Source organism: Gilliamella sp. B2785, from assembly GCF_026537005.1.
GTDB lineage: Bacteria > Pseudomonadota > Gammaproteobacteria > Enterobacterales > Orbaceae > Gilliamella > Gilliamella apicola_E.
Genome location: NZ_JAFNNC010000002.1, coordinates 57,672 through 288,357 on the forward strand (window position 1 = coordinate 57,672; position 230,686 = coordinate 288,357).

General features: G+C 35.2%; 190 protein-coding genes, 10 tRNA genes, 1 other RNA gene, 1 CRISPR repeat array and 1 riboswitch (2 of these 203 only partly in view). Of the genes, 77 read left to right on the forward strand and 124 right to left on the reverse strand.

Going from position 1 to position 230,686, the window contains the following annotated elements; all coding sequences use genetic code 11:
• The 3 genes from araA to J3U24_RS02560 form a co-directional block, all read left to right on the forward strand.
• Positions 1–869 carry the 3' portion of an L-arabinose isomerase gene (araA, locus tag J3U24_RS02550; RefSeq protein WP_267330127.1) on the forward strand. 640 nt of this gene lie to the left of the window's left edge, so only the last 869 of its 1,509 coding nucleotides appear in the window; the start codon falls outside the window, past its left edge; its stop codon occupies positions 867–869.
• 83 nt (positions 870–952) lie between these two features.
• Entirely contained in the window at positions 953–2,368 is a 1,416-nt protein-coding gene (locus J3U24_RS02555) for a sugar porter family MFS transporter (RefSeq protein ID WP_267336783.1), read from the forward strand.
• Positions 2,369–2,443: 75 nt separating this feature from the next.
• Positions 2,444–3,136, forward strand: coding sequence for an L-ribulose-5-phosphate 4-epimerase (locus tag J3U24_RS02560; RefSeq protein WP_065562459.1), 693 nt, complete (start codon positions 2,444–2,446; stop codon positions 3,134–3,136).
• Between the two features lie 81 nt (positions 3,137–3,217).
• Here the strand turns inward: J3U24_RS02560 and era are convergent, their stop codons facing one another.
• The 8 genes from era to J3U24_RS02600 all read right to left on the reverse strand — a co-directional run bounded on the left by era (position 3,218) and on the right by J3U24_RS02600 (position 12,601).
• Positions 3,218–4,123 (reverse strand): GTPase Era, encoded by a 906-nt coding sequence (gene era, locus J3U24_RS02565; RefSeq protein WP_065562179.1) that lies wholly within the window; start codon positions 4,121–4,123, stop codon positions 3,218–3,220.
• Positions 4,120–4,797, reverse strand: coding sequence for a ribonuclease III (gene rnc / locus J3U24_RS02570; RefSeq protein ID WP_370632544.1), 678 nt, complete (start codon positions 4,795–4,797; stop codon positions 4,120–4,122). Before rnc ends, era begins: the two co-directional genes overlap by 4 nt.
• 2 nt (positions 4,798–4,799) lie before the next feature.
• Positions 4,800–5,798 carry a signal peptidase I gene (gene lepB / locus J3U24_RS02575; protein WP_267336782.1) on the reverse strand — a complete coding sequence of 333 codons (999 nt, stop codon included), beginning with the start codon at positions 5,796–5,798 and terminating at the stop codon, positions 4,800–4,802.
• Between the two features lie 20 nt (positions 5,799–5,818).
• Positions 5,819–7,615, reverse strand: coding sequence for a translation elongation factor 4 (lepA, locus tag J3U24_RS02580; RefSeq protein WP_065562181.1), 1,797 nt, complete (start codon positions 7,613–7,615; stop codon positions 5,819–5,821).
• A 139-nt stretch (positions 7,616–7,754) separates the two neighbouring features.
• Entirely contained in the window at positions 7,755–8,651 is an 897-nt protein-coding gene (locus J3U24_RS02585) for a MucB/RseB C-terminal domain-containing protein (protein WP_065734314.1), read from the reverse strand.
• A 99-nt stretch (positions 8,652–8,750) separates the two neighbouring features.
• Complete coding sequence (locus tag J3U24_RS02590) at positions 8,751–9,308, reverse strand: RseA family anti-sigma factor (RefSeq protein WP_065562183.1); 558 nt, start codon at positions 9,306–9,308, stop codon at positions 8,751–8,753.
• A gap of 47 nt (positions 9,309–9,355) precedes the next feature.
• A complete protein-coding gene (gene rpoE, locus J3U24_RS02595) occupies positions 9,356–9,928 on the reverse strand; it encodes an RNA polymerase sigma factor RpoE (protein WP_065562184.1) in 573 nt (190 codons plus the stop codon).
• A gap of 201 nt (positions 9,929–10,129) precedes the next feature.
• Positions 10,130–12,601 carry a class I adenylate cyclase gene (locus tag J3U24_RS02600; protein ID WP_267336781.1) on the reverse strand — a complete coding sequence of 824 codons (2,472 nt, stop codon included), beginning with the start codon at positions 12,599–12,601 and terminating at the stop codon, positions 10,130–10,132.
• Positions 12,602–12,708: 107 nt separating this feature from the next.
• Between J3U24_RS02600 and J3U24_RS02605 the strand changes: the two genes are divergently transcribed.
• From J3U24_RS02605 to J3U24_RS02615, 3 genes are all read left to right on the forward strand, one after another.
• On the forward strand, positions 12,709–13,335 hold the full coding sequence (locus tag J3U24_RS02605; RefSeq protein ID WP_065562186.1) for an NUDIX hydrolase: 627 nt from the start codon (positions 12,709–12,711) through the stop codon (positions 13,333–13,335).
• Between the two features lie 317 nt (positions 13,336–13,652).
• A complete protein-coding gene (locus J3U24_RS02610) occupies positions 13,653–14,453 on the forward strand; it encodes a YdgH/BhsA/McbA-like domain containing protein (RefSeq protein WP_065734310.1) in 801 nt (266 codons plus the stop codon).
• Positions 14,454–14,744: 291 nt separating this feature from the next.
• A complete protein-coding gene (locus J3U24_RS02615; protein ID WP_141677476.1) occupies positions 14,745–16,154 on the forward strand; it encodes a hypothetical protein in 1,410 nt (469 codons plus the stop codon).
• A 115-nt stretch (positions 16,155–16,269) separates the two neighbouring features.
• Here J3U24_RS02615 and J3U24_RS02620 read toward each other — a convergent pair.
• The 7 genes from J3U24_RS02620 to J3U24_RS02650 all read right to left on the reverse strand — a co-directional run bounded on the left by J3U24_RS02620 (position 16,270) and on the right by J3U24_RS02650 (position 18,638).
• Positions 16,270–16,344: transfer RNA gene (locus J3U24_RS02620), tRNA-Gln, on the reverse strand.
• Between the two features lie 22 nt (positions 16,345–16,366).
• Positions 16,367–16,451, reverse strand: a tRNA-Leu gene (locus tag J3U24_RS02625).
• A gap of 70 nt (positions 16,452–16,521) precedes the next feature.
• Positions 16,522–16,596 (reverse strand) — tRNA-Gln (locus J3U24_RS02630).
• A gap of 25 nt (positions 16,597–16,621) precedes the next feature.
• A tRNA-Leu gene (locus J3U24_RS02635) sits at positions 16,622–16,706 on the reverse strand.
• A 37-nt stretch (positions 16,707–16,743) separates the two neighbouring features.
• A tRNA-Met gene (locus J3U24_RS02640) sits at positions 16,744–16,820 on the reverse strand.
• Positions 16,821–16,937: 117 nt separating this feature from the next.
• Positions 16,938–18,029: a multifunctional CCA tRNA nucleotidyl transferase/2'3'-cyclic phosphodiesterase/2'nucleotidase/phosphatase gene (locus J3U24_RS02645; RefSeq protein ID WP_324123766.1), complete on the reverse strand. Its 1,092-nt coding sequence runs from the start codon at positions 18,027–18,029 to the stop codon at positions 16,938–16,940.
• Positions 18,030–18,638, reverse strand: a complete 609-nt coding sequence (locus tag J3U24_RS02650; protein WP_267336779.1) for a TIGR04211 family SH3 domain-containing protein — start codon at positions 18,636–18,638, stop codon at positions 18,030–18,032. It abuts the gene before it with no gap.
• Positions 18,639–18,864: 226 nt separating this feature from the next.
• On the opposite strand from J3U24_RS02650, the gene J3U24_RS02655 reads away from it, so the two are divergent.
• The 3 genes from J3U24_RS02655 (at position 18,865) to J3U24_RS02665 (ending at position 25,617) form a co-directional block, all read left to right on the forward strand.
• Entirely contained in the window at positions 18,865–20,982 is a 2,118-nt protein-coding gene (locus tag J3U24_RS02655; protein ID WP_267330125.1) for an alpha-galactosidase, read from the forward strand.
• A 329-nt stretch (positions 20,983–21,311) separates the two neighbouring features.
• Positions 21,312–22,316, forward strand: a complete 1,005-nt coding sequence (locus tag J3U24_RS02660) for a substrate-binding domain-containing protein (protein ID WP_065734305.1) — start codon at positions 21,312–21,314, stop codon at positions 22,314–22,316.
• A gap of 202 nt (positions 22,317–22,518) precedes the next feature.
• A complete protein-coding gene (locus J3U24_RS02665; RefSeq protein ID WP_416380468.1) occupies positions 22,519–25,617 on the forward strand; it encodes a beta-galactosidase in 3,099 nt (1,032 codons plus the stop codon).
• A gap of 52 nt (positions 25,618–25,669) precedes the next feature.
• On the opposite strand, the gene recB is transcribed toward J3U24_RS02665, so the two are convergent.
• From recB to J3U24_RS02680, 3 genes are read right to left on the reverse strand one after another with little or no spacing between them, the layout of a single operon-like run.
• The gene (gene recB, locus J3U24_RS02670; RefSeq protein ID WP_267336777.1) at positions 25,670–29,125 is read right to left on the reverse strand and encodes an exodeoxyribonuclease V subunit beta; all 3,456 of its coding nucleotides are present in this window, start codon (positions 29,123–29,125) and stop codon (positions 25,670–25,672) included.
• The gene (gene sixA / locus J3U24_RS02675; protein WP_267346970.1) at positions 29,104–29,547 is read right to left on the reverse strand and encodes a phosphohistidine phosphatase SixA; all 444 of its coding nucleotides are present in this window, start codon (positions 29,545–29,547) and stop codon (positions 29,104–29,106) included. The genes recB and sixA overlap by 22 nt, the downstream gene beginning before the upstream one ends.
• 25 nt (positions 29,548–29,572) lie before the next feature.
• Complete coding sequence (locus tag J3U24_RS02680) at positions 29,573–29,869, reverse strand: YfcZ/YiiS family protein (protein ID WP_065562196.1); 297 nt, start codon at positions 29,867–29,869, stop codon at positions 29,573–29,575.
• 146 nt (positions 29,870–30,015) lie between these two features.
• Between J3U24_RS02680 and J3U24_RS02685 the strand changes: the two genes are divergently transcribed.
• The gene (locus J3U24_RS02685; RefSeq protein WP_267336775.1) at positions 30,016–31,413 is read left to right on the forward strand and encodes an MFS transporter; all 1,398 of its coding nucleotides are present in this window, start codon (positions 30,016–30,018) and stop codon (positions 31,411–31,413) included.
• A 29-nt stretch (positions 31,414–31,442) separates the two neighbouring features.
• Here the strand turns inward: J3U24_RS02685 and J3U24_RS02690 are convergent, their stop codons facing one another.
• The 20 genes from J3U24_RS02690 to J3U24_RS02785 form a co-directional block, all read right to left on the reverse strand.
• Positions 31,443–33,203, reverse strand: coding sequence for a DEAD/DEAH family ATP-dependent RNA helicase (locus J3U24_RS02690; RefSeq protein ID WP_267336774.1), 1,761 nt, complete (start codon positions 33,201–33,203; stop codon positions 31,443–31,445).
• A gap of 352 nt (positions 33,204–33,555) precedes the next feature.
• Positions 33,556–34,407 carry a lipoprotein NlpI gene (gene nlpI / locus J3U24_RS02695; RefSeq protein ID WP_267336773.1) on the reverse strand — a complete coding sequence of 284 codons (852 nt, stop codon included), beginning with the start codon at positions 34,405–34,407 and terminating at the stop codon, positions 33,556–33,558.
• 25 nt (positions 34,408–34,432) lie between these two features.
• On the reverse strand, positions 34,433–36,547 hold the full coding sequence (gene pnp / locus J3U24_RS02700) for a polyribonucleotide nucleotidyltransferase (RefSeq protein WP_255561341.1): 2,115 nt from the start codon (positions 36,545–36,547) through the stop codon (positions 34,433–34,435).
• Positions 36,548–36,864: 317 nt separating this feature from the next.
• The gene (gene rpsO / locus J3U24_RS02705; RefSeq protein ID WP_065562200.1) at positions 36,865–37,134 is read right to left on the reverse strand and encodes a 30S ribosomal protein S15; all 270 of its coding nucleotides are present in this window, start codon (positions 37,132–37,134) and stop codon (positions 36,865–36,867) included.
• 146 nt (positions 37,135–37,280) lie between these two features.
• Positions 37,281–38,204 (reverse strand): LysR family transcriptional regulator, encoded by a 924-nt coding sequence (locus J3U24_RS02710; RefSeq protein WP_065562201.1) that lies wholly within the window; start codon positions 38,202–38,204, stop codon positions 37,281–37,283.
• A gap of 201 nt (positions 38,205–38,405) precedes the next feature.
• Positions 38,406–38,673: direct repeats of the CRISPR family, unit length 28 nt; unit sequence TTTCTAAACAACTTATGCAGCTGTAAAG.
• Between the two features lie 347 nt (positions 38,674–39,020).
• A complete protein-coding gene (cas6f, locus tag J3U24_RS02715; RefSeq protein WP_267336772.1) occupies positions 39,021–39,584 on the reverse strand; it encodes a type I-F CRISPR-associated endoribonuclease Cas6/Csy4 in 564 nt (187 codons plus the stop codon).
• Between the two features lie 5 nt (positions 39,585–39,589).
• Positions 39,590–40,594: a type I-F CRISPR-associated protein Csy3 gene (gene csy3, locus J3U24_RS02720; protein WP_267329551.1), complete on the reverse strand. Its 1,005-nt coding sequence runs from the start codon at positions 40,592–40,594 to the stop codon at positions 39,590–39,592.
• Between the two features lie 30 nt (positions 40,595–40,624).
• Positions 40,625–41,548 carry a type I-F CRISPR-associated protein Csy2 gene (gene csy2 / locus J3U24_RS02725; protein WP_267336771.1) on the reverse strand — a complete coding sequence of 308 codons (924 nt, stop codon included), beginning with the start codon at positions 41,546–41,548 and terminating at the stop codon, positions 40,625–40,627.
• Complete coding sequence (gene csy1 / locus J3U24_RS02730; protein ID WP_267336770.1) at positions 41,548–42,921, reverse strand: type I-F CRISPR-associated protein Csy1; 1,374 nt, start codon at positions 42,919–42,921, stop codon at positions 41,548–41,550. The genes csy2 and csy1 overlap by 1 nt, the downstream gene beginning before the upstream one ends.
• 70 nt (positions 42,922–42,991) lie before the next feature.
• Entirely contained in the window at positions 42,992–43,315 is a 324-nt protein-coding gene (locus J3U24_RS02735) for a hypothetical protein (protein WP_267336769.1), read from the reverse strand.
• 414 nt (positions 43,316–43,729) lie between these two features.
• Positions 43,730–47,092, reverse strand: a complete 3,363-nt coding sequence (gene cas3f, locus J3U24_RS02740) for a type I-F CRISPR-associated helicase Cas3f (RefSeq protein ID WP_267336768.1) — start codon at positions 47,090–47,092, stop codon at positions 43,730–43,732.
• Positions 47,089–48,042: a type I-F CRISPR-associated endonuclease Cas1f gene (gene cas1f / locus J3U24_RS02745; RefSeq protein WP_267336767.1), complete on the reverse strand. Its 954-nt coding sequence runs from the start codon at positions 48,040–48,042 to the stop codon at positions 47,089–47,091. The genes cas3f and cas1f overlap by 4 nt, the downstream gene beginning before the upstream one ends.
• A 288-nt stretch (positions 48,043–48,330) precedes the next feature.
• Complete coding sequence (locus J3U24_RS02750; protein ID WP_220217878.1) at positions 48,331–49,086, reverse strand: TSUP family transporter; 756 nt, start codon at positions 49,084–49,086, stop codon at positions 48,331–48,333.
• Between the two features lie 2 nt (positions 49,087–49,088).
• Complete coding sequence (gene aroC, locus J3U24_RS02755; protein ID WP_267336766.1) at positions 49,089–50,156, reverse strand: chorismate synthase; 1,068 nt, start codon at positions 50,154–50,156, stop codon at positions 49,089–49,091.
• A 35-nt stretch (positions 50,157–50,191) separates the two neighbouring features.
• Positions 50,192–51,085 (reverse strand): 50S ribosomal protein L3 N(5)-glutamine methyltransferase, encoded by an 894-nt coding sequence (gene prmB / locus J3U24_RS02760; protein ID WP_267336765.1) that lies wholly within the window; start codon positions 51,083–51,085, stop codon positions 50,192–50,194.
• Between the two features lie 125 nt (positions 51,086–51,210).
• Positions 51,211–51,298, reverse strand: a tRNA-Ser gene (locus tag J3U24_RS02765).
• A 68-nt stretch (positions 51,299–51,366) separates the two neighbouring features.
• Entirely contained in the window at positions 51,367–51,456 is a 90-nt protein-coding gene (locus J3U24_RS02770) for a YnhF family membrane protein (protein ID WP_141673908.1), read from the reverse strand.
• Between the two features lie 29 nt (positions 51,457–51,485).
• Positions 51,486–53,558, reverse strand: a complete 2,073-nt coding sequence (gene prc, locus J3U24_RS02775; protein ID WP_065734289.1) for a carboxy terminal-processing peptidase — start codon at positions 53,556–53,558, stop codon at positions 51,486–51,488.
• Positions 53,559–53,567: 9 nt separating this feature from the next.
• Positions 53,568–54,104: an RNA chaperone ProQ gene (gene proQ / locus J3U24_RS02780; RefSeq protein WP_065562206.1), complete on the reverse strand. Its 537-nt coding sequence runs from the start codon at positions 54,102–54,104 to the stop codon at positions 53,568–53,570.
• 64 nt (positions 54,105–54,168) lie between these two features.
• A complete protein-coding gene (locus J3U24_RS02785; RefSeq protein WP_065734288.1) occupies positions 54,169–54,525 on the reverse strand; it encodes a DNA-binding protein in 357 nt (118 codons plus the stop codon).
• A gap of 177 nt (positions 54,526–54,702) precedes the next feature.
• Between J3U24_RS02785 and J3U24_RS02790 the strand changes: the two genes are divergently transcribed.
• The 3 genes from J3U24_RS02790 (at position 54,703) to rnpB (ending at position 56,123) form a co-directional block, all read left to right on the forward strand.
• Positions 54,703–54,984, forward strand: a complete 282-nt coding sequence (locus J3U24_RS02790) for a helix-turn-helix domain-containing protein (protein ID WP_065562208.1) — start codon at positions 54,703–54,705, stop codon at positions 54,982–54,984.
• Positions 54,985–55,193: 209 nt separating this feature from the next.
• Positions 55,194–55,556 carry an outer membrane protein assembly factor BamE domain-containing protein gene (gene bamE / locus J3U24_RS02795; protein WP_065562209.1) on the forward strand — a complete coding sequence of 121 codons (363 nt, stop codon included), beginning with the start codon at positions 55,194–55,196 and terminating at the stop codon, positions 55,554–55,556.
• Positions 55,557–55,734: 178 nt separating this feature from the next.
• Positions 55,735–56,123, forward strand: an RNA gene (gene rnpB / locus J3U24_RS02800) — RNase P RNA component class A.
• Positions 56,124–56,125: 2 nt separating this feature from the next.
• Here rnpB and J3U24_RS02805 read toward each other — a convergent pair.
• The 6 genes from J3U24_RS02805 to J3U24_RS02830 form a co-directional block, all read right to left on the reverse strand.
• Positions 56,126–56,812, reverse strand: a complete 687-nt coding sequence (locus tag J3U24_RS02805) for a DedA family protein (protein ID WP_065562210.1) — start codon at positions 56,810–56,812, stop codon at positions 56,126–56,128.
• 30 nt (positions 56,813–56,842) lie between these two features.
• The gene (tldD, locus tag J3U24_RS02810; protein ID WP_267336764.1) at positions 56,843–58,300 is read right to left on the reverse strand and encodes a metalloprotease TldD; all 1,458 of its coding nucleotides are present in this window, start codon (positions 58,298–58,300) and stop codon (positions 56,843–56,845) included.
• Positions 58,301–58,349: 49 nt separating this feature from the next.
• Entirely contained in the window at positions 58,350–59,825 is a 1,476-nt protein-coding gene (rng, locus tag J3U24_RS02815; protein WP_065562212.1) for a ribonuclease G, read from the reverse strand.
• A gap of 12 nt (positions 59,826–59,837) precedes the next feature.
• Positions 59,838–60,329 carry a rod shape-determining protein MreD gene (mreD, locus tag J3U24_RS02820; protein WP_065734286.1) on the reverse strand — a complete coding sequence of 164 codons (492 nt, stop codon included), beginning with the start codon at positions 60,327–60,329 and terminating at the stop codon, positions 59,838–59,840.
• Positions 60,319–61,158, reverse strand: a complete 840-nt coding sequence (gene mreC / locus J3U24_RS02825; protein ID WP_065562214.1) for a rod shape-determining protein MreC — start codon at positions 61,156–61,158, stop codon at positions 60,319–60,321. The genes mreD and mreC overlap by 11 nt, the downstream gene beginning before the upstream one ends.
• A gap of 109 nt (positions 61,159–61,267) precedes the next feature.
• On the reverse strand, positions 61,268–62,311 hold the full coding sequence (locus tag J3U24_RS02830) for a rod shape-determining protein (RefSeq protein ID WP_065562215.1): 1,044 nt from the start codon (positions 62,309–62,311) through the stop codon (positions 61,268–61,270).
• A gap of 368 nt (positions 62,312–62,679) precedes the next feature.
• On the opposite strand from J3U24_RS02830, the gene accB reads away from it, so the two are divergent.
• The 3 genes from accB (at position 62,680) to J3U24_RS02845 (ending at position 65,226) form a co-directional block, all read left to right on the forward strand.
• Positions 62,680–63,135, forward strand: a complete 456-nt coding sequence (gene accB / locus J3U24_RS02835) for an acetyl-CoA carboxylase biotin carboxyl carrier protein (RefSeq protein WP_065562216.1) — start codon at positions 62,680–62,682, stop codon at positions 63,133–63,135.
• Between the two features lie 40 nt (positions 63,136–63,175).
• Entirely contained in the window at positions 63,176–64,522 is a 1,347-nt protein-coding gene (gene accC / locus J3U24_RS02840) for an acetyl-CoA carboxylase biotin carboxylase subunit (RefSeq protein ID WP_065562217.1), read from the forward strand.
• 65 nt (positions 64,523–64,587) lie between these two features.
• Entirely contained in the window at positions 64,588–65,226 is a 639-nt protein-coding gene (locus J3U24_RS02845) for a bifunctional 4-hydroxy-2-oxoglutarate aldolase/2-dehydro-3-deoxy-phosphogluconate aldolase (RefSeq protein ID WP_065562218.1), read from the forward strand.
• A 46-nt stretch (positions 65,227–65,272) separates the two neighbouring features.
• On the opposite strand, the gene J3U24_RS02850 is transcribed toward J3U24_RS02845, so the two are convergent.
• Together J3U24_RS02850 and J3U24_RS02855 are read right to left on the reverse strand one after the other, a co-directional pair.
• The gene (locus tag J3U24_RS02850; RefSeq protein WP_065562219.1) at positions 65,273–66,043 is read right to left on the reverse strand and encodes an ABC transporter permease; all 771 of its coding nucleotides are present in this window, start codon (positions 66,041–66,043) and stop codon (positions 65,273–65,275) included.
• On the reverse strand, positions 66,036–66,974 hold the full coding sequence (locus J3U24_RS02855) for an ABC transporter ATP-binding protein (protein ID WP_065734285.1): 939 nt from the start codon (positions 66,972–66,974) through the stop codon (positions 66,036–66,038). Before J3U24_RS02855 ends, J3U24_RS02850 begins: the two co-directional genes overlap by 8 nt.
• A 111-nt stretch (positions 66,975–67,085) precedes the next feature.
• On the opposite strand from J3U24_RS02855, the gene mog reads away from it, so the two are divergent.
• From mog to cysS, 5 genes are all read left to right on the forward strand, one after another.
• Positions 67,086–67,664 (forward strand): molybdopterin adenylyltransferase, encoded by a 579-nt coding sequence (mog, locus tag J3U24_RS02860; protein ID WP_267336762.1) that lies wholly within the window; start codon positions 67,086–67,088, stop codon positions 67,662–67,664.
• Between the two features lie 184 nt (positions 67,665–67,848).
• Positions 67,849–68,307 carry a transcriptional regulator ArgR gene (gene argR, locus J3U24_RS02865; protein ID WP_065734283.1) on the forward strand — a complete coding sequence of 153 codons (459 nt, stop codon included), beginning with the start codon at positions 67,849–67,851 and terminating at the stop codon, positions 68,305–68,307.
• 97 nt (positions 68,308–68,404) lie between these two features.
• Positions 68,405–68,579, forward strand: a riboswitch (Lysine riboswitch).
• Positions 68,580–68,652: 73 nt separating this feature from the next.
• Positions 68,653–70,014 (forward strand): lysine-sensitive aspartokinase 3, encoded by a 1,362-nt coding sequence (gene lysC / locus J3U24_RS02870; RefSeq protein ID WP_267336761.1) that lies wholly within the window; start codon positions 68,653–68,655, stop codon positions 70,012–70,014.
• A gap of 302 nt (positions 70,015–70,316) precedes the next feature.
• Complete coding sequence (locus J3U24_RS02875; protein WP_065562224.1) at positions 70,317–70,559, forward strand: GlsB/YeaQ/YmgE family stress response membrane protein; 243 nt, start codon at positions 70,317–70,319, stop codon at positions 70,557–70,559.
• 529 nt (positions 70,560–71,088) lie between these two features.
• Complete coding sequence (cysS, locus tag J3U24_RS02880) at positions 71,089–72,480, forward strand: cysteine--tRNA ligase (protein ID WP_065734280.1); 1,392 nt, start codon at positions 71,089–71,091, stop codon at positions 72,478–72,480.
• 47 nt (positions 72,481–72,527) lie between these two features.
• Here the strand turns inward: cysS and trmJ are convergent, their stop codons facing one another.
• Positions 72,528–73,265 carry a tRNA (cytosine(32)/uridine(32)-2'-O)-methyltransferase TrmJ gene (trmJ, locus tag J3U24_RS02885; protein WP_081303351.1) on the reverse strand — a complete coding sequence of 246 codons (738 nt, stop codon included), beginning with the start codon at positions 73,263–73,265 and terminating at the stop codon, positions 72,528–72,530.
• A gap of 246 nt (positions 73,266–73,511) precedes the next feature.
• Here trmJ and raiA point away from each other — a divergent pair, with 246 nt between their 5' ends.
• The 5 genes from raiA to J3U24_RS02910 all read left to right on the forward strand — a co-directional run bounded on the left by raiA (position 73,512) and on the right by J3U24_RS02910 (position 78,557).
• Entirely contained in the window at positions 73,512–73,841 is a 330-nt protein-coding gene (gene raiA / locus J3U24_RS02890) for a ribosome-associated translation inhibitor RaiA (RefSeq protein ID WP_065562226.1), read from the forward strand.
• Between the two features lie 94 nt (positions 73,842–73,935).
• Positions 73,936–75,087 carry a bifunctional chorismate mutase/prephenate dehydratase gene (gene pheA, locus J3U24_RS02895; RefSeq protein ID WP_065562227.1) on the forward strand — a complete coding sequence of 384 codons (1,152 nt, stop codon included), beginning with the start codon at positions 73,936–73,938 and terminating at the stop codon, positions 75,085–75,087.
• Positions 75,087–76,121 (forward strand): A/G-specific adenine glycosylase, encoded by a 1,035-nt coding sequence (gene mutY / locus J3U24_RS02900; protein WP_065562228.1) that lies wholly within the window; start codon positions 75,087–75,089, stop codon positions 76,119–76,121. Before pheA ends, mutY begins: the two co-directional genes overlap by 1 nt.
• A gap of 74 nt (positions 76,122–76,195) precedes the next feature.
• Complete coding sequence (locus J3U24_RS02905) at positions 76,196–77,380, forward strand: MFS transporter (protein ID WP_267336759.1); 1,185 nt, start codon at positions 76,196–76,198, stop codon at positions 77,378–77,380.
• Positions 77,381–77,516: 136 nt separating this feature from the next.
• The gene (locus J3U24_RS02910) at positions 77,517–78,557 is read left to right on the forward strand and encodes an NADH:flavin oxidoreductase/NADH oxidase (RefSeq protein ID WP_267336758.1); all 1,041 of its coding nucleotides are present in this window, start codon (positions 77,517–77,519) and stop codon (positions 78,555–78,557) included.
• A 45-nt stretch (positions 78,558–78,602) separates the two neighbouring features.
• Here the strand turns inward: J3U24_RS02910 and J3U24_RS02915 are convergent, their stop codons facing one another.
• Positions 78,603–79,787, reverse strand: coding sequence for an FAD-dependent monooxygenase (locus tag J3U24_RS02915; RefSeq protein ID WP_267336757.1), 1,185 nt, complete (start codon positions 79,785–79,787; stop codon positions 78,603–78,605).
• Positions 79,788–79,801: 14 nt separating this feature from the next.
• A complete protein-coding gene (gene tatA, locus J3U24_RS02920; protein ID WP_141673909.1) occupies positions 79,802–79,972 on the reverse strand; it encodes a Sec-independent protein translocase subunit TatA in 171 nt (56 codons plus the stop codon).
• A 646-nt stretch (positions 79,973–80,618) separates the two neighbouring features.
• Here tatA and J3U24_RS02925 point away from each other — a divergent pair.
• A complete protein-coding gene (locus J3U24_RS02925) occupies positions 80,619–81,308 on the forward strand; it encodes a LexA family transcriptional regulator (protein ID WP_065562232.1) in 690 nt (229 codons plus the stop codon).
• 245 nt (positions 81,309–81,553) lie between these two features.
• Positions 81,554–83,389 (forward strand): ABC transporter ATP-binding protein, encoded by a 1,836-nt coding sequence (locus J3U24_RS02930; protein WP_065734275.1) that lies wholly within the window; start codon positions 81,554–81,556, stop codon positions 83,387–83,389.
• A 65-nt stretch (positions 83,390–83,454) separates the two neighbouring features.
• On the opposite strand, the gene dacB is transcribed toward J3U24_RS02930, so the two are convergent.
• Positions 83,455–84,888, reverse strand: coding sequence for a serine-type D-Ala-D-Ala carboxypeptidase (gene dacB, locus J3U24_RS02935; protein WP_065734274.1), 1,434 nt, complete (start codon positions 84,886–84,888; stop codon positions 83,455–83,457).
• Between the two features lie 172 nt (positions 84,889–85,060).
• Here dacB and J3U24_RS02940 point away from each other — a divergent pair, with 172 nt between their 5' ends.
• Positions 85,061–86,077 (forward strand): TerC/Alx family metal homeostasis membrane protein, encoded by a 1,017-nt coding sequence (locus J3U24_RS02940; RefSeq protein WP_267336756.1) that lies wholly within the window; start codon positions 85,061–85,063, stop codon positions 86,075–86,077.
• A gap of 54 nt (positions 86,078–86,131) precedes the next feature.
• Here J3U24_RS02940 and cycA read toward each other — a convergent pair whose 3' ends face one another.
• Entirely contained in the window at positions 86,132–87,505 is a 1,374-nt protein-coding gene (gene cycA / locus J3U24_RS02945; RefSeq protein WP_267331218.1) for a D-serine/D-alanine/glycine transporter, read from the reverse strand.
• Positions 87,506–87,703: 198 nt separating this feature from the next.
• Between cycA and mltA the strand changes: the two genes are divergently transcribed.
• The 3 genes from mltA to asmA all read left to right on the forward strand — a co-directional run bounded on the left by mltA (position 87,704) and on the right by asmA (position 91,329).
• The gene (gene mltA / locus J3U24_RS02950; RefSeq protein WP_065734271.1) at positions 87,704–88,777 is read left to right on the forward strand and encodes a murein transglycosylase A; all 1,074 of its coding nucleotides are present in this window, start codon (positions 87,704–87,706) and stop codon (positions 88,775–88,777) included.
• A 69-nt stretch (positions 88,778–88,846) separates the two neighbouring features.
• Positions 88,847–89,428: a dCTP deaminase gene (gene dcd / locus J3U24_RS02955; protein WP_065562238.1), complete on the forward strand. Its 582-nt coding sequence runs from the start codon at positions 88,847–88,849 to the stop codon at positions 89,426–89,428.
• 32 nt (positions 89,429–89,460) lie between these two features.
• Complete coding sequence (asmA, locus tag J3U24_RS02960) at positions 89,461–91,329, forward strand: outer membrane assembly protein AsmA (protein ID WP_267336755.1); 1,869 nt, start codon at positions 89,461–89,463, stop codon at positions 91,327–91,329.
• Between the two features lie 80 nt (positions 91,330–91,409).
• Here asmA and hslU read toward each other — a convergent pair whose 3' ends face one another.
• The 11 genes from hslU to sucC all read right to left on the reverse strand — a co-directional run bounded on the left by hslU (position 91,410) and on the right by sucC (position 101,123).
• Positions 91,410–92,738 carry an HslU--HslV peptidase ATPase subunit gene (gene hslU / locus J3U24_RS02965; RefSeq protein ID WP_065734269.1) on the reverse strand — a complete coding sequence of 443 codons (1,329 nt, stop codon included), beginning with the start codon at positions 92,736–92,738 and terminating at the stop codon, positions 91,410–91,412.
• A gap of 28 nt (positions 92,739–92,766) precedes the next feature.
• Entirely contained in the window at positions 92,767–93,294 is a 528-nt protein-coding gene (gene hslV, locus J3U24_RS02970; RefSeq protein ID WP_065562241.1) for an ATP-dependent protease subunit HslV, read from the reverse strand.
• Positions 93,295–93,459: 165 nt separating this feature from the next.
• Complete coding sequence (gene tolA / locus J3U24_RS02975) at positions 93,460–94,431, reverse strand: cell envelope integrity protein TolA (protein ID WP_267336754.1); 972 nt, start codon at positions 94,429–94,431, stop codon at positions 93,460–93,462.
• 26 nt (positions 94,432–94,457) lie between these two features.
• A complete protein-coding gene (gene tolR, locus J3U24_RS02980) occupies positions 94,458–94,877 on the reverse strand; it encodes a colicin uptake protein TolR (RefSeq protein WP_086364301.1) in 420 nt (139 codons plus the stop codon).
• 2 nt (positions 94,878–94,879) lie between these two features.
• A complete protein-coding gene (gene tolQ / locus J3U24_RS02985) occupies positions 94,880–95,560 on the reverse strand; it encodes a protein TolQ (protein WP_065734266.1) in 681 nt (226 codons plus the stop codon).
• Entirely contained in the window at positions 95,561–95,956 is a 396-nt protein-coding gene (ybgC, locus tag J3U24_RS02990; protein WP_065734265.1) for a tol-pal system-associated acyl-CoA thioesterase, read from the reverse strand.
• Between the two features lie 166 nt (positions 95,957–96,122).
• Entirely contained in the window at positions 96,123–96,227 is a 105-nt protein-coding gene (gene cydX / locus J3U24_RS02995) for a cytochrome bd-I oxidase subunit CydX (protein WP_065562246.1), read from the reverse strand.
• 9 nt (positions 96,228–96,236) lie between these two features.
• Complete coding sequence (gene cydB / locus J3U24_RS03000) at positions 96,237–97,373, reverse strand: cytochrome d ubiquinol oxidase subunit II (RefSeq protein ID WP_065562247.1); 1,137 nt, start codon at positions 97,371–97,373, stop codon at positions 96,237–96,239.
• Positions 97,374–97,392: 19 nt separating this feature from the next.
• Positions 97,393–98,964, reverse strand: a complete 1,572-nt coding sequence (locus J3U24_RS03005; RefSeq protein ID WP_065734264.1) for a cytochrome ubiquinol oxidase subunit I — start codon at positions 98,962–98,964, stop codon at positions 97,393–97,395.
• Between the two features lie 101 nt (positions 98,965–99,065).
• Positions 99,066–99,932: a succinate--CoA ligase subunit alpha gene (gene sucD, locus J3U24_RS03010; RefSeq protein WP_267336753.1), complete on the reverse strand. Its 867-nt coding sequence runs from the start codon at positions 99,930–99,932 to the stop codon at positions 99,066–99,068.
• Between the two features lie 24 nt (positions 99,933–99,956).
• Complete coding sequence (gene sucC / locus J3U24_RS03015; RefSeq protein WP_065562250.1) at positions 99,957–101,123, reverse strand: ADP-forming succinate--CoA ligase subunit beta; 1,167 nt, start codon at positions 101,121–101,123, stop codon at positions 99,957–99,959.
• A 173-nt stretch (positions 101,124–101,296) separates the two neighbouring features.
• Here sucC and fldA point away from each other — a divergent pair, with 173 nt between their 5' ends.
• From fldA to cls, 5 genes are all read left to right on the forward strand, one after another.
• Positions 101,297–101,809, forward strand: a complete 513-nt coding sequence (fldA, locus tag J3U24_RS03020; RefSeq protein ID WP_065562251.1) for a flavodoxin FldA — start codon at positions 101,297–101,299, stop codon at positions 101,807–101,809.
• Positions 101,810–101,886: 77 nt separating this feature from the next.
• Complete coding sequence (gene fur, locus J3U24_RS03025; protein ID WP_065562252.1) at positions 101,887–102,345, forward strand: ferric iron uptake transcriptional regulator; 459 nt, start codon at positions 101,887–101,889, stop codon at positions 102,343–102,345.
• A 64-nt stretch (positions 102,346–102,409) separates the two neighbouring features.
• On the forward strand, positions 102,410–102,952 hold the full coding sequence (locus tag J3U24_RS03030; protein WP_220225071.1) for an inner membrane-spanning protein YciB: 543 nt from the start codon (positions 102,410–102,412) through the stop codon (positions 102,950–102,952).
• A gap of 27 nt (positions 102,953–102,979) precedes the next feature.
• On the forward strand, positions 102,980–103,432 hold the full coding sequence (yciA, locus tag J3U24_RS03035) for an acyl-CoA thioester hydrolase YciA (RefSeq protein WP_065562254.1): 453 nt from the start codon (positions 102,980–102,982) through the stop codon (positions 103,430–103,432).
• 5 nt (positions 103,433–103,437) lie between these two features.
• A complete protein-coding gene (cls, locus tag J3U24_RS03040) occupies positions 103,438–104,901 on the forward strand; it encodes a cardiolipin synthase (protein ID WP_267336752.1) in 1,464 nt (487 codons plus the stop codon).
• A 49-nt stretch (positions 104,902–104,950) separates the two neighbouring features.
• Here the strand turns inward: cls and cpdA are convergent, their stop codons facing one another.
• Together cpdA and nudF are read right to left on the reverse strand one after the other, a co-directional pair.
• Positions 104,951–105,781, reverse strand: coding sequence for a 3',5'-cyclic-AMP phosphodiesterase (gene cpdA, locus J3U24_RS03045; protein ID WP_267330097.1), 831 nt, complete (start codon positions 105,779–105,781; stop codon positions 104,951–104,953).
• A gap of 162 nt (positions 105,782–105,943) precedes the next feature.
• The gene (nudF, locus tag J3U24_RS03050) at positions 105,944–106,567 is read right to left on the reverse strand and encodes an ADP-ribose diphosphatase (protein WP_220225073.1); all 624 of its coding nucleotides are present in this window, start codon (positions 106,565–106,567) and stop codon (positions 105,944–105,946) included.
• Between the two features lie 138 nt (positions 106,568–106,705).
• Here nudF and tolC point away from each other — a divergent pair, with 138 nt between their 5' ends.
• Positions 106,706–108,052 carry an outer membrane channel protein TolC gene (gene tolC, locus J3U24_RS03055; protein WP_267330096.1) on the forward strand — a complete coding sequence of 449 codons (1,347 nt, stop codon included), beginning with the start codon at positions 106,706–106,708 and terminating at the stop codon, positions 108,050–108,052.
• Positions 108,053–108,108: 56 nt separating this feature from the next.
• On the opposite strand, the gene J3U24_RS03060 is transcribed toward tolC, so the two are convergent.
• Positions 108,109–108,999, reverse strand: a complete 891-nt coding sequence (locus J3U24_RS03060) for a LysR family transcriptional regulator (protein ID WP_065734255.1) — start codon at positions 108,997–108,999, stop codon at positions 108,109–108,111.
• Between the two features lie 215 nt (positions 109,000–109,214).
• Here J3U24_RS03060 and J3U24_RS03065 point away from each other — a divergent pair, with 215 nt between their 5' ends.
• A complete protein-coding gene (locus J3U24_RS03065) occupies positions 109,215–110,042 on the forward strand; it encodes an SDR family NAD(P)-dependent oxidoreductase (protein WP_267330095.1) in 828 nt (275 codons plus the stop codon).
• Between the two features lie 194 nt (positions 110,043–110,236).
• On the opposite strand, the gene J3U24_RS03070 is transcribed toward J3U24_RS03065, so the two are convergent.
• The 4 genes from J3U24_RS03070 to metG all read right to left on the reverse strand — a co-directional run bounded on the left by J3U24_RS03070 (position 110,237) and on the right by metG (position 118,679).
• Positions 110,237–111,634, reverse strand: coding sequence for a hypothetical protein (locus tag J3U24_RS03070; RefSeq protein WP_267330094.1), 1,398 nt, complete (start codon positions 111,632–111,634; stop codon positions 110,237–110,239).
• 677 nt (positions 111,635–112,311) lie between these two features.
• A complete protein-coding gene (locus tag J3U24_RS03075; RefSeq protein WP_267336751.1) occupies positions 112,312–113,670 on the reverse strand; it encodes a hypothetical protein in 1,359 nt (452 codons plus the stop codon).
• An 807-nt stretch (positions 113,671–114,477) separates the two neighbouring features.
• Complete coding sequence (locus tag J3U24_RS03080) at positions 114,478–115,845, reverse strand: hypothetical protein (RefSeq protein ID WP_267336750.1); 1,368 nt, start codon at positions 115,843–115,845, stop codon at positions 114,478–114,480.
• Between the two features lie 812 nt (positions 115,846–116,657).
• Complete coding sequence (metG, locus tag J3U24_RS03085; protein WP_267336749.1) at positions 116,658–118,679, reverse strand: methionine--tRNA ligase; 2,022 nt, start codon at positions 118,677–118,679, stop codon at positions 116,658–116,660.
• A 244-nt stretch (positions 118,680–118,923) separates the two neighbouring features.
• Between metG and apbC the strand changes: the two genes are divergently transcribed.
• Positions 118,924–119,991, forward strand: a complete 1,068-nt coding sequence (apbC, locus tag J3U24_RS03090) for an iron-sulfur cluster carrier protein ApbC (protein WP_220225078.1) — start codon at positions 118,924–118,926, stop codon at positions 119,989–119,991.
• 63 nt (positions 119,992–120,054) lie between these two features.
• On the opposite strand, the gene J3U24_RS03095 is transcribed toward apbC, so the two are convergent.
• A complete protein-coding gene (locus J3U24_RS03095) occupies positions 120,055–120,408 on the reverse strand; it encodes a DMT family protein (RefSeq protein ID WP_065734248.1) in 354 nt (117 codons plus the stop codon).
• A 170-nt stretch (positions 120,409–120,578) separates the two neighbouring features.
• Between J3U24_RS03095 and J3U24_RS03100 the strand changes: the two genes are divergently transcribed.
• Positions 120,579–121,742, forward strand: coding sequence for a sugar transporter (locus J3U24_RS03100; RefSeq protein WP_267336748.1), 1,164 nt, complete (start codon positions 120,579–120,581; stop codon positions 121,740–121,742).
• Between the two features lie 21 nt (positions 121,743–121,763).
• Here the strand turns inward: J3U24_RS03100 and J3U24_RS03105 are convergent, their stop codons facing one another.
• Complete coding sequence (locus J3U24_RS03105; RefSeq protein ID WP_267336747.1) at positions 121,764–123,662, reverse strand: ABC transporter ATP-binding protein; 1,899 nt, start codon at positions 123,660–123,662, stop codon at positions 121,764–121,766.
• A gap of 183 nt (positions 123,663–123,845) precedes the next feature.
• On the opposite strand from J3U24_RS03105, the gene J3U24_RS03110 reads away from it, so the two are divergent.
• Positions 123,846–126,002, forward strand: coding sequence for a hypothetical protein (locus tag J3U24_RS03110; protein ID WP_267336746.1), 2,157 nt, complete (start codon positions 123,846–123,848; stop codon positions 126,000–126,002).
• A gap of 41 nt (positions 126,003–126,043) precedes the next feature.
• Here the strand turns inward: J3U24_RS03110 and glyA are convergent, their stop codons facing one another.
• Positions 126,044–127,300, reverse strand: coding sequence for a serine hydroxymethyltransferase (glyA, locus tag J3U24_RS03115; protein ID WP_065562266.1), 1,257 nt, complete (start codon positions 127,298–127,300; stop codon positions 126,044–126,046).
• Between the two features lie 291 nt (positions 127,301–127,591).
• On the opposite strand from glyA, the gene J3U24_RS03120 reads away from it, so the two are divergent.
• Together J3U24_RS03120 and J3U24_RS03125 are read left to right on the forward strand one after the other, a co-directional pair.
• Complete coding sequence (locus tag J3U24_RS03120) at positions 127,592–127,999, forward strand: DUF1218 domain-containing protein (protein WP_065734244.1); 408 nt, start codon at positions 127,592–127,594, stop codon at positions 127,997–127,999.
• Positions 128,000–128,232: 233 nt separating this feature from the next.
• Positions 128,233–129,159, forward strand: a complete 927-nt coding sequence (locus J3U24_RS03125; protein ID WP_267336745.1) for a TIGR01212 family radical SAM protein — start codon at positions 128,233–128,235, stop codon at positions 129,157–129,159.
• A 191-nt stretch (positions 129,160–129,350) separates the two neighbouring features.
• On the opposite strand, the gene J3U24_RS03130 is transcribed toward J3U24_RS03125, so the two are convergent.
• Entirely contained in the window at positions 129,351–130,289 is a 939-nt protein-coding gene (locus tag J3U24_RS03130) for a DMT family transporter (protein ID WP_267330084.1), read from the reverse strand.
• Positions 130,290–130,677: 388 nt separating this feature from the next.
• Between J3U24_RS03130 and J3U24_RS03135 the strand changes: the two genes are divergently transcribed.
• From J3U24_RS03135 to J3U24_RS03145, 3 genes are read left to right on the forward strand one after another with little or no spacing between them, the layout of a single operon-like run.
• On the forward strand, positions 130,678–131,799 hold the full coding sequence (locus J3U24_RS03135; RefSeq protein WP_267336744.1) for a glycosyltransferase family 4 protein: 1,122 nt from the start codon (positions 130,678–130,680) through the stop codon (positions 131,797–131,799).
• Entirely contained in the window at positions 131,792–132,595 is an 804-nt protein-coding gene (gene rfaP, locus J3U24_RS03140) for a lipopolysaccharide core heptose(I) kinase RfaP (RefSeq protein WP_065734242.1), read from the forward strand. The genes J3U24_RS03135 and rfaP overlap by 8 nt, the downstream gene beginning before the upstream one ends.
• A gap of 15 nt (positions 132,596–132,610) precedes the next feature.
• A complete protein-coding gene (locus J3U24_RS03145; protein WP_267336743.1) occupies positions 132,611–134,236 on the forward strand; it encodes a DUF2813 domain-containing protein in 1,626 nt (541 codons plus the stop codon).
• A gap of 61 nt (positions 134,237–134,297) precedes the next feature.
• Here J3U24_RS03145 and ettA read toward each other — a convergent pair whose 3' ends face one another.
• Positions 134,298–135,965, reverse strand: coding sequence for an energy-dependent translational throttle protein EttA (gene ettA / locus J3U24_RS03150; protein WP_065562273.1), 1,668 nt, complete (start codon positions 135,963–135,965; stop codon positions 134,298–134,300).
• Positions 135,966–136,190: 225 nt separating this feature from the next.
• Between ettA and J3U24_RS03155 the strand changes: the two genes are divergently transcribed.
• The gene (locus J3U24_RS03155) at positions 136,191–137,042 is read left to right on the forward strand and encodes a YcxB family protein (RefSeq protein WP_065734239.1); all 852 of its coding nucleotides are present in this window, start codon (positions 136,191–136,193) and stop codon (positions 137,040–137,042) included.
• Between the two features lie 53 nt (positions 137,043–137,095).
• Here the strand turns inward: J3U24_RS03155 and nfsB are convergent, their stop codons facing one another.
• Positions 137,096–137,740, reverse strand: coding sequence for an oxygen-insensitive NAD(P)H nitroreductase (gene nfsB / locus J3U24_RS03160; RefSeq protein WP_267336742.1), 645 nt, complete (start codon positions 137,738–137,740; stop codon positions 137,096–137,098).
• 456 nt (positions 137,741–138,196) lie between these two features.
• On the opposite strand from nfsB, the gene J3U24_RS03165 reads away from it, so the two are divergent.
• The 7 genes from J3U24_RS03165 (at position 138,197) to leuD (ending at position 146,612) form a co-directional block, all read left to right on the forward strand.
• The gene (locus J3U24_RS03165) at positions 138,197–139,279 is read left to right on the forward strand and encodes a Gfo/Idh/MocA family protein (protein WP_065734238.1); all 1,083 of its coding nucleotides are present in this window, start codon (positions 138,197–138,199) and stop codon (positions 139,277–139,279) included.
• Positions 139,280–139,289: 10 nt separating this feature from the next.
• A complete protein-coding gene (locus J3U24_RS03170) occupies positions 139,290–140,177 on the forward strand; it encodes a sugar phosphate isomerase/epimerase family protein (protein WP_267336740.1) in 888 nt (295 codons plus the stop codon).
• A 16-nt stretch (positions 140,178–140,193) separates the two neighbouring features.
• Positions 140,194–141,501 (forward strand): MFS transporter, encoded by a 1,308-nt coding sequence (locus J3U24_RS03175; protein ID WP_267336739.1) that lies wholly within the window; start codon positions 140,194–140,196, stop codon positions 141,499–141,501.
• Positions 141,502–141,835: 334 nt separating this feature from the next.
• Positions 141,836–143,383 carry a 2-isopropylmalate synthase gene (gene leuA, locus J3U24_RS03180; protein ID WP_065734235.1) on the forward strand — a complete coding sequence of 516 codons (1,548 nt, stop codon included), beginning with the start codon at positions 141,836–141,838 and terminating at the stop codon, positions 143,381–143,383.
• 61 nt (positions 143,384–143,444) lie between these two features.
• Positions 143,445–144,524 (forward strand): 3-isopropylmalate dehydrogenase, encoded by a 1,080-nt coding sequence (leuB, locus tag J3U24_RS03185; protein ID WP_065734234.1) that lies wholly within the window; start codon positions 143,445–143,447, stop codon positions 144,522–144,524.
• Positions 144,525–144,588: 64 nt separating this feature from the next.
• Positions 144,589–145,998, forward strand: coding sequence for a 3-isopropylmalate dehydratase large subunit (gene leuC, locus J3U24_RS03190; RefSeq protein WP_267336738.1), 1,410 nt, complete (start codon positions 144,589–144,591; stop codon positions 145,996–145,998).
• Between the two features lie 11 nt (positions 145,999–146,009).
• Positions 146,010–146,612: a 3-isopropylmalate dehydratase small subunit gene (gene leuD / locus J3U24_RS03195; RefSeq protein WP_267336737.1), complete on the forward strand. Its 603-nt coding sequence runs from the start codon at positions 146,010–146,012 to the stop codon at positions 146,610–146,612.
• A 215-nt stretch (positions 146,613–146,827) separates the two neighbouring features.
• On the opposite strand, the gene J3U24_RS03200 is transcribed toward leuD, so the two are convergent.
• The 10 genes from J3U24_RS03200 to manD form a co-directional block, all read right to left on the reverse strand.
• The gene (locus J3U24_RS03200; protein ID WP_416379925.1) at positions 146,828–148,243 is read right to left on the reverse strand and encodes an RNA polymerase factor sigma-54; all 1,416 of its coding nucleotides are present in this window, start codon (positions 148,241–148,243) and stop codon (positions 146,828–146,830) included.
• 6 nt (positions 148,244–148,249) lie between these two features.
• Positions 148,250–148,975 carry an LPS export ABC transporter ATP-binding protein gene (gene lptB, locus J3U24_RS03205; RefSeq protein WP_065562280.1) on the reverse strand — a complete coding sequence of 242 codons (726 nt, stop codon included), beginning with the start codon at positions 148,973–148,975 and terminating at the stop codon, positions 148,250–148,252.
• A gap of 1 nt (position 148,976) precedes the next feature.
• A complete protein-coding gene (gene lptA / locus J3U24_RS03210) occupies positions 148,977–149,531 on the reverse strand; it encodes a lipopolysaccharide transport periplasmic protein LptA (RefSeq protein WP_267330076.1) in 555 nt (184 codons plus the stop codon).
• Positions 149,532–149,534: 3 nt separating this feature from the next.
• Complete coding sequence (gene lptC, locus J3U24_RS03215; protein WP_065562282.1) at positions 149,535–150,101, reverse strand: LPS export ABC transporter periplasmic protein LptC; 567 nt, start codon at positions 150,099–150,101, stop codon at positions 149,535–149,537.
• Positions 150,102–150,202: 101 nt separating this feature from the next.
• Positions 150,203–150,481: an acylphosphatase gene (gene yccX / locus J3U24_RS03220; RefSeq protein ID WP_267336736.1), complete on the reverse strand. Its 279-nt coding sequence runs from the start codon at positions 150,479–150,481 to the stop codon at positions 150,203–150,205.
• A gap of 79 nt (positions 150,482–150,560) precedes the next feature.
• Positions 150,561–151,244, reverse strand: coding sequence for a GntR family transcriptional regulator (locus J3U24_RS03225; RefSeq protein WP_267336735.1), 684 nt, complete (start codon positions 151,242–151,244; stop codon positions 150,561–150,563).
• 138 nt (positions 151,245–151,382) lie between these two features.
• A complete protein-coding gene (locus J3U24_RS03230; RefSeq protein ID WP_267336734.1) occupies positions 151,383–152,864 on the reverse strand; it encodes a mannitol dehydrogenase family protein in 1,482 nt (493 codons plus the stop codon).
• 19 nt (positions 152,865–152,883) lie between these two features.
• Positions 152,884–154,392: an MFS transporter gene (locus J3U24_RS03235; RefSeq protein ID WP_267331192.1), complete on the reverse strand. Its 1,509-nt coding sequence runs from the start codon at positions 154,390–154,392 to the stop codon at positions 152,884–152,886.
• A 75-nt stretch (positions 154,393–154,467) separates the two neighbouring features.
• The gene (gene uxaC / locus J3U24_RS03240) at positions 154,468–155,871 is read right to left on the reverse strand and encodes a glucuronate isomerase (RefSeq protein ID WP_267336733.1); all 1,404 of its coding nucleotides are present in this window, start codon (positions 155,869–155,871) and stop codon (positions 154,468–154,470) included.
• Positions 155,872–156,184: 313 nt separating this feature from the next.
• A complete protein-coding gene (gene manD / locus J3U24_RS03245; protein WP_065734225.1) occupies positions 156,185–157,399 on the reverse strand; it encodes a D-mannonate dehydratase ManD in 1,215 nt (404 codons plus the stop codon).
• Positions 157,400–157,832: 433 nt separating this feature from the next.
• Between manD and J3U24_RS03250 the strand changes: the two genes are divergently transcribed.
• Positions 157,833–158,399, forward strand: a complete 567-nt coding sequence (locus J3U24_RS03250; protein WP_065734224.1) for an anthranilate synthase component II — start codon at positions 157,833–157,835, stop codon at positions 158,397–158,399.
• 2 nt (positions 158,400–158,401) lie between these two features.
• A complete protein-coding gene (pabB, locus tag J3U24_RS03255; RefSeq protein ID WP_267336732.1) occupies positions 158,402–160,138 on the forward strand; it encodes an aminodeoxychorismate synthase component I in 1,737 nt (578 codons plus the stop codon).
• A gap of 58 nt (positions 160,139–160,196) precedes the next feature.
• Here pabB and J3U24_RS03260 read toward each other — a convergent pair whose 3' ends face one another.
• Genes J3U24_RS03260 through J3U24_RS03270 form a run of 3 tightly spaced genes read right to left on the reverse strand, consistent with a single transcriptional unit; the run spans position 160,197 to position 163,669 of the window.
• Positions 160,197–160,778: a PqiC family protein gene (locus J3U24_RS03260; protein WP_267336731.1), complete on the reverse strand. Its 582-nt coding sequence runs from the start codon at positions 160,776–160,778 to the stop codon at positions 160,197–160,199.
• The gene (gene pqiB / locus J3U24_RS03265) at positions 160,778–162,415 is read right to left on the reverse strand and encodes an intermembrane transport protein PqiB (RefSeq protein ID WP_267336730.1); all 1,638 of its coding nucleotides are present in this window, start codon (positions 162,413–162,415) and stop codon (positions 160,778–160,780) included. Before pqiB ends, J3U24_RS03260 begins: the two co-directional genes overlap by 1 nt.
• A 15-nt stretch (positions 162,416–162,430) precedes the next feature.
• A complete protein-coding gene (locus J3U24_RS03270; protein ID WP_267336728.1) occupies positions 162,431–163,669 on the reverse strand; it encodes a PqiA/YebS family transporter subunit in 1,239 nt (412 codons plus the stop codon).
• 419 nt (positions 163,670–164,088) lie between these two features.
• Between J3U24_RS03270 and recA the strand changes: the two genes are divergently transcribed.
• From recA to J3U24_RS03310, 8 genes are all read left to right on the forward strand, one after another.
• Positions 164,089–165,135 (forward strand): recombinase RecA, encoded by a 1,047-nt coding sequence (recA, locus tag J3U24_RS03275; protein WP_065562294.1) that lies wholly within the window; start codon positions 164,089–164,091, stop codon positions 165,133–165,135.
• A complete protein-coding gene (locus J3U24_RS03280; protein ID WP_267330067.1) occupies positions 165,135–165,635 on the forward strand; it encodes a regulatory protein RecX in 501 nt (166 codons plus the stop codon). Before recA ends, J3U24_RS03280 begins: the two co-directional genes overlap by 1 nt.
• Positions 165,636–165,831: 196 nt before the next feature.
• A complete protein-coding gene (alaS, locus tag J3U24_RS03285; RefSeq protein WP_267336727.1) occupies positions 165,832–168,465 on the forward strand; it encodes an alanine--tRNA ligase in 2,634 nt (877 codons plus the stop codon).
• A 139-nt stretch (positions 168,466–168,604) separates the two neighbouring features.
• On the forward strand, positions 168,605–168,805 hold the full coding sequence (gene csrA, locus J3U24_RS03290) for a carbon storage regulator CsrA (RefSeq protein ID WP_065562297.1): 201 nt from the start codon (positions 168,605–168,607) through the stop codon (positions 168,803–168,805).
• Positions 168,806–168,928: 123 nt separating this feature from the next.
• Positions 168,929–169,021 (forward strand) — tRNA-Ser (locus J3U24_RS03295).
• An 18-nt stretch (positions 169,022–169,039) separates the two neighbouring features.
• Positions 169,040–169,116: transfer RNA gene (locus J3U24_RS03300), tRNA-Arg, on the forward strand.
• 16 nt (positions 169,117–169,132) lie between these two features.
• Positions 169,133–169,209, forward strand: a tRNA-Arg gene (locus J3U24_RS03305).
• Between the two features lie 18 nt (positions 169,210–169,227).
• A tRNA-Arg gene (locus tag J3U24_RS03310) sits at positions 169,228–169,304 on the forward strand.
• 504 nt (positions 169,305–169,808) lie between these two features.
• Here J3U24_RS03310 and J3U24_RS03315 read toward each other — a convergent pair.
• Positions 169,809–170,081, reverse strand: coding sequence for a DUF4190 domain-containing protein (locus J3U24_RS03315; protein WP_065734217.1), 273 nt, complete (start codon positions 170,079–170,081; stop codon positions 169,809–169,811).
• Between the two features lie 598 nt (positions 170,082–170,679).
• Between J3U24_RS03315 and serS the strand changes: the two genes are divergently transcribed.
• Together serS and rarD are read left to right on the forward strand one after the other, a co-directional pair.
• Complete coding sequence (gene serS / locus J3U24_RS03320; protein ID WP_065734216.1) at positions 170,680–171,972, forward strand: serine--tRNA ligase; 1,293 nt, start codon at positions 170,680–170,682, stop codon at positions 171,970–171,972.
• Positions 171,973–172,046: 74 nt separating this feature from the next.
• Positions 172,047–172,943, forward strand: coding sequence for an EamA family transporter RarD (gene rarD / locus J3U24_RS03325; RefSeq protein ID WP_065734215.1), 897 nt, complete (start codon positions 172,047–172,049; stop codon positions 172,941–172,943).
• A gap of 53 nt (positions 172,944–172,996) precedes the next feature.
• Here the strand turns inward: rarD and pflA are convergent, their stop codons facing one another.
• The 7 genes from pflA to J3U24_RS03360 form a co-directional block, all read right to left on the reverse strand.
• The gene (pflA, locus tag J3U24_RS03330) at positions 172,997–173,755 is read right to left on the reverse strand and encodes a pyruvate formate lyase 1-activating protein (RefSeq protein WP_267330064.1); all 759 of its coding nucleotides are present in this window, start codon (positions 173,753–173,755) and stop codon (positions 172,997–172,999) included.
• A gap of 261 nt (positions 173,756–174,016) precedes the next feature.
• Positions 174,017–176,299, reverse strand: a complete 2,283-nt coding sequence (gene pflB / locus J3U24_RS03335; RefSeq protein WP_267336726.1) for a formate C-acetyltransferase — start codon at positions 176,297–176,299, stop codon at positions 174,017–174,019.
• A gap of 64 nt (positions 176,300–176,363) precedes the next feature.
• The gene (focA, locus tag J3U24_RS03340; RefSeq protein ID WP_218058385.1) at positions 176,364–177,212 is read right to left on the reverse strand and encodes a formate transporter FocA; all 849 of its coding nucleotides are present in this window, start codon (positions 177,210–177,212) and stop codon (positions 176,364–176,366) included.
• A 293-nt stretch (positions 177,213–177,505) separates the two neighbouring features.
• A complete protein-coding gene (locus J3U24_RS03345) occupies positions 177,506–187,327 on the reverse strand; it encodes an SdrD B-like domain-containing protein (RefSeq protein ID WP_267336725.1) in 9,822 nt (3,273 codons plus the stop codon).
• The gene (locus J3U24_RS03350) at positions 187,327–190,869 is read right to left on the reverse strand and encodes a hypothetical protein (RefSeq protein ID WP_267336724.1); all 3,543 of its coding nucleotides are present in this window, start codon (positions 190,867–190,869) and stop codon (positions 187,327–187,329) included. The genes J3U24_RS03345 and J3U24_RS03350 overlap by 1 nt, the downstream gene beginning before the upstream one ends.
• A 387-nt stretch (positions 190,870–191,256) precedes the next feature.
• The gene (gene mltC / locus J3U24_RS03355; RefSeq protein WP_065562304.1) at positions 191,257–192,327 is read right to left on the reverse strand and encodes a membrane-bound lytic murein transglycosylase MltC; all 1,071 of its coding nucleotides are present in this window, start codon (positions 192,325–192,327) and stop codon (positions 191,257–191,259) included.
• Positions 192,328–192,336: 9 nt separating this feature from the next.
• Positions 192,337–192,606, reverse strand: coding sequence for an oxidative damage protection protein (locus J3U24_RS03360; protein ID WP_065562305.1), 270 nt, complete (start codon positions 192,604–192,606; stop codon positions 192,337–192,339).
• Between the two features lie 200 nt (positions 192,607–192,806).
• Between J3U24_RS03360 and J3U24_RS03365 the strand changes: the two genes are divergently transcribed.
• From J3U24_RS03365 to J3U24_RS03375, 3 genes are all read left to right on the forward strand, one after another.
• Positions 192,807–194,018, forward strand: coding sequence for an aspartate aminotransferase family protein (locus J3U24_RS03365; RefSeq protein WP_267330059.1), 1,212 nt, complete (start codon positions 192,807–192,809; stop codon positions 194,016–194,018).
• A gap of 67 nt (positions 194,019–194,085) precedes the next feature.
• Positions 194,086–194,697, forward strand: coding sequence for a ribosome biogenesis GTP-binding protein YihA/YsxC (yihA, locus tag J3U24_RS03370; RefSeq protein WP_065562307.1), 612 nt, complete (start codon positions 194,086–194,088; stop codon positions 194,695–194,697).
• Positions 194,698–194,709: 12 nt separating this feature from the next.
• A complete protein-coding gene (locus J3U24_RS03375; protein WP_267336723.1) occupies positions 194,710–195,696 on the forward strand; it encodes a serine/threonine protein kinase in 987 nt (328 codons plus the stop codon).
• Between the two features lie 89 nt (positions 195,697–195,785).
• Here the strand turns inward: J3U24_RS03375 and J3U24_RS03380 are convergent, their stop codons facing one another.
• From J3U24_RS03380 to J3U24_RS03425, 10 genes are all read right to left on the reverse strand, one after another.
• The gene (locus J3U24_RS03380) at positions 195,786–196,082 is read right to left on the reverse strand and encodes a GIY-YIG nuclease family protein (RefSeq protein WP_267329947.1); all 297 of its coding nucleotides are present in this window, start codon (positions 196,080–196,082) and stop codon (positions 195,786–195,788) included.
• An 83-nt stretch (positions 196,083–196,165) separates the two neighbouring features.
• On the reverse strand, positions 196,166–196,801 hold the full coding sequence (locus J3U24_RS03385; RefSeq protein WP_267336721.1) for a histidine phosphatase family protein: 636 nt from the start codon (positions 196,799–196,801) through the stop codon (positions 196,166–196,168).
• Positions 196,802–196,815: 14 nt separating this feature from the next.
• Positions 196,816–197,187, reverse strand: a complete 372-nt coding sequence (locus J3U24_RS03390; RefSeq protein ID WP_267336720.1) for a hypothetical protein — start codon at positions 197,185–197,187, stop codon at positions 196,816–196,818.
• 82 nt (positions 197,188–197,269) lie between these two features.
• Positions 197,270–198,304: a zinc-dependent dehydrogenase gene (locus J3U24_RS03395; protein WP_267336719.1), complete on the reverse strand. Its 1,035-nt coding sequence runs from the start codon at positions 198,302–198,304 to the stop codon at positions 197,270–197,272.
• Entirely contained in the window at positions 198,282–199,814 is a 1,533-nt protein-coding gene (locus J3U24_RS03400) for an FGGY-family carbohydrate kinase (RefSeq protein WP_267336718.1), read from the reverse strand. Before J3U24_RS03400 ends, J3U24_RS03395 begins: the two co-directional genes overlap by 23 nt.
• A gap of 200 nt (positions 199,815–200,014) precedes the next feature.
• Positions 200,015–201,361 (reverse strand): PTS galactitol transporter subunit IIC, encoded by a 1,347-nt coding sequence (locus tag J3U24_RS03405; protein ID WP_267330052.1) that lies wholly within the window; start codon positions 201,359–201,361, stop codon positions 200,015–200,017.
• Between the two features lie 2 nt (positions 201,362–201,363).
• The gene (locus tag J3U24_RS03410; RefSeq protein ID WP_220217996.1) at positions 201,364–201,651 is read right to left on the reverse strand and encodes a PTS sugar transporter subunit IIB; all 288 of its coding nucleotides are present in this window, start codon (positions 201,649–201,651) and stop codon (positions 201,364–201,366) included.
• 11 nt (positions 201,652–201,662) lie between these two features.
• Positions 201,663–202,121 carry a PTS sugar transporter subunit IIA gene (locus tag J3U24_RS03415; protein WP_267336717.1) on the reverse strand — a complete coding sequence of 153 codons (459 nt, stop codon included), beginning with the start codon at positions 202,119–202,121 and terminating at the stop codon, positions 201,663–201,665.
• 22 nt (positions 202,122–202,143) lie between these two features.
• Positions 202,144–202,992, reverse strand: a complete 849-nt coding sequence (locus J3U24_RS03420; protein ID WP_267336716.1) for a class II aldolase — start codon at positions 202,990–202,992, stop codon at positions 202,144–202,146.
• A gap of 9 nt (positions 202,993–203,001) precedes the next feature.
• The gene (locus J3U24_RS03425) at positions 203,002–203,736 is read right to left on the reverse strand and encodes a GntR family transcriptional regulator (protein ID WP_220217999.1); all 735 of its coding nucleotides are present in this window, start codon (positions 203,734–203,736) and stop codon (positions 203,002–203,004) included.
• A 526-nt stretch (positions 203,737–204,262) separates the two neighbouring features.
• Here J3U24_RS03425 and J3U24_RS03430 point away from each other — a divergent pair.
• The 7 genes from J3U24_RS03430 (at position 204,263) to J3U24_RS03460 (ending at position 211,687) form a co-directional block, all read left to right on the forward strand.
• The gene (locus J3U24_RS03430) at positions 204,263–204,967 is read left to right on the forward strand and encodes a lipopolysaccharide core heptose(II) kinase RfaY (RefSeq protein ID WP_065734822.1); all 705 of its coding nucleotides are present in this window, start codon (positions 204,263–204,265) and stop codon (positions 204,965–204,967) included.
• Positions 204,968–205,156: 189 nt separating this feature from the next.
• Complete coding sequence (locus J3U24_RS03435) at positions 205,157–205,741, forward strand: hypothetical protein (RefSeq protein WP_065734821.1); 585 nt, start codon at positions 205,157–205,159, stop codon at positions 205,739–205,741.
• 99 nt (positions 205,742–205,840) lie between these two features.
• Complete coding sequence (locus J3U24_RS03440) at positions 205,841–206,284, forward strand: hypothetical protein (RefSeq protein WP_267336715.1); 444 nt, start codon at positions 205,841–205,843, stop codon at positions 206,282–206,284.
• A gap of 433 nt (positions 206,285–206,717) precedes the next feature.
• On the forward strand, positions 206,718–208,013 hold the full coding sequence (locus tag J3U24_RS03445; RefSeq protein ID WP_065562313.1) for a 2-hydroxycarboxylate transporter family protein: 1,296 nt from the start codon (positions 206,718–206,720) through the stop codon (positions 208,011–208,013).
• Positions 208,014–208,126: 113 nt separating this feature from the next.
• Positions 208,127–209,287, forward strand: coding sequence for an NAD(P)-dependent malic enzyme (locus J3U24_RS03450; protein ID WP_065562314.1), 1,161 nt, complete (start codon positions 208,127–208,129; stop codon positions 209,285–209,287).
• A gap of 107 nt (positions 209,288–209,394) precedes the next feature.
• Positions 209,395–211,011, forward strand: a complete 1,617-nt coding sequence (gene dcuS / locus J3U24_RS03455; RefSeq protein WP_267336714.1) for a DcuS/MalK family sensor histidine kinase — start codon at positions 209,395–209,397, stop codon at positions 211,009–211,011.
• A gap of 4 nt (positions 211,012–211,015) precedes the next feature.
• A complete protein-coding gene (locus J3U24_RS03460) occupies positions 211,016–211,687 on the forward strand; it encodes a response regulator (protein ID WP_065562316.1) in 672 nt (223 codons plus the stop codon).
• Between the two features lie 53 nt (positions 211,688–211,740).
• Here J3U24_RS03460 and yfbR read toward each other — a convergent pair whose 3' ends face one another.
• The 18 genes from yfbR to pgl form a co-directional block, all read right to left on the reverse strand.
• Positions 211,741–212,334 (reverse strand): 5'-deoxynucleotidase, encoded by a 594-nt coding sequence (gene yfbR / locus J3U24_RS03465; protein WP_065562317.1) that lies wholly within the window; start codon positions 212,332–212,334, stop codon positions 211,741–211,743.
• Positions 212,335–212,415: 81 nt separating this feature from the next.
• Complete coding sequence (lpxC, locus tag J3U24_RS03470) at positions 212,416–213,360, reverse strand: UDP-3-O-acyl-N-acetylglucosamine deacetylase (protein WP_065734818.1); 945 nt, start codon at positions 213,358–213,360, stop codon at positions 212,416–212,418.
• Positions 213,361–213,397: 37 nt separating this feature from the next.
• On the reverse strand, positions 213,398–214,531 hold the full coding sequence (gene ftsZ / locus J3U24_RS03475) for a cell division protein FtsZ (protein WP_370632624.1): 1,134 nt from the start codon (positions 214,529–214,531) through the stop codon (positions 213,398–213,400).
• Between the two features lie 92 nt (positions 214,532–214,623).
• Entirely contained in the window at positions 214,624–215,877 is a 1,254-nt protein-coding gene (gene ftsA, locus J3U24_RS03480) for a cell division protein FtsA (RefSeq protein WP_065562320.1), read from the reverse strand.
• 21 nt (positions 215,878–215,898) lie between these two features.
• Positions 215,899–216,732: an FtsQ-type POTRA domain-containing protein gene (locus tag J3U24_RS03485; RefSeq protein WP_081299464.1), complete on the reverse strand. Its 834-nt coding sequence runs from the start codon at positions 216,730–216,732 to the stop codon at positions 215,899–215,901.
• Positions 216,733–216,746: 14 nt separating this feature from the next.
• Positions 216,747–217,655: a D-alanine--D-alanine ligase gene (locus J3U24_RS03490; RefSeq protein WP_267336713.1), complete on the reverse strand. Its 909-nt coding sequence runs from the start codon at positions 217,653–217,655 to the stop codon at positions 216,747–216,749.
• Between the two features lie 2 nt (positions 217,656–217,657).
• Positions 217,658–219,106, reverse strand: coding sequence for a UDP-N-acetylmuramate--L-alanine ligase (gene murC / locus J3U24_RS03495; protein ID WP_065562322.1), 1,449 nt, complete (start codon positions 219,104–219,106; stop codon positions 217,658–217,660).
• A 97-nt stretch (positions 219,107–219,203) separates the two neighbouring features.
• Entirely contained in the window at positions 219,204–220,250 is a 1,047-nt protein-coding gene (gene murG, locus J3U24_RS03500) for an undecaprenyldiphospho-muramoylpentapeptide beta-N-acetylglucosaminyltransferase (protein ID WP_267336712.1), read from the reverse strand.
• Positions 220,250–221,401, reverse strand: coding sequence for a cell division protein FtsW (gene ftsW / locus J3U24_RS03505; protein WP_065562324.1), 1,152 nt, complete (start codon positions 221,399–221,401; stop codon positions 220,250–220,252). The genes murG and ftsW overlap by 1 nt, the downstream gene beginning before the upstream one ends.
• Positions 221,398–222,732: a UDP-N-acetylmuramoyl-L-alanine--D-glutamate ligase gene (murD, locus tag J3U24_RS03510; protein ID WP_267336711.1), complete on the reverse strand. Its 1,335-nt coding sequence runs from the start codon at positions 222,730–222,732 to the stop codon at positions 221,398–221,400. Before murD ends, ftsW begins: the two co-directional genes overlap by 4 nt.
• A gap of 23 nt (positions 222,733–222,755) precedes the next feature.
• Positions 222,756–223,838, reverse strand: a complete 1,083-nt coding sequence (gene mraY / locus J3U24_RS03515) for a phospho-N-acetylmuramoyl-pentapeptide-transferase (RefSeq protein WP_065734813.1) — start codon at positions 223,836–223,838, stop codon at positions 222,756–222,758.
• 5 nt (positions 223,839–223,843) lie between these two features.
• Positions 223,844–225,208 (reverse strand): UDP-N-acetylmuramoyl-tripeptide--D-alanyl-D-alanine ligase, encoded by a 1,365-nt coding sequence (gene murF, locus J3U24_RS03520; protein ID WP_267336710.1) that lies wholly within the window; start codon positions 225,206–225,208, stop codon positions 223,844–223,846.
• The gene (gene murE, locus J3U24_RS03525; protein ID WP_220225122.1) at positions 225,205–226,752 is read right to left on the reverse strand and encodes a UDP-N-acetylmuramoyl-L-alanyl-D-glutamate--2,6-diaminopimelate ligase; all 1,548 of its coding nucleotides are present in this window, start codon (positions 226,750–226,752) and stop codon (positions 225,205–225,207) included. The genes murF and murE overlap by 4 nt, the downstream gene beginning before the upstream one ends.
• A 13-nt stretch (positions 226,753–226,765) precedes the next feature.
• Positions 226,766–228,538: a peptidoglycan glycosyltransferase FtsI gene (gene ftsI / locus J3U24_RS03530; protein ID WP_081299465.1), complete on the reverse strand. Its 1,773-nt coding sequence runs from the start codon at positions 228,536–228,538 to the stop codon at positions 226,766–226,768.
• Entirely contained in the window at positions 228,538–228,912 is a 375-nt protein-coding gene (gene ftsL / locus J3U24_RS03535) for a cell division protein FtsL (protein ID WP_065562329.1), read from the reverse strand. The genes ftsI and ftsL overlap by 1 nt, the downstream gene beginning before the upstream one ends.
• Positions 228,905–229,846, reverse strand: a complete 942-nt coding sequence (rsmH, locus tag J3U24_RS03540) for a 16S rRNA (cytosine(1402)-N(4))-methyltransferase RsmH (protein WP_141673911.1) — start codon at positions 229,844–229,846, stop codon at positions 228,905–228,907. The genes ftsL and rsmH overlap by 8 nt, the downstream gene beginning before the upstream one ends.
• Before the next feature lie 9 nt (positions 229,847–229,855).
• Entirely contained in the window at positions 229,856–230,302 is a 447-nt protein-coding gene (mraZ, locus tag J3U24_RS03545; protein WP_065562331.1) for a division/cell wall cluster transcriptional repressor MraZ, read from the reverse strand.
• A 376-nt stretch (positions 230,303–230,678) separates the two neighbouring features.
• Positions 230,679–230,686 carry the 3' end of a 6-phosphogluconolactonase gene (gene pgl, locus J3U24_RS03550; RefSeq protein WP_065734809.1) on the reverse strand. The gene runs 691 nt beyond the window's last position, so 8 of the gene's 699 nt are visible here — the last part of the coding sequence; the start codon falls outside the window, past its right edge; it ends in the stop codon at positions 230,679–230,681.

Consider the following 230,686-nt stretch of genomic DNA (forward strand, 5'->3'; position numbering starts at 1 on the left):
TGGTTTCGGTCATTAACTCAATTGCTGATGGTGATGTCAACCAGCTAATTGATGAATATGAAACACTTTATAAACTTGCTCCCGTCGCCCAAATTGGTGGAGAGAAAAGACAAAACTTAATTGACGCAGCGAGAATCGAATTAGGTATTGAGCAATTCCTTAAACAAGGTAATTATGGCGGATTTACCACAACGTTTGAAGATCTATACGGTATGGCACAATTACCAGGACTTGCTGTCCAACGATTAATGGCTAAAGGTTATGGCTTTGCAGGTGAAGGTGATTGGAAAACCGCAGCATTACTAAGCACAATGAAATTAATGGCCAAAGGACTTTCTGGCGGCACCGCATTCATGGAAGATTATACCTATGATTTTACTGAAGGTAATGAGTTAGTTGTCGGCTCACATATGTTAGAAGTTTGCCCATCTATCATAGATGATGATGTCAAACCTTTACTTGATATTCAACATTTGGGCATTGGTGGTAAAGCCGATCCTGCTCGACTTATTTTCCCTGCAAAACCTGGTTTAGCAATCAATGCCAGTTTAATTGATATTGGTAACCGCTTTAGATTAGTCGCTAATGAACTTGAGACAATCAAGCAACCTTATGCACTACCAAAATTACCTGTAGCATGTGCTGTTTGGAAACCAAAACCATCGTTAAAAGTATCAGCTGAAGCCTGGATTCTTGCTGGAGCAGCACATCATTCTGTTTATACCCAAGCACTTTCTATGGATTATTTTAAACTTTATGCGCAACTGCATAAAATTGAACTGTTGGTTATTGACGAAAGTACTCGAATCGATGATTTCAGGAATGAGTTACGTTGGAATGAGATTGCGTATTGTAATCCTTATGCTTGATAAATTTATTTTAGTTCAATGATTGGAAATATTTTTTCCAATTATTATCAAAATTACAGAATAAAGGGAATAAAGAGGTGGATATGAATACGTCTTTAACAACGAATAAAATGGAAATAAATTCTGCAAAAAAAATGACCTTTCTAATCGGCTTTTCAGCTGCAATGGCCGGTCTACTATTCGGTCTAGACATAGGTGTAATTGCGGGAGCTTTACCATTTATTACTATTCAGTTTGAACTAACGACTCAGCTACAAGAGTGGGTAGTGAGTTCAATGATGTTAGGAGCTGCTTTGGGGGCTCTATCCAATGGTTGGTTATCTTTTTATTTAGGTAGAAAATATAGCTTATTAGCGGGCGCCTTATTTTTTATTATAAGTTGCTTTGGATCAGCTTTAGCACCTAATGTAGAAGTTCTTTTAGTCTGGCGAGTTATTTTGGGGTTTGCTGTTGGTATTGCATCCTATACGGCGCCACTTTATCTTTCTGAAATGGCGCCAGAAAACATTCGCGGTAAGATGATTGCTGCTTACCAACTTTTAGTCACAATTGGTATTTTAGTTGCATTTTTATCAGATACCTATTTTAGCTACACAGGTGATTGGCGAATGATGCTTGGTATCATTTCTATACCTGCAATTATATTGTTTATAGTAGTGATTTTCCTGCCTAATAGTCCTAGGTGGTTGGCATCAAAAGGACGATTAAATGAAACTGAGAAAGTTTTAAAATCAATTCGTAGCGATCCTGTAAAAATTCAACAAGAATTTAATGATATCAAGGATAGTTTACAAGAAAAACAGGAAGGCTGGACACTGTTTAAAGCAAACAAAAATGTACGCAGAACAGTTTATCTTGGTATGGCATTACAAGCGATGCAACAATTTACTGGTATGAATATTATTATGTACTATGCACCAAAAATCTTTAGCCTTGCAGGATTTGAAAGTACCCAGCAACAAATGATTGCTACAATTATTGTTGGTCTTACTTTTGTGTTAGCTACATTTATTGCAATTTTTACTGTTGATAAGTTAGGACGAAAACCAATTCTAAAAGTTGGTTTTGGTATTATGGCTTTAGGTACATTAGTACTAGGTATTTGTTTGCAACTTATCGAAAATGGTAATCCATCATCATTTACATCCTATGCAGCAGTTGGAATGGCAATTATGTGTATTGGTGGTTATGCAATGAGTGCAGCACCAGTGGTGTGGATTTTATGTTCTGAAATTCAACCTTTAAAAAGCCGTGATTTTGGTGTGACTTGTTCAACTGCGACCAATTGGATTTCAAATATGATAATTGGTGCAACATTCCTTACATTATTAAATCATATAGGTGTTGCTCAAACATTTTGGTTATATACCGGCATGAATGTTTTATTTATCTTCATTGTAATTTTCTTTGTACCTGAAACCAAAAATATTTCATTGGAACGTATCGAAAAAAATCTGATGTTAGGTAAAAAACTTCGTCATATTGGAGATGATTATTGAGGTTTATATTAGAACAATTGATATTGTTTTATGTTTATTCCTGATGTTTTATTTATTATCAAACAGGATGTTAATATGTTTACTGAATTAAAAGAACATGTTTTAGCAGCAAATTTATTATTACCTTATTATCAGCTTGTGACATTTACTTGGGGGAATGTATCTGCAATTGACAGAAGTAACGGTGTTATTGCTATCAAACCGTCAGGAGTCGCTTATGATAAGTTGCAAGTGAATGATATTGTTATTGTCGATCTTGATGGTAAAAAAGTCGAAGGTAAACTTAATCCTTCAAGCGACACACAAACGCATATTGAGCTTTATAAGGCTTTTGAACAAATTGGTGGAGTTATTCATACTCATTCAAGAAACGCAACAATTTGGTCTCAAGCAGGGTTAGATATTCCAGCTTTAGGTACAACTCATGCAGATTATTTTTATGGAGATATTCCTTGCACTCGCCAGTTAACACCAACTGAAATAATTAACAATTATGAACTCAATACAGGTAAAGTGATTATTGAAGAGTTTACTAAACGATCCATTGATGTATTGGCAATACCTAGTGTATTGGTATCCGGACATGGTCCTTTTAGTTGGGGAAAAAATGCAGATGATGCTGTTCATAATGCTGTTGTCTTGGAAGAAGTCGCTGCTATGGCATTAGCTACACGCAATCTAAATGTCGGCATAAAAATCCAACAAGAATTATTGGATAAACACTATTTCCGTAAGCATGGACAAAATGCTTATTATGGGCAGGGTTAGATATTTTTGGATAATATCAATCTACTGCAAGTAGATAAAAAAAATCAGGCAAACTTTTGCCTGATTTTTTAGAGAGTTAGATTAATCGTCACTATAACCTAAACTACGTAATGCTCGCTCATCATCAGCCCAACCAGCTTTGACTTTAACCCATAATTCTAAATGCACCTTATTATCAAAGAAAAGTTGCATATCTTTACGGGCTTCAATACCGATTTTTTTGATTTTTTCACCTTTGTTGCCAATGACCATTTTCTTTTGTCCATCGCGTTCAACTAGGATTAAGCCATTAATGCGGTACATGCCAGTACGTTCATCAACTTTAAATTGTTCAATTTCAACCGTAACCGAGTAAGGTAATTCATCACCTAAAAAACGCATTAGTTTTTCTCGGATGATTTCTGAAGCCATAAATCGTTGTGATCGGTCAGTGATATAATCTTCAGGAAAGTGGTGTTCACCAACGGGTAAATGTTTTTTGACAATATCTTTGATGATGTCAATCCCTTCACCTTTTTCTGCACTAATTGGCACAACATCTAAAAAGTTAATTTTTTGACTAATTTCTTGGATATGTGGTAACAGTTGGGTTTTATCTGTTACATTATCAATTTTGTTAATAACTAACAGTATAGGTGCCTTGCAATCTTTGAGTTTGCCTGCAACCATTTCGTCATCTTCAGTCCAGTGGGTTCCTTCCACGACAAAAATAACTAATTCAACATCACCAATTGAACTGCTAGCGGCACGATTCATTAAGCGATTAATCGCTCTTTTTTCTTCAATATGTAAACCGGGTGTATCAATATAGATAATTTGATCATCGCCTTGGGTATCAATTCCGACAATACGGTGACGCGTTGTTTGCGCTTTACGTGAGGTGATTGATACTTTTTGACCAAGTAGTTGGTTTAATAGTGTTGATTTGCCGACATTTGGTCTTCCAACTATGGCAACAAATCCACAATGTTGTTTTGATTCTGTCATTTTATTCCTAATTGGTTTAATGCTTCTTGAGCTGCGGCTTGTTCAGCCTTGCGACGGCTTAAACCTCGCCCTAAGTATTGGTGATCATCGTTTTCAATTTTACATTGAATTAAGAACTCTTGCTCATGATTGTCGCCAGTAACTTCAAGAATTAAATAACATGGTCTTTCATGTCGTATACCTTGCAAATATTCTTGTAAACGTGTCTTAGCATCTTTTTGCTTAATACCAGGTTGAATTTCATCTAAGCGTTTTTGATACCAAGATAAAATTATGCGGCGAATGTTTTCAATTTCACTATCTAGATAAATAGCGCCAATGATAGCTTCTACTGCATCAGAGATAATGGATTCACGGCGAAAACCACCACTTTTTAATTCACCTTGACCTAAAATTAGGTAATCACCTAATTTGAATTCTTTTCCCATTTCAGCAAGTGTCTGTCCACATACTAAACTTGCTCGCATTTGACTAAGATCACCCTCATCTTGCTTGAGAAATCGATGATAAAGTTCATCAGCAATGACAAAACTTAATATCGAATCACCTAAAAATTCAAGGCGTTCATTATGCATTTTATTAGCACTACGATGAGTTAGTGCTAACTGAAGTAAAGATGTGTTTTTAAACTGATATCCAATAGCTTGTTGTAGTTGATTCAAATTTTTCATCACAGTTAGTGGATTCCACCTATACGGCTAAAACGAATTCCTGTTGGCCATTGATCAGGTTGTTTTTCAAAACTGATCCAAATAGTTGTAGCTCGACCAACAAAGTTTTTTTCAGGAACAAAGCCAAAATATCGACTGTCACCGCTGTTATCACGGTTATCACCCATCATAAAATAGTTATCTTGTGGAACAACCCATGTTCCGATCGGTTGACCATTTTGATGATAAAAATAACTTGTATCTTCCATTTTTCCAGGCGTTGTTAGAACATCGTGAGTAATTTCACCTAAGGTTTCTTGTTGAATTTTCATATCTAATGTAATTCTAGAGTTAGAATCAACAATACCCTTGTCTTTATATTGTTCTATTGTATAGAAGTCCGGGTTTTTCCCCATTTCGTTCACTTCTTTCCAATCACTTGCTTGGGGTTGAGTATAATGTAAATCTAATGGTTCAGAACGCTGACCAACACAATTATTATCGGTTGATTGACAAGCTGGATAAATGAGAATTTTCTTTTCATTAGACAAATAGACAATTTTATCGCCAGGTAAACCTACAACGCGTTTAATAATATCTCTATTTGATCCATCGGGGTGTTTGAAAACCGCAATTTCACCGCGTTTTGGGTAGCCAGTTGAAATTAAGACAGTATTGGTGATCGGATCGCGTAATCCATATGAAAACTTTTGAACAGCAATAAAATCACCAACTAATAGTGTTTGCATCATTGACCCTGAAGGAATTTGAAATGGTTCATATATAAATGATCGAATAACAAAAACCACAAAAAGAACAGGGAAAAACGATGCTAAATTTTCAATCCAGCCTTTAGGTTTTCCAACTTCTGCCAAAATTTTACCATCAATTTCACCATTAGCTTGCTTACGAATCTCTTCAACTTTACGTTGTCTAGCTGGTTTCCATCGGTACTTCTCTAAAAACCAAAAGATCGCAGTAATGAATGTTGCTATTGTTAATATGATGGCGAATAAGTTAGCCATTTTTTATCCTCTTTAACTGATTAATCTTTACCAACATGTAGAATAGCTAAAAACGCTTCTTGCGGTAATTCTACATTACCTACTTGTTTCATGCGCTTTTTACCTTCTTTTTGTTTTTGTAAAAGTTTTTTCTTACGACTTACATCACCACCATAGCATTTAGCTAAAACATTTTTACGAAGTTGTTTAACTGTTGAACGAGCTATGACGTGGTTGCCAATTGCAGCTTGAATCGCGATATCAAATTGCTGACGCGGAATAAGATCTTTCATCTTTTCGACTAGTTCACGCCCACGATATGGTGCATTGTCTTTATGGGTAATGAGTGCTAATGCATCAACACGTTCACCATTAATTAATACATCAAGCCTAACCATGTCAGCGACTTGGAAACGTTTGAAGCTGTAATCTAAAGAGGCATAACCACGTGAAGTTGATTTCAGTTTGTCGAAGAAATCTAAAACAACTTCAGTCATTGGAATTTCGTAAGTTAATGCAACTTGATTACCATGATAAACCATATTGGTTTGTACACCGCGCTTTTCAACACATAGAGTAATTACATTACCTAAATACGTTTGTGGAACTAATATGTTACATTCAGCTATAGGTTCACGAAGTTCTTGAATGTTATTCACTGCAGGTAATTTTGCAGGGCTATCAACATAGATAATTTCATTTTGAGTAGTCAAAACCTCATAAACTACTGTTGGTGCAGTAGTAATTAAATCAAGATTATACTCTCTTTCTAATCGTTCTTGAATGATTTCCATATGCAATAAGCCAAGGAAACCACAACGGAAACCAAATCCTAACGCACCAGAATTTTCAGGTTCATAAAAAAGCGAGGCATCGTTAAGACTTAGTTTTCCTAATGCATCACGAAATGCTTCGTAATCATCAGAACTGGTTGGAAATAATCCTGCATATACTTGAGGTTTAACTTTTTTAAATCCTGGTAGTGGCTTGTCTGCTGGAGATTTTGCTAAAGTTAACGTGTCCCCTACAGGTGCTCCTAATATATCTTTGATTGCACAAACAACCCAACCTACTTCACCACAATGCAAGCAGTCTTTATCTATTTGTTTTGGAGTAAAGATCCCTAGGCGATCAACATTATAAGTCATTCCTGTACTCATAACTTTGATTTTATCACCTTTATTTAACTCACCATTCTTGATACGAATTAGTGATACAACACCTAAATAGTTATCAAACCATGAATCAATAATTAGTGCTTGTAGTGGTGCATTCGAATCACCTTCTGGCGCAGGGATATCATGAACGAGTTGTTCAAGCACATCAACCACACCTACTCCGGTTTTAGCCGAGCATCTTACTGCATTGCTAGCATCAATACCAACAATGTCTTCAATCTCTTCTGCCACTCTTTCTGGTTCGGCTGCCGGTAAGTCGATTTTATTAAGTACTGGTACAACCTCAAGGTCCATATCAAGTGCTGTATAACAGTTTGCAAGAGTTTGCGCTTCAACACCTTGCCCTGCATCAACAACAAGTAATGCACCTTCACATGCAGCAAGTGAACGAGAAACTTCATATGAAAAATCCACATGTCCTGGTGTATCGATGAAGTTTAGCTGATATGTTTGGCCATCTTTAGCATGATAATCTAAAGTAACACTTTGTGCTTTAATTGTAATACCACGTTCACGTTCCAGATCCATTGAGTCTAAAACTTGAGCTTCCATTTCACGATCAGAAAGTCCTCCACAGATTTGGATAATACGATCAGAAAGCGTTGATTTACCATGGTCAATATGAGCAATAATTGAAAAATTGCGGATATTTTTATTCATATCAATAAGTTATATTTTAGTTATGTACTGTTAATTATCGTTAGTGTTATTGGCTATAAATAACAAGTCAAATAATCACGAAAATAGAAGCAAACATTCTACACATTAATGGTCAGTAAGCATAGTGTTATCGAGAGGTTTACGGCGATTTCTCAACAATATTTTGGGCAATTCTTTCAATTGTCCCTTCAGGTAAATTACCAATAATAATAATATTTTTGTTACCCAGATTAGTTGAGAATATTGTTCTTCCGCCCTGCTGAATAAGTTGATTAGGTTGACTTGCTTGCTCTAAAGAGACATTTACTGTAAAAGAAAATACGCCATCAGAAAACAATTTAGTTGCAATATCAGAACTATAAAAATTGACATTATACGCCGCTATTTCTTTAAATCCTTTTGGCAACCATGCTAAGCGCCAAGCATCAAGTAAATTATTCTGTTTTTCAATTGATAATAAAATTGGGTAAGTTCGATTATCAATATAATTTTTGAATTTTTTAACATCGAAATCAACATCGATATCAACAACTTTTAATTGATTAACAATGTCATTATCATCATCAATTAAGTCTATTCGTAATGGTAAGAAAGTCTCATCATCGATCCATATAACATAGCTATAGCGATCTTTGTCTTTTGCAATTATTTTAACTAATTGAGCACCACGATTTGCCGTTCTAGTTTTACCTAATAAAATAAAATCATAAATATTCGCTAATGAATTAAAGTCATTATAAATTACATCAGGAAATGCCTCTGTTATGCGAGAACTAGCAATCGAAAATGAAGGGCTATCAGGTTGAAAATAACTGGTGGTGTTGTTATGCAAGATAATCTCTTTTGCTGGACCTTCAAGATAAAGCAATTGCGCATTAATATTTTCTTTTTTAGCTGCGCCTAAGTGATTATATTCAAAAGTTGAGCCAAATTGTTCTCTATCTTGTGATACAAAATGAATTTGATAATCATTGATTTGCACCGCTTTACTCATTTTATTTAATAAATTTAACGCTTCATTTGTTTCTGTTGCCATGGTTGAGGCAGAAAACAATATAAAAAACAGAGTAATAATAAAATTATTACTCTGTTTTAGCTTTATTTTTATTAAAGAAAATAGAAAATTCATTTTTATTTAACGGGCATTTAACCTTTTTTGTAATTCATAATCTTGAACGAGCAATCTAATTTTATCGTATTGTCTTTTTTCAAGTAATTGCTTGTCATTATGTTGTATTCCACCAACAGGAGCTACATTAACACCCATAGGAACAGTATTAAGCGTTGGAGCACCACTTGCATCGTCCGATTGACCTTGATGATATTGAACACCAGCAATAATTGCTAATGTAACACAAGCAGCAAGTCCAACTTGGCTAACTTTAGCCACAACATCTTTAATTCGCACCCAAAATAGATTTTCAGCTTTAGGAATTGAAATCTCATCTTGAGAAGGTTGCTCTGTTAATTGTGGGTATAAATCATCATCCGCAATCGCCATAGCAACTTGATTGCTAATATCTAATGTTAATGAACTACCGTGCAATTCTCCTCGCATTGCTTCTCTTGCGATATGATAGCGATGCCAGCAGGATTGCAAACTTTCATCATGGCTAACGACATCAACAAAGTTATCGTCTGTAAACTCACCATCCATCAATAATGAAAGTTGCTGCTTCTGTTCTATTTGCATAGTAGATACCTTAATTTCTTGCTACCTATTTTAATTTGTTCAAACCACTAACTAATTAATGGTTTTATTTTTTCATCAATAGCATCACGTGCTCTAAAAATACGTGATCTCACAGTTCCGACTGGTGTACCCATAATTTCAGCTATTTCCTCATAACTTAATCCATCAATTTCACGTAGTGTGATGGCGGTTCTTAAATCATCAGGTAATGCTTCAATTGCTTCAAATACTACTCTTTCAACTTCTTTAGAAAGAACTAAACTTTCAGGGTTATCGACATCTCTTAATGAGTCTGCACCTTCGTAACTTTCCGCTTCACTTGCATCAATATCCGAAGATGGTGGTCGTCTGCCTTGCGAAGTTAAGTAATTCTTTGCAGTATTAACCGCGATTCGATACAACCAAGTATAAAAAATACTTTCACCTTTAAAAGAGCTTAATGAACGATAAGCTTTAATAAAAGTTTCTTGCACAACATCAGGTATTTCAGAAGGTAAAACATAACGTGATACCAAATGAGCTAGCTTATTTTGATAACGTACCACAAGTAAATTAAACGCATTTTTATCTCCGTTTAAAACGCGATCTACTAAAACTTGGTCTGTTATTTGCTCCCCCATTAAAGGCCATCCCTCATTATATTATCACTATTAGTGTGGCCCAAAATTGTGCACTCTAACAGTTAGATTCATAAATTTAAAAAAAGTTCCCATTATTTTAATAGAAATTTCATTTTCATTGCTAATTCTTTTATTTTTTATCATGTTGCATACTAAAAAAGTACGTTCCTCAACTTTTTTTAATATACTTTTTGAACAAAATTAATTAAGTAAGAAGATTTCGCGTTCACCAGCATCGTTGTATGTAATTTGGTAAAATTGCGGTAAATTAAAATTAACAGAGCTACTGGTGGTAAACGTAAAGCGGTCATCAGATAATACATAAAAATCATTAATATCCTTGACCATGTTCTCTTTGGTACCGTTACAATTACGGTAAATTTCGATCTGATTATGCTCGTTTAAAATGTATAAATCAAATCCATTTGCGGTATCTTCAAAAAAGAATTGAATAATACCTTCATAAGCGACGCTATCTATCTCTTTAGGTAATTCATTACTTTCATCTAAAATATTTAGTGGTCTACCTTGAACTTTGTTGTTTGATACTGCACCATAAAAATCAATAGCACTTTCAAATTGATGGAATGACACGCCAAACCGTTCGAAGAATAGATACCAAGACGCCCCATCAATTCTCAATGGCTTAACTTGTGTTGAATTATTTTTAGTTGTCGATAATCTCAAATCAACACAATTGTACATCAGCCTTTTCATTTGATTTTTAATTTCATTACTTAGCTGGTTACTATAACAAAAGATTTCGACCGAATTGGGTAAATCAGCATCTTTGTGCATACGATTGAGTAAAGCTTTTATAGCTTCTAGCACACACAAAGTACCACTAAAATGCAAGACCCGAATTTCATTCCATGAGTTACGATAAAGCAAATCAATTGAGCTAACCAAACTTAATTCTTGCTTACCATAGTTTAGAACATTAGTGCTGATTTCATCTTCTAACTTTAAATTAACCGTTGGATCGTTTTCTAAATTCAATATGATTGCTAAATGGCGTATTTCACACGGACCATATAATTGTTCTTCTGTTGCTGTTGGAACATCAATTGGAAAGTAATTTTTCAGATCTTCAATCAGTTTGGTGATTTTTTTGTTATCACGGTCATCACCATCATAATAGTAAAATTGAGTTGAATCTGAAATCAAACCATTAAAGTAACACCAACCAACTAATTTGACTAAGTATTTACTATATTCTAGATATTGATGTCCAACAATCGAATTGAGTTTAGGTTTTTGGTTATAAACATACCAACCAGCTCGGTTAATCCGGTCTTCTTTAACATGGATAAAAGTTAAAACATCTTCCTGTAAATTATCAGAAATATTCAATTTCAATGTAGAGATTTTACCAGGAAGAACTTCAAAAGATGCATATAATTTGCGAGTCAGTATTGCTAGATCTTGTGGGCTAATCAATGAATCTAAATTGTTACGACGGCCAAAATTGAGCAAATTTCGATAACCCGTCATCATAGTATGTAGTAATATTTCGTGTATTTCACGAACTTGTTCTATTTTCCAAGTTTTACTAGCATCTAATTTTTCCAATAATGATTGTTGCCACCCCCAATTTTGTACAAATTCATTTAATATGTCACGTCGCCATGACGATGAATTTGCTTTTTGTGACAATTTTTCATTCACTTTTAAATAAAAGCAATGTCTAACTAATTCCAGTCGTTGAAAATCTCTAATATTTGTTAAATAGTTTGAGATCCTATCCAATAACATCGAGTATGAATCAAGATAGTGATGGGAATGGATTTCTCCTTTTTGAATTAATTCCCGCATATCAAACGCGATAGGCCTATTTTTTGGATAGATCGAAGAATAAGCTTCAAGTAATAATGTTTTTAATACTGCTTTGAATGGTGAATCGATACTTTTATACAGTTGCCATAAACTTGCACCAAAGTACTCTTCAGCAGATAAACCCGTCAAAGGTCCAAAATCAATCCATTCTTCGCGTTTGATGATATTCGATACAACTAATGCCTGAACACATTTTTCATAGGTTGGATAAGTGACGTCATTGACTGTAAAATCAGAAGGAATCGCAAACCATAACAGACGTTTACCTGCTAAAAGGTTGGCTGAACGGTAAAATTCTTCGAGTAGTAATATGTGCTGTGCAGATCCACAGTTTTCACCCATTAGACATTCATGATGTTGGTTAATAAACCGATCGACGTCAACCACAAATAAAGTAAGTTTAATGCCGAGATCTTTAGCCCAAGTTTCTATTAATCTGCACTTCTTTATTAATGCTTGCTTTTTAACATCAGATAAACTATTTTCGATACAGATCCATATATCAAGATCTGATGAGGTAGATTGCCCGATGGAACATGTGCTACCCATTGAATATAATGCTGAAATATTGGCGTGATTTTTTTTATTTACCTCACTGAAATTGAACTCATTTTTTAACTGTTCAACAATTTCATTGGATGGTTGATAATACGCAATACCTAATGGAGTCTCTTCGCCCGCATAACCTGGCAGATTGGGATGGTTAAAATGAAAAAGAACTGGCAATAATGAAAAGACACGCTGAAATTCCAGAGACATACCACTTTGAGCACGTTCGTGTTTTAGTATTGCAAGATCATCAAGTTCTTTTTTTATATTATTTATATCGTATTGCATAGCATTATTCAGGTGAAACAGATGTACTATTGACGAACAATTTCTCCAATAATTTTCTATTATAGCGTAAAAAGAATGTAAATTTACAAATAAATGAAATAAATATTATGATCACCCTAGAAAAAATATCACAATCTTTGAAAAATACCAAAAACCAATTTCAATTCATGAATAAAGCTGCCGTGTTAATCCCTATTATCACTATTGAAAACCAATTGCACCTGCTTTTTCAGGTACGTTCAAAAAAACTTAAATGGCAACCAGGGGATATTTGTTTTCCTGGAGGACGAGTTGAGTTATCGGATATCAGCCCTGAATATACCGCCAAACGTGAAACTTTCGAGGAGTTGGGTATTACACTTGATCAAATTACCCTATTAGGACAATTACCTAAATTTTATGCCTCATTAGGCATGATAATTTATCCTTTTGTTGCAAAAATTGAGCATGTAGATAAATTGGATAATTTACAAATTAATCATGATGAAGTTGAGTCGGTTTTTACGGTTCCATTAGAATGGTTTATTGAGCATTCCCCCAAAAAAGCAACTATGTTTGTTGGCTTTAAACCTGATGATAATTTCCCTTTTGAATTAGTTCCAAATCGCACAGCAAATTGGCAAAAGAAATCGCAACATGATGTACACTTTTATCAGTATGGTGATTATGTCATTTGGGGATTAACTGCACAGATAATTAATTGTTTTATAAGCACCATAAATATAAATGCTTAGCTGTAATATGATGATTTATTACAAAAATAATATTATTTAATATCGCAATATTTCTTTAGCATAAAATGCTTAAAAATATATTCTTTACAAAAATTTAAAGTGATACCTACACAAATATTCTAATTGATATATACTATTTAACGGTTATTTTTCTTTTCCACAATTTCCACATTGTTTTATCTAGCTGTTTGAAAGAATTAGTAAAAGATAGATCCCGAGAGCGTTTTTCGTTTTCATACTCTCATGCAATACCCTCATAGAATAAGCGTTACAGATTGTTTTTTTATTTTTATAACATAAATACAAAGGACATTATTATGAAACGTTATAATAAATCATCTATTGCATTAGCTTTACTATTATCTCTACCTATTGCCAATATTTATGCGGCTTTACCATTAACAGCAGAAGAAAGTAATAACTTAATTCCCTTCAAAGAAATCTCTGTAACCGGTAGCTACTTACAAGCACAAAATGCAGCAGATGATATATCAAAAGCTGCAGACGAAGTTGGTGCTAAATATTATCATATAACTGGTATTGAACAACCTTCTACAGGCACATCAACTGATCGTGCAATTGTTTATGCCGATGTTTATAAATCAAATGCACCTATTGCGGTAAGCAAAGAAGAAGTTACTCACAACGGTGTTGTGCTTTATCCACGTTCAAAAGCCCTTTATTATTTACCATTTGCAGTCGTAAAATTTAAAGGTGATTATAATAACACTTCTGAAATTTTAGATGCAGCGAGTAAAATCGCTTCTGAAAAAGATGCCTATGCGTTTTATGTTTACTCAATTATTGCTGATGATGTAAAAAATCGTGAACAAGATGTTGATGTTGCATTATACAAAAAAGAGGCGCCAGTTCGTGACTTTATCATTTCTAAAGCAATCGCAGGCCAAGATGCTTATGAAATTACGAGCGAAGCATTCAAAATCATGAAGCCATATAAAACAATCGTTTTCCATGGAACATTTAATAATACCAGCGAAGTTAGCGCAGCAGCACAAAAATATGCTATCGCTAACGATGCACACTTCTACTATGTAAAAGAAATATCTAATAACCGTGCTGAAACAGCGCAAACTGTTTATGTAAATTTATATAGATAATCATTTTTTCAAGGCTGTCCATGCGTAAAAACTCTTTTTTCCGCATGGATAGTTTTTATTCAATTTTTGCATGTCAGTAATAAAAAATATCTTTATCAATAAATTAATTTTCCCACATTTTTAACATTGAAATAAGTATCAACTTAATTGAAACGTAATGATTGTATCTTTCTATTAAATTTAAGAATTAAAAGGTAAGGTAACATGATGTTATTGAAAGGATTTAAATTTAAAAAGTTTTCTCAATTTTCAATAAGGTTTATTGTTTTATTAACAAGTTCGATATTTTTAATGAGTAATTTAGCTTTTGCACTGGTAGCAGTCACAGCACAATCTATTAATGGCAATCGCCCATATTTTATCGATCCTGATGCGGTTGGTGTTAATGGTTCCCGAGAGTATGATCAACAAAACTTCCAATATTTTGGGATAAAATTCCAATCTCAGGTTTTTACGGGAATCAATGACCTAAATCGTCAACTAAAAAATATCAATTTCCCTCAAGTTGATCCCAATGCCACCACACCTAATCAATTAATGACATCGTTAAAATCTAATTATGGTCTTGACGGTACAATGATACCTTTTTCCATGTCTAATCCAGTTGACAGTCAATTAGTTGCTGATGATGATGGAGATAGTATAACTCAAATAACCCCACCCGATGGGGGATTTAAAATAGATTGGTTCTATCGCTATGATAATAAATCCTATTTATTACTTGAATCAGATAGAAACAGAACTTTTTGTGAGTTGGCAAGATTAGGTTGGAGTCCTTATATTAGAATTTCAGGCTCTATTGCTTTAGTAACGCAATATGGTGTTCCAAATTATAAAGTTTATCCAGGAGCTAAAAAAGATTTTTTGATTTACAATGCAATCAAACCAACTGTTTGTGCCAATCGTCCATCAATTGTGCATTCATTCCTCTTCGAAAATCGGGATTATACTGGTGATTGGGTCTATTTAACTTGGGGGGATGCTAATCAACACGTTATTGATTCTGGTTTCGTCAATAAAGTAAGTTCTGGTGGGTTTCCAACAACGGGATTTGATCAAGCCCGATTCCTTATGTTTATAGCTGGAGCACCATTTGATTTATCGACGATAACATCATCAAATAGTTCAAAAGGCGTGAATATAGAAATAAACCAAATTACTGTTGGCGATATAGATAGTCATCTAATTAATACAGGGCTTCAAGTAAAATTGACAGGTGAAGCAACGGATGTAAATCCTACCTTTACCATAAAATCTGATGGCGAAGATATATACACGTTTACGATTAAGAAATGGTTCACATCGCCAAGCCAAGATGTTTACCATTACAACCAAAGCGCAAGTGTTTGCAATGGTAAATATGTTGTTCCTACTATTGAGGATTTGACCAATAGCGACCAAAACCTTATAACCAATGGCCCATGTAAGTCAGATAATAATTCTGATAACTGTTTGGCTATTACAACTAATCACTATTATCGTAGGATTGGTAATAGCCTTCTAGGAGAATGGGGTAATATAACAAACGAAGGAAAACTTTATCACCACACCTACCCGGGTAACCATTTTCCTAAAGGTCATCTATATTGGACATCTGATGAACGAGATGCTACCAATCAATATACTGTTGGTACGACTATAGGAGCGATTGAGTGGCAACCAAAAAATAATGAATTATATTTCGTCTGTGTACTTAAATAATAATTGTTCTAATCATTGCGCTTGTAGATTTAAGTGCGATGATTATTACTTTTAAGTTTGACTGCACATTAATTCATTTCTCGACAGCAAACTAAAGTATTAAATTAGGTCTTAATGGCTGGGGTACCAGGATTCGAACCTGGGCATGGCGGGATCAAAACCCGCTGCCTTACCGCTTGGCTATACCCCAATTATAAAGGAGAAAAGATATCTGGTACGGGTAGTGAGATTTGAACTCGCACACCTTTCGGAACTAGAATCTGAATCTAGCGCGTCTACCAATTCCGCCATACCCGTGAAAGGAATAACTAAGAATGTAAAAAGCAAAACAGATTAGCTAATAGATATCAAAATTTGCAGATTGGAATGGCTGGGGTACCAGGATTCGAACCTGGGCGTGGCGGGATCAAAACCCGCTGCCTTACCGCTTGGCTATACCCCAATAAAGGATAGATATTAAGATTAAATGGTGCGGGTGAAGGGACTTGAACCCCCACGCCTCGCGGCGCCAGAACCTAAATCTGGTGCGTCTACCAATTTCGCCACACCCGCATAATATACTTTCGGTTAAAGTATAACTTAATCTTAATGGTGGCTACGACGGGATTCGAACCTGTGACCCCATCATTATGAGTGATGTGCTCTAACCAACTGAGCTACGTAGCCATTTCATTCGCAACGTCATAACCAACACTGCGAGGCGCATTATGCTTGTGTTACGGCAAATCGTCAACCCTTTTTTTTAGATATTTTGAAAAAAAGTGACAATTGATTAAGATGCAATCAAATACCGTTTAATAACGCTTCAATTCGCCTTTTTTGTAACTCATCTTGAATCAACTTTCCTTTATAACCTTCAGCAATAATATTTTGAACATTGACGCCATGAGCTAATTTATATGCCTTTTCTAGGTACTTTGCTTGTGGAAATGATTCTGTTTTAGCATAAGATTGGCTAGCAATAATTAATTGATTAAGATGATGAGGATTACGCCAAACATCTATTCGATTGAATAAATCAATAATTTGTTCAGCTGTTAATTGTGTCACGTTTTCAACTTTAAGACGGTATTGCTGCACCATTATCGCTAATTTTGTATATTGATTTGGTGCTTTAATTTGTGAACAAAGTTTTTCTGCCTCAGTTGTTAATTCACCAAATAATACTGCAAAACGAACCGTTAAATCATCGGTTAATAAAGTTGATTTCTTTAATGCATCTGCAACAGTATTAGAAAGAATTAATGATGGAAATAATATCGCCAAAGCACCACATTGTTTTAACACTTGAAAATAAACTTGTGGATCGGCACTTGCTAATGCCTTCTCGGTCTCTTTCCAAACACGCTCTGGAGTAAGAGTATTTATTTCTCCAGCTAAAACCATCTCTTCCATTAACTTTTGTGTTTCAGATGCGATTCTAAAACCTAAATGATAATAACGAGCAGCAAATCGAGCAACTCGTAACACTCGTAAAGGATCTTCTCTAAACGCAGGGGAAACATGACGCAATAATTTAAGTTTGATATCATCAATACCATGATAAGGATCGACAAGATTACCATCTTCATCCATGGCAATAGCATTAATAGTCAGGTCTCGGCGGATAAGATCTTGCTCTAAGGTAATATCCTTACTAAAGTCACAAATAAATCCAGTATAGCCTTTACCCGATTTTCGCTCGGTTCGAGCTAAGGCATATTCTTCTTTAGTTATGGGATGTAAAAAGACAGGGAAGTCTTTACCAACTTGTTGATAACCTAGAGCTAAAAGCTCATCGGGTGTAGAACCAACTACAACCCAATCTCGATCAAAAAGAGGAAGATGTAATAATCTATCTCGAACAGAACCGCCAACAAGATAGAATTTGCTCATTTAGCGCATCCAGCGATCTTTTTTGCGGCGACCCGGCATAATAGCTGGCAAAATTAAACCTAATAGGAATCCACCACCAGCTACTAAGCCACCATAAGTAAACCAAGTAACAATAAGGTCTCGTCGCTTGTCATCAACTTGATTTAGCATTGATTCAAGTTTAGTGTCTTGTGATTTATTGATTTGTTCTAATTCTTTATTTCTAGCTTGTAGGCTTTCAATTGTTTGTTCGGCTTGCTTTAATTTTTCGGAATAATCATTGATAGCATTTTGTCTATACTGCTCTGCGTTATCAACCTTATCTTTATATTCCGCAAGTTTTGACTCTAACGTTGGGACAAGTACTTTAAGGCTAGGTTGATCTTTTAGTTTATTTGATTCAATCCAAGCCGAGCTACCGTTAGGAAGTTGTATCCGGGTGTATTTACCGTCAGCGCTTTTCTCTAGTTCTGCAACTTTTTCCCCTGCTTTAACAGCATTCGAATAGGCATATTGAGAACCTGGACCGCGGCGAAGATAAATATCAACATTTTCAGTCACATATTTATCTGCTGCTTCAACACTAAAAACCAGCGTAATTAAAGAAAATAACGTAATAATATTTTTCATAATATTTTAAAATTTCACCCATGATTAAAAATCATAATAACACAAAATACTGCCTTTTCGCACAACCATTTGCAATAAAAATTGCTTAATTAACCATTTTAGAAAAATAAAATGGAAACGATTACATTAATTGAGATCTTAATCACAAAATTAAAAATTAATCATATTAATTAATGAAAATTATTATTATTCTATATCGGAAAAGTGATTAACCTTTGGAGAGAATATGAATTGCCATCTTAGAACCCGCGATATAGATATTATCTTACGCACCCAACCTTATGCTGAACTCTGCTATTTTGGTAAACGATTACAAAACGTAAATCTTGATGATATCGATATGCTTATACCTGCCGTACCCAATTCACGTATTGATATCGATGTCCCGTTCACCCTTTGTCCTGAGGAAGGAGTAGGAAACTTTAGCACTCCAGGACTAGAAGGTCATCGAAATGGTAAAGATTGGTCACCAGTTTTTGTTACCAAAAAAGTAACCAAGAAAAAAAATGATATAACTATAATTAGTGAAGATAGTATTGCAAAACTTCGTTTGACTAGTAAGCTGATTTTAGACGAAACCGGTGTATTACAATGTCAAAATAGTCTGACTAATCTAGGTAAAGAACCATATCAAGTCAACCGTTTATCTGTAACATTACCAATTCCTGAACGTGCACAAGAATTAATGGCATTTAGTGGTCGTTGGATTAAAGAGTTCTTTCCTCACAGAACAAAAATCGAACATTGTGGATACCTGCAAGAAAACCGCCGTGGTCGTACTTCACACGAATACTTTCCGGGTATGGTAGTTGGTACCGATGGATTTAAAGAACAAACTGGTGAAGTTTGGGGTATCCATTTAGGTTGGAGTGGTAATCATCGCATCCAAGTTGCAGTGAAAAGTAATGGTAAGCGCTTCATCCAAGCCGAAGCGCTTTATCTTGCTGGAGAAATATCATTAGCTAAAGGTGAAACTTTAAGTACTCCTTGGCTTTATGCAACCTATAGTAATGAAGGCTTAAATAAGATGAGCCAACATTTCCATCAATTTTTACGCCAAAATATTATTCATTTCGCAAGCGATAAACCTCGTCCTGTCCATCTTAATACTTGGGAAGGAATCTTCTTCGATCACAACCCAGATTACATCATGAAAATGGCGACAAAAGCAGCACAACTGGGTGTTGAACGTTTTATCATTGATGATGGTTGGTTTGGCAAACGTGATGATGATTATCAAGCATTAGGCGATTGGTATTTAGATAAACGCAAATATCCAAAAGGACTTGAACCAGTTATCAAACATGTAAAAAAACAAGGAATGGAATTTGGTATCTGGGTTGAGCCAGAAATGATCAGTAAAAACTCTGATCTTTATCGAGCACATCCTGATTGGTTACTTGAATTACCTGGCTACAATCAACCTGAAGGCCGTCATCAATACTTACTTGATTTACAAAATCCAGCGGTATTTGATTATCTACTCGAAAGATTAAATTGGTTACTCGGTAGTTATGATATTGACTATATTAAATGGGATATGAATAGAGAAATTGTTCAGGCAGGCCACGAAGGTCACCCAGCTGTAGTTGGACAAACTAATGCGGTTTATCGTTTAATGGATATTCTGCAAGAAAAATATCCTAATGTTGAAATTGAATCATGTTCTTCTGGTGGTGGTCGTATAGATTTTGAAGTGTTAAAACGTACTCAACGTTTTTGGGCCTCAGATTCGAATGATGCATTAGATAGACAAATCATACAACGAGGTATGAGCTACTTCTTCCCACCTGAGGTAATGGGTGCTCATATCGGTGGCAAAACTTGTCACACCACCTATCGTGAATTAGATATGAATTTACGAGGTTTAACAGCATTATTTGGACATATGGGTGTTGAGCTCGATCCAGTGAAAGAATCGGCAGAAGAACAAAAAGGTTTTACTCATTATATCCGTTTACATAAACAGCTACGCCCATTATTGCATAGTGGTAATAGTGTTCGTTTAGATGTTGATGATAGCGCAGCTATGCAAAGCTATGGTGTGGTCAGTCAGGATAAAAAAGAAGCAGCATTTATTATAGCGCAATTGGCATTACCGACTTATGCATTAAGTGGTAACTTACGCTTAGTTGGATTATTAGCTGATAAGCAATACAAAATCGAAATTCTAGATCTACCTGATCACATTGATCCGAAAGTAAATGGTCACGCCATGAAATCATTTCCAAAATGGATGACAACAGATACCACACTGTCAGGAGATTGGTTAATGAATATCGGCTTACCATTACCTGTACTCGATCCTGCTACCGCAATGTTAATAAAAGTTACGGCAAAATAGTACGAACTGGTTAAAATTTAACTAATTTGAGGGGAATTTAGTCAATTAATCATTCCCCTTATTAATAAATTACAACTGAAACGATTCAGGCGTCAATGCTTTGTTGGCAAAGCCAAAATTTTGCTTTATTATCATACATTAAGTCATAAAAGTGAGCAGATATCTGTATCAGCTATTTAAGATAAGTAAGAACGTATTCTGTAATATTTCATAACTTCATTATGAATCATTTTTGGCTTAGTTATTAACAGTTCTACTTAACTTGATACCAACACCAAACTAATAATAAACTTTAAAAAAGTTACGGTAATAATTTAAAAGGTTTTTTTATGGCGACAATAAAAGATGTTGCACATTTAGCTAAAGTTTCTGTTGCGACAGTCTCGCGAGTGATTAACAACGCCGAAAACGTTAGTGATACCACACGCGAAACCGTAAAAAAAGCCATGGAAAAATTAAGTTATTATCCTGATGCTAATGCTCGTGCATTATCACAACAAAACTCTAATACTATTGGAATTGTTGTGGCTGACGTATCCGATCCTTTTTTTGGCGCTATGGTTAGCACGGTAGAAAAAGTTGCATCCAAAACAGGACATTTTTTGCTAATTGGTAATGGTTACCATAATGAACAACAAGAATATAATGCAATAACTCACTTAATAGAGCATCGCTGCTCATCACTAGTTGTTCATGCAAAAATGTTACCCGATAGCAGATTGATAAAATTAATGGAGCAAGTGCCAGGGATGGTATTAATCAATCGGCTATTGAAAGGTTTTGAAAAGCGTTGTATTGCTCTAGATGACCGTTATGGTTCATATCTAGCCGTAAAACATTTAATCCAGCATGGACATACTAAAATTGGATATTTATGCTCTAACCATGAAATTTCTGACTCGTCCGATCGGTTACAAGGCTATAAAGATGCATTAATTGAACACAATATTGATGTTAATGAAAACTTTATTGCCTTCTCCTCACCTAATGAAGAAGGAGGAGAACAAGCAATGATGTCACTATTGGAACGTAATCGAGAAATTACCGCAATTGCCTGTTATAACGACTCAATGGCCGCTGGTGCAATGTCAGTGTTATATGATAACGACATAAAAATTCCAGCAGAAATTTCCATTATTGGATTTGATGATTTGCTACTTGCGCGCTATTTACATCCAAAATTAACCACCATCCGTTACCCACTTCATACAATGGCTGAACAAGCTGCGGAACTGGCATTATGCTTGGCAAAAGGCGAATCACCTTCAGCAAATTTAATTAATATATATACGCCCACCCTCTCTAAACGGTATTCAGTCTATCCAATTGAATAATTGATACAAAGTATAAATTAATCAAAGTATACCTACCAATGTAATCGCATACATAAAAAATTAAAATTATAAAAATAAAGTCAATCAAATAAAAATGTATTCGATTACACAAATGTTAACTTGATCACTGTTTTCAATAATTGAATCATTATAATTAAAAAGTCAAAAAAGATTTTAGACATTATCAGATATACTTGAACAAATGGAGAGGCTTATGAATCCGTCCCTAGATGATATTATCAACAGACAAGATTGGAATAATCTATCTGTATTAAGCATGAACAAACTTGATACCCATCCAAAATTTCATAGTTGGCGAAACAAGCAAAGTGCTAAAAATAATGCTGATTCAAGTGCCATTATTTCACTTAATGGTGACTGGTTTTTTAGTTATTATCAAAATCCTAAACAAGTACCTGTATCATGGTTAAAAAAAGAAATAGATAAAAATACTATTCCAGTTCCATCAAATTGGCAATTACATGGCTATGATGCGCCTGTTTATACTAATATCCGATATCCATTTCCTTATAATCCCCCATTTGTTCCTGAAGATAACCCAACTGGTTGCTATTCTCGCTATTTTAAAATTGATAAAAAATGGTTAAATAAAGGGGACACAAGAATTATATTTGATGGTGTCAGCTCAGCATTTCATCTTTGGTGTAACGGCAATTGGGTTGGCTATTCACAAGACAGTCGCATCGCTGCTGAATTTGATTTAACGCCTTTTTTAAAAGAAGGTGAAAATCGAATTGCTGTATTAGTATTGAAATGGTGTGATGGTAGTTATTTAGAAGATCAAGATATGTGGCGATTAAGTGGTATTTTCCGTGGAGTTTCACTACTTAACAAACCAAAATCACATTTGAGTGATATTCATGTTAAAACGGAGCTTGACGCTTGCTATCAAAATGCAATATTAACATTGCAAGTTAACGTAAAGCATGACAGTGAGATGGACATGCTAAATGTCGGTATTGAGTTATGGCAAAAAGACAAACTCATTCTTGAACAAACGCAACCAATCGGAGTATCTTTTGTTGATGAAAAAGGTGGATATAATGACCGAATGACATGCCATATCCCCGTCAATAAACCACAATTGTGGAGTGCCGAAACCCCAAATCTTTACCGACTAGTTGTTAGCTTAAATCATAAGAAAACCGGCTTGATTGAATCAGAGGCTTATAATATTGGTTTCCGAACTGTTGAAATCAAACATGGGCAACTCTGTTTAAACGGTAAACCACTTCTTATTAAAGGAACTAACCGTCACGAATTTTATCCTGATATGGGCTATGCTGTTACCGAACAAGCCATGTTGCACGATATCAAGTTAATTAAACAGCACAACTTCAACGCTGTACGTTGCAGCCATTACCCTAACGATCCTCGTTGGTATGAACTTTGTGATGAATTTGGACTATACGTAGTTGATGAAGCCAATATTGAATCGCACGGCATGTTCCCAATGTCTCGATTATCTGACGATCCTCGTTGGTTAGCAGCTTATAGTGAACGAGTAACTCGCATGGTTCAACGTGACCGAAATCATCCTGCCATAATTATTTGGTCATTAGGAAATGAATCAGGGCACGGGGCAAATCATGATGCACTATATTCATGGATAAAAAGCAATGACCCAACTCGTCCAGTACAATATGAAGGTGGTGGTGCCAATACTAAAGCTACTGACATTATTTGCCCTATGTATGCCCGAGTTGAACAAGATCAACCTCATCCTAATGTGCCTAAATGGGCGATAAAAAAATGGATATCCATGCCTGATGAAGAACGACCACTTATTTTATGTGAATATGCTCATGCAATGGGAAACAGTCTAGGTGCATTCTATAAATATTGGCAAGCCTTTAGACAATATCCTCGATTACAAGGAGGATTTATTTGGGAATGGGCTGATCATGGTATTCGTTGCCATACCAAATCTGGCGAAAGTTATTGGGCTTACGGTGGTGATTTTGGTGAAGCGTATCATGATAGACAATTTTGTTTAGACGGTTTAGTGTTTCCTGATCGCCAAGCACACCCAAGTTTAATTGAAGCTAAAAAAGTACAACAACCTTTCCAATTTAAACTTGTAAACCAAAAACCATTAGTTATTGAAGTAAAGAGTGAGTATTTATTCTATACTACTAACAATGAAACATTAGAATGGGAATTGTTGGTTGATGGTAAAATCCAACTGAGTGGTAAAGTTAAACTGACTATTTCACCTAATAACCCTATTGAACTCAAACTTATAGATGACATTGATAATAACTTTGATGGTGAAGACTTACACTTATCACTCAGAGTTATCCAAAATAGAGCTACTACTTGGTCTCCAGCAAAACACGTTGTGGCTTGGGAACAATTTAAATTAACCAATAGGTTTATTCCACAATTAGCATTTAGTAACAACAAAACATCACTAAAATTAACTGAAAATAAAACCGAATTTGTTGTTAATTGGAAGAACCAGAGTTGGCAAATCAACAAAAAAACTGGCCAACTTAGTCAATGGAGCAAAAACAAAAAACCACTATTAGCCAGCGCTATTGCAGATCAGTTTATACGAGCACCAATCGATAATGATATTGGCATTAGTGGTGACTTTGACAGTAATAACAATCCATATGCATGGGTCGAACAGTGGAAGGCGGCGGGTTACTTTGATTTAAGCCACAAATGTTTAGCAATAAGAGCATCACAAACTGAGAATTATGTGATCATTGAAGTTTTGCACAGCTACTCGGTGAAAAAACGCAAAGTTATTCAAAGTAAGTGGGTACATCAGTTTGATCTAGATGGTATCTTAACTATCTCAGTTGAAGTGGACATTGCCAATGACATGCCAGCACCAGCTCGTATAGGTTTGACGTATCAATTAAAAGGGATACCAAAACAGGTGAAATGGCTTGGCTTAGGACCACATGAAAATTATCCAGATCGAAAAACTTCAGCGATTTTTGGTGATTGGTCATTACCATTTTCTGAACTTTACACACCTTACATTTATCCATGTGAAAACGGCCTACGCTGTGATGTAAAACAATTAACACTTAATGAGATGACGATTACTGGTCATCATTTTAAATTTAACATCAATCAATATGGAACTAAACAATTGATGGAAAAAAGCCATAGACACTTATTAGAACCACAACAAGACGCCTATGTCAGTATTGATGCTTATCATATGGGAATAGGCGGTGATGATTCTTGGACACCAAATGTTCACAGTGAATATTTACTAACCGATAAACATTATCGATATCAACTAAAATTTAAATGTTGATTCACATAATTTCTTCAAAAAATTAAAGGCACAACTATTTGTGCCTTTTTATTTAAGCTAAATTCTCACCATCAAACAATTTATCAAGTTTCTCAATAAACTCTTGTTTTGGTAGGTGGTAAAAAATACCTTTATCAGGAAGCCCACGTAAGAATAGATAGTAAACTCCGCCAAAATAAGTTTCATATCGATAGTCGGGTAAACGACTTCGCAAAAATCGATGCAACGCCAAACAATAAAGTTGATATTGCAATTCATAACGATGCTCACACATTACTTGATTTAATGCTTGCTCAGTATAGGCCTCTATACTATCACCTAACCAATTTGATTTATAGTCAACAATATAATATTTACCTTGATACTCAAACACTAAATCGATAAATCCCTTTAACATGCCTTGTACCGTTTCAAAATCTAAAGGTGGACACTGTTTAGATAAATCATCGTATTGTTTGCATAAACTATCTAGTTGCGAGCTAGTCACGGCATGGCGAATAGGAAAATAAAATTGTAGTTCATTAATGCATTTGCTATTTAAAATACTGGCTAATGTCGAACAATCTTGATGTAGCTTAGTTGTTAATACTTGTTGAAGCCAATCATTTAGTACCCTTAACCAAGGTTCATCCAAACCCAATTTTTTAATCGTAGTTGTACATAATTCATCGGCATTACTTGGCGTTAAATTTTCCATAATGAAATGTAACAATGTACCAACATAAGCACCTTTTGGAAAATGATGAATATCATATTGCACCTCAGATAATAAAGAAGCATCTGGCGGTACACGACTCTCACTCCAATCACTAGCTAAATTAAAACCATTGTTATGTTTTTGTAACTCGGTATAGCTTGTCACTCGCCAACTATTAGATAATTTACGTTTAAATTCATTAGCAGCCAGTAACATATTAGGAGCTTTTGTGGCAGTATACTGCTCCCCCAATATAGGTAATTGTAGTTCAACCAAATCAGCAAATTTACCAATCGAGCGTAATTGGCCTTTTAATAAATAATCAATTGCTGATTGACTCTTTTTCAATGATGCTAAGCCAACACTACAATGATAGATTGAGCGCGTCATCGCCACATAAAGTAATCGTAGATCTTCAGCTAAACGTTCATCTTCAATTTGTTGTTTGACATCATCGGTTAATAACCAAGCATAAGTGGGTTGATAATCATTATTTTTATCATGATAAAACTGACTATCTGAATTACGAAATTGGGCAGCAAATGGTAACCATACTATAGGAAACTCTAAACCTTTTGATTTATGGATCGTAATAATTTTTACTAAATTTTCATCGCTTTCTAAGCGTTGTTCATGATTTTCTATATTAGAGTCAGGGCTGACAATTTGCCTAGATAACCAACGAACCAAAGCATGTGGGCTATCTAGTTCATCAGCGGCTTCTTGCAGCAATTCGCCTAAATGCATAAAGTTAGTTAATGTACGTTCACCATTTGGGCTAGCTAGGATATTTTCAGCTAACTTACGCTTTTTCATCATCCGCCGCAACATTACTAATACACCGTAATATTGCCAAATAATCTGGTACTGTTTGAACTCCTCTATCAACCCTTCCCATTTATCTTGATCATCGATAATTTGCTCTAGCTCGGCCATTGTTTGCCCTAATAGTGTCGTCATTAAAGCTAAACGCAAAGCCGCTTCATTTTCCGGCATTAAAACAGCTTGTAATAGATAAAGAATCTCTTGTGCTTCTTTAGATAGGAATACGCTATTGCGATTGGATAAATAAACGCTTTTAACCCCAAAAGCAGCCAATTTTTGTTGGATGATTTCGGCTTCGCGCCCAGTTCGGACTAAAATCGCAATATCAGCAGTGGTGATTGAACGATGCTCATCTTTATCCTTTATCAAAATTGTTGGATCTGTCAACCAAGTCACAATTTGCTTAGCGCAACAGCTAGCAATATGTTCTTGATAATCTGTTTTTGTGGTAACTTCATCAGGTAATAAATAGGCTGTTAACGCATTAACTTCTCGTTGATTGATGATCAATCCTTTATGCTGATTTCTTTCAGCACTTTCCATTGGAAAAAAAGAAATATTTTCAAAAATAAAAGGATTATCATGATTGCTAAATAGTGCATTGACTGCATCAACCATAGACGATGAGGAGCGATGATTAACCTGCATAGTAAAATTATTTTCACCGGTTGATAATTTCGCTTTTAGATAAGTAAAAATATCCGCACCACGAAAACTATAAATAGCTTGCTTCGGATCACCAATAAACAGTAAACCGGTTGATTCAGGATAACGACCATAGATACGATCAAAGATTTTATATTGCACAGGATCAGTATCTTGAAATTCATCAATCAAAGCCACGCAATATTTTTGCGCAATACTTTGTGCTAATCGCTTTCCATTTCTAGCTCGTAAGGCGCGATTTAACTGGCTTAATAAATCGTCAAAACTCATCTTACCAAGTTTAACTTTTTGCGCATAAATACCTTTTTGAATGACGCTAACGATATCCATTAAAATTTCGCTACGTAAATCAATAGCACTATTGCATAACCAATCGATCTTTTCAAAAACAACATGAACAGGAGGATCTTTATCTTGCTTAGTTTTTTCAATTAAAATCGATTGGCTAAATTTCGTTAATTCACTAGGTATTTTGAATGATTGGGTGGGTAATTGAGCCCAAGCAGTCACTTTAGCAAACCAATTTGGTAAAAAGCGGTTATTATAAGATTGTTTATTAACTCCTGATCGAGCAATGATTTCTGGAAGATCTGCAACAGAATCTAACCACAGTTTTTTAACTAATTCGATCTGCTCAAAATGTTTTCGATAAAACTGCTCGATCTTTTTAGTAATGTCAAAATTCTCTTCTTGCGATTGATCAAATTCAAAATTTAAATAAGGATTAATATCTGATAATAACGATTTTGGATCTTGCCAATAATCAAGAATTAAATAAACTAACGCTCTATCAAGCGGAACAAAATAGTGACGCCAAAAATCTTGGACAACTTGTAACTTTAGGTCTTGCTCATCAGTAATTAGCGTCTGCTCAAACAGTACCCCAGATTCAAAAGCATGGCTAGTTAAAATGCGTTGACAAAAACCATGGATAGTATAAATCGCTGCATCATCCATTGATTGCTGAGCTTGAGTTAGTCTTTGGATAGCATCATCTGTATCTTCAACTAAATCAATTAGCTGTTGATAGATAGGATCTTCATGACGACCTTGTAAAAGTCCTAAACGCAGTTCTTGGATATTTTGTCTTATTCGCGATCTAAGTTCTTGAGTTGCAGCTTTTGTAAAAGTCACAACTAAAATTTGATTAACCTCGAGCGGTGTAGGATAGTTATTTTTACCAATCCCAAGTAATAACCGGAGATAAATGAATGCGAGCGAATAGGTTTTACCAGTCCCAGCCGACGCTTCGATCAGCGTTCGACCTGTTAATGGTAAATCAAAAAGATTAAGTTTTTTTACTCCACTACATGAAACCATTCTAACTTTCCTGCCGCATTGGGTGATAGTTCAACACAAGCAATAGCAGCTGTAGGAAACATTGGTGGTGAAACATCTGGACATAATTCATTAACCAAATAACCAACTAAAGGAAGATGGGAAACAATAATTACATTCTCGATCCCTCGAGCGGGAAGTGTCATTAATAAATCGGCAATATGGGAAAGACTTCCACCTGGCACCAAAAAATTATCAGTTTCAACTTCAGGTATGTGGCAGTATGAAGACAATTCAGAGAAAGTCTGTTGTGCTCTTAGATAAGGACTAACTAACCCTAAATCAAATTTGAAATCTTGCTGATTAAGCCATATACCAGCCAAACTGGCTTGTTTTCTACCAAAATCAGTCAATGATCGACTTGCATCAGATGAAGCAGAAAAACCTGCTTCACCATGCCTCATAATACAAATCTTCATAAAACAGGGATTAACGTAATTTTAATTGGAAGATCATACATTCTGCACCACAACAGAAAGTGAATTTAGCTGTCAATTTATAGCCATTTTCTACTTTATCGATGCTGCTATTGATTTCGCAAGGTTCTGTTTCAACATCTTTAGCTGCTTGTGTCAAAGAGGCTAATTTTGCTTTTGCTTCTGATTCAGTTGTGAAAATATTTTCATATTCTGCACTACAATCTTCATTATCAATAATTGTGCCGACATCAACACAACAACAAGCTGGTGTTTCATTAGCTTTACATTTATTTAGAGAATCTGTCATCCTATACCTCTGTTCACCGATTGAATTGGTATTAGTATACTCTGAATAAACACCAAGGGCAAAATGTAAAAAAGCTTTACCACGGCAAAAATTTTTAGCGTATATTAGTTCCTAATTTTTATATTTTTGAATTAATTTGTAATATTATGGAACAGTATAATCACGTTCGTAAAATGGCTATTTTAGTAGCGGCAACCTTCTTCATGGAAAATCTAGACGCTACGGTGATAACCACAGCAATTCCCGCAATGGCGAAATCATTTTTAACTAATCCACAAGATTTATCTATCGGTATTAGCGCCTATATGTTAGCACTTACAATTGGCCTTCCCGCGAGTGGCTGGATCGCAAATCGATTTACAGCTTATCGTGTCTTCTCGATTTCAATTATATTATTTATGTTGGCATCAATATTGTGTGCTTTATCGACTAACCTAACCATGTTTACTATCGCAAGATTGATTCAAGGTTTAGGGGGATCATTAATGGTGCCAGTAGGTAGAACAGTAGTACTAAGTCGAACTGAAAAACAGCATCTTGTTAGCACAATATCAATTCTCGTTTGGCCAGGTTTAATTGCACCATTGATGGGACCAATTATTGGTGGATTCTTTGCCCAATATCTCACTTGGCATTGGATATTTATCCTCAATATTCCATTAGGCTTTATTGCATTATTTTTCGCTCATCACCTATTACCTAAAGAACTACCTGAAAAACGCTCATTTGATATTGTTGGATTTATCGCTTGTGGCTTAGGCTTATTATTGTTTGTGTATGGACTTGAAATGGTTTCCCACTCAAATAGTCGTTTATGGCTAGCTCTCGGCACTTCCTTTGCAGGTTGCCTAATATTAATCTTCGCCTATTATCATCTCACGCATACACAATACCCATTAATTAGCCTATACGCATTTTCAAAACGCACATTTAGAATGACCTTCTTTGGAGGTTCACTAATACGGATGGGTTTAAACAGTGCTCCATTTATTTTACCACTAATGTTTCAAGTCGGTTTTGGATGGTCACCATTAACAGCTGGTTCCTTATTACTTTCACTATTCGCAGGAAATATCATTTTCAAAACCATTAATACAACTTTAATTCACAAGTTTGGGTTTCGTAAAATTCTAATCGTTAATGGTCTATTATTGTCATTTAGTTTTGTATTGTGTGCGCTCTTCACGCCAAAAACACCAATCATTTGGATTATATTGGTTCTATTCTTTTCTGGTGGTGCACGTTCGATCCAATTTACTACAATAACAACCTTAAGTTTTTCAGAAATTGAAAAAAACGAAATGCAAAGCGCTAATATTTTATCAACCCTTTTTCAACAACTAAACAACGTGCTAGGCATTGTTTTAAGTGCCTTATTTCTATTTATTGCGTCAAGCTATAATGGACATAATCAGATAATGGTTGAAGATTTTCGGTTAGCATTATTTATGGTGGCAGGAATGACTTTATTGGCGATGATTGATTTTATCACGTTACCCAAAAATGCTGGCAACAATTTAAATGAAAAAAAACCTCTGCCATAAGATGCAGAGGTTTAAGATGAATTAAAGTCCTAAAACTTAGGTGCTGATGGGCGACCCCGTTTTTTCGCAAAACCTTTATCCTTAGACTCAGGTTTACTACTTCTACTTCCACGCTTAGCTTCAGATGGTTTACCTGTAACTAAACTCATTTTCATCGGTTGATTTAGCACTCTAACGCGCTCAAAGTGCTTAAGGATATCTTTAGGCATACCTTTTGGTAATTCTACTGTTGAATAAGTCTCGTAAAGTTTGATATTACCAATATAGCGACTACTAATATCAGCTTCATTGGCAATTGCACCAACAATATGGCGCACTTCAACACCGTTTTCTTTACCAATTTCAATACGGTACATATCCATCTCGCCAACATCTCGACGCTCACGACGTTTTGGAGACTCACGATTATCGCCTCGTAAACGACGCTCACCACTTCGACCATCACGATACTCTCTTGTTGGTTTAAAGACCGGATCAGGAGGAAGAATTAACGGACGATCACTTTGTGCTAAACGTAACAGTGCAGTTGCAATCGTTTCAAGATCTGCACCACTATCAGCTTGGATTTGAGTTAATAACGATTGATACTGATCTAAATCCGCACTCTCAAGTTGTTGTTGAACTTGCTGAGTAAATTTAACCAAACGACGTTTTTCAAGTAATTCTTTAGATGGTAGTGCCACTTCCGGAATGGGTTTCTTGATAGTTTGCTCAATATTTTTAAGCAAACGACGCTCACGACTATCCACAAACAAAATCGCTCGCCCTGCTCGTCCAGCGCGTCCAGTTCGTCCGATACGATGAACGTACGATTCAGAATCAAGTGTAATATCATAGTTAATTACTAAACTAATACGCTCAACATCTAACCCACGTGCTGCAACATCGGTTGCAATTAAAATATCTAACCGACCATTACGTAAACGATCGAGTGTTTGTTCTCGTAGTTGTTGCGTCATATCACCATTTAAGGCTGCACAACTATAACCATGTTTTTCTAATACTTCTGCTACTTCTAAAGTTGCAGTTTTAGTACGCACAAAAACAATCGCAGCATCAAAATCTTCAGCTTCTAAGAAGCGCACAATTGCTTCATTCTTACGCATACCGCGTACTAACCAATAGCTTTGATCAATATCGGGAGCCGTTTGATTAGTCCCTTTGATTTGCACTTCTTTTGGATTATGCATAAAACGTTTAGTAATCCGACGAATTGGGGCTGGCATAGTTGCTGAAAACAGCGCCGTTTGATGATCTTCTGGAATTGAAGCCATAATGCTTTCAACATCATCAATAAAGCCCATTCTTAGCATTTCATCAGCTTCATCTAATACTAAACCTTTAAGATTAGAAAGATCTAAAGTCTTACGGTTTAAATGATCTAATAAACGACCAGGCGTCCCCACAACAATTTGAGGGCCTTGTTTTAATGCACGCAATTGCACATCATAACGTTGACCACCATAAAGAGCTAATACTTTAACCCCTTTTACATATTTAGAATACTCAGCACAAGCATCAGCAACTTGAATAGCTAGCTCACGTGTTGGTGCTAAAACCAATAATTGTGGCGCTTTCAAATTAGCATCAATATTCATTAAAAAAGGGATTGAAAAGGCTGCAGTCTTACCACTACCTGTTTGAGCCATACCTAATACATCATTACCCTCTAAGAGTAAGGGAATACATTCAGCTTGGATTGGTGATGGTTTCGTAAAACCAAGATCATTTAATGCATTAAGGATTTCCTCAGATAAACCAAGGTCAATAAAAGATATTTCTTTTGTCATGTAAACTCGCTTATAAATTTGCCTATATACGCTTAATATTTGGTTAGGATTACATTTGATCGTTATTAATCAAGATAATTCATGAGGATTACTGCATACATCACAAATTATGACTATACCAAAATAAAGAAGCCTATATAAATTTATGCCAGCTCACTAAATTGAAAATTTACAACTCACCCCAATAACTAACAACCAATACTTACTCAATCAAATAGCCATTTATTCTAATGCAATTGATATTTGGAAAAATACAATTGATAAGAAACATGTAAAGAATCGAGAATATATTTTGGGCAAATCAGAACTACGCTATAACAATATTTTCACTTTTAAACTGGCATGACCCTTGTTACTTTTCGTCAAGTAACTTAATTTCATAGAGCGCCTGTTGATGTTCAACAAAGTTATAAATATTATTTGCTAAAGCATATTTAAATAACATTTTGGCACGCTCATTGTTACCTTTACTTTGGTAATATTTACCTAAATAAAAGTAAGCTTCACAAAGGCGCTCGGCTAATTGCCGATCATTTTCAACACCTTGTTGAAGGTTTTGCATTAATTTAGATTCGCTTATCTTACCTAAATAAAATGCAATGATATTACTGCCATAACTCGATTTATCGTTAATAAGATCGTAACGTTTTTGTAGATGAGTTAAGGCAGCTTGTTTATCTATTTCTTTTTCAATCAAATAAAGCCATAAAATTCGAATAGGCTCATTGACATCATATTTATAAAATTTTTCTGCATCAAGCTTTGCAGCTTGATAATGCCCTGTACGATACAGAGTTACTGCACGATTAAAATAGGCATAAGCATAAGAAGAATCCAGCTCTAATGTTGTATTAAACGCCATCATCGCATTATCGAAATCACCGTCTCTTAACGCATAAGTACCCAGAAAATTATATACATCTGGAATTTCTGGGTTAAAGCTTAAAAGATGGTTAAAATCGCTTTGTGCAAATGCTTTAAAACCTAATGAATCGTAAATAATTCCTCGTTCAAAAATAAGCTGCATCCTAGATGGGGTATCAAGATCGCGACTTGATAACTGCTGACTAATTTGCGCTATTTTCAATTCATCGTCATAGGTAACTTGCTCAGGAGCAACAAGTAACGGCTGAGAATTTGAACAACCTGACAAAATAATGACTGCAAGAATACAGCACAACATCCTCAGGTTGAATAATCTCATTTTTTAACTCCTGGTGAATAATATCTTATTCAGCTGCTGGCTCAACATCAGAATTCGGCTCAACAGCATCTTTCATACTTAAACGAATTCGACCTTGGCGATCAATTTCAAGTACTTTAACATTCACTTCTTGACCTACTTTCAAGTAGTCTGCAACTTTCTCAACACGGTGATCAGCAATTTGAGAAACATGAACAAGTCCTTCTTTACCACCAATAATTGATACAAAAGCACCGAAATCAACAATACGGGTTACCTTACCAGTATAGATTTTACCAATTTCAACATCAGCAACTAAATTATTAATACGTTCGATTGCATCTTTAGCCTTATTGCCATCAGTTGCCGCAATTTTAACTGTACCATCATCAGTAATTTCAATGGTAGTACCAGTCTCTTCAGTTAGTGCACGAATTGTAGCACCACCTTTACCGATAATATCGCGTATTTTATCTGGATTAACATTCATCGTATAGATACGAGGAGCAAATTCAGAAATTTCCTGACGAGGTTTATTAATTGCTTGTTCCATCACCCCTAAAATATGCAAACGAGCACCTTTAGCTTGATTTAATGCAACTTGCATAATTTCTTTAGTGATACCTTCAATTTTGATATCCATTTGAAGTGCACTCACACCTTCACGGGTACCGGCTACTTTGAAGTCCATATCACCTAGATGATCTTCATCACCTAAAATATCAGATAACACCACAAAGTTATCACCTTCTTTCACAAGCCCCATTGCGATACCTGCAACAGAAGACTTAATTGGCACACCAGCATCCATAAGCGCTAATGAAGCACCACAAACTGAAGCCATTGAAGAAGAACCATTTGATTCAGTAATTTCTGAAACCACACGAACAGTATATGGGAACTCTTCTTTACTTGGCATTACAGCAGCAACTCCACGCTTAGCTAAACGACCATGACCAATTTCACGACGTTTTGGCGAACCAACCATGCCAGTTTCACCTACTGAGTATGGAGGGAAGTTGTAGTGTAATAAGAATCGTTCAGTATACTCACCGGTTAACTCATCAATAATTTGAGCGTCACGTTCAGTTCCCAAAGTTGCTGTCACTAGTGCTTGAGTTTCACCACGCGTAAATAAAGCACTACCATGTGTTCTTGGTAATACATTGGTACGAATATCAAGCGCACGAATCATATCTTTTTCGCGACCATCAATACGTGGCTCACCAGCGATAACACGTTGACGAACGATTTGACTTTCTAAATCAACAATAATATTGATAACTTCGTTTTCATCAAGCTCTTCGTCTTTCTCTTTAAGTACCGCTAACACTTCTTCTTTAATCAAATCGATTTGTGCATAACGAGCTTGTTTTTCAGTGATACGATAAGCTTCACCTAAACGAGCTTTAGCTAACTCAGATACGGCATTAAACAGCTCCTCATTTTTAGCAGGTGCAACCCAATCCCATTTTTCACAGTTAGCTTTCGCTACAAACTCATTAATATTATCAATAACAACTTGTTGTTGATCATGACCAAAAACTACCGCAGCTAACATCTGATCTTCAGTTAACAAATCAGCTTCTGATTCAACCATTAACACGGCACTTTTGGTACCTGCAACAACCAAATCTAAACGGCTTGATGCTAGCTCTTTAACTGATGGATTTAGCACAAACTCATCATTGATAAAACCAACACGTGCTGCGCCAATTGGACCATGGAACGGTACACCAGATAAACAAAGCGCAGCCGATGCACCAATCATCGCCACCAAATCAGGGCTAACATCTGGATTTACAGACACCACAGTTGCAATGATTTGAATCTCATTAACAAAACCTTCTGGGAATAAAGGACGAAGTGGACGGTCAATTAAACGAGCAATTAACGTTTCGCCTTCGCTCGGACGACCTTCTCGTTTAAAGAAACCACCTGGAATACGGCCTGCTGCATAAGTACGTTCTTGATAGTTAACGGTTAAAGGAAAGAAGTCTTGCCCTTCTTTCACTTTCTTATTAGCTACTACAGTCACAAAAACCGCAGTATCGTCCATATTGACCATAACCGCAGCTGTTGCTTGACGCGCCATAATACCCGTTTCTAATGTAACTGTATGACGACCATATTGAAATTTTTGATATGTCGGATTAAACAAAATAAATTCCTCTTGTTATAAATCATGTTGAAGTTTGATATTTCGACAGGAAGCAGCGCAATGCTGGAACATATTGATACACACTTCAACCATGTGGGGGATACTCAACAAAAGATTATTTCACTGTCACGACTAATGACAAATCTATAAATTATAGAGCTCTCATTAGTCGCGCGAAACATGAGACATAATCTTCTATTTTTATTAATTTTTCTCTACAAAGCAATTAAACATGCTTTTCGAGCTCAGCATTATAGCAAAGCCCTAAATTTATACAACGAAAAAGAGGCCTAAGCCTCTTTTCAAGTAGATAAATATTAGCGACGTAAACCTAGTTTTTGAATCAACTGGTTATAACGGTCAAAGTCTGTACGACGTAAATAATCTAATAATTTACGACGGCTAGAAACCATACGTAATAAACCACGACGGCTATGGTGATCTTTCTTATGCTCAGAAAAATGACCTTGTAAATCATTAATACGCGCAGTTAAAAGAGCGACTTGAACTTCAGTTGAACCAGTGTCGTTAGTACCACGACCATATTCAGCAACGATTTTCGCTTTTGCTTCTACAGTTAGAGACATAATAAACCTCTTAAAATAAATAAAAAAATGGAATGACCGATCTCTAATTCAGACATTCCTCGGTATTCATATAATCAATATATGAATTGTGCGCAATTATACTGGAATTTATTGAAATAGCAATTTGATTTAGTAATTTAAAACGCTTATTTAAGTTTAAAACCATATTCTTCTTGGATAAGCTTTTTCAACGCTTCAATATAATTTTGCGCCGACAAACTTAATTGCGCTTTTTGCGAAGTTATCCAACCGATTAAAATCTTCTCATCAACGGCTAAAGGAATAGACAAAATATCCGAACCATTCAAATCAGTACTGAGCACGCCAGTACTAATTGTATAACCATTTAACCCATGCAATAAATTAAACAACGTCGCTCTGTCACTTACATGAATACTTTTCTTATGATAGACGGTACTTAAAATCTCTTCCGAAAAATAAAAAGAGTTATATTCACCCTGTTCAAAAGAGAGATATGGAAAATCCTCCAAATCTTCAAGCGTCAACGACTTCATAGCAGCTAAAGGATGATGGGTGCTAATAAACACATGAGGATCGGCTTCGAACAAAGGATTAAAAGTAAGACGATGCTCTTTAAGCAGTCGCAAAATCACCTTTTGATTAAAATCGGTCAGATACAAGATACCCACTTCACTACGTAAATTGGCAACATCAGTAATAATGTCGTAAGTCCGCGTTTCACGTAAGGTAAACTCATATTCATCTGTATGATTCTTCTTGATTAAATTAACAAACGCATTAACTGCAAACGCATAATGTTGCGTTGAAATACTGCATAACTGCTTAGAGGGTTCTTTTTTTGAAAAATGTTGCTCCAACAATTGAGCTTGATCTAAAACCTGCTTAGCATACCCCAAAAATTCCACACCATCAGCCGAAAGTGAAACCCCTTTTGATGTTCTTACAAAAATCTCGATACCGAATTCGGCTTCCAAATCCTTAACCGCAGTAGAAAGACTAGGCTGAGTAATATAAAGATTCTTAGCAGCCTCATTAATCGAGCCTGAGCGAGCTATTTCTAAAATGTAACGTAATTGTTGAAGTTTCATAATATTACAAGCGACCGAAACTAATCTTAATTAAGAATATAAGCTACTATAAACATTGTAAGTATAATTGTACAGAAAAAGGAAAATAGCTTGTTTGTAGGATTAATCGGTGTATTTTTAAGTTTCAAAAACCCCTTTCCTCAACTTTTTAGGCTTCACTTTCATAAGATTTTATTGTGTCCTAATTTACCATTGATAGGGTTTATAAACTGCTTATGCAGCTGTAAAGTACCCGTGTTCGTGAATACACGAACGGTAATATTTCTAAACAACTTATGCAGCTGTAAAGAAAATGGGCGGATTACGTTTATTAAAACCAAGTTTCTAAACAACTTATGCAGCTGTAAAGGTGCGTCAGTAAACTCCATTACGTCGGCCGAGTTTCTAAACAACTTATGCAGCTGTAAAGATAAAACTAGACGATGATGAAAAACCTGCCGATTTCTAAACAACTTATGCAGCTGTAAAGTAGAACATTACATACTATAAACATCGTTTATAAAAAGACAAAGAGTAATTTTAGTTTTCAAAACCCTTTTTTTTAACGATTTTACAATATATTGATTTTTAATAATTTTATTTTTAGCTAAAAAAAAGGGTTATTAAAGTTTATATTTTGAACCCCACAAAATCCCATTCCTCAACTTTTTTGCTGTGAAACAGCCCAAAAAACTTTTTAGCTTAAAGTAAATTTACAGCAACATACCAAGGTATTTTTTGGATTTGAAAAAGCTTTCTTCAAAAAAAATTGAAGCTTATCTTACTGAGCATGATAAAAAGATTTAAGGGCATTATGAAAATACCCTTAATACTTAATTAAAAATCAGGGATGGTTGCTATTTTGCTTAGTCCATAACTGTTAAATATACCCTGCACAGGTGTTGTACATTTTTCTTGTTTTATCCACATGATAAAGTTTTGACCAGTGCTTTTGCTAATGAAATGAAGATGAGGATAATTCAATTGAACGCTACCCCACTTTTCAATCATTTTATTTTTTACTTCATCTGACCATTTACCTTGTGCGGTTAAACGTTTTTCAGCTCGTCTTAAAGCGCTTTGCCCTTTAGGATTAACGCGAATTAAACGTAGGTAACCTTTAATATTAGTTGGTACCGGGGTTATTGGTAAGGCGATAGTATAATCACTAACCACCGTCTGCAAGGCAGTTTTAAATTGTTGTAACTGAACTTCATCACCAAATAATCGAATAATTCCGCCTAATGTTCGATGAACATTATAACAAGGGAAACTAACCGCAATATTACCTTGATAATTAACCAAAACTTGATGAAGTGATTGCATCACTTGGTTAATCACTTCTGTTTCAGTTATCTCAAGTTGTGGGATTGCTCTTAGTTCAAAATAGTGAGTGAGCATAATAATTACTCCTTACCACTTGCACCAAATACACCACCGCGAATCAATACCGCTATGACATAATGTTGTTGTTCAAGTGATGGCTTTTCCCCTTTTAGTACCCAGTTATCAAATAGCGTGTAAAAGTCATGTTTTTGTTTAGGTTGACGGAAAGCATGCCCCATAGTTGTGACGGCACCATAAGGTTCGATAGCAATTGGAAACTCTGCTTTTTCATCATACCAGGTATCAATGGTTCGAATAGCATTGCTGATTTTTTGCGAGTGCATAGCTGCACATTCGTTTTTCTCATAAAGTACTTTACTTTTTGTTTTTCCAGTATCTAAGATTAACTCTTGTGAAGGATACACTTCTTGACCTAAGCCCATTTTTAATTTGGCTACTATGTCGAAGATAATAAATTCTTTGTTAGATAGTCCAGCTTCGATAAGTTTAGCAAGATCTTCTATTGCTTTATCTTCGTAATCAAATGAGTTAAGTTGATATTGTTTAACATCATTTACATGAATAACAGGTTTATTATTGTGAATGATCGAAATAGTGATTTGTTCAGCTGCCATGCGATTACGCCATAACCAACGACCATTAAGTATATTAATGGCATAACGTTTAGCAAGCGTTTTCATACCGTTAGATTTTATATAATCGTTGGTCACTTTTGTTAATTCTTCTTGATACTCGATATTATTACATACTGATGGTTTGCCTAAAAATGGCAGAACTTTACAACTCCATTTAACCACTAATGTATCTTTATCGGTATCTAACGCAGCGGTATCAACCGTTTGTAAATTAGCCTTTTGAATTTCGGCATCTAATTTTGCGGGATCATTAGTAACAGCATTTTTAAGGCGATTAGAAATTGTCCCTCGAACGGATTTTTCTGATATAAAAACAGGATATAAATTGTTATCGTCTGTATCAACTTGTTGTAAAAAAACTGCATCCGAAATATCAAAACTGCGTTCGAATGCTAAAACTGAAGCGGTTGCGAATTTATCTTTACTCATAATTTCATCCTTTTTAGTAATGCTAAATTTTTAATTAGTTTTTTGATTAATCATATAAATGTCTGCGTTATTCGATTGCAATTTACTACACTGATAACGCCAAAAAGCTTGGGATAAATGTCCCTTTAATCGCAAAGGAAATACCCATTTACCTAATCCATAGATACATTCAACAAATTGTGTTGCATATTCATTGCTACGTGCATTTTCAACCATTCCGGCTTGAAATAGTGGTGAAATAGCTTGATATCCGAGTGGAATAGGTACTAGCCAACCTCGCCCTTCCTTTATTGAAGTAGTTTGCCAATGATCTTTTTCTTGCGGTTGATGATGAAGCATTGCAGTTTCAACTAAAGCATCGAGTTGCGTGGCATTAGGATTCTTTAGTTGTAATTCAGCAGTGATATCTTTTAACTCTTGTTGTGCTTCAACTAAAACAAATGCAGGCAGCAACATATTAGCTAAGGTTTTATCTGATTCATCAGAAGAAATTAATTTTACATTTTCAATTGAGACTATGTGCCCACCCGCTATACGTTGTTGATAAAGTTTTTGCTTCATCTGCGTAACAAATGCTTGTTGTTGTTCTTCATCATCGAGCGTATCGATATTTTCGATTTTCACTTCTACTAATAAACTCACATCAAGATGAACTTTACCTTCCTCGATGATTGAGCGAGTATCACCATTTTTTGCTAATGGGTTGCGAGTTAACCGAAAAATATAATCTGAATAATCATTAGGGCGATAAACTTGTACATCACACTCATGACAAGCAATTAATACCCCGTCAAGATAAATTGGTTCTTTGGATTCAATTTTTCGATTTAAAGCGTGAATAGCACCTAAAAATCCAGAAATAGCCGGAAAACCATAAGTCAATGGGCTTGATATAGCATTAGCATTGTGAATTTTAACATGGTCAAAAAGTAGATAATAATTTAACGAAGCCATTAGAAAATCCCCTCTTTTTTAAGTTGACTCGCTTTTACCGCTGCGCTAAATTCGCTACACCATTCATTAAATTCAGGATCTGAAAATTGCTCACTGATATCATTAAATTTATTTTTCAACACGCATTGAATCCAAAAAGCAAAATCTTGTTTAATACCAACTAGCCAATCACCTTTATCATAGTATTGTTTGAAATCTTCTTCATCTTCTAACTCTGCTCGCTTAGGGTCTAGCCAAAGCTTTTGGTTTAAGTCTAGAGAGTATTCCCTACTCCATCCAGCAGGCATGGTTTGCTGGATATGCTTAGCAAACTTAAGGACATAAGATAAAATAATATCTAAAGCATCTTTACGATTATCCCTTTCTTCAACGACATTATTAGGCGCCTGAACCATATCAAAGAGTAATCTAAAACCAAACCGACAAAAATATTGCATTGAATTATCAAAAATATTTTGTTTGTGAACGGTAATCGACGGAAATTTGGAAGTTTTAAATTCGGGTGGTATTGAAGGTAATAAGAAATTTCGACCACCTTGATTGCTGGTTAATTGACTCACACCTTGAGGATTACTGCCACCCAACTTAACCACAGCTAAATTTTGAAAAGAAAAATAGGGTTCATGTACTGCATCTTTTATCCTTCTTTGTTCACGGGCTTTTTTGTTCTGTTCGGAAAACCTTTCTTGCACTTTCTGATAAACTACATGACATAACGAACTAGGATGCAATGGAACTAATAACCGATAATTATTTTCTAGATGAGCTAAATAGCTTTCTTGGCTATTTGGCCAATAAAATTGTTTATTGAGTTCTGAAGCTTTAGGATGTTCAAATTCATTAAATATAGCTTTTTTTAAATTGGCTAAATAAAGCGATGCTTTTTGTTTATCGTCAGATAAAGCATCCAAAACGGCAGGATGATCTTCTATAATCAATTGCAATAGTGTTGTTTCACCGGTTACAACTTGATTTAATAATGAAAATATATCTAAAGCTGCAGCATTGCCTGAACAATCAAGTGGTAACACCGTTAGTGTGGCGGAAGATATAACTGTCTGATTAATTGGATTATTTTGCGCCAAATAATTATCACCGAGGCTTGAAGAATGGATCCCTTTGCTAATATGAGAAGCTATAGATATCCAGAATATCCTTCTGGTTGCTGCATCTTCCATCCAAGTTTCAAAATCATAACGCTTTAATAAATCATTAATTTTTTGTTGTGATTCAGTAATTGCTAATGAATCATTGTTTTCTCTAGCTTTAGCTAATTTTACAAGCTCACTTTTGTAGCTACTATTATTAGCAAGCCGTTGCGTTAGAAAGTTTATGATTACCTTTCTAATATCTTGCCAAGAAATACTATTCATTGGCCCTCCTATATTAATAAAAATATTATAAATAAGACTTATATTTAAATATAAGTCCTTAGTTTCTCCATTATGATGCTTTAAATTTTATATACAAATGTAACAATTTAAGTGCTTTTTCATTAAACAACAACTCATCAGAAAAATTATTACATCTATATTTAGGATGATCTAAACCTAATTTTTTTATTAAATATTCTACTTCTTTAATTGTTGAACAACCTAGAATATTCATTAACTTTTTGATTGAGTAAAATTTAGAAGGTTCTTGTGTAACGATTAATGATTCATCATTAGCTGCTCTTCCATTAATTTCAAATTGCTGTAAATCATTTACTTCTAATTTTTCAATAGATATTTGACATTGAATCAACTTAGATTTATTTTTATGCATAATTTTGTCCTACTTTATTACGCGTGGATGAAATTTTAAACCTCAGATCTGGTCCATCTGGGGTTTTCCATTACAACATTTAATTAAAAATGGTGTTTTATGTAATTTAGATTACATATTTGTCATATTATTAATATAAGAAAACAAAGTCAATCTATATTATAATTTCACGGGGACAATTAAAAAATAATTTCAATAGTTTTGTAAGTAATAATAATGAAAAACCGCCTATTCGGCGGTTATAATCGTGATATATGGTAATTTCACGTTTCTAAGCTACCTATACGGTAGTGTTAATTATTATAAAATAATTACTTTTGTATTACTACATTTCATCGGATATGACAGCTATATTTTATTGGATAGACGGAAATATCTTACATTAAATTTAGTTTTAAAAGATTTGACCACCCTCTATTCTTTATAAAACCCGAAACAAGGATTAAAGCACCAGCGTGTTCCACTTGCTAAACTAACTGTGCAAAATTCGTTTGCCAGCCGATATTGGTTTTTATTTGGCAAATGTTCGGCTAGTTTTTCCATGGCTTGTTGTACGGTATTTGATAGCCATATTTGTACTTTTGGGTTATCTAACTGCCAATTTTGATATTGGATAGCGTAATTTTCTGTTTCAGGGCATTGTTCATCTGGTTTTTGCCATGCATTTTCAGCATAACTAAAATTGTGATTACCATCTTCATCTAACTGACAGACGTAATCATCTTCTTTTGGGCTTTTCATTCTAAATGGCGAGATCTTTTGCAAATGAACACAATGATGATGTGCCAAATTAGGTTGCCAATAACAAGTAACATAGTTGCTTGTTTTTGCATTAATGGCAAATAAGTCCGCCATGACATTATGCTCTAATTCAGCAAGCGTTAAACCATCTTCTGGTGATGAAACTATGCGTGGAATAGCATTAATATTTTCGAGTTGTTTGCTTGGTATAATTTCTTCGCTTTTATGTGATTTTAGTAAAAAATTAGGCTCTTGTTCAAAACCCGGTCTGGCAAAACAGGCTTCCGCTGAACCATAGTTGTTTCCTTTTTTTATCGATTCGATGTTACTGCCTAAGATTGCTACATTTGGGCTATGCGTAGATTTATCAGGACGGTGTCGCCAAACGCGTCCGACTAATTGAATAATTGAACGCATAGATGAGGGCTCGACAATTGCCCAATCATAATCATGATCACGCCCTACTTCAGTAACAGGTGTGCCAATGACGATAAAAATGTGATTCTGTATTTTGCTGTGTTTTATTGCTTCAATAATTTCCGGTTGCTTGAATAATGCTAACGGATCGCTACGGTTTAAAATTCTATCTAGTTTTTCTTCCAATTGGCTACGTAGCAATAAAAGTTGTCTGGCATGGTAAACTACAATATGAAATACAGTATCTTCAGGTAATGTTTGTTGCTGATACATCTGTTTAGTAATTGCGATGACATCTTCAGTATGGGCAAATCGGATTAAACCAATACTGACCTGTTTTTTTGATGTCTCGTCAGTCTGATGATATTGCTCGTGAAATAGGCTTGCTTGTTCCAGAATTTGCTTTGCTAAAATATGGTAATTGAGTTTTTCATTCGCTTTTTTATTTGTTTGATAATCGAGTAATTTTAGAATATGTCCTTTACGACGAATCGCTTCTTTTTCTAGCTGCATTATGCGTGAGTGAACAAAATGTTGATGCTCATTTTTGAAATGATTAAGATCATCAATTGGCATGACTGACTGATGATATTCGTCAAACCAACCGCAGATAATACGATTACTGCTTTGACTACTATTATTTTGATTCCATATTTTCCTTCCGGCTTGGTAGGCGTCAAATAAACCAGCTATCAGATCGGGGGTTAAAGTAGCAGAAGAAAGCAATACTTTACTACCATAAAGTCCTGCTAAATGAACTAATCTAGCTAAAGCAGGAAGATCGTGTTGATCAAAATCATCGGGTTCATCTAATATGAGATCAGAAGTAAGCAATCTTAATGTTGGTGCAATATATTTACCGCCTTGAGTGCCTTCACTAGCTTGAATAATATGATCAATAGTACAGGTGACAATTGGGGTATAAAGTAATTGACGAGCTTTACTGTTTTCAATAATAGTACCCAATTCGGTATCAGCAATGCCTGTTTCAGCGACATCAACGTATTCATCCATTAAAGATTCGATAGATTCGCTACCGTAACTTTCAGGATTATGATTCTGTGAATTTTGCTCGTTATAGGTGTTATGTTCTCGTCTCTTTTGTTCTGATTTTGCATCATTTTCTAACTCAAATAAGGTTTTTGACGCACTTCCACCAACTAAGGTTGCCACATGCTCATCTGTCAGTTGTAGTCTGTCTCTAAGTGCTTTACCTGTCTGCAATGTTAATACCCGTAAACCTAACGCAATGGTAAAACGCACACCACGTTTAGGATTAGCTAATGCATAAATAATTCGACCGTTCGCTAACGTTTTACCGCAACCTGTTGATGCCATATTTATCCCAAAAAAACCGTTTTCATCACTCGTTTGCTGATAACTTTTAGCCAAATCAAATGCATGATTTTGCCATTGAAAACGTTTGATTGTCGTACGTTGTGTAAATGCTTTATGGTGGTTAATTGCTGGTAATTCCATTGCCATTTTGGGTAGCAATCGAACAAATCGAGCTGATAAGTTAGCAACACCAATTAAATGATCATCTAAGCGCTGTTTCGGTTTTTTTTGATAATTGGTATTGGCAATCAAGATTTCTTTGTTTTTACCTGCTTCATCATTTACCAAAGATAAACTTGAAAAATTGTGATCAGCAACCATTAAACTCAAACGAGATATATGTAATAAAAATTCATCAATTGCAGTTAGCTGCATTAAAGGCGGGTGATTAAGTGCTTTACTTGCATAACGACAGAGTTTTTTTAACCATGCATTACTTAACGTTATATCATCTTTAAGCTGCCAAAAAGAGTTTGGATTAGCATGTTGACTATTTTTATTTTTAACCCAACCTTCAACGGCTTTTAGTGTTTTATAAAAATTGTCTTGTTTGAAGTTAGCAAGTAATAGTTCATTCTTCTGCTTTTTTTTCTTATCACCACCCATCGAATCCGATAAAAAAGGCATTCGATGATGTGAAACAATTAACCAAGCAATCCATTGAGCTAATAAGGGTATTTGAGTTAAATCACCTTTTTCGGTGCATGTTAAATCTTGATGCCAGTTTGGATTTTGCTCTTGATATTCAGAAAAATTGGCTAGCCGTTCCAATACGGCTTGATTGCTAGTACAATTTTTAATCATTAATAAAAATAATTGTAATGAGATCCACTCATGCCGATAAGGATCACCTGCTATTGCTGTTTCCGCTCGTAATTTATTTTGAAATCCGATAGTCGCTTTACCCAGATCATGTAATAAAGCAGCAATAGTGGTAATAAGTTGAATTGATGTTGTATATTGCCAAGAATTTTCGTTATTACTTCGTAAAATATCTCGTTTTGTACGATTAGTCGGCACTCGTCCTTGCTGGTTAAATTGGCTTTTATCGCCGACAATCCAAAGGAGATCAGTTAGATTTTTTCCATGTGTCCAATAGCAAGCAACAGCAGTATTTTTTCGAGCGGTTTTTCGTAATAATTTATAAAGCGTTTGTAAACCGGCTGAAGTTATCGGCGTTTGCCAAGTTCGTTCACCACAACGCTCAGCAAATTGATCGATGATTCGGCGGGTTTCTGTTAATGCTCTTTTTTTGCATTGGCTCACAAGTAAAATATTCATGTTTTATCCGCAATTTGTTTTAACGTATCAATAATCATATCGAGCGCGCCTAATTGCGCGAATTGTGAAATACAAGATTGACGAAATGTTTTCTCATCATCACCTTGCATAGCAGATATAAAAGCTTGAGGTAAAACCATGCCATCTTTAATAATATCAGCAGCATCAAAAACTAAGCCGCCACGTCGAGTTTTGCCATGTAAAATAGCTAAACCATGTGGCAAACCCAATACCCAACAAGCCGTAGCACCTAAACCATAAGCTAAATAATTACCATGATCTAAAAATTGATTAGCAGGATCATGGCTGTTACCTCGAGTGGCATGCTCTCTTTTAAATTTGTCATCTTGCAACGTTAATTGATTTGCCATTGCATACAATCTTTTGCTAAATCGTCCTTCTGCTGTTAACAGAGATTGACTATTTTTAGCCGTATCAAACTGTTCTCTGGCATCGTTGATAATGTTAGTTAATTGATTTTGATCTACTGTCCAATCAAATTCTAACCAACTCGATTGAATGATGTTAAGTCGATGCTGTTGTAACATTTTAGCGGCTTGTAATCGGCGCTGATCATCAAACCAAAATTGGCACCAACTTTGTAAGTATTCAGTTGCACGATACTCACTTTGAGGTGAAAAAAATTGACAAGCAAACTCTGATTCGGTCGAAGCAAATAGTGGTGTTCCGCCACCACCACAAAATCCAATCATTACCCCGGCTCTTGAAAGTTCACGGACAGCAGCTTGCGTTAATGAAGTACCGGAACCAAGCAAAATGCAGGTGGTGTTAGCTATCGGAATGTTCCAATACAATGATTGCTGCCCTTGATCGGTGACATACTCAACTCGACCGCCATTGACTAAAACCCGGCAGTGTTCTAAATAATAAATATTAGCACGCTTGGAATGTAAAATGGTTTTAAGATCAGAAGAGTGAATCAAATCCATGATTATAAGAAAATAAATTCAATTTTTACATAATGACAAATTAACACTGTTTTATGTAAAAAACGAGCTTTTTTAAATAACAATTTTTATAAAAGCTAATTCAATAAATCGTTTGATTAATTATAAGATGATAAATTATTAACCAGTTTAAGATGTTCGTTGTTTAAATAAAATACAATGACAATTCCAGCCATTAAAATAAGAGCATTTTAAAACGCAAAAACCCCGCTCCTCAAAAAATTTTCAGGAGCGGGGTTTTGTGATTAATCGTAAGTATCTTTTTATTCTCTAAGAGAAGAAGTTTTCATAGATGAGTTTGATACTCATAATAGTGGAAACGGTAATAAGCATTGGTCTTATCAATTTTCGCCCTTTAGCGATAACCATTTTGGCCCCTAATCTTGCGCCAATAAATTGACCAACAAGCATAACAAGACCAATTGACCATACCACTTCTCCACCAACAATAAAAAAGATTAAGCCCGCTAAGTTAGAGGTAAAATTGAGTACTTTGGTATGTGCAGTGGCTTTGGTTAAATTAAAACCGGCAAGAGTGATATAGGCGAGTGCGTAAAATGAGCCAGCTCCGGGCCCAAAAAAACCGTCATAAAATCCGATAGCTAATGCTGGTAATAAGGCGAATTGGATTATGGTTAGGCGACTTTTACGATCATTTTCACCAATGGTCGGAGAGAGTAAAAAATAGAGCCCAACACTAATAGTTAAGATCGGTAAGAGTAATTTTAAGAAGTCAGCTTGTATATGCATGACGGATAATGTGCCAAGCGCCGAGCCAATAAAGGCACAGGTAATTGCGAATTTTTGCTGTTTTAAATCAACCATGCGTTCACGAATAAAGTAAAGGCTGGCAGAGAAAGATCCCCCAGTACTTTGTAATTTATTGGTGGCTAAAGCGCTGGCTGGCGGTAAGCCTACCGCCAAAAGTGCCGGTACTGTTAATAGCCCACCGCCACCAGCAATAGAATCAATAAAACCAGCCAACATGGCAATAAAAAAAAGTAAAGCCAGTAATTCGTAACTCATGATTATTTTACATCACTACATTGTGCAAGGTGTCGAAGATAATGATCCATTAAAACAATTGCAACCATTGCTTCAGCAATTGGTACTGCTCGGATCCCCACACAAGGATCATGTCGACCATGCGTCGATACTTCAACGCTATCACCATAAACATTAATCGACTGCCCGGCAATTTCAATACTTGGCGTAGGTTTTAAAGCAATACTTGCCAAAATGGTTTGCCCGGAGCTAATTCCACCCAAAATACCGCCAGCGTGATTAGATAAAAAACCTTCAGGGGTAATTTCATCACGATTTTCACTGCCGCGTTTGTTGACAGTAGCAAATCCGTCGCCTATTTCAACGCCTTTGACGGCATTGATGCTCATTAGCGCATGGGCAAGATCGGCGTCGAGTTTGTCAAAGACTGGTTCACCTAACCCTACTGGCACATGCTCAGCCACTATACAAACTTTAGCACCGATAGAATCACCCTCTTTTTTTAGTTTTCTTAGTAATTCATCAAGAGCTTCCAATTTGCTTTCATCAGGGCAAAAGAAAGGATTTTGGTCTACTTGTTGCCAATCTTTTAGTTGGCACTCGATATCACCCATTTGAGCTAAATAGCCGCGAATAGTGATACCCAGTTTTTCATGTAAATATTTTTTAGCAATAGCACCTGCAGCAACTCGCATGGCGGTTTCACGAGCTGATGATCGACCGCCACCACGATAATCACGAATTCCGTATTTTTTTTGGTAGGTGTAGTCAGCATGACTAGGTCTGAAGATATCTTTTATTTTGCTATAATCTTGCGAACGTTGGTCAGTATTTTCAATAAGTAATCCAATGCTGGTTCCTGTAGTTACCCCTTCAAATACGCCTGAAAGAATTTTTACTTGATCCGCTTCGCGACGCTGAGTTGTGTAGCGAGATGATCCTGGGCGACGACGATCAAGGTCATGTTGCATATCGGATTCGTTTAAACTCAGTCCTGGTGGTACACCATCGACAATGCATCCTAATGCAATGCCATGTGATTCACCAAAGGTAGTGACTTTAAATAATTTACCAATTGAATTTCCTGCCATAGTTCTCTATTCCGATTTTATTTTTTATATTTAATTTATTTAAAATAGTGTTGATAAGCTTTTAGGTCATTATAGGTCAGTGAAAATACACCTAGTCCACCATGTTCAAAAGTTATCCAGTTAAATGGTACGTCTGGATATTGTTCTTGTAAAGATACCCAGCTGTTGCCGACTTCGCAAATTAATAAGCCTTCTGGTGTTAAATAGTTACTTGCATCATGTAAAATTCTTTTCACTAAATCTAACCCATCAAGCCCAGCTTCAAGCGCCAATTTTGGTTCATATAAAAATTCGTCTGGAAGATCATTCATGTCTTCATCATCGACATAAGGCGGATTAGTGACAATTAAGTCATATTTGTTATCAGGTAATCCATTAAACAGATCAGATAGAATTGGGGTGACTTGATATTGCATATCGTGCATTTCAATATTGGTTTGAGCAACATCAAGAGCTTCAAGTGAGATATCGGTAATATCAACTTGTGCCTCAGGGAAGGCATAAGCACAGGCAATCCCAATACAGCCACTACCGGTACAAAGATCTAAGATTTTCTTTGGTTGACTAATAATTAAGTCTTTAAATTGATTGTTAATCAATTCGCCTATCGGAGAGCGAGGTATTAATACTCTTTCATCAACATAAAAGCAGTGACCACAAAACCATGCTTGATTGGTTAAGTAAGGTGTTGGTAAGCGATCAGTAAGTCGCTTATTGATGATCGCATTTAATTGTTGTTTTTCATCGCTAGTTAGATTTGATGCATAAAACTCAGGGGGAATAAATAATGATAAGCCTAACGTTGCTAAGATAAGTTGTTTAGCTTCATCTATAGGATTATCTGTTCCATGCCCTAGAAAGATATCTGATTGACTAAGTTGTGACGTGGTCCAGCGTATATAATCCTGAACGGTGCGTAAATTTTCCATATTAACTCCGGAAGATCAAGGAGAAGATGAGGTTACTCGTCAGGTCATTAACCTTGTGCGAATATGTCACCAGTAATGAGATAGAACCTCTGGGTTCTTTGCTGCAATGACTAAATAAATTTTAATGGCGGTGAGGAAGGGATTCGAACCCTTGATACGTTGCCGTATACACACTTTCCAGGCGTGCTCCTTCAACCACTCGGACACCTCACCTTAATTTAGCACCCGCTTTAAAAAAGCAGGGTGCATACTATAATTATCTGGACTAAATTAATCAAGTCTTAATTCATGCAAACAACAACGCCAAAAGCTGCAATAATGGATAAAATTAATACGGTTGCAACTAAAGCATATTTTAAGTCAGTACACATAGTCTTTTCTCCTTACTTTTGTTTTAACACTATTCAATTGGTGTATCTAAAGATAAAAATCCACCTAAGTTTTTACTTTCTTCAATACTTGGGTAATTAGGTATTAAGTCAAACAAGATCTCTACCGATTCATCTAAGAATGGATCTGGCTGTTTATAATCTTTAGGTAGTTCCTTTAAATTTTTAATAGGTGCTAGACCTGCACGGTTTAAACGTTCATTCATACGCTTAAGGTCTCGCTCTTCTTTAGTTTTTTGCTCTGTTTCACGTTCATTTTTATTTAATGAGACAGTGAGATTGTCATTTTTTTTGCTATTAAATTCTTTAATGTCTTCTTCGATATAGTTGAATTCTGGGTTTTTAGCAATTCGAGCTTCATGTTGCGATTTTAAGTTTGCTAATAGTGGTTTGATGTTTGCTACAGTTAAATAGTCTGCAGAAGGAATTTTATCCCATGGCATAGCATTATCTAAGAATCGTTCACCAGTTTCATCAACATATTGGCTTTTGGTCATTTCAATATCAGGATCAACACCCTTTAATTGGGTACTGCCACCATTAATACGATAGAATTTTTGGACAGTATATTGAGCACCACCAAGTTCAGGCCAGCTTGGGTGTAAACGAGCATCAACTGGGTATGAGATACCTCGTGAAGTTTGTACTGTTCCCTTGCCATAGGTGGTTTCACCAACAATTACTGCCCGACCATAATCTTGCATTGCTGCTGAGAAAATTTCTGATGCTGAAGCACTATAACGGTTAATCATCACAACAATTGGACCGCTGTAGTCAATACCTTTATTTTTGTCATCATAAGTCGTGATTTTTTGAAGGTTATCACGCACTTGTACGACTGGACCATTGTCAATAAATAAACCTGTTAACTCAATAACTTCAGCTAAGGAACCACCACCATTATTGCGCAAATCAATAACTAGGCCTTGTAATTTTTCGCTGTTAGCTTCCATTAATAATGATTGAACCTTTTTGCTTAACCCAATATAGAAGCTTGGTATTTCAATAATACCGACTTTGCCTCGGCTATTATTGATAACTTTTAATTTTGCTTCTCGATCTTCAAAATGAATTTTGTCACGTTTAAGTTCAATGATTTTAGGTTTGCTGTTATTGCCCGCTGGTAAAATTTCTAATTTTACTATGGTGTTTTTAGGACCGCGTATTTTGTCAACAATATCCTCTAAACGCCAACCGATTACATCTTCTATAGGAGAATTGCTTTGCCCTACCCCGATAATTTTATCGCCAACTGTTAATAATTTACTTTTTTCGGCTGGGCCGCCAGTTACAAATGACATGATTACAGTATAATCATCTTGTTGACTAAGTGTGGCACCGATTCCTTCAAAAGATAAACTCATTTCAGAATCAAAATCCCGTTTTTTACGCGGCGCTAAATAGCTAGTATGAGGGTCAATTTCGCGAGCAAACGCATTCATAAAGACTTGGAAACAATCTTCATTATTAGATTGTTCAATAGTTTTTAATACGCGTTTATATCGTTTAGTTAATACTTCACGAATCTGAGTCTCGTTTTTACCCGTTAATGCTAAATTTAGCTCGTCATATTTAACGCGTTTTTCCCAATAGTCATCAAGTTCTTTTTCATTAGTTGCCCATGCTAGGTCTTCACGCTTAAAATTAATTTCGTCTTTAGCGCTAAAGTCCATTGGACGTTGCAATACTTCAAGCGCATATTGATATCGGTTGTAGCGTTTTTGTAAAAAAAGGTTGTAGATATCATAAGCTGTTTTTAGATCGCCATCTCTTAATTCTTGACCTAATTGTTCTTGGTAAATACGGAATTTGTTTACATCATCTTGAAGAAAGATAGTTTTATTACCATCTAATAATTTGAAATAGCGATCGAAAATTTTAGCTGAAAATGCACCATCTAAGGAAAAATCACGATAATGTGATTGAGTAAAGAAATTAGTTACTCGTTTGGCAACAACTTGATGTACTTCATCTTGTTTTAAAACTGGAATTTGTTCCGTTGCAGGAGCTTTGGCCTGAGCCGTTGTACTAATAATACATAAAATGAGACCGAATTTAACAAAACCTTTCAGTAACTTATTCATATAAATTCTCTATCGATTAATAATATGCTCAGGTTTGACTGTTAGTTCCATTCCTGTTCCTACTTTGACTTTGATGTGCTCTTTTTCAATAGTGATGATCTGTCCTTTGACTGGTTTTTGACCAACATTGACTCGAACAAAATCACCAATTTTCAAAGCTCTAGGTTTTCGAGAAGGTTTAGGGGCTGCTTTACGTTTTTGTTTTGCCCTTTCCTTAGCTTGCTCCTTGCTTTCTTTTAATTGTTGCTGAGCATGTTCCATTTGTTCTTTGGTAATAACTTCAGTTGGGTTACCATCTAAGTCAACGCGATTTGCACCTTCCTTTATGCAATATAGATAGCGCCAACCCATGGTGTAGGCTCTAAGTGCAATGCGAAGTTTGGTTTTGCTCAATAATTCACTATTTTCTAGGCGAGAAATAATATCTTGAAAGATGCCAATTTTTAAAGGCTTTGCTTCCCCTTCAATAGTAAAACAATTAGGAAACTGCTGGTTTAAATAATTAATAATCTCTTTAGTATTTGTTAATTGAAACTGATTTTCCATTGATTATTCCATTGCTACTAATAATTTTCTGACGATAAAGTATATCTCAGCTTGTACAATAACACTAATTATCTTTTTTGTGTTTGTTAATAAAAGAAATAAAATCTTTGATACCATTTCGCATTATCCATGAACTGACAATCGTTTGTTCTTCTGTAGATAATTGTTCAAATGCTGTCATCCACAGTTGTAATGGATTAATTGGCGAAACAACGTAAGTTGCACTCTCTTCCTCTAGATACAAAGCTTTTTTAACATCTATTGACAAGCTGCTAATGTGATATTCAATAGCTTTACCACGAACGCCTGAACGTTTACGAGAAGTCCAGTTTTCAGATCTTGCTTTACGATTTATACCTTGTGTTGTTGATGGCATCCCTGCAATACTTAATAGTTCTTTTGGTGAGAACCACTCTTTCATTCTAATAATCCTATTTTAAGAAACAAGAAAAAGTTATAGAAATTAAAGAAACTTTGATACAATATTAAGAAACTACTTACCATTGTTATTTAAAGTTAAATTATAAACTTACTGGTTTTGATAACTAGAAAGCATAACATAGATATTTAAGGTTATAAACTAAGAAGGAAGAAAAAAATGGAGATTAAATCTAATGATTGGCATAAAGCAGACATTATTGCCGCATTAAAAAAGAAAGGGACAACTCTCGCTGAACTATCTCGTCAATCCGGACTAAGTTCCTCAACACTTAGCAATGCGCTTGTTAGACCTTGGACAAAAGGAGAGTCAATTATCGCTAAAGCACTCAATTTAAAACCCTCGCAAATTTGGCCAAGCCGTTATATAAATTCAATGACAAGACAGCCAATTAAGCGAGTTTTGAGAAAAAGTTCAGATAATACATCTTCAAATCATTAACTGACAACAATCTAATTAACACTTTTTTACAAACATATGGAAACATATAGAAACACTTGTTTTCATGTGTTCGTTTTTGCTTTATTCTTTTATCAATTCAATTCATCTATTTTCTTTATTTAAACTAACTTGATTATTTTCATCAATATTAATCCTATGCTATGATTAGCTATCTTTTGATATAAATCATAGTTTAATAGGCAATTATTATGAAAAATCTTAGTAAAATTTTGGTGCTTTTATTTTCAGTATTAGCATTATCCGCATGTTCACAAAAAAATTATTTAGAACAAGGTACCCCACTAAGTCATGAGAAAGTGGATAAAATTGTTGAAGGCTCAACCACTGAGGCACAACTGCTGCATATTTTTGGTCAACCAGCAAGTAAGGTTAGCATTAATGCTAACGAATCAAAATGGACTTATACATATCTTAAAAAAAGTTCAACCAAAAATGCAATTTTTGGGGAAACTCAATACGACATTCTTGAAGGTACGTTAGAAGTAGTGGTAAACCAAGGTGTTGTAACTTGGTTTAACTATTCGCAAAACAATAAACAGAAGAAGTGGTAATTATCATTTGATTATTAAGCACATCAATTAGATGTGCTTTTTTATCTATTTGCTTAATGATTGTTCTTACCGTTAAATCCCCTTATTCTCAGATTTTAATTTCATATTTTGTTTAGATTCCATTCATATACTTTATTCCGCTCTGGACAAAAGTCTTTATTACGTTATACTCATTTGCGAAATTAACCAGACAATCGCTGCTTTGTTGTAGTCCCTTGTAAAAGGGAGACAAACAGAGGGGAGGAAAGTCCGGGCTCCATAGGGCAGAGTGCCAGGTAACGCCTGGGGGGTGTTGGCGAGAGCGAACATTCACGACTAGTGCAACAGAAAGTATACCGCCGATGGCTTAGCAATAAGATCAGGTAAGGGTGAAAGGGTGCGGTAAGAGCGCACCGCGCAGCTGGTAACAGTTGTGGCATGGTAAACTCCACTCGGAGCAAGGTCAAATAGGGATTCATTGGCGCGGCCCGCGTTGAATCCGGGTAGACTGCTTGAGCTAATGCGTGAGTATTAGCCTAGAGGAATGATTGTCCACGACAGAACCCGGCTTATCGGTTAATTTCACCTTTTTATTCTTTACGGTTTTGCTTTGCTTGTTTTTTATTACTTAACCAACGCTTTACTGCTAACCAAATCGAAAATACTAATCCTAATACCAATAAAAATACTGGTATTAACATTAATAAAGACATAATCTGTTTTTCGTATGTTTTAAAAATTGGTGATAAACCAAATAAATAGCCTAATGTAACAATCAAAAATATCCATAATGTTGCACTTACCCAATTGTAGATGTGAAATTTACGGCTATGCAAACCTGATAACCCCGCCATCATTGGTAATAATGTGCGAACAAATGCAATAAATCGTCCAATAAATAGTGCTTGTAAGCCATATTTGTGGAATAGTACCTCTGATTTATGGTGATATTTTTCTGGCAAATGTGCCATCCAATTCTGTACAGTTTTGGTATTACCCAACCACCGGCCTTGTGCATAACCGAGCCATGTGCCGAAGGCAGCACCAGCAATTAGAATTAAGTTTATAAGACCAAAATGAAAAACATCAAGACTTATCAATACGCCAGTTAGAAACAGTAAACTATCACCCGGTAAAAAAGCAGCGGGTAACACACCGTTTTCTAATAGAATGATGACAAATAGCATTCCATATAATATCCATAACACATCTGGGTTTGAGAGTGTTTTTATATCCATATGAACAAATGCTTGGTATAGTGTAATGATTGTATCCATTTAGCTTATTTTCTCATTAATGTATTATTATTAGTGGTTAATAGTACCACCTACGGTTAAATTATTCACTTTTAAAGTCGGTTGACCAACTCCAACAGGAACGCTTTGCCCTGCTTTACCACAAACACCAACACCTGGATCAAGTTCGAGATCATTGCCTACCATTGAAATTTGTTGCATCGTTTCAATACCTGATCCAATAAGCGTTGCACCTGTGACCGCCGTAGTAATTTTACCTTTTTCAATTAAATAGGCTTCTGAAGTTGAGAAGACAAATTTCCCTGAAGTTATATCGACTTGCCCTCCTGCAAAATTAGGTGCATATAGTCCATAATCTACACTTTGGATGATTTCATCAAAACTCGATGTTCCCGCTAGCATGTAGGTATTGGTCATTCTAGGCATAGGTAAACAGGCATACCCTTCACGGCGACCATTGCCAGTCGAATGGCAATTCATTAATTTTGCATTAAGCTTATCAAACATGTAGCCTTTTAAAACACCGTTTTCGATTAATACCGTTTTTTGACTTGGCGTACCTTCATCATCAATAGAGAGTGAACCTCGACGATTTTCAATGGTTCCATCATCAACGATAGTACAAAGCTCTGAGGTAACTTGTTCGCCAATTTTTCCTGAAAACACAGAACTATTTTTACGATTAAAGTCTCCCTCTAGCCCGTGTCCTACTGCTTCGTGAAGTAACACACCTGGCCAACCTGCACCTAAAACAACTGGCATGGTGCCTGCTGGAGCCGGTTTGGCTGAGAGCAAAACTAAAGCTTGACGCACAGCTTCTCGGGTATAACTATCTACATAACTTTCACCTATTTTCGCGTTAGTCGTTAAAAAATAGTCATAACTAAATCGACCACCACCGCCACTACTCCCTCGTTCACGTTTACCATCTTGTTCGACAAGGACGGATACTGATAAGCGAACTAAAGGCCTAACATCTGCACATAAGGTACCATCAGTGCCAGCGATTAAAATGTCTTCATAACTACCAATTAAGCTTGCTGAAACTTCAATGACTCTTGGATCAATTGAACGTGCTAACTTATCAACTTGGTGTAATAAGGCAATTTTTTGCTCTTGCGAAAAGCTATTTATCGGATTAAGCGATGGATACTTGATGATATTGTTAGCCGTTTTAAATGGAGTAACCATAATTGGTGTTTGATTTTTAGTAATAGAGTTTGCGGCTAATACACTTTGCTCTAATCGAGCTAAAGAAAGCTGATCAGTATAAGCAAATCCTGTTTTTTCACCAATAATCGCTCTAACACCAACACCTTGATCGCGATGAAAAGAGGCATTTTTAATAATGCTATCTTCAAGAGACCAACTTTCGTAATAACCAGATAAAAAATATAAATCACCAAAATCAATTTGCCTTGAACTAAGCATATCAAGCAAATTTACTATATCTTGCTGATTTAAGTTATTTGGATTGAGTAACCGTTCACTCACTTGGGCTACGTTCATAAATTCCTTAATCTAATGATTATCAATATAAAAACTGTAAAATTTATTATTACATAAGTACTACATCATATTGTTCTTGAATATAAAGTGGTTCAACTTTTACTTCAACACGTTTACCAACAAACACTTCAACTTCTGCTAGCGCATGTGATTCATCCGTCGTTAATGCATTAGCCACTGCAGCTGAGGCATAAACCAAAAAGTATTCAGAGCGGTGAGCTTTGTATATACGAACAATTTCACGGAGTATTTCATTACAAACCGTTTCTACTGATTTAACAATCCCTCGACCTTTACATGCAGGACACTCTTCACAAAGTATATGACCAATACTTTCTCGAGTCCGCTTACGTGTCATTTCAACTAACCCCAAACCAGAGAAAGTGTTCACGGATGTTCGTGCTCGGTCTTTGGCTAAAAAGTCTTGTAAAGATAGTAACACTCGTTCACGGTGAATATCTTCTTGCATATCAATAAAATCGATAATGATAATACCGCCTAAATTGCGTAATCGTAATTGACGCGCAATCGCAATGGTTGCTTCGATATTGGTGTTGAAAATAGTTTCTTCTAAATTACGATGACCTACAAATGCACCAGTATTAATATCAATGGTCGTCATAGCTTCGGTTTGATCAATAATTAAATAACCACCCGATTTTAATTTGACTTTACGGTCTAACGCTCGTTGAATTTCGTTTTCAATATCATACAGATCGAAAATTGGGATATTACCGCGATAATGGGTTAATTTGTTGGTAACTTCTGGCATAAATTCCTGTGTAAACTCAACCAACAAATCATAAGTAAGTTTAGAGTCAACCAAAATTCGTTCAATTGGGTCACCAACAAAATCCCGTAATACGCGCTGAGATAAGGCAAGCTCACCATAGACTAAATATTTGCTGATTGGACGCGCCATTCGTTCTTGAATTTTTGCCCATAAACGTTTTAAAAAATTGGCATCTTGTTCAAGTTCGTGAGCATTTGCTCCTTCGGCAGCAGTTCTAACAATAAAACCACTTTCATCGGTAACATATTGTTCAACAATTTTTTTAAGCCTTTCACGCTCTTCTTCCGATTCAATTCGTTGCGATGTCGCTACATGAGCAGAGTTAGGACCAGGCATTAAAACTAAATAACGCGAAGGTAAAGTTATATCTGTAGTAAGTCTGGCACCTTTAGTCCCCAAAGGATCTTTAACAACTTGTACCATTAAATCTTGGCCTTGACGTACCAATTCAGAAATATCTTTAACTTGAAACTGTTCTTGTTCACTGTCCGATACACATTCGGTATGCGGCATGATATCCGAGGCGTGCAAAAAAGCAGCTTTTTCAAGACCGATATCAACAAACGCAGCTTGCATACCCGGTAAAATACGAATGATTTTGCCTTTATAGATATTTCCTACAATACCTCGACGTGATTCACGATCTACGTGGATTTCTTGTAATATCCCATCTTCAATATATGCCACCCGAGTTTCTGATGGCGTTACGTTCATTAATAATTCGACAGACATAATGATCCCTTATTAATTAATAGCAAAGTTCCGTCTTATTAGTCGTAAGAATAGATAAATCACTATCCATAATACCCCATCAACAAAACTAGATACTAAAATTAAAGGTGAAATCGTTATGGTATGATAAATACTGACTTGAAACAGAAATACTAATATATTATAACAAAGCGAAACGGCAAAAATAATAATTGATTGTTGCCATAAAGCTAAATTACGGATTAACTGGAATTTAAACATTAACAAATAAGCCACGCATGAAAAAATAAATGCGTGAATACCTAAAAGCGATCCTGAGAATAGATCTAAAATGATACCTAATAAAAATGCTATGCTCATACCAATTCGGTGCGGTAATGCTATTAACCAATAGGCCATAATTAACATTAATAAATGAGGCTTAAACATATTATATTCAGGTGACCACGGTATGATTTGTACACATAAGCCAATTAGCAACGTTAACCAAATAACCAGTATACTAATTCGATTATTACCCCTCATGTTTTACTCCTTGATCGCCCCACAATAACAGTAGATAACGTAAACGTTTTAAATCTGCGGTTGGCGTAGCAGAAATAATGGGGGTGGAATCACTTATATCAAGCTTTACTGAACTAACCACAGCCACTGGGTACCCTTCTGGGAAGCGACCATCAAGTCCAGAAGTGACTAAAACATCACCAACTTTGACATCAACATTGTTAGGTAAAAAATCAAGCGTTAAATCGTTACTGCATCCATTACCAACAGCTACCATTGAAATATCATTTCTTAATACTTGTACTGGAATTGCATGTTGATAATCACAAACTAAGATCGCTCGGCTTGTTGATTGAGCGGTTTGATAAATTTGCCCAACGATACCTTTTTCATCTACTACCGGCTGACCTATATATACACCGTCATTTTTACCTTTATTAATTACCACTTGATAAACGTAAGGATCAGTATCAGCTAATAATACTTGAGCAGCCATTTTATGTTCATCGTGTCTTAAAGGTGAACCTAATAGCCCTCTTAGGCGGTCATTTTCATGCTTTAAATGTTCAAGCAATAATAGATTACTTTTTTGTTGCATTAAGGTTTCTTGCAGTTCTGCATTTTCTTTAATTAATGTCTCTTGTGTTTTCGACATTTCATACAGCGAATCAAATGATGATTTTGGTGCATTTGAAACATGATAAAGTGGCGAAATTAAGGTATCTAAATAATAACGAACCTCTTTAAAAGGACGATAATTGATATCTAACACTATTAACGTCAAAGCGAGTGCCAGTGATATAAATAATTGAACACTCAGAGGCGAACGTTTAGAAAAAAGTAATTTCATTGTCCAGTATTTACCTGTTATATATCTAGAATTTAACTATTTTAAGATATGACTCCGCCGACAATGTCGGCGGAAAAAATGAAATATTCGTTACTTGCTAGTAATATTATTACTCTTCACTGAAGAGATCACCACCATGCATATCTACCATATCAAGAGCCTTACCACCACCACGAGCTACGCAAGTAAGTGGGTCTTCAGCTACAACAACGTGAATCCCTGTTTCAGCAGATAATAATTTATCAATATTACGTAATAATGCACCACCACCAGTTAATACCATACCATGTTCTGAAATATCAGAAGCTAGTTCTGGAGGACACTGTTCTAGAGCAACTTTAACAGCACTAACAATACCACTTAATGGCTCTTGTAATGCTTCTAAGATTTCATTCGAATTTAGTGTAAAACTACGTGGCACACCTTCAGCTAAGTTACGACCACGTACTTCGATTTCAAGGACTTCATCACCTGGATAAGCACTTCCAATGAAGTGTTTAATTTTTTCTGCGGTCGCTTCACCAATTAATGCACCATAATTGCGACGAACATAATTGATTATTGCTTCATCAAAACGGTCTCCACCAATGCGTGCAGAAGCGGAATAAACTACACCATTTAATGAAATAACAGCAACTTCTGTTGTACCGCCACCGATATCAACAACCATTGAACCAGTTGGTGCAGAAACTGGTAAATCAGCACCAATTGCCGCAGCCATTGGCTCTTCAATTAAATAAACTTCACGAGCACCAGCACCTAATGCTGATTCACGAATAGCACGACGTTCCACTTGTGTTGCGCCAACTGGCACACATACCAATACACGAGGGCTTGGTCTTAAGAAGCTATGGCTGTGAACTTGTCGAATAAAATACTGTAACATTTTTTCAGTGACGGAAAAGTCTGCAATCACACCGTCTTTCATTGGTCTGATAGCTGCAATATTACCAGGTGTTCGCCCTAGCATCTGTTTCGCAGCATGGCCAACGGCAGCAACACTTTTAGGTGTTCCTGAGCGATCTTGACGAATGGCAACAACTGAAGGTTCGTTAAGCACAATGCCTTGCCCTTTTACATAAATAAGCGTGTTGGCTGTACCTAAATCAATCGATAAATCATTTGAAAACAAGCCGCGAACTTTTTTGAACATAATAAAAACTCTTCCTAGAATTAATCTTGTTTAAATATATTTGAGTATTAGAAGCAAACTTAGGCGTCTACAAAATATATATTTTAATTTTATCCGACAAATAATAGTTCATTTAGCAGATAAAAACCACAGCCAGCCTCAATAATAATTAAGGGTTATATTGTATCGCAATTTAAAAATAATACCTAGAAAATAGTATAACAAGTGTTTGTAAAGGAGATATATAATGACAAATTATGATTTACAGTGTATCCTTCCGCGTTAATGTTGAGTTACTATTTTTAGTATCGAATTAAAAGATTACTTTTAAGATATTAAAGGTACATTAAAATAATTGTTATTTATATCAAATAAACACGGTGTAATTCATGGATATACGTAAAATTAAAAAGTTAATTGAATTAGTAGAAGAATCAGGTATTTCTGAGCTTGAAATTTCTGAGGGTGAAGAATCGGTTCGAATTAGTCGGTCGACACCTACCTATACAGCTCCAGTGCAAAACATTCAAATTCCCCAACCGGTTGCTGTTCCTGCTCCAACAGTCACTGCGGCTACAGTTGAAGCAGAAGTCATCACAGAAACTAATAGTGGCACAACCATAAAATCACCAATGGTTGGTACGTTCTATCGAACTCCAAGCCCAGAATCTAAAGCATTTGTTGAAGTCGGTCAGTCTGTAAATGTTGGTGATGTGCTTTGCATTGTTGAAGCAATGAAAATGATGAACCAAATTGAATCAGAAAAAGCAGGGACTATTAAAGCTATCTTAGTTGAAAATGGTCAACCAGTTGAATTCGATCAACCACTATTCATTATTGAATAATCAGAATTATTTGTTAACTTAGACGATTAAGAGATTGAATATGCTTGATAAAATTCTTATTGCTAACCGCGGAGAAATCGCTCTTCGTATTTTAAGAGCATGTAAAGAACTTGGAATTAAAACTGTCGCTGTTCACTCTTCGGCAGATAAAGACTTAAAACATGTGCTACTTGCAGACGAAACCGTTTGTATAGGTCCAGCAGCTTCAGCCAAAAGTTATCTTAATATCCCTGCATTAATCTCTGCTGCCGAAGTAACCGGCGCAGCAGCTATTCATCCTGGATATGGATTTTTATCAGAAAATGCGGATTTTGCTGAACAAGTTGAACGTTCAGGCTTTATATTTATCGGTCCAAAACCTGATACTATTCGTTTAATGGGTGATAAAGTTTCAGCCATTGAAGCAATGAAAAAAGCAGGCGTACCTTGTGTTCCTGGTTCTGATGGTCCTCTTGGCAGTAATATGGACCTTAATAAGCAAATTGCTAAAAAAATTGGTTATCCAGTTATTATTAAAGCGTCTGGCGGCGGCGGTGGTCGTGGAATGCGTATTGTTCGTGAAGAAAAAGATCTCGAACAATCAATCAAAATGACTAAACTTGAAGCAAAAACTGCATTTAATAATGATATGGTTTACATGGAAAAATTCCTAGAAAACCCACGCCATATCGAAATACAGGTTTTATCTGATGGACAAGGTCATGCAGTTTATTTAGGTGAACGCGATTGTTCAATGCAAAGACGTCACCAAAAAGTACTTGAAGAAGCACCAGCGGTTGGTATTACACCGAAAATGCGTAAATTCATCGGTGAACGTTGTGTTAATGCATGTATCGAGATTGGATATCGTGGTGCAGGTACTTTTGAGTTCTTATTTGAAAATGGTGAATTCTACTTCATCGAAATGAATACTCGTATTCAAGTAGAACACCCAGTTACTGAAATGGTTACTGGAGTTGATCTTATTCGTGAACAAATTCTGATTGCAGCTGGACAACCTTTGTCAATTAAGCAAAGTGACATTGAAATTAAAGGCCATGCAATTGAATGCCGAATCAATGCCGAAGATCCAAAAACATTTATGCCATCTCCGGGCAAAATAACACGTTTCCATGCTCCGGGAGGATTTGGTATCCGTTGGGAATCACATATATATGCTGGCTATACTGTACCACCATATTATGATTCAATGATCGGTAAATTAATCGCCTATGGTGAAACTCGTGAAGTCGCTATTGCCCGCATGAAGAATGCATTAGCAGAACTGGTTATTGATGGTATAAAAACCAATATCGAACTTCATCTAGAGATTTTAAATGATGAAGGCTTCATAAAAGGTGGCACGAACATTCACTATTTAGAGAAGAAATTAGGTATTTATGAGTAAAATAAGCCCTCAATAGTTTGAGGGCTTATTGCTGTATAGAAGTAAATAAAGTATAGGTAATACATATGAAAAATTGGAAAAAAAGCGCTGAAGAGATTTTAACATTAGGTCCAGTAGTTCCTGTTATTGTTATTGAGCGTTTAGAAGATGCCGTTCCTTTAGCAAAAGCATTGATTGCTGGTGGCGTGAAGGTTCTAGAAGTCACATTAAGAACAGCTTGTGCACTTGACGCAATTAAGAAAATTATTAACGAAGTTCCAGAAGCTGTAGTCGGTGCCGGTACTGTAACCACAGTAGAGCAACTTAAACAAGTAACTGAGGCGGGTGTAGAATTTATCATCACTCCGGGTATTACTGACTCTATTTTAAAAGCAGCAGTTGAAGGCCCTGTGCCAGTTATTCCTGGGATTGCAACCATTTCAGAATTATTAACAGCTCAAGAATATGGTTTAACAGCATTAAAATTCTTCCCTGCTGAAATTAATGGCGGTGTTGCTGCGTTAAAAGCGTTTGCTGGTCCTTGTGGTTATATGAAATTCTGCCCTACTGGCGGTGTGAATCCTAAAAACTATCGCGATTATTTAGCGCTTGATAATGTTCTTTGCGTTGGTGGGACTTGGTTTATTCCTACTGATGCAATTGCTAAAGGTGATTTTGCTAAAATTACTGAAATGGCAAAAGAAGCCGTTGCAGGAGCAAAATAAGTTTTATCTTACCGCCGACATTGGTCGGCGGTTTAGTCAGTTCTGTCTAACTTCTAAGACCTCTTCCACTTTCAATTATTCGCCATGCTATAAAATATAAAATGCTAACAAATAATATAAGCATCGAAAAAGTAATGACTAATGAAACATCACTAATACCTAAAAAACCATAGCGAAATCCATTAATCATATAAACAATAGGATTAAGTTTAGAAACCCATTGCCAAAAAGTAGGTAACATAGTGATTGAATAAAAAACTCCGCCCAAGTAAGTTAACGGTGTTAATACAAAGGTTGGAATAATACTTATATCATCAAATGATTTTGCAAATACTGCATTTAACAATCCAGCTAATGAAAACAAAATTGAGGTTAATAATAAGGTGAAAACTACAAAAGTCCACGAATGAACTTCATATCTAACAAAAAATAACGATACAGCAGTGACCAACACACCAGTTAATAAACCACGCATGACACCACCACCAACATATCCCCAAATAATAATATGAGTCGGAACAGGAGCAACAAGTATTTCTTCAATATTACGTTGAAATTTAGCACTAAAAAATGAAGAACAGACGTTTGTATATGAATTGGTTATGACCGACATCATAATTAAGCCTGGCACAATGAATGCCATATAACTAAAGCCACCCATATCACCAACTCGCGAACCGATTAAATTACCGAAAATAATAAAATATAGTGACATTGTAATAACAGGAGGAATTAGTGTTTGGATCCAAATTCTTAAAAATCGGGTAACTTCTTTACGCCAAATACTTTTTAAGGCAATCCAATATAAATTATTCATCAATAGCTCCTTTGGTATCATTTCGCAACAAATCTACAAATAATTCTTCTAATCGATTAGCTTTATTACGAACACTAATCACTTTTATGTTTTGTTGATTGAGTTGTTCAAATAACTGATTTAATCCTTGTTGTTTATCTACGTTTACTTCTAACATGCCAGATTCAATATCAGTATAATTATACCCTTTAAGGGAGATTGGTGTTGATGTTGGTACATAATCAATAATAATTGTTTCAGATTGACTTTTTGCTAGTAAATCACGCATTGAAGAGTTAGCAATTAATTCTCCGTGCTGAATTATACCAATGTGACGGCAAAGCATTTCTGCTTCTTCCAAATAATGCGTGGTTAATATAATGGTGATACCTTGTTTATTAATCTCACGTAGAAAATCCCACATGGAACGACGTAACTCTATATCAACCCCAGCAGTAGGTTCATCCAGAATTAATAATTTAGGTTCGTGGACAAGTGCGCGAGCTATCATTAGTCGTCTTTTCATCCCACCTGATAACATATTAGCTCTACTATGTCGTTTATCCCATAAATCTAAAATACGCAGATACTTTTCAGCTCGTTGTAAAGCCAACTTTCGTGGCAACCCATAGTAACCACCTTGATTGGTAACAATTTGGATTACTTCTTCAAATTGGTTAAAGTTAAATTCCTGAGGAACAAGTCCTAATTGTCTTTTTGCATTAACAAGATCCGTATCTAAGTCATATCCAAAGATTTTAACTTGGCCTGAGGTTTTAGTAACTAAAGAGCTAATAATACCAATGGTGGTTGACTTACCTGCACCATTTGGTCCAAGTAAAGCATAAAAATCTCCTGCCGCTACAGTTAAATTAATTCCTTTTAATGCTTCTACACCATTTTTATATTTTTTCTTTAGCGCTATAAGTTCTAGTGCAGGTGTTGACGACATAAATGTATCCTAATTGAGTAAATTGCTATTTGAATAATATGATATCATGTTTAATCAATTGACAATATTGTTTAATATTTAGATAAATATATGGATTAAGGAATAAATGTTATGGTTAAAATTGGATTAGTTTCAATATCAGATAGAGCATCACAAGGCGTTTATCAAGATGAAGGTATTCCAGCTTTGTTATCATGGTTGAAATCTGCATTGAAAACAGCTTTTATTACCGAACAACGCATTATTCCCGATGAACAAATCATCATTGAAAAAACATTATGCGAATTGGTTGATGATTTGCAATGTAATCTGATTTTAACCACAGGCGGCACAGGACCAGCAATAAGAGATGTAACACCTGACGCAACTTTAGCTATCGCAGATAGAATAATGCCCGGATTTGGCGAACAGATGCGGCAGATTAGTTTACATTTTGTTCCAACTGCGATCTTATCCAGACAAGTTGGTGTTATTCGTAAGCAATGTTTAATTTTGAATTTACCAGGTCGACCAAAATCAATCAAGGAAACACTTGAAGGTGTAAAGGATGATGAAGGTAACACTATTGTTACTGGCATATTTGCAAGTATTCCATATTGTATTGATCTGCTAGAAGGTCCTTACATCGAAACACATGATCAGATCATTAAATCATTTCGTCCCCAAAATGCTATAAAATCTAATCTTTAATTTTATGCAAATGTCATGCATAATTATGTAGATTATATTCAATATTTGAATGAAGCTTTATAAGAACACTTGCTTAATTAGCAATCATTAAAAATAACTGACCGTAATCAAGCATTTTAGTTAACCCGTTAATATGACTTATTGTTTTAATCAGTTAGTCATAAATTAAATTTAAAGGAACAGTATGAAACAAAAAGATCTCACTAAAACTTTCAAAGAAATGCTTTTACAAGAAAAGTTTAGTTCTCAGATAGGTATCGTACAAGCCTTACAAGAACAAGGATTTGATAATATAAATCAATCTAAAGTATCGCGAATGTTAACTAAATTTGGCGCTGTAAGAACTCGCAACGCAAAATCTGAGATGGTTTATTGTTTGCCTGCTGAAATGAGTGTTCCAACAACAAGCAGTCCATTAAAAAATTTAGTATTAGATATTGATTACAATAGTTCAATGGTTGTTATTCGAACAAGCCCAGGCGCAGCTCAGCTTATTGCGAGATTGTTAGATTCAATCGGTAAATCAGAAGGGATTTTAGGCTCAATTGCCGGTGATGATACGATTTTTAGCACACCAACTAAAGATTGTTCTGTGAAAAAACTATATCAAACGATTATTGAATTATTTGAACGGAGTTTATAATTAACAGTTTATTTTAACAAAGCTCTATAATTTTTTTTAATATTTAACCTATTGACACATTTGGTAAAATCGTTAATCCTATACGACACTGAAATCAGAATTAAGAAGAGGCGCATTACTCAGGCAGATCATTTTAGGGACTGGAGCCGCAAATAAATGATTGAGGGGATGTAATGCCGAGGTTTAATTGTTATTCCAGAAAGCAATTAAATCGACTGCAAGGGCTGAATCCCTTGGGTTGTCACCCTAACAGGTGGAGCGCTTCATGGTATGTATTTTTTAATTGTATTAGGACATGCCCGCTCTATCTCTGTTAAAAATAAAAATTTTTAATATGAGGAATACATGGAAAGATCATTTATAATTGCTAAGTTTGGCGGTACTAGTGTTGCAGATTATCCCGCAATGGTTAATAGTGCCAATATTGTTATAGCTAATCCTAATGTCAAAGTTGTTGTGTTGTCTGCCTCTGCAGGTATAACAAATTTACTGGTAGCATTAGCTGAAGGTCGTGATGCCAATGTAAGAGCAAAACATATCGCTAAAATTCAATCGATTCAATACAACATATTAGAAAATCTTCCTGAAAATCCAACCCTACGCACTGAAATTGACCAAATAATTGCAAATATTGCCTCATTATCAGAAGCAGCAAGCTTGGCAACTTCCCCTGCTTTGACGGATGAATTAGTCAGTCATGGCGAAATAATGTCATCAAAACTATTTGTCGAAATATTAAAACAAAAACAAAAAAATGCCCTATGGTTTGATGTACGTAAAGTCATGCGTACCGATGACAAGTTTGGTAAAGCCGTACCAAAAATTGACGAAATTAAACAACTTTGCTGTGCACATTTGAAATCTTTGAATCCAGAAGCTATCGTAGTTACTCAAGGATTCATTGGTAGTGAAAGTACGGGCAAAACCACAACTTTAGGTCGTGGTGGTAGTGATTATACCGCAGCTCTTCTTGGTGAGGCTTTAAACGCCACGCAAATAGACATTTGGACCGATGTTGCTGGTATTTATACTACCGATCCTCGTATCACATCAGGTGCGAAACGAATTGATGAAATATCATTTGCTGAAGCAGCTGAAATGGCGACCTTTGGTGCTAAAGTTCTACACCCTGCAACACTCGTTCCTGCTGTACGTAGCAATATTCCAGTATTTGTTGGTTCAAGTAAAGCGCCAGAAGCTGGTGGAACTATCGTTTATAACACACATAGCATAAAATCTGCACTACCTTCATTTAGAGCGTTAGCGCTTCGTCGCAAACAAACATTATTGACTTTAACTAGCTTAAATATGCTACACGCACAAGGTTTTTTAGCTAATGTCTTTACCATATTGGCTAAACATAATATTTCGGTTGATTTAGTCACCACCTCTGAAGTTAGTATCGCATTAACCATTGATACTACTGGCACTAATACCAATGGAAATAGCCTATTAACAAAAGCATTATTCGATGAATTATCAACAGTTTGCCATGTTGAAGTTGAAGAAGATTTAGCTCTAATTGCCATCATTGGTAACAATCTAACCACAACAAAAGGTATCGCTAAAGAAGTCTTTGGCGCTTTAGATGACTTTATTATTCGACTTTGTTGTTACGGTGCTAGCACCCATAATCTTTGCCTTCTAGCAAGAAGCAATGATGCTGAAGATGTAATAAAGGTTCTACACAAAACGATTTTCGAATAGTTTAATATCAGGGGCGATTACATTATCGCTCCTAATCATTAATCATATAAATCAACAATTAAACAAAATACCTAGAATATTTGAAAAAATAATTGTAAACTACGCCTAATATTTGTATGAATTTGTGTTTCATACATCTATAGCTTCATACTGTTCTACATAATAATCATTTTTCTTCATATTTAGATAACAATTTTTAAAGCTGTAAATTTTACGTTTTATTAATATCTGTTCAACAACTATCATCGTTATTTTTTAGCTATACTAGTAACTTTCAACTTAATTAGACGAAGGAAATTATCATGGGTATTTTAAGCTGGATTATTCTAGGATTAATTGCTGGATGGATCGCTAAGTTTTTTATGCCATTAGGCCGTGTTGGTGTGATAAAAACTATCCTACTTGGTGTAGCTGGTGCATTAGTCGGCGGTTATATCAGTACCTTCTTTGGTTGGGGTAGTGTGACTGGTTTTAACTTCCCAAGCTTGTTTATCTCTGTGCTTGGTTCTATTTTACTTATTTATCTTTACCGCCTTTTTAAATAAATTCAATAGTAATTTAAATTGGCGAGTTTACTCGCCAATTTTCACTCATCTATCCAACCAAAGTTCTCTCATTTATATCGATGTTTAAAACCTATTAACTTAAGTAGCTTTTAAAGTATCAAAATTAATATATATATGATAGTGAGTGATAAATTAGCAAAAGACGCTAGAAGACATGCCAAAAAACCAACAAAAAGTGCAATAAACTTATAAAACCCTATATTGCCAAAGCCTCCTAAATCCTTGTTAACAAAAACCACAAAGAATACTATTGCTAAAAGAGTCCACGTAAATAAAAATAGTAATTTTTCAAAGCGATTATCAAATTTAAAGCCTATTGCAATACAAATAACTTGAAAGGCAGTGAATATAATCATTAAAATTAGCCCGAAACTTCTACCCCAAATTTTGATATCATCAATTAATTCCATTTAATTTATTTAACGAGATTATAAGAAGTAATTTCGCCACTTCCAGTTTTTTGTTATATTAAACACTAAAATTTATCAAATTTATTCTGCAGGATAAAATGCTCAAAATATTTAATACATTATCACGTGAGAAAGAAATATTTAAACCAATTACACCAAATAAAGTTGGGCTATATGTTTGTGGTGTTACTATCTATGATCTATGCCACATTGGCCATGGCCGTACTTTTGTCGCATTTGATGTCGTTACTCGTTATTTACGTTTTTTAGGTTACGATCTCACTTATGTTCGTAATATTACCGATGTCGATGACAAGATCATCAAGCGTGCATTAGAAAATGGTGAAACTTGTGACGAATTAACTGAACGTATGTTAAATGAGATGTATGCCGATTTCGATGCACTTAATATCAAACGACCCGATGTCGAACCTCGAGCAACTCGTCATATGTCACAAATCATTGAACTTGTTGAAGAGTTAATAAGAAAAAATCACGCTTATATTGCTGACAATGGAGATGTAATGTTTTCGGTAGATAGTGATCCTAACTACGGTATTTTATCACGCCAAAATTTAGAACAGTTACAAGCAGGTGCTCGAGTTGATGTAGTGGACGTAAAACATAATCCAATGGACTTCGTTCTCTGGAAGATGTCAAAACCCAACGAACCAAGCTGGGATTCACCATGGGGGAAAGGTCGACCTGGTTGGCACATTGAATGCTCTGCAATGAATAGCCATCAATTAGGCAACCATTTTGATATTCATGGCGGTGGTTCTGACTTAATGTTCCCACATCATGAAAACGAAATTGCCCAATCAACCTGTGCCCATAATGGCCAATATGTAAATTATTGGATGCACTCAGGCATGGTAATGATAGACCAAGAGAAAATGTCCAAATCACTGAATAACTTTTTCACTATCCGTGATGTTTTAAAACATTATGATGCTGAAACTGTTCGATATTTCTTATTATCAGGCCATTATCGTAGTCAACTTAACTATAGTGAAGAAAATCTAAAACAAGCTCGTACCGCTTTAGAAAGACTTTATACGGCTTTGAGAGACACCGATGCTAACTATCCGCACAACACGCCAGATAGCGATTATCATCGACAATTTTGTCAGGCAATGGATGATGATTTCAATACTCCAGAAGCTTATTCAACTCTATTTGATTTGGCTCGAGAGATCAACAAAGCTAAAGCAGAAAATAACATGCCATTAGCTAATGAACTAGCTGCTGAGTTACGTTATTTATCTTCTGTACTTGGTTTACTTGAACAAGATCCGGTTAAATTCTTACAAGGTAATAGTCAAGATGATGAAGATACACAACTAATTGAAGCGTTAATTAAACAACGCAACGATGCTCGAGCAAGTAAGAATTGGGCTTTAGCTGATGAAGCTCGAGACAAACTCAATCAAATGAATATTATTTTAGAAGATGGTGCTAACGGCACAACTTGGCGTAAAAAAACTTAATAATAAAAAATCCCCTAGATTTACACAAAACTAGGGGACTAATCTCACTATTTTTTATCTATTGACGTTAAAATTCCCCGTAAAATATTGAGTTCTTGCTGTTCAATACCAGCTCGCGTAAATAATCTACGTAAACGACCCATAATCTGCCCAGGATGATTAGGATTAATAAATCCGGTTTTTAATAACGTCTGCTCTAAATGCTGATAAAACCGTTCAATATCTTCGCTTTTAGGATACTGAACCTCATTCAGATTATCATCATCATGTTTTAAAGATGCCTCTAAAGTTGACAACATTGACATTCGAATTTCGTAAGTTAGAACCTGAACTGACATAGCTAAATTTAAAGAGCTATAATCTGGATTAGCTGGAATACCAACATGAAAATGGCACTTTTGTAATTCATCATTAGTTAATCCAACTCTTTCTCGACCAAAAACTAAAGCCACTTGAGCATGATGCGCGGTTTCAGCAATAATTTTGTCGCCACACTCTTTCGGAGTTAAGTTTGGCCATTGCAAACTTCTAGGACGCGCACTGGTACCTATAACCAATGAACAATCTGCGACCGCCTCCTCAAGGGATGAAAAAATCTGTGCCTGTTTGATAATATCACTCGCCCCGGCTGCCAGTGAAATCGATTGGGAATCGGGTTTTATTACAGGGTTCACTAAACATAAACGAGTTAATCCCATCGTTTTCATTGCACGAGCAGCAGACCCCATATTACCAGTATGCGAAGTTTCAACTAAAACAATCTTAACATTATCTAAATAGCTCACATATTCCTCATTAAATAACTAAACTTAATACTTTAAATCAATCTAAATAAACCACAGTATATAATAAAAAACAGATTAAAAGCAGTTCTGTGCTATCTAATATCAAATACCAATAAATTATTTTAGACAAAAGTCACAAAAATCTTAATATAAACCTAATAACCTATTGACGAAATGTGAAAAATTTGTCAATGTAATCAATATAATAATAGCTCAATTAGTAAGTAAACATAGTGGAGGTCAATTATGACTTTAAGTATCACAAGTAAACAAATGGACATTACTCCTGCAATTCGTAGTTATCTTGAAGATAAGTTTTCGAAATTAGATAAATGGAGAGCTCTACTAATCAACCCTCACTTTATCTTATCTAAAGAGCCCGATGGATTTATTATTGATGCAACCATTGCAACCAAAGGCTCGCCACTAGTTGCTTCCGCTAAACACACTGACATGTATGCTGCAATTAATGATTTAGTTGGTAAACTTGAAAGACAGCTAAATAAACTCCAACATAAAGGTGAGTCGCGCCGTGCATTTGACAGTATTAAAAATACAGTAATTGAAGAAGAATAATAATTTATAATTTAACAAAAAGGCACTTTAATAGTGCCTTTATTTTTTTGCTTGTTATAATATTACCCATCTAATTTTTAATCTATTAATGAATATGACAACCAGTCCTTTATTGCCTTTACGAAACAAAATTAACCAACTTGATCAAAAATTAATTGAAATCATTGCTGAAAGACGCCAAATTTCAGCCGAAGTTATCCAGGCTAAAATAAAAGCAAATATCCCTGTGCGTGATTTAGATCGTGAACGTTCATTGATTAAGGCATTAATCGAACAAGGTAAACAATATCATCTTGATGACCTATTAATTAAGCGTTTATACCAAATTATTATTGAAGATTCGGTTCTACTACAACAGAAGTTTTTACAAGAAAAACTCAACCAAGGCGTTATCTCATCAGCTAAAATTGCTTTCTTAGGACCAAAAGGTTCATATTCACATTCAGCAACTCGCCGTTATGCTAGCGCCCATTTTGATCAATTGACTGAATCAAGTTGTAATACATTTAAAGATGTTTTTGAAAAGATTGAATCAAAAGTTGTTGATTATGGAATTGTACCGATAGAAAACTCGAGTTCGGGATCTATTAATGAAGTGTATGATTTGTTACAAAAAACCAATTTACATATTATTGGTGAACTATCCTTAATGATTGATCACTGCATTTTAGCTCTTCCTAACACTAAACTTGAGCAAATAGATACTATTTATAGCCACCCGCAACCATTCCAACAATGTAGTAATTTCTTAGAAAAGTATCCTCATTGGAAAATTGTTTATTGTGATAGTACTTCGTCAGCAATGGAAACCGTAGCTAAATTAAATCAACCAAACATTGCAGCTATGGGAAATAAAGACGGTGGTGAATTATATGGCTTACAAGTTCTGGAGCACAATTTTGCTAATCAAAAAGAAAATATCACCCGCTTTATTGTGTTATCGCGTGAATCGATTGAAGTTTCCGATCAAATTCCGGCCAAAACTACAATCTTGATGAAAACGGGCCAACAAGCTGGGGCTTTGGTAGATGCTTTATCCGTATTACGTAATCATAATATTGTTATGACAAAACTTGAATCACGCCCTATCCATGGCACATCTTGGGAAGAGATGTTTTATATTGATTTACAAGGTAATATTAACGATTACGAAATGCAGATCGCACTTAAAGAATTAGCTTCCATCACTTTATATACTAAAGTGCTTGGTTGTTATCCTAGTGATTCTATTACCGCTGTTATGTAATGACTAACTTAAGTTTTTCAAATGCCGTACTCAACTGGTATGAACAGTACGGCAGAAAATCATTACCATGGCAAATTGAAAAAAGCCCTTATCATGTTTGGTTGTCAGAGGTTATGCTGCAGCAAACACAAGTTGCAACTGTTATTCCATACTTTAAGCGCTTTATTAAACAGTTTCCTAAAATTACCGATTTAGCGAAGGCTCCAATTGACGATATCTTACATCTTTGGACTGGACTTGGTTATTATGCACGTGCTCGTAATTTACATAAAGCAGCACAAGTTATAGCTGACAAGTTTGGGGGGAAATTTCCAACCAAATTTGAGGATGTTATCGCCTTACCAGGCGTTGGGCGCTCAACCGCTGGGGCTATCCTATCTCTATCACAAAATCAACATTATCCAATATTAGATGGTAACGTAAAACGGGTTTTAACCCGAACTTTTGCTATAGACGGATGGCCTGGTAATAAAAATGTCGAAAATCAACTTTGGCAATTAAGTGAGCAAGTCACGCCTAAAAATGAAGTTGCTAAATTTAATCAAGCCATGATGGATATTGGTGCAATGGTTTGTACTCGTTCTAAACCCAAATGCACTTTATGCCCTTTACATCAATTATGTATTGCTTATAAGACCGACAGTTGGCAACAATATCCAACTAAAAAACCTAAAAAGACTATTCCTGAAAAAACCGCCTACTTTTTAATGCTTGAACATGACAACATGATTTGGCTTGAAAAAAGACCGCCTGCTGGTATTTGGGGCGGATTATATTGTTTACCACAATTTGCAAGCGAGCAAGCATTAACTGACTGGCTAGACAGCCATGGTATTAAAACTAGCAAACCCAAACAGTTAATTGCATTTCGACATACTTTTAGCCATTTTCATTTAGATATTGTGCCTATTTACTGTGAGATCAAAGGCAATACTAAATGTCTAGATGAATCGAATGGTTATTGGTATAAACTAAAATCGGAAAATGCAAAAATTGGCTTAGCAACACCTATTTATAATCTATTAAATCAATAATCAACACAATCTATCAGTATCTAACAACCTTTTGATATATAATTACACATTATTTATTTTCTAAATTGTTTATTATGAATAGCAAACAAGCTCAAGGGCTATCTGCATGGTTAGTATTCCTAATGGCATTTGCCATTGGCGTCGCAGTAGCAAGTAATTATTATGCGCAACCACTATTACACTCGATAACCAATGATTTACATATTGCAATTAAACATGCAGGTTTTATCATTATGGCTGCACAATTTAGTTATGCTGTTGGCTTGCTGTTCATTACCCCACTGGGTGACAAAATAGAACGTAAACGATTAATATTGACCTTGATGATATTATCAACCTGTGGGCTAATTATTAGTGCAACTTCACAAAACTTATGGTTACTTATGCTTGGTACGGCTATGACAGGTCTATTTTCAACCGTAGCCCAAGTATTAATTCCATTTGCCGCAACACTATCACGACCAGAGCATCGAGGTAAAATTGTCGGTACATTGATGAGTGGTATGTTGCTAGGTATATTATTAGGTCGTGCATTCGCTGGTTTTGTTTCTTCGATGACAGATTGGCATTATGTTTATTGGATTGCCGCGTCAGTAATGATCATTGTTACTTTGCTACTTTGGTTATCATTACCAACTTATAATAACACCATCAGTATTAACTATTTTCAACTGTTATTATCAATTGGCTCACTATATAAACAAGAACCTGTTTTACGAATTCGCTCATTGTTGGCAGTTATTTCCTTTGCGTTATTTTCACTGTTATGGACGCCACTTGCCTTTTTATTAAGTAATAAACCTTACTATTATTCTGATTTTATAATCGGTTTATTCGGCCTAGCCGGTGCCGCTGGTGCACTAGGTTCACCTATCGTTGGCAAATTATCAGACAAAGGAAAAGGCTTTTTAGCCACGACCATTGGCCTAATATTACTACTCGCTTCATGGGTACCACTTTCTGTTGCTGAATATTCACTTTTAGCCTTAATTATTGGGGTAGTATTGCTGGATTTTGCTGTTCAAGTTACTCATGTATCAAACATGAACGCCATTTATCAAATTCGACCAGAAGCACGTAGCCGTATGAACACTGGTTATATGGTAAGTTATTTTATCGGAGGCATGTTGGGTTCTATCGCTTCTACTTATTTGTATAGCAACTATGGTTGGATCGCGATAATTATTGCTGGAACTGTTTTAGGATTATTGGGTTTATTATGTTGGCTCTACTATCTTAAATCAGTTCGCAAACCATAAACGATTTAATTGCAAAAAAAGTTGAGGAACGGGGTTTTTTAACGTTTATTTGCTCTAATATTCCGTTTTTAAACACTATATACTATTCGTCAGTTAACTTAAACATTTACACCATTAATAAAAACAGGAGCCATCCATGGCTAAAATAGCCTATATTAATACGCCATTTAAAGTAAAAAATTTATCACTCAAAAATCGTATTGTTATGCCGCCGATGTGTCAATATCAAGCAAAAGACGGATTGGCTAATGATTGGCACTTTGTTCATTATGTTTCACGAGCGGTTGGTGGCGTGGGTTTAATAATTTTAGAAATGACCAATATTGCTCCAAATGGTCGAATATCGCCAAATTGCTTAGGTCTATGGAATGACGAGCAACGCGATCAGCTTAAACGTATCGTTGATGCGGTTCATGCTCAAGAAGGAAAAATCGCTATTCAAATTGCCCATGCAGGACGTAAAGCTTTGGGTGAGTCTGACGTCGTATCCTGTTCTCCTATCCGCTATGATGGGAACGTCGAAGCGAATCCAAAATGGCAATATCAAATGCCAAGAGAATTAACCAAAAGTGAAATTGCTGATATTATCGAAAAATTTAAACAATCAACCAAACGTGCGGTTGAAGCAGGTTTTGACGCAATTGAAATACACGGCGCACATGGTTATTTAATCCATCAATTCAGCTCATCAAAAACGAATATTAGAACGGACGAATATGGTAAGGATAAATTATTATTTGGTGAACAAGTAATTAAAGCAGCAAAATCAATGATGCCAAAAGATATGCCACTAATTGTTCGGTTTTCGGCTCAAGAATACGGTACTAATGGTTACGATATTAATTATGGTTGCCAAATTGCTAAACGTTTTGCACAAGCAGGTGCAGATGTTTTAGATGTGAGTGGCGGTGGTGATGGTCAGTTAGATCCAAAGCGTACGCCTCTATTTCATGCTGGATACCAGGTTTATTTAGCGCATGCTATTAGGAAGGTCACTAATTTGCCAATTATTGCTGTTGGTATGCTTGAAGACCCTTATCTTGCTGATTATGTATTAAGTACTGGCGATGCTGATTTAGTTGCAATTGGTCGAGGTTTATTGAAAGATCCTTACTGGCCGCTAAGAATTCCAGCATCTCCATTTATCCCAACATCTTATCAAGTAGCTTTTAAATAAACTAATGATAATCCTGTAGTGTTAGCTACAGGATTAATTTACAAACTAAATTTTCATGGCATATTTGATGAGACGTTTCTTTATTGGCGAAAAGTTATCAATTGCGTTCATCCCAACTGTTCTCACCATTTTTTTAAAAGCATTATCGCCATTAAACATATCTTGAATAGTTCGCATTGCGGTTAACATGACTAAAGCATCTTTACGGCGAGTGAATTGGAATGATTTTAAGTTTTCTACTAAACCAATATCTTTATGTTCATCAATAAGTTTATTAATGGTTGCCACCAATAATGCAGAATCTTCAAATCCTAAATTAACTCCTTGACCAGCCAATGGATGAATAGTATGGGCAGCATCACCAATTAGCACTAATCGATGTTTAATAAATTGTTTTGCAAACCGAGCTTTTAATGGAAACACCATTCTTGGATTGACCAACTGACATTGTCCTACTTTATCACCGCTTAATTTAAACAGCTCTTGGCAAAACTCAGATTCAGTTAACGAAGTTAAAATAGCTGCTTGCTCTGGTTTAGTTGACCATACTAAACAACTGTAATTGGGTTGCCAAAGTGGTAAAAATGCTACAATACCATTAGGGTAAAAAATCTGCCTAGCACATGCTTGGTGAGGATATTGTGTTTCAACAGTTGTAATCACTGCATGATGAAGGTAATCACGCTCAAACACAGAAATTTTTTCCTGTCTGCGCAGCCAAGAGTGTGCGCCATCAGCACCTATAATCAGTTTTGCTTGTAACCGAGTATTATCCGAAAGCGTTAAAAAAGCATAATCTTCATTATAGCTATTGTCTATAGCGGCCAAATTGAAAATAGTGATATTTGAATTTGCTTGAGCATGTTGATACAGGTAGTAAGAAATTAAATTATTTTCGATGATATACCCAAGATTTGGATAACCATAATCTTTAGCATGTGCAGTAAGATGCGCTAAACCGTTTTTTTCCCAAACTCCGATCTCGCTAAAAGCATGAACACGTTCGCTCGCACATAAATCGCTCCAAATACCAATTTGAGAAAAATATTGCTGACTTGCGCCATTAATTGCAGAAGCTCTAATTCCTATTTCGTCAAAAGCAAAATTTTGATTATCATTAACGTTAACATCAACAATAGCTACAGTTAAATTAGATTGGCTAAGAGCACATGCAGTTGCTAAACCAACCAATCCACCACCAACGATGGCCACATCAAATTGCGTTTTCATATCAATAAATAGGGTTATTTCTTATCAAGCTTATTATCATCTTCAACATCATCATTCATCGCTTTTTTAAAACCTTTCAATGCTGAACCAAGATCAGAACCTAAATTACGTAACTTCTTTGTTCCGAAAATGAGAACCACCACGGCAAGAAAAACTAATAGATGTGGAATGCTAAATGACATAATTAAAACCTCATTTAAAAATGTATCGCTATTTGAACAAGTTAAACGAACAAATAGATTATTAAATATTGGAATTGATTATACTCTTTTTATGATGGGATTTCATGACAAGTTAATTTAGATAAAAAAAGACCCGCATAAAATATACGGGCCAACATGAAATATAAGGAATATAAGGAAAGAAAACAATGAAAAATCCTTACGCTGCTTATTATCCACTTTTTTTCTTTTTAGTCAACGTTTTTATTTGCCTTTCAGCAAATGTAGCAGTTTTAGCTAAAAAATGACTTTAACCATTATAAATCAATAGATTAAAATAACACCTAACATATAAATAAGAATAATATATATTTGATAAATATCAATTACGCATTAAAAAAAACTTAATATCTATAAAACTACTTGAAATTTCAACGGAAAAACAAAGACAATAAAACGGAAAAAAAAGCCATACTTCTTATTATAACACTCGCTGTTTTTTTATTTTTATGCGAGAAAAGAATATTTTTCCATAATATAAAACGCGTTTAAACAAAAAATCGCATTAAAACTTAATAAAATTAAGAAGATTGATTCAAATTCATATGTAAAACTCATAAAAAATACAATATAATTATCAAACGGATGAAAAAATAAAAACGAAATAAGTATGATTAAAAATAAAAATGTAAAAACTTTTAAAGATAGGCTACATTCGTCAATGCAAGGATTATCTGTTTCATCCTTTGCAAAAAAATGTGATATGTCAGAAACGGTAATACGAGATTATTTGTCTGGAAAAACCTACCCTTCACTAACTCGTTTAGAAGTAATTGCTGAAAAATGTAATGTTTCATTCAACTGGTTAGCTACCGGTTATAAATTGGAAGTGTTGGATCCTAAAGACGATGATAATAACGAAGTTTATAATGAAAATATCTATCGTATCCCGGTTTATAAAAAACAATTACCAACTAAAGAAGAGGCGCAAAATCAACGTTACGTACGTGAAACGCCACCAGTAATGAATTATCCTATTGTTGAAGGTTGGGCTTCTCATCGTGGTTTAGATATCAAAAAACTTATAATCTATTGGGCGAAAGGTGATTTAATGGCACCTGAAATCGAAAATAATAATGGATTAATTATTAATACAGAAATAAACGAAATAATCGATGGCGCAATTTATTTAATTGAATACGAGAATTTCACTCTACTAAGAAAAATTCGCCTATCACTCGGAAATTGGATTTTGATTTGTAATAATCATCAATACCCAACGATTGAGGTTCCTAAAGCTCATTTCGAAAAATATAATATTGTCGGACGCGTTGTACAAATTATTAAAGATGTTTTTTAAGACAATTATTAGTAATCTAGTACTTTTCACTATATAATTTCCCATGAGGAAAGCTCAAAAACCCCTTTCCTCAACTTTTTTTAATTTTTATTAATGTTAGTTTAATAGGTATTGGAGTGATGTCTCTTTTAATTTAAAAATATCATATTTCGCTTATAGCACTTAGCATTTGGTAATAAAACCCTCACTTTTTTAGATCATTGGTAAACCTATCAATGAATAACCTTTTAACTAATAGGTCTAATATGTATCGATTTTTTGAAAAATTGGTATCACCTTATCCACAAGATGAACCACAGCCGATGGCTAAAAGTTTTTTTAGTTTTATTTGGCAATCGACGAAAGGCACACGTTCTTTCCTTCTATTATTAATCATACTGAGTTCATTAGCTGGCGCTTTTGAAGCCTTTTTATATGCTGCACTCGGTAAAGTTGTTGACTGGCTGGCAGCTGTTTCACCAAGTCAATTTTGGCAGCAGGAAAAATCAACCTTAATTGTATTTACGATTATTATATTAGCTAGCACGATCATTATTGCCTTACAAACCATCATTAAACATCAATGTTTGGCGGGAAACTTTCCAATGCGACTGCGTTGGAATCTACATCGATTAGTGCTAAATCAAAGTATGCGCTTTTTCCAAGATGAATTTGCCGGCCGTATATCAGCAAAAGTGATGCAAACCGCACTTGCGGTTAGGGATACCTGTTTTTTGGTTGCTGATATCTTTATCTATGTTTTGATTTCGTTTATTACTATGGCAACAATCATAGGTCAGTTAGATCTTTGGTTATTAGTACCGTTTATGGTTTGGTGTTTTGTTTATGGCATTGCAATGTATTACTTTATTCCACGACTAAGTAAAGTGGCAAGTATGCAAGCAGATGCACGTTCTACCATGACAGGCCGAGTGACTGATGCTTACACGAATATTATGACAGTTAAACTGTTTTCTCATGCAGGCAATGAAGCAAAATATGCACAAGAGTCGATGGACGAATTTTTAGTTACCGTTAATAAACAAATGCGTTTAGTTAGTAGTTTTGAAATTGTTAATCATTTATTGTCTATTTTCCTCGTTCTTGGTACTACTGGCTTATCATTATGGCTATGGACTAATGATTTAATTGGTGTTGGAGCTATCGCCACTACAACCGCTGTCGCACTTAGATTGAACGGCTTTTCACATTGGATTATGTGGGAAATGGCAGCATTATTTGAAAATATCGGCGTGGTTAAAGATGGTATGAATACGTTTTCTGTTGCTAAAACTGTTGTCGATGAACCTGATGCACCAACTCTTAAGGTGACTGATGGTAAAATCGAATTTAAAAATATTAATTTTAGTTACGATGCAAAATTAAACAATGCCATTATCGACAACTTAAATTTAACCATTAAACCAGGTGAAAAGATCGGTTTAGTTGGCAGATCAGGGGCGGGTAAATCCACTTTAATCAATTTATTGTTGCGATTTTATGATTTACAAAATGGTCATATTTTTATTGATAATCAAGACATCACCAAAGTCAATCAAGAAAGCTTACGCGCTCAAATTGGTATGGTTACCCAAGATACTTCACTATTACACCGATCAGTAAGAGATAACTTATTATACGGTAATAACCATGCCACAGAACAAGAGATGATAATCGCAGCTAAAAAAGCTCATGCCGATAGTTTTATTGAAACCTTAGTAGATGCTAATGGAAGAACTGGATATGATGCTTTTGTTGGTGAACGTGGGGTTAAATTGTCCGGAGGACAACGCCAACGTATCGCTATTGCTCGAGTTATTTTAAAAAATGCACCAATTCTATTGTTAGATGAGGCAACTAGTGCGCTTGATTCTGAAATTGAACAAGCTATTCAAGAAAGCTTATATACGTTAATGGAAGGTAAAACGGTTATTGCTATTGCCCATCGATTATCTACAATCGCGGCGATGGATCGATTAATCGTTTTAGATCAAGGAAAAATCATCGAACAAGGAACACATCAAGAGTTGCTTAGTAAAGATGGACTTTATGCTCAACTTTGGAAGCATCAAAGTGGTGGTTTTTTAGCTGAAAATTTTTAACTTAAAATTTAGGGCGATGAGTAAATAACATCGCCCCAAAATCTTAATTCTCAAATTAGTCAAATCTAATTAATGAAATTTTTATAAAACTCAGATTCAAACTTCATAACTGCTCCGTTTTTAGGTTCCCCTTTACTATCAGCCCGATACCCTGATAATAATTGAACAAAAGCGACATAACGTCCGTCTGATTTTTGAATAAATCCGGCTAAATTATAACTACCTTGAATATAGCCTGTTTTAGCCATAACTACATCTTTAAATGGTGCTTGACTGAAGCTTTTACGGTTTTGCAACGTTCCATCAACACCCGCAATTGGTAATTTTTCAATAAAAGCGAGTTGATTGTTATGTGCTGAAATATACTGCAACACTTCCATTAGTTTGTTGGCGCTAACTAGATTAAGACGAGATAAACCAGAGCCATCGGCAATCACTAAGTTTTCTAAGTCAATACCCGCTTTTTTGCGAAGGATTTGTTTAACCGCATCACCACCATTACGCCATGTTCCTGCAGTATTATAATAGCGTGCGCCAAGTGTTCTAAAAATGGTGTCAGCATACAAATTATTTGATTTTTTGAGCATAACCGTTATTAACTCAGAAAGCGGTGCTGATTGACTTGATGTTAATAACGTTAAGGAACCAGTGGATTTTTGTTTTCTTTCAAAAACACGTCCACCATAAGTTATTTTTTGTTGTTTTAATTCATTTTTTAAAACAGTCGAAAAATATTCGGTTGGATCCATTACTGCAAATTTTAATGGTGTTTTATCCGCATTAGAAGCGATGCATCCAGATAAATAGTAGCGATTTTTATCAGCATTAACATCAAGCTCACAATATTTATCATGTGCGTCTTTACTACTAGCGGAAATCGTTCTGACATCACCTGAAACCATAACTGGAATATTAGATGAAACAGAAACTGATGCTTTACCACCTACTTTACCCGGAGTAATTGTTGCATAAAAGCAGTTATCATCAATTGTTGCAGCTGATGCAGGGGCATTGTAACAAGCGGTTAAATTATTCCATGACCACCCTTCTGCTTTATCATGACTAGCAAAAATTGAAGTGTCTAAAATAACATTACCTGAAATTTTTTCTACACCCTTTTGACGAAGGGCGCTAATCATATTTTTTAATCTTTCTCGACTAAAAGTGGGATCACCACTCAATTTGATAATCAGATCACCATTGAGTTGTTTATTACTAACTGAACCATTCGCGTACATTCCAGTAACAAACCGAAAGTCATTACCCAGTTCAAGCTGTGCAGCTAGTGCAGTTATTACTTTTTGCGTACTAGCTGGCTGTTTAAATTGATCACTTTTGTATTTGGCTAATGTTTTAGGATTGCCATCAACAGTTTGCACTAAAATTGATAAATCACTCCCTTTGGGTAATGATGATATATATGGTTCAACCGATTGTGCTTGCAATAAGCTTGAATAAAAAGCAACGATAAATAGAAAAGATACCCTTATATTTGTCATGAATGTATGCTCAAAAAATTTATTAAATATATTAGTGTGGAAACAAATATATCTTTTTTTGATAAGCCTATCAATATATACTCAGTCTCTTTAAAAATAATGTTCTAAATACCATTATATTTTATATTTTTGAATTTAATCCAAGAGATAATTTAATATAGGTAACAAGGCTATGATTCATCATTCATTAGGTTTTCCAATCGAAACTGTACTGATGTTCGTCATTTTGGCTTTAACTGCGATTATAATTGATTTATATGCTCACCATAACGATAAACCCATTAGCCTAACTAGCGCAATATTATGGTCTTTATTCTGGGTTGCTGTTGCATTAGGTTTTGCACTTTATCTTTATCTTCACCATGGAAGTGAGATAGCAAGTTTATTTATCACAGGTTATGTGCTTGAAAAAGCGCTTTCGGTAGATAACTTATTCGTTATTATGGCGCTGTTTTCATGGTTTGCTATCCCTAACAATTATCGACATCGATTACTTTATTGGGGCGTAATTGGTGCGATTATTTTCCGAGCTATTTTTGTTGTAATAGGTACGGGTTTATTATCGTTAGGTCCTTGGATGGAATTGTTCTTTTCAGTAGTGGTTGCTTTAACTGGATTTATGATGCTGAAAAACCAAGGTCAAGATGAAAAAATAAAAGATTATTCAGAACATTTTGCTTATCGTATTGCTAAACGTATTTTCCCTTCTTACCCTAAGATAGTTGGTCATCACTTTTTATTAACCCGAAAACAACTAAACGCGGAGTTAACGAAGCCAGAAAATAGCGACCTAATTCATAAAATGCCAAAAAGTGCCTTATATGCAACACCACTATTTTTATGTGTTGTGGTGATTGAGTTGAGTGATGTTATGTTTGCATTTGATTCTGTTCCCTCAGTAATCGCAGTCAGCCAAGAACCACTGGTTGTTTATAGTGCAATGATTTTCGCTATTTTAGGGTTACGGACTATGTATTTTGTTTTAGAAGCAATGCAACAATATCTTGTTCATTTAGGCAAAGCTGTAGTCTGCCTACTATTTTTTATCGCAGCAAAACTGGCTTTAAATGCTAGCGACCATCTATTTAATTATGGTATTAACATAAGCCCTACTCTCAGCCTTTATATAGTATTAGGCATTTTATCTTTAGGTATTGTTGCAAGTTTTATTTGGCCAAATAAATCCTAAAAAATAATAAGGGAATGGATAATCGGCAGTAAACCTGCCGATTAAAGATGAGAGCTATTGGCGTGTTGATGAACGAATAAAGTAACTCACACCTAAAATAATAAACCATAGTGGGGTCGCGATCAGCGCTTGGCGAGTATCAGCTTCAAATGTCAATAACACAATCACAAAAGCAAAAAACGCTAAACAAACATAACACATAAAAATTCCACCAGGCATTTTAAATTGTGATTCTTGATGCAAATTGGCTTTTTTACGGCGATAAGCAATATAGGAAATCAATATCAACGACCAAATAAACATAAATAAAATGGCAGAAATAGTCGTTACAATAGTGAATGCTTCCATCACATTTGGTACTAAATAAATCAGTACTACCCCACCGAACAAGCAGGTACATGAAAATAACAAACCATTAGCGGGGACTGAACGTCTTGATAATTTACCAAATGGTTCTGGTGCATCTTGTTTTTTAGCAAGACCAAACAACATTCGACTGGTTGAGTAAATACCACTATTGGCTGAAGAAGCCGCCGAAGTTAATACCACAAAATTGATAATACTTGCCGCAGCAGGTAAGCCAATCAAGGTAAATAGTTCAACAAATGGGCTTTTATTGGGTGAAATAAACTGCCAAGGTGTTACACTCATGATAATAATCAAGGCAAAAACATAGAAAAAGATAATTCGTGCTGGCACTGAATTAATTGCCCGTGGTAAATTTTTATTTGGATCTAGTGTTTCAGCCGCTGTAGTTCCAACAAGCTCAATACCAACAAAGGCAAAAATTGCAATTTGGAAACCAGCAAAAAATCCCATCGTACCATGGGGAAAGAAACCACCATACTCCCAAAGATTAGAAAACGCAGCCGTAGTATTGGTTTGTTCTGAATGATAAGCCGTGAAGACTAAAACAAGTCCAATAGCTATCAAGGCTAAAATGGCCACTATTTTGATCATAGAAAACCAAAACTCAGTTTCACCAAACATCCTAACAGTTAACAAATTCAAAGTTAAAAGCACAATAACTGTAAGTAGCATTGGGATCCATGCTTGTAGTTCTGGAAACCAGTGTTGAGCGTATCCTGCGATAGCAACAACATCTGCAATTCCGGTAATTACCCAACAAAACCAATAAGTCCAACCAGTAAAAAAACCAGCCCAAGGACCCAATAAATCGTTAGCAAAATCACTGAATGATTTATAATTTAGGTTGGATAATAAAATTTCTCCCATTGCCCGCATAACAAAAAATAAAACAAACCCAATAATCATGTACACAAAAACAATAGATGGTCCGGCAAGGCTGATTGTCTTCCCAGAACCCATAAATAATCCCGTACCAATTGCACCACTTATTGCTATTAGTTGAATATGTCTACTGGAGAGATTTCGTTTAAGATCATTATTTGAAGACGTACTGTTCATCGTATCGATTACCTGTCGTTTTTACAATTTTCGTTTTTTTATAAGAAGTAAAGGACTATAAAGTCTACAGCGCTAAATCGCAAGCTCAATCACATGAAAAATTTTTATAGCAATATCATAATTATTGGTAGTTTCTTATAATAGAATTGTGTAGCATAACCAACCATATCATTTAACTTATTACAATAAATTATCAAGATGAAAGAAAACAAATTTCACATTTATCTATTATGTTTAGCATTTATCATGTCACTACTTGCTGGCTGCCAGAGTGATCCTAATTCATCAAGTAAACAATTTAAAGACGGTAAACTACCACATGATTTAAATGCCAGTCGTCCGCATTTAGCTGTGCCTGTAAATATCTCTGACTATACGATTCAAATTGAAAAAATAAAAACAACGTCGCCTTCTTTGTATCGTAAAAATGAACATATTTATAAAGCCGTTGATGCTTGGATTAATCGCTCATTGGGCTCAGCAGAATTCCATAAAGTGGGTCTAAAAAGTTATGAAATGGCTGGTAAAGATGGATATGGTAATGTACATCTAACCGGTTATTACACTCCGGTTATTAAGGCTAGATACCAACCAACTGGTGAATTTAAATATCCAATTTATAGAATGCCAACCCAATCTAAAGGGCAGTTACCAAGTCGAGAACAGATCTACAATGGCGCATTAGCTGGAAAAGGACTGGAGATCGCTTATAGTAATTCATTAATGGACAATTTCATAATGGAAGTTCAAGGAAGTGCCTATATCGATTTTGAAGATGGTAATCCGCTTGTTTTCTTCTGTTATGGTGGAAAAAATGGCCATGGCTATTCAAGTATAGGACGCTTATTGGTTGAATCAGGAGAGATCGCTAAAGAAGATATGTCTATTCAATCCATAAGAGATTGGGCAAAAAGTAAGAGTGAAAAGAAAGTCAAAGAGCTATTAATCCAAAACCGATCATTTGTGTTTTTTAAACCGCAATATAACGCCGAAGTAAAAGGTGCAGCAGCAGTACCTTTAGTTGCCAATGCAGCAGTGGCATCAGATAAAACATTAGTCCCAACCGGTTCAGTTGTATTAGTTGATGTACCACTGCTTGATAATGATGGTCAATATCGTGGAAGGCGCGAAGTTCGTTTAATGGTTGCGCTTGATGTTGGCGGGGCAATTAAAGGCCATCACTTTGATCTTTATCTAGGTATTGGAAACAAAGCAGGTAAACAAGCAGGTTATTACAATCATTTTGGTCGAGCTTGGGTGATACAACCTTAACCAACCAACATCGACGCCATCAAAAGAACCTGCTAGAATAAGATAAAAAGCAGACTTTAAGGATAACTTATGAGATTATGTGACCGTGATATTGAAGCATATTTAGATAGTGGTAAATTAAAAATCACGCCACAACCTGCATCAAGTTGTATTAATGGAGCAACAGTAGATGTTCGATTAGGTAATCAATTTCGTACTTTCAGAGAGCATACAACACCTTATATTGATTTAAGTGGACCTAAAGAAGAAGTTGCAGCCGTTCTAGATCGCGTTATGAGCGAAGAGATGATATTAGCTGAAGGTGAAGCATTTTATTTACATCCAGGCGAACTTGCTTTAGCAGTGACACTCGAATCAGTTACGATTCCTGATGATTTGGTTGGCTGGTTAGATGGCCGTTCATCATTAGCTCGCTTAGGACTTATGGTACATGTTACTGCTCATCGTATCGATCCAGGCTGGCATGGACAAATTGTTTTAGAATTTTACAACTCAGGAAAGATACCAGTAGCACTTAGACCTGGTATGACTATTGGTGCATTAAGTTTTGAAACACTTAGTGGACCAGCTTCTAGACCATATAATCGCAGACAAGATGCAAAGTATAAAGACCAACATGGCGCTGTCGCCAGTCGTATTGATAAAGACTAATACAGTTCATAACCTTAATAAAGGACATTAATATGATAAAAAAAATATTGGTTACGCTATTTATCTTAATTTTGGTCATTGTTATCAGTATCGCTTCCCTTATTATATTTGTTGATCCTAATAATTTTCGTGGTTACATCTCACAAACAGTGAAAGACAAAACAGGGTATGAACTGACTATAGAGGGCAATCTACGTTGGCATATCTGGCCTCAAGTTAGTATTTTAACTGATTCGGTTAAATTATCCGATAGCGGTGCAACAAAACCTCTTTTAACCGCTGACAACATGAGGCTTGATGTTGAGCTTCTTCCTTTGTTTTCAAAAAATTTAGCGATTAAAAATGTATTTATTAAATCAGCAACAATCAATATTACGGATGAAAGCAAAGGTGAAAATGCTAAAAATAGCACTCAAGCCATTTCTTCAGAAAAACAACCATCTGAAGATAAAAAAAATCCATCTGATTGGAAGTTCAGTTTAAATAAGTTTGAAATAGCGGATAGTACAATTGCATTTCAGCATAATCGTGATTTGATAAATTTTAGAAATATTAATCTGTTATTAGAAAAAAATAACGATAAAAACCTTTCTCTTGAACTCAATGGGAATATCGATAAAAACCAGCAAGACTTATATTATTCATTAAACGCCAATATTGATTTAGCCCAATTCCCTGAAAAAGCAGTTATTGATTTAAAAAAATTGGATTACACGTTTAACGGCATAGTCAATTCAGAAAAAGAGATAAAAGGTAATGTAACTGGCGTATTTAATTATCAAAAAGCACCAATGCAATTGGATAGCCAAGATTTGGTTTTTTCAATTAACGATAATGATTTTACAAGTAAGATCAATGTCCGTTTTGATAACAAACCGGTGATCGATTTCCAATTAAATTCAAATAAATTTGATTTAACACCTTTCATCCAAAAAAATGAAAATTCAACGAAAAGTACTAACGTTCAACAAACTTCGCCAGTTGTATCGAATGTTTCCAAAAATGATAATGAATTAAGTATGCTTAATTCATTTGATGGAAAAGCAAAAATAAATATCAAAGAAGTCAAAGCGGATAAAATTGCATTAGGTAATTTGAATGTTGAAATTGACAATCAAGATGGTATAGCAAACTTAAAAAATCTAACTTTCAATTTTGCAAATGGGCAAATTGCTGCCAACGGCACCGCTAATGGTAAACAAAAAAACCCACAAGTTAAATTGAATACTAAAGTTAGCAATATCAATTTAAGCTCATTTTTTACGCAAATGAATATGGCTTATGATCTTGATGGTATATTCAATGCTTCTGGAGTATTAGAAGCCAATACATTATCAACAACAAAATTATTAGAGAACATTAAAGGTAATGCTAATATCGTCATTACTAATGCTAAACTAAATAATATTAACATCCAAAGCATCATCGAAAATGCCGCCGCGAAATATAGCAATGGTAATATAAGTTCTGAAAATCATAAAAAATATACTGAGTTTCATAAAATCACAACCAATGCTTATATAAATCAAGGTAACATTGATCTTAATTCACTCAATGCAAACTCTGAAACATTAAATGTGATAGATAGTTCAGGAAGAGTGGGAATGGTTAATCGTGATTTAGATGTTAATCTAAATATAAAAATATTAGGTGGTTGGAATAGTAAAAGTGAAACTATTGCAAAACTACAAAAAGTGACTATACCACTACGTATATATGGTCAATTTTCTAATTTACACTATCAACTAGATATTGCCAAAATAGTATCTGATGTGCTTAGTGATAAATTACAACAACGTTTAGATAAGCTACGTGATAAATTAGAAAACAATGGTTCCAGAGATAAAGATAAATCTAGACAAAAAGCAGTTGATATTTTAGGTGAATTTATTAAGAAATAAATATTTGATGAAATAATGATAATAGATATAAAAAAGGTGAGCTAAATAACTCACCTTTTTTATTCAATTAATCTACTTGATTATAAAATGAATTTGCTTAAATCTTCATCAGCAACAAGTTTATCCAGATGATCGCTGACATATTTAGCATCAATTGTAATGGTTTGACCACCCAACTCACTGGCTTCGAAAGAAACCTCTTCCATCAAACGTTCAAGCACAGTATGCAAACGGCGAGCACCGATATTCTCATTTTGTTCATTAACTTGCCAAGCAGATTCAGCAATTTTACGAATCCCATCTGGTGTAAAATCAATATTAACACCTTCTGTTGCCATTAATGCTTTATATTGCACTGTTAACGACGCATTAGGTTCCGTTAAAATACGCTCAAAATCTTCACTAGTTAATGCTTGTAATTCAACGCGAATTGGTAAACGTCCTTGCAGCTCAGGAATCAAATCTGAAGGACTCGCAGTTTGGAACGCACCTGATGCGATAAACAAAATATGATCAGTTTTTACTGAACCATGTTTAGTTGAAACAGTACAACCTTCAACAAGTGGTAGTAAATCACGCTGAACACCTTCACGTGAAACATCAGGCCCAGATGAATTACCACGCTTACACACCTTATCGATCTCATCGATAAACACAATACCATTTTGCTCGACAGCTTCAATGGCTTCGTGTTTAAGATCATCGGGATTAACCAATTTAGCAGCTTCTTCTTCAATTAGCTGTTTCAAGGCATCTTTGATCTTCATTTTACGAGCTTTGGTTTTTTGACCACCTAAATTTTGAAACATTGACTGAAGTTGGTTGGTCATCTCTTCCATACCTGGCGGTGCCATAATTTCAACACCAATATTAACGCCAGCTATTTCAATCTCAATTTCCTTATCATCAAGAGCGCCTTCACGTAATTTTTTTCTAAATGCTTGTCTAGCAGTTGAATCATTATTGTTTTCAACTTGCCCCCAACCATCTTTTGCTGGCGGTACTAGCACATCTAAAATACGTTCTTCAGCTAATTCTTCTGCTCTATTACGATTTCGTTCAATTGCTTCTTGACGAATCATCTTAACAGCAGAATCGGTAAGATCACGAATGATTGAGTCAACTTCTTTACCTACATAACCAACTTCCGTAAATTTTGTGGCCTCTACTTTGATAAATGGAGCATGTGCAAGTTTAGCTAATCGTCTTGCGATTTCTGTTTTACCTACCCCTGTTGGGCCTATCATAAGAATATTTTTTGGGGTAACTTCATGACGTAATGCTTCATCAAGTTGCATACGACGCCAGCGATTACGTAAAGCAATAGCAACAGAACGTTTTGCTTTATCTTGTCCAATAATATGTTGGTTTAATTCGCTTACAATTTCGCGAGGAGTCATTTCAGACATAATAATATTTCTCTTAAATCAGTTTTAATTAGTAATTAAGCTCTTCAATAGTTTGGAAGTTATTGGTGTAAACACAAATGTCACCAGCTATTGATAGCGATTTTTGTACAATATCATGCGCAGATAATGAAGTATTATCTAATAAAGCTCTTGCAGCAGCTTGAGCATAAGGTCCACCAGATCCAATCGCAATCAGATCATCTTCTGGTTGAATAACATCCCCTGTACCAGTAATAATTAATGATGCGGTTTCATCAGCTACAGCAAGTAATGCTTCTAACTTACGCAACATCCTATCGGTTCGCCAATCTTTGGCTAGTTCAACTGCCGCTTTAGTTAAATGGCCTTGATGCATTTCTAATTTACGTTCAAATAATTCAAATAATGTAAAAGCATCTGCTGTACCTCCAGCAAATCCTGCTATCACTTTATTATTGTATAAACGGCGAACTTTTCGAGCATTACCTTTCATAATAATTCGTTCACCTAATGTAACTTGCCCATCGCCGCCAATAACGACTTGACCTTCACGACGGACACTGACAATTGTTGTCATATTCTGCTCCTTCTCTTACTAAAACACTTAATTCGGAATGAATAGAGAATATATTGGGATGATTAATAAATTTTCAACATCTGATTATTAAAATGCGAAATATTTATTTATTAATAGATGAAATGGTTAAATATCGTATTAAGATTTAAGCAGTTCAGATCTTACTTATTTGGGTTGGAAATCAATAGTCATTGTTTTAACTTCATTGTATAACTTACTAGAAGGTTTTGGTATAACCGCTAATTTAGTAGCTGCTAATGCTTCTCGACATAAATCAGCATCACCGCCTTTTGAGGTTACATTCAGCAATAATCCATCAGGTGCTATCTGGATTTGCAATGTACAAGTTTTTCCTCGATAAAGATTTTGCGGATTAATAAACTTATTACTAATTGCATTTTGTACTAACGATCTATATTTATTTAATTCGCCATCTGAGACACCTTTACGACTAGCTGCACCACCGGAAACATCAGGAGAGCCTGATGTAAGACCACCTAAGAGCTCATTAAGCGCTTTATCCTTTTTTGCTTGCTCAGCCCTTTTTGCAGCTGCGGCCTTCTCGGCGGCAGCTTTTTCTGCAGCGGCCTTTTCTGCAGCAGCTTTCTCAGCAGCAGCCTTTTCTGCAGCGGCTTTTTCTGCAGCGGCTTTCTCAGCAGCAGCTTTTTCAGCAGCAGCTTTTTCTGCAGCGGCTTTCTCAGCAGCAGCCTTTTCAGCAGCAGCTTTTTCTGCAGCGGCTTTTTCTGCAGCGGCTTTCTCAGCAGCAGCCTTTTCAGCAGCGGCTTTCTCAGCAGCAGCCTTTTCAGCAGCGGCTTTCTCAGCAGCAGCTTTTTCGGCAGCAGCTTTTTCGGCTTCGGCTTTTTCGGCTAATTCTTTAACTTGTTTGTCTAATTGCTCTTGACGCTGTTGATTTGCTTTTTCCTGATTAACTTGCGCCTGCAATTGTCTTTGATATTGTTCGGTCATAACTGACGGATCAATCATGATTGCGTCAATAGAATTACCATTAATACTACCGTAATTTTCTCCATTATCATCAGGAATAAATTGATATCCTAAAACAATAATCAATATACCATGTAAAATAATGGATATGATAACTGGTAGACTTAGTTTTGATCTTAACTTGTTAGACATTGCTGACATTTTTTATAATTATTAATTTAAATTGGTTGAGTCATCAAACCGACCGATTTAACACCCGCAGATTGAAGCAAATTCAAAGCTTTTATAATTTCTTCGTAAGGAACTTGTTTAGCTCCACCGACTAAAAACACTGCTTTATCATTCAATGACATTTGCTGTTTAACTTCTGCAACAATTTGCTCTTGAGGTATATTCGATTGTCGATTTTGATCAATAATTATTGCATAAACACCAACTCCGGAAACCTCAATAATAATAGGTTTATTATCGGAAGGTGAAACAGTTTTTGACTCTGTCGCTTCAGGCAGATCAACTTCAACACTTTGACTAATAATTGGGGCTGTCGCCATAAAAATCAATACTAATACAAGCAATACGTCAAGTAACGGTACAATATTGATTTCTGATTTGGTTGAATAGCGTGAACGTCTACTCATAATTATTTCCTAACAGCTACTGCTTGACGTTGTAAAATTGTAGAAAACTCATCAATGAAGTTCAAATAGTTTTGTTCCATTCGACTTACACTTAATGATAATCGATTATATGCTAATACAGCTGGAATCGCCGCAAACAAACCAATAGCTGTTGCAATTAACGCTTCCGCAATACCTGGTGCAACCATTTGTAATGTAGCTTGCTTAACTGCGCCAAGTGAAATAAAGGCATGCATAATACCCCACACAGTACCAAAAAGACCAATATATGGACTGATTGAACCGACTGTTCCTAAGAATGGGATATGCAATTCTAAGTTATCTAATTCACGATTCATTGCTAAACGCATTGAACGAGATGCGCCATCTAATGCAGCTTCTGGCATATTTGGATTAATTTGATATAAACGAGAAAATTCTTTAAATCCCGAATAGAAAATATGTTCTGTGCCACAGATCTCTTCTTTATTGAATTTTGCTTTATCAAAGAGCACATTTAAGTCTTCGGCAGACCAAAAACTATCGTCAAACTGTTCGACTTGTTTTTTTGCTTTGCTTAAAATTTTGCTACGTTGGAAAATGATAGCCCAAGACATTACCGAAAATGCTAATAACAATAACATAACACCTTGTACTAAAAGTCCAGCTTGTAAAAATAGATCAATAATATTGAGATTATCCACTTAAATTAACTCCAAAACTAATAACTTGGGAAGCGCACACGGCTTCATTTTAGTCATATTGACACAAGCAATAACGACATCAGCGCTGCTGATAATTTGCTTATTCTGGTTTAAAATTGTCTGTTTAAAAATAATAGACGCCTTACGAATTTGCTCAACCTTAGTGCTGATAGTTAGCATGTCATCTAAACGGGCTGGAAAATCGTAGCTAATATCCATCTTTTTGACAACAAATGCAATACCTTCCTGTAATAACTTTTGCTGACTAATATCAAGATGTCTTAGCATTTCCGTTCTAGCTCGTTCAAAGAAGGCTAGATACCTAGCATGATAAACTACTCCGCCAGCATCTGTGTCTTCATAATAGACTCTTGCATTCCAATTGAATTGTTTCATATTTTATAATTTGAACAAAAAATTTGCGTCATTATATATGATTATAAAATTCGCTGCACTATGATATAAAAATAGTTAAATGAAAACAATTATCATTTGTTAATTATTTGTCTAATATACAGCCCTATAACTAAAAAGGTGGCAATTTGCCACCTTTTTATCTATTTTATGACTCTTTAGTTTCTTTATCGTTATTTTCAAGCCAAAGTCCTGTAACAACTGCAAGCATACAAGCTGCAATTAATCCTGCTAACCATAAAAAGTAATACATAATAAATCCTTAATAAAGTGAATGTTTATTATTTTCAATATGATTTTTATCTAAACGGCCAAACATCTTAATGTAACACCATGTGGTATAGAACAGAATGAGTGGTACAAAGATTAGTGCTACACCAAACATGATATTAAGTGTTAATTGGCTAGAAGATGCGTCCCAAATTGTCAAACTCGCATTTGGCATAATGCTTGAAGGAATGATGAATGGGAATGTCGCAATACCATATGTCAGTAATACACAAGCAATGGTTAGTGCAGAAGATAAAAACACTAATCCATTTTTATTTAAACTAGAAAATAAAATAGTAAATAAAGGTAATAAAACACCTAAAGCTGGTACAACCCATAATATTGGATAGTTCATGTAATTTTTTAACCATGAAACATCTGTCGAAACAGTTTTGCTCAATGGGTTTGAAACACCATTAGGATCTATAGCGCTAGTTACCTCATAACCATGAATACCGAAGGCAACCCAAACTCCAGCTAATACAAATGCAATTAACATAATTAAACTAGCTATTTGAGTTGCTTTTCTTGCTCTTAAATAAAGTTCACCAGAAGTTTTCATTTGCAACCAAGCACCACCATGAGCAACGATTAACATTAAACTCACAACACCTGCTAATATTGCAAATGGGTTAAGTAAACCAAAAAATGACCCATCATAAAAAGAGCGATAACTATTATCAAATCTAAATGGAACACCTTCTAACAAGTTTCCGAATGCAACACCGAAAACAAGAGCAGGAACAAAGCTACCTAAAAAGATTGCGATATCCCACATATTACGCCATTTAGAATTTTCTAATTTACTACGATAATCAAACCCAATTGGTCTAAAAAACAGTGCACATAACACCAAAATCATCGCAATATAAAATCCGGAAAAAGATACCGCATAAGCCATAGGCCAAGCAGCAAAAATACCTGCACCACCAGTAATTAACCAAACTTGGTTACCATCCCAGTGTGGTGCTATTGCATTTATCATAATACGGCGTTCAGTATCAGTTTTGCCAATAAATGGTAGTAAGATACCAACACCCATATCAAAACCATCGGTGACAACAAAAGCGATTAACACAACGCTAATCAGCACCCACCAGGTGACTCTTACAATTTCATAATCAATCATTGTATATACTCCCTATGCCTTATTCTGATATCGATTGTGTTTTTTCATAATGATAGCTGCCAGTACCTAAAGAGCTTGGTCCTAATCGAGCAAACTTAAACATTAAGAACATCTCAGCAACTAAGAACATTGTATAAAGTCCACAAATAAGAACCATAGTGAATAGTACTTCACCTGGAGTTAATGATGAATTAGCTACTCCAGTTGGCAATATGTCTTGAATTGCCCAAGGTTGACGACCATATTCTGCAACAAACCAACCACATTCACATGCTAGCCAAGGGAATGGGAGTGATAAAAGAAGTAAACGGCATAACCAACGTTTTTCACCAATTTTATTTTTGTAAGTTGACCATAAAGCAAGGCCAGTACCTAAAATCATTAATAAACCAAAGCCAACCATACCTCTAAATGCCCAGAATAAAGGCCATACAGCTGGGATTGAATCTTCAGTCGCTGCTTTAATATGTTCTTCAGTAGCTTCTGGAATTGTTAGGTTATCTTTATCGGTAAAACGTTTAACTAGGTAACCATAGCCTAAATCAACTTTATTATCTTCAAAGGCTTTTAATACCGCAGGGTCTTTATCACCTTTTTGAATTTTTTCTAAATTTGAATACGCTAAAATACCATTACGAATTCGAGTCTCATTAACCGCTAAAATATCTTTTAAACCAGTTACTTTGGTATCTAATGAGCGAGTTGTCATAATTCCCATCGCATAAGGAATTTCAACCGCAAACAAGTTCTCTTTTTTCTCTTGTGAAGGGAACGCAATAACGTTGAACGACGCAGGTGCTGGTTGAGTTTCCCATTCAGCTTCAATTGCAGCTAATTTAACCGGCTGTACAGTAGTCATTTCATGACCAGCTTCATCACCCATAATAGCGACCACAATTGACATAATAAAACCAAATACTGCAGCTACAGCAAAAGAGCGCTTAGCAAATGGTAAATCACGTTTTTTGAGTAAATAATATGAACTAATACTTAAGACAAAAATAGCACCAGTTAAATAACCCGCTGCTACGGTGTGAACGAATTTATATTGAGCAACAGAATTGGTAATTAACTCAAAAAAACTTTGCATTTCCATTCTTGAGTTAATCGGATTAAAGTCTGAACCGACAGGGAACTGCATCCAACCATTGGCAACTAAAATCCAGAGCGCAGAAAGATTAGAACCAAAAGCCACACACCAAGTGACCATTAAATGCTTGCCACGGCTTAATCTATCCCATCCAAAAAAGAATAAACCAACCATGGTTGATTCTAAGAAAAATGCCATTAATCCTTCTATTGCAAGCGGTGCACCGAAAATATCACCTACATAATGCGAATAATAAGACCAATTTGTACCAAACTGAAATTCCATAGTTAAACCAGTAGCAACACCAACAGCGAAGTTGATACCAAATAGTTTACCCCAGAATTTAGTCATATCTTTCCAGACTTGCTTACCACTAACAACGTATACCGTTTCCATAATTGCAAGCATAAACGCCATACCAAGCGTTAATGGTACAAAAATAAAATGATACATCGCAGTGAGTGCAAACTGAAGGCGTGACAGTTCTACTATATCTAACATAAAGCGCTCCCTTATCCTTAAATGCCCACAAATTTTGTAACGTTATTATTGTACAACAAAATTTAATGAATAAAAATTGATTAATGTCAAAAAAATAAAACTTAAAAATGTTTTTTTATTGCTTCACCAATTTGAGCTAAGCTACTTACAACAGTAACACCTGCTGATTGCAGTGCTTTAGTTTTTTCTGCTGCGGTACCTTTATTGCCAGAAATGATTGCACCTGCATGTCCCATACGTTTGCCGGCTGGGGCTGAAACACCAGCTATATAAGCAACCACAGGTTTAGTAACATGATGTTTAATATAGTTGGCGGCTTCTTCTTCTGCGCTACCACCAATTTCACCAATCATAACTATTGCTTCTGTTTTAGGATCTTGTTTGAGTAATTTTAATATTGAAATAAAATCACTGCCGGGAATGGGATCACCACCGATTCCGACGCAAACGGATTGGCCTAATCCAATATCGGTTGTTTGTTTAACTGCTTCATAAGTTAGCGTACCTGAACGCGAAACAATCCCAACTTTACCAGCTAAATGAATATGTCCAGGCATGATACCAATTTTACACTCATCAGGAACAATAATTCCTGGGCAATTTGGACCAATCATCACAACATCATTTTGGGTTAATTTTTCTTTAACAATAAGCATATCCAAGGTTGGAATGCCTTCTGTAATACAGACGATTAATTTTATACCTGCATCAATGGCTTCTAAAATTGAATCTTTACCAAAAGCAGCGGGAACATAAATAACGGTTGCAGTTGCACCGGTTGCGTCAACCGCTTCTTTAACAGTATTAAAAACAGGTAAACCTAAATGTGTCGTACCACCTTTGCCTGGTGTTACGCCACCAACTAATTTAGTACCATAAGCCAGTGCTTGTTCAGAATGGAATGTACCTTGGCTGCCAGTAAATCCCTGACAAATAACTTTTGTATCTTTATTAATCAAAATTGACATAGTAATTATTCTCCACCCATTCTCTTATTGTGCAACACTGACGATCTGTTGGGCTGCATCGACTAAACTTTTTGCGGTAATAACATTTAATTTACTTTTAGCTAAAATATCTCTTGCTAGTTCCGCATTATTACCTTCAAGACGAACGACAACAGGAACAGTCAAACCTATTTCCTTAATTGCATCAATAATGCCATTAGCAATAAGATCGCAGCGAACAATACCACCAAAAATATTGACTAATATTGCTTTCACATTTTTATCAGAAAGTATCAATTTAAAGGCTTCGGCAACCCGTTCTTTTGTCGTGCCACCACCAACATCTAAAAAGTTTGCGGGCTCACCACCATAAAGTTTAATCATATCCATAGTTGCCATAGCAAGGCCTGCGCCATTAACCATGCAACCAATATTGCCATCTAAAGATACATAGCTAATGCCTTGTTTAGCCGCTATCGACTCCCGTTCGTCTTCCTGTGTAGTATCTCTTAATACGACTAAATCAGGATGTCTAAACATAGCATTATCATCTAGCACAACTTTAGCATCTAGGCAGATTAATTCTTGTGTATCGGTAATAACTAAAGGATTGACTTCTGCTAAAGAAACATCTTTTTCAATGAAAAGATTAGCAAAATTAACAAATAATTTAGCGAATTGATTGACTAATTTACCGGTTAAGCCAAGTTTAAAAGCTAACTCTCGGCCTTGATATCCGCATGGTCCTGTTAAAGGGTCGAGTGATATTTTATGAATTAAATGTGGCGATTGCTCAGCGACTTTTTCGATCTCAACACCACCTTCGGTAGATGCCATAATCACAATGCGTTTTGTACTACGATCAACAACCGCCCCTAAATAAAGCTCTTTCTCTATATTAGACGCTTTTTCAATTAAAATTTTATTAACTGGTTGCCCTTTAGACGTTGTTTGATAAGTCACTAAATATTGACCTAACCATTTTTCAGCAAACAATCTAATTTCATTAAAATCTTTAGTACAAATTACCCCACCTGACTTACCACGTCCGCCTGCATGAACTTGGCACTTTGCTACCCAAGCATTAGATTGAGAAGAGAGCTCAGCCAATGTATCTTGTATTTCATCGATTGAATTACACACATAACCTTCTGGCACTGGCAAATTATATTGTTTAAATAGGTGTTTTGATTGATACTCATGCAGATTCATAAATAATTCCGAAACGTCGATTGCCATAAAATAGTGGCTAATTTTAATTCAAGTTGAAAAAATTGTGTAGTAAATAATTACTTATGTTTGGAGTAATTGAGAATTATTGCTGATAACTACCGACAGTGTTATACTCAAAACATGTATATTGTAAAAACAGTAAAGGTAAAAATATGGCACAAGTTGGAATTTTTTTTGGTAGTGACACAGGCAACACAGAAAATGTAGCTAAACAAATCCAACAAATTTTAGGTACAGACAAAGCAGATCTTTTTGATATCGCAAAAACAACAAAAGAACATATCGAAAAATATGACTTCTTATTTTTTGGTATTCCAACTTGGTATTACGGTGAGTCTCAAGCGGATTGGGATGATTTTTTTCCTAACTTAGAAAACGTTGACTTTAATGGCAAAACAGTCGCAATATTTGGCTGTGGTGACCAAGAAGATTATGCTGAATATTTTTGTGATGCAATGGGAACAATTCGCGATATTATCGAACCTAAAGGCGCAAAAATTGTCGGTCATTGGTCTACTGAAGGTTACAGTTTTGAAGCATCTAAAAGCTTAGTTGATGACAACCACTTTGTAGGTTTAGCAATTGATGAAGATCGCCAACCAGAATTAACAGAAGAAAGAATTAATAATTGGGTAAACCAAGTAAAAACCGAAATGAATATTTGATCTATCAGAGTGATTTATTTTATTTTCCGTTCATATTTTATAATATGCCTAATTAATTAACTAAATTGGAATGTAATATGACAAATCATGATAAAGATAACAATGCAGCACTCAAAAGTGCGGGTTTAAAGGTTACGTTACCGCGATTAAAAATTTTAGAATTACTACGCGATCCTTCATGCCAACACATTACTGTGGAAGATCTTTATAAAAAACTACTTGATATGGGCGAAGAGATTGGTCTTGCTACTGTATATCGTGTATTAAATCAATTTGATGATGCGGGTATTGTAACGCGCCACAATTTTGAAGGAGGAAGAGCCGTTTTTGAGCTTGCCTCACAAAAACATCATGACCACTTAATTTGTTTAGATTGTGGAGAAGTTTTTGAATTTCGAGACGAAATTATCAACAAACGTCAAAAAGAAATTGCAGAGCAATATGGCGTGGAACTCACCTTTCATAGCTTATATCTTTATGGTCATTGCAAATCAGGTAACTGTAAAACTCATCCGGAACTTCATACAAAAAAATAAGCCTATTTAATAGGCTTTTCACTTATTGAGAACTCTTACTTTTATCTTTCAGGTTAATAATTAAATGAAGCAGCTATTAAATTTTATACCACTTATCGTCTTTTTTATATTTTTAACAATTTACGATATTTTTGTTGGCGTACAAGCCTTGATGGTTTCAGCAACCATCTCATTTTTAATTATTCTTGTTATGTATAAAAAAATTGATAAAGTCGAGCTCGTCTCCTATCTGATGATAATGATTTTTGGTGGCATAACACTTTATACGCAAAATCAAGACATAATTAAATGGAAAGTAACCATCATAAACTTCTTATTTGCTGCTGCATTATCTATTAGCCAGTTTGGTTTCAAAAAAAATCTACTACAAAAAATGTTAGGTAAAGAGATACATCTCGATATCGCTATTTGGAATAAACTCAACTTGATATGGATCGCTTTTTTTACGGTTTGCGGTTCATTTAGCCTAGTTGCAACCTATTATGCATCAAGTGATTTCTTCTGGATCTTCAAAGTATTTATTTTACCGATTGCATCATTAGTCATGTCATTGATATCGGGCATTTACATCTATCGGCATATGAATAAAATGGCTGATAACGGATAAAAAAATATAAGTAGGAGTACTTTCAACATGACGCAAGACAACCCTAATGGACAACTCGTTTTACGCACTTTAGCCATGCCAGCAGACACCAACCCTCATGGCCATATATTTGGCGGGTGGATAATGTCACAAATGGATTTAGCCGGTGGTATTTTAGCTAAAGAAATTGCTAAAAGAAGAGTAGTAACAGTAAATGCAAGTAGTATCACTTTCTACAAACCAGCAATGGTTGGCGATGTTGTTTGTTGTTATGCACATTGTATAAAAACCGGTACAACATCCATTACAATTGGTATTGAAGTTTGGATAAAAAAAATAACAGATGCTGACAATGCAACACAACGCTTCTGCATTACTGACGCGACATTTACTTATGTTTCTGTAGATAAACATAATAATCCAAAACCGTTGCCTGAAATATTTCAAAATTTCGATTGTACTAAAGACCCAATTAGTAAACTAAACTTAAGTTATAGCTGATAATTATGCAATTTACATCATTTCATGCCTTAGTAAGTACATTAATATTTCTTGTTTACTGGTTGCTTATTGTGTCAACCACCTTACGTATTGTCTTCAAAAGACGACCAACCACTTACGTAATCGCATGGATGTTAGTAATATATATATTACCTATAATTGGTGTCATTCTCTATTTTGCACTAGGTGAAGCTCATCTTGGGCAACAAAGAGCCAAGCGTGCGCAAAAAATGCGCCCGACTATTACAAAATTTATTAATCGGTTAAGTGATTTTCCTGACATCTTTACCACCAAAGTCAGCCAGGTTAGCAAACCTATTTTTCAACTCTGTAAACATCAAACAGGTCTTGATGGAATCAGAGGCAACCACATTGAATTACTGAGCAATACCGATGCCATTTTTGACCAACTAATTCAAGACATAAACCAAGCCAAGTCAAATATCGAAATGGTCTTTTACATCTGGAACGAAGGTGGTAGAGCTGACGATGTTGAACAAGCGCTTATACAAGCCACACAACGAGGCGTCACCTGTCGCCTAATGATTGACTCAGCCGGTAGTCGACATTTTATCCGCTCCAAAGCCAGCCAAAGAATGCGAGACGCAGGCATAACCATCATCGAAGCATTGCAGGTTAATCTATTAAGATTTATGTTTAGACGACTTGATTTACGACAACATCGAAAAGTCGCCATTATTGACAACTACATCTCATATACTGGTAGCATGAACATCGTAGATCCACGATTCTTCAAACAAAATAAACATGTTGGGGAGTGGGTTGATATCATGATCAGAATGTGTGGTCCAGTAACCACACTAATGGGTGCAATATACGCCAGTGACTGGGAACTAGAAACAGGAAAATATTTAGCCCTACCTCAAATTACTGATTTCGCAGAGCCGCCAGAAGATAAAAAACATATTATGCAACTGATTGCTTCAGGTCCTGGTTATACTGAAAACATGATCCATCAGGTACTCTTAACCGCAATCTACTCAGCTCAAGAACAAATTATATTCACAACGCCATATTTAGTACCAAGTGATGATATTTTACATGCAGTATGTACAGCCGCTCAACGAGGTGTTGAAGTAATCATCATCGTCCCTAAAAAGAATGATTCGCTAATGGTCAAATGGGCAAGTCGAGCATTCTTTTCTGAATTATTAAACGGTGGGGTTAAGCTTTATCAATTTAACGATAATTTACTCCATACCAAAAGTGTATTAATCGACAACCAACTTAGTTTAGTTGGAACCGTTAACTTAGATATGCGAAGTTTATGGCTCAATTTTGAAATCACAACGGTAATTGATGATGCACAGTTTGCAAAATCACTATCTACACTGTTAGAACAATATTTATCACAATCAGACAAAGTGGATATTGAAAAATGGAAAAAAAGGCCAATCTGGCAACGGATTGTTGAACGACTATTTTACTTTTTTGCTCCATTGCTCTAAACAATCGTTGTAAAAATTAACGTTTGAGTAACCTTTGAAAAGATAGATATTAGTAACCTTTTTGCGAAACATCAGGCAAAAACAGATTATCTGCAATACGGAAAACGCTAGATTCAATTGTTCCATCTTCATTAAGCGTAATTTCACGCCAGCCTGGAGCTTCATCATTAGATAATTGAAACTCATAACAATTTGGCTTGAATTGAAAACAAGTAGATGGTGTAGAAAACGCGTGGCAATTATGCCAAACATGATCTTGTTGTTGATGAATATGCCCCCAACCAAGACCTTTTATTGAAGGAAATTTTTTAACGATTTCCTCAAGTTCATTACTATTTTTTAAAATATGCTCATCTAACCAATGACAACCCGAACTAATAGGATGGTGATGCAAGAAGACCATCACATTTTTATCAGTATGAGCTAATAACGTCTTTTCAAGAAATTGCAACTCAGATTGAGGTAACAAACCACATGCCTGACCAACAACTTGGCTATTTAAAAGCACAATCAACCAATTATCACCAAGCGATACCACTTTATTTTCAGCCAGTTGGTAATTCGAAAAAACTTCCTGCATATAACTAAAATTATCATGATTACCAGCCAACCAAACACATGGCGTATTAAACTGCTTAATCTGCTCGGCAAAGCGGGCATAGGATTTCTTCGAACCATCTTGCACAAAGTCACCTGTTGCAACGATCAAATCATACTTTCTATTACCGCGCTTAATTTCATTAATAACCGATAAAAAACTCGCATTTGACTTAATGCCTAATAAAGCACCATCCTCATCAGCAAACAGATGTGTATCAGTAATATGCAAAATATTTGCACAATGCTTATTCTGTATTTGAAGCGTTAAAAGTGACGCCAAAATCTACCTCAATAATTATATATATGAAATCATGCCAGCAATAGAATTGATATTGTGATCAACATCACAATTTTTTATTTTTAAATCATGATGTTATACTAAATTGTAAAATAAAATTTATTTTTAGGGAAGCAATAATTTCCTGAATTTAACAAAAATAGCTTATTTCCACTCATTTCTTAGTGTCGAATGATTAAGTTGTAACCATTGTAATGCAATAATTGATGCCGCATTATTAATTACGCCTTCTTCAACCCACTTATAAGCTTGCTCACGGCTGACTACATGAACCTTGATATCCTCGTTTTCTTCAGCTAAACCGTGCACGCCTTTAGCGGTTGAAGCATCAACCTGACCAACCAAAACATGTAACTTCTCAGTTAAACCACCTGGTGATGCAAGATAACTAATAATTGGCTTACATTGCCCAACAACAATACCCGCCTCTTCCAAGGCCTCTCGTTTTGCCACTTCTTCAATCGACTCATTCTCATGATCCATCATCCCGGCAATCAACTCTAACATCCAAGGCGAATCTTCTGTCTCAATTGCAGCTATCCGAATTTGCTCAATAAGCACAACTTCATCACGCTTATCATCATATGCTAAAAGCACCACAGCATGGCCACGCTCCAGAATTTCGCGACTCACCACCTCACTGATTGAACCATCAAATTTACGGTATTGAAAACGGTATTCCAATAACGAAAAAAAGCCCTTATATAAAATGCGTTTAGTTAAATTAAAAACATCTTTCTTGTTATAAAGCACAGGTTTAAATTTCATATCAAATTCTCAATTTTAAGCTAAATTTTAATAAAAAGTGCGAATCACGAATAAGTATACTTTCTATATGCTAATTATCTGTTAAAATTATGCAATTGAAAATATTATTCTATTTTATTGCTTTTAAAGAGAAGATTAATGAAAAAAACTTTAACCTTTTTAATTGGCTTAGCATTAAGTCAATCTGTGTTTGCTGAAAACTTAGTACAGGTTTATGAACAAGCGAAACAAACCAACCCAGATCTACGCAGTTCATTAGCTGAAAAAGATAAAGCTTACTCAGCAATTTCAGGTTCTCGTGCAAGCTTACTTCCGCAAGTTGGCCTTAGTGCTTCTTATGGTGTATCACATGGACGTCGAGACGATAGCGGTGTTAAATCTAAAAGCGGTAGCTTATACCAAGTTGGTGTATCACAAAGTATCTTTAATTTTTCTAATTGGAAAGCGTTAGATATCACCAAAAAACAAGCCACTATTGCGGATATCTCTTATCAATACCAAGGCCAAACATTAATTTTAAACACCTCGGTAGCCTATTTTAACGTATTAAAAGCCCTTGATGCATTAAGCTTTATCGATGCACAGAAAAAAGCAATTGGTCGTCAATTAGAACAAACTCGCCAACAACATCAAGTTGGGCTAGTTGCTATTACCGACGTACAAAATGCTCAAGCAAATTACGACTTAACTGTTGCACAACAAGTTAATGCATTAAATGACCTAAATAATGCGCTTGAAGCATTACGCCAAGTAAGTGGACGCTTCTATTCTCAACTTGCCAGCGTTGACACTAAAACCTTTAGAACTGAGCAACCAACTCAAATCAACACATTGTTAAAACAATCTGAAACCACTAATCTCAATTTATTAACAATGAAGTTAAACCAAGAGATTGCTCGCGACCAAATCAAAATGGCTCAATCCGGTTTTATGCCTACTGCTAGCTTAGAAGCATCAACCAACCTAAATAAAAGCGAGAGTTATGGTGATACCAATTACAAGCGTCATACTGCCGGTAAAAAATATGCAGGTGATAACAGAATTGGGGTTAGCGTTAGCTTACCACTATTCTCTGGTGGCGCAACAGTATCACAAGTACAACAAGCACAACACAGCTTCGTAAGCTCAAGTGAAAAACTTGAAAGTACTAATCGTAGTGTGATTAACCAAATCCGCTCATCTTACAACAACATCTCATCATCGATCAGTGCGATTAAAGCTTATCAACAAGCGGTTGTTTCAGCACAAAGCTCATTAGAAGCAACCTCTTCTGGATACCAAGTGGGAACACGTACTATCGTTGACGTACTTAACGCAACAACACAACTGTATAGCTCAAAACGAAATCTTTCTGATGCTAAATACAACTATTTAACAAGTTTATTACAGTTAAAATATGCAGTTGGAACCTTAACGGCAAGTGATCTAGATTACCTAAACAATATGTTAGGTAAAGAAGTAAGCACACTTGCAACAATAAAATAATTCAATAAAAATTAATAAAAAAGCGATCATCAGATCGCTTTTTTTATTTATCCTGATTAAGTCATCGCATTAATAATAAAATCGATAAAAATATTGAGCTTAGGCAACCGTTGCTTATCGGCGGTATACAACAAATGGACTTCCCTCGCCGGCGGTAAAAAATTTTGTAAAACTGGGATTAATTTATTTTGTTTAATTGACTCTCTCAACGTCGACTCAGGTAACATCGTAATACCTAACCCTTCAAGGGCGGCCACAGCTAGTGCTGCCGTATTATTACTTTGAAATGATCCTGTAATTGGAACATTAATCAATTCACCATTTATCTTAAACGGCCACAAATTATCTTTTTTGTTTGAATTAACATATTGATAGATCAAACATTGATGTTTCTTCAAATCATCGGGTACCGCTGGCACACCATAACGAGCCAAATAACTTGGCGATGCAGCAAAAATAAGTTGCAAATCACTAAGCTTTCTCGCAATTAATCCCGAATCACTTAAAGAACCGATTCGAAACACCACATCAAAATCATCTTTAACTAAATCAACATAACGATCGTTTAACTGAATATCAATATTCACCTTCGGATAACATTTCATAAAATGACTAATAACCGGAACCAAATTAAATTGACCATAACTCACCGGTGCACTAATTCTTAAACGACCTTTCGGCTCCTTACTATATGTTTGTGCTAATGTCTTAGTATTCTTAATCTCACTTAAAATAAATAGACATCGCTCATAATACTGCTTGCCAAACTCGGTCAAATTTTGCGATCGCGTCGTTCTATTTAACAACTTTAAGCCCAAATAATTTTCTAAAAACAAAATATACTTCGCGACCATTTGTGGAGAGGTATTTAAAGAGATTGAAGTTGCAGCAAACGATCCGGTCTTAACCGTTATCACAAAAGCTTCCATACACTTAACTAAATCCATATTATCAACCACCAGTTGTTAATAAATAAATTTTGACACTATTTATAGTCATTTTATATATAAATATAATACACATCCTTAATTAAAAAAAGAAAATACTCTAAACAAAAAATTGTTATCATATGTGCGAACTTTAATGTTCGCTAAACAATTTTAATGCGAGCGACTAAAATTGATTAATTGGAACATAGATACGGATATAAAAAGGATACGAAATGGAAATTGAAATAGAAATGGATATCGAAACAGAAACAGAAACTATTAACGCTGAAAAAAGATATACAGTCATCACCGGAGCCAGCTCAGGCATAGGTTACGCAACAGCAATCGCTTTTGCAAAAAGAAACAAAGACCTTATTATAATAGCAAGAAGAATAGAAAATTTAGAATCATTAAAAAACCAAATAGAAACAATCAACCCCGACATAGAAGTCATTATTAAAGTTTGTGATCTCACCGATATACAATCCATCTACACATTATTTAATGAACTAAGAAATTACTTTATCGAAACGTGGATCAACAATGCTGGTTTTGGACATTATGGTAGTGTAAGTACACAAGAGTTAACTAAAATTGAGTCAATGCTCCACCTAAACATAGAAGCATTAACCATCCTATCAACCCTTTATGTACGTAAATACCATAATCACACCAACACACAACTGATTAACATCTCATCACGAGGTGGTTATACCATTGTACCTAACGCGGTAACCTATTGCGCCACCAAATTTTACGTCAGTGCCTTTACAGAAGGGCTTGCTCAAGAACTAATACAGACTAACGCAAAACTAAGAGCCAAAGTACTCGCCCCAGCAGCAACGCAAACTGAATTTGGCAAAAAAGCCAACAATGTCAGTGAATATAATTATGACAAAAGTTTTGCCAAATATCATTCTGCCGACCAAATGGCTGAATTCTTACTAGCGCTCTATGACAGTGATAAAACCGTTGGGGAAGTTGATACTAAAGATTTCTCATTCCAACTAAAAGACAGCCATTTTCCATATTCAGGCAACCCAGCAGAAAATCAAAAATAAAAAGTTGAATATGGAAGGAACAATAAAAGGATTTTGGGGTTCAAAAACCCCGTTCCTCAACTTTTTTACCGTATAACCTCATTTTAATAAATCCGCCCCAATTGAGGCGGATAGCTTAAACTTCGACACCACAAAATCGCTTTTTAATTGCCTATACATCAACGATTCCCTAACCGAAGAAAAACAACTAAAAGCTAATCTGTCACACACATGCCAAATGGTGGAAGATTAGGATCATTCCAAAATATATTGCCATAATGCGAATTCACTACAAACTGACCACTAGCATGGCGATCACTAGTCCAATACCAAGCACCTCTAAAGCTACCTCCAGAGTGTTGGTACAAATAGCCCCACTCAGTAAAAAACCCGGCACCAATACTACGCTGATAAAAATTACTCGGTGACGCAGGTGTTGCACCAACTGAACCTTGACAGTGAGAACCAGAATTAGTCCCTCGACAAGAAGCATTAGTTAAATCTTTAACCGCAGGCAGACGATAACCTATATCATCACACCAAGCTATTTGATTACTTAGAATCTTATTCACGTGCCCACGGTTAACGAACCATTGCTTTAACACAAAACCATACTTAACAACATCATTACCTTCACTATCCCGCCCGACTAACTCAAAAGTCTGAGGTAAAGCTGGTCTAGGCACACTTCCCGGATTATCTGAACTCCATTGAGACGATGTTGCAACGGGACCAGATAATGTAACACGGACACTTGTAGGTGATGAATCTGTCATCGTAGCAGTGATACCGCTATGAGAAACAGGAGCCCAAAGCAATGCTTGATTACTACCACCAATATCTAAATCAAAATACAAACCATCAGCCCCGGTTGTCGGAAAATTCAAATTATAAGATGATGGTGTAGCTGATTGAGTAAGAAACCCTTTATCAGGGTCCCAAATCAAAGCTGAACCACGGAAGTCGTGAGATTTACCATCTTCATTAAGATTACCAACGTGCAAGTTAGGCTTAGCAAAACAAATAACCGGCGATGCCTTAGGATTGACAAAGTAAGTCACATCACTTGCATTAAAATGACTACTGCGAGGAAGACCATAACGTGTCATTAATGTACCTTCAGTACTGGTTAATTTAATCTGATAAGGCGCATTACACATCGTTAACACAGTTTCACGTGATACCGACTGATTGTCCCTATCAACGATAGACAAACTTAAACTACCAGTCGCAGAAATATCACCATCGCCATCATCATCCCCCCAAAAATTATAAGGTGAACCGATAAGTGTACTCAGCGAGGCTGAATTAGTATCAACTGGCAGCATCATACCAATATCAGCAAAACTTTGACCAACTGCGGGTAACTCGATTGGCGTAATTGATGAAATGTTCGTTGAAGGCGTGTATTGAATACCATTAGATAACGTGATCCCAAGCAAACCATCAGTATTAACTGCACGGGTTTGCCCCCCGTCGAACGTCAAATACGGAACACTACCATAAATAACATTACTAGTTTTCGATGTTAATGCATGACTAAAAAAAGGGATAGACAGTAAAAGAACCAGAAAGATCTGCCGAAATAAATTGGATCGATAAAAAGATCCCACGAAGATCCGTAAAAGTCTAATGAACCTCGTGAAATAATGAATTTTAGAGAAAAATAAAAGTTGGAAGCTTAACTTTGACGAATTTAAATTATAGGTTGGCCAAGTTGCCTGTTGCCTGTTGCCTGTTGCCTGTTGAAAATTATAATACATAGCCGACAATCCTGTCAAGTAAATTTATGATTTATTTAAGATTTTACGTTTTTTTAACTGAATTTCATTCATTTGTATAAAATGACACCAAAAGTATAATAACTAGAAAAACATGATGCAATCTTGTTTTAAATTTTAATTGCTAACTTTCGTAAAGAAGATCATTAAAAGATCTAAAATGAATTAACTGACTATTGTTTTAATTAAAATTCTCATCTTTACAAAGTCTAAAAAAATCATAATTATTAACCTTAAAAAATTCAATATTAGCATTTAAAAATTAGCGTTTTTAATAATTTTATAGAACAAGACGTTACCCTCAAAAACCCCGCTCCTCAACTTTTTTTGAGATAAAAACCGCAAAAATAAACCCGCCGAGGCGGGTAATTCAAACGTCGCTAAGCCGCAAAATCGCTTTTTATGGCTAAACGACGTTGACTCCTTGAGTCAGCTTACTTTTAATCACTTAATACTATTTTTTATCACTCCCACCCCCGCTCTAAGGATTAAGGACGAAGAAATAAAAACTAAGGATGGGAGCAAAGTCCGTGGTTGTCGCTGTTGTTGCTAAACGTGACACCGATGTATGAGCTCACGATAAACTGGCCACTATCATTCGAGTCACGAGTCCAGTACCAACGGTTGTGGAAGCCAACGCCTGAATAATCAGACATACGACCCCACTCAGTGAAAAATCCAGCACCAATATTACGCTGGTAATAATTATCAGATGAGGAAGGAGTGGCGCCGACTGAACCACGACATAAACTATAGTTAACGGAGTCTAGCGGACAAAATGAATTGGTTAAATCCTTTACGCTAGGCATTCGATAACCAAGACTATTACACCAAGATAAAGTATTAGGATAATTGTAATAGTTAGGACCACGGTGGACGAACCACTGCTTCAAAGTAAAACCATATCTGACGACTGGAGTACCATTAGTATCACGACCAACCAACTCGAAGGTCTGAGGCAAAGTAGGTTTAGAAATAGGACTAGGATAGGATGAATTCTGTTGGGATGGGGTAGCGTAAGGACCCGTTAAAGTAACGCGTACGCTTGTAGCAGTAGAATTAGACATTGTGACTGTGATACCACCCAGAGAAACTGGAGACCAAGACAATGGCTGACTACTACCACTAATATCTAAATCAAAGTACAATCCATTAAGACCTGTAGTAGGAAAGTTTTGACCGTAACGTGACGGGTCTGTTTCTTGAGTGAGAAAACCCTTAGCCGGGTCCCACATTGAAGAAAGGCCAGCGAAATCCCAAGATGGAAAGGGAGCGTGATCACCACGCTTACCAGGCAATAAGTTAGGCCGAGCAAAACATACCACAGGCGAAGCCTTAGGATTGACGTAATAAGTCACATTACGGGCACTGAAAGTACTACGATTAGGAACGCCGTAACGAGTCGATAATGTACCGTCAGTACTAGATAACTTAATCCTATAAGGTGCGTTACAAATTGTTAGCACGGAATTACGTGATACTGACTGATTGTTTTTATCGACGATAGATAAACTTAAACGACCATTAGCAGTAACGCCAGAATCACCATCATCATCCCCCCAATAATTATTAGGAGGACCGATAAGAGAACTCAAAGCGACTGAAGTAGTATCAGTAGGAACGAACATACGAATATCAGCAAAACTCTGACCCTCAACCGGCAAGGAGATTGGTGCTGAAGAAGATGAAGTATTGGTTGAAGGTGTATACCTAGTTCCGTCAGATAGAGTAATCCCAAGCAGACCGTTAGCATCAACTGCACGAGTACGACCACCGTCGAAAGTCAGATAAGGTGCACTACCCTGTATCGCATTCCTAGTTGTCTGTGAAGTTAATGCATGACCCGAAAAAGGAAGAAAAAGAACCACGAAAAAAACAATCTGCCGGGATAATTGGGAAAAGGATCGAAAACAGGATCTGAAAGAGGATCCGGAAAACGACCGGAAAAAGTATCGGAAAAAAGATCGAGAAGAGGATCGCGGAAGCGATCGCGCGAAAATTCGCAGAATTTCACTTGATTGCGTGGAAAAATAAGCTTTAGTGAAAAATTTGGGTTGGGAGTTGAATTTAGACGAATCTAAAAGATAGGTTGGCCAGGTTGCCTGTTGCCTGTTGCCTGTTGAAAATTATAATGCATTTTAGACTACCCTGTCAAGTAATTTTTTGATTTATTTACAATTTTATACTTTTCTGTCAAATTTTAGCCTATTAGCTAAAACCGTGTAAAAAGTATAGTGATTGGAAAAACACGATGCAACACTTTTTTTCGCTCATTTATATTAATTTTTGTAAAGAGGATCTAAAAAGGATCTAAATTATAATTTGTTAGCTATTGTTTTAATTAAATATATTACAATTACAAATCTTTAAAATTAGAGCGATCGATCCTCAAAAATTTTATTTTAGGGCTTTGAAATAGAAATTTAGTGATTTGGATCATTTAATAATTTTTAAGTGAAATTTAAAACCTCAAAAACCCCACTCCTCAACTTTTTTTGCGATAAAATCGCCTCAAAAATAAACCCGCCTAAGCGGGTAATTCAAACGTCCCTTAGCCACAAAATCGCGTTTTATGGCTAAACGACATTGACTCGAAGCTTACTTTTAATGACTTAATACTATTTTTCCTCATCCCCAACCCTCGGCACTAAAGATTAAGGACGAAGAAATAAAAACTAAGGATAGGCGCAAAGTGTGTAGGCTTCGAAGAAGTTGAGTGAGTGCCAACTTATATTACCGTAGTCTGAGTGCACGATAAAATGAGAAAAAGTAGAAAACACGTCACTAGTAAAGTACCAAAAGTTGCTGAAGCCACCGCCTGAGTAATGGGCCATGATGCCCCACTCACTGAAAAAACCAGCATCAATAATACGCTGGTAATAATTACCAGATGAGTAAGGGTAGGCCCCGGCTGGATAACGCCAACAGTTAGTAGTATCGGTGGAAGGACAATATGCATTGGTTAAATCCTCTACGCGAGGCACTCGATAATCAATACTATTACACCAAAATGAGTAATAAGGAGAATAGCCCTTCTTAAAACTACGGCTCACGAACCACTGCTTCAAAGTAAAACCATATTTAACAACTGGAGTACCATTATTGTCACGACCGACCAACTCGAAAGTCTGAGGTAAAGATGGAGTGGATACACGATCAGGACGGGATGAATTAATCTGGGATTCGGTAGCGTAAGGACCCGTTAAAGTAACGCGTACGCTTGTAGCATTAGAACGAGACATTGTGACGGTGATACCACCCTGAGAAACAGAAGACCAAGACAATGGCTGACTACTACCACTAATATCTAAATCAAAGTACAATCCATTAGCACCAGTTGTAGGAAAGTTTCTACCGTAAGAGGATGGGTCTGTTGACCGAGTGAGAAAACCCTTAGCAGGGTCCCATGTCCAAGAGGAGCCAGCAAAATCCCAAGATGGGTGAGAACTATCATGACCACGCTTACCATACCTTAAGTTAGGCCTAGCAAAACAAACCACCGGCGAAGCCTTAGGATTGACGTAATAAGTCTCACTACTGGTACCGAAAGTACTACGATTAGGAAATCCGTAACGAGTAGATAATGCACCGTCAGTACTAGATAACTTAATCCTATAAGGTGCCTTACAAATTGTTAGCACGGAATTACGTGATACTGACTGATTGTTTTTATCGACGATAGATAAACTTAAAGAACCTGTAGCTGTAACGCCAGAATCACCATCATCATCCCCCCAATAATTATTAGGAGGACCGATAAGAGAACTCAAAGCGACTGAATTAGTATCAGTAGGAACGAACATACGAATATCAGCAAAACTCTGACCCACAACCGGCAAAGAGATTGGTGCTGAAGAAGATGAAGTATTGGTTGAAGGCGTGTACCTAGTTCCGTCAGATAAAGTAATCCCAAGCAGACCGTTAACATCAACCGCACGTGTACGACCACCGTCGAAAGTCAGATAAGGTGCACTACCCTGTATCGCATTCCTAGTTGTCTGTGATGTCAATGCAAGACTCGAAAAAGGAAGGAAAAAGGCCACGAAAAAAACAATCAGCCGGGATAATTGGGAAAAGGATCGGAAAGAGGAGCGCGGAAGCGATCGCGCGAAAATTCGCAGAATTTCACTTAATTGCGTGGAAAAATAAGTTTTATTGAAAAATTTAAACTGGGTGTTGGACTTAGATGAATTTAAAAGATAGGTTGGCCAGGTTGCCTGTTGCCTGTTGAAAATTATAATGCATTTTAGACTACCCTGTCAAGTAATTTTTGATTTATTTACAATTTTATACTTTTTTATCAAATTTTAGCCTATTAGCTAAAACCGTGTAAAAAGTATAGTGATTGGAAAAACACGATGCAACACTTTTTTTCGCTCATTTACGTTAACTTTTGTAAATAGGATCTAAAAATGATCTAAGCTATAATTGATTTCTTGCTGTTTTAATTGAAGATATTGCAATTACAAATCTTTAAAATTAGAGCACTTGATCCTGAAAATTTTATTTTAGGGCTTTGAATTAGAAATTTAGTGATTTTGATATTTGAATAATTTTTTAAGTAAAATTTAAAACCTCAAAAACCCCGCTCCTCAACTTTTTTTGATGGAAAAACACAGCTACTAAAAAGCACCACAGTTAAAGCGGAATTATTTATTTGGGACAATATTTCAAAACAGAATTTAGAACCCCAAAAACCCCACTCCTCAACTTTTTTTTGATATAAAACACCACAAAAGCCTTTTAAGTTGAGAGTTGGATTGTTTATGCTGGGAGCCAATTTTACAATGCCAATATTATCCTAAATACATCTTAACAAGCATTTAACTTGTTAAGATGTCGATAATTTAGAGGATTACGAAATTCGCATACCCGGTTTTGCCCCGCTATCTGGTGATAATAGGTAAACACCTTCACTATCATCTTTACCGCTTGCACAAAGTACCATGCCTTCTGAGATACCAAAGCGCATTTTACGCGGCGCTAAGTTAGCGATCATTATGGTTAGTTTACCAACTAAAACCGCAGGATCAGGATAGAACTGTTTGATACCGGAAAATACGTTGCGAGTTTCATCACCAATATCCAGTGTTAACTGCAATAATTTATCCGACCCTTCAACCACCGTGGCATTTTTAATTAACGCAACACGCATATCAACTTTGGCAAAGTCATCAAAATTGATAGTATCAGCAATAGGTTCTGCCACTTTTTCTTTGGCAGGTGTTGCTAAAGCAGTTTTGGTTTCTTCAATCATAGCAGTAATTTTATCCATATCTATACGGTTAAACAGGGCTTTAAATTGGTTGATCGTGTGCCCAGTTAATGGTTTATCAATCGTGTCCCAGGTTAATTGGCTGTTTAAAAACGCCTCACTACGCTCCGCTAATGACGGCACGACTGGTTTTAAATAGGTCATTAAAATGCGGAATAGATGAATACCCATAGAACAAATATCTTGTAATGCTTGATCTTGTCCCTCTTGTTTAGCCACCACCCATGGTGCTTTTTCATCGATATAACGATTTGCTTCATCAGCCAATGCCATAATTTCACGAATCGCTTTACCGGATTCACGTTGTTCAAAATAATCAGCGATGACTTTTGATTTTTCAACGAATAAAGCATAAAGTTCCGGCTCTGCAAGAATGTCGGATAATTTACCGCCAAAACGTTTACTGATAAAACCAGCCGAACGGGATGCAATATTCACCACTTTGTTGACTAAATCACTATTCACCCGTTGCACAAAATCTTCTAAATTTAAATCAATATCGTCGATATGTGGCGAGAGTTTGGCTGCATAATAGTAACGCAAACAGTCAGGATCTAAATGTTTTAAATAGGTACTTGCTTGAATAAAGGTACCACGTGATTTCGACATCTTCGCCCCGTCGACAGTGACATAGCCATGCACAAAAATATTAGAAGGTTTTCGATGTTCGCTACCGTCTAACATTGCCGGCCAAAACAGGCTATGGAAGTAGACAATATCTTTACCAATAAAATGGTAAAGTTCAGTGGTTGAATCTTTATTCCAAAACTGATCAAAAATCGGTTTGTTGTGTTTATTACAGTAATTGAGGAATGATCCCATATAACCGATTGGCGCATCTAACCAAACATAAAAATATTTGCCCGGTGCATCGGGAATTTCAAAACCAAAATATGGCGCATCACGACTGATATCCCATGGTTGTAGGCCTGCTTCAAACCACTCTTGCATTTTGTTAGCCACCTGATCTTGCAATGTTCCTGATCGGATCCACGCTTGTAACATATCGGAAAACGCTGGCAAGTCAAAAAAGAAGTGCTCTGAATCTTTCATGATCGGCGTTGCACCCGATACCACTGATTGCGGATTAATTAAATCAATCGGATTATAAGTTGCACCACAAACTTCACAGTTATCGCCATATTGGTCTGGTGATTTACAGCGAGGACAAGTCCCTTTAACAAAACGATCCGGTAAAAACATCTTTTTTTCGGGATCGAATAGTTGTGATATTACTTTGGTTTTAATATAGCCATTAGCCTTTAATCGTTTGTAGATCTTTTCCGATATTTCCCGATTTTCAGGGCTATGGGTTGAGTGGTAATTATCGTAACTAATATTGAAACCGGCAAAATCACGTTGATGCTCAATTTTAACTTCATCTATCATCTGTTCCGGGGTGATGCCTAATTGCTGTGCTTTAAGCATAATTGGCGTACCATGAGCATCATCAGCGCAAATAAAATAGATCTCATTGCCACGCATACGTTGATAGCGTACCCATACATCTGCTTGAATATGTTCGAGCATATGACCTAAGTGAATTGCACCATTTGCATAAGGAAGCGCACAAGTTACCAATATTTTGCGTTGAGTTGTCATATTGAATTAATACCTTTTATTACATAATGGCGGAAATAGTACATCAATCGTGGGATTATCGCCAGATTTATGCCATAATTTGATAAAAATTCTTTATATACTTTGAGCGATATTGTGCTGGGAATGGATATCATTCTATCAGAAAGAGGGAGCACTCTTATCAAGTTAAAACAATATCGATAATCATATCTATTTGAAGCAATATGAGTATAAAACTTGTTGATAACAGTTAAGGCTAATAACCATGGAAGCAAAAAAAATTCTAGAGAATTTTACTCATCCCACTTTATCCAAAAATTTGATTGAGCTTGGCGCAATTACTCAATGTGAACAGGCTAACCAAGAACTGCTAATTAGCTTAGTGATGCCTTTTGCTTGGCAAACTGGCTTTGAAGACCTAAAAACAACAGTTACACCTCAGTTACTTAAGTTGGATGGCGTTGAAAAGGTTAATTGGAAGATTAACTATAATATTGCGACGTTAAAGCGGGCGAATAATAATCATCCTATCAATAATGTTAAAAATATTATTGCGGTAAGTTCGGGCAAAGGTGGAGTTGGTAAATCATCAACCGCGGTTAATTTAGCTTTAGCATTACAAAAGCAAGGGGCTAAAGTGGGGATTTTAGATGCGGATATTTATGGTCCTTCTATTCCTACCATGCTCGGCACCGAAAAAGAGCAACCAGTAACACCGGATAATAAACATATGTCACCAATAATGGCCTATGGTCTTGCGAGTAATTCTATTGGTTATTTGGTTGAGCCTGATAATGCTATGGTGTGGCGTGGACCGATGGCAAGTAAAGCATTGTGTCAGATTTTGGAAGATACGCTTTGGCCTGAACTGGATTATTTGATTATGGATATGCCACCTGGAACAGGAGATATTCAATTAACTTTAGCCCAAAATATCCCGGTTACTGCTGCTGTGATTGTGACCACACCACAAGATATTGCTTTAATTGATGCCCAAAAAGGGATTGTGATGTTTAATAAGGTTAACATCCCTACCCTTGGTATTATCGAAAATATGAGTTATCACATCTGTGAAAATTGTGGGCATCACGAAGCGATTTTTGGTGAGGAGGGGGCTAAGCATTTGGCTGAAAAATATCATACGAAATTACTGGGTCAGATTCCTCTTCACCGTTTATTACGTCAAGATTTAGATTCCGGCAAGCCGACGGTTATTAGTCATCCTGATAGTGAGTTTACCCAGCTATATTGTCATATTGCCGCACAAGTTGCTAGTCAGCTTTATTGGCAAGGTGAAACCATTTTACCGGATATTTCATTTAAGGCGTTATAGTCGAAATGATATTGGTTGTTAGGCGTTAACAACCAATATCATCCTGTGTGCTGTAGATTGGTATTATGCTAAAATTTTATCTTTAAACATAAAAAAAACTGCACCAAGTAGACATAGCCCCGCCCAGATGTAATCAGTTTTGAATGGTTCTTTTAATATGTAAATTGAAAACGGAATAAATACAGATAGGCTAATCACTTCTTGAATAATTTTCAATTGCCCCGCACTGGCGACTTGAAAGCCGATACGGTTTGCAGGTACTTGTAGCAAATACTCAAATAATGCTATCCCCCAACTAACCAATACAGCCACAATCCAAGCTTGATTATGCAAAAAGCGTAAATGCCCATACCAAGCAAAAGTCATAAAAATATTACTACAGGTTAATAGACAAACTGTGATAAGAATTTGATTCATGATAGTTAATCGAAGAATGATTTAGGTGGTAATATTATAATCCATTAAAGCAGTACTGTGGTTAAATGATTTAATTTGATCTTATTATTTATTTGCTTTCTCTGTTTAATCGTAAAACATATTCAGCTATAATCACGCTATTAAATATCAATCCCTTCTTAAAACTAATCATGAGAAAAGTTAACCACCGGTCTCGAATCTGGTCATCGATCTTTTGCCTTGCTTTTGCTGCATTTATATTTAATACAACAGAATTTGTACCGGTTGGGTTGCTACCCAATATTGCCGAAAGTTTTTCGATGGATGTTGCTCATGCTGGGTTGTTATTAACGATTTATGCTTGGGCTGTATCGTTGTTGTCTTTGCCGTTAACGGTTTTAACGTCAAGGATGGATCGCCGAAAACTTTTGATTTTTCTGTTTTGTTTGTTTATTGGTAGCCATATCCTTGCTGGCTTTGCTTGGAGTTTTTACAGTTTAATGGTTGCGAGGATTGGTATTGCCTGCGCTCATGCTGTGTTTTGGGCTATTACGACGCCTTTAGCGGTTCGGTTAGCGCCAAATGGTAAAAAAGCTAAAGCCATGGGCTTTATTGTGGTTGGTACTTCAATGGCAACTGTTTTAGGTATTCCAATTGGAACCATGATTGGGCAACTGGTTGGCTGGCGTGTAACTTTTTTATGCATCGGTTTTATTGCTTTTTGTGTCATGTTATCGCTGCTCTACTTGTTACCTTCTGTACCAAGTTTGAACAAGATTTTAGTCAAAGATATTCCTAAAGTTCTTAAACGCCCTGTATTGCTAAATATTTATTTGTTAACGGCAATTATGATTACTGGTCATTTTACGGCTTATACTTATATTACGCCGTTTATGATTAATGTTGGCGGTTTTGATGAGCACGTGATAGTTAACTTGTTATTAGCCGTTGGTTTTTCAGGGATGATTGGTAGCGTTATTTTTGCTAGGTATGCTGATGCTCACCCTGTTGCGATATTTGTTGTTCCTGCACTACTATTAATAATCTGTCTATTATCGCTTTATGTTTGTTCGTTCAGCCTTATTACCGCAATATTACAAGGGATGGTCTGGGGGCTTTCGATTACCGTTATTAGTATGGTGATGCAAAGTAAAGTGATTGATGCAGCACCTGATGCTGCCGATATTGCAACTTCGGTTTATTCCGGTATTTATAATATCGGTATTGGTGGAGGCGCTTTTGTGGGTAGCCAAGTATTAGTCTATTTGTCTACCCATTACATTGGCTTTGTCGGTGCTATTTTTGTGATTTTGACACTTATACTTTTCTGCTTTATTTCAAGAAAGACTTGGTAAATTAGCGCTCATAGTGAGCGCTTATTGTGTTAATGCTTCTAATTGTTCCCAACGTTCGAACACGGCTTCAAGTTCCGCTTCTTTATCGGCTAAAGATTGTAATATTGGGCTGGTGACTTCATGCGGTTGATTGAAGAAGTCACTATGGCCAATTTGTGCTTGTAAATCAGCAATCGCTGTTTCAAGTTCTTCAATTTTATTGGGTAACTGTGCCAATTCACGTTGTTCGTTATAGCTTAATTTTACCTTCTTTTTCTCCGTTTTTGCTGGGTCATTTTTAACCGATTCATGACTTTTACTGTTTGTAACTTGTGCACTCATTGATTGCGCTTGTTGTTGTAATGCGTCAGTATAACCACCAGCATAAATTCCAATTCGCCCTTGATCTTCAAAAAACCAACATTGAGTCACCACGTTATCAACAAATTGTCTGTCGTGGCTAACAAGTAAAACCGTTCCTTGATAATCATTAACCAATTCTTCTAATAACTCTAACGTTTCAATATCAAGATCATTGGTTGGTTCGTCAAGTACTAATAAGTTACTTGGTTTCAAAAAGAGTTTTGCGAGTAATAGACGATTGCGCTCTCCACCAGATAGTGCTCGTACTGGGGTTCTAGCACGTTTTGGCGGAAAGAGGAAATCTTGTAAATAACCAAGCACATGTCTTAAACGACCATTTACCATCACTTCTTGCTTACCTTCTGCAAGGTTATCCATCACAGTTTTTTCGGGATCGAGTTCTAGTCGATACTGGTCAAAGTAAGCAACTTCGAGTTTGGTTCCACAGTGCACACTTCCTGATGTTGGTGTTAGGCTGCCTAACATTAGTTTTAATAATGTCGTTTTACCAATACCGTTCGGTCCAATTAAAGCGATCTTATCGCCTCGTAATACTTGCACGGAAAAGTCATTAACCAGTCGTTTATCTTCAATTTGATAAGTGACATTTTCCAGCTCGAATACAATTTTTCCTGAACGTAATGCTTCTTCAATTTGCATTTTAGCGCTACCCATAACTTGGCGACGCTGTGAGTATTCTTGCCTCATGGCTTTAAGTGCTCGAACACGTCCTTCATTACGTGTTCGACGGGCCTTGATTCCTTGGCGGATCCAGACTTCTTCTTGTGCTAATTTTTTATCAAATTCCGCATTTTGCAGCTCTTCGACGCGTAATGCCTCTTCTTTACCAAGTAAATAACTATCATAATTGCCACCCCAAGAGGCGACTTTACCGCGATCCAAATCGATAATCCGAGTCGCCATCTGCCGAATAAAAGATCGGTCATGCGATATAAACACAATGCTACCATTAAAGCTTTTTAAGAACTCTTCGAGCCATTTAATGGTTTCGATATCTAAATGGTTGGTTGGTTCGTCTAGTAATAGAACTGAAGGTTGGCAAACGAGGGCTTTTGCCAATGCCGCTTTACGTAGCCAACCACCTGATAATGATGATAATAAGGCGTCGCCATCTAACGATAGTGAAGAAATAACATTACGAATACGATTATCCAGTTGCCAACCGTTTTGGTGATCAAGCTGTTCTTGCATTTTAGCTAACTTAGATAGATTACTTTCACTTGGATCCGTTTCAACCAAATGTGATAATGCATAATAATCTTTCAATAATTGAGCTTGCTCTTTTAATCCTTCAGCTACAAAGTCAAAAACATTACCTTGAATATCTCGAGGCGGATCTTGTTGTAATCGAGAGACAACAACGTTACTTTCATAAACGATCTGCCCCTCATCCAATGGGATTTCTTTGTTAAGTACTTTTAGCAGTGTTGATTTACCTGCACCGTTACGACCAACAAGACAGACTCGTTCATTGATTTCAATCGACATATCAATATGGTCAAGTAGTGGTGCATCACTAAATGACAGATAAGCATTGGTAAGATTTATTAATGACATATTTTTTATTTGGATATTAAATAATAAGGCGTTATTCTATCATAAAGTTGCAATTGGCAATCAATTATCAAAGATATATTACAGCTCTTAAATATGAGCATTCCTTTTCTCTTCTAAAAATAAATACTGCTATACTTATTAATAAATTGAATAAATTAATAATATTTCAGTATGGAGGTGATTATGAGTCATACTTGGACATTTCAGCGTGTTGGTGGTTTAGATCAAGTCGTTTTAAAAAATGCCAATGACATTATCAATTTGCCCAATTTAGATCCAAAATTATGGGTTGCACTAAGTTGCCCGACTACCGGTTTAGATTTTGATCAAAGAACATTAGAGTTATTAGATTCTGATAAAGATGGACGCATCCGTATTCCTGATATTTTAGATGCGATTAGTTGGGTAAAAGATAAAATCGTCTCTTTCGATACTATTATTCAATCATCCGAAACTTTGTCGTTATCACAAATTGATGATTCAACCGAGCAAGGTAAAAAATTATTAGTTACAGCGCATAGTATTTTGGCCAATTTAAATAAAAGCCAAGCCGATTATTTGACTCAAGATGATGTCCAACAATCACTAAAAATTAATGCCAGCAAGCTCTACAATGGTGATTTGATTTTTCCACCTTCTGCTGAGTTATCGCCTGAAATACAAAGCTTTATCCAAACAGCCATTAAGACTACTGGCGGGCAAAAAGATATGAGTGGGCAAGATGGGATAAATCTGGAAATAGCCCAAACTTTTGTTAAAAATCTAAAAAGCTGGCAAGCGTGGCAAACTAATATCAGCAATACCCAAACACCTTTTGGGGAAAATCGCTCAGAAATATGGAAATTAGTCCAAGAGCTCAAACCCAAAATTGATGATTATTTTCTTCGTGTTGAATTAGCTCAATATGCGCCTCAAGCACAAACGGCATTAAATGTTGATGAGAAATATATTGTCCCGTCTCAAAATGGATTACTTTCAGATGAAGCGCTTTCTGAACTGCCTTTATCTAAGATTGATACTAATAATTCATTGGATCTCGTTAATGGGCTTAATCCACTTTGGAAAAGTAAAATCACTCGATTTAGGGCTTTAGTGGCTTCTCACTTATCCGATCCAAATCATTTAACACAACAAGAGTGGCAAAATATTCAAACTAGTCTTGATGCCTACGCGACATTAATTAGTTCTAAACCCGATATAGAGCAGTTAAGTGTTGCAACTAAACCAACGGCGAGTATTGAGGATATTCCCGCCGATCAGATCACTCATTTTATCAATGATAATTTATTAGATGAATTTGAGAAAATGGTCGAACAAGATAATAAAACGCCTATTTCAGCTTCGGATGTTTTTGTGTTAGAAAAGTTAGTACTTTTTCAAAAACATCTTTATCGTTTATTGATTAACTTTGCTTCATTTGCCGAGTTCTTCTCACTTGACCATTATGCCGCTTTTCAATTAGGCAAGCTTTATATTGATGGTCGCTGTGCTACGCTTTGTGTTGCCGTTGAAAACATCGCTAAACATTCAACAATGGCAAATTATTCAGAGCTATGTTTGCTGTATTGTGAATGTACAAGGCTAGGTCAAAAACAGACGATTGTCGCTGCCATAACCGCCGGACAAGGTGATTTATTAATGGAAGGCCGTAATGGGGTGTTTATTGATAATGCTGGTAATGATTGGGATGCTAATGTGGTCAAAATGATTAGTAAGCCAATTAGTATTCAACAAGCAATTTGGGCACCTTATCAACGTATTGGTCGATTAATCACGGAACAGATCAATAAATGGGCAAGCAATAAAGACGCAGATATTGAAAAGACCAGTACCCAAGCTGTGCAAAGTCCAGAAAATAAATTTGATATTGGTAAGAGTGTTGGCATATTTGCTGCGATTGGCTTAGCAATAGGCGCGATTGGTACTGCACTAGCTACCATTTTTCAGGCTATTTTTTCTCTTTCCTGGTGGCAATTTCCATTGGTGATTTTAGGTTTATTCTTAATTATATCTGGGCCATCAGTCATTTTAGCTTGGTTAAAATTAAGAAGAAGAACATTAGGTCCATTGCTCGAAGCTTCAGGTTGGGCAATCAATGGACAAGTAAAAATCAATTTACTCCTTGGTGGGCTACTGACCAGTAAGGCCGAATTACCAGCCAATGCTAAACGAAACTTAAGTGATCCTTTAAGAAAACGTAATAAAAAAGCACGGATAATATTTTGGTCAGCTATCTTAGTTGGTGTATTACTTGTTGGCAGTGCAGTATTGTTTAAAGATGATATTGCCAATTATGTTAAGCAGCAGCAACAAATGACTCAAAAAACAACTCAAAACTAATATTTTATAATAATTTCGCCGACATAACGTCGGCGAGAATATTAATGTTGATAAACAGGTAATCGATGACAAATTGCCAAAACTTTTTGTTTAACTGCTTGAATCGCTTGTTCATCATCAATATTATCTAATACATCACAAATCCAGTTGGCTAATTCACGAGATTCTTCTTCTTTAAAACCTCGACGAGTTATGGCTGGTGTACCAATTCGAACGCCAGATGTCACAAATGGACTTTGTGGATCATTAGGTACGCTATTTTTATTGACGGTGATATTAGCACTACCTAAAGCGGCATCAGCCTCTTTACCGGTTATCTTTTTATCAACCAAATCAATTAAGAATAAGTGATTTTTGGTTTCGCCAGACACGACTTTGTAGCCACGTTTGATAATTACATCAACCATCGCCTGAGCATTTTTAACAACTTGTTTTTGATATTCTTGATATGCTGGTTCCATCGCTTCTTTTAATGCAACTGCTTTGGCAGCAATGACATGCATTAATGGACCACCCTGTGCGCCAGGGAATACAGCTGAATTTAATTTTTTATAAAGTTCTTCACTGCCACCTTTGGCCAAAATAAGTCCACCACGAGGTCCGCCAAGCGTTTTGTGCGTTGTGGTTGTCACTACATGCGCAAATGGGACAGGATTTGGATAAACCCCTGCTGCTACTAAGCCGGCCACGTGTGCCATGTCTACAAATAAGAAAGCGCCTACACTATCAGCAATCTCACGCATACGCTTCCAATCAACCACGCCTGAGTAAGCTGAAAAACCACCGATGATCATTTTCGGTTTTGACTCTAAGGCCGTTTTCGCTAATTGGTCATAATCAATATGCCCAGTTTCGTCAACGCCATAAGCAACCACATTATAGAGTTTACCGGAAAAACTAACTGGTGAACCATGAGTTAAATGACCACCTTGCGACAAATTCATACCTAACACAGTATCGCCTGGTTTTAACAATGCCATATAAACGGCAAAATTCGCTTGTGATCCTGAATGTGGTTGTACATTGGCATAATCTGCACCAAATAACGCTTTGGCTCGTTCAATCGCTAATTGCTCAACAATATCAACATATTCACAACCGCCATAATAACGCTTACCTGGATAGCCTTCAGCATATTTGTTAGTTAATTGAGTACCCTGTGCCTGCATCACTCTTGGACTGGTATAGTTTTCGGAGGCAATTAATTCGAGATGATCTTCTTGACGTTGCTCTTCACCCTTAATGGCGTCCCATAATTCCTTATCATAATCGGCAATAGTCATTTCTTTACTAAACATATTGACTCCTTGTTTTTGGATTACATTGACTTTTTGACTTAATTATTGTTTTCAAGTATGGAAAACAGCATAACGAATATCCTTACTTAATCAGCCAACGATTTCAATCCTTTTTTTGAATTATAAAAAATATTTATAGTAAAGCAGAAGATCGCAATTATTGTTTTTTAGCCAGTTAATAAAAAATCAAACGACTTGTAAAAGTATCAGGACTAGACAAAAAAACGCTTTTTTTTTAATTAAATTTTTTGAATAATATTGGAAATTTGTCTTACCGAGTCTATTAACGCTATGAAAACGATTTGCCGCATAATAAGTTTTATTATTTGTATTTTATTCAGTCAGATAGCTACTGCCTCTTTCCAAAATCTCTGTTTGCTAACCGGGACATTATTAGAAGATCCACAACACGGTATTTTTTCTATTGGCGAAGGCGAACAGGAACATGAAAAAAGTGTATTTGATATCAAGGTGTTAATTACCAAATCGGAAAAGAGGGGGCGCGCAGATCATGGTTGTTTTTTACCCAATGATAAACCTTACGAGTTAGAAGTAGGATTAGAAAAAGCCTTTCAATTACGCAATTATAAAAAAGGTGATCAGGTCGAATTAATACAATATGAAAGAGATATCCAAGATTGGAAAGATGATAGTAAGGTAGAAACTGAAACATCTTATTTTCTAGGTACAGAAAAATAAAAAGATTAGATTACTCGTATAATTTTCTCAGTATTAAGCTTTGAAAATATTGCGATTCTAAAAATCATCAATAAAACTTATTACGGCATAATATGTTACACCATAGTGTTCGTTTCAAAACATCTTAAAGAAAAGCCGACTAAAGTTACGTCAATTGTATATAAAAATTTATCATCGGTTGAATTTAACTCATTCGCTTCGTAAAATAGGCAAAATTTTATTTTTGGCTGATTATGCAACTTCATTTAGTGGTCAATACGTTTGGTGCTGACCTGCAACGCCGTTATGGCGAAAAAATCTATAAACTCACCTTACATGGCGGTTTTAGCTGTCCTAATCGGGACGGAACTATCGGTGTAGGCGGTTGCACCTTTTGTAATGTCGCATCGATTATCGATGAGTCGATTCAAGTCAAAACCATTTCACAGCAACTTGCCCAACAGGCGCATCAGATGAAAAAATCTAAGCGCTATCTTGCTTATTTTCAGGCTTATACCAGTACTTATGCCGAAGTCGAAATACTCAAAAATATGTATGAAGAAGCACTTAATAATGCCGATATTGTTGGACTTTGTGTTGGTACTCGCCCTGATTGTATGCCGGATGAAGCGCTCGATTTACTTGCCAGTTATCATGCTAAAGGCTTTGAAGTTTGGCTGGAGCTTGGCTTACAAACCTCTCATGATAAAACCTTACACAGTATTAATCGTGGACATACGTTCGATGTTTATCATCAAACCGTTCAAAAGGCGCGTAGACTTGGTATAAAAGTTTGTACTCACTTAATTATTGGTCTACCTAAAGAAACTAAGCAAGATAATTTAATTACGCTAGATTGTGTTTTAAATAGCGGTGTTGATGGTTTAAAACTACATCCACTACATATTGTAGAAGGTAGTATTATGGCTAAAGCATGGCGTGCGGGTCGGCTTGATGTATTGTCCTTAGAGCAGTATGTCGATATTGCTGGTGATATTATTCGGCAAACCCCTGCCAATATTTTATACCACCGTATCTCCGCAAATGCCCGCAAACCCACCCTACTTGCCCCTGATTGGTGCGAAAACCATTGGCAATCGATGAATGCGGTTGATAATAATTTACGCCAATTTGGTGCACAAGGTAGTGCAATTAATGACACTTATCGCTTTGAGTTATAATATTGCTATAGCTTAACTTTGCTATCAATCATTTAGTTGCAACTTGCTATAGATTAGTTACCTAAAAAGTGTTGATAAAACAGGATTCAATCATAGTAGATAAGGATTGACTTTGATAAGTGTTAAAACCATTCAAAGTCAATCGATGTCTGAATCAAAAAATCAAGTTAACCTTTTGTTGAAGTAACGATTTATTGATTGTCTCTTTTTTTGTCGCTCTTTATCCACTTTTTAAAAACATTGACAGGTAATTTTGTTATAGCAAACCCACACAACATAATGATTGTACAAATGATGAAGTTAGTTGAAATGATTTTATGCTCATAAATCGATGAAATAAAAATAGCAACGACCGGGAAAATAATAAAAATAAATGACAATACTACCGGGCTCATTCGTTTTAATAAAAAGAAATAAGCAATAAAGCCAAATACGGATGCAAAAATACCGAGATAAATTAATGCTAACCAGCTATTTAACGAGATAGTTTGAAAATTATTTTCTTCAAAAGTAAAACTTAACAAACAAAGTGCGATGCCCGCAACGCCTATCGGTAGGGTATTGAAGGTAAATACATTTATACCTTCGCCAGCTTTTTTGGAGTAAACATATAAAAAACCATGCATCAATGCCGCTAATAGTATGGATATTACGCCCCAAAAATCGCTATAGGAAAGAATAAAACCTTCAGAGATTAAAATGTACATCAAACATAAAAATCCCACTGTAATACCTATTACCTGATTTATATATATTTTATCTTTTAAGATTATCTTAGCGAAAATAATTGAAAAAATCGGCATGGTGCTAAATAACAATGAGGTTAAACCTGACGATACATATTGTTCACCAAAACTAATTAAATAATAAGGAATGGTAAAATAAAATAACGTTAATAGTAGAAAAAAATGGAATGATTTTCGAGGAAACAGTATTGGTGATTTAGCAATAATTGTAATTAATACTAAAAAAGGAAATGCGATAACAAAGCGCAGACCAGCGGCTAACAAAGGGTTAACAGTTTCAACTGCAATTTTTATTCCAATCCATGTCGTTCCCCATGTGAAGCACACAACGAGAAAGAGAAATAAAATAACATATTTGTTATTAAAAAAAATGTCCTTATTCATACTAATCTTCTCTTATCCATTAATAAAAACTAAGTTTGCTAATATAATATAAAATATAGGTTTTTGTAAGCTTATAAAAAATATTGTTAGATTCTCTTCAGAAAAATAGTTTTAGCTATGAATTTACTTTGATATAAAGTGCTTTGAACATGTCTAAAACAATCATTTATTTTTTAGTTCTTTTAATATTGTTAATAAGAAATGAAAAGATAATTATTTGCGATTCTAACCGTTAAAATCGCTTTCAGATTCTATTTAGTTTTTACTATTTCACTCTTAAATACTGGAATTTATAAATAGTCTTAACCATCCTTGTAGGCAAAATCAAGCTTTGCGCATCAATCAAGAGTGAGTATATAATATTCCTTTCTGACTTGAGGCAATCTAGATGCAACTAGCTTTTTGTATTTATAAATATTTCCCTTTTGGCGGGTTACAACGTGATTTCTTGCAAATTGCTACCGCTTGCCAAGCTCGTGGACATCAGATCCGTGTTTATGTATTGGACTGGCAAGGTGATAAGCCAGCTGGGATTGATATTATTATCGTGCCCCAAAAAGGATTCTCTAACCATAGCCGAAATCAAGCCTATTATCATTGGGTGAAGGCTCACATACAAGCTAATCCAGTAAACTGTGTGGTGGGTTTTAATAAAATGCCTGATTTGGATGTCTATTTTGCTGGAGATACTTGTTTTGCTGAAAAAGTCGCTCATAAAGGCTTTTTTTATAGATTATCGAAACGTTGCAAGCACTATTTAGCATTTGAAAATTCAGTATTTTCGCGAAGTTCACAAACTAAAATCATGGTGCTCACTAAGCAACAAATTCAAGATTTTAAGAATCACTATCATACCCAAGATGAGCGATTTTTTTTATTACCGCCAGGGATTGCTTTAGATCGAAAATATTGTGCTGATAGCCCCAAAAAACGTGAACAATTTCGACAAGCTAATCAAATTAGCTTAGATGATTTTGTAATTGTGCAAATTGGGTCAGATTTTAAACGTAAGGGGGTTGACCGTTCTTTGAGAGCTATTGCAGCTTTACCCGATGCGCTTAGGCAGAAAGTTAGCTATCTGGTCGTAGGACAGGATAATCCTGAACCTTATCAGAAGTTAGCAGATGACTTAGGCATTAGTAAACAAGTGCGTTTTTTCTCCGGTCGTAATGATATTCCTGATTTTTTATTTTCAGCTGATCTCTTGTTACATCCGGCAAGGCAAGAAGCCGCAGGCATGGTATTGATTGAAGCTTTAGCGGCTGGGGTACCGGTGATTGTGTCGGGTATTTCTGGGTATGCTTATCATATCAGCCAAGCTAATGCCGGCATTGTGCTGCCAGAACCTTATGATCAAAGCACATTGAATCAAGCGTTAGAACGGTCTATTAGTGATAAGGAGCAATGGGGTAATTGGCATAATCATGCGATTGCTTATGGTGATAGTGAAGATTTATATCATCTAGCACAACGCGCAGCAGACATTATTTTAGGATGTCGTTATGAATGAAATCAAACTAAAATCACCCTTTAAAGAGTTATGGTTAGGTAAAGATCCATTCACTGAAGTTGAATTAATTTCAGGTAAAGTTTATCGTGCGGTTAAACAAAGAAAAACCCTTAATTTTGAGTTGGATGGTGAATCTTATTTTATTAAAATTCATCGTGGCAGCACGGTTAAAGAGATTGTAAAAAACCTTATTTCTTTACGTTTGCCAGTTCTAGATGCTAAACAAGAGTGGGATGCAATTCATCGTTTAGAGCAAGTTGGTGTTAATACGATGGATGGGCGCGCTTTTGGGCGCAAGGGATTAAATCCGCTTACTCGGCATTCGTTTATTATTACTAAAGATCTTAATCCAACCATTAGTTTAGAGGATTTTACTCGACCATGGTTAGACAATCCACCTAGCTATCATTTAAAACGTTCGTTAACTATTTATTTAGCTAATATGACCGCTAAAATGCACGGCGCGGGTGTGAATCACCGTGATTGTTATTTGTGTCATTTTTTGTTGGATTTACCGTTATATGAAAATAGTGAAGAAATAAAACTTTCTGTAATTGATCTTCATCGAGCACAAACACGTGATAAAGTCCCGACGCGTTGGCGTGATAAAGATTTAATTGGACTTTACTTTTCATCAATTAATATTGGGCTAACTCAGCGAGATATTTGGCGTTTTTTAAGAAGCTATTTTAATAAACCCATTAAAGCCATTGTACGTGATGAGCATAAGTTAATTGATAGTGCTAAGCGTAAAGCTGAGCGCATTGCGAAACGAACTGAAAAGTACCAACTTTAACCATAAGGATATGTCATGTTTATTGAACAAATTGATATCAAAGGGTTTAGAGGAATTAAGCAACTTTCGTTAAAACTTAACGCTAAATCAAGCGTTTTAATTGGTGAAAATCAATGGGGGAAATCAAGTTTACTTAGTGCGTTAAAGTTGCTAACTCTAGATAATAAGTTTTATCAGTTTGTCGATTCAGATTTCTATTATGATAATGATAATGATGGTAATCATATCTCAATAAATGTTGTCTATTGTGAATCCTATCCAAATCAATTAAATGAACAAGCTTATCAACCTTTGCAAGCCGTTAGCTATAGCTCGCAGTTAGATAATTTATATCGAATTACTTACCAAATGAGTGCTCAAAAAAGTGGTGATAGTATTATCACTGAGCATCATTTGTTAAATGAGCACGGACAGTTGTTAAAATTAGATGATTCTAAGTTATTAATTGCTATTTTAATTAATTTGAATCCAGTGATGCCGCTTAAAAATTCGATTAATGCTAAAGATTTACCTGTTACTAATCAACCTTTATCACAACACTTTATTGACCAGCTTTCCGAACAGTTAAAAGCCCACTCAGAGCAATTGAGCCAAGCTGAACTTAATCGAGGGTTACAAGCTGCTCGTTCATTATTAGAATACTATTTTGTTGATTATCAACAACGTTCTAATTATAAAAAAATGGCGCAAAAAAATAGTCCAAAAATAGAAGATTGGAATTCTCTTGAGCGCATCAATAATATTTTGGATGATTTGGATAATGATTATTTACGTACTGCCCTTTTAGGTATATTTGGTTCCATTGTTAATGCTAAGGGTGATAATCCACTATCACACAGTTCAGTCCCTATTTTAATTTTGGAAGAGCCAGAAAGTCAGCTACATCCAATAATTTTATCGGTTGGCTTTCGATTATTGAAAAATTTACCGGCTCAAAAAATTATTACCTCTAATTCAAGTGATTTGGTGTCGTTATTTCCTTTGGAGAGTATTTATCGATTAATCCGGCTTCCAGATCAAATTGTCACTAAGTACATTTCACCTCATTCATTGAGTGTTGCCGATAGTCGACGCATTTTGTTCCATGTCCTTTATCGACGCCCTACAGCCCTATTTGCCCGTTGTTGGTTACTGGTTGAGGGTGAAACTGAAGTGTGGTTATTAAGAGAGCTCGCAGAACAAAGTGGTTATCACTTAAGTTCGGAAGGAATTCAATTGTTAGAATTTGCGCAATGTGGTTTAAAACCATTAATCCATTATGCAAATAAAATGGGCATTCGTTGGTACGTGATTACTGATGGCGATATGGCTGGAAAAAAATATGCCGAAACCGTGCAATCACAATGTGCTCCAGGTGAAAATCTAAACGATTATATTACTGTATTACCCGCGCGTGATATTGAAAACTTTTTATTCAAACATGGCTTTAGTCATGTCTATAAATTAGCTGCTTATAATACCGTTGCTCATATTGATATGTCGGTACCCAAGATTATTCAAAAGGCGATCCACAAAAGTTCAAAACCAGACTTGGCTATTGCAGTGTGTGATGATGCTAAAGCTCGAGGTATTACAGCAATTCCAAGATTATTAACCGATACTTTTGCTAAGTTGGTTAAGACATCTAAATCCTTGCTTTAAATCTTTATTGATTAGAGATTGATAAATCCGCCGATAACTTTCGGCGGAATAATTTATGAAGTTATTTTGTAATTCGTTTATATTTGGCTCGTTTAGGTTCAAGTGCCTCCGCGCCTAAAGTCCGTTTTTTCCACTCTTCATATTCGGTAAAGTTACCTTCAAAGAACTCAACATGCCCTTCGTCTTGGTAATCGAGAATATGAGTTGCAATGCGGTCTAAGAACCAACGGTCATGCGAAATGACTAATGCACAGCCCGGAAACTCTAATAACGCATTTTCAAGCGCTCGCAGTGTTTCAACATCAAGGTCATTGGTTGGCTCATCGAGTAATAGTACATTACCACCAACTTGAAGTAATTTAGCTAAATGCACCCGACCACGTTCACCACCAGACAATTCACCAACTCGTTTTTGTTGATCCACACCTTTAAAATTAAAGCGACCAACATAAGCACGGCTTGGGATTTCGAAGTTACCAATACGCATGATGTCTTGTCCATTTGAAATTTCATCCCAAACAGTCTTATTATCATCCATACTGTCACGGAATTGATCGACAGAGGCAAGTTGTACGGTATCACCTAATGTGATAGTTCCTGAATCTGGTTGTTCTTTACCCGATAGCATTCTAAATAGCGTCGATTTACCCGCACCATTTGGACCAATGATCCCAACAATCGCCCCTTTAGGAATACTAAATGAGAGATTATCGATTAATACTCGATCGCCATATGATTTAGTTAAATTAGCGACTTCAATGACTTTATCACCTAAACGTTGCCCTGGCGGAATAAAGAGTTCATTGGTCTCATTACGTTTTTGGTAATCGTTGCTATTAAGCTCTTCAAAACGGGCTAAACGGGCTTTGCTTTTTGCTTGGCGCCCTTTCGGATTTTGACGCACCCATTCAAGCTCTTTTTCAATCGATTTACGGCGAGCGGATTCAGTTGCCGCTTCTTGCGCTAGTCGCTGATCTTTCTGTTCAAGCCAAGAAGAGTAATTACCTTCCCATGGAATACCTTCACCACGGTCTAGCTCTAAAATCCAACCAGCAACATTGTCTAAGAAATAACGGTCATGGGTTACGGCGACCACCGTGCCTTCATAGTCATGTAAAAAGCGTTCTAACCATGCGACAGATTCAGCATCTAAATGGTTAGTCGGTTCGTCAATTAATAACATGTCTGGTTTTTCCAGCAATAACTGACAAATCGCTACTCGACGGCGTTCACCACCCGATAAATTTTCGATTTTTGCATCCCAATCAGGCAAGCGTAGTGCATCAGCAGCTCGTTCTAATTGATTATCCAGATTATGCGCATCTTGCGATTGTATAATGGCTTCAAGTTCGGCTTGTTCTTTGGCTAATTTGTCAAAATCAGCATCTGGATCAGCATAAGCCGCATAAACTTCATCTAAACGAGCCAATGCTTTTTTGGCATCACCAACGGCTTGTTCAATTGCTTCACGTACAGTTTGTTTAGGATCAAGTTTAGGTTCTTGCGGTAAATAACCTATTTTTATGTCCGGCTGTGGACGAGCTTCACCTTCAATTTCGGTATCCACTCCTGCCATAATTCGTAGTAATGTCGATTTACCTGCCCCATTTAAGCCAAGAACACCAATTTTGGCACCGGGGAAAAAACTTAATGAGATATCTTTTAAAATATAACGTTTAGGAGGAACAATCTTCCCAACACGATTCATGGTATAAACATATTGCGCCATAAAACATCATCCGTTTGTTAAATTAATCATAGCCAAGTTAATTTTACTTGCTATAAAAGTCATGCCGTATATTGTAACGATTCTGTCAATGGGGTCTAGGGTTATTTGTCGAATTGATTAGATTTATTCACTGTCGGTTTTGTTTTTTACATACAATTTACTCAGTTTTATATATAATCAATTAAATTGACAGTATTAGTGATAAAGACCATTTTAGGAGCAAGGATGAGTAATATCACCGTTAATTGCCACATTGATCGACAATATTTAGTTGATACTTATTACGCACTGCTAGATTGTTTAGATAATGATTTTGCAGAACAATTAGATGATTCGATTGCTGATAATATGCGTAATTTTACCTTCACCTTCGATAATGAAAAAATAGTACAGCTAAATAGAGATAAAAACGAAGTCAGTACTTTCTATTACTCTGATTTGTATCAAATAAAAGAAACCACAACTGGATTATTTTTTTTTAGTAATAAGATTATTTTTGAATTTGTTCGTTATGATCTTTTTCAACCGGATGAGTTACTGCTGCTAAAAGATTATCTGGCTCCTTATTTAAACAAAAACCAACAACCCGAAATAGCAACGGTAAATTATCAATTTGACTATCAAAAAGTATATGCTTTTATTTGTTATCAATTTCGAAATTCAAGAAAAAGGATGTTTATTTTATCTACTATCCTTTTATTTTTGAGTTTGTTGCTATTTCCAAAAAATCCTACTTTATCAGTACTAATTTTCATACTGCCTATTTTATTACTTACCTTATTTTTGGCTAATTTTAAAAAACAATCAAAAAAGCAGGTTTTAACATTGAATGAACGCTTTGGCAGTATGACCTGTATTTTTTATGATGATCATCTAACATTCAATTACAAAAAAACAGTTGGATCTTTTAATATTAACTATGCTGAATTTCATAAAATAGATAAAACATCAAAAGGTTATGTGTTTTTCATACAAGAGAGTTCGGGGTATTACTTTTTTTATAACGAGTTTAGTTTAGAACAACAACAAGCGCTGGAAGAGAAACTGAAACACTATAAAAATTATTCAGTGAAATAAAAACATACCTTTTTTACTCATCCCACCTAATACGAGGTGGGATGTTAATCAGATTATAAAAAGGTGAAGATTTGATCTTTCGGCAGTCGTGATTTTGGACGATGCGCATTACCATCATCTTGAGCACGATAACCTAACGTTGCAACCACAATGCTTTTCAATCCTTTGCTTTTAAGACCTAAAATTTCATCCATTTTAGCAGAATCGTAACCCTCTATTGCGGTAGAATCAACACCAATTGCTGCAGCAGCAAAAAGCAATTGCCCTAATGCAATATAGGCTTGTTTACCTTCCCAGCACTGTTGTGATTCAGGTGTTTTGCTATTTAAATTTACAAAATAACGTCGTCCCTGATCTTGAGACGCCTTTAATTCCGCCGAAGGTAAACGGCCGTCTTTCTCTTCTTGATTAAGGAGATTAACTAAATGGGCTTCGTCCAACGGGGTTTTAATACAAAAAACAATAGTATGTGATGAGCCGGTGACACGTGGTTGATTAAAATCAGCTATTGCCGGCAAAATTTTATTTTTGGCCGCTTCATTATCAATAACATAAAAATGCCACGGTTGAGAGTTGACCGATGACGGACTGTTTCTTAAAACAGTTAATAACTGCTCAATCTTATCTTGGGGAATCTTTTTCGTTTTGTCATAATGTTTGGTGGTATAACGTTTTTGTGAAATTTCGACAATATTCATAATGGCTCCAATAATTGATAATTAATTCTGAAATAGCGTTACTTGTGTAAAACTATTTTTTAGAGCAAAAAATGATACATAAATAATGAACATTCTTATTTTTGAAATGATTATTTTGAATCTATTGAAAAGTACTTATCAGGCACCTTATCGCTTATGCCCTTAAACTCCTACCATTTTGCATACTATTAAACTATTTTTCAATTTATTTCTTGACGTTCATGTTTGATGAACCATTAATAATCAGTGATGGATATAGAAATTGATTTACTTTCAAAAAAATATAATCCTTTGGTTATGCCGAGTTAATCCTTAATTTGATAAATAGAAAATAATTTTTCCAAAAATGTGACCGGTATCAAATAATTTATTATTCGATTAATCTTATAATTGAAAAAAATTGATTCATTTTTTTTGAATCAATAAGTTACCAGTAACATTGGAGGATTTTATTGAATGGAAAATTTAAAAACAGCTATTGTTGGTTGTGGAAAAGTAGGACATTTTCACGCAAAAGCATTAATGAATTTAAAACAATCTAATTTTATTGCTGTTTGTGATCAGAACTTATCACGAGCTCAAGAATTTGCTAAACAGTATGGTGTTAAAGCCTATGATAATGTTGAGCAAATGATTTTAAATGAAGGGATTGAGATGTTGAGTATTTGTACTCCTCACCCTATCCATGCATCGGTCGCCATAACTGCAACAAGTTTAGGATGCCATATTCTTGTCGAAAAACCTTTAGCATCAAATTTAGCCGATTCTCATGCAATATTATCTGCTGCCAAAAACGGAAAAGCTAAAGTCGGAACCGTATGTCAACGTCGTTTTTATAGACCATGTTTAAGAATAAAAAAAGCAATTGATGAAGGAAAAATCGGAAAACCAATCATCGGAACAGTAACAATGTTAGGTTGGCGTGATAAGGCTTACTACGAGAGTGATCCTTGGAGAGGAACATGGAAAGGTGAAGGTGGAGGCGTTTTAGTCAATCAAGCTCCTCATCAACTGGATTTACTTTTATGGTACATGGGTGAAGTAGAAGAGGTTTATGGATTATGGAGTAACTTAAATCATCCTTATATCGAAGTCGAAGATACAGCCGTTGCAATTATTAAATTCAAGAATGGTGGTATAGGTAATGTGTTAGTAAGTAATTCTCAAAATCCTGCGCTATATGGAAAAGTACATATCCATGGTGAAAATGGAGCTTCTATTGGAGTACAAACTGATGGAGGTGCAATGTTTATTGCTGGTGTATCTTCAATTACTGAGCCCCCATATAATGATTTATGGACAATTCAAGGTGAGGAAGATCTGTTACAAACATGGAAAAAAGAAGATTGTGATTTTTTTAATAGTGTTGATTCCATGTACTATTATCATCAACTTCAAATTGAAGATTTTCTCAATTCAATAATAAACGATACACCTCCTTTAATTGATGGGCTTGCTGGTTTAAAAACTGTTGAGTTGATTGAAGCAATTTATCGAAGTACACAAAGCAATAAAGTTGTGAAGTTTCCTTTAGATTAGGAGTGCTATCGTGAAAATTGGATACAATCAATCAAATGCAATGAAATGCTCTAGTGTAGATAAAGATTTAGTCTTGTGTGAAAAAAATGGCTTTGATTTTATCGAACTAAGGTTAGATATGCTTCATGAATATCTAAAAGATCATGATATAAATGAATTAAAGCAATTTTTTGAAAAAAATAACTTAAAACCTCATGCATTAAATGCACTTTATACATTTTCAACATTATTTGATGGTTCTCAAAGCCAACAGGAGCAAAATTTAGTAGCAGAATTTATCTGGGGATGCGAAATAGCGCAAATAATTGGATCTGAATATTTTATTATTGTTCCCCCATTACAAAGAAATCCCGATGGCGGGCCATTTATTGGTTCATGGGAAGATAATTATAAAAATTCAGTACGAATCCTATCTCACTTATCAAATTTAGCTAAGCCCTATGGCATTAAACTTTGCTTTGAATTGGTTGGTTTTAATCGCAGCTCTGTTAGAACTGTTGAACAAGCCTGGCAAATAGTAAAAGCAGTAGATAAAGATAATGTTGGGTTAGTTATTGATTCTTTTAATCTTTATCTATACAACCGTTTGAACGACTTTTCAATAATAAAACAAATTCCTGTTAATAAAATTTTTGCTGTACATATAAATAATGGTGACGACGCACCTGATGAACAGTTATCTCAAGCATTACGTCGTTTTTGCGATAAAGGAGTACTCGATTTAAATAATTTTCTAATCACATTAAAAGATATGGGATACACAGGAATGGTTTCGATTGAAACATTTCGGCCTGAATATTGGGAAAAGACGCCTGAATGGATAATCTCCCAAGCATATCAAACAACTCATAAAATCATGAGTGATTGTAACTGTTTAACTAATGGACGTTATGTATAACTAACAAGGAAATAACATGAAAGCAACAAAATCTCGATATTTTGTATTGGTGTTACTTTTTATTGTAACAGCAATCAATTATATGGATAGAGCAAATTTATCTGTAGCCGGCACAAGTATTCAAGCTGATTTTTCATTAACTCCAACACAACTTGGTCTTCTTTTTTCAATGTTTACTTGGGCATATGTTTTAAGTCAAATACCAGTTGGCTATATACTTGATCGCATTGGAGTACGAAAATTATACGGATGTGCAATTGTTTTATGGAGTATATTCACTCTACTTATGGGAATTGCTTCAAATCATTTATTTACCACAGCAACAGCATCATTCATTTTTTTACTGTTATGCAGAGCGTTAATAGGTGTAGCTGAAGCGCCATCTTTTCCAGCTAATACTAAAATAATATCAACTTGGTTTCCTACCCAAGAAAGAGCTAGTGCTACTGCACTTTATGCTTGTGCGCAATACATTGGCCTTGCGGGATTGACACCAATTTTAGCTTTCGTTGTGGCTAATTATGGTTGGGAAATGTCATTTTACGTTTGTGGTATTGTAGGTATCATCTTCGGTATTTATTGGTTAATCCGTTATCGTGATCCTCTAGATAGTAAAAATACTAATCAACTTGAAATTGATTATATAAAACAAGGAGGTGGTCTAGGACAAGCCCAAAAACGCCAAGAAAAAGTTGAATGGAAAGAAATTAGTTATGTGTTAAAGCAACGTAATTTTTTAGGCTTATGTATCGCTCAATTTGCCTTAAATTCAACCCTTTATTTCTTTCTTACTTGGTTTATTGTTTACTTAGAAAAAGGGTTACATTTATCTATATCTAAAGCTGGTATTGGGGCAATGTTCCCTTATATTATGGCGATGGTTGGATTATTATGCAGTGGATTTGTAAGTGATGCATTAATGAAAAAAGGCAAAAGTAGAACTTTTTCACGAAAATTACCATCAATTTTAGGGTTAGGTTTTGCTGGGGTTATGTGTTTAGCTAACTTTTTTGAAGATTATCCAGCTATTGCCATTGGTTTATTATCATTTGCTTTTTTTGCAAATGCTTTTGCAAATATCGGTTGGGTTTTACTAAGTGATATTGTACCTGCAAAAGTAATGGGTACAGTTGGAGGATGTTTCAATATTGCTGGTAACTGTGCGGGTATAATTACTCCAATTATCATGGGGTTAATTCTCGAATACACTAATAGTTTTGCTTATGCAATGTGTTATATCTCTGCTGTTTCTTTAATTGGGGCTCTTGCACACATTTTCATTATTAAAAAATTAGAAACAATAGAAATTCCTGAAGGAATCTAACGATAATTTAATTTTATTATGGTGATATTTGTTGCTGATATTTATTGTAATGAGTAATTAATATTCAAATAATCATTGACACAACAATGATCATTTGATAAAAATATCACCAATATTTTATAAATAATATAACAATTGAGAAGTTAATGATTAAATTTACTAGCCTCCTACTCAGCCTCCTCCTCGCATCAGTTTGCGCGGATAGCTTGTGTGTGGAGTAAAAGTGATTTAATACTTAACTCGATAGATTAACAAGAACCCGCGCTAAAGTGCGGGTTTTTTGTTTTCTTAACTTGAAATACCGAGATAGCACCAAAATATAAAGGGAATAACAATGAGCGATCAGATTATTATTTTTGACACAACATTACGTGATGGTGAGCAAGCGTTACAAGCAAGTTTAAGTGTTAAAGAAAAATTACAAATAGCTTTAGCATTAGAAAGAATGCGGGTTGATGTGATGGAAGTTGGTTTTCCTATCTCATCGCCTGGTGATTTTGAATCAGTACAAACTATCGCTAAAACCATTAAGAATAGTCGTGTATGTGCGTTGTCTCGTTGTATTGACAAAGATATTGATGTTGCCGCTGAAGCGCTAAAAGTAGCCGATCAATTTCGTATTCATACCTTTATGGCGACATCAACCTTACATGTTAAAGATAAATTAAAAATGACATTTGAAGATGTCGTTGAACGAGCGGTGCACTGTGTTAAACGTGCACGTAATTATACAGATGATGTGGAGTTTTCTTGTGAAGATGCAGGCCGTACCCCAATTGATAACTTATGTCGGATTGTTGAAGCAGCAATTCAAGCAGGGGCAACAACGATCAATATTCCGGATACTGTCGGTTATACTGTCCCTTATCAATTTGGTGGCATTATTCGTACCTTATTTGAACGTGTCCCGAACATTGATAAAGCGATTATCTCTGTTCATTGTCATGATGACTTGGGCATGTCGGTGGCTAACTCGATTAGCGCGATTCAGGAAGGTGCTCGGCAGATTGAAGGCGCGATGAATGGTTTAGGTGAACGAGCCGGTAATACTGCTTTAGAAGAAGTGATTATGGCGATCAAAGTTCGTCAAAATATCTTAAACGTTCACACTAATATCAATCATCAAGAAATCTACCGTACCAGCCAAATTGTAAGCCAAATTACTAATACACCAATACCGTCTAACAAGGCAGTTATTGGTAGCAATGCTTTTGCCCACTCTTCAGGAATACATCAAGATGGTGTATTAAAAAACCGCGAAACTTATGAAATCATGACACCAGAGTCGATCGGTTTAAATCAAATCCAATTAAATTTAACTTCACGCTCTGGTCGAGCAGCTGTTAAACATCGCCTAGAAGAATTGGGTTACCACGATAACGATTATAATTTAGATCAAGTTTATGAAGCTTTTTTAGAGCTTGCTGATAAAAAAGGCCAAGTTTTTGATTATGATTTAGAAGCTTTGATATTTATCAATCAACTTAAAGATGATCAAGAGCATTATGTTTTAGATTATTTTAATGTTCAATCAGGCTCTACTGTCGTTTCAACTGCGTCAGTAAGTTTGATTATTGGCGATCAAAAATATTCAGATGCGGCAACTGGTAATGGTCCAGTTGATGCAGTTTATCAAGCAATAAATCGTATTACCGGTGAACCAATTACCATTGTAAAATATCAATTAGCCTCTAAAGGTCAAGGTGAAAATGCCTTAGGTCAAGTTGATATCGTTGCCGAATATAAAGGACGCAAATTCCACGGTGTTGGGCTTGCGACTGATATTGTTCATTCATCCGCATTAGCATTAATTAATGTTTTAAATAATGTTTATAGAGCTAATCAAGTTGCTGAGCAAAAACAAAAATTGCACCACGATTAAAAAATAGATGCGATTTCGTTATTTATTGACGAAATGCTTAAATTAATTATAAGGAATAGATATGTCTCAAAATTACCATATTGCAGTATTACCTGGCGACGGTATTGGTCCAGAAGTGATGAAACAGGCTTATAAAGTGCTTGAAGTCATTCGTCAAAAATATAACCTTGCAATTACGACTAGTGAATATGATGTCGGTGGTGCAGCAATTGATATTCATGGTTGTCCATTACCTAAAGAAACACTAGAAGGTTGTGAAAAAGCCGATGCTATTTTGTTTGGCTCAGTTGGTGGTCCAAAATGGACAAACTTACCGCCAGATCAACAACCTGAACGCGGAGCTTTATTACCATTACGAAAACATTTTAAATTATTTGCGAATATGCGCCCTGCTAGTTTATATCAAGGTTTAGAAGAATTATGTCCTTTACGTGAAGATATTGCTAAGCGTGGTTTTGATATTTTATGTATGCGTGAGCTAACTGGTGGTATCTATTTTGGTTTACCTAAAGGGCGTGAAGGTTCTGGCCCTCAAGAACGTGCTTTTGATACTGAAGTTTATCACCGTTTTGAAATTGAGCGTATAGCTAAAATGGCATTTGAAGCTGCAAAAATTCGTCGTAAAAAAGTCACTTCTGTTGATAAAGCTAATGTATTACAAACATCAATATTGTGGCGTGAAGTTGTAAACGAAGTTGCTAAACAATATCCAGATGTCGCACTTGAACATATGTATATCGATAATGCAACCATGCAACTTGTTAAAGATCCTTCTCAATTTGATGTATTATTATGTTCTAATTTATTTGGTGATATTCTATCTGATGAGTGCGCTATGATTACCGGTTCAATGGGAATGCTACCGTCTGCTAGCTTGAATGAAGATGGATTTGGATTATATGAACCAGCTGGCGGTAGTGCACCAGATATTGCTGGTAAAAATATTGCTAATCCAGCGGCACAAATTTTATCTTTAGCATTATTAGTGCGTTATAGTTTAAAACGTGATGATATCGCCAAAGCTATTGAAAATGCAGTTAATAAAGCTTTAGAACAAGGGACCCGCACTATCGATCTTGCTCGTGGTGGTAGTTATGTTTCAACCGATGAAATGGGTGATACCATTTGTCGTTTAATTTAATTTTTAGACTAAGGGTTAAGCTATCATATTAACCCTTTTAAAGAATATTAAAGGAATATAAGCAATGTCTACAAAACCAAAAACATTGTATCAAAAATTATATGATGCACATGTTGTCTATGAAGCACCGAATGAGACCCCTATTTTGTATATCGATCGCCATTTGGTTCATGAAGTAACCTCTCCTCAAGCCTTTGATGGCTTACGAGCGATGAATCGTAAAGTCCGCCAACCTCATAAAACATTTGCTACGATGGATCACAATACTTCAACGAAAAGCAATGAGTTAAGTGCTTGTAGCGAGATGGCTAGAATCCAATTAACTGAATTAGCTAAGAATGCTGAAGAATTTGGCGTATCTTTATATGGTTTACAAAGTCCATTACGAGGTATCGTTCATGTTGTTGGACCTGAACAAGGCATGACATTGCCTGGTATGACCATTGTGTGTGGTGACTCACATACTGCAACGCATGGTGCTTTTGGTGCATTAGCTTTTGGTATTGGGACATCAGAAGTTGAACATGTTTTAGCTACCCAAACCTTAAAACAAGGTCGGGCTAAAACCATGAAAATTGAAGTAAAAGGCAAAGTAGCCAGTGGCATAACTGCTAAAGATATTATTTTAGCCATCATTGGCAAAACAACGAGCGCTGGTGGTACTGGCCATGTAGTTGAATTTTGCGGGGAAGCAATTACATCTTTGTCAATGGAAGGTCGAATGACATTATGTAACATGGCGATTGAAATGGGTGCCAAAGCTGGACTAGTTGCACCGGATGAAATCACATTTGAATATTTGAAAGGTCGACAATTTTCGCCTAAAGGGACAGATTTTGAGCAAGCAGTCGCTTATTGGAAAACCTTAAAAACAGATGAAGGTGCACATTTCGATACGATTGTAACTTTGGAAGCTAAAGATATTGCTCCACAAGTAACTTGGGGAACTAACCCTGGTCAAGTCACTGCTATTGATAAGCAAGTTCCAAATCCACAAGATTTTTCTGATCCGATTGAAAAACAGTCTGCTGAACGTGCGTTAGCTTATATGGGTTTAACTGCTGGTACTAAGATGTCTGATATTAAGATCAATAAAGTATTTATCGGCTCTTGCACGAATTCTCGTATCGAAGATCTTCGTGCTGCGGCAGAAGTCGCCAAAGGACGTAAAGTAGCTGATGGCGTTCAAGCTTTGGTTGTTCCAGGTTCTGGGCCTGTACGTGAACAAGCGGAAGCTGAAGGATTAGACAAAATTTTCATCGATGCAGGTTTTGAATGGCGTCTACCAGGATGTTCAATGTGTTTAGCGATGAATGATGATAAGTTAGCTCCTGGCGATCGCTGTGCATCAACCAGTAATCGTAATTTCGAAGGACGACAAGGACGTGATGCCAGAACACATTTAGTTAGCCCTGCAATGGCTGCTGCTGCTGCCATTACTGGTCATTTTACTGATATTCGCAAACCATTTTAAGGAGACTTGTCATGGCGAAATTTACAAAACATACTGGATTAGTCGTTCCTTTAGATGCTGCAAATGTGGATACTGATGCCATTATTCCTAAACAATTCTTACAGAAAGTTACTCGTACAGGATTTGGACAACATGCATTTCATGAATGGCGATTTTTAGATGATGCCGGAAAACAACCAAACCCTGAATTTGTGTTAAATAAACCTCGTTATAAGGGTGCGAGTATTTTATTAGCTCGTGAAAACTTTGGCTGTGGATCTTCTCGTGAACACGCTCCATGGGCATTAACAGATTATGGTTTTAAAACTATTATAGGATCGAGTTTTGCCGATATTTTTTATAATAACTCGTTCAATAATCAACTATTGTTAGTGAATCTACCTGAAGAAGATGTTGATGAGCTTTTCAAGATTGTAGAAGCCAACGAAGGAATTGAGTTTACTATTGATTTGGTTAACGAAGTTGTCATTGCTGGAGATAAACAATATCCTTTTAAAATTGATGCTTTTAAACGCCATTGTTTGTTAAATGGACTAGATAATATCGGTTTAACACTTCAACATGAAGATGCAATCAGTACCTTTGAACATAAGATTCCAACATTTTTAGCTTAAAATCTTTATGAAAATATCATCGCTTATTGTTGTTTAAGCGATGATATCTCACTACTTCTTAAATAAACTTTCAACTACACTTCATATAAATAACTAACCGAAGCTATACTTGTAATCACTGAGTTTTATATTAATAAATTCAATCAGATAAATGGTTTATTGCTTATCAGTTAAGTTATCACTTAAGGTGTGATGACTAAATATTAAGAATTAAGTTAAAGTTGTTTTCGATGGCTTGATGGAGGTATTGATAACGCTTCACGATATTTGGCCACTGTACGGCGAGCAATTATGATACCTTGATTTTCAAGGAGTGAGACTAATTTACTATCACTCAGAGGTTTTTTAGAATCTTCATCTGAAATATATTTTTTAATTAATGCCCGAATTGCTGTGGAAGAGGCTTCCCCACCGGATTGAGTGTTAACATGACTTGAGAAAAAGAATTTTAACTCAAAAATACCGGTTGGGCATTGTAAATATTTTTGCGTTGTCACTCGTGAAATAGTCGATTCATGCATATCTATAGCTTCAGCAACATCAGATAAAATCATTGGCTTCATATATTCAGCGCCATTTTCAAAAAAGTCTTGTTGATGCTCAACAATAAATTGACTAACTTTTAATAACGTCTCGTTACGATTCTCGACACTTTTTATAAACCAATTAGCGTCTTGTAAATGTGAGCGAATATATTGGCTGTCATGTTCATTGCTGACTTTTTCCATCGCAGCATAGTGTTGATTAATACGTAGCGTTGGAACAGTATCATTATTTAATTCTGCTATCCATTTACCATCAATTTTTTTCACGACAACGTCCGGAATAACATAATCAGGTGGCGTGGTATTAACAGAATCCCCCGGATAAGGCTGTAAATGTTGAATAAAGTTAATAGCTTCTTTTAGTTGCTCATCAGAAGCATTTAATCGTTTTTTCAGTGTCCGGTAATCATGACTTGCTAATAAATCTAAATTGTCATTGATGATCTCTTTTACTAACGCCGGTGGTGTTACATGTTGGATTTGAATAGATAAACATTCTTGTAATGTTCTTGCTCCAACCCCGATGGGATCAAAATGCCAAATTCGCTTTAATACAGCTTCAACCTCGTCAAGCTCAATTTCATTATTACCTTGTTCCTCTAAAATTTCTTCAGTTGAAACAGTCAGGTAACCTCTTTCGTCTATTGCTTCAATAATGGATAGCGCAATTGCACGATCTACCTCACTAAAAGGCGTTAAATCTAATTGCCAATTTAAATAATCATGCAAGGTTTCGTGTGTTTCACCTTGATAGATAGGTAACTCATCATTACGATAATCTGAATAGGTTCCTGATGGTGTGCCTGCAGTATAGATATCATCTAAAGTTGCATCTAAAGGAATATCCTCTGGGATTTCTTGACTATCGAGTGCTTCACGAGTATCAATATTTTCGCTAGGCTCATGCTCTTCAACATTGATCTCATCGTATTGATCAGCAACCTCTAATAGTGGATTGTTTTCAAGTGCAGTTTGAATTTCTTGTCGTAATTCTAATGTAGACAATTGCAACATTCGAATCGCCAGTTGCAATTGTGGCGTCATTGACAACTGTTGCGATACCTTCAGTTGTAACCCTTGTTTCATCATAATCTATAATCTGAATTCATGTCCTAAGTAAACACGTTTTACATATTCATTATTTAATATGCTATCTGGCGTACCTTCAGCAATTAAATGTCCCTTATTTACTATATAGGCACGTTCACAAACATCAAGCGTTTCACGGACATTATGATCCGTAATTAGTACCCCTAACCCACGATCTCGCAGATGTTTGATGATATTTTTGATATCAATAACAGAAATCGGATCAACCCCAGCGAATGGTTCATCAAGTAAAATAAATTTTGGATTAGCAGCTAAAGCTCGAGCAATTTCAACTCTTCGTCTTTCACCGCCTGACAAAGATTGACCTATATTGTCTCGAATATGTGTGATATGAAATTCTTCAAGTAACTCTTCTGCTCGATTTAATTTTTCATTTTTGTCAATATCTTGGCGTGTTTCTAAAATAGCCATAATATTGTCTATAACAGATAATTTTCTAAATATTGAGGCTTCTTGAGGTAGATAACCAATACCTTTTTGAGCACGCTCATGTAATGGTAAAATACTGATATCATGATCATCAAGATAGATTCTTCCTGCATTTAAAGTCACAATGCCAACTACCATATAAAAAGTAGTAGTTTTACCCGCACCGTTAGGACCAAGTAAACCAACAATTTCACCAGAATTGACGGTGAGACTTACATCTTCAACAACACGTCGTTTTTTATAAACTTTTGCGAGGTTTTCAGCTTTTAAAATTGACATTTTATTTATTCATCTCTTTAACTTGACTTGGGATGATAGTAGATTTCACCCGTCCTGAATTACCCGGCTGCGCAAGTATTCGTTGTTTTTTGACATCATAAGTAATGATCGGACTTTTTATACGGTTATCTTGCTGAATAAGCTCCGCATCACCTTGTAGTACAATATTACTTTCTTTCACATCATAAATAACTTGTGATGAATGACCTGTTACAACTTTATTATTTTTAGGCATAATTTGCTTATATCTTACAGGGTTACCATATCCAGTAATTTTTTGTTTGGTAGAGTCTTGCATATCGGTTATAACAACCTTATCAGCCCAAATGGTAAGACCTTCCTGAACAATCTGTACATTACCACTAAAGGTAATAATATTTTTTTCAATATCGATTTGTTGGTTATCTGCATCAATTGTAATAGGTTTATCATTAACAACCATCTTTTGATCTTTTTGAGGGGAAGACGCTTCAAAATTAGGCTCATTTGCAAAACAAGCAAATGATACATATAACATAAAAAATAATGGATAAATTGCTTGTTTTCTCAATCTCATTTTTTATTGTGCCTCAGTATTATAATAGGTTTTTATATTCTCAAGTATATTTGCCGTCTTTTCTCTTAAATCGCCAACTAACCCTGTCCCCGTCGATAAAAAGCCAATCCCTTTTATTTTTACAGGATCATTTGATGTGACAAGTTGTGTTTTTAAATCGACCACTGCGTTATCTGTCAATACTTGCTGTAATTGTGAATCAGGTGATAAATTTGTTAATTGTACATCTTGATAAAGGTAGATTAATTTATCATTAGTCAATGTTGCACGTTTTGCTTGAATATGCCAAGTCGCGGCATGTTCCTGATCGTAAAGCGTGACATTAGGTAAATCAAAATCTGTATTTTCATTGCTATCAAAATGTTTTACTTTGCTTGAAGCAATTTTATATACCATAGTGCCTGATAAATCATAGACATTGGTTATCATCTCATCACTTTGATAAATGGGTGTATCAGGCGAATTTGCGTTTGATGGTGCGACCGAAACACTATCTTCTGTTTGGTAAACAGAATAAATACCAATTATCAGAATAAGGAGTAGGATACAGATTAAATTTTTTTTATTCATAGTTTACGTTAATTATGTAAATAAAGTTAATCACTAATAAAAGTAGACCTTTATTACAAATCACCCAAAAATTGCCTTATTTTACTTTATTTTTTAGTAAATTAATATCTAACATTAAAAGAAGTTAAATCATTTTTGGGGGGCTGTTCTGAAACATCAATACCAGTTATTCGTGCGGATGTAGGACCACCTCTTTCAATCCACTGTATTAACTTAGATATTATTAAATCGTCCCCTTTAGCAACTAACTCAACGTCACCATTATCTAAATTTCTAACATAACCCGCTAATCCTAACTTAACTGCTTGTTGATAGGTAAAAAAACGGAACCCTACCCCTTGAACACGACCAGATACTCTAATTTTAACTTGTTTTATCATACTAAAAAGTCTCACTCGATAAACTAAGCTTAATTTAAAAATTGAAATCGCGAATTAGTTTGTTTATTTAATAAAATGATCAATCAACAAACCATTCATTATGCTGTTGTGATACTATTTTTATCGTTTTTAATATAGTTGATAAATGCTCATGAAGTGCAAGTGCAGCCATTTCAGGATCATGATTTTTTAGCGCAATAACGATTTTTCCATGCTGTTTAACAAGGTCTTCTGGTGGGGATATATCTTCTAAAGTAAGGTATCTTACCCTATCCATCATTGCTTTGATATTTTCGACGGTTTCCCATGCCATGGGGCAATCAATAACATTCATTATAATCTGATGAAATTCATCATCTTTTTCAAGAAAATAACTAATGTCTTTACACTTGTTGGCGTCAATTTGTTCTTTTAGATTTTTTTCAAGTAATAAAAGATCTGAATCATTAATTTCTTGTGCAGCACGTTTAATAATTGCACACTCAACTGCATCACGAATAAATTGACCATCAATTACTTTTTTAACTGATATTTTCGTTACAAAAGTTCCACGTTGTGGAAGAATTTGGACCAATCCAGCTTCTGCTAGTTTAATAAAAGCTTCACGAACGGGTTGGCGTGAAACATTAAACTGACCCGAAATATCTTTTTCAGACAATAAAACACCTGGTAATACTCGGCAAGTGATAATGGCCTTTCTTAATTGGCGATATATTTGTTGATTAACAGGTTCTAAGGTAGTTAACGCTTCCGATTTGAACATATATTACTTTCAAAAAACAAATTACAATAAAAGAGAATATAGGGGATTTTTGAATATAAGAAAAGTTTTTTATTTAATAATAAAAGTGCAATCATCTAAAGATGATTGCACTTGGCTTATTAATTATTGTTAGTGGAATTAAAAATTTTGAGTTATTTGTTTAACGGTCTCTTTTGCTCCTATGTCTCTTAAAGAAAGATAAGCTTTAGTTACCTGTTCAATAAACAATGGATTTTGGGGTAGATCCTCTCCAAAAACATGTTTTAAAGATAACAGTGCATTAACTCGATCTTGATTATCTGAACTATTTAAAACCAACTCTTTTAATTTCTCGGCTGCTGGATCGCAAACTTCAATAACGTTACCACTATCATCCACACCACTAACATAACGCATCCAAGCTGCAACACCTAAAGCTAAACAATCAAATGGTGTACCATTAGCTAAATGATATCTAACAGAATCAAGCATACGTTGTGGAAGCTTTAATGTTCCGTCCATTGCGATTTGCCATGTACGATGTTTTAAACCGGTGTTGCGATATCGATCTAGTAATGAATCAGCATAAGCTGACAAATCAACATTTTTTACCCGTAATGTAGTTGCTTGCTCATTTAACATTAAATGCCTAGCTGCTTTAACATAATTAGGATCTTGCATACATTCATCAATATGCATATAACCAGCTAAATAACCTAAATAAGCGAAAAATGAATGACTACCATTTAACATGCGTAATTTCATCTCTTCATAAGGCAATACATCATTAACTAATTCTGCCCCTGCTTTTTGCCACTCTGGACGACCAGCCACAAAATTATCTTCAATCACCCATTGTCTAAATGGTTCACCAGCGATACCTGCCGGATCATCAATACCACCAAGTTGTTTTTTTATTTTAGCCATCGTTTCTGGCGTTGCCGCAGGTACAATTCGATCAACCATTGTTGATGGGAAAGTAACATTATCCTCAATCCATTGCGCTAAACTTTCATCGCGCTGCTTAGCCAAGGCTAAAACAACATTACGAGTAACATGTCCATTTTCAGGCATATTGTCACAAGACATAACTGTAAAAGGTTTTAATCCTTGCTCTTTACGTAAACGTAAAGCTTCCACAATGACACCTGGAACAGATTTAGGTGTATGTGGATTAGTTACATCATGAATAATTAATGGATTATTAGTATCAATTGATGATGTTGATGGTAGATAGCAATAACCTTTTTCGGTTACAGTGATTGACACAATTGCAATTTCTGGACGAGTCATCACATCTAAGACTTTCTCAATTCCATCAACATCTGCATGTAATGCTTCTTTTGCAATACCTACAACACGAGTATTCCAATTATCATAAGACATTTCACACACACTAAATAAGCAATCTTGTTGTTTTAAATCTTGAATTTGTGCTTCACCACCAATCAAGTTAACTTCACAGTATCCCCAATCGCTATCATATTGCGCAGCCAATATATCTGCATAAATAGCTTGATGAGCACGATGAAATGCTCCAAAACCAAGATGAACAATTTTGGTTTTAATTTTGCTTCTATCATAAGTAGGGACAACTACCTCCTTAGGTAGTTGTGATAAAGTTTGATTCGATAATCTCATTTTTTATTCCATTAAATTATTAAACAGTACGCCAAACATTTTCATATTTATGGCCCGTTAAATCCTCAATAACTTTTCTGGTTTCATCGGTAACATCTTCTTTAACACCATTATTTCTTAATCTTTCAATCTCATTAACTAAAATAGCATGAGTTTGTTTATTTAATTTAAAGGTGAGTGCAAAAATTAAAGCAATAAATAACAGCCCTGCGGTACCACAAAGGAATAATAATCCTATGGTGGTAATTGCTTGTTCACTTTGTGTAAGACTTCCTTGCACAAAACCACCTTTTTGTAAAATAAGACCTACAACGAATGTAGCAATTGCAACAGTCGTTTTTCTACCAAATGTCATCACCGCAGCATATAATCCTTCTCGTCTTTGTCTGGTTAATATTTCATCTACATCCGGAATAAAAGGAAATACATTCCAAGGTGTAAACTCAAGCACACATCTTCCTGCCTGATAGCAAACGGCAAAAACATAAAGTAGTAATATTTTTGATTCAGGATTAAATATATATACACAGTAAAAACCAATGATACAAATAATCATTGTTGAATAAGAAAAGGTATATAATTTACCTGGTCCATATTTTACCATGGCAAAACCAGCAATCAATGTTATTGGTAGACCAATAATACTAAGTGAAAGTAATGCAGCCGCAACTGAGGATGGAACAATTAAACAATATACACAGAAAAAAACAAATACTGTATTGAATACATCTTTGGCGGTAAATGAAAATAAATAAATAGCTAAATGACGTCTAAATGCTTTTATGTTAAAAGTAGAGAAGTATTCAGCAAATAATTTTTTAAAAGCTGTTAACTTTTCAGCAAAAGTTTTTTTGATAGGCGCTTGTTGTAAGTGAGCTAACATTTCAGCTGTTGGTTCTCTCTCCCATGTAACTTTATAGGAAATAAATACACAAATAGCAAATATTACTGCAAAGAATAATCCATTAATAAAATAGGCATAGGCATTATTTTCACCAAAATAACTAATTAAAATGCCTGGAACAAAGGTCGCTAAAAAAGTACCACAAGCGGACAGGAACATTCTTCCGGTTGATAATTTAGTTCTGTCGTTGTAGTCCTTAGTCATTTCAGATGGAAGTGTTTCCCATGGAATAAGCACTATTGCAGCGACGATTTCAAAAGCCAAATAAGCAGCAAGATAGAACCAAAAATTCATACCAACTATCCATAATAATACATAAAGTAACATCAATGGCGAACCAATTAATAAGAAAAATCGTCTACGACCAAACTTTTGACCCAATTTATATTTATAGAAGTGATCAGTAAAACTGCCCATAAATAGACTGACAATTGCATCAACAATTCTTGCAATAGCAACAATAGACGCTGCTTCTAATGGTGTTAATCCTACAAAAGTTGTGTAAAAAAATAGTAACCATGCACCAATAATTGAGAAAGCACCTCCACCCATGATGTCGGTTAGACCATAACCAATTGCAATAGGAAGGGTTATTTTCCTTTTTTTATTTATTTGTGTATCCATTCTTTATTCCTTAATTTGATAATCAAATCTTTATTTACCTTTTTTAAAGATCTAAGTTGCAAGTTTGCTTCGAACTTAAAATTCGAAATAGGAAAGCGCATTTTTATAGCAAATGCCCGTAACCAGTTTTCCTAGCAATTGATAATCTTCTGGTACTTCTCCGTCTGTAACCCATTTACCAATTAAATTACATAAGATACGGCGGAAATATTCATGACGGGTATAAGAGATGAAACTTCTTGAATCTGTTAACATTCCGACAAAATTCATTAATAATCCATGGTCTGCAAGGGTGGTAAGTTGTCTTAACATTCCTCTTTTAGTATCACTGAACCACCATCCAGCTCCATATTGCATATTGGATTTTACTAATCCTGATTTTTGAAAATTCGCTATTGCCGAGGCAACAATATCATTCACACTAGGATCTAAATTATAGATAATCGTTTTAGGTAATGAATTTAATTCATTCATTTTATTAAATAGTTGATTTAAATTAATTGCTAAATTTTGTTGATCACAAATAGAATCAAATCCAGCATTGATACCAACTTTATTGAGCATGATCATATTGTTGTTACGAACAACACCAAAGTGAATTTGCATAGTCCAATTTCTTTTATGATAAAAACCAGATAATGCAATTAATACTGCTGATTTATATTGTATTTTTTCAACTTTATCCAAAGCAATGTTATTCATCTTTTTCTCAAATAACCTATTTTGTGTTTCAAGATCACTTGGGTAAAATTCAATGCTCATCAATCCATGATCAGATAATCGACAACCCTTTTGATGAAAATATTCAACTCGATTCTCTAAAGCTGTTAAGTAATCACTAAAATTATTGATTTTAACTAATGATTTTTTTTCAAGATGTTGGACAAAAGCAATAAATTTTTCACCCTCACCATCCAATGCTTCATCTGGTCTAAATGTTGGTAGCACTTTAGTTTTAAAATCATGCTGCTTTTTTATGTCATCATGATGTTCTAAGCTATCTAAAGGGGAATCAGTAGTACAAATAACTTCGACATTTGACAAACTGATCAGTCGTTGGGCTGTATAATTTTTTTCTTTTAAAATATGGTTACATTGTTCCCATATTTCATTATAATTTTTGGCATTTAATGATTGAGTAATATCAAAATAGTTAGCTAACTCAAGATGACTCCAATGAAACAAAGGATTACCGATGGTGTTTTCAAGAGTTTCACTCCAGGCTTTAAATTTTTGTAAAGGTGTTGCATTACCTGTAATGAACTCTTCATCAACACCATTGGCTCTCATTGCTCGCCATTTGTAATGATCGCCTGACAACCATAAGTCATAGATTGAATCAAATTTTTTATTTTCAACAATTTCTTTTGGATCCAAGTGACAATGGTAATCAATGATTGGCAAATTTTCGGCAAATTCATGGTATAATTTTTGTGCCGCTTTGCTATTTAATAGAAAATTTTCATGTATTAAAAACATATTTTATTACCTCGTTGTGCATAAATAAAATCTCCTTTGCATATAGATAGTTGTAACACTAGTTCTATATCCAAATAAGAACACACATATCCAATATAGATTTAAAATGACCGATACAATATTTTATGGACACTTTAATACTTCTTTTTTCATCTATTCTGGATGTAATATCTAAAATATTAGATGGTTATATTTTCATAAAAAGTATCGTAACTTGACCTGCTAGTTAACCTGATAAACGAACTTCACGTTCCTCGATTTCTAGTTCATTAGGTTTTTTTACAACGATACTTTTCATATAAGCTCCCTCTACTTACCAATTCCACAACGTGCCATCTTCTAAACGAGCAATTGGCAAATAAGCGGGGTTGTATGGATATTTTGCTGCTAGTTTTTCATCAAAATCGATACCTAAACCTGGTTTGTCACTTGGGTGCATATAACCATCAGTAAAGGTCCAGTTTGGTGAGAAGACTTCTAGCATTTGCTCTGAGTAACCCATAAATTCTTGAACACCAAAGTTAGGTACCCACATATCAAAATGAAGTGCAGCTGCATGACAGATTGGTGATAAATCTGATGGTCCATGAGAGCCTGTTCTAACTTGATAAAGCGACGCAAAATCAGCTATTCGACGCATATGAGTTATACCGCCTGCATGGGTTATTGTGGTTCGGATATAGTCAATAAGCTGTTCTTCAATTAACTGTTTACAGTCCCAAATACTGTTAAATACTTCACCTACGGCAATTGGTGTTACGGTGTGTTGGCGAATTAAACGGAAACATTCTTGATTTTCCGCTGGTGTTGGGTCTTCCATCCAAAATAGGCGATAGTCTTCAACACTTTTACCAAATCGAGCAGCTTCAATCGGTGTTAAACGATGGTGCATGTCATGCAATAAATGTTCGTTAAAACCAAATTTATTTCTCACTGCCTCAAATAATTTTGGTGTGAAATCAAGATATTTATCGGTAGCCCAAAACTGTTCTTCAGGATAGTTACCTCGTGTTGCTGGTTCGTAAGCTAAGTTTTTACCTTTACTTTGACCGTAGGTGGTTTTCATTCCTGGTATGCCACACTGCACTCGAATAGCCTTAAAGCCCATTTCTTTATGTTTAGCATAATCATCTAACGCTTCTTCAATATCTTTACCTGTGGTATGGCAATACACCATTACACCGGTGCGAGAAGCTCCACCTAATAATTGATAAAGTGGCATATTGGCAACTTTACCTTTGATATCCCATAACGCCATATCTATGGCTGATATTGCTGACATCGTCACAGGTCCACGACGCCAATAGGCACCTTTATAGAAATATTGAAAAATATCTTCTATTTGACTGGCATCTCGCCCTATTAATTGTGGGCAAAGATGATCTTTAAGATATGATGCGACGGAAAGCTCACGTCCATTGAGCGTCGCATCACCTACTCCATATACGCCGCTATCTGTCGTTATTTTTAATGTGACAAAATTCCTTCCTGGACTACAAACAAAAACTTCTGCTTTTACAATTTTCATTAAATACCTCGAAAATAAATTGTGTGACAACAAATTAATCGATTAAATACTACCATACAAGTAGATTAGTATATTTTTGTGAGAGAGATCACATTACGAAGAAATATCTCAAAGAAAAAAGGAGCTTTTATAACTCGCTTCACAGAAGTTTAAATAAAAGATGGCATATGTAATGCATTGAAAGTTATTGAAAGAGGAATATCATTTATTTTATATATCATGCAATTTTATACATGATTTTGATCCCCTAAGTTAAATTTTTGCTTAAATTACATTCAAAAACCCCGTTCCTCAAAATTTAAAAAAAAGTTGAGGAACGGGGTTTTTGAAAGCTTATATATAAACTGCTTTATGTGATATCCCTTTTTATAATAGAATCATCTGTCACATTTCGAACCTTCATTTTTTAAAATAATAAGTATTGGATATAATTTTGATTCTTCTGATTGATAACTACGATTCATTTACATTTAATATATATGATTACCTGTGCCGTGCTGGCGCGAAGGTTATGGTCATTAAAAATGATGAAAAATCTATTGATGAATTAAAACGATTGTCGTTTTCTAAAATGGTAATTTCCCCAGGGCCAGGTACGCCAGATAATGCTGGGATATCGTTGTCAGCAATTCAGGCTTTTGAGAATAAATGTCCAATACTTGGTATCTGTTTAGGCCATCAAGCGATTGCTCAATATTTTGGATTCTCGATTATTAAAGCACCTGTACCCATGCATGGAAAAATTGATGAGATCATTCATGATGAAAAGGGATTATTTTCTGGAATTAAAAATCCTCTGTCTGTTGTAAGATATCATTCGTTAATTGTACAAAATTCGTCAAATGAGTCACCTTTAACAATCACTGCTACTAATAAACAAGGGTTGATTATGGGGTTACGTCATAAAACATTACCTATCGAATCAGTACAATTCCACCCTGAAGCGATCAAGACTGAATTTGGTTTAAAAATGATAAGCAATTTTGTTAGTGAGCAATAAGCATGAAAATTTATATCGATTTTGAGGGGCAACGTAAATATTTTTGTGATCCAATAAAGATTATAAAGTCATCTGATTATCACTCAATAAAAAAACATATTGATGAGATAGAAGAGTTTATACAACAAGGTTATTTTGCTTGCGGCTATCTTGCTTATGAAAGCGCCATGGGCTTTAATGAGTCAAATAAGACCAAAATAGTCACAAAGTCAGACCAGGATTTACCTTTACTTTTTTTTGGTATTTTTGAGAGCTATACAACAATAGCTCATACTGAATGCGCATTACCCGAATATTTTGAATTGTCTTGTGATACAAATATTGACGAATATCAGCAGAAAATTAGTTATATTCGATCACAAATTGAATTAGGCAATACTTATCAAACTAACTATACCATTCAATTTAACGCTCCATTTAATGGTGATCCTTTAGATTATTATCATTTTCTACAAAAAAATAATCAGGCAAATTATTGTGCCTATATTGAATTTGAAAAATATCATATTTTATCTATCTCCCCTGAGCTATTTTTTAAATTAGAAGATAGAACCATTACAACTAAACCGATGAAAGGAACAGCAGCACGAGGTTTAAATTCTGACCAAGATAAACAACAAGTGGCGCTGTTGAAGTCAGAAAAAAATCTTGCTGAAAATATGATGATTGTTGATTTACTTCGTAATGATTTAAGCAAAATATCAGTGCCAGGTTCAGTAACCGTTCCACATTTATTTACAGCAGAAAAGTATCCGACTGTCTGGCAACTCACTTCAACTATTCAAGCAACCGTAAAAGAAAATATAAGTTTGTATCAGCTATTTCAAGCGCTGTTCCCGTGTGGTTCAATTACTGGTGCGCCCAAATCAAGTACCATGCAAATCATTAGTGATATTGAAAACTCGGCCCGCGGAGTTTACTGTGGCACAATTGGTTATGTAGAACCTTTAATGAAAAAGGCAGTATTTAATATTCCAATACGAACTTTAACTATACATAATCAACAGTTAAATTATGGTGTTGGTGGTGGCATTACATGGGATTCAACTGCTGATGATGAATATCATGAGATTTTAGCTAAAACAGCCATCTTAAATCGAACGCTAACTATTCCTGAATATATTATTGAAACATTATTGCTTAAAGATGGCGAGTTGATTTTGTTTGATATGCATTTAGATAGGTTGATAAATTCAACGAGTTATTTTGATTTTGAATGTGATATTCAAACAATTAAACAGACATTAACTAATTTAGCAAAAACTCATTCATCAGGAAGATATAAAATTAGGCTTCTGCAACCTAAATATGGCCAAGCAAAAATAAGTCTCGATAAACTTACTCACTCAATGGTGATTGATAAGCTTGATTTTGCACCCAAATGTGTCGATAAGGAAAACGCTTTTCTCTATCATAAAACGACTAATCGACAACACTTTCCTGAATTAGCAGTTGGTCAAGAATATATCAATTATAATCAATATGATGAACTCACTGAGTTTGTTAATGGTAATATTGCGTTGTTGATTAATGAAAAGTGGGTAACACCAACTATGACTTCGGGTTTACTTGCGGGTACTATGCGACAGTATTATTTGGATAATCATCAATTAACCGAGCAAAAGATTGTCAAACAAGATATTTTGCAAGCCGAGAAAATAGCATTTATTAATAGTGTGCGAGGATGGGTTGAAATTAAAGACCAGATATTAGATAAATTAAAAGCACAGTTTTCATGATCTGAAATTAAGAGCAGAGAACATTCCGTCATCATATTGACGGAATGTTTAGTAAGTATTAATAATGTTTAATTGAATTTGCAAAGTCTAATTCTTCATTTTGCCAGCCTTCGGATAAGGCTTTTACCAAAGCATCATAACCATTTGTTGCAAGTGGAACATGACGTTCAATAGCTTTAGTTACGATTTTACCTTTCTTATCTGTCACTACCCAGCGTCCTTTTATGATTGCATCGCCATTATAACCGCCATGGAAACCATCAATAAAAAGTTTAACTGTAAGAGTTGGCGTGGTAATTGATTTAGTTGACACCAAATAATTAGGCAAAATTTGAGTTAAGTCTTGTGACAATCGATCGGCAAGTTGTTGAGGCAGCGTCGATGCCCATAAATGATTAGTTGCTGTGACATATTTTATATCCTGTGTTTGCAGGACAATACCGGGTTTATTTAAGAAACTAGCTACCTCAATGGACTCAATCCAAATAAAATGATCTGTAGTTTGTGTCATTCTTGAGCCAGTCAAATTACTAGTTAATTGAAAATAACTTTTACTCGGTGCATTTGATGAACAACCAATTATAGTTCCTAATAATGTCACCAATATCGTAACTTTTAGCGTTCGAATTAATTTAACCATTATTTCTTACCTCTGGCTTTGGGTTCTTGGTCTTTTTTATTTGGCGCTGAGAAAATCAATGCATTACTTTTATTATTTAATGTGTTAAGTAAAGGGGTCAGCTCGTCCATCATTAGTTGAATTTTCTGTAAACTTTCGATCATTTGCGTGTTAAGTTCAGATCCCGGTTGCAACCCTTTCATGGTCTCGTGTAATGAACGAATTGCCTTTTGTAAATCCTTCGGCATAGCTTGCATCTCTTTACTCGCCATAATTTGATTTAATGAATTCATTAGTTTTTCACTTGATTCTAATGATTTATTAAATTGTGTCATCGTGTTATTCAACGGTAAACTGTTAAAGTTGTCGAGTAATTGCAATATTTTTGCTTGAATTTGAGCAAATCCTGTTGATGTTGTTTCGATAGTATCGTAACCATATTGGTTAGCTAATTTTATATTGTATTTATTTTTTAAATCAGGATAAAAATCTAGATCAATATAAAGCGCACCAGTAAACATATTGGACGTTTTTAATGATGCTCTTAGTCCATTTTTTTGTTCATCTTTTATCAAAGCTGCTATATCGATCTTATCATCAACTAATTCTGATAGACGATCAGGCTCTATTCTGATTAATACTGGTACTTTTTGGTTGAGAATTGATCTTTCTTTTAACATTTCTGTGGTATAAAACGGTACTTTACTCACTGTACCCAATCTTATACCATGATATTCCACTGGCGCACCTTCGGTTAATCCCGATATGGAATCAGTAATCATAATTAGAAATTCTTTATATTCAGTGTACTGTGAATCTTGAATCGATTTTCTATCTTCATATAATTTATAGACATCATGTTGCTTCGCCGGTTCACCTAGTTTTGCACCATCTGGTAAATCAAAGCTGATTCCACCAGACATTAGAACATCTAACGAAGGAACTTCAAGACTTGCTCCACGTGAAGATAGCGATAAATTGATTCCGCCCTCTTTCCAAAAGCGTACATTTTCGGTAACTAATGCATCATAAGGTTTGGTTATAAAAATTTGATATTTCATTTTACGAGCATCGACATCAAATAAGGATGTTTCAACATTACCGACTTGATAACCACGGAACATCACTTTTGCACCACGAGGTACTACACCACTTTGATCACTTTCTAAATTTAAGCGAATTCCTTTTATACTTGGATCAGATAACGGTGGTGTATCAGATAGAATAAATGGGTTATTTTTGAAACTATGCGTATCGTTGCCTGAGACCAGTTCAATATATACACCAGATAAAATAGTGCCAAGTCCTGTCACACCATCACGGCCAATTTCAGGTTTAACTACCCAAAAAATTGAGTCATTTTTTAACAATGGCTCCATATCATTATAAATTCGACCTTTTACGACGACTTTCTTGTAGTCATCAGATAATGTCACTTCATCAACTATACCAACATCAACGCTACGATTTTTGATTACAGTCTTACCTGCAACAATGCCATTTGCATCATTGGCTAATAAGGTAAAAGATGTGCCTCTATCAGCAAAGTGGGCATAGATAATCCATAATCCAACAACGGCGGTTACTATGGGAATAATCCATATTGCAGAAATTGCTCGGATTTTAATTATTTTTGCTAATTTTTTTGAGGTTGCCATATTATTCCTATTATTCTATTTTCGATTTCGATCCCAAAGTAAGCGTGGATCAAATTTTTGGGATGCAATCATAGTAATGATGACGACGGTTGCGAAAAAAGTAACACCAATATCAGGATAAACTCCCATCATTTGTTGGTTTCTAACTAAAGAACAAACTACAGAAACAACAAAGATATCTATCATTGACCATTTACCAATAAATTCTACCGCATTATATAATTTCTTCATTTTTAAGCAATTATGTTTATTTTTATCTTTCACGGCTAAAGCAAAATAACATAACCAGCTGAGTGAAATAATCTTTAAAATTGGAATAACCACGCTTGCGGAAAAGATAACTAATGCCACTGGTACATCCCCTGACTGCCACATATAGATAACACCATCCATAATAGTTGAGGTCGACGCTGAACCAAATACAACTGTGATCATAATTCCGAATAAATTAGCGGGAATATAAATTATTAATGAAGTTACCAATAATGCAATTGTCCATTGTATTTTATCTCGCCCTCTTACTTGGCTTTTTTGTTTACATCTTGGGCATTTGGCATACTCAACAGGGACGATTGCATGGCAACATTGACACAATTTTATATTTTGAGAAATTCCCGTTTCACCAACTTCTAATGCTTTTATTGAAAAATCACTTCGATGAATTTCATTCCAGATTTTACCCGGAGTGAAGATAACTAAAGCTTTAATATAAAAGAATACGAATAAACAAAATGCCCAAAATGTGCTAGTTACACCAATATTGCCATAACTCATTAATTTAACGAAACTAACTAATATGCCAGTTAAAAATATTTCAGGCATACACCAATGTTGGAATTTTTCATAAACAATAAGTAAATCTCTTTTCCGATATTTGGTTAAATTAATATTTGAACAAAGTAAGGCAATAATTGATAAATTGTGTAATGGAAAGACTAATACGAAAAAAATAAATAATGCTGAAATATAACTATATTTATCAATAAAAAGTATTCTTGGAATGTCCAGCACACTTACGCCATTGACATTACCAACTAAATTGATATCAATAAAAACAAAACCACAAGCAACAATGAGCATAATTAGAGAGCAAATTGCATACATTGCCGCTCTAAACTTCATATTGACATTGTTTTTAAATAATATTGTATTACATCGTGGACAAACAGCTTTGTGGCCAACTGCAACATCAGCTAATTCGATGACCAAATCACAATGAGAACACAATACATAGTCTTGACTATCAGTGGTCATTTTTTTCCTTTATTTATATTTTAAGCTATAAAGATGTTTTTGATTAGCATAACATTTAGGTATAAAAATCTTCAATGATTATAATATGTTGAGGCAATTAATTTAATACATCAATAACGACTAAAATTTATTTCTATCATCATACCAAATGGTCTTTTTTTATGAAAGTATTACCTAATTAAATTACCTTAATTTGATTATTCTCATTTTTTAAAAGCTCTATTTTTTAGTCGCCTTTTTAAATAATTCAATATCTTTTTCAGCACTAGATCATAAACAAATTCTGCAAAAAATTAATAAATTTTGTGACCAATTTCACAGAGTTAACTAATTTATGAATGTTTATAAAAAAAACTTGATACTGTATAACAATACAGTATAATGTACCCCAATATCCTTACTTATTGGAATTTTATTATATGAATGAAAACAAACAACGTGCACTTTCTGCAGCATTAAGCCAAATCGAGAAACAATTTGGTAAAGGTTCAATAATGCGTTTAGGTGATACTCAGACACTAGACGTAGATGCGGTTTCAACAGGTTCTTTAGGGTTAGATATTGCATTAGGTATCGGCGGCTTGCCAATGGGAAGAATTGTTGAAATTTTTGGGCCGGAGTCATCAGGGAAAACAACATTAACATTATCTGTTATTGCTCAAGCACAAAAAGAAGGTAAAACCTGTGCATTTATCGATGCTGAACATGCTTTAGATCCTATCTATGCAGCTAAGTTAGGTGTTCAAGTCGATGATTTATTAGTTTCTCAACCTGATACAGGAGAGCAAGCTCTTGAAATTTGTGATGCATTAGTTCGCTCTGGTGCAGTTGATGTGATTATTGTGGACTCGGTTGCAGCATTAACACCAAAAGCAGAAATTGAAGGTGAAATGGGCGATTCTCACATGGGGTTACAAGCACGCTTAATGTCTCAAGCATTACGTAAATTAACCGCTAATATCAAAAATGCAAATTGTCTTGTCGTTTTCATTAACCAAATTCGTATGAAAATTGGTGTAATGTTTGGAAATCCAGAAACAACTACCGGTGGTAATGCCTTAAAATTCTATGCATCTGTTCGTTTAGATATCCGTCGTACTGGTGCGGTAAAAGAAGGCGAAGATGTTATTGGTAGTGATACGCGTGTAAAAGTAGTTAAAAATAAAGTAGCTGCACCGTTTAGACAAGCTGAATTCCAAATCCTTTATGGATGTGGTATCTCTAAAGAAGGTGAATTGATTGATTTAGGTGTTAAACATAAATTAGTCGATAAGGCTGGAGCTTGGTATAGCTACAACGGTGAGAAAGTAGGTCAAGGTAAAGCAAATTCAATTAAGTTTTTACAAGAACATCCTGAAATTGCCAAAGAACTTGAAACTAAATTACGCGATTTATTGTTAAACAGTCCTGCTGTTTTCTCTGCTGATGATGAAGACGTTTCGGCAGATGATGAAAGCTTTGAGTAATGGAAAAAAAACTCAATAAATTAATCTTAAATAAAGCTGTGCAATTACTTGCACAGCGTGATCACTCATCATGCGAACTTAGCCGAAAATTAACATTATTTTTTAGCAAAAAAATTACTTGCTCAAAAGATGATTATCCAGAACAACTAAATAAGTTAAAAACAGAAATAGAACATGTAATTGCACACTGTACTAATCAACATTGGATGGATGATAAGCAGTATATTGAAAAGTATATCTTTATGCGTGCTCATAAAGGTTATGGAAAATATAAAATAAGCTTGGAATTAAAACAGCGAGGTTTGCCATCAGATCTTAGTAGAGAGCTATTACTTTTAGCTGATATTGATTGGTCAAAAATTGCATGTCATCAATTATTAAAAAAGTTCAAACTTATCGAACCAAAAAATAATCAACAAAAACAAAAAGTAATACAATTTTTAAAGGCCCGAGGATTTACACAACTTGATATAAAAACTGCGTATAGTTTGTTGACTTAAATTATTATAGTCCCTACAATATTACTTAGATAATACCCATTACGTAAAAAGCTCTCAAGATCTTTTAATTTTATTCCTTATTACTTATTAATAGTAACTAGATCAATCGTTGTACTAAGAATATTTACTTTTCAACTTAAGTTGTAACGGGTATATTACTATGTCTAAAAATTTATCGTTTAATATGGAAGCATAAATGAAAAGCACTGCAGAAATTCGTCAAAGTTTTCTTGACTTTTTCCATAGCAAAGGACACGAAATCGTTGCAAGTAGTTCCCTTGTTCCACACAATGACCCAACACTTTTATTTACAAATGCGGGAATGAATCAGTTTAAAGATGTTTTTCTTGGTATTGATAAACGACCTTATACCAGAGCAACAACATCTCAACGTTGTGTACGAGCAGGCGGAAAACATAATGACCTTGACAACGTAGGTTATACTGCTAGGCATCATACTTTTTTTGAAATGCTTGGGAATTTCAGTTTTGGCGATTATTTTAAACGTGATGCGATTCATTTTGCTTGGGAACTACTAACCAGTGAAAAATGGTTTAATCTTCCAAAAGAAAGATTGACGGTTACTGTTTATGCAACTGATGATGAAGCATTTGCTATTTGGGAAAATGAAATCGGTATTCCTAAAGAGCGTATCATCCGCATAGGCGATAATAAAGGTGCACCATATGCATCCGATAACTTTTGGCAAATGGGTGATACAGGACCTTGTGGGCCTTGTACAGAAATTTTTTATGATCATGGTGATCATATATGGGGTGGACCACCTGGAAGTGCTGAAGAAGATGGTGACAGATTTATTGAAATTTGGAATCTCGTCTTTATGCAATTTAACCGCCTTGCTGACGGTACTATGGAACCTTTGCCTAAACCATCAGTTGATACTGGTATGGGGCTTGAACGAATAGCAGCTGTGTTACAACATGTCAATTCAAATTATGATATTGATCTGTTTAAAACATTAATAAAAGCTGCTGCTGAAATCATTCAAGTTAAAGATTTAGAAAGTAAATCATTAAGAGTAATTGCAGATCATATACGTTCTTGCGCCTTTTTAGTTTCTGATGGAGTCCTACCTTCAAATGAAGGGCGTGGTTATGTATTACGTCGAATTATTCGCCGAGCAGTACGCCATGGACATATGTTAGGTGCTAAAGATATTTTCTTCTATAAGCTAGTTAAACCATTAATTGACGTAATGGGAAATGCTGCTAATGAATTAGCAACTAATCAAAAGATAGTTGAAAATACACTTAAAACTGAAGAAGAGCAGTTCTTAAAAACATTAGAACGGGGTTTATTCTTACTAGACCAAGAGTTAGGTAAGATTACTAACAATGTATTACCTGGCGATATTGCTTTTAAACTCTATGATACTTATGGTTTTCCATTAGATTTAACCGCTGACGTTTGTCGCGAGAAGAATATCACTATTGATGAAAATGGCTTTAATCAATGCATGGAAGAACAACGTAAACGAGCTCGTGAATCTAGTTCATTCAGCGTTGATTATAGCAATATGATTAAGCTTGATGATAAGACAGAGTTTTTAGGTTATCAATCTAGCGAAGCTTCAGGAAAAGTGATTGCAATCTTCCAAAATGGAAACAAAGTTGAAACAATAAATGCCGGTGATCAAGCTGTTGTCATATTAGATAAAACACCATTTTATGGTGAATCTGGTGGTCAAGTTGGCGATAAAGGTGTATTAACCGCTGCCGATTTAGTATTTAACGTTTCAGACAGCCAGAAATATGGTAAAAGCATTGGTCATATAGGTAAGGTCACCAAAGGATCATTGAAAGTTGGTGATATAGTAACAGCTGCAATCGATGTAGAGATACGTGAACGCATTCGTCGTAATCATTCTGCAACACATTTATTACAAGCCGCGTTACAACGTATTTTAGGAAGTCATGTACATCAAAAAGGATCATTAGTTAACGATAGCTATCTTCGGTTTGATTTCTCACATAATCAACCGATTACATCAGAACAAATTGAAGAAATTGAAAATTTAGTTAATCAACAAATTCGACGTAATTTACCAGTAGACATAGAACTCATGCCTATTGATCAGGCTAAAAATAAAGGTGCTATGGCGCTATTTGGTGAAAAATACGAAGATATTGTAAGAGTATTAACTATGGGAGATTTCTCCATTGAGCTTTGCGGTGGAACACATGTTGATAGAACTGGAGATATAGGACTATTTAAAATTATTTCTGAGTCAAGTATTGCATCAGGAGTACGTCGTATTGAAGCTACTTCAGGTCAAAATGCGATGGAATATATACACCATGAATCCAATTTGCTAAATCAAATTGGACAATTGGTTAAAAGTGATAAATCTGCTGTTTTATCACGAATTGAGCAACTGCTCGATCAAACCAAAACACTTGAAAAAGCAATAGAGCAGTTAAAAGCCCAACAAGCTAGCCAACAAAGTGGGCAATTGCTTAATCAATGTGTGGAAATCAATAATAAAAACTTACTAATTGCTAAGGTTGATAACGTCGAGGCAAAAATGTTACGTACCATGATTGATGATCTCAAAAATCAATTAAAAACTGGCGTAATTATTTTAGCTGCTGTCAATGATGGCAAAATCAATTTAGCTGCTGGTGTAACCAATGATTTATTAAACATTGTTAAAGCTGGCGAATTAGTTTCTCAATTAGCATTAAAAGTAGGTGGTAAAGGCGGTGGGCGGCCTGATTTCGCCCAAGCAGGTGGAATGGATCTTTCGGCGTTACCAGAAGCGTTATCTTCTGTAAAAAAGGAAATCAGTAATAAATTACAAGCAAGTTAGCCGGAAGTACTCCAGTGTTGTTAATTAGACATTAGTGTATTTCTGTAAAATTACGTCTTTCTATCTCTTCGATAGTAGGCTGACGAAGCTATATCTTAAAATTGTTTGGATATATACTTAACTGATATTAGGAGATCTAATGTTAATTTTAACTAGGAGAGTAGGTGAAACACTTATCATTGGTGACGATGTTGTTATTACCGTCTTGGGCGTGAAAGGTAATCAGGTCAGAGTCGGTATTAACGCACCTAAAGAAGTTTCTATTCATAGAGAAGAAATCTACAACCGTATTCATCAATCACAAGACAAAGTTGATGAATTAGTTCAACCCAAAGAGTAATATTGGGCACTAAATAAACAACCAGCACGTGTTCGCAAAAAAATGTTTGACTTATTTTTTGTAGAACGTAATATGTGCGCCACACATTATGATTTTGTTGTTCAAGCAGAGTCATAATGTTTTGGTGAGATGGCCGAGAGGCTGAAGGCGCTCCCCTGCTAAGGGAGTATGCGGTCAAAAGCTGCATCGAGGGTTCGAATCCCTCTCTCACCGCCATTTTAAAAATTAAAATATGCATCCGTAGCTCAGCTGGATAGAGTACCCGGCTACGAACCGGGCGGTCAGGGGTTCGAATCCCTTCGGATGCACCATTTTAAAATCTAATACGCATCCGTAGCTCAGCTGGATAGAGTACCCGGCTACGAACCGGGCGGTCAGGGGTTCGAATCCCTTCGGATGCACCATTTTTTACGAACTTACAAGCATCCGTAGCTCAGCTGGATAGAGCACTCGGCTTCGAACCGAGCGGTCAGGGGTTCGAATCCCTTCGGGTGCGCCATTTAAGCATCCTAAAAACCTTCTTCGATTTATAATGCCAATTAAACGTTATATTGAATATCATAAAAGGTTATACTCATTAACAATGTTATTTACTTTTAGCTTATTAGGACTACAAACTATTTTAAAAACGTTGAATGCTACAAATCACTATACAAAGCTTTTTCTGTTTTCCCTTAAATATTACCCTACCCGCTCTTAAAAAGCTTCGTACAAGCTTAAATTTTAAATTGGCAATAATAAAATTAAAGTACATCGACTTAGAAAAAATAAAGTTATAAAAAGAACATCAAGGACAACCGAAAAATAATTACTTAAAAGCTTTGTTTATACTTTCAATGATAAAATTAAAGAATTAAATATTAAGAAGCCTATATTGAATGTTTGATATGAAATGCAATGCGTTTATTGCAGAAACAATTGGGTATTTATTAGAACACAATCTTTTATTCATAATAAGCTGACAGCTTTTAATTCACCATAACATTATTCTTTATTTATGAGATTAATGGTTAGCTGATAATAATATACTGCCAATTACGAAAAAGAATAAAAACCATAATACAAGGGTAATGATTCCACAAACGATTCCTGCTGTTGCAAAACCAGAACCACTTTTGTTATTAGTTTTTATATCACTTTTAGCAACTGCACTTAATACTATAGCTACAATAGCTAATACAATGCTTATAAGGCCTATTGGGATTAGTGATATAATTCCGCAAACCATCCCTGCTATAGCTAAACCACTTATTACTTTATATTGCTGTTGATCCACTTATTTTTTGCTCCGTAAAGATTTCGAAAAGTTAAACAAATTGTGATTAAGTATAATATTATCGGTTTAGCAGATCAATCTAAGACAGATTCCACTTTACCAATGGCAAATCATAATAATTTATTCCATTAAATATCTTAATAAGATTTATATCAGCAAAATATACATATAATCTTAAATAAATGGTTTGTACGTTGATTTACAACTATGAAATACAGAAAAATAGACTTCAACTCAAAATACAGCATTGGTATTATAAAATTTACTAAAAAATGATTGTTAATAACTTGTATTTGTTTTTCCTTTTATGAATAATAGTTAAGTTAAAATATTCAACAGTATTAGCAAATAAAATAATAGATAAAATTTGTATATGTATAAAATCAGCGTATATAAAAAATAATTATTTTTATCCTATTGAACTACTTTGATTTATGGCTATCAGTTAGATTTTTTCGGGTTTACCACTTCGGTTGAAACCCGATATAATTCTAGTATACTAAGCTCACAAATTTCATATGTGTTATTCATCATATTTTTTGTTAACTCAAACAGAAAATTAAATAGATAACATTAATAAACGATAATGGACTTTTTTATGTTGGACCCAAATTTACTTCGAAACGAATTAGATCTTGTTGCTAGCAAATTAGCACGTCGTGGTTTTAAATTAGATGTTGAAACCATTCGACAATTAGAAGAAAAGCGCAAAATATTACAAGTTGAAACTGAAAATTTACAAGCACAGCGTAATGCCCGCTCTAAAGCTATTGGGGAAGCTAAAGCACGTGGTGAAGATATTTCAGTTGTACGAGAAGAAGTAAACCAATTAGGCGAAAAGCTTAACAGCGCTAAAGCAGAGCTTGATATCCTTTTAAACCAAATTAAAGATATTGCATCCAACATTCCAAATATTCCTGATGACTCTGTACCCGATGGTAAAGATGAAAGCGATAATGTTGAGGTATCTCGTTTTGGTACACCAAGGACTTTTGATTTTCCAATCCAAGACCATGTCGCTTTAGGTGAACGTTTTGGTGGCCTTGATTTTGCTGCTGGGGTAAAACTTACTGGTGCACGTTTTGTGGTAATGAAATCACAATTAGCCCGTTTACATCGAGCGATTACTCAATTTATGTTAGATCTGCATACTGAACAACATGGCTATGCTGAAATCTATGTTCCATATCTTGTTAATCATGCTACCTTATTTGGCACAGGTCAATTACCTAAATTTGCAGGTGATCTTTTCCATACTAAACCTCTCGATGAAGAAGCTGAAAGCAGTAACTATGCATTAATTCCAACGGCAGAAGTGCCGGTAACTAACTTAGTGCGTGATGAGATACTTGATGAAAGCCAGCTTCCGATGAAAATGACTGCTCATACACCTTGTTTCCGTTCTGAAGCAGGCTCTTATGGCAAAGATACCCGTGGCTTAATTCGTATGCATCAGTTTGATAAAGTCGAACTTGTGCAAATTGTTAAACCGGAAGAATCTATGAAAGCTTTAGAAGAGCTGACAGCACATGCGGAAAAGGTTTTACAGCTACTTGAATTGCCATACCGTAAAATCGTATTGTGTACCGGCGATATGGGCTTTGGTTCATGCAAAACTTACGATCTTGAAGTTTGGGTACCGGCTCAAAACACTTATCGAGAAATCTCGTCTTGTTCTAATATGTGGGATTTCCAAGCTCGCCGAATGCAAGCTCGATATCGTAATAAAGCGGATAACAAAACCTATTTAGTCCATACCTTAAATGGCTCAGGATTAGCTGTTGGACGCACATTAGTGGCAATCATGGAAAACTACCAACAGGCAGACGGAAGCATTAAAGTGCCTTCTGTTTTAGTGCCATATATGAATGGTGTTGAAGTAATCGGTTAACCATGTACTAAAAGTTTGCTTACTTCATTTTTAGCGCTATTAATTAGCGCTATTTTTTTATTAAAGGTGGAAAAATGATTAAAGGTGTTGTTCTTTCAATACTCGCATCATGCCTTTTTGGCTTACTTTACTACTATCCGGTTTTACTACAGCCTCTTCCTGTGGTTGACATCTTTTGCTGGCGTTTATTAACCTCGTTTCCAGCCATAGTGGTGTTAGTCTTTATAGAACACCAGTGGTCCGCAATTAGGGATTTATTTAAGCGCATTAGAGAGCAACCGATGATTTTAGTCGGATTGATCTTTTCCTCCCTATTGTTAACTATTCAGATGTTAATTTTCATTTGGGCACCGCTTAATGGGCATGGCTTATCGGCTTCTTTAGGTTATTTCTTATTACCATTAACCATGGTGATTTCAGGTCAAATTTTTTACAAGGAAAAACTCAGCTTTTTGCAAAAGATTGCCGTTTGCCTTGCTGCTATCGGCGTAGCCGTTGAAATCTATACCACAGGCGCATTTTCGTGGGAAACAGCAGTGGTTGCATTGGGTTACCCCATTTACTTTATTACACGTCGTAAATTGCAAATAGAGGGGATTTGTGGCACCTTTTCCGACTTCTTTTTTATATTTATTGGTTGCGTGATTTATTTCGCCTTTAATTACCCATTTAGCCAGATTGTGAGTGATATTACGCACTTTCACATTTTTATCCCAATGCTAGGGATCATTACTGCTATCGCCTTTGCTATGTACTTTTTAGCTAGACGACTATTACCTTTGGGATTATTTGGTTTGCTTGGATATGTTGAACCCGTTTTATTAACGCTTGTATCAGTTCTATTTTTACATGAATCGATCTCGGCACAACATATTATCTCTTACAGCTTTATTTGGTTGTCAGTATGTGTACTTGCGCTGGAGGGAACGATTTTTGTTTTGCGAGCAATAAAGCGTAAAAGAATTAGATAAAAAAGGATAGCAACTAAAAAGGTACCCTAGCTGGTACCTTTTTTATTATCATGTTATTTACTAAATGTAACCGATTGACCATAACTTTCTATGATCTGTTGTATTCTGTCTAAGGTTTCTCGCGGTGGCGCCTCTACCCCTTCTAACTGATATTTATCTCCGAACGTATCCCATTTGTAAGCGCCCATCTTATGATAGGGTAATAACTCTACTCGCTCAATATTCTCCATACCTTGAATAAATTGCCCTAAAAGATGTGCGGAATTATCATCATCAGTCCACCCCGGTACAACCACATATCGTATCCAGGTTCTCTTATTAATTTTTTGTAGATATTTAGCAAACTCGAGCACACGCTTATTAGGTACGCCAACTAGTTTTTGATGTATTTCATCATTGATTTGTTTGAGATCTAACATGACTAAGTCTGTCACTTCCATAAGTGCTTCAACTGTGTGATCTAACTGTCTTGCATAACCATTGGTATCTAAGCATGTGTGAATACCTTCTTGATGACAAGCTTTGAACCATTCAGTAATAAACTCAGATTGTAGTGTCGCTTCACCGCCAGAAGCGGTTACGCCCCCGCCATTAGGCATAATAAAACTTTTGTAAGTAACGATCTCTTTCATCAGTTCATCAACAGTGACTTCACGGCCTGCTTTTAAATCCCAAGTATCTCGGTTGTGGCAGTACAAGCAACGCATCAAGCAACCCTGAAAAAAAACAATGAAACGTATACCTGGCCCATCTACGGTACCAAACGACTCATAAGAGTGGATGCGACCTTTGATTGGTTGCTTTGTTGTCATAATAATATTTTGTTCCATAAAAATTCTCTAGTGCTTGCTCATATTACTTTTTTATTGTTTAAGATATTTTAACTCATATGATACTTTCTTACACCAATTGTATTAATTGGATAATCGCTTATTAAATTAATGATGAGAATAACAGTTGAAAAACATTCTTTTTAAGAATATTGATATGGAATCAATAAATCTTAATCTTATTCTGATAAAAAAATAGCGCCTCAAGTAGGCGCCATTTTAAGTTAGTATCAGTTAACTAAATTACATTGATTGTGTGAAAGTACGTGTAATAACGTCTTTTTGTTGTTCTTTAGTTAGTGAGTTGAAACGTACTGCATATCCAGAAACACGAATAGTTAATTGTGGATATTTTTCAGGGTGTTCCATCGCATCTAATAATGTTTCACGATTTAATACGTTAACATTTAAATGTTGACCACCTTCAATAGTAGCTTCGTGATGGAAGTAACCATCCATTAAACCAGCTAAGTTACGTTTACGAACATCATCATCTTTACCTAATGCATTAGGAACGATTGAGAAAGTATATGAAATACCATCTTTCGCATAAGCAAATGGTAGTTTAGCAACAGATGTTAATGAAGCAACCGCACCTTTTTGGTCACGTCCGTGCATTGGGTTAGCACCTGGTCCAAATGGCGCACCAGCACGACGACCGTCTGGAGTGTTACCTGTTTTCTTACCATATACAACGTTTGAAGTAATGGTTAATACAGATTGTGTAGGAATCGCATTACGATAAGTTTTAAGTTTTTGAATTTTCTTCATGAAACGTTCAACTAAATCAACTGCAATATCATCTACACGTGGATCGTTGTTACCGAATTGTGGATATTCACCTTCGATTTCAAAGTCCACTGCTAAACCATCTTCATCACGAATAGTTTTTACTTTTGCATATTTGATAGCTGATAATGAGTCAGCAGCAACAGATAGACCTGCAATACCACATGCCATTGTACGAATAATGTCACGATCATGTAGTGCCATTAATGATGCTTCGTAGCTGTATTTGTCATGCATATAGTGAATTGCATTTAGTGCAGTTACGTATTGTTTTGCTAACCAATCCATAAAGTGATCTAAACGAGCAAATACTTTGTCAAAATCAAGGTATTCGTCAGTGATTGGATCTTCTTTTGGTCCAACTTGCATTTTAAGTTTTTCATCCACACCGCCATTGATTGCGTATAGAAGAGTTTTAGCAAGGTTGGCACGCGCACCGAAGAATTGCATTTGTTTACCAACGATCATCGGGCTTACACAACATGCGATTGCATAGTCATCGTTATTGAAGTCAGGACGCATTAAATCATCATTTTCATATTGTAATGATGAGGTATCAATAGATACTTTAGATGCAAACTCTTTGAATCCACTTGGTAACTGTTCTGACCAAAGAATAGTCATGTTAGGCTCAGGTGATGGACCCATTGTATATAGTGTGTTTAAGAAACGGAATGAAGTTTTAGTAACTAAAGTACGTCCGTCAACACCCATACCTGCGATTGATTCAGTTGCCCAAATTGGGTCACCAGAGAATAATTCATCATATTCAGGCGTACGTAAGAAACGAACCATACGTAATTTCATAACGAAATGGTCAACAATTTCTTGAGCGTCTTTTTCAGTAATTAAACCTGCTTCAAGATCACGTTGGAAGTAAATATCAAAGAATGTAGAAGTACGACCAAGAGACATTGCCGCACCATTTTGAGATTTAACTGCAGCTAAGTAACCGAAATATGTCCATTGCACTGCTTCTTGAGCTGTTTTAGCTGGTCCAGAGATGTCGTAGCCATATTTAGCTGCCATTTCTTTGATTTGACCAAGAGCACGATGTTGTTCAGCGATTTCTTCACGACGTTGCATAGTCATTGCTAAATCAACACCATTTTCAAAATCAGCTTGTAATGAATTGAATTGAGCAAATTTATCTTGCATTAAGAAGTCGATACCGTAAAGTGCAACACGACGGTAATCACCAATGATACGACCACGGCCATAAGCATCAGGAAGACCAGTGATAACACCTGATTTACGACAACGAAGAATATCAGGAGTGTAAATATCGAAAACACCTTGGTTATGAGTTTTACGATACTCAGTAAAGATTTTTTTGACTAAAGGATCAAGAGTTCGGTTGTATGCTTTACATGAGTTCTCGATCATTTTGATACCACCAAACGGGATAATCGCACGTTTTAATGGTTTTTCAGTTTGTAAACCAACAATCTTCTCTAAATCTTTTTCGATATAACCTGCATCATGAGCAGTAATAGTAGAGATTACACTTGTATCAAAATCTACAGGAGCATGAGTAGCATTTTCAATTTTAATGCCTTCCATGACTTTATCCCATAATTTAGTTGTAGCATCTGTTGCGCCAGCTAAAAAAGATTCATCACCTTCATATGGTGTGTAATTTTTTTGAATGAAATCGCGAACATTGACATTACTTTGCCAATCACCCTCTTTAAATCCTTTCCAAGCCGTTGCTTGTACTTCGTTTAAATTACTCATAGTTATTAACCTCAGGTTTACAAAAATATCTATCTACTCTTACATAAGGGTAAATATTATAAAATCAATGTGGCTTACGAAGATGTAAAGCCCAATTAGGGATAGCGACTAACAAGCCTCCTAAAATATTCCCGATAGTAACAGGAATTAAATTATTTACAATAAAATGCTCAACGGTTAATGCCTTAAATGAATCAGGAGATATTCCAACAGTAGTCCAAAACTCAGGTGATGCAAAATTATTAATTACAATTCCCATAGGAATCATAAACATATTTGCAATACTATGTTCAAAACCACTTGCAACAAACATTGCTACAGGTAATACCATAATTAGCATTTTATCAAGTAGACTGCGACCAGCATAACTCATCCAAGCAGCTAAGCAAACCATTAAATTAGCTAATAAACCAAGAAATACAGCTTCGATGAAAGTATGATGTAATTTATGATCTGCGGTTTGTAATACATTCAATCCCCACAAACCATTGGCTACCATATATTGCCCAGAAAACCAAATAATTCCTACAAATAGTATAGCACCGATAAAGTTACCAATATAGACCAAAATCCAATTACGGAACATTTTTATCCAACTAATTTTATGTGTCATTTTAGGTAAAATGGTTAAAATAGTTGAAGTAAAAAGATCTGTTCCACAACATACAACAAGCATCAAACCTAACGAGAAGCAGATACCGCCAACTAATTTAGCCAAGCCAAAAGCAACGGTTGAAGTCCCTGTTGTAGCAGTAATATAGAAAACGAATGCGATAGAGATAAAAACACCAGCAAGGATAGCTGATACTATAGTACTAGTAGGGTTTTTATTTACTTTATAGTTGCCAAGTTCCTCGGCGATTTGGGTCATTTGCGCGGGAGAAAACGAGTCCACAAGCTTATCATTACTCAAGTTGACATCCTCAAAAAAACTATGCTTTTATGAGGCGCATAGTATACTACTAATTTAAGTCAGATCATCAATTTTTTAGTTAAAAAAAAACATTTTTTTTAACCAATTGTTTTTTTAGTTACTTTTCAATGTTTTTTTTCTGCACTTAAATAGTTAATATTTAAAGATAAACAATTATAAATCAATGTAATTATCAGTTAGAAATAAAAAATTCCGCCCTTTTCCTAATAAATCAGAAAAGGACGGAAATTAAGGTGGTTTAAAATTTGGATCTTACGATCCAAATTCATTTGTTATTGACTCTTTTCCTCTGAAACTGTGAAGTCAACTTTACTTGGTAAGCCTGGTGATACTCTCACTACTTTAGGATTACGCCCAATTACTTCATAGCCTTTCGGTAGTGATCTTGTATCTAATTTAAGAACAAAATTCGCACCTCGTTCCCAACGTCCACCAGATACACCGACTATGTGATAACGACCACTAGCATCAGTTGTAATAATTTCACCACGTACAGTAACTAGTTTTACACCACCTAAGCCTTCTTCACCTTCGTCCTGAACACCATTACCATTTTTATCAACATACACTTTTCCGAAGATTAGTGCATCATCAAATAATGGATCAGCAGTAACAGTTACTGTTGCCTGAGAAGTATTAGATACAACTTTTCCATTTATTGAATTAACTGCTACAGCTGTATTAGTGTATTCACCTTGAGTGACACCAGCACCAACAACAAGCATATAGGTAAAGGTTAATTCACCTTTTGGTTTTAATTGAATAAGTTGTGAATTTACTGTTCTTCCTCCAGTAGGATCTTCAACTTTTTTACCATTAAGGCGAGTGGAGCCTTTAACAAATTTAAAGCCTGCTGGTAAAACGTCTTTGATCTTAATAGTTGAAACGCGTGAACTATTATTCGTTATTTTAATAGAGTAAGGAACAATATCACCAACCGTTACCTTATCTTTTAATGCAATTTTAGCAATAGTTATATCAGCATCTGAACTACGATAACCTAATAAAATTCCATATGCTAAATTACTTGTTCCATCATTTACCATAACTGGTACAGTATGTTCACCACCTACACCATTAAAGTTTATTGTAGCCGGTGGGTTAGAGAGATTAATTAAATCATGCTCTACTAAATTACCACTAGCATCTCTATACTTATCAAATGATGGTATTAGATCATATAAAGGATTACCTCGACCTACACTAACAGTTCCATCATTATAATCGCCATAAAGAACACGGATAAAGTAACGTGCGCTTGTACTACGAGTAGTATCACTGATTAGATTACGGAAATTAAATTTACCATTGTCATTGCTGGTCGAAACAATTGGACGACCATTTCTATCCATTATATGGTTTTTATTACCATCTAATAAGTAAACTTTAACTCCAGATAAACCTTTATAACCAGATACTCCAGTTAAACCAGCACCTTGATTATCATCTAGAACTTTACCTTCGATAATACCACCATTGATATAACCAAAGTTTTGATCAGATAACTTACCTGTAATATTTATGACGGCAATATTCGCAGTTTGCGGTAATTTTAATTCACCACTTGCATTATGATGGGCATCATCAGGGTCAAAGCTAGCTTTTAGTGTTGATGGTACGCCAGCAATTTCAATACTCCATTTGCCCGGAATAAGATTAGCAACATCATAATCTATATCACCAGCAGCTAAATTACGTGTGAAGTTAATTGACGGATTATTCACATTTTTAAAGGTAATTGTTATTGGAGCATTAATAGCTGTATCTATTGAAGGATTATATTCTCCATCATCATTATTATCCAAGAACACTTTACCTTTAATGCCACTAATACCACTCCAAGCAAATGTAACGTTTTTAGCTTGATCTGTTGCACTAGCAAACTGATAGGTTTCTTCCATCAAGTTATCTGTTTTATTGATTGTTGCGGCAATATTACTATCAGTAAGCATAAAGCTACTAATGTAACTATTACTTCCCATACTAACTTTAACTTTATAACTAATACCAGAAGCTAAATTGTCAAATTGATATTTACCAAGCTCATCAATATTTGTTCCAGTAGTAGTTGCGGCTTTCTTATCAATTAAATTATCGTCTACAAATAACTCAACTTGATAATTTGGAATAAGAGAATCAATACCGATATCCCGAGATGAAATAGCATTACCATCTTGAGTATCAACATCAATTACAACTTGACCGCTAATACTTGCTTGTCCCTTTAATCCAAAATCAACATTTGTGACCAAATTAGAAGATGTTGCTTCAATTTTAATTCTTGTTCCATTTGTTATAGATGTTGAATTTGAACCTTGAGGCTGAATTACATAACTGTAACTATAACCTGCAACGGCTGTTGCGTTTACAGTTACATCCCATTGACCTTCAGCTATATTATTAATTTCATATTGACCATTAGGATCACTAATTGCAGTTAATACTATATTATGATCATTAACATCTCTTGCCTCAACGGTAACTCCCGCTAAAGTTGTATCGTATGTTTGATGCACACCTTTTCCAGAAACATCTTTATAAATAGTTCCTTTCAAGGTTTTTTGGCTCTTATAACCATAGTCAATCTGAGCAAGATCTTGAGTAGCAGATGTTAATGCTAATGTATCATGATTAATTGCAGACCCACCATTTATCATAGCTGGACTGAAACTGATTTGATAGCCAGCTCCAGTCAAGTTACTATCATTAACAGTCAATTCATAATCATTATATGCGGTAAGGTTTTCAAACTTATAACTACCGTCACTTCCTGTAGTTGTTGAAATAGCCGTTGTACCGTTTAAACCATTTGCTTTAAGGGTAACCTCTACACCGCTTAATGGTCTATCAATTGATGCTGCATGATAATTTAAACCGACATTATCATTTACATCCACGTCAACAACAACTTTACCTGATATTTTTGCACTACCTTTCAAACCGAAATTAATATTTTTTCCTACCGTATCATTTGACGCGATTATTATTTTCAATTCGCCAGGGTTAACTTCGCTAATAGTTGCATTACCTACGGCAGCATCAAAATAACTATAATTCCAACCTGACGGTGAATTTGAAATTTTAATTATCCAAGTACCAGCAATCAGATTGTTTAGTGAATAACTACCATCTGCAAGAGAAACTGCATTAATAGTTAAATTATTACTTTGATTAACTGCGGTAATTCCAACACCTGCTAGCGGAGGATAGTTAGTATTATGCTGACCATTACCCATAATGTCTTGATAGATATGTCCACTTATACCTAAATTAGATTTATAACCAAAGTCATTCCTATCTGATTGCGCAGCATCGCCTGAAATAGAAATTGTCGCAATATCCGAAGCAGTATTTGCTGATGCTTGACCAGAAGGACTAAAGCTAATGACATAACCATTTAATTTATTAGATGGGTCAGTCACTCTAATTCGGTAGCTACCATTAGCTAAATTATCAAAAGTAAATTCACCATCACTATTCGATACCGCTTCCTTATAAATAACGGTATCACTATTTGGGTCTATCAATTTTATGGTTAAACCATCGACACCAGTATCGAATGATGACAATTGCTCATCCGCATCATTATCAAACACGACTTTACCAGTAATCTTAGCTTGGCCTTTCATACCTAAATCAAGTTTGATCTCATTGCCAGTATTTGAATCTACTTCATAAGTGATACTATTATTATTGACAGCAGTTGGGGTTACCACTTTTTCAACAAAATAACTATAGGTTAAATCAGTTCGTGTCGGATGAGAGACAGATACTGTCCATTTACCTTCAGTAATATTATTGAAGGTAAATTCACCGTTACTTCCTACAGTTTTAGTATGAGTTACATGCTTATTGTTACTCAATTCGCCTTCAACTTTAACTACCGCCCCATCTAGTTTTGGATTAAATGTTTTTTCAGACTCATTCCCACCGATATCTAAATAAACATTCCCTGATAATTTACGATCAAACTGATACCCAAACACTCTTGTATTTGGATTTGCTTCAAAACTTGTATCATTTGGTCCATTTACATTAAAAGTTGCTGTCTCAGATACAGGTGATGGATTTCCAGGACTAAAGACTAATTTATAATTAGAATCACTCACATTACTACTTATTTCATAATTATAAGCGCTCAATCCTGTTATTTCGAAAAGACCAGTTGATGCATCAACAGTAAATTCTTTTGTTTTAAATCCAGCTTTATTAGTTGCCGAAGTTAGTGTTATTTTCGGCGTTATAGGAGTAGCTAGCTGACCAAAGCTTATATCGTTAGAACTATAAACTCCATCACTATCACGATCAATAACGACATAACCGGTAATCTTACTATTACCTCGATAACCAATACCAATGTTATCAACAACATTTTGATCAGCTGTCACTTCAACTTCTAACGATAAATTATTACTTTGTTGTATTGGAACAACATTATTTCCAATAGTCGTATAATTTAGAACATAACTATTCCAATCAGTTATTGTTTGTGAAGATGCTGTTGAAATAGCCCATGTTCCTACCGGAATATTATCAAATACAAAGTTACCATTTGGATCAGTTGTTGCTTCAAATGGAGTTTGTCCACCACTGAAATTTGAACTTGATACTTTCGTTAGAACCAGTTTAACACCTGCAAAACTAGTGTCTACACCGGTTCTATCTTTGCTATCATCAACATCAATAACAACTTGACCTGATACTCGTCCAGTATATTTGAAAGCTGTACTGCTATTAAAATCATTATCAGTTAAAGGTTCAAAATTGAATGTATTAGTATTATTCGGTATATCAGTCGCTGGTACTAATACAGTCGAATTAGGCGTACTAACCTTAATTTGATAATTATAATCTTTTGGTAATTTATCAAACAAATATTGCCCATTTTTCGATGCATTACCATTCAATGCAATGTTAGCCGTTTTTGTCTTGTTAAGCGTCTTAAAAGTATCTGTATTTGGTTCTTGATAAGATAATTCAACCTCAACATTATTAGTCAGTTTTTGATCAGTTTTAATCTTATCACTATTATTATCTATCCAAACATCACCACCTAGTTGTAGTTTACCTAAAACTACATAGTGATTATCTAATGATCCCTCTTCTTTCAATGCTTTTACAGGAATAACAATATCTTGCGCTCTATTACCTGCTTTACTGAATTTAAAGTCATAGCCCGGAAGAGTGTTCATTTCAATTTTAACTGAGTAATCAACATCATTTCCATATAAAAGATCTGCAAAATGATAGTGCCCATTGGTTGTCAATTGTGTCATTAACAACTGACCTGTACCATTTAAACCATCATAAAGCTTAACTGTTACTTGGTTTGAACTATTGATTAAATGTGCATACTCATTCAATCGACTTGTATCAGTATTAGTATCATTTAAATCGACATAAATATCACCTTGGATACCATCATGGCTTGCTTTGCTATAGAAGAAGGTTTTATCCGTTACCCCTGAATTAGTAATAGCAATACCTGAAATAGTATCAATTGGTTGAGTAGTGCTCACACTATTTCGAACAACAACATAATATGCTGGTGGATGTTTCACGTTAACTTTATAATTTCCACTCGGTAAATTATAGAAATGATATTCACCATTCTCATCGCTATTTTGACGAGCCATCTCTTTACCGTTTTCATCAATCAAACTCAATAAAACATTTTTCAATGGTTTATAGTTTGTAGGATCTGGATCATCAATTAATGTTTTACCAGAAATACCACTATTTATTGCTGTAGGGCTAGTAATCCCTGCTGAAGGATTAGGGTTCGTCCCTCCAGCTAACAAGAAGTATTTACTTTGTTGGTTTTGCCTTCCCGAACTAAAGCTAATTGGCGATAAAACTGTATTGGTATTTTTATCAGCATTAGAAATAACACCATACCCACTAGGAGGCACAATTTGAACAACATAAGTATCATTAAGTTGATTTTTATCTAAATCAAAACTATAAACCCCAATTTGATTAGTTTTTATCGTCTTAAATGGACTACCAGTTGCCGTAGGTCCCTTATATAAATTTATAGTAACATTTTGTACTGGCACATCACCTGTTTTATCGAAATTAATATCTGCTTCACCATTATTATTAATATCAATTAACACATAACCATAAATAGAGGAATCACCTTCTTTTTTATAAAGAAAATCTAACGCCCCATTTGGTACAGTTGGATTGCTTTGTGTAATTTTAATATTAGAAATTGTGTCAGATAAACTTTTCAATTCATAACGACTTGTATCTAATCCTTCAGCTGTGACTTTAACTTTATAGTCATCATATAACAGGTTTGTAAATTTATAATTACCATTACCATCTGTCATTGTATATGAGTAAACATTATTAGAACCATTACGATATAACTCTACTCGAACCCCTGTCATTGGCACGTCACCATTATTAGGTTCAAAAATACCATTGTTATCATAATCGTAATAAAGTTTTCCACCAATTTCAGTGGTTTCTCTTAATCTTAGTAACCAATATTGATCTGGAGTACCATTTTGCAATAGTTCTACCTGCATATACTCCAAACCATTTTGTACTTTATTCGGTAAATAGCTGCCTTTCGTTTGACCACTATTACCTACTATTTCGAATGCATTATCCAACCCTTTTAGTTTTAACATCATGTTGGAAATATATAATTTATTTATCAACCTTGCATTTGTCTTGTTATAGACAAATCTAGCGTTGTCTTTTACTCCCTTATCTATAAAATCTGGTGTATTGAATAATGATTCAAAACTTCCACTGTAATGATTTTTATAAAGACGAGGAGTAAATACCCCTTCAACAGTTATTTTGGAAGGATTATACCTTTCGAGTTCTTCTTTAGTTAACAAAATTGACTGATCATTCTTAACATTTGAACCAGTAACATCCAGATAGATATTACCTGAAACAGCTTCAGTTAACGCTTCTGGAGCTGTATTTGCTTGCATAAACCACTGTTTATCAGCTTGCATTCCATTAGCTAAAGATCCATCAGCTTGAACTTCAAACTGCAATGTACCAGGTTCAGTCGCAGGATCTTGATCGGCTATATCAATATAATCATCAGTGCTAGTCTTATGCACAATTTTATATTTACCTTTCGGTAAAGATTTTAAATCGAATGCATGATAATAATCACCAATATCTGCCCAATATTCATAATGATCTGTATCCCAATAATAGAGAGCAAAATTTCCTTTACCGACTTCAATTGTTTGCTCGCCTGCATATTGAGTGTCACCATTTATATCATTAATTGGTGCACCAGAAATAGTACCTTTACCTTGCATAAGGAAGTTTTTAGTAATAGGCGCATCAAGTGTTGTAAATTTAACTCTGTAAAATGGATATAAATTCTCACTAGCGTTTGTAACTGTTTTTATTCCATCATATTTTACCTTAATCATATAATCTGTATTAGGAGTTACATTATTAAGTTGCCCATTAAATGTGTAGTCACCTTTACCATCTGTGATTTGCTTATCAAGAAAGTTTATACCATTTTCCGTACAATCGCTTTCATTACCATCACGGCAAAGTAGAACTGTTGCATATTTCAATGGCAAATCATTAGAGTTATAAAGTTGTCCTGTTTGGATCTTACTGTCAGCTAACCATGTATCAAGGTATACTGTACCTCGGATAACATAATCATCGACTCTCAACTTATACCAAAAATTGGTATTAGTATTAAATACTCTACCGCCATTAACTGATAATTCAATTTGTGATATGGTTTTTTTGTTATTACCTGGATCTATACTAAACCCTTTATTTTGGTCATTATTTTCAAAAACTAGATCCCCGTCTTTGATATTACTAGCCAAACCATATGTCTGTTTAGCCGTAATTCGATAATCACCATTCGGTAAATTAGTAAATTCATATTTGCCATTTTCATCAGTAGAAAAGTTAGTAAATTCGACCCATTCACCGTCAACTTTCCTATCCAAAACAACTCGATTATATTTAATAGCTGTATCATTATTAGGAACATAACTACCTAAAACACCTGGATGACTATTATTTAAATAAACATAACCTGAAATAGTATTTTTCTGTTTAGGTACAAAAATAAGTCTATCGTCCCAAACTCTACCAGGGGTTAGCATCACCGTGAAATTCTGTAATGATGTAGGTTTTTCCAGAAGATTAGTATCATAATCTTCAACCGTATAATTAAATAATCCACAACGGTCAATATAATAATTCTGAAGGTCTCTTAAACCATAATACCCTGGTCTTTTATAAGTTACTTCAAGTTTATTATTTTTAGAGTCAGTTGCTTGGGTAACGCCATCTTCTTCATAAAATACTATCTTAGTATAGGTACTGGCTGAATTTGCCTCCAATCCATTGTAAGTTGTACTCCAACTCCAATGTCCTCCAGCTGTTTCTAAGTAGTTAACAACCATTAAATTACCCAAAGCTTCTTGCACTGGTGAATACCAGAAGTTTTGATATCCTTTCTTAGTATTTAAATTAGGAATAATGATTTCTTTTCCAGCAATATTATCTTTTGTATTGTTGCTTAATGTGACTTTACCTTTATGGCTACTTCTTGAATTTGGTGAAGTACTCGTTGATTTCCCATCAGTATCATTGATGAAATAGAATTTAGTCTGATCAATACCAGATTCAGTCAACAGAACTTTGTAATCTTTACCTTTAGTAAGACCTATAAATTGGTAGAATCCTGTTGTACCATTCGTTTTTGTAGTGGAAATTTTTTTCCATTCTGAACCAGTATGTTGATAAAGTGCAACTTTTGTTGACATTCCTCGGCTACCAACCGAAGTATCATAAATATTATTATCCGATTTGCCTGAATCGGGACCGCTGCTAAGATATTGTTGTGGTCCGATAACAAAAACATTACCTGATATACTAGATAGTGTTGTATCATTTGGGTCAATCTGGAATAAGAAATCAGGACCTGTTGGATTACCTATCTCATCAGGTATTTTAGCTTTCTTTCTCAGATCGCTTGGTAAATATTTAAATGGAGGTGCAGGAACATTTGATACTACAATATCATAACTTGCTACAGCTAAATCACTGAAACCATAAAAACCATCTTCTCCCGTAGTAACTGGATTTGTACCCATAACAGGGATAGTAGTATTCTCATAATAAATATCAACTCTTATTCCTTCTAATCCTGGATCGCTACCGACAGTGTAAAGTCCATCATTATCCATATCAAACGCAATGATACCATCTAGCTTATTCGGATTTCGCTTTTTGAGATTAAAAGAGCCACTTTGTTCAGCGCCTTTCATTGCAAATTTAATTTTATCATCATAGGTATTATTACCATTTGGTAAAGTAACATCCCACAATTTATACTTTAAACGCTTTAAAAAAATATCAACTTCAGCATCAAAGTAAACAGTATATTCATCATTCAATAATGTGTTTTTTATCTCAACCTCACCATTAGAATTAGTATCTAATACTATTACATTTTTTGTTGATGTATTAAGCAATTTAACTGGAAGATCATTAATCCCCTGATTATTATAATCTTTAACTTTAAGGTGAACAGTTCCACCATTACCTTTTAAAAATAGATTTTGACCCAATTCACCAGTCATACCACTGACTGAAACTGACTTGGAAACACTTTCATTATTTGTTGTTTTCACTTCAACATTATAAGAACCTAATGAAGATACATCAAATTCATAAGCTCCATCTTCATCAGTGTTTACGCTAGCAATTTTCGCACCTGTATAATCTTTTAGTTCAACAGGTAAGTTTTTTAATGGGAAGTTGACATTATTAGAGTTACCATCATAATCCAGAAAGACTTTACCTGAAATCGGTATCGCATTTGCTACCGATAGAGCCATAAACGAAATAAAAAATGAGAACAACACTAAATTAAAGTGTTTTATTATCGCTTTATAATTAAAAACTTTTATTAATGATCTTCTTTTAGATTTTGTGTTATGCTCAGTTCGCATTATCTTTTCTCCTGATATGCGTAAATTCTTTTTAACGTTTTCGACTTTTTGATCTGATTTCACTTGCATTTGTAAATGCGGTTGACCATTTTTAACTTTTTGCCAACTGTTCATTAGAAACTCCCCACGACATTTACAAACCAACCATGTGAACGGTAGTTCAGGTGCGTTAAGTTATCGTTATAATCAGTGAAGTTGTAACCTACACCCATCTTGATATTGTCACCAACATTGCGATAAACACTGGTGACTAAACCATCTTTATGGTCATCGGCTAAGCTTGTGCGTAATGTTCTTCCTTCTACCTGATATTCCCAATCGCCAAGTTTGTAATTGACTCTTAAGGCATATAAGTCTGCGCCTGATGAGTACCAATTACTTTCGCCTTTGTAACGTAAATGCCCTTGACGGTGCGCCGCTTTAAACGCCGTCTCCCAATTTGCATTCCATTCATAAACCCCTTCTAGCGACCACACCCAGCTCTTCTGATCATATAAGCTTGATGTGTAACTTTTACTGCCGGATGAGGTAGAGTTTGCGATTAGCTGATCGTCAGGATCTAATCCATATACATAGGTCAGTTTTCCAAATAGATTTAGGTTATTAATAGCTTGTGGCCGATAAGCAAAACCAACCATTGATTCAGTATAATTGCTTACAACCTTATCATCGCGTTCACCTAATGTTTTAGCAAAATCAAACTGAGTAAGCCAACTTAAGTTTTCACTTACGATAGTTTTAGCACGGTTTGTTGTGACCCATTGTTTGATACGCTCACTCGCTTCATCTATACGATATTCAAGGCGATTACGCATCTGAAATTTTTCATTTTTAAAGCCATAACCTACTGCATATACATCTCGGCGAGTTTCATCATTTCCTGTCAAACTGGTACTATTTCGATTACGGTTATTTACTCGACCTATAGAGTAAGACCCTTCGACATATTGCGCTTCGGTTGGTTTATAATTGACACCATAGATATCTGAAGTAGTGTGATCGATTTTGCTGGTTTTAAATTGACGCTCAGAATATAACTCCATTTTACTTGTCGCATTGGTTTTTCCACCAAAAACAGTAGTTATTCCACGACCAGAAGTTGAATCGACATCATTTAATAATTTGGTGTATAAACTGGTTCGTTCATTAACATCCCAGCTACCTTGTACACCACCCCCTGCGCCTCGGTTAGAACCAAAAACTTCAGCACCGATATTGATGCTTTCTGTCACTTGCGAGTTATAACCTAGCGTCGTGCGGTTATCATCGGCAACATCACCTGATTTATTTAAGGTTAATTGTTGGATGATATAACCTTTATCTCGGCCATCAAAGAATGAACGTTCTAATTTTGCCGCTACTAATGTTTCTTTAGTTGAATCACTACCATAATTATGATCATTTCGTTGTTGGAGCTCTAAAGCGGTTTTATATAATTCACCTAAGGCAGTGTAGTATTGTGCGCGAGTAATTCGTTCAACGTAATTTGCTTTATCTTTTTCTTGACTATGACCAACCAATACACCTTTTTTATCTGGTTCAAAGTCATAACGCAATTCACCGCCCCATTCTTCTAAATCACTACTACGTGCTTTAGCAAAAGATGAAAAACCTTCTTGTTGCATCGAGTAATAGCCTTTGAAACTTAGTGGAACATCTTTTTCGGTAAAATCATTAAAATCGATTTTTTGTTCTATTTTCCAAGCAGCTCCACGAGTATCACCTGATAGCACAGTTTCAGTAAATGATAGACCACCATTGCTCGATACAAATATATCGTTCATTTTCGCTTTGGTTTTGGCGTATTCTAATTGAGTATGTGTTCCTTGCGTTGGTCTTACAATTAAATCCACACCTTTCAATTCATAATTATCACCACTAGCCTGATCTTCACTTAGGTAAGTTCCCCCAATTCGTAGATAATCGTTTAACCAGTGATAAGCTCTTCCACCAAAAACTTTCTGACCTTCAAGATCAAATCCATCAGAGTAATATTCATATTCAGCAATAATCCAAACTGGATCACCACCCACTAAGTTTCCACCTTCGATAATGGAACTACCCGAGCCACCACTGGAGGTCATTGGTAATGGTTTAGTTAGTATTATACGACCTTGGAATTGGTTAACTTCATAATCCACACCTTCGGTTAAAGTACTGGTAGTTAATACTCGTCCAGTGTTACGATCGCGTACTTCGACCGAAAGTTTTAAACTACCTTGAGTTACACGTTGATGTTTCAAAAAGTATAAGCTACCACCAGTTGAGGCTAATTCATTATGACTACCTCGTGTTTCACCATTTGATAAAAATATGGTAGCTAATGTACGAGTATCGCCATATTTTGTCGTCTGCTCACTTTCATGGTAAAGCTTAGCACCGTATAGACTTCGGTTAAAATTTGCAAATTCATTGCCAGTAATTTGGGTATTATAATTACCCCATAACCCGTAATTTTTGCCTTTCTCTAACTTAACATAGAACTTACCTTCGGTATCAACATCACTTTCAGTAGTTGAGTCATCACCATAAATTGGATAATAAGCTTGAGGATCGATTTCTCGAACAAAACGCGTTGGGTCCTTTTCACCTAAATGACCAAATGCATTTTTTAATTTGGTTTCGGTGGTATCTAAATGAGCTGTTAAGCGATAATCTTCTTTATTGGCTTTTAAATAAAATGCAACTCGACCATCCCAACTACCTTTACCACTATAATGATGGCTATCAGCATCTTCTACTATTGATTGGCCTTCACCGCTAACATTATTTTGTGCATATGTGACATCAACAATACCAACATAAAAAATATCATTTTCTTTTTGAACAACTAATTTTTCGTTTTGTGAATGAGTTTGACCAAATTCATCTTTCCAAGTTAAATCGAACTGATATTCTCCTGGCGATAAAATCATCTCTCGCATGGCACGACCACTATTATCCACAACCAATCGTTCACCATTTAACATCACATCTTTTTTATCTTTTAGTCCCGCCATTTGAATGACAACTTTACGATCCTGCGCACCACTGACAATGCCTTGATGATCGATCCGACTTTCTCCAAAACCAGGAATAGTACTATCTGATTTTAATTTACCAAAGGTCAAGTTAGTGGCTGGTGAGGAAGAAATATTGGATTTGCTATATGAAATAAATTCACTCTCTTGTTTTATACCATGGCCTAATGTACTAAAGTTAACGGCATGAACGTTATCTTTTAAGCCGTCATGACTAGTCGTGGTTAAAATCGCTTTATAATCACTATCAATTGACAATGGTTCTCCATTGTCGGTATCACCTTGCCACAATAACGCTTCATATGGGCTAATTTCATTAAACTTCAATGTTTTTATTGGATGTTGGTTATCGACATCAGACTGGCGATAAATAGTGATTTGATATTCTGCTATTTTGCTCGGATAGTTGGTATAGACATAAAGCCCCATTGGGGTATTGAATAAACCTTGTGATGTTAATTTAAGCTTCGGATTATAGATACTTAAATTTAGTTTTTCCGCTGAATTAAATTCATCGCGAATAATATTTAATTTTGGTACGGTCTCTGTACCCGCATAAACACTATTTGAACCAAGTAAAAATGCAGCACTTATACTTAGATAAGAAATGTTACGGAAACGATTAAATTTGACCATGAACTATTATTTCCTTTCACTTAAATACATCTTGTTGTTATAAAAATAGAGCTGAAGAAATTTCAAAATTAAAGAAATGAAAATTTTCTATATATTTATTTACAAACATATAATTATTAAAAATTTATTATAAAAATTTTGATATATTCTAGATTTGACCTTGATAGCCAGCAACTTCATATTTGATAAGAGTTGTAAGCCAAAAAAATGTTATAAAACAAATTATTAAACGTCATACATAACTCTTGAAGTAAGCTTTTTTAAAGAAATGAAAGGGAAAGGTTAAAATATTAAATTTTGCATAAGAAATATAATGTTTTTTAAAAGGACCATCACAATATTACATTATTAAAAATAATGTGATAGTCCTATAAAAAATAGATACTTTTATTTATTATCTAGAATTCTACTAACTTTGATAAGGTAATTTCGTGACTCTTGAGAAACATGTGAAGTCACTAATTTCCGATAAACTTGTTGAGGTGTCATCGAGTTAATTATATTGATCGCCTCATTTCGGTCATCAGAAAAAGTACGTAATACACTTCCTGCTCCACCATTATAAGAGGTGATCATTGCATATCGTAGTGATATTGGATTATTTATACCTGCTAAATACTTAGTTTTTAGTAAAGATAAATAAGCAGTTCCCATATCAACATTATTACGAGGGTCAAGTAAAAACTGACGGCTCGGTTCACCAGGTTTACCCCGCAACTTGAAGATGTCTCGACCAGCAGTGTGTTGCTGTACTTGCATTAATCCTAATGCATCTGTACGACTTACCGCAAATGGGTTAAATGCTGATTCAACTTCCATAATAGCTAAAATCAATCGTTCATCAATAAAGTAACGATTTGACGCTTCAGTCACTAAAGGTAAGAATTTTCTTGCACGTTGATTAATATGGTTTGGAACAAGTTTGATTTCAACATAAGTGATTTTATGAGCTCCAGAAGAACGTACTTTTAAATTATTGGCAAGCAAATAATCGGCAAAGCTATTTGCCCTACCACTCCAACGAATTGGTTGTCTTTCTTGATCAAGAACCTGATTATATAAAAAAGGTTCTTGTGATAAATCCTGACTTATTTTATCTCGCCTGATAATATCAACAGGTTCTGGCATAAGTAATGTTGATACAATTGCGTCCTTCAAATTATTGATTGGTGTATCAGATAAAGTTTCAATGGTAATTATCCCAGAAACAAAATTGATATGAACTCGTGTTTGTAGATTATCTTCATATTGAACATAATCTTTAGGACCAGCAATAAGAACCTCTTTAGGTCCCCAGATTTGTTCTATATTATTAGCGTACTGACTTATTAAAATATTAAATGCATTAGTATCTTTTATATAATAGTCTTCATCAGTTTTTTTGTTATTTGAGCCAGGACAGGCTGTTAATAAACTTACTGAAATGAGTAATGTAAGAATTTTAAAATTATTTTTCATTGTAATCTCTCAATTTTCAGGTTTATATCCATCAATAACCACGTCTTCACCTTCAAACAAAAACTTTATCATTTCGGTTTCAATTTTTTTACGATGTTCTAAATTCATCATATTAAGCTTATTTTCATTAATTAACATTGTTTGCTTCTTAAGCCATTCTTGCCATGCTATTTTAGAAATTTCATTATAAATACGCTTGCCTAGCTCTCCTGGGTAAAGCTGAAAATCTAGACCTTCGGATTCTTTTTTTAAATAATGGCAATAAATAATACGACTCATATTTATTCCTATTTTATTAACGATTATTAATTAATCGCTAATTATACCCGAAAATAATTGCAGAAAAGAATAAAATATACAAAATATCCAACTTTTTTAAATGAATATAAATTCAATATTTATGAATAAATATTTACTTTACTATCTTTATAAATAACATAAAATAGAAAAAGACTGTTAGATAAGATAAGGATCGTATAATGCAGCCAGAAATAACACGAGAACTGTTTGACAAAGTAATCCTACCCGTTTACTCACCAGCTAAATTTATACCTATTAAAGGGAAAGGTAGTAGAGTATGGGATCAACATGGTGAAGAGTATATCGATTTTGCAGGAGGGATTGCGGTTAACGCGCTTGGTCATTGCCATCCTAGGCTAATTAATGCCTTACATCAACAAAGTGAACAATTATGGCATGTAAGTAATGTTTTTACCAATGAACCGGCTTTACGCCTTGCCAAAAAAATTATTAATAATACCTTTGCTCAGCGCGTTTTCTTTGCTAACTCAGGTGCCGAAGCAAATGAAGCCGCCTTCAAATTAGCAAGATATTATGCGGCGCAAAAATATAGTCCTTATAAAACTAAAATTATCTCGTTTTATCAATCATTTCACGGTCGCACCTTTTTTACAGTATCAGTAGGGGGACAAGCTAAATATTCCGATGGTTTTGGTCCTAAACCTGCTGATATTATTCATGTCCCTTTTAATGATTTAAATGCCGTTAAGGCAGTAATGGATGATCATACGTGTGCAGTGGTGTTAGAACCGGTACAAGGAGAAGGTGGATTAAATGCAGCAACGCCAGAATTTTTGAAAGGTTTGAGAGCACTTTGCGATCAATATAACGCTTTGTTGATCTTTGATGAAGTTCAATGTGGAATGGGGAGAACTGGTACTTTATACACTTATCAGCAATATGATGTGGTTCCAGATATTTTAACTTCTGCAAAAGCACTTGGCGGAGGATTCCCTATCAGTGCAATGTTAACAACCGATGACATAGCATCGGTAATGCACCCAGGTGTTCACGGCACGACTTATGGTGGTAACCCTCTTGCTTGTGCCGTTGGTTGTGAGGCATTTGATATTATCAACACACCTGATGTACTTCAAGGCGTTCAAAAACGCCGAGCAATCTTTATTGAACAACTTGAAAATATAAATGATAAATTCAAAGTATTTCGAGAATACCGTGGTAAAGGACTACTTTTAGGTGCTGAATTACAACCAGTGTTTCATAATAAAGCACGTGACTTCTTGAATGTTGCCTCCGAATTTAAAGTAATGATCCTTAATGCAGGACCAAATGTGCTTCGTTTTACCCCTTCACTAATTATATCTGAAGACGAAATAAACGAAGGAATGAACCGACTTAGCAAAGCAGTCGAAAAAGTTGTCAATTCCTAAGTTTTTCTATACAGTAACGGCATTTTAAGTGATTAAGTGCCGTTAATGCACTTAAAGGACATTTTTTATGACCGACATTCGACCATTAAACTATGCTAAAACGCATTTTATTTTAAGTGCACCCGATATTTCACATTTACCAATTGATAGTGGCGTTGAAGTTGCCTTTGCCGGCAGATCTAATGCCGGTAAATCAAGTGCACTTAACACATTAACCAATCAAAAATCTTTAGCAAGAACCAGTAAAACACCGGGACGAACGCAACTTATTAACCTATTTGAAGTGGAAGAAAATTGTCGTTTAGTCGATTTACCGGGCTATGGTTATGCACAAGTTCCGGAAGCGATTAAACGCAAATGGCAAAAATCATTAGGCGAATATCTGCAAAAACGAGAAAGTTTAAAAGGCTTAATTGTATTAATGGATGTTCGGCATCCGCTTAAAGATCTCGACCAACAAATGATTGAGTGGGCTGTATCAGTTGATATTCCAGTTATGCTACTGTTAACTAAAGCCGATAAACTCGCTTCAGGCGCATTAAAAAAACAGGTTAACATGGTTAAAGAAGCTATCTTACCTTTTCAAGGTGATATTACTGTTGCACCGTTTTCATCGCCAAAACGTATCGGCTTAGAGCCTTTGAAACAGAAATTAGACCAATGGTTCAGCCAACAATAAAGGAACGTTAAAATGGATAGTTCAGCCTTTTCATTTCAATCATTATCACCCGACGTTATTTTTGCTAGTTTGGCAACCGTTGGTATTCGGGTTGATTCGGGGCTGACTGCTTTAAATAGTTATGAAAATCGTGTCTATCAATTTTCTGATGAGGATCGCATACGATATGTCGCCAAATACTATCGCCCCTATCGTTGGAATCAGGCACAAATTCTTGAAGAGCATCAATTTACTAAGCAACTATCAGAAGCTGATATTCCTGTCGCTGCGCCATTAACCTTTAATGGTCAAACTTTGCATGAATATGAAGGCTACCTATTTGCTCTGTTCCCAAGTGTAGGAGGACGGCAATATGAAAGTGATAATATCGAGCAAATGGAATCGGTAGCCACTTTGCTGGGACGTATTCATCAAATTGGTGCAAAACAACCTTTTATTTATCGCCCTACAATTGGACTGGAAGCATATCTTTATCAGCCTAAAGAAGTTTTGTTAACCTCTAATTTGATCCCTAAGAAAATCCATGACGAACTCAAGACCAGTTTAACCCACTTAATACAGATTGTTGAGCAGCATTGGCATACCGATTGGCAACCAATTCGCCTGCATGTTGATTGCCATGCCGGTAATATATTATGGCGTGATAGTGCCATGTTTGTCGATTTTGATGATGCACGTAATGGACCAGCGATTCAAGATATTTGGATGTTACTCAATGGCGATCGAAAAGCGCAACAATTGCAACTTGATAGCATTCTTGAATGCTATCAAGAGTTTTATCATTTTGATATAAACCAACTGAGTTTAATTGAACCACTTAGAGCAATGAGAATGGTGCACTACCTGGCTTGGATAGTTCAGCGTTGGCAAGACAGAGCTTTTCCAATCGCATTTCCTTGGATACTCGATGCTGATTTTTGGTATCAGCAATTAGCTGAATTTAATCGGCAAAGTCAAGCCATTAAAGCACCACCGCTACAATTGATGTCAATGTTTTAAATTGAGCAATATCAAGAATCAATCACGCCAAATAACCTCTATTGCAAATCGGGACAATGGTATCATTCAATATTCTGCAATTGAGCAAATCATCGATTGATCAAGGTTAATAAATTCACTAAGTCGGGGGCGTTTGCCACTAGTTGCTCTTTTTTCTGTTTAGAAAGCTGTTTTATACGATACTCAAGTTTCAATGCGGTTGATCTGTCACCGACACTGATTTGATAAACAACGGTTAAACTATGATGCCCTTTAAGGTGTTTAGCACCTTTACCATTTTGATGCTGGCGTAAACGCCTGGCGACATCAGTTGTGATACCGGTATATAAAGAGTGTTTAGCCGTTCTGATAATATACAAAAACCAAATAGCAGAATGATTACCCATAACCAAATTTAAAACGCAGATGTAATTTAGATGGATATAATACGCTGTTTAACCAATTTAATCAGTAAAGTCCCGTCCTATTATTAGAGATGATCGGTTTGATTAATCGATGTCAACGTAAAATAACCACACGAGTCAATATCATCTTGTTTATAATTAATAATGCTAATGCTGGTATTTGCTAAAATTTCTGTATTTTGTAAATGTTCTTGCCAATTTCCACCCGTAAGAACATAAATCAGTTGTCTTAACAATGAACCATGCGAAACAATTAAAATATTTCCATGATGATTTTCAGTTATGATATCGTCAATTGCCTGTATGGAACGCATAAATACACTTCTAAAATCTTCTCCTTGATTGTCAGCTATTGAATATTTTTGGGCATCAGTTTGTAAATAGATAAAGTTTGGGTCAGCATAATAATCGGGCACAAATTTACCCTCCCATTGACCAAAATCAATCTCTTTTAATCCTTCATGCAACTTTAAGGAAATATCTCGGTGATTAATAATAAGCTTTGCAGTATCAACAGCCCTCTTTTGTGGGCTTACGTAAGCGTTAACAAAATTCACCTTGTCTACTGCTTTAGCAGTTAATTTTGCTTGATTAATACCATTTAAAGTGAGTTGAGAATCTGATGATCCTTGAAATAACTGTAATTGATTCCATTTTGTTTCACCATGGCGGACAAAATAAAGATTGATGTTTTTAAACATAAAGTTGTTACCTTTCAATTTTTTGAAGTAGAGAAATATTTTTTGAGGCTGATTGATTTGATGACATAAATAAATAGTGAAAAATAGATCAAAAAATAAATCATATTGTTACCTGTACCGATTTGCTGTGAAGATAAATAGATAATCTCTACCGTTGTGGTAATTAAGCAAAGAAAAAAGTAAAAAGTGAGATAAATTGGCGTGTTCTGATTTTTTTTGATAATCAAATAAATCAACAGCGCAATACAGCACAGTATGACCAAGTAAAGCAGTGTTGAAAAAACATCTAATTGAGAATGAGCAAAATTCGAATATAAACCATAACTGATAGAATAAAAGTTAATCAACAACACAACTAAAATAAAAATAATCGATACTTTTTTCATCTGTTCTACCTTATTAATACTAAATTTTGCTCATCTCATCATTGCCAATGATTGTGCTGTTTTAAACAAAGTAATTGGCTTGTTATAGCTCAGTTTTTATAACAACTTTTAATACTGATTGTTTAGGATTAGTCGATAAGTCAATCGCTTCGCTTAATTTATCTAAAGGAAAAACGTGGGTTATCATTTCTTGAGTATTGAGCTTTTTCTTCTCAAGCAGATCTAACGCTTCCGGGAACTCATAAGGTGTCACCGAATAAGTGCCGATAATACTAATTTCATCCTTAAAGAAACGGCTGGCATCAATATTCACCATTTTATTTTTATCAAACCCGGAAAAGACAATGATTTTCCCCGCCCTTCTTACCAGATTAATTGCATCAGACACTAATGATGAAACCCCGGCAGCAATAACAATGACATCAACACCTTGCCCATGGGTGATTTTATTCACTTCTTCAAAAATATTTTTCTCTGCAATATTAATTGCATAATCACATCCTACTTTTAGTGCTGTTTGTAATTTAAATTCAGACATATCACTAATAATGACTTTATTTGCGCCTTTAATTTTGGCTAACTGCGCATGTAAGATGCCGATTGTTCCGGCGCCCATAATAAGTACACTATCATTAGGTCTAATATCTGCTTGCTTAAGACCATGCAAACAACAAGCAATAGGTTCAATTAAGGTAGCTTCTTCATCTGTAACACTATCGGAAACCTTATGGGTCAAATGCTTTAAATGTAATTCGGGAATACGAATAAATTGGGCAAAACCACCGGGATCGATATTATTTGTTCTAAATTGCTCACAAATTGTGTAATGTCCTTTATTACAATAGTGGCAAGTAAAACAAGGAACATGTATTGCAGTGATAACTCTATCGCCTAGCTCAAAACGATCAACGTTTTGGCCTTTTTTAACAATCTCACCGACTACTTCATGTCCTAGCACGGTAGGCTTATTAACACTATCGCCCCTAATTTTTTGAATATCGGTACCACACAAACCACAGGCGAGCATTTTTATCAATACTTCATTATCAGAAATATCAGGAATCGGAAGATCCTCTGTTCTTAAATCGTTTTGTTTATAACATACTGACGCTTTCATCTTTATTGTCCTTTTTACTTTGAAATTCTAAACGGTTTTTTAAATCAAAAAATGGCTGGTAATAGTGTTTAAAAACGGAATTGTAATAGTGATTTATTTGCAAATTGGGGATATACCGAACCAAATAGTTATCACTCTGCTTATCTGAATTTTTATCAATATAGTGATTTTGATATCCGGCTAACATGACTGCGCCTTTGCAAACCGCTTCTTTGATATTACACGATATGATTTCTCGACCAAGAATGTCGGCTTTTAACTGCAACCACAGTGGATTTTTTGCCGCCGCACCGATTACCTTTATTATGGGGTGATGGCTTGCGGTTAATTGCTCAATAGTGGTCAAGGTATTTTTTAATTCAAAACACAATCCTTGAAAAACAGCCAATAATATATTTGATAAAGTGCTGTTTTCATCAAACCCATACCAAAGCCCTTTGGCATCAATATTACGCTTAGGTGGTCCACTTCCCCGCAAATGCGGAATAAAGATTGATAGGTTTGCTTTGAGGTAAGGTAAATCGGTCAGTTTGCCAAGCAATGAATCGATTAATTGATTAAATTCATCATCACTCACCGAAAAAGATCGTTTAAACCACTCAATGCTATATCCCGCTGACGGAAGCGAAGCATAAATCGTATATAAATCATCAATAACATATTGCCCATTTGATAGATGACTATCTAAAAAACCGTTGTCAAAATTGGCTTGATTACGTAATAACAGTAATCCTTCAGTGGTGCCGGTTGAGTTTAGAATTTCACCCGCTTTAAGTTCGGCTGCGATTGAACCACACATATGGTCATGACCACCAATCGAAACCATGATTGACTGACTACAATTAAGTTTTTGGGCCAACGCTGGTTTAAGTTTCGCAATATTTTTGCCGGATTGAACAAGATCGCAAAATAGATGATTGAGCGCAAAAGCTGACGCAATTTTTTGTGACCAACAATGATTTTTCAGATCATAAACCAGCGTTCTTGACGCAAGTGAAGGCTCTGCTCTTTTTACATCAGTCAATTTATAAGCCATATATTCGGCAATACATAACCATTTAACTTTATCGATATCCAAATCAATGTTTTTTCGAATCCATAAGATTTTAGTTAAACTATAGTTACTATGCACAGGAATACCGGTAATTGCATAAAGCTCATCATCGGTGAATTTTTGATTAATTTCTGCTACATTTTTCTTAGTTCTGGTGTCATACCAAGTGATTGCCGGGCCTACCACCTCACCTTTTTCATTAATCAATACACCAGATTCACCTACGCTTGCTATAACGATATTTTTGACATTTTGCGCTAGAGAAGATGAACCAATAAGCGTAATGATAGCCTTTTCAAGCTGGTTATATAACGATGTAATATCAAAGTCCGATCCATATTCTGAAATCACTTTAGGGGTTTGAAAAGCAACGCTATCAACCAGTTTTAGTGAAGGCAATTCAATAACACATAATTTACAATTTGTTGTCCCGATATCGATCCCAATCGAGTACATATTAACCTCCTTACTTACCCTTTCGCTCGATAGTTTTCAAGCAAATTGAGTGTATAACCACCATAAAATAACAAGTTAATCATATATTTAAATTTATTCACTTTGAAAAAAAGTGTAGTTTTCTCCATTCCGATAAGTTGCCTTATCAGATTCATTACCTCAATTAAAAGTGTTATTTATAGTGGGTATACGTTATTTTTTTAGGCCAGATCCCATGTTTTTTTAGTGTGGCGATACAATAAAAGACAAGTGATGAAAATTATTGGAATTAACGCTAAAGCGATATAATTTCCTTCAAATACTTTTACTGCCCAAAAACGGTAGGGATTACCACCATCTAATAAGCTTGAAAATTCACCGTCGGTTTTTACCGGGAAATTAATACTTTTTGCAATGTTGGTAATTATCGGCGCCACTGCTGAAGCAACATAAAGATTCACAATTAAGCAAGGTATGCCGATAATAAATGATCTCACAATATTGCCACGACAAGCTAATACCACCATGGAAATAGGTACCCAAATATTGGTTAAATCGCCAAGTGGTAATAACCTATTACCGGGTAATATGATTGATAAAATCAATCCAACGGGAATAAGTAAAAGTGCAGTAGAAAGCACCGATGGATGCCCAACAGCAACAGCAATATCTAAACCAATGTATAAATTTTTTCGGTTAGGAAATTTTTTATTTAAAAATTGCTTCACTGCATCGGATAATGGTAACAATCCTTCCATGAGTAATTTAACCATTCGTGGCATAATTAACATGACAGCACCAAGATTAATCGCTAAGTTTAAAATCCCTTTAACATCATAACCCGCCGCTATACCAATTGCGCCACCTATGACAAATCCAATCATCATCGGTTCGCCAAAGATACCAAATCTTTTTTGTATCGTTTGAGGATCGGCATGCAATTTTTGTAATCCCGGTATTTTATCTAAGATAAGATTACCTAACACACCAATAGGAAAGAAGATAACAGATGATAGTGTCGGAAGTGATATACCGGGTAACTCAAAATACTTTTGAATCATAGGCGCACACCAGTCAGCCAAAACAAAAGTTATCACGGCAGTAACCCCTGCTATAATCAATCCATAGACAAAGCTGCCAGTACTGCTATAAACCAGCGCACCAACAAAGGTAAAATGCCAGAAATTCCATAAATCAATATCGACAGTTTTAGTCCAATTAACGGTTAACATCACAATATTGATAATAATGGTCATTGGAATTACAAAAGGGGCAATCGGTGAAGCCCAAGCAATTGCTGCTAACGGTGGCCACCCAAGATCAATGACGGGTAAATCAATTCCGGCATGTTCAACTAAATCAGTTGTTGCACTGCCAAGACTGGTTCCTAACAAGTCAAAAATAACAAAGATACCAACAAAGCCCATTCCAATGGTTAATGATGAACGAATTGCCCGCCCTATTTTTACCCCTAAACACAGTGCCATTATAAAGATGACAACAGGTAACATGACGGTCGGCCCGAAGCCCAAAATGTATTGGACAATTTCAAGTAACTTATCAGCCATAATCAATCTCCTTGCAAGATCCTAACGATTTCGGCTAAGACTTCTTCTTCACCTATAGTGGTAATTAAAGGTACCCCATTGATAATTGGTGTTTTCTCTAATTGATAAGACACTTTAGAAGTCACGATAATTAAATCAGCCATACCGTCTTGAGATTGTACAGTTGCGACATCAGACTGAATGTTTTCAACCTCGATACCATGCTCGGCACAATAATTTTTAACTTTCTCAGTTGCAATAGTTGAAGTTGCAATACCACTGGTACAGGCAAAAATGATTCTTTTTTTCATAATAAAGCTCCTTATTTCAAAATATCTTTTAAGATTTTTTTGATTTCAAATTTGTTATTACTTTCAACTATTTTTTGCAAAATCTGATCATTGCTGAACGATGATGCTAATTTCATTAAAAAAGTTAAGTGGGTATCGGATTGTTTTAACAGTAAACCAAATACGATATTGACGGAGAGGTCTTCATCAGTTTCGGCATTTTTAAAAATAATGCCTTGTTTACTGGTCACAACAAACATGCCATCTTTTTTTACAAACTCACTGTCAACATGAGGCATCGCAACATTAAGGGTTTTTAATTTAAATCCGGTTGGATGTTCATTCTCTCGTTCAATAACTTTTTGTAAGTATTGTTCTGTAACATAATGATTTGCTAATAATTCATGGCTAATGGCTTTAAACATTGCTTCACGGCTTTCAAAGCTTTTGTTTAAAAAAATAATATTGTCATCCAATTGTTCTAATTGCATATTTACCACCTATGACGTTAGTTTAACGATGAATGTTTAATAAATTCATAGATAGTATTTTGTTGTAAACAACTTGCTTCACATCGCCTTTTGCTTTTAACAATACTTTAATAAGATTATATTCATTATTATTAGCGACATATTGTTTACCAATTGAACTGATATAAGCTCTACGCAAATCACCACCGACATTGAGTTTAACAACATTATATTGGCTAATTTTTTGCAAAGTTTGATCATCAATTCCTGAACCACCATGGATAACCAATGATACGGGAGATATGTCGGATAGTTTGCCAAGTAAATCAAAGTCTATTTTAGGCTGTTGTTCAAAACCATGCACATTACCAACTGATACAGCCAAAGTTGCACAGCCAGTTCGTTTAACAAATTCTTGAACTTGATTAGGATCGGTTTTGCGATCGGCTTCATTAACTTCATCGTCCTCTTTACCGGTGATGGCACCTAACTCTGCTTCTACCGGAATATTGTATCCACCACAAAAATCGACCACTTTTTTTGTCAATTGAATATTTTCTTCAAAAGGTAAATGAGAGCCGTCAATCATAATTGAGGTAAAACCAGCCTCAACCGCTTGCTTAACATCTTCAAAAGTTTTGCCATGATCCAAATGCAGACAAAATGGTGTCTTCATGGTACTAGCTCGATTACGAACCATATCGACAATATATTTATAACCCGATAACACGATGTTTGTCGGTGCAATCTGCACCATGCTTGGTATGCTACTCTCTTCAATTGCATCTAATATGGCTAAAGTTGTTTCCAAATTTGTTGTATTAAATGCGCCAGCTAATGTTTTTTGTTTTTTAGCTTCACCTAATAAAGTATACCCATTGACTAATGCCATAACTAACTCCTACTTTCGTCTAAGTGTTGTCCCCAAGTAGTTTACGTTTGATTTTAGCCATACATTACCAAACTCGATTGGTAGACCATTATCAAGGTAAACTAATTGTTCTAAATGAAGAACGGGGGAGATATCACTAATATTTAATATATCTGCCCGCTCCTTACCTACCACTCGGGCTGAATAACGGCAGTCCGAATGATCTATTTTTTTATGGGTAATGCGTTCAATTTGGTTAAATAAACTATGTTTAGTAAAATCGACCTGCTCTATTTCAGGACATAAAGCTAAATTGATTCGGTTTTCAATAAACATGATTTTTTCACCATTGACGCTTCTTACCCTTTCCATATAAAAAATATTTGCGTTAAGCGGAACTTGTAATTTTCCACTAATATATTCGTTTGCTTTCTCTACTCTTTTGGTGATAACCTCGGTGGTGAACTTGACGTGCTGCATTTCTAACGATTCGGCAAATGACTGTAGTCCATAACCTAATTGATAAGAGATGTTTTCAGCTTTTACATACGTTCCTTTACCTTGAATCTGTTCCAGCACAGATTCATTAATCAGTAACTCTACCGCTTTTCGAACTGTGCCTCGACTAACAGAAAGTAGGCTCATGATCTCGTTTTCCGACGGGATTCTGTCGCCCGCTTTTAGATCATTACGATAAATCTGATTTCTTATCCACTCTTTTACTTGTACATAAAGTGGTGTGCTAGAAAATTTATTGATACTCATTGGTTACCCCAAAATGTTGGTTAAGTTAAATATACATCCATAGACAACTATGTACAACTATGGACAACTAGTTTTTAAACAAAATGTGAGTTTAATCACATTTTCATATTTATCAATATAATTTAGAAAAAGGATTGCATTTAGTTTCAGCATTAATCAAAGATAATGAGATCCTAATTAAGGAATTGTTGAAGAAATTGAATTATTTTGCAAATAAAAAAATCGTGTTTGATCCACTTTTAACAATAAACTCATTTATATTTAATCGCTAAGCTAAATTGCATAATTAGAGTAAAGATTGATTTAACTTTATTGACAATAAATACACTGAGACATAGCAAAAATACTATTGTAGTAAACGATACTTGCCCGCCTTTTGCCAATTTTATGTAAAATAAATTTCAGCTAACTAGTAACCAATATTTTTTCGCACGCATCACCTGTTAATATTGACAGTTTCATTTACTTTAAGCTTGATAGTGTTTAAGATAAACTCATTTTTTGATGTATCTTAGGACTTTAAAACTTGAATAACTTTGCAAACATTATTGAAATCGAGCGCGGCAATATGAAGTTCGCTTACGTACAAAATGATGAGATAAATTATTTGGAACTTTTTGACCAATTTTTGGCCGAAGAAGGACATCATGAGCTACTCGATCCAAGTGATAAAATTGAGAGATATACTTATCTAATTAATCACAATCAATCTAAATTTATTTTCAAAATAGATGGCGGTGTTGAGCATCGTTTAGAACGTCGACTTATTGCTAAAATCACTGGTGATTTTTATTTTAATCTAATTCGTAAGCTGGCTAAAATTTCGTTGGATAAATGCGATATCGCTTATGAACTCTATTTAGTCGCTTTTGATAAAACCACCAATCGCCACTATATGATCTTTAATTTTATAGAAGGACGTTCATTAACATGGGATGAAATGCGTGAATATGGAGAGCAAGTTAAAGCATGTATTGAAAAACTGCATAGTTATAATCTTGTTTCAAACGATGTTCACGGTGGTAACTTTATTTTAACTCCAGAGGGTAAAATCAAAGCAATCGACTTAACTAACTCCGGTTTTATTTGGTTAACTAAAGCCAATGATGCAATCGAATTGCGTGAGCGCTTTGGTATTAAAATTAATGTTCCTTTCTTGGCTATGGCAATTAAAAAATTTACTCACGGATTTAAACGGTTATCGCGTAAAATTCGCGGTAAAGAAGATTAATAAATTAAATGAGAGAAAGACAAGCTTCTCTCATTTTTCTGCAAATAAATATAATTAATTCAATATATTAAATTATACATTTTAATGCTTTTCAGCTCTAAAAAATATTTAAATTCTTCTGTTCTAAATACTGGTAAATACTTTTATAACCGTTTAGAATAAAACTAATCATGCAAAGAAGGATGAGTTATGAGAAAGTTAATTGGTTTTACTGTTTTAGTTGCGTTGCTAACTGGTTGTTCTTCTCAGAAGATGCTGTCAATCTATCAAACAGATGGTGTAGAAATTACTCAAAACACGTTTGGTGAGGATATCATAAATAAATACAGTACTTCACAACCAATTACCATTCTTCATTCTTCATTATCACTCTGTATTACACAAGAACTTGATAATCGCCCAGTAGTTTTGAACCGTGAAAACTATTTAAGTTCGGCATGGTGGCCATATTATAATATGGCTTCTCTACAAGCAATTACGATAAATGGTGGTGATACTCTCATATTAGTTGAAGGAAATAATGTTGTTGCTAACGCTATTACCAATTATCAATCACAATCTAAATACTTCGTTAGTTATACATTAACCGCAACTCGCAATGCCAAAAATATTCATTACTTATTTAGCAATATCAAACAAGCTCAACAATATACTGCTTCTATTGGCAATGAAGGGTTTGAAAATGTAAAAACCTTGGAAAGAACCCACCCAGATTTAGTTATTGATGCACTCAATAAAGAAGTCGATAAAATTCAGGCTTGTTTATTACATTAATACTGTACGCTAAAAAAAATTACAGTTGAGGAACGGGGATTTTAAGCCTAAAATTGATACAAAATTCTTATCAAGACATTTTAAAAAGTAAAACTCATCATGAAAAAAATTCTTTTTTTATTATTGCTTCCATTTTCTAGCTTTGCACAAAATGACATAAATGACTTTTGGAAAAATGATTTTTGGCAAATTAATGAAGTAGTAAATCATGAATTGGATTTATTTGAGTTATCCAATCCCCCCGCTGAAAGATTACATATAAGTTCGGATGGAACGAAATTTATTTACGGTAACTCGCTAACTTTTAATACTAATGGTACTTTCTTATCAAAATACTCTGCTAGGTGTGGTAACGATTGTTTTACCGGTTCGGAAGGTACTTTTGAAAAAATTGATGAAACACATCTTCGATTACAAATCAATTTATTCCAGCGTTCTGGCGACTGTGAAGGCGTAGAAGATAGAACAGTTCGAGATTTAGGAACTTTTGAAATTAAACCAACTGAAAATGGCTATGAATTAGTTAAATTAAAGGATGAATGAAGACTAGCTATAAAATAATAAGATAATAAGTAAGTAATATCCTTCTTTTCATTAAATTAATTAAACCAACTCCTTAATTTATTATTCCCTAAATTATTTGTTATCTATTAGATAAACAATACAAAAATTGTTGATTCATTGATGTATAAAAAAAGTTGAGGAGCGGGGTTTTTTGAGTTTAAAAATAGTCAAAATTTGACATCAATCCATTCTTTAATTAGATAACTTATAAAAGTCTTTCTAATAAATTAGTCATTACTAATTCTTCCATTTTAAAGGTGACTTTGTCATAAAAACCTATATAAATCAATCATAAAATTATTAAGATACTTACATTAGTTACAAAACTAGTTAGTAAACTTTCTTATTCTTCTGATTTCTTTCTGCATAACTATACTGCATATGTGCTATAAAAAAATAAAGAGGTTTAGTTATGAGTATGTTACAAGATATAAAAGAAAACAAAATGTATATAGGTTCACTTCCCCTCCCCATATTTTTAGTTTGTTCGATTATCGTTATTATTGCTGCACAATTAGATATGCTACCTAAAAGCCTTATTGGTGGTTTTGCTGTGATATTACCTTTAGGTTGGTTTTTAGGCACTGTCGGGCAGAATATTCCATTTTTCAAAAAATTTGGGGCGCCTGCCATTTTGTCACTTATCGTTCCTTCATTATTGGTTTACTACAACGTTTTTGATGAGAATACTTTATCAGCAACAAAGATGTTAATGAAAGACTCTAACTTTTTACTCTTTTATATCGCCAGTTTAGTGTGCGGTAGTATTCTTGGTATGCATCGAGTTATTTTAGTTCAAGGCTTTATTCGAATGATGATTCCGATGCTATTAGGTATGTGTTTAGCTGCGTTTGTTGGCGTCTGTGTCGCCGTAGCTTTTGGTGATGATTGGGAGCACGCCTTCTTTTATACAGTTTCACCAGTAATGGCAGGAGGAATTGGTGAAGGTGTTTTGCAACTGTCCAATGCCTACAGCAATATCCTTAATCAAGATTATAATGTTTTTGTTAGCGCATTAATTCCTGCAACTGTTGTAGGTAACTTTTTTGCAATCACTTTTACGGCGATTATGAGCCGAATTGGTGAAGTTAAACCTCACTTAAGTGGGCACGGTCAATTAGTAAAAATTGAATTTGATGGCTTAGCTGAAGCGTTAAAAGATGATAAGACACCACTTGATGCTCGTGCAATGAGTGGCGCAGTTATGATTTTAGCTACGTTATTTATCTTCGGTATGATTTTAGAAAAAGTAACTCATTTCCCTGGTCCTGTTTTAATGATTATTGCTACCGCTGTAGTTAAATATTTTCGTTTATTACCAGCGAGTGTCGAACGAGGAAGCCAACAATGGTACAAATTTATCTCAGGCAACTTTACCTTTCCATTAATGGCAGGACTTGGGCTACTTTATATAGATTTAAATAGCGTAGTTAAAGTATTAACTATCCCATACTTTATTACCATTATCTCTATCGTCTTCACTGTTTCAATGACAGGATTTGTTTGTAGCTTCTTCTTAAAAATGTATCCAGTTGAGGCATCTATTATTTCATCTTGCCAAAGTGGAATGGGTGGAACTGGTGATGTAGCAATACTTTCAACAGCCAATAGAATGAACTTGATGCCTTTTGCACAAGTTGCAACACGATTAGGGGGAGCTTTAATGGTGATATGCACCACGGCACTAATGCGTTATTTACATATGTAGTTTTATAAACATTAAAAAATTAATTAGAAGTTTTAAAAGCAGTTTGAGATAAATATTGGTTTGATCTCAAAAAATATTAAATATAGTTTTAAGTATTTAAAAAGGTAAGCATTATGACAACAGTACAAGAAAAAGCGTTAGCAATCAGTAAACAAATGCACGGTAAATTTGAAACCCACTCGAAAGTCCCTGTTAATTCAATGGCAGATCTTAGTGTTGCTTATACACCAGGCGTTGCAGCAGTCTGCACCGAAATTGCTAAAAATCCCGATTCAGTTTATGAATATACTAGTAAACGTAATTTAGTTGCGGTTATCACTGATGGTTCAGCTGTTTTAGGGTTAGGAAATATTGGGCCAGAAGCAGCAATTCCAGTAATGGAAGGCAAGGCAATTTTATTTAAACAATTTGCAGATGTTGATGCAATACCTTTATCAATTAATACTCAAGATCCAGATGAGTTAGTTAAACATATAGCAGCATTAGCGCCCTCATTTGGCGGTATCAATCTAGAAGATATTAGTGCACCAAGGTGTTTTGAAATTGAAAAACGATTACAAGAATTATTAGATATTCCTGTATTCCATGATGATCAACATGGTACAGCAATCGTTGTATTAGCAGCGCTTTATAATGCACTTAAAGTTGCAGGTAAGTCGATCGAATCGGCCAAGGTGGTGATTAACGGTGGCGGAGCAGCTGGTTTAGCAATTGCCGATATGTTATTAGCCGCTGGAGTAACCGATCTTAAAATTGTCGATAAGATTGGTATTTTATCCGAAGATGATCTTTCTTTACCACCTCACCATTTAGCCATGGCGAAGAGAACCAATAAGAACAAACAAAAAGGTACATTACAAGATGCGGTTAAAGGTGCTGATGTGTTTATTGGTGTTTCAGCCCCAGGAGTATTAAAAGCAGATTGGGTTAAAACGATGGCAGAAAAATCAATTATTTTTGCTATGGCAAATCCAACACCAGAAATATTCCCAGACGAAGCTAAAGCAGCTGGTGCTTATATTGTCGGTACTGGGCGTAGTGATTATCCGAATCAAATTAATAATGTTTTAGCATTCCCTGGCATATTTAGAGGCGCTTTAGATGCTAGAGCAAAAAATATTACATTAGCCATGCAGCTTGCAGCAGCAAAAGGATTAGCCAATATCATTACACCTGACAAACTATCAATTGATTGTATATTGCCAAATGCATTTGAACCTAATGTAGCCAAGGTGGTTGCTGAAAGTGTAAAAAATGCAGCAAATAATCTTTAATAGTCGATTAAATTAGCTATAAACCTACTAATACGAAATTTATTAGTAGGTTTTCCTGCCTAATAAGTTATGATAGTAAGTGATCGCTTTTTATACAGTAAATGAGAATGAGATATTTATTTAATAAATTACCACTCAACGTTAAGTTAATAAGCCTGATTTGCTTAGTGTTTATACTTTCAGTTATTGCACAAAATATTTATATTGTTCATGTAGTGAATAACGAATATCTTATCAACTCTCGCCAACGAGTTGAGAATATCGCAAATATTATCTCTACATCACAAAGTATCATTGACGAAATACAAAATCCTACACCACAAAATATTGCTTCCATTCAAAAAACAACAGAACAATCCAGAGCATTAACACAAACTGATTTTATTGTGATATTTAATATGCAAGGCGTTCGATATTCGCATCCCGATGAAAATAAAATAGGTCAAACTATAGTTGGTGGAGATGAACAGCGCGCATTAAATGGTGAGTCCTATACTTCAATTGCGAAAGGCACATTGGGAGATTCTGTTCGGGCTTTTAAGCCAATTATGAATGATAAAGATCAACAAATTGGTGTAGTTTTAGTTGGTCAGACCTTGCAAAAAATTAATCATTTAGCATCAAGAACAAGTCAGCCGATTTGGCTATCCTTGTTTGCTTCATTATCGATAGCTATTCTTTTGGCCTATTTGTTATCTCGCAATATAAAGAAAATTTTATACGGCCTTGAGCCAGTTGAAATGGCACAGCTATTTGCTGAGCGAAATGCTATTATCCGAACGGTAAAAGAAGGCATTGTGGTTATCAATCGAGATGGATTAATTACACAGATCAATGATGAAGCAATTAGAATTTTGCGCATAAAAAAAGATAAAGAAAATATTATAAGCTTACCTATTGGTGACTTTATTCCAAATACTCGACTGCACGAAGTGATGATGAGTGGAAAAGCTGAATATGATTGTGAACAAAATATTAATGGCGTGGTGATACTAACCAATCGAACTCCATTATTTGTTAATGATATTTTAGTTGGAGCTATTGCTTCATTTAGAGATATGACAGAAGTACGTAGATTGGCAGAAAATTTAACAGGAGTTAATCGTTATGCCGATGCTTTACGTTCACAATCTCATGAGTTTAATAATAAATTACATGTTATTTATGGGTTAGCCTTTAATGACAATAAATCTGAATTAATTGATTATCTTGAAGAAATTATTGGCAATCAACAAGCGGAATCTAAACTTGTTAGTCAATATATTAAAGATCCAATTATTGCAGGATTTTTAAATAGTAAATTTAGCCGAGCACGTGAGCTAAATGTGACATTAACGTTTAATATTGATGGTATTTTGGCACCAATAACAGATACATCTGTGACACATGGTTTAGTTACAATACTTGGTAATTTAATTGATAATGGACTTGATGCAGTACAATTTTTGGATGATAAGCAGATAAAGGTGAGTTTAGTTATTGATAATTCTAATTTTCAGATTGAAATCAATGATAATGGTGAAGGTATTTCTGAAAATGATATTCAATATATTTTTCAAAAAGGCTATTCGACAAAGGGCGATAATCGTGGTTTTGGGCTTTATTTAGTGTTAGCTAGTATTGATGAGTTAGATGGGCAAATACAATTATGTGATTCTGATAATAAAAAAGGGACTTGCTTTAAGGTATTATTACCATTAGAAGAGATTTATAGGAAAAAATAATCATATGGTAGAAGTTTTAATTGTTGAAGATGATCCGATGGTAGCAGAGCTCAATAAAAAATATTTGCAAATGCTTCCTGGTTTTAATTTAGTGGCAACTGTTACTAATGGAGAACAAGCGCTACATTTTATCCATGATAATCATATTGATCTATTGTTGCTTGACGTTTTTATGCCAAAACTAAATGGTCTTGATCTGTTAAAATATATTCGAATTAGTTACCCTAAAATAGATATTATTATGGTAACCGCCGCATGTAATACCAATGATATCCAAACCGCATTACGTTTAGGAGTCATTGATTATATTGTTAAACCCTTCACTTTTGAGAGATTTCGTACGGCTTTGATTTCATATCAAGAACGGATTCGCCTATTATCATCTTCCGAAATACTAAACCAGAATCAATTAGATGATCGAATTTTCACTAAAAACTTTAATACTACAAATAGATTACCAAAGGGAATCGACTCACAAACTTTACAATCTGTTCGAGATGTTATTGTTAACTATCAACAAGATTTCTCTATGAGTGATATTATCGAATTGATTCCTTTATCTAGGATATCGGTTAAGAAATATCTTGATTATTTAGAAGAGTTAGGAGAAATAGAAAGCCATTTGACCTATTTACCAATTGGCCGTCCAGTAAAACGTTATATTTATCAAAAATAGTTTATTTAGTTTGTTATTAATTGTGCTGTAAATGATTACTAAGTTGACTAAAACTATTCATCCATTGTAATTTCATCTAATGATAAGCTGAAACTTGGGACAAATACATCTAAAAAATAATCCATTTCTGGAGTATTACGATCTGATAATGTTTTTTTCAATCGTTGTTCTGCTAACCTAAACTCATTATTACCCGCACTAAGCTCTTCAATTGTTTTAAGATATGCACACAAAGCATCTGCTTGTTTTACAATGCTTTTTTCATCTTCATCATAATAATCGTCATCAATTAGTGTTTTAAAGTCATCTTGTAACTCTTTTGGCAACATATTAATGAGTTTATTTTGAGCTATTTTTTCAATCTTTTTGTATTCAGATGTGATCTGTGGGTTGTAATATTTAGTCGGTGTCGGTAAATCACCTGTTAATACTTCTGATGCATCATGATACATAGCCAGTAATGCTATGCGTTCAGGGTTAACATTACCATTAAATCGTTTGTTTTTAATTATCGCTAAAGCATGTGCAACAAAAGCAACTTGAAGGCTATGTTCTGATACATTTTCAGTTCTCACGTTACGCATTAAAGGCCAACGATTAATTAGTTTTAAACGCGATAAATGAGCAAAAAAATGGCTGTTATTCATTATGATTATCTCATTGATTCTAAAATAAAAAACGCCTCCAAATCGGAAGCGTTAGTAAATTTATAATACGATTTTAATGACTTATGCTAAAACAAGCTGTCTTGTACCTAAAGCAACAGGAACATTTTGTTCTTCATCAAAGGTGACATATTCCCAAGCATCTTGTTTAGCTAATAACGCTTGCAATAGTTGGTTATTTAAAGCGTGACCTGATTTATAACACACTACTTCACCAATCATATTGTGGCCACTCATGTATAAGTCACCAATGGTATCTAGCATTTTATGACGTACAAATTCATCTTCAAAACGAAGACCATCTTCATTAAGAACTTTATAATCGTCAACAACAATTGCACAATCTAAGCTACCGCCTAAACATAATCCTTTAGATTGTAATGCTTCAATATCTCGCATAAATCCAAACGTTCTTGCACGACTGATTTGACGAATAAAAGACTCTGAAGAAAAATCCAATTGGTAACGTTGTGAACTGTTATCAATAGCTGGATGACGAAAATCAATAGTGAAATCTAATCGAAAACCACTATATGGTCTTACTTCTGCCCATTTATCACCATTTTCGACACGAACAGTTTCTTTAACTCGTATGAATTTTTTCAGCGCATTTTGCTCAGTAATTCCAGCATCTAATAATAAGTAAACGAATGGGCTTGCACTTCCGTCCATAATTGGAATTTCGGGCGCATTTACTTCAATAATAATATTATCTATACCGAGCCCAGCTAATGCAGAATTGATATGTTCAACAGTTGAAATACGAACATTATCTTCATTAACCAAACAGGTACAAAGCATTGTATCACGCACAGATTTTGCATCCACAGGAAAATCAACATACGGATTTAAATCTGTACGGCGATAAATAACACCTGTGTTCTCTGGCGCAGGACGTAAAGTCAAAGTAACTTTTTTGCCAGTATGTAAACCGACACCAGTTGCTTGAATTGTCTTTTTTAAGGTTCTTTGTTTCACTTCGCACCTACTCTTTTTATTCGCTTCCATTATCCATTAGACAATAAGAAATCAAATAAGTTCAATACTAATTAGCCTGCTTACGGATAAAAGCAGGAATATCTAAAATTTTATGTTCTTCCATTGGAGAAACCGCTGGTTCATTAACAACTTTAGGCATTGGTTCCTCTTGTTGCTGTGGCAAATGATTTGTTTGTCCAAATAATGAACCATGTGATGTAACTGGTTTATTAATTTTAACTTCTGGACGTTTATCCATACCAATACCAGTTGCAACCACTGTAACACGAATTTCATCAGACATGTCTGGATCAAATGTAGTACCAACAACCACAGTTGCATTGTCAGAAGCAAAAGCTCTAACAGTACTACCAACAGTTTCAAATTCTTCTAAACCAAGATCAAGACCTGCTGTAACATTAACTAACACGCCACGCGCACCCGATAAATCAATATCTTCAAGTAACGGGCTTGAAATAGCCATTTCAGCAGCTTCTTCGGCACGGTTATCACCACTCGCACGACCAGAACCCATCATAGCGTAACCCATTTCGGACATTACCGTTCTAACGTCGGCAAAGTCAACGTTGATATGACCTGGTTTGGTAATTAATTCAGCAATACCTTGTACTGCACCTTTTAAAACACCATTAGCAGCAGCAAAAGCGTCTAATAGCTTAACGCCTCGACCTAATACTTTTAATAATTTATCATTTGGAATTGTGATAAGAGAGTCAACGTGTTTAGCTAACTCAGCAATACCTTGCTCAGCAAAAGCCATACGTTTTTTACCTTCAAATCCAAAAGGCTTTGTAACAACAGCTACAGTTAAAATACCGAGTTCTTTAGCAATTTCTGCAACAACTGGAGCTGCACCTGTTCCTGTTCCGCCACCCATTCCGGCTGCGATGAATACCATGTCGGCACCCTCAATCGCACTACGAATAACATCACGATCTTCTTCTGCTGAATTCCTTCCCACTTCTGGATTAGCTCCAGCACCAAGTCCTTTGGTCACATTATTACCGATTTGGATAGTTTGACCAACTTTAATTCTTTTCAATGCTTGTGCATCAGTATTTGCTGCAAAAAACTCAACGCCTTCAATATGTTCAGCAATCATATGCTCAACAGCATTACCGCCGCCGCCACCTACACCAATAACTTTAATGACTGCTGCTGGCTCATCATCCGCAACCATAGGCTCAAACATAACTTATCTCCAAATTTACGATCTAACAACATTGTACAGATAACCAGCTACAATGTCTACGAAGTTATTAAATATATTAGCTAAAATTCTTTTTTAAACCAACCGGTCAATCTTTTAGCTATCCCTTTCAATGATGATTTATTGCTATCTTTAGTATCATCATTTAATAAACTTTGTTTTCCATAGTGCAATAAGCCTACGGTTGTAGAACAATAAGGCTTTTGCACATAATCAGTTAATCCTGAAATATTCAAAGGTTGTCCAATACGAACTTGATTTTGAAAAACTTTTTCAGCACATTCAACCATACCTTTAATTTGAGCTGCTCCACCAGTTAAAACAATCCCTGCTGCCAACTGATATTTCACATTTTGTTTCTTAAGTTCATCTTGTAACACTAGTAATTCTTTTTGGACTAAAGATAAAAGTTCTGAATAGCGTGGTTCTATTACATCTGCTAATGTTTGTCTTTGTAATGAGCGTGATGGTCGTCCTCCAACACTCGGCACATCAATAACTTCATCTTTACCAACTAATGAACCGACAGCACAACCATAACGAATTTTGATATTTTCTGCATCCATTGGCGGTGCACCAAATGCATAAGCGATATCACTAGTAACAACATTGCCAGCATAAGGAATAACTACCGAATGACGTAATGCACCACCTGTATAAACAGTAACATCCATTGTTCCGCCACCGATATCAATAACACATACACCTAATTCTTTTTCATCATCAGTCAAGACTGCATAGCTAGAAGCCAACCCAGAGAAAATAAGTTGATCAACTTTTAAACCACAACGTTCAACAGCCTTAACGATATTTCTTGCCATATCATTATGACAGGTGACCAAATGAACTTTCGCTTTCATTCTTACACCAGATAATCCGATAGGATTTTTAATGCCTTCTTGTAAATCAATTGAATACTCTTGAGCAATAACGTGCAAAATACGATGTTCATCCAATATTCGAACGGATTTAGCTGTATGAACTACGTTTTCGACATCTTCTGCCGTAACCTCTTCATCAGCAATTGGCACCATACCTATTTCATTTTGACAACGAATGTGTTTACCAGATAGGCTTAAATAAACAGAAGATATTTGGCAATCAGCCATTAATTCAGCTTGGTCAACTGCTCGTTGGATTGATTTAACAACTGATTCAAGGTCATTTACACCACCTTTATCAACGCCTTTCGATGGACAATGTCCAACACCAATAATATTGACCACACCATCAGGAAGCACTTCACCGACAAGGGCAAGTACTTTGGATGTGCCAACTTCAAGTCCAACAACCAATTTTTTCTCTGTTGCTTTCATACTTAAGCCTTTATTTATTCCTTATTGCGATATTTTTTCTCGTTGTACTGCGATGCCGTTTTCATAACGCAAATCAGCAGCCGTTATTTTTTCATCAGCTGGCATTCTAGACTGAATTTCAGGAAATAATTTAATAAATTGTTGATAGCGTTGTTCTATTTTTTCACTACCAACTATCAATTTTATATCCTGACTTTCAGAACATAAATCAGCTGTACATTGTTTGATCAGCAATTGCCAAGCATTACGTTCATCAGCTATAGCTGCTTTAATTTCTGATGCAAACTTGTTATTAGCTAACTTTCTAGAAATTTCTTCTAGCTTAAAATACGTTTCTAATATTGTTTTTGCTTTACCTTCAGGGCCATATATCCTAGGTAATTGCAATTCACCCAAACGATCTAATGGCACACTAAATACATTGCCAGCATTATCAAGTAGATATAAATCATTCCAGTAAAATGCAGGTTTGTATTCTTCAATATAAACAATCAACCTATCCGGCCATTGCTTACGGATACTAGCTTGTTTAACCCAAGGGTATCGCATTATTTCTTGTTGAATATCGTCAACATCCTGTCCTATATAGGTATTTGGCAATCCTAAACCTAATATTGCTTGTCGAAGATCATCTTCAGTTGTGTAAGTATACTCTCCACTTAAAGTCAATTGTGATAAAACCATTTGATCTGGATCTTCCATCCAGTTCTTAACACAATTGATAGCCCAGGCACTAATACAAATAATTATAATAAAGAACAAAAAACCTATCATTTGTTCTGAATTACGAAAAACAAGCAACCTTCTTCTATTTTGATGTTCTCGTTTGTGCGCTGCTTGTCGGACTTTTTTCATAAAAATAAAGCCAATTATATGGTTGCTAATTGTAAAATACGTTTAACCAATTCACTAAATGACCATCCGTATTCTTTTGCTGCCATTGGTACTAAACTATGGTCTGTCATGCCTGGAGCAGTGTTTACTTCAAGTAAATATGGTTTTTCATTATTATCAAACATAATGTCCACTCTACCCCAACCTCGGCAACCAACGGCTTTATAAGCATCTAAAGCTAATTTACGAATCTCTTGTTCTTTTTCATCAGATAATCCGCTTGGACAGAAATATTGGGTTTTATCTGACAAATACTTTGCATCATAATCATAAAAATTGGTAGCAGGCTTAATGTAAATTGCTGGTAAAACCTCATCACCAACTATCGCAACGGTAAACTCAGGGCCTGATAAAAACGATTCAACCATTACGGTATTATCATATTTGAATGCAACATCAATAGCAGCTTTTAATTCTTCTGCCTTATCAACTCTTGTCATACCAACACTTGAGCCTTCATGGCTTGGTTTAACAAATAATGGTAATCCAAGATTTTTAACAATATTTTCAATGTCAATTAATTGCGATTTTTCAACCATAACGTAATCAGCAACAGGTAAACCAAGTGATTTCCAAACTAGTTTTGTTTTTAACTTATCCATGGTTAAAGCTGATGATAAAACATCACTTCCGGTATAAGGAATGTTTTGATAAGTTAAAATAGCTTGGGTAATACCATCTTCGCCACCTCGACCATGTAAAATAATAAAAGCTTTAGTAAACCCTTCTTGATTCAAATTTGTTATACAATGATCTTTAGTATCGATAAGATGAGCATCAATACCATTTTCTTGTAACCCTGAAAATACTGCTTTACCTGATTTTAGTGATACTTCTCGTTCAGCAGAGGTCCCACCATACAACACAGCAACTTTATCAACCATTATTATAAAACCTCTTTTGAAAATAGTTGGCTACTGGCTAACTGACGGGCAACTCGGCCAACGCTTCCAGCACCTTGAGTTAATAACAAATCCCCACCTTGTAATAATTCTTTCATTATTTCAGGTAGAAGATCTAAATCAGAAACGTAAATTGGATCAACTTTTCCACGATTACGAATTGAACGGCAAAGTGATCGACTATCTGCGCCTGCAATAGGCTGTTCACCAGCAGAATATACATCTAACATAACTAACGCATCAACTTGAGAAAGAACCTGCGCAAAATCATCAAATAAATCACGAGTACGCGTAAATCTATGTGGTTGAAATAACATCACCAATCTACGGTCAGGCCAACCATTTCGAGCTGCCTGAATTGTGGCATTAACTTCGCTAGGATGATGTCCGTAATCATCAACCATCATAATATCTTTTCCATTTCCATCAGGAAAAATACCTAATAGATCGAATCGACGGCTAGTTCCAGCAAATTTTGCTAAAGCTTGTATAATTGAATTATCATCAATACCATCTTCAGTCGCAGCGATAATTGCTGCTGCTGAGTTTAAGGCATTATGTTTGCCAGGTGCATTTAATTCAATTTCTAAATCGTTATGATCTGGGCGACATACTGTGTAGTAACTAACGCCTCTCTCCTGACGATAATTTTTAATAACAACATCGGCTTCTTCACTAAAACCATAAGTGATAATTTTACGACCAACAATCGGTAACAATTCACGATTAATAGGATCGTCATAACACATAACAGCTAATCCATAAAAAGGAAGATTACGTAAAAAGGAGATAAAGGTTTGTTTAAGATTCTCAACACTTCCTTGATAAGTATCCATATGATCAGGTTCAATATTAGTTACTATAGATACCATAGGCTGTAAGTGTAAAAATGAAGCATCACTTTCATCGGCTTCTGCAATAAAATATCGACTACTACCTAATCTAGCATGGGTTCCTGCTGCTTTAACCAAACCACCATTTACAAAAGTTGGATCGAGTTTAGCTTCTGCATAAATAGCCGTTACCATTGCTGTGGTAGTCGTTTTACCATGGGTTCCTGCAATAGCTATACCATATCGAAAACGCATTAATTCGGCTAACATTTCAGCTCGTTGAATTACAGGAATACGAGCTTCTCTAGCTGCAACGACTTCTATATTATCTTGAGAAATCGCTGATGAGATAACAACAACACTTGCACTAAGAACATTTTCAGCAGCATGTCCGATAACAATCTTTGCGCCTAATGTTTCTAAATGTTGTGTTACTGCATTTTCAGCAATATCAGAACCGCTAATTTGATAACCTTCATTAGCAAGAACTTCAGCAATCCCTCCCATTCCGGCACCGCCAATACCCACAAAATGGATATGTTTGACACGTTTCATTTCTGGAATGATTGCTCTTAATTCAGCTAATTCCTTAGTATTCACTATTAAACCCCTGGTTAATTATTTATTAAGTAAAGTCATTTTTTGATCTCAAACAGAACTTAACAAAACTGTTACTTAAAATTATAAATAAAATTCGTCATTTTACCACTGAAATCAGTGTTTCTGCCACTCTTTCTGTCGAATTTATAATGGATAAACTTTTCGCTTTTACAGCCATTTCAACTAATTCTTGTCGACTTAGGTTTGAAAGTAATTGAAATAATGAATCAACATTAAAATCAGGCTGTTCAATAATCTTAGCAGCATCAATATCAGCTAAAGATTTTGCATTCCAAAATTGCTGGCGATCTTTATGCATAAAAGGAACAAAAATAGCACCAATACCAACAACTTCTATTTCACTCACAGTTAATGCACCGCTTCGACAAATAACTATATCAGCCCAGCTATAGGCTTCTTTAACATCACTAATAAATTCTGTTACTTGGTTAATGTTACAGTTCTGATAATATTTAATTACATCATCTAACATTCCTTTGCCCGTTTGATGCCAAACAATAAATTTATCAGACAATTTTGAAATTGCTTGAGGAACAACAGTATTGATTACTTTGGCGCCTTGACTACCCCCCATAACCAAGACTCTAATAGGGCCTTGTCTATTTTTGAGTCTTTCACTGGGTTCTTCAATTGTTAATAAGTCACTGCGAACTGGATTACCAACCACTTCAGCATTTCTAAATGCTGTTGGAAAAGCTTGTAAAACTTTAGTTGCAATTTTAGCCAAATATTTGTTTGTTAATCCCGCAATGCCATTTTGTTCATGTAGTACCACTGGAATACCTAAACTTTTGGCAGCTATTCCACCAGGCCCTGAAACATACCCGCCCATACCTAAAACAACATCAGGACGATACGCTTTTAAAATTTTCCTAGCTTGTAAAACAGCTTTCAATATTTTATAAGGCGCTTTTAATAATGCTAGTTTACCTTTGCCACGTAGGCCAGATATTTGAATAAAGTCTATTTCAATTCCATTTTCAGGCACTAACTGTGCCTCCATACGATCAGCTGTACCTAACCATCTTACTTGCCAACCTTGTTTCATTAAATGATGAGCAACAGCAATACCAGGGAATACATGCCCACCAGTACCACCAGCCATGACTAATAACTTTTTCATTATTTAATTGACCTTATTCTTGCTTGAGCTTGTTGTTGTCTGAACTCAAAATCTATTCTTAGTAATATTGCAACTGCAATACTCATTACAATAAGGCTTGAGCCTCCATAACTAATAAATGGCAAAGTTAAACCTTTTGTAGGTAACATACCGGATGTTACACCAACATTAACAAAAGTTTGAAAACCAAACCAAATGCCAATTTCACAAGCTAAATAGCCTGAAAATTGAGATCCTTCGTTTAACGCCCGATATCCTATAGCTAATGCTTTAAATGTTAGAAAGAAAAGTAATAACAACAAAGCTACGACACCGATATATCCATACTCTTCTGAAATAATTGAAAAAATAAAATCAGTATGACATTCAGGTAGATAGCGTAATTTAAAAATAGAATTACCAATTCCTTGTCCAGTTATACCACCATTACCAATAGCCATTAATGAAGCAACAAGCTGATAACCGGCTCCAGTGGCATCTTGCCATGGATCAAGGAATGTCATTAAACGTGTCAAACGGTAAGATTCATATAAAATAAGGCAAGCAACTGCACCAACCCCAGTTAGTAAAATGGCAATAAATTGCCATAATTGAGCACCAGCAATAAATAAAATGCCGATTGTGACCATGAATAATACAATCACCGTACCTAAGTCAGGCTGTTTTAGTAATAAAATTGATAAAACAGCCATCACCACCATAGGTTTAAAAAAGCCCCAAAATCCGTTTTGAACTTCATCTGATTTACGAGCTAGATAACCTGCTAAAAATAGAAATAATGATAATTTAGAAAGCTCAGCTGGTTGAAAATTAAAAACACCTAACGGAATCCAGCGCGACGCACCATTAATTGAAGAACCAATCCCCAAAACCACTATCAGCATGATAATTGAAATAATTAATAAAACTGATCCAAATTGTTGCCAACGTTGCATAGGAATATATAAAGCTATACACATTAAAAATAACGACATTCCAATTTGGATTAACTCGCGTTGGGTATAAAAGAAAGGAGCACTTTCACTAAATGCCATTGATGAGGATGTCACCATAATTAAACCAAATATCATTAAACCAATCACTGTCCAAAGCAATTGGTTATCGAAAGGAATATTTGGATTTACTTGTTTTCTTATCCAAAAGAATGTCATTTTTCACCCCTTTGAGTATACTGCTTAGCAAGTTGTGCAAAAAGATTTCCGCGCTCAATGTAATTTTTAAACTGATCTAAACTTGCACAAGCAGGCGAAAGCAACACCACGTCTTTTGGAGCTACTTTTTTAGCTATACATTCAATAGTTTCAGTCATCGTTTCTGTAATCGTTGATATATTAGGCGCTAAATTAGCAAGTAAATTTCGATCTCGTCCAAAACAGAAAATTTCAATATTTCTATCTTTTAAATAAGGAATCAAAGGTGAAAAGTCTGCTGATTTGCCATCTCCACCTAGCAATAAAAACAATTTTCCATTACATATAACACTATTTAAAGCAGCTTCTGTACTACCTACATTTGTTGCTTTAGAGTCATTAATCCATTTTACCCCATTGCTCTCAAATACTAACTCAAAACGATGAGGTAAACCCTGAAAATTAGCAATAGTTTTCAAACTTGAATCACGATCAATGTTTAAACTATCGGCAATAGCTAATGCTGCTAATGCATTCAAATAATTATGACATCCAATTAATTTCATTGCGTTAGTCGCTAGGACTGGCTTTTGTTGTGCAATCAAGTATTCATAATTATCATCTAAATGATAATCTCCAGCCTTTATTCCAAATGAAACACAGTGGTGATGATTATTCTTTGGTTTAGTTAATTTATCATCCTGATTAATTACACAACATTTTGCATTGTGATAAATGCGTTGTTTAGCTTCAGCATACTGCATTAAACCAAGAGGATAACGATCCATATGGTCTTCAGAAATATTCAATATTGTTGCCACAGAAGCTTGTAAGCTTGATGTCGTTTCTAACTGAAAACTTGAAAGTTCTAACACATAAATATCACAATCTTGTTTTAATAGTGAAAGAGCAGGTTCACCGATATTGCCTCCTACGCCAACTTTTAATCCAGCCTCTTTGACAATATCCCCAACCAATGTAGTAACGGTTGTTTTACCATTTGCCCCTGTAATAGCAATAATTTTTTTATTTTTGTCTTGATTAACTTCACGGCAAAAAAGCTCGACATCACCAACAATCTCAATACCTTTTTCAGCGGCTTTTTGTAATTCAGGTGTAGATAATGCAATACCAGGACTGGCAATAATCATATCTGCTTCAAATAGCCAGTCTATATTTAGATTTCCTAAATGATAAATAACACGATCATCTAATTGCTCTAATCCTGAAGGAGATAAACGTGTATCAATCACTTTCGGTATAACATTCTGAGCAAGAAAATAGTCAACACACGAAAGTCCTGTTATCCCTAATCCGATAATAACAACTTTTTTACCTTGATAGTCAACCATGATGCAATCCTACTCTATTTTATTTAACGTAATTTCAAGGTTAATAAACCAATTACGACTAACATCAGTGAAATAATCCAAAACCGAACAATTACTCTTGGTTCTGGCCAGCCTTTTAATTCATAATGATGGTGAATTGGTGCCATTTTGAAAATTCGTTTACCTCTTAATTTGAACGAACCTACTTGCAAAATTACAGATAGTGTCTCTATAACAAAAATGCCACCCATTACTAATAATAAAAATTCTTGCCTCAGTAATACTGAGATAATCCCAAACACACCACCTAAAGCTAACGAGCCTACATCACCCATAAAAACCATCGCTGGATAGGTGTTAAACCATAGAAAGCCAAGACCTGCACCAATGATTGCAGTACAAACAATCATTAGTTCGCCACTAAATTTGATATATGGAATATGTAAATATGCAGCAAAGTTAACATTACCTGTCGCCCAAGCAACAAGAGCAAAACCAGCAGCTACAAACACAGTTGGCATAATTGCTAGGCCATCTAAACCGTCAGTAAGATTTACTGCATTACCTGCACCAACAATAACCACATAAGTCAGTAAAATGAACCATAACCCTAATTGCGGCATAACATCTTTGAAAAAAGGAACAACTAATACTGTTACGGAACTATCTTTCCCATATGCATAAAGACCAAAAGCCACAATTAATGCAATAACTGACTGCCAAAAATATTTCCACCTAGCAATTAACCCCGCAGTATTTTTACGGATAACTTTTAAATAATCATCAGCGAAACCAACAAGACCATAACCAAGTAAAACAAATAAGGTTACCCAAACATAAGGATTTCGTAGATCTGCCCATAGAAAAACAGAAAACGAAATAGAAGCTAAAATAAGCGTTCCACCCATTGTTGGTGTTCCCTTCTTACTTAAATGAGATTCAGGACCATCGTGGCGAATAACTTGACCAATTTGTAATTTTTGAAGCCAATCAATTACTTTTTGCCCCATAATTAACGAAATTGCCAATGATGTTAATAACGCAAGAATAGCCCTTACCGTTAGATAAGAAATAACATTAAAAAAAGTAAAATATTTAACTAAATATTCTGATATCCACACCAACATAATTTTTAATCCTGACCTGTTTTTAATTGAATTTCTGTGATTAATTCTTCCATTCTTGCACTACGTGAACCTTTAACTAACATAGTTAAGTTTGGATATTTTTGTAATAACGCTAACAAAAACTCCACTGCTTTATGTTTATCAACAAAATGGTGTCCAACACCACTAAATTGGCTAATCAATTCGCTTAAATCACCAACACTAACAACACAATCAATTTTTTGTTGTTTAGCTAATTCACCAATTTGTTGATGATAATTTTTTGCGTTATGTCCCAATTCCGCCATATCACCTACAACTAAAACTCGATAACCTGGTTGAGTTGCTAAAACATTAATAGCAGCCGACATTGATCCAACATTAGCATTATAGGAATCATCCCAAATTAATTGAGTTTGATTTAATTTAATTGGGTAAAGACGCCCTTTCACAGATTTCGACGTTGCTAATCCCTTCTTAACTTCTATTAAAGTTGCACCTACTGATATTGCTAAAGCTGCAGCAGCAATTGCATTAGATACATTATGCTCACCAACTAATGGTAAGGTGATTTCACTCTCACCAATTGGTGTGCACAATGTGAAAATAGTCTGATCCATTACTTTTATATTACTAGCATAAAAATCAGCAGAAGAATCATGTAAAGAAAAGGTCCAAACAGTTTTATTATTTAGCTCTTTTAACCAATTATCAGAACAACTATCTAAATTAATAATCGCGATGCCGTTTTCTGAAAGCCCTTCAAAGATTTCACCTTTAGCTGTTGCTACCCCTTCAAGTGAACCAAAACCTTCAATATGAGCTAAAGCAATATTATTAATGAGTGCACTATTAGGTTTAACTAAACGAATGGTATAAGCAATTTCACCAATATGATTTGCACCCAATTCAATAACTGCAAATTGATCTTGCTTTGATAATCTTAATAACGTTAATGGAACTCCAATATCATTATTAAAATTACCTTGAGTATAAAGTGTTTCACCACACTGCTGTAAAATAGTAGCAGTCATTTCTTTCACAGATGTTTTACCTGATGAACCAGTCAACGCGACAATTTTAGCTGAGCTTTGATCTCGCACAAATGAAGCGATTTGACCTAATGCTAAATGGGTATCATTTACTACTATTTGAGGAATATCATCGTCGAGTTTGTGATTAGCAATTACCAAACAAGCTCCATCTTTAATAGCTTGTTTAGCAAATAAATGACCATCAAATTTATCACCCACTAATGCAATAAATAGTGATTTATGAGTAATTTTTCGTGAATCAGTACAAATTTCTTCAATAGTTAATCTCTCATCTTGAATATGATAAGAAGTCCCATTAACTATTTTTTCAACTTGCTTAATATCTAAAGGAATCATGATTGATTCTCTACTCCTAAAATCTGTTTTACGGTTTCTTGATCTGAATAATGATGCTTTGTTATACCTATAATCTGATAATCTTCATGTCCTTTCCCAGCTATTAGAATAACATCATCAGGTTTGGCTTGAGCTAGGGTCTTTGTGATAGCTTCAACTCTATCAGTAATAACTTGTGTATTTTTAACGTCAGTTAGCCCTTCTTGTATATCATGAATAATTTTTATTTCATCTTCAGTACGAGGATTATCATTAGTTAATACAATTTTATCGGCAAACTGTTCAGCAACTTCCCCCATTAATGGTCTTTTACCTGTATCTCTATCGCCTCCACAGCCAAAAATCACCCATAATTTACCTTTGCAATGAATGCGGCTTGCTTGTAATGCTTTTTGTAGAGCGTCAGGTGTATGCGCATAATCAATGATTACCGTTGGGCTATTTTTCACGTGTATCACTTCCATGCGACCACATATTGGCTTAAGGTACGATGCCATATTGACTACTGCAAAAAATGGATAATCAAGTGTTAGTAATGTTGCGATTGCTAATAGTAAATTTGATACATTAAATTCACCTAGTAATCGGCTATGAATAATGGCATTACCCCAGCTTGATTCCATGTGAATTTCGGCACCTTTATCATGATATTCAATCATTGACACACCAACAAAAGGGTTGTCCATCATCTTCAAGCGTCGCAATGACTTAGGTTGGCATGATACTGCAGTAGCTTTTGATAATTTATCAATCCAACGTCGTCCATAAGCATCATCATAATTAATAATGGGTTTTCCTGAACTAGCTACCTGCTTTTCTTTTTCATCAGAACTAAATAGCGACCATTTTGCCTTAGCATATCTATTCATCGTTTTATGATAGTCAAGATGATCTCGGCTTAGATTAATAAATACTGTCGCTGCACAATGTAATTCTTTTACCCGATTCATCGATAACCCATGGGAAGAAATTTCCATTGCCACAACTTGAACACGTTTTGCTACAAAATCAGCTAGATAAGACTGAACTTCTACAGCAGATAAAGTTGTGTTTGGCGAGGGTTCGAGATGATTGTAAACACCATTACCAATCGTGCCTAACAATGCGGATTTTTTATTTAATAAAGTTGCACATTGTGCAATCAACTGCGTAATTGTCGTTTTACCGTTTGTCCCTGTTACTCCAATTACAGATAAATGTTTAGAAGGCGAATGATAAAAATCAGCTGCAATTTTTGATAATTTTTGAGAAAGTTGAAACACACTTATTTGTGGAATAACTTTCTCGTCTTTTTGATTTAGGTAATCAATTTTCAAATCATTTGATTTTCTGTTTGTTTCAGTTAGAACAAGTACAGCACCTGATGAAATTGCTTGAGGAATAAAATCTTTACCATTAACGGTATACCCTTTAATAGCTACAAACACATCTCCTTTTTGCACTTTCCGACTATCAATTACTAATTGATTAAGCGGGAAATCATCTACTGGTAGTTGATTCCCACCTAATAAGTTATATAAAGTTTTAAATGTGCTTGTTGCCATTATTTATTACCTATTAATATACAATCATTTGACCATCAACTTGACGATCTGGTTTTACATTCATTGTTCTAAGAACTCCCCCCATAATACGGCTAAAAACAGGGGCTGAAACAGAACCACCATAATATTGCCCAGCTTTTGGATTATCGATAACAACAACCAGTGAATATTTAGGTCCTGTTGCTGGTGCAATACCCGCGGTATAAGCTAAATATTGATTAACATATCGTCCACCAGATAGTTTTTTAGCTGTACCCGTTTTAACACCTACACTATATCCAGGGACAGAAGCTTTGGTACCACCTCCAGTCACAGCAACCGCTTCCATTAATTGCACTACTGTTTTAGCTGTTTTTTCAGCTACAACTCGTTTACCTTCTACTGGCTCGTTAATTTTTAATATTGAAACAGGTCGATAAACACCATAGCTACCGATAGTTGCATAAGCCCTAGCTAGCTGTAGTGGGGTAACACTTAATCCATAACCAAAAGAAAACGTCGCTCTTTCTATATCAGCCCATTTTCTTGTTCTATCAGCAGCAATTGAACCACTCACTTCTCCACCTAAACCGAGTTCAGTTGGTTGTCCTAACCCAAAACGGCTATAAAACTCAACAAGGTCACCTGATTGCATTTGTAAAGCTAACTTACTCACACCGACGTTACTTGATTTTTCAAGGATACCAGCCAAATTTAGGGCTTTTTGATAAGACACATCTTTGATTTCATAACGATTTACCAAAAAAGGTCTAGTATCAATAACCGTGTTTAAATCAGCTATTTTTTTCTCTAATGCAGCCATAACAACTAAAGGTTTAACTGTTGAACCTGGCTCAAATGCATCTGTTATCGCTCGATTTCGTAATAAACTATAATCAATTGAAGAGCGATTATTCGGGTTATAGGATGGACTGGTTGCCATGGCCAATATTTCACCCGTGTGAACATCAATTAAAACAGCTGTGCCACTATCAGCTTTGTTAAATTCCACAGCTTGACTAAGTTCACTGTAAACGAGCGATTGTAAACGTTCATCAATACTTAATGTCAAATCAGAAGCAACTTCACTTTCAGTCCTTTCTAATTCTTCTATAACTCTACCAACACGATCTCGCCTAACAACACGTTGTCCTGATTCACCAATCAGCCATTTATTAAAGCTTTTTTCAATTCCTTCTGAACCTTTTTCCGTTCCATTTTCATCAATGTCAGTTAAACCAATTAATTGTGCTATATTTTCAGCTGCTGGATAATAACGTTTAGATGTTTTGGCAAACGAAATACCAGGTAATTTTAATTGTTTTAAATAATCCGATATTGTTGGTGTAATTTGTTTAGACAAATAAACAAAACGCATCGATGGATTACTCAATTTTTGCTCTAGTGTCGACATTGGAATATTCAATGTCTTTGCTAATCCTTGCCAACGGATATCATTAGGATCAACTCCGCCTTTTTGTACAACAATTTTCGGATCAGCCCAAACATCATACATAGGTACACTAACAGCCAATGCTCTGCCATTACGATCCGTAATCATTGCTCGAGGTGCGCTCATTTCTTGATGACGAATTGAGCGTTTATTGGCTTCAGCAATTAACTTATCAGGTTCTATTATTTGTAAAATTGCCAATCGGACAAGTAAACCAATAATTGCTAAAATAATAAAACCATAAACAATATAAAATCGAGTGAGGGTAAAAATTTGTTTTTTACTATTTAATTTATTCCCTTTATTCGACTTTGTAGTATGTTTTACATTATCTCTTTTATTAGCAAACTTCATTATTTACTCTTTATCACAATAACGGTTTCATTTTGCGGTGTCACATATGACATACCCAATTGATTTTTAGCTTTATCTTCAACACGTTTTGGATCAGCAAGTACATTTTCCTCAATAACTAAATTACGCCATTCACTTTCTAAAACATCTTGTTCGAGTAATAATTGTTCACGTTCAAATAATTGTTTACGGACTTGCTGGGTTATAACTAATACAGCTCCAGCAGAAATAATAATAAAAACCAATAACAATAATGAAATTTTTTGATGGCCGAGCAAATCACTAAGGATTAATCCAAATAAACTTTTGCTGGGTCTTTTTTGATTGTGTATATCTACACTTGTTCTTTGATAAATTTCATTGTTACTATTCATTTTTCCTTTCTGCTATCCTTAATATCGCGCTTCGAGAACGCGGGTTACCATATATTTCATTATTGCTTGGCTTAATTTTGCCAAGTGATTTTAATTTAGCATCACCATATTGTTTAATTTGTTGTTCTGTTAATGGTAAGCCAGCTGGTAAATTAGGACCTTTACTCTGTTTATTTATAAATTGTTTAACAATTCTATCTTCTAATGAATGAAAACTAATAACTGCAAGTCTTCCTTGAGCAGCAAGCACTGACAAACTGCTATTTAAGGCTTGCTCAACTTCTTCCAATTCACTATTTATATAAATGCGAATAGCTTGGAACGAGCGTGTTGCTGGGTGTTTATTTTTGTCTTTTTTCGGTGTTGCTTTTTCAATTAGATTTGCTAATTCTAATGTACGAGTAATTGGTGAAACTTTATTCTGTTCCACAATTGCACGTGCAATCCTTTTGGCAAACTTTTCTTCCCCAAAAGTTTTTAAAACCCATGCGATATCATTTTCATCACTATTTAGTAACCACTCACTTGCAGTTACACCTTTGCGGTTATTCATCCGCATATCAAGTGGTCCATCTCGCATAAAAGAAAATCCTCTTTCAGGATCATCTAATTGTGGAGATGAAACCCCCAGATCTAATAAAAAGCCATCAATATTACCTAACAACCCTAAATCATTGATATATTGATGTACATTCGAAAACTCTCCTCGAATAAAAGTAAACCTAGGATCGGTTATATTAAGTGCGGCTTGTTCAGCACGTTCATCTCGGTCAATTGCAATTAGTTTCCCTTGTTCGCCCAATTGTTCAAGAATTAACCTAGAATGACCACCACGCCCAAAAGTACCATCAATATAAATACCGTTTTTTTTTATATTTAATGCAGCCACAGCTTCATTTAACAAAACAGTTTTATGTTGATAATCCATCTTTATTTACTCTTATTAAATTGTTAGACTTTTTAAATTTTCTGATAAGTTTTCAACATCTGTTGATAATGTGGCAATGTCATCACTAATTTGTTGATACCAAATTGCTTCATCCCATATCTCAAATTTATTAGATTGGCCAACAAACATGGTATGTTTTTCTAGTTTTGCATAAGTACGTAAAGTTGGTGGAAGTAAAATACGTCCTGCATTATCTAAATTACATTCCGTTGCATAACCTAATAATAGTCTTTTAATTCTTCGTTCTGCTTCAACAACTGTTGATAATGTTGATAGCTGTAATTCAATTTTTTGCCATTCAGTCATTGAATAAAGTGTCAAACAGGGGTGATATAAACCAATGGTACAAACTAAACCATCAGGCAAAAATTCACGATAACGAGTAGGGATTGCTATTCGCCCTTTGCTATCTAAATTGACTGAAATTGCACCACTAAACATGAAAGCACCGTAATTGTTAATTTTTATTGTTTTTAAATTATTAAAAAATCAATATGTTAATTAAAAACCTATTTTTTACCACTTAACCCCACTTTTTACCACAAAAGTTACAAAAATAATAGATATTTAATCAATTAATTTCTAACAATTTAAGAAATTAATAAGATAATAAGTGAGCACTAACAAATTAAGTGAAGCGCTTAGAAATGGTAAGACGAAATTATTAACAGTGTTTATTAATATCCGAAACAAACCAATAATAAAAAAAGTCACAAATAATCAATTTATTAATGATTAAAAAATAGCTCAATAGGTGTTTTAATATAAGACCAGAAATGAGAGCTTTGCCAGTAAAACTGGCAAAGTTGATTGTCAGTTAAGATG

What these genes read in the sequence shown, in the direction of transcription:
- J3U24_RS02555 (WP_267336783.1), top strand. Translation starts at nt 953, where the DNA reads ATGAATACGTCTTTAACAACGAATAAAATGGAAATAAATTCTGCAAAA.
- J3U24_RS02560 (WP_065562459.1), top strand. Translation starts at nt 2,444, where the DNA reads ATGTTTACTGAATTAAAAGAACATGTTTTAGCAGCAAATTTATTATTA.
- era (WP_065562179.1), bottom strand. Translation starts at nt 4,123, where the DNA reads ATGACAGAATCAAAACAACATTGTGGATTTGTTGCCATAGTTGGAAGA.
- lepB (WP_267336782.1), bottom strand. Translation starts at nt 5,798, where the DNA reads ATGGCTAACTTATTCGCCATCATATTAACAATAGCAACATTCATTACT.
- lepA (WP_065562181.1), bottom strand. Translation starts at nt 7,615, where the DNA reads ATGAATAAAAATATCCGCAATTTTTCAATTATTGCTCATATTGACCAT.
- J3U24_RS02585 (WP_065734314.1), bottom strand. Translation starts at nt 8,651, where the DNA reads ATGGCAACAGAAACAAATGAAGCGTTAAATTTATTAAATAAAATGAGT.
- J3U24_RS02590 (WP_065562183.1), bottom strand. Translation starts at nt 9,308, where the DNA reads ATGCAAATAGAACAGAAGCAGCAACTTTCATTATTGATGGATGGTGAG.
- rpoE (WP_065562184.1), bottom strand. Translation starts at nt 9,928, where the DNA reads ATGGGGGAGCAAATAACAGACCAAGTTTTAGTAGATCGCGTTTTAAAC.
- J3U24_RS02600 (WP_267336781.1), bottom strand. Translation starts at nt 12,601, where the DNA reads ATGCAATACGATATAAATAATATAAAAAAAGAACTTGATGATCTTGCA.
- J3U24_RS02605 (WP_065562186.1), top strand. Translation starts at nt 12,709, where the DNA reads ATGATCACCCTAGAAAAAATATCACAATCTTTGAAAAATACCAAAAAC.
- J3U24_RS02610 (WP_065734310.1), top strand. Translation starts at nt 13,653, where the DNA reads ATGAAACGTTATAATAAATCATCTATTGCATTAGCTTTACTATTATCT.
- J3U24_RS02615 (WP_141677476.1), top strand. Translation starts at nt 14,745, where the DNA reads ATGAGTAATTTAGCTTTTGCACTGGTAGCAGTCACAGCACAATCTATT.
- J3U24_RS02645 (WP_324123766.1), bottom strand. Translation starts at nt 18,029, where the DNA reads ATGAGCAAATTCTATCTTGTTGGCGGTTCTGTTCGAGATAGATTATTA.
- J3U24_RS02650 (WP_267336779.1), bottom strand. Translation starts at nt 18,638, where the DNA reads ATGAAAAATATTATTACGTTATTTTCTTTAATTACGCTGGTTTTTAGT.
- J3U24_RS02655 (WP_267330125.1), top strand. Translation starts at nt 18,865, where the DNA reads ATGAATTGCCATCTTAGAACCCGCGATATAGATATTATCTTACGCACC.
- J3U24_RS02660 (WP_065734305.1), top strand. Translation starts at nt 21,312, where the DNA reads ATGGCGACAATAAAAGATGTTGCACATTTAGCTAAAGTTTCTGTTGCG.
- J3U24_RS02665 (WP_416380468.1), top strand. Translation starts at nt 22,519, where the DNA reads ATGGAGAGGCTTATGAATCCGTCCCTAGATGATATTATCAACAGACAA.
- recB (WP_267336777.1), bottom strand. Translation starts at nt 29,125, where the DNA reads ATGGTTTCATGTAGTGGAGTAAAAAAACTTAATCTTTTTGATTTACCA.
- sixA (WP_267346970.1), bottom strand. Translation starts at nt 29,547, where the DNA reads ATGAGGCATGGTGAAGCAGGTTTTTCTGCTTCATCTGATGCAAGTCGA.
- J3U24_RS02680 (WP_065562196.1), bottom strand. Translation starts at nt 29,869, where the DNA reads ATGACAGATTCTCTAAATAAATGTAAAGCTAATGAAACACCAGCTTGT.
- J3U24_RS02685 (WP_267336775.1), top strand. Translation starts at nt 30,016, where the DNA reads ATGGAACAGTATAATCACGTTCGTAAAATGGCTATTTTAGTAGCGGCA.
- J3U24_RS02690 (WP_267336774.1), bottom strand. Translation starts at nt 33,203, where the DNA reads ATGACAAAAGAAATATCTTTTATTGACCTTGGTTTATCTGAGGAAATC.
- nlpI (WP_267336773.1), bottom strand. Translation starts at nt 34,407, where the DNA reads ATGAGATTATTCAACCTGAGGATGTTGTGCTGTATTCTTGCAGTCATT.
- rpsO (WP_065562200.1), bottom strand. Translation starts at nt 37,134, where the DNA reads ATGTCTCTAACTGTAGAAGCAAAAGCGAAAATCGTTGCTGAATATGGT.
- J3U24_RS02710 (WP_065562201.1), bottom strand. Translation starts at nt 38,204, where the DNA reads ATGAAACTTCAACAATTACGTTACATTTTAGAAATAGCTCGCTCAGGC.
- cas6f (WP_267336772.1), bottom strand. Translation starts at nt 39,584, where the DNA reads ATGCTCACTCACTATTTTGAACTAAGAGCAATCCCACAACTTGAGATA.
- csy3 (WP_267329551.1), bottom strand. Translation starts at nt 40,594, where the DNA reads ATGAGTAAAGATAAATTCGCAACCGCTTCAGTTTTAGCATTCGAACGC.
- csy2 (WP_267336771.1), bottom strand. Translation starts at nt 41,548, where the DNA reads ATGGCTTCGTTAAATTATTATCTACTTTTTGACCATGTTAAAATTCAC.
- csy1 (WP_267336770.1), bottom strand. Translation starts at nt 42,921, where the DNA reads ATGAATAGTATTTCTTGGCAAGATATTAGAAAGGTAATCATAAACTTT.
- J3U24_RS02735 (WP_267336769.1), bottom strand. Translation starts at nt 43,315, where the DNA reads ATGCATAAAAATAAATCTAAGTTGATTCAATGTCAAATATCTATTGAA.
- cas3f (WP_267336768.1), bottom strand. Translation starts at nt 47,092, where the DNA reads ATGAATATTTTACTTGTGAGCCAATGCAAAAAAAGAGCATTAACAGAA.
- cas1f (WP_267336767.1), bottom strand. Translation starts at nt 48,042, where the DNA reads ATGGATTTGATTCACTCTTCTGATCTTAAAACCATTTTACATTCCAAG.
- J3U24_RS02750 (WP_220217878.1), bottom strand. Translation starts at nt 49,086, where the DNA reads ATGAGTTACGAATTACTGGCTTTACTTTTTTTTATTGCCATGTTGGCT.
- aroC (WP_267336766.1), bottom strand. Translation starts at nt 50,156, where the DNA reads ATGGCAGGAAATTCAATTGGTAAATTATTTAAAGTCACTACCTTTGGT.
- prmB (WP_267336765.1), bottom strand. Translation starts at nt 51,085, where the DNA reads ATGGAAAATTTACGCACCGTTCAGGATTATATACGCTGGACCACGTCA.
- J3U24_RS02770 (WP_141673908.1), bottom strand. Translation starts at nt 51,456, where the DNA reads ATGTGTACTGACTTAAAATATGCTTTAGTTGCAACCGTATTAATTTTA.
- prc (WP_065734289.1), bottom strand. Translation starts at nt 53,558, where the DNA reads ATGAATAAGTTACTGAAAGGTTTTGTTAAATTCGGTCTCATTTTATGT.
- proQ (WP_065562206.1), bottom strand. Translation starts at nt 54,104, where the DNA reads ATGGAAAATCAGTTTCAATTAACAAATACTAAAGAGATTATTAATTAT.
- J3U24_RS02785 (WP_065734288.1), bottom strand. Translation starts at nt 54,525, where the DNA reads ATGAAAGAGTGGTTCTCACCAAAAGAACTATTAAGTATTGCAGGGATG.
- J3U24_RS02790 (WP_065562208.1), top strand. Translation starts at nt 54,703, where the DNA reads ATGGAGATTAAATCTAATGATTGGCATAAAGCAGACATTATTGCCGCA.
- bamE (WP_065562209.1), top strand. Translation starts at nt 55,194, where the DNA reads ATGAAAAATCTTAGTAAAATTTTGGTGCTTTTATTTTCAGTATTAGCA.
- J3U24_RS02805 (WP_065562210.1), bottom strand. Translation starts at nt 56,812, where the DNA reads ATGGATACAATCATTACACTATACCAAGCATTTGTTCATATGGATATA.
- tldD (WP_267336764.1), bottom strand. Translation starts at nt 58,300, where the DNA reads ATGAACGTAGCCCAAGTGAGTGAACGGTTACTCAATCCAAATAACTTA.
- rng (WP_065562212.1), bottom strand. Translation starts at nt 59,825, where the DNA reads ATGTCTGTCGAATTATTAATGAACGTAACGCCATCAGAAACTCGGGTG.
- mreD (WP_065734286.1), bottom strand. Translation starts at nt 60,329, where the DNA reads ATGAGGGGTAATAATCGAATTAGTATACTGGTTATTTGGTTAACGTTG.
- mreC (WP_065562214.1), bottom strand. Translation starts at nt 61,158, where the DNA reads ATGAAATTACTTTTTTCTAAACGTTCGCCTCTGAGTGTTCAATTATTT.
- J3U24_RS02830 (WP_065562215.1), bottom strand. Translation starts at nt 62,311, where the DNA reads ATGTTCAAAAAAGTTCGCGGCTTGTTTTCAAATGATTTATCGATTGAT.
- accB (WP_065562216.1), top strand. Translation starts at nt 62,680, where the DNA reads ATGGATATACGTAAAATTAAAAAGTTAATTGAATTAGTAGAAGAATCA.
- accC (WP_065562217.1), top strand. Translation starts at nt 63,176, where the DNA reads ATGCTTGATAAAATTCTTATTGCTAACCGCGGAGAAATCGCTCTTCGT.
- J3U24_RS02845 (WP_065562218.1), top strand. Translation starts at nt 64,588, where the DNA reads ATGAAAAATTGGAAAAAAAGCGCTGAAGAGATTTTAACATTAGGTCCA.
- J3U24_RS02850 (WP_065562219.1), bottom strand. Translation starts at nt 66,043, where the DNA reads ATGAATAATTTATATTGGATTGCCTTAAAAAGTATTTGGCGTAAAGAA.
- J3U24_RS02855 (WP_065734285.1), bottom strand. Translation starts at nt 66,974, where the DNA reads ATGTCGTCAACACCTGCACTAGAACTTATAGCGCTAAAGAAAAAATAT.
- mog (WP_267336762.1), top strand. Translation starts at nt 67,086, where the DNA reads ATGGTTAAAATTGGATTAGTTTCAATATCAGATAGAGCATCACAAGGC.
- argR (WP_065734283.1), top strand. Translation starts at nt 67,849, where the DNA reads ATGAAACAAAAAGATCTCACTAAAACTTTCAAAGAAATGCTTTTACAA.
- lysC (WP_267336761.1), top strand. Translation starts at nt 68,653, where the DNA reads ATGGAAAGATCATTTATAATTGCTAAGTTTGGCGGTACTAGTGTTGCA.
- J3U24_RS02875 (WP_065562224.1), top strand. Translation starts at nt 70,317, where the DNA reads ATGGGTATTTTAAGCTGGATTATTCTAGGATTAATTGCTGGATGGATC.
- cysS (WP_065734280.1), top strand. Translation starts at nt 71,089, where the DNA reads ATGCTCAAAATATTTAATACATTATCACGTGAGAAAGAAATATTTAAA.
- raiA (WP_065562226.1), top strand. Translation starts at nt 73,512, where the DNA reads ATGACTTTAAGTATCACAAGTAAACAAATGGACATTACTCCTGCAATT.
- pheA (WP_065562227.1), top strand. Translation starts at nt 73,936, where the DNA reads ATGACAACCAGTCCTTTATTGCCTTTACGAAACAAAATTAACCAACTT.
- mutY (WP_065562228.1), top strand. Translation starts at nt 75,087, where the DNA reads ATGACTAACTTAAGTTTTTCAAATGCCGTACTCAACTGGTATGAACAG.
- J3U24_RS02905 (WP_267336759.1), top strand. Translation starts at nt 76,196, where the DNA reads ATGAATAGCAAACAAGCTCAAGGGCTATCTGCATGGTTAGTATTCCTA.
- J3U24_RS02910 (WP_267336758.1), top strand. Translation starts at nt 77,517, where the DNA reads ATGGCTAAAATAGCCTATATTAATACGCCATTTAAAGTAAAAAATTTA.
- J3U24_RS02915 (WP_267336757.1), bottom strand. Translation starts at nt 79,787, where the DNA reads ATGAAAACGCAATTTGATGTGGCCATCGTTGGTGGTGGATTGGTTGGT.
- J3U24_RS02925 (WP_065562232.1), top strand. Translation starts at nt 80,619, where the DNA reads ATGATTAAAAATAAAAATGTAAAAACTTTTAAAGATAGGCTACATTCG.
- J3U24_RS02930 (WP_065734275.1), top strand. Translation starts at nt 81,554, where the DNA reads ATGTATCGATTTTTTGAAAAATTGGTATCACCTTATCCACAAGATGAA.
- dacB (WP_065734274.1), bottom strand. Translation starts at nt 84,888, where the DNA reads ATGACAAATATAAGGGTATCTTTTCTATTTATCGTTGCTTTTTATTCA.
- J3U24_RS02940 (WP_267336756.1), top strand. Translation starts at nt 85,061, where the DNA reads ATGATTCATCATTCATTAGGTTTTCCAATCGAAACTGTACTGATGTTC.
- cycA (WP_267331218.1), bottom strand. Translation starts at nt 87,505, where the DNA reads ATGAACAGTACGTCTTCAAATAATGATCTTAAACGAAATCTCTCCAGT.
- mltA (WP_065734271.1), top strand. Translation starts at nt 87,704, where the DNA reads ATGAAAGAAAACAAATTTCACATTTATCTATTATGTTTAGCATTTATC.
- dcd (WP_065562238.1), top strand. Translation starts at nt 88,847, where the DNA reads ATGAGATTATGTGACCGTGATATTGAAGCATATTTAGATAGTGGTAAA.
- asmA (WP_267336755.1), top strand. Translation starts at nt 89,461, where the DNA reads ATGATAAAAAAAATATTGGTTACGCTATTTATCTTAATTTTGGTCATT.
- hslU (WP_065734269.1), bottom strand. Translation starts at nt 92,738, where the DNA reads ATGTCTGAAATGACTCCTCGCGAAATTGTAAGCGAATTAAACCAACAT.
- hslV (WP_065562241.1), bottom strand. Translation starts at nt 93,294, where the DNA reads ATGACAACAATTGTCAGTGTCCGTCGTGAAGGTCAAGTCGTTATTGGC.
- tolA (WP_267336754.1), bottom strand. Translation starts at nt 94,431, where the DNA reads ATGTCTAACAAGTTAAGATCAAAACTAAGTCTACCAGTTATCATATCC.
- tolR (WP_086364301.1), bottom strand. Translation starts at nt 94,877, where the DNA reads ATGAGTAGACGTTCACGCTATTCAACCAAATCAGAAATCAATATTGTA.
- ybgC (WP_065734265.1), bottom strand. Translation starts at nt 95,956, where the DNA reads ATGAAACAATTCAATTGGAATGCAAGAGTCTATTATGAAGACACAGAT.
- cydX (WP_065562246.1), bottom strand. Translation starts at nt 96,227, where the DNA reads ATGTATTACTTTTTATGGTTAGCAGGATTAATTGCAGCTTGTATGCTT.
- cydB (WP_065562247.1), bottom strand. Translation starts at nt 97,373, where the DNA reads ATGATTGATTATGAAATTGTAAGAGTCACCTGGTGGGTGCTGATTAGC.
- J3U24_RS03005 (WP_065734264.1), bottom strand. Translation starts at nt 98,964, where the DNA reads ATGTTAGATATAGTAGAACTGTCACGCCTTCAGTTTGCACTCACTGCG.
- sucD (WP_267336753.1), bottom strand. Translation starts at nt 99,932, where the DNA reads ATGTCAATTTTGATTAATAAAGATACAAAAGTTATTTGTCAGGGATTT.
- sucC (WP_065562250.1), bottom strand. Translation starts at nt 101,123, where the DNA reads ATGAATCTGCATGAGTATCAATCAAAACACCTATTTAAACAATATAAT.
- fldA (WP_065562251.1), top strand. Translation starts at nt 101,297, where the DNA reads ATGGCACAAGTTGGAATTTTTTTTGGTAGTGACACAGGCAACACAGAA.
- fur (WP_065562252.1), top strand. Translation starts at nt 101,887, where the DNA reads ATGACAAATCATGATAAAGATAACAATGCAGCACTCAAAAGTGCGGGT.
- J3U24_RS03030 (WP_220225071.1), top strand. Translation starts at nt 102,410, where the DNA reads ATGAAGCAGCTATTAAATTTTATACCACTTATCGTCTTTTTTATATTT.
- yciA (WP_065562254.1), top strand. Translation starts at nt 102,980, where the DNA reads ATGACGCAAGACAACCCTAATGGACAACTCGTTTTACGCACTTTAGCC.
- cls (WP_267336752.1), top strand. Translation starts at nt 103,438, where the DNA reads ATGCAATTTACATCATTTCATGCCTTAGTAAGTACATTAATATTTCTT.
- nudF (WP_220225073.1), bottom strand. Translation starts at nt 106,567, where the DNA reads ATGAAATTTAAACCTGTGCTTTATAACAAGAAAGATGTTTTTAATTTA.
- tolC (WP_267330096.1), top strand. Translation starts at nt 106,706, where the DNA reads ATGAAAAAAACTTTAACCTTTTTAATTGGCTTAGCATTAAGTCAATCT.
- J3U24_RS03060 (WP_065734255.1), bottom strand. Translation starts at nt 108,999, where the DNA reads ATGGATTTAGTTAAGTGTATGGAAGCTTTTGTGATAACGGTTAAGACC.
- J3U24_RS03065 (WP_267330095.1), top strand. Translation starts at nt 109,215, where the DNA reads ATGGAAATTGAAATAGAAATGGATATCGAAACAGAAACAGAAACTATT.
- metG (WP_267336749.1), bottom strand. Translation starts at nt 118,679, where the DNA reads ATGACAACTCAACGCAAAATATTGGTAACTTGTGCGCTTCCTTATGCA.
- apbC (WP_220225078.1), top strand. Translation starts at nt 118,924, where the DNA reads ATGGAAGCAAAAAAAATTCTAGAGAATTTTACTCATCCCACTTTATCC.
- J3U24_RS03095 (WP_065734248.1), bottom strand. Translation starts at nt 120,408, where the DNA reads ATGAATCAAATTCTTATCACAGTTTGTCTATTAACCTGTAGTAATATT.
- J3U24_RS03100 (WP_267336748.1), top strand. Translation starts at nt 120,579, where the DNA reads ATGAGAAAAGTTAACCACCGGTCTCGAATCTGGTCATCGATCTTTTGC.
- J3U24_RS03105 (WP_267336747.1), bottom strand. Translation starts at nt 123,662, where the DNA reads ATGTCATTAATAAATCTTACCAATGCTTATCTGTCATTTAGTGATGCA.
- J3U24_RS03110 (WP_267336746.1), top strand. Translation starts at nt 123,846, where the DNA reads ATGAGTCATACTTGGACATTTCAGCGTGTTGGTGGTTTAGATCAAGTC.
- glyA (WP_065562266.1), bottom strand. Translation starts at nt 127,300, where the DNA reads ATGTTTAGTAAAGAAATGACTATTGCCGATTATGATAAGGAATTATGG.
- J3U24_RS03120 (WP_065734244.1), top strand. Translation starts at nt 127,592, where the DNA reads ATGAAAACGATTTGCCGCATAATAAGTTTTATTATTTGTATTTTATTC.
- J3U24_RS03125 (WP_267336745.1), top strand. Translation starts at nt 128,233, where the DNA reads ATGCAACTTCATTTAGTGGTCAATACGTTTGGTGCTGACCTGCAACGC.
- J3U24_RS03130 (WP_267330084.1), bottom strand. Translation starts at nt 130,289, where the DNA reads ATGAATAAGGACATTTTTTTTAATAACAAATATGTTATTTTATTTCTC.
- J3U24_RS03135 (WP_267336744.1), top strand. Translation starts at nt 130,678, where the DNA reads ATGCAACTAGCTTTTTGTATTTATAAATATTTCCCTTTTGGCGGGTTA.
- rfaP (WP_065734242.1), top strand. Translation starts at nt 131,792, where the DNA reads ATGAATGAAATCAAACTAAAATCACCCTTTAAAGAGTTATGGTTAGGT.
- J3U24_RS03145 (WP_267336743.1), top strand. Translation starts at nt 132,611, where the DNA reads ATGTTTATTGAACAAATTGATATCAAAGGGTTTAGAGGAATTAAGCAA.
- ettA (WP_065562273.1), bottom strand. Translation starts at nt 135,965, where the DNA reads ATGGCGCAATATGTTTATACCATGAATCGTGTTGGGAAGATTGTTCCT.
- J3U24_RS03155 (WP_065734239.1), top strand. Translation starts at nt 136,191, where the DNA reads ATGAGTAATATCACCGTTAATTGCCACATTGATCGACAATATTTAGTT.
- nfsB (WP_267336742.1), bottom strand. Translation starts at nt 137,740, where the DNA reads ATGAATATTGTCGAAATTTCACAAAAACGTTATACCACCAAACATTAT.
- J3U24_RS03165 (WP_065734238.1), top strand. Translation starts at nt 138,197, where the DNA reads ATGGAAAATTTAAAAACAGCTATTGTTGGTTGTGGAAAAGTAGGACAT.
- J3U24_RS03175 (WP_267336739.1), top strand. Translation starts at nt 140,194, where the DNA reads ATGAAAGCAACAAAATCTCGATATTTTGTATTGGTGTTACTTTTTATT.
- leuA (WP_065734235.1), top strand. Translation starts at nt 141,836, where the DNA reads ATGAGCGATCAGATTATTATTTTTGACACAACATTACGTGATGGTGAG.
- leuB (WP_065734234.1), top strand. Translation starts at nt 143,445, where the DNA reads ATGTCTCAAAATTACCATATTGCAGTATTACCTGGCGACGGTATTGGT.
- leuC (WP_267336738.1), top strand. Translation starts at nt 144,589, where the DNA reads ATGTCTACAAAACCAAAAACATTGTATCAAAAATTATATGATGCACAT.
- leuD (WP_267336737.1), top strand. Translation starts at nt 146,010, where the DNA reads ATGGCGAAATTTACAAAACATACTGGATTAGTCGTTCCTTTAGATGCT.
- J3U24_RS03200 (WP_416379925.1), bottom strand. Translation starts at nt 148,243, where the DNA reads ATGAAACAAGGGTTACAACTGAAGGTATCGCAACAGTTGTCAATGACG.
- lptB (WP_065562280.1), bottom strand. Translation starts at nt 148,975, where the DNA reads ATGTCAATTTTAAAAGCTGAAAACCTCGCAAAAGTTTATAAAAAACGA.
- lptA (WP_267330076.1), bottom strand. Translation starts at nt 149,531, where the DNA reads ATGAGATTGAGAAAACAAGCAATTTATCCATTATTTTTTATGTTATAT.
- lptC (WP_065562282.1), bottom strand. Translation starts at nt 150,101, where the DNA reads ATGAATAAAAAAAATTTAATCTGTATCCTACTCCTTATTCTGATAATT.
- yccX (WP_267336736.1), bottom strand. Translation starts at nt 150,481, where the DNA reads ATGATAAAACAAGTTAAAATTAGAGTATCTGGTCGTGTTCAAGGGGTA.
- J3U24_RS03225 (WP_267336735.1), bottom strand. Translation starts at nt 151,244, where the DNA reads ATGTTCAAATCGGAAGCGTTAACTACCTTAGAACCTGTTAATCAACAA.
- J3U24_RS03230 (WP_267336734.1), bottom strand. Translation starts at nt 152,864, where the DNA reads ATGAGATTATCGAATCAAACTTTATCACAACTACCTAAGGAGGTAGTT.
- J3U24_RS03235 (WP_267331192.1), bottom strand. Translation starts at nt 154,392, where the DNA reads ATGGATACACAAATAAATAAAAAAAGGAAAATAACCCTTCCTATTGCA.
- uxaC (WP_267336733.1), bottom strand. Translation starts at nt 155,871, where the DNA reads ATGTTTTTAATACATGAAAATTTTCTATTAAATAGCAAAGCGGCACAA.
- manD (WP_065734225.1), bottom strand. Translation starts at nt 157,399, where the DNA reads ATGAAAATTGTAAAAGCAGAAGTTTTTGTTTGTAGTCCAGGAAGGAAT.
- pabB (WP_267336732.1), top strand. Translation starts at nt 158,402, where the DNA reads ATGAAAATTTATATCGATTTTGAGGGGCAACGTAAATATTTTTGTGAT.
- J3U24_RS03260 (WP_267336731.1), bottom strand. Translation starts at nt 160,778, where the DNA reads ATGGTTAAATTAATTCGAACGCTAAAAGTTACGATATTGGTGACATTA.
- pqiB (WP_267336730.1), bottom strand. Translation starts at nt 162,415, where the DNA reads ATGGCAACCTCAAAAAAATTAGCAAAAATAATTAAAATCCGAGCAATT.
- J3U24_RS03270 (WP_267336728.1), bottom strand. Translation starts at nt 163,669, where the DNA reads ATGACCACTGATAGTCAAGACTATGTATTGTGTTCTCATTGTGATTTG.
- recA (WP_065562294.1), top strand. Translation starts at nt 164,089, where the DNA reads ATGAATGAAAACAAACAACGTGCACTTTCTGCAGCATTAAGCCAAATC.
- J3U24_RS03280 (WP_267330067.1), top strand. Translation starts at nt 165,135, where the DNA reads ATGGAAAAAAAACTCAATAAATTAATCTTAAATAAAGCTGTGCAATTA.
- alaS (WP_267336727.1), top strand. Translation starts at nt 165,832, where the DNA reads ATGAAAAGCACTGCAGAAATTCGTCAAAGTTTTCTTGACTTTTTCCAT.
- csrA (WP_065562297.1), top strand. Translation starts at nt 168,605, where the DNA reads ATGTTAATTTTAACTAGGAGAGTAGGTGAAACACTTATCATTGGTGAC.
- serS (WP_065734216.1), top strand. Translation starts at nt 170,680, where the DNA reads ATGTTGGACCCAAATTTACTTCGAAACGAATTAGATCTTGTTGCTAGC.
- rarD (WP_065734215.1), top strand. Translation starts at nt 172,047, where the DNA reads ATGATTAAAGGTGTTGTTCTTTCAATACTCGCATCATGCCTTTTTGGC.
- pflA (WP_267330064.1), bottom strand. Translation starts at nt 173,755, where the DNA reads ATGACAACAAAGCAACCAATCAAAGGTCGCATCCACTCTTATGAGTCG.
- pflB (WP_267336726.1), bottom strand. Translation starts at nt 176,299, where the DNA reads ATGAGTAATTTAAACGAAGTACAAGCAACGGCTTGGAAAGGATTTAAA.
- J3U24_RS03345 (WP_267336725.1), bottom strand. Translation starts at nt 187,327, where the DNA reads ATGAACAGTTGGCAAAAAGTTAAAAATGGTCAACCGCATTTACAAATG.
- J3U24_RS03350 (WP_267336724.1), bottom strand. Translation starts at nt 190,869, where the DNA reads ATGGTCAAATTTAATCGTTTCCGTAACATTTCTTATCTAAGTATAAGT.
- mltC (WP_065562304.1), bottom strand. Translation starts at nt 192,327, where the DNA reads ATGAAAAATAATTTTAAAATTCTTACATTACTCATTTCAGTAAGTTTA.
- J3U24_RS03360 (WP_065562305.1), bottom strand. Translation starts at nt 192,606, where the DNA reads ATGAGTCGTATTATTTATTGCCATTATTTAAAAAAAGAATCCGAAGGT.
- J3U24_RS03365 (WP_267330059.1), top strand. Translation starts at nt 192,807, where the DNA reads ATGCAGCCAGAAATAACACGAGAACTGTTTGACAAAGTAATCCTACCC.
- yihA (WP_065562307.1), top strand. Translation starts at nt 194,086, where the DNA reads ATGACCGACATTCGACCATTAAACTATGCTAAAACGCATTTTATTTTA.
- J3U24_RS03375 (WP_267336723.1), top strand. Translation starts at nt 194,710, where the DNA reads ATGGATAGTTCAGCCTTTTCATTTCAATCATTATCACCCGACGTTATT.
- J3U24_RS03380 (WP_267329947.1), bottom strand. Translation starts at nt 196,082, where the DNA reads ATGGGTAATCATTCTGCTATTTGGTTTTTGTATATTATCAGAACGGCT.
- J3U24_RS03385 (WP_267336721.1), bottom strand. Translation starts at nt 196,801, where the DNA reads ATGTTTAAAAACATCAATCTTTATTTTGTCCGCCATGGTGAAACAAAA.
- J3U24_RS03390 (WP_267336720.1), bottom strand. Translation starts at nt 197,187, where the DNA reads ATGAAAAAAGTATCGATTATTTTTATTTTAGTTGTGTTGTTGATTAAC.
- J3U24_RS03395 (WP_267336719.1), bottom strand. Translation starts at nt 198,304, where the DNA reads ATGAAAGCGTCAGTATGTTATAAACAAAACGATTTAAGAACAGAGGAT.
- J3U24_RS03400 (WP_267336718.1), bottom strand. Translation starts at nt 199,814, where the DNA reads ATGTACTCGATTGGGATCGATATCGGGACAACAAATTGTAAATTATGT.
- J3U24_RS03405 (WP_267330052.1), bottom strand. Translation starts at nt 201,361, where the DNA reads ATGGCTGATAAGTTACTTGAAATTGTCCAATACATTTTGGGCTTCGGG.
- J3U24_RS03410 (WP_220217996.1), bottom strand. Translation starts at nt 201,651, where the DNA reads ATGAAAAAAAGAATCATTTTTGCCTGTACCAGTGGTATTGCAACTTCA.
- J3U24_RS03415 (WP_267336717.1), bottom strand. Translation starts at nt 202,121, where the DNA reads ATGCAATTAGAACAATTGGATGACAATATTATTTTTTTAAACAAAAGC.
- J3U24_RS03420 (WP_267336716.1), bottom strand. Translation starts at nt 202,992, where the DNA reads ATGGCATTAGTCAATGGGTATACTTTATTAGGTGAAGCTAAAAAACAA.
- J3U24_RS03425 (WP_220217999.1), bottom strand. Translation starts at nt 203,736, where the DNA reads ATGAGTATCAATAAATTTTCTAGCACACCACTTTATGTACAAGTAAAA.
- J3U24_RS03435 (WP_065734821.1), top strand. Translation starts at nt 205,157, where the DNA reads ATGAGAAAGTTAATTGGTTTTACTGTTTTAGTTGCGTTGCTAACTGGT.
- J3U24_RS03440 (WP_267336715.1), top strand. Translation starts at nt 205,841, where the DNA reads ATGAAAAAAATTCTTTTTTTATTATTGCTTCCATTTTCTAGCTTTGCA.
- J3U24_RS03445 (WP_065562313.1), top strand. Translation starts at nt 206,718, where the DNA reads ATGAGTATGTTACAAGATATAAAAGAAAACAAAATGTATATAGGTTCA.
- J3U24_RS03450 (WP_065562314.1), top strand. Translation starts at nt 208,127, where the DNA reads ATGACAACAGTACAAGAAAAAGCGTTAGCAATCAGTAAACAAATGCAC.
- dcuS (WP_267336714.1), top strand. Translation starts at nt 209,395, where the DNA reads ATGAGATATTTATTTAATAAATTACCACTCAACGTTAAGTTAATAAGC.
- J3U24_RS03460 (WP_065562316.1), top strand. Translation starts at nt 211,016, where the DNA reads ATGGTAGAAGTTTTAATTGTTGAAGATGATCCGATGGTAGCAGAGCTC.
- yfbR (WP_065562317.1), bottom strand. Translation starts at nt 212,334, where the DNA reads ATGAATAACAGCCATTTTTTTGCTCATTTATCGCGTTTAAAACTAATT.
- lpxC (WP_065734818.1), bottom strand. Translation starts at nt 213,360, where the DNA reads ATGGAAGCGAATAAAAAGAGTAGGTGCGAAGTGAAACAAAGAACCTTA.
- ftsZ (WP_370632624.1), bottom strand. Translation starts at nt 214,531, where the DNA reads ATGGTTGCGGATGATGAGCCAGCAGCAGTCATTAAAGTTATTGGTGTA.
- ftsA (WP_065562320.1), bottom strand. Translation starts at nt 215,877, where the DNA reads ATGAAAGCAACAGAGAAAAAATTGGTTGTTGGACTTGAAGTTGGCACA.
- J3U24_RS03485 (WP_081299464.1), bottom strand. Translation starts at nt 216,732, where the DNA reads ATGAAAAAAGTCCGACAAGCAGCGCACAAACGAGAACATCAAAATAGA.
- J3U24_RS03490 (WP_267336713.1), bottom strand. Translation starts at nt 217,655, where the DNA reads ATGGTTGATAAAGTTGCTGTGTTGTATGGTGGGACCTCTGCTGAACGA.
- murG (WP_267336712.1), bottom strand. Translation starts at nt 220,250, where the DNA reads ATGAAAAAGTTATTAGTCATGGCTGGTGGTACTGGTGGGCATGTATTC.
- ftsW (WP_065562324.1), bottom strand. Translation starts at nt 221,401, where the DNA reads ATGACATTCTTTTGGATAAGAAAACAAGTAAATCCAAATATTCCTTTC.
- murD (WP_267336711.1), bottom strand. Translation starts at nt 222,732, where the DNA reads ATGGTTGACTATCAAGGTAAAAAAGTTGTTATTATCGGATTAGGGATA.
- mraY (WP_065734813.1), bottom strand. Translation starts at nt 223,838, where the DNA reads ATGTTGGTGTGGATATCAGAATATTTAGTTAAATATTTTACTTTTTTT.
- murF (WP_267336710.1), bottom strand. Translation starts at nt 225,208, where the DNA reads ATGATTCCTTTAGATATTAAGCAAGTTGAAAAAATAGTTAATGGGACT.
- murE (WP_220225122.1), bottom strand. Translation starts at nt 226,752, where the DNA reads ATGGCAACAAGCACATTTAAAACTTTATATAACTTATTAGGTGGGAAT.
- ftsI (WP_081299465.1), bottom strand. Translation starts at nt 228,538, where the DNA reads ATGAAGTTTGCTAATAAAAGAGATAATGTAAAACATACTACAAAGTCG.
- ftsL (WP_065562329.1), bottom strand. Translation starts at nt 228,912, where the DNA reads ATGAATAGTAACAATGAAATTTATCAAAGAACAAGTGTAGATATACAC.
- mraZ (WP_065562331.1), bottom strand. Translation starts at nt 230,302, where the DNA reads ATGTTTAGTGGTGCAATTTCAGTCAATTTAGATAGCAAAGGGCGAATA.